Genomic DNA, 230,686 nt, shown 5'->3' on the forward strand with positions numbered 1-230,686 from the left:
GGATGGCTCTGCGGCTTCGGGTTCTTCTTCGCGCAGTATCTTCTTCTGCGAAAGCAGGGCGGACATTGGAAGGTGTATGCCGTGCTGCTGGGAGTAACGCTGCTGCGTTGCCTCAGCAAGACCACCATCGTTGCCTTTCTTATGGCCCAACTCTTCATCCTCATGCGCGATCGCGAGATCACCCGCAAGACCAGACGGTCTCTGCTTGCGCTTGCGCTCCTTGTAGGCATTGCCTTTTCGAGTCTGCTGGCGAGTTACTACGCCCTCTATCTGAATACTGGAGCGGGGAGACAGCTGGAGTCGCTCACCGGCCGGTTGGGAATCTGGACTTACATCTTGTCTGAAGCGGTCCATCGCCCATGGCTGGGTCACGGCTTCCATTCCGTCTGGAAGGTGATCCCAATGTTTTACGGCGTCTTTGAAGCGCGACACGCACATAACGAAGCCCTGCAGCAGTTTTACGCGTACGGCGTCGTCGGTGTGATTCTGCTGTTTGCGATCTACATCAGCTTGTTCCAGGAGATCCGCAAGCTGCGGGTGCATTCGCTGAAGATCTTCTGGCTGGGCTTTCTTCTCTTTGTCCTTGTTCGCGGCCTGGCAGATACGGAAGTGTTCGATATCTCGTGGCCCATGTGGCTGATACTGCTCTTTGGCGCTCTGGCACGGCAGAGCAACGATGGGACGGAGACGGCCTCATGAGAGTCACGCTTCCTTTCGTCTCCGCTGCCCGGCAAGTCTCCGGCGTGCAAAGGCACGCGGTCAATGTTGCCAAAAGCCTGTTGCTATCGCAAGAGATCACAGCGTTGACCATCGTGGTCGCACCCTGGCAGGAACACCTGATAGAGATGCTGCCCGCAGACGAACGTTTGAAGCTCGTCTTTACGACATTCAAAGATTCCTCATGGTCGCGCAATCGCTGGTACTACGACGGTCTGCCTACGATCTGTGAAGCGGCAGATATTGTTCATCTCTCCTATCCGGTGCCGGTGCATCACTCTGCGTATCCTTGCCCGATCGTGACCAGCCTGCACGATATGTACCCGTTCGATCTGCCGGAGAACTTCGGGCTCGTGAAGGGTCACTTCAATCGTTATGTTCTCCGTTCCTGCCTGCATGCCGTGGACGCGATCGCATGTGTCTCTCAGAGCACCATGGCGCGGCTTGAAATCGTGGAGCCTCGTCTCGCACTCACTAAGGCTGTCGTCATACCAAATGCCGTTGAGCCAGGACCGGAGGAACGCCCGCGCATCCTGAGGCCGAGGTCTGCTCCCTTCCTGCTTTGCGTGGCCCAGCATCGTCGTAATAAGCAACTCCTCCTATTGCTCGAAGTCTTCGTCGCGCTCCTGCGGAGTGGGGCTGTCTCAGGGAATATGCAGCTCATCATCGTAGGCATCTCAGGACCGGAGACGCCTGCAATTCATGCGGTCATCCGCAAATACCGACTTGAAGATCGAGTGCGGACGGTCAGCGGACTCAGTGATCGTCAGTTGCAGGAGCTCTATCAACGTTGTGACGCGCTGATCGCACCGTCGAGCATTGAAGGCTTCGGTCTCCCCGTCGTGGAGGCAATCCTGGCCGGGTGCCGCGTCGTATGTTCCGACATTGCTGCATTTCGAGAGGTGGGCAACAGCAGTTGCAACTTTGTGCGGCTTGGAACGCATGAGGTCGGTGAGTTTGTTGCGGCAATTGAGAAGGCGCTTCGCAGACCGAAGCCGAGACCGGTAAAGCGACCGGACCTGTCTTTGGGGGCAGTGTCCGAGCAATATCTCAGCCTCTATCGCAGCCTCTTGCAGCCTATCTCTGAAACGGCCTCGTCAAGGCTCGCAGGAGCCGCAGTGAAAAGAAGAAGGGAAGTAGAAGTATGACCACAGGTGTTCGCACGTTGGTCCCGGTGCTTGGCATTCCCATCGCAGTAACGGATATGGAACAGGCGTTGCAGTTGCTGCAAGAAGACCTGCAGGCAGATCGCAAAGGGTATGTGTGTTTTGCGAGTGTGCACGGCATCATGGAAGCCAAGCGGCAGCCTTCGTTCGCGCGAGTGTACGCGGAGTCGGCGCTCTGCCTCCCCGATGGGGCACCCGTCTCATGGGTGGGTCGTTGGCAGGGACACCGTAGTATGAGGCGTGTCGCCGGCCCTGATTTTATGTTGAAGGTGTTTGCCGATGAACGCTTTCGGACGATGACCCACTTCTTCTACGGAGGCGAAGAGGGCGTTGCGGCGACCATGCAGCGGAATCTGCAGCAACGGTATCCTCATGCACGCATCGTCGGGACGTACACGCCGCCCTTCCGGTCGCTCAACGAAGTTGAGGAGCAGGAGTTGCAGGAGCGAATTCAGAAACTGCAGCCAGACTTCTTCTGGGTCGGCATCGGATGTCCCAAGCAGGAATACTTCATGCATCAGTATGTCGATCGCCTGGAGACACGAATGATGTTCGGCGTTGGAGCTGCATTCGATTATCACTCGGGCCGCATTGACGATTCGCCGGAATGGGTGAAGCTCGCCGGGTTGCAGTGGCTTCACCGTCTGGCCCAGGATCCTCGTCGTCTGTGGAAGCGCTACCTTTACAGCAACAGCGCGTTTCTGTGGAACCTTGCGCTACAGGCGACCGGATTGGAACAGGTAAAAATTCCAATGCCGGTAGAAGACGACCTTGCTGCGGAACGCGCGATCCATCTTGTCGAGCGGCCAAGAATGTAGCGTCTGCATCTCGGAGTGAATCCGACAGGAAATGCCTTTCCATAGAAAATGGCCCTGCCGGCGCAACGCCAGCAGGGCCGTTACTGCTTGTTCGTGTTACTTCACCGTCAGTGCGACGGAGGTCTGCTGTGTCACTGTGCCCGATGTTGCAGCGATCGTGACGGTGGATGTGCCGGCGGGTGTGACGGGCGCGGGGGTGGTGCTGGTGGAAGTGGTGTTACCGCTACCGCCGCAACCAACGAAGACTACGGATGAGCCGACGAGGACCATTGCCAGTCCTGTGGCCCGCAACGCTACGACATACCGCGAACGCTTGCCAAAGCCGAACAGCGACGCGAAGGGCAGCAGAAGGGCAACGGCGATGCCAGCCAAAGTATGCGACTTACGGAATGGCTGCAGCGCTGCTGTCTTGGTGTTCGTCGTGATGCTCACCGTGACGGTGCTGGGGGCAGTGGACGAGACGCTGACCTGTGAAGGCGAGAAGCTGCAGGTTGTGTTGCTCGGAAGGCCCGCGCAGGTGAGTGAGACATTTCCGGAGAAACTGTTGACGGGGATCAGGCTTAGTTGCACCTGCGCGCTGGAACCCGCAGTAACGGTCGCCGAAGGTAAAGCAGCGCTGAAACCGAAGGTCGGTGTCGCGCCCGCCGTTGCTCCGTTTGTAATGCCAGCCAGGAGGCCGTGCTGCTCTTTATCGAGGCCTGCGGTGAAATAAACGGTGCTGGTATCACCTCCACCGACTGCGGTGGTCCCGGTTACGGCCGTGCCGCCGGTCAGCAGCTCCCACAGGCTGGCGTATTGCAGCGGCTTGCCTGCCGCGTCTACAAGCTGACCGATGTATGCGAATGTTTTCGGATCGAAGGCGTTAATGATGCCATCGCCGAAGTTACCAATCAGCAGATCGTTGGAGAAGATTCCGAAGTTGGCGGGAGCATACGCAATGCCCCAGGGTGCGTTGAGGTTGCCGCCAGTGGCGACACGACTGACGAAGTTGCCGCTGGTGTCGAAGACGCTGACGACGCCGTTACCAGGGCCGTTGACGGTGAGGTACGGCGCGGCTGCGGTGCGGACCGCGTAGTTGACGAAGACCTGGGAGCCGAGCACATGGACGGCGAAGGGTGCATAGCCTGCAGGGAGCGTGGGATCGACAAAACCTCCTGCCAGCTTTGTGGGCGCGAAGTTACTGTCATACACCTCGATCGCGTTGCCGGTTCCGAAGTTAGCGGCCAGGATATAGCTCTTACTGGTGACCCCGGCGGTCGCGATGTTCAGGATGGCAAGCCCGGGATAGGAAGCGCCTGCAGCACTGTTATTGATGGCGATGGTTGAGATTGCATTGGCGGTACCCAGCTTTGAGTTCCAGCCAGAGATCGTGCCATCCAGCGTGGAGAAGAGGAAGCTTGCCTTGGTCGCGTTTGAAAGCAGCATGCCGACTGCGCCACCGGTCGTAACAGAGCCTGCAGGCAAGCCAGGCGCGGTGTTGGGTGCAGCGGCCGTCGGAACGATCACCTTGAAGGAGACAGTACCCGCAGGGGGCACGACGTAGTTGTAGCCGGTGTTTGCCGTGCTGATCCAGAAGTTGCCGCTTGCGCTGATCGCCCAGGGATTCTTGAAGTTGGGATCGGTATTCGCTGCTGCAACGGAACCATCCGAGAGCAGGTTTGTCACTTTATAGGATTGAGCACAAGAGGGGACTGCTGCGGCAAGAACAACGACGGTGTGCAGGACAGCCTTACGCAAAATCTGCATGGAAAACCACCTTCTCTCTCGCCGGATGGGCGATGAGAAAAGGGTAGGCATGCGGGCCAGGAAAGATGTCGCAACCTTGTCACTTGGCCGTCATTTCACGGTCAACCATTCGGAGCGGCGTCTATTTCAGCGCTGCGCGGATCGCGAACTGCGTGAAGGCCTCAACGGCTTCCTGGTCTGAGGCATGCATCTCCTTCAGCTTGTACACATATTTGCCAATCGCGTAGCTTCTGGCCATGCCGAAGATGATGTGAAACATGGCAGCCGGATCCATCGGCTGCAGGAATCCCTCTTTCTGACGGCGCCGCAGATAGGTGATCACCTGTGTCTGCAGCGCTTTGGGAAGGTGACACGCCCGGTCGGCCTCCTGGTGGTAGCCCTCCAGGATGGCGAAGAGAACCAATCTCTGCATCACGGGATAGGAACGGTACGCCTCTATGACGAACGAGATGAGAGCGCGGATCAACTCTGCGTCTGCATTGCCGGCCATGAACCCGCGAATGTTGTCGTACCAGTCTGGTCGCCGCGAGTTCTCAACGTAGTCGTCGATCACCGCTCGATACAGGGTCTCTTTCGTTTCGAAGTGCCGGAAGATGAGCGACTCCGTCACGCCGGCTGCGGCCGCGATCTGCTTCGTCGTGGTGCCATGGAAGCCTCGCTCCGAGAACAGTGTGCGGGCGGCTTCGATCAGACTTGCGCGACGTTCGGTTTGCTTCATAACGAGTGTCTTCCCATGAAAGCATAAGACGGAGGGTAGAAGCGATCGTTGACGTGCGCTGCGGCCGGATGTAAGTGATCACTCACTCTTTTTCGCTCCCGTCACTCGCCGGTAACGCTCCATTGATTTTTGCCAGCTAGTTTCGCCTCATGCGAAAACTTCTGCTTCCCCTTGTCTGCCTCATGGCGTCTCCTGCCCTGAGTCGTGCGCAATTCGACTCGGGTGCCGTGCTCGGCACCGTAACGGATGATCGGAGTGCCACCGTTGCAGGCGCTCGCGTCACGCTGGAGGACGTAAGCCGGGGCACAACATCGGCAGTCACTTCCGCGGCCGACGGCACATTCCAGTTTCCGTCCACGCCCATCGGGCGCTATCGCCTCCGGATCGAACATGCCGGCTTCTCCAATCAGATGACGCAGGCCTTCCAGCTCACGATCGGATCGCGTCAGCGAATCGACTTCCAGCTTCATGTGGAGCAGGTGCAGTCCACCGTCAACGTTGAGGCGACCGTCCCTCTGGTGCAGGTGGACAGTTCCGATCGCGGTCAGACGATTGAGGCGACGCAGATCCGCGAGCTTCCGCTGAACGGCCGCTACTACTCGGACCTGGTGCTGCTCGGGACCGGCGTCATGCGGTCGCCCAGTTCCTACGGCGCCAGCAGTTCTTTTCGTGAGGGTTCGTTCAATGTGAATGGCCTGCGCAGCACGACGAACAACTTCGTGCTGGATGGACTCGACAACAACTACTTCGGTACCTCCAATCAGGGCTTTGCGAACGAAGTGGTGCAGCCTCCACCGGATGCCATCGCAGAGTTTCGGCTGATCTCCAACAATCAGCCTGCCGAGTATGGACGCAGCGGCGGAGCGACTATCGTAGCCAGCCTGCGCAGCGGTACCAATCAGTTCCACGGCAATGTGTGGGAGTTCATCCGCAATACCGCGCTCAACGCAAATGGCTACTTCAAGGCCGCAGCAGGGAAGCCGCGGCTGAACCGCAACCAGTTCGGCTTCACGCTGGGCGGCCCCATCTGGCGTGACAAGACCTTCTTCTTCACCGACTACGAGGGCTACCGCGAGGTCGCTTCAACCGTGCAGTCTGCGGTGCTGCCGACGCTGAACCAGCGCCTTGGAAACTTCGGCGCATCGGTGCCGGTTCGCAATCCGTACACGGGCGTACTCTACGCGAACGGTCAGATCCCAAGTAGCGACATTATCCGCTTTGCCAGCACGGTGCTGGCGGCCTTGCCCGCTCCTACAGCGGCTGGAAACGGTGCGAACTACACGACGCTGTACCGCATCACGGACTCACGCAACAAGGGCGATATCCGCCTGGACCATTACTTCTCAAGCAAGGTCCGCGTCTTCGGCCGCTATGACCAGAGCGCGTTCAATGTCTTCGATCCCGGCCTGATCACGGGACTCGCGGGCGGCGGCGGCAACGGCTACCAGATCGTGCCGATCAAGGCTATGGCAGGTGGTGTGACCTGGGCGATTAATGAGCGCACGCTGCTCGATGCAGGCTTTGGTTACTCCACGTCGGACGCAGGCAAGCGACCGCCGCTGGCCGGTGGTCCCAGCATGCTGGAGCTCTTCGGCATTCCCGGCTTGCCGACGGACCCGGCGTATACCGGCGGCATCTCGTCTGAGACGCTTCTTGGCTTTTCGGCACTCGGGCGCCAGGCGACGAGCCCGCAGTTCCAGCACCCGAAGCTCTTCGATCCGAAGGTTAACCTCACGCGCATCGCCGGCGCTCACACTCTCAAGGCCGGCTTTGAGTATCAGTGGCTGGGTGTACGTACGCTCGATGTGAATCCGATCCTCGGTCGTGATGTGTACACGGGCCTCTTCTCGGCGCCTGCCGTGGGCACGGCTCTGCCCGGCGGAGGCACGGTGACTGCGGCTCAGATCACTGCCAACCAGTCCCTCTATAGCCTTGCCGACTTCCTCTACGGCGCCCGCAACCAGTACCAGTTGGTGAACCCCGGCTACGTGAACCATCGTCAGCAGGCGAACTTCATCTACGCGCAGGACGACTGGCGCGTAAACAAGTCGCTTACATTGAATCTCGGTCTTCGTTATGAGTTGACAACGCCCTTTTACGAGCGCGATAACTTACTGTCGAACTACAACCCATCGACCAACAGCATCGTGCTGGCGAAGTCGGGCTCCATGGCGGATCGTGCGCTCGTGAATACGGACACCAACAATCTCGCGCCCCGCGTAGGCGCAGCCTGGAGCGTCACGCCGAAGACGGTCGTTCACGGCGGTTTTGGCATGAGTTACAACAACACCAACCGAACCGGCACCAGCTATCTCGCCTACAACGGTCCGCGCTTTGTGCTCGCCACCATCACGCAATCCAGTCCCACGGCATCTACCTTCCGCACGACGCAGCAGGGCTTTCCCGCAGACTTTACCTCGTCCGCCAAGTTTGACCCGCGTTCGAGCACCGTGCAGTACATCCCAAAAGACACGCCATCCGGCCGTGTTCAGAGCTACTACTTCTCCGTGCAGCAACAGCTGCCCGGCGGCTGGCTCTTCGACATTGCCTATGTCGGCAACAGCGCCAAGAACCTCATCATCATCAACGACATCAACCAGGCTCGCCCGAATGCATTAGGAGAGAACACCAACGTTGAGCTGCGTCGTCCCAACCTCACCTTCAGCTCGATTGCGGCGACGCTGCCTTACGGCACGTCCAACTACAACGGCCTGCAGGTACGCACCGAGCGCCGCTCGAGTGGCGGCGGTCTGTACTTCCTGAACAGCTTCACGTGGTCCAAGACGATCGATATCGGATCGCAGGCGTTCGACAGCAATAACGGCAATAGCACCGGCGTGCAGGACATCAACAATGTCAATGCCGACCGGGGCATCTCCAATTACGATCGACCGATCAACAACGTTACCAGTGTCGTGTACGCGCTGCCCTTCGGTCGTGGTCGCCACTTCCTCGGGAATGCGTCACGCCTGACCGACACCTTGTTGGGCGGTTGGAATCTCAATACGATTCTGAACATGCGCTCGGGTGAGCCGTTCACGCTCTCCTACACGCCCAATGCACAGCAACAGGTTGTGCCTGTGCTGTCAGTCCTGGGACGTAATACCTACCGTCCAAACGTAAGTGGAGCCATCGGCCTGCCCAACGGAACACGCACTCCGGCACGTTATCTGAACAGTGCAAATGTCAGCGTTCCTACTTACTACTCGCCGTTCGGTAACGCATCCCGCAACAGCGTTCGTGGCTATGCGTTTTATCAGGACGATATCGGCATCTCGAAGAACTTTCCGGTCGTCGAGCGCGTCAACGTTCTGTTCCGCGCCGAAGCCTTCAACCTTTTCAACCACTCGAACTTCACCGCTCCCGATGGCAACATCTCGAACGCGACGTTCGGTGTCATCACCTCCACGTACCCGCCACGCCAGATGCAGTTCGCTCTGAAGGTGCAATTTTGATGAGACGTTTCCTTTCACTCACACTCATGCTCGCCGCTGTCCCCTTCCTGGGGACAGCGAGCGTTGCCCAGGCATCGCGCGCTAACGTTACCAACTCCGATGTGCTGCCGATCATCTTCGTCCATGGCAACGGCGACGACGCCGCAAAGTGGCTCGGTCCGATCTGGCTCTTCGAGTCGAACGGCTACCCGGCGAACAAGCTCTACTCCGTCCGATTCGCGCTGCCACTTGCGCGAGGGGACGATTCGAAAGACGAAGCCTTTCGCTCGTCGACCGTAGACTCCGCAGCGGAACTAAGTTCCTTTGTGACCCGTGTATTGCTGGAGACGAAGAGTCAGAAGGTCGTACTCGTCGGCAGCAGCCGCGGTGGCCTGACCATCCGCAACTACATCGTGAACGGTGGTGGCCGTGCGAATGTTGCCGCAGCCATACTCGCCGGCACGCCCAACCACGGCGTCATGGCAGTCGACGGCAGTCAGAACGAGTTCAACGGCAAGGGCCCCTTCCTGCAGGCGCTCAATCATGCCAGCAGCGACGGTTCAGAGGTCGTCCCGGGCATTCGCTTCCTGACACTGCGCAGCGACAAGCTCGACAAGTATGCGCAGCCGCAGTCCGCTGCGGGCGGCGTCGGTTATGAAGGCCCGACCCTCCAGGGCGCGGAGAATACCGTTCTGCCCAACCTCGACCACCGAGAACTCGCGTTTCAGCCAACTGCGTTCGCAGCTATGTACACCTTCGTCACAGGGCACAAGCCAGCCAAACTCACGGTCACGCCGGAGACAAATCCCACAGTCTCTGGTGTGATCACCGGCTTCGCAGGACCCGCTCCAACCAACCTGCCACTGGCAGGCGTGAAGCTGCGCATCTACCCCATCGACGCCGCAAATCCGCAGTCGACGACAACACCGCTGTACGAAACCACAACGAAGGAAGACGGTAAGTGGGGTCCAATCCAGATCTCATCGCAGCAGCAGTATGAGTTCGACATGGAGTACCAGGGGCGACACGTCCGTTACTTCAAGTCTCCTTTGCGCCGCTCGTCTTCGCTGATCAACCTTCGCTTCCTGCCGGTGCCTACAAGCCTCGGAGCTGCTCAAGCTGGAGCAGAGGCAAAAGGCCCCGAACTCTTCGTGGAGCGGCCGCAGGGCTACTTCTCACGCGATCGTGATCCGGTCCTGATCGAAGGGAAGCTTGCCGTGGAAGAACCCGCTGGCCTGCCCACCCGCGATGCCTTCCTGGTCAATCTGCCCGCGGCCAAACCCGTGCGGGTCTCGCTCCGTGACGAAGCCATCACTGCGATACCTTCCACAGACCTGTCGCACGATCTTCCGGTCGTGGACTTCCTCTGGTAGCAGGCTCTGCTGCTGTATGGCCGACGGACGACACCATCGGCCATTCAGCGGCACGGCATCTTCCAGACGTTGGCCACTGCTATCCTGTTTCCGCTCGGCAGAGGGGAAACAGGATGAACGCCGCCAGGATCGTAGGAATTGCTTTGTTCGCTCTGGCCGGTAGCCATTGCTTCGCCCAGGCAGGCAGCGCGCCGCATGCTCCGCTTCAGGTCCCGGCGAAATCCCTGCCCGTTCCCACCGACGTAAGTGTAGGCATGCAGGAGATCATCGCTGCGCCACTCCGCCCCGGCTGGAACGACCTTTGGAAGACCGGGGAAGAGTGGCGGAAAGCCGCCAATATCGCGGCCGCCAAGACCATCGAAACGCTACCGGCGATGCGCGAACGCCTCCACGTCACGGTAAAGCCTTCAGTCGTCGATGGTGTGCGAGTGTTCGTCGTCACCCCCGATGTCATTTCGCCTGAGCACCGCGACAAGCTGCTTCTCCACGTGCATGGCGGTTGCTATGAACTCTCGCCCGGAGAAGCGGGCACACCAGAGGCCATCATGATGGCAGGCCTGGGACACTTCAAGGTCATCTCGGTGGACTATCGCATGCCGCCGGAAGCTTATTTCCCGGGCGCGCTTGACGATGCGATGACCGTCTACAAGTCGGTGTTGAAGACATCCGAGCCAAAGAACGTGGCCGTCTTTGGTACCTCGGCCGGCGGTGCACTTGTCCTGGAGATGATGCTGCGAGCCAAACAGTTGGGATTGAAGATGCCCGCAGCGATCGCGCCGGGAACGCCCATGTCTGACGTAACGAAAACCGGCGACAGCTTCTACACCAACGAGATGGTCGACAACGTCCTGGTCTCACGTGACGGATTCTGCGACGCCGCGACGAAGGTCTACGCGCACGGCCACGATCTGAAAGACCCGCTGCTCTCCCCGGTCTACGGCGATATGCACGGCTTCCCACCCGCCATCCTGACGACCGGTACGCGAGATCTGTTGTTGAGCAACACCGTCCGAGTCCACCGCAAGCTGCGACAGGCTGGCGTTGAAGCGCAACTCGAAGTCTACGAAGGTCAGTCGCACGCGCAGTACTCTCGTGACGACCGCTTGCCTGAGACACGTGAGGCCTTCGGCGAGATCACTGCGTTCTTCGACAAGCATCTCGGCCAATAATGAGACTTCTGGTGCGGACCTCAAGCGCACCAGGATCGTCTCGTTGACCCAGGTCTTTACCCCATGGTAGCGTCAACGGATGGCGTTTCTCGTGTCCCATTGTTGTTGTTGCAACCAGCCCCTCTCGGGTGAGCTGCGACACAACATGGCTGTCTGAACGCGTCCTTCAAAGCTCATCTGCATCCTCCGTCGGTCACACGCAGCTTCGTGAACTGCCCGGCTCCTCGCCTGGAGTCGTCCTTCACGATCAGCTCTGGAGAATTGCATGCCACTTGCAGCAGAGGCAGTATCCGTAAGCGATCCTATCCATACATCGACACCAGTAGATATTCCATCCAACGCGGCATTGAGAACGCCCGAGGAACTCGCACAGATCGCCCTGGAATTCGCGGCCACAGACGGCTGGTTGCACCGCGTGCAATTAAGCAACGACCACCGTTGGTATGAACGTCTGCACCACGGCGCTGACTACGACCTGTGGGCGATCAGCTGGATGCCCGGTCAGTCCACCGGCTTCCACGACCATGGAGAATCTGCAGGAGCCTTCGTCGTCGTGACGGGTGTTCTTGAGGAGCATCGTCCCGGCGAAGAACCGCAATCGATCTCCCCAGGCCAATCACGCACGTTTGGCTCTGACTTCGCTCACGATGTCCGAAACGTCTCGCTTGGTCCCGCCGTCAGCATCCACGCATACTCGCCGCCACTGAGCGAGATGAACGAGTACGAACTGGATGGGAGCCAACTTGTTCTGCGCACCCATCCGTCCGAACGGTCGAAGAGTCTTAGCGATGCGCAGGCAGAGCCCAGCGCTCCGGCCACTGCAATCACGAATGCTTCGAGCATCGACCAAGTGCTCACCAGGGCGCGCGCGCGTCTCCGGCGCTTGTCCCCGGCTGAAGCGTTCGAGTCGGCCGTTGCGAAAGGCGCGCTCCTCGTTGATATCCGTCCCGCAGCGCAGCGCGCTGTCGAAGGAAACATTCCGGGCACATTAGTGATCGAGCGAAACGTACTCGAGTGGCGATTGGATCCGTCGTCCAGCGCACGTCTGCCGGTCGCCAACGATCACGACGTGCAGGTGATTGTCTTCTGCTCCGAGGGGTATACCTCCAGCCTGGCAGCCGCGGCGCTGCAGGACCTCGGCCTGTGGCGTGCCACGGATGTAGTCGGTGGCTTCAAAGCGTGGCGCTCCGCAGGCCTTCCGACCACACCCGAGTAGGACAGTATGCCGTCGGCGGTGAAGGCTCTTACTGAATCACCGCCAGCGGTTGCTGTGCATCCACCTGCGGATCTACGTTCCCCTCGACATTGTGCTTGCCCGTATCCGGCAGAAAACCGGTCAGCAGACCGAGCGCTGGCAGGAACGAGCAGACCTTGTAGACGAAGTCGATGCTGGTGTGATCGGCAAGGTTCCCAAGCAAGGCCGCGCCAAGTCCGCCAAGACCGAACGCCAGGCCGAAGAACAGGCCCGACACCATGCCTACGCGCCCGGGCAGCAACTCCTGCGCGTAGACCAGGATGGCAGAGAACGCCGACGCGATCACAAGTCCGATCACAACGCTGAGGCCGATCGTCACCGGCAACGCGACATACGGCAACAGCAGGGTCAACGGAAGTACGCCGAGGATCGAAACCCAGATGACCTTCTTCCGGCCGATGCGATCCCCAACCGGGCCGCCCACAACGGTGCCAACAGCCACCGCTCCTAGAAACACAAAGAGGCAGAGCTGCGCGTTACGCTGTGTCGCATGGAAGTGCTGCATCAGGTAGAACACGTAGTAACTCGTGATGCTCGCAAGATAGAAATACTTCGACAGTGTCAGCAGGATCAGCACGCCGATAGCTCCACCTACCTGCTTGCGGCTGAGCGATGACTTGGTCGAGACAGCATGCTTCTTCGGTGCATTGGCATTCTGGCGCTTGTACCAAGTGCCCAGGGCACTCAGCAACACAATCCCAAGCAGCGCAGCCAGTGAGAACCAAGCCAGGCTCCGCTGTCCGTGCGGCAGGACGACAAAGGCAACGAAGAGCGGTCCCAGTGATGCGCCGAAGTTGCCGCCCACCTGAAAGATGGATTGCGCCATGCCATGCGCGCCGCCAGACGCCATACGCGCCAAGCGCGATGATTCCGGATGAAAGATCGAAGATCCGATGCCAAGCATCGCCCCGCCCAGCAGCAGAAAGCCAAAGCTTGGTGCGAAGGCCAGCGCCAGCAGGCCACACATTGAGATCGACATACCAAAGGCAAGCGAGTACGGCATCGGCCTGCGATCGGTGTAAAGACCTACCAGCGGCTGCAGAAGCGAAGCAGTGATCTGGAAGACCAGCGTGAGAATGCCGATCTGTCCAAACGACAGATGAAAGTTCCCCTTGAACATCGGATACGACGCGATGAAGAGAGACTGCAACATGTCGTTCAGCATGTGACCAAGGCTCGCGCCGCCGAGAACGGGATAGATTGCGGAAGTCTTAGTGCGTGGGGGAGTTGCTGCGAGCATCGTTCCTGCTTTCCTTGCCGTAAATGGCCTCATCTCGGACGATACAATCTCCCTGTGCGGCCCACTACCTCTGCCGGGACAAAAAACGATGCGAATGGGCCACCGCTTCAGTTTCAACATCGACAAATACTTCGCGGACAAGGATCGCCCGATCCTTGCGCTTGGCGGCACCTACCCGGCCGCCCATCATGTTCGGCCCCACACTCACCCGCGAGGCCAGCTCTTCTGCCCGCTCTCCGGTGTGGTCACGGCAACCACCGCACACGGCACATGGGCGGTACCGGCGATGCGTGGACTTTGGATTCCCGCAGGCGTGCAGCATGAATTAAGAATGCAGGGCGTCGTCGAGATGCACAGCCTGTACTTCGAACCCAGCGCGGTCGTTGACCTGCCCAGCCGATGCCAGGTCGTCGGGATCTCTCCGCTAATGCGCAATCTCATCGATGAGGCCGTCGCGTTGCCGGTACTCTACGAACGCGAAGGCCGCTCCGGCGCGCTCATGCAGCTCATCGGCTACGAAGTAAAGACGCTTCGCGAACTGCCCCTGTCCCTTCCGCTCCCGATTGACAAGGCATTGGCCGATCTCTGCCGCCGGTTCCTACGGCGTCCCAGTGCCGTGCAGGAGATTGATGACTGGTCGAGCCAGTTACACCTCAGCCGCCGCACCTTCACACGGCTCTTCCGCCGCGAGACCGGTCTCAGCTTTGTGGCATGGCGGCAGCAGGCCTGCATCCTGGCGGCTCTGCCAAAACTGGCAGCCGGAGCATCAGTGACCCGAACAGCTCTGGAACTCGGCTATCAGAACCCCGCGGCGTTCACGACACTGTTCAAACGAGTGCTTGGCAGCGCGCCGCGAGAATACCTGCTGACAGGTGGCAAGGAACTCCGCGGGCAAAACCACGAAGCCGCGGCGCAGTAAAGCCGGTCTATCGCACCGGCTTCGAGAGTTTGTAGAGCAACTCAAGGTACCCAAAGTTCGAATCGCCTTGAACCGGGTAGATGGTATGCACGACTGTCTTCCCGAAGACATGCGCGAAATATCCGGTCAGCGTCGCCTGTCGTGTGACGGCGTAATCCAAGCTGATGTCGTACAGGGAAGCGAAGCTGCCGTGACCATTGCCGGGCCGTGCCACGTAACCGAACACCTTGTTGTCAAACGCGCCGCCACCCTGGTACCAGAAGTCGGTCGGCGCTGTCAGTTGCAGGAAGTGCAGATCCGTGCGGATGTCGAGCCGCGGACTTGGCTTGTCTATCAGTTGGATGAACTCGTCTTTGCTGTTCATCATGTTGAAGAAGGGATCGCGCGCATAGTTACGCGGCGTCGGCAGCACCTGGAAGAACGTGTTGTGAACGCCATCCGTGTTGTTGTTATCGCCCGTCGTGCGCAGAAAGCCACCGCGTAGCCAGGGCTTGGTCGGAAGAGTATCGGCACGGATCCCGCCTTCAATCGCAATCGCACCTGCGCGATGATCCAGCAATCCCCACGAGCCCGTCTGTCCCGCAACCCAGATCAGCAGATCAGCGGTCTGCTTGCCGACGGGAACCGCTGCCAACATATCGCCACCAAAGGTACCGATGCGAATGTTCTTATGGTCGAGAGCGCGTGCCGCGGCGCTGCGATTGTCCGTCTTGGTCAGGCCGGTCCGGCCATCGTGGTAGCCGATGCCAAACGCCCGAAACTGCACGCGCTGCTTCGATGCATAGCGCGTGTAGGCCAGGTACTGCAGGTCCACATTCAGTTCTTCATTCGCACTCATCTTGAACACGCCCTGATCGGCGCGGCCACCCATCGCGGTCAGGTCCCAGTTGGCGCCCCCCACTTTGATGTCAACGCCATCGAAGGACCTTTGCGAGTTACTGAAGCCAAAGTTGCCAACCAGCCGCTGTGCCATGCGATTCGTCTGGAGCCAGGCCAGCGAAGCATTCTTTGGCGTCGTCTCCGCTCCCTCAAGGAACTCAAAGCGGCCCACCCGAACCAGCCCCGTGTCGTGGCGAAAGTGGTAGCGCACGAAGCCGGTCTTGAAGGACACGGCTGCAGGGTAGTTATTGTTCGCGTTCGAGGCATAGTACGTACCGCCCAGCCCCAGTTGCCCCTGTGCAGCAACCGGCGAGACTGCGTCCGTCGGCAGTGAGAGCTCAGAGCTGTTGCTCATCTCCAACTGCCAGTCGATGCGCTTGATGCGTTGCGCGATGGCGACCCGGAGCAGGGAATCACCGTGACCATACTGTTCCGCATTGGGCAGCGCGCTGAACCACTGCGTCGCATTGGCGCGCTCACGCAGCATGACCGAGATCACGGGTTTGCCGCTGGGTGCGTTTGCCGGCAGCAGCGGCGTCTGGGGACGTGTGTCTGTCGTTGGGGTTGCGGGAACTGCGGGCTTTGCCTGCTGAGCGTTTGCCGCGCTGGCCGTCGCTGCCAGAAAGAAAAGCGATGCAGAAAGAGACTTCATCCATGACCTCGCGGAGTTGAAACAGTGTCGTCTCTGACCGCAGCAATGTGCAATCAAATGACGCAAGGAAGTGCTGACACGCGAAAGGGCCGCCTTCCCAATTTGGGCGACCCTTTCCTGCGTGCGTGCTGTCGGGATGCAGTGTGGTCAGGACTGCGTGACGAGACCCTCGGCGCTGATCACCGGCTCCGAGTACGTAGGCTCGGCTACCGTGAGAGCGCGACCGCCCTTGCCAACCCACGTCCGTGTCCACTCACGCGAAACCGTCAGCAGTACAACCAGCACGATCAACGCAAAGACCGCATACACTCCGAAGCCTGCAGCGTAGGATCCGGTGTGTTGCTTGGACTGGCCGAGCAGGTTCGGAAGGATCGAACCGCCCAGCGCACCGATCTCGCCAATCATGCCACCGGCAATCGCGGTCGTCACCGGCCAGCGTAACGGCACCATCTGGAAGGTGGCGCCATTGCCCGCACCAAGCGCCGCAAAGCACAGCATGAAGAGGGCGGTGGTGACGCCGAGCGACGGTGATGTCGTCAGACCGAAGATTCCAGCGATCGCGAAGAGGAAGACGACGGAGAGCGTCGTGATGCCGCCAACCTTATCCGCAAACCAGCCGCCAGCCACACGCGTCAGCGAACCCGTCAGCGTCGCCAGCATAGTCAGCGTACCGGCCTGCGTCTTCGCAATGTGAAATTGCGAGACAAACAGTGACGGCAGAAAAGTAGCCAGGCCGATGAAGCCACCGAACGTGATGATGTACACCAAATTGAAGTACCAACCGTCGGCCTCCACCAGGCACTTCAGGTGCTGGCGCAACGTCTGATGCTCGGTATCGGGTGGCTCTTTCGCGAAGAGAATCATCACGAACAGCGGCAGCAACATGCACAACGCAGCGATGCCATAGACGTGTTGCCAGCCGTAAGCCTTCGCCAGGCGCGGCGCGAAGAAGGCGGCCAGCGCCGTGCCACTGTTGCCCGCACCGGCAATGCCCATCGCCAGTCCCTTGTACTCCTTCGGAAACCAGCCGGAGCCAAGCGAAAGCGCAACGCCAAAGCTGGCACCTGCAACGCCCAGCAGCACACCCATCGCCAGCACGTTGTTGAACGTGTGCACATAGAAGAAACCGAAGAGCAGCGCGAAGATGATGGCACTCATCTCCACAATCGCCGCACTCTTGCGCCCGATGTACTGGCTCAGCACACCAAGCGGAAAGCGCATCAGCGCACCGGCAAGCGTCGGGATGGAGACCATCAGGCCCACCTCGGCAGGTGACAGGTGGAACTGCTCCGTGATGAATGGTCCCATCGCACCGTTCAGTACCCACACGGCAAACGAGAAATCAAAGTAAAGAAACGACGCGAACAACGTGGCGGGATGCCCCGACTTCAGAAAGGCGCTTTTGCTTGCCATGACGAGTACTCCTGAGAACGAGATGGATGTTTTCAAAATGAATTGCGAAACAGGCACTGCGTCAGGAGGCGGACGTCGTGGTGCGCCTTCTAAAAAAATGCCGCGGCGGACGTGGTCGCGGCAGGTTTGATACGGGTGTTGCGATGGCGGGTTAGGCGTATCTGCAGCGCTCCACACGCACAGCACACTGTTTAAAGTTGGGTTCGCGACTGATCGGATCAAACGCGCCCAGCGTCACCTGGTTGCTGTTTTGCTCCGCAAAGTGAAAGGGCATAAAGACCTGCCCCGGCGCGACGATGCCCGTGATCCGCAGCTCCACGTTCGTTACGGAACTGCGCCGAGAGACGATGTTGACGCGATCGTGCTGACGAAACTGCAGACGCTCCGCATCCACTGGATTCATCTCAAGCCAAGCATTCGGCATCATGTTGTTGAGGATTGGGACCGCGCCGGTCTTCGTCCGTGTGTGCCAATGCTCGACGGTGCGGCCCGTATTCAGAATCAGCCCAAAATCCGAATCGGGCTGCTCTGTAAATGGAAGGCAGGGAACGCAATGAAAAAGCGCGCGGCCGTTCTCACGCGGAAAGATGCCGTCCTCGTACAGGCGTTCGCCGCCCCACTGCATCCCACCGTTCTCTTCAATCTGCTGCCACGTGAAGGATGAGTAGTCGCACATCCGCCCCGCAGAAACCCTCTGCCACTCAAGCCACGCATCGTGCGTCGTCGACCATCCGGGATACAGAACATCCTTCACGCCAAGCTTCTCGGCCAGCGTCAGGAAGATGTCGAAGTCGCTGCGCGCCTCACCCGGCGGCGTGGCAAACGCATTCACCTTGCTGATGCGTCGCTCGCTGTTCGTATACGTCCCTTCCTTCTCTCCCCAGATCGCCGCCGGTAACACCAGGTCGGCATAGTCCGCCGTGGGCGTAGGAAAGAAACCATCCTGCACCACCACAAACTCCGCAGTCGTCAACGCCTGCTGCAGCAGCTTGAAGTTTGGAAAGCTCACAACAGGATTCGTCGCAATGAACCAGAGCGCCGTCACACGTTTCGCAACAGCGGCTTCGATGATGTCTGGATAGGCAAGACCACGCGCAGTCGGCAGTCGATGCGCAGGAATTTCCCAGATAGCCGCCAACTCCTCGCGATCGTGCTCAGAGTCGAACTTGCGATATCCCGGCAGGCTCGATGCAAAGCCGCTCTCGCGCGTGCCCATCGCATTGCACTGGCCCGTGATCGAGAACGGCGACGCGCCCGCCCGCCCGATGTTGCCGGTCAGCATCGCAAGATTGTTGATCGCCGCCACCGTCACAGATCCCTGCGTCGAGTGGTTTACACCCATCGTCCAACCAATGAAGGCTGCCTTCGCATTGCCGTAAAGATGCGCGACACGCTCGATGGTCTCAACGCTAAGTCCCGTCACATCACTTACATGCTGCAGTGTGAAGTCAGCAGCGAACGATACGAAGTCGTCGAAGCCCTCTGTATGTGCGTCCACATAGTCGCGATCGATCATGCCGTCGCGTAGAAGAATGTGCGCAATGCCATTCAGCAGCGCGATGTCCGACCGCGGCTTCACCGGCAGGTGGATATCCGCAAGCATCGCCGTCTTGGTCACCCGCGGATCGGCAACGATCAGCACCTGCTCCGGATTGGATCGCAAGCGGTTGCAAAGAATCGGATGATTGTCCGCAATGTTCGAACCTACCAGCAGGACAACATCCGCCGTCTCCAGGTCGGCATACGCACCCGGCGGCCCATCACTGCCAAAGCTAAGCTTGTAGCCCGAGACAGCGCTTGCCATGCACAGCGTCGTGTTGCCGTCGTAGTTGCGCGACTGAAAGCCTAGCTGCACCAGCTTGCCCAGCGTGTAGAACTCCTCGGTAAGCAATTGCCCTGTGCCAATGACGCCCAGCGTGTCGGTTCCATGCGCTTCCTGCAACGCGCCGATGCGCGAGACCATGACATCCAGCGCCTCCTCCCATGAGACAGGCACCAGTGGTGTCCCTCGTCCACCACGGCGAAGCATCGGTGTAGTCGCGCGCCCAGGAGCACGCAACACCTGGTGTTCGCTCAGTCCCTTCGGACACAGCTTCCCGCGGTTCACAGGATGGTCTGGATTGCCGCGTGCTGCCACCGGCTCTCCATCACGCGTGCCAATCAGCATCCCGCAGCCCACAGAGCAGTAACCGCAGGTGGTGCGCGTCCACGTGTCGGCAACGCGTGACTCTGAGATGTAACCGAAGCGCGGGTCTTCCGCGTAAGCGTACTTCTGCTGATTCGTATCGATACCAAGTAGCCGCTTCAACCGAGTCACGACGCCGAACTCAGCATTCTTTGACGTGCCTGTCTGTGCGGTTAGATTCATGCGGCAGCTCCCGCGTGTGCAGCCTGTTTGCCGCCCACGAACGTCAGCCCCATGTTCAGAGGAACGACGGAGACAAAGAAGAGATAGCGTCCCATGGCGACGGCCGTGATCGAAGTCAACAGCGCCGCAAAGGGAAGTGGTGCGGCAAAGAACAGCGGCGTCACAACCGCTGCAGCCACCGCAAGCGCCACCTTCCACCACAGAGCTTCACCGCGCAGCAGGTTGTAAGAAGCGCGTGATTCAAAATTCGCGGAGCCTCGCAGCCGCAGAACACGCGCGATCAAGTTCACAACCCACAGAGCAGCAACCACCACGACGAACAGCGGATGCGCCGACAGGGCAGCATGTTGCAGATGCACGCCGAAGCGTCCCAATGCATCCCCCAACAGATCCGCGGGCTGCTGCAGGAATGCAGGCAAAACGCTACCGATCAACGCAGAGGACAGCAGAAAGTCCAACGGCGTGTGAACCACATTCCACGCAGGCCTCGCTTTCACCAGGTAAATGAAGGCACTCGCGAGTGTCCCCATCAAGCCGAAGACGACGCCCGCAACAGCCGCGCTCTGCACGACAGGCCCAGCCCACACCACGCCCAACGCGGATGCCCACGAAGCCGCAGCAGATACAACGATGGAGAGCATGAACAGGCTGAAGCAAAGCACCTCGCGACTAAGCCAGGACCGCCGCCACATCTTCATCGCGCGCCACGCATACGCAGGTCGTCCCAGGTGAAAGACGGACACATTCAGCGCGAACGCGGTCAACAACACAAGCAGCGTTACGTGGATCGCATCCAGTCCATGCGCCACCACCAGCGCCGTCAGTGTGCCGAAGGTCGCCTGCATCGCCGTCGTCATCACGACCAGCGAAGGGTGCGCATGCTCCAGCGCCACATGACCGTTGTCCACACGCTCCAGCCACGCAACATTGTTTTCAGGCAGCGTAATGCGCGTCGTCGAGATCGTAGTGCCCGCGGGCGGCATACCAGGCGATTCCGCCGCAGCATAGTTCTCGCTCCACTCCAGCTTGTTCACGATCTCAATCTGGATCGCGTTCTCAGGACATGCATTCACGCAGGCAGGTTCGCGGCCCTCAAGCAGCCGTCCACGACACATGTCGCACTTGCCCACCACGCCGCGCTCCGGGTTGAACTGCGGCACAGAGTAAGGACAATTCCACACACAGTACTGGCAGCCAATGCATGCATCGGCGGAGTGCAGCACAATGCCCGTCAGTGGATCCTTCGTATACGCATCCACAGGGCAGCCCTTGACGCAATCGGCACTCACGCAGTGGTTGCAGCCCATCGAAAGATAGGTGCGCTGCGTCTCCGGCCACACACCGCCCTCAAGCTCACCCACGCGACGCCACTTGATATCCGCGGGATTCCCGTTCTGCTCGTTGCACGCAACCTCGCATGACCTGCAGCCGATGCACTTCGTCATATCGAAGTGAAAGCGATACTGCTCGCCCTCCTCCAGCGGCCGCGATGGGATCAGTGCATCCACTAGCGCACGGGACGCGCCGCCTTCCAGCAGCGTCATCCGCACCAGGTCGGTGCTGTCGGTCTCCATTGCGCGTTCGTGCAGCGGTAATGCCATCGGGGCTCTCTTTCGATTCGGACTGGATCAGTACACGTCGCGGTGGTAACGTCCGTCGTCGTGCAGTTGTGAGACATAGTCGCCCGCGGCTTCAGCATTCATGCCGCCGTGCCGCGCAATCACCTCATGCAGCGACGCATCCACATCCTTGGCCATGCGGCTCGCATCGCCACACACATAGATCTGCGCGCCTTCGCACAGCCACCGCCACAGTTCCGCGCCGTTCTCCTTCATGCGGTCCTGCACATAGATCTTGTGCGACTGGTCGCGCGAGAAAGCAGTGTCCAGGCGCGTCAGGTATCCGCTGTCGCGCAGGCCGTGCAGTTCGTCGCAGTACAGAAAATCCGTCTGCGCGCTGCGTTCGCCGAAGAACAGCCAGTTGCGCCCGCCATGTCCCAACGCCTGCCGCTCATGCAGAAAGGCACGGAAGGGCGCGATGCCCGTACCAGGCCCGATCATGATCATCGGCACGTCCGACGCAGGCAGACGAAACTTCTTATTCGGCTGGATGTAGATCGGCAGTCGCTCGCCCACGCGAACACGGTCACTCAGCATGGTGCTGGCAATGCCGCCGCGTTCGCGATTGTGCGACCGGTAGCGCACCACGGCGATCGTGCAATGCACCTCGCGTCCATGCGCCGCCGGGCTCGACGAAATGCTGTAGAGCCTCGGCGAAAGCCGCGGCAGCATGCTCACTAACTCCGCCGGCTCCGAGACCGATCCGGGATACTCATGCAACAGATCGACCAGCCCACGATCCCACATGAAGCTGTCCAGGTGGGAAGCCTCTTCCGGTAACAACAACGTGGTCAGCGGCTTCGCCTCTGTGCGTGCGGCGAAGTGCTGAACAATCTTGCGGGTCAACCGCGTCGGTTGCAGATGATGCAGCAGCGCATCCCGAACCGTGGTCACACCGGACTTCGCAACCTCAATCTTCGTGTCCGCCGCAAACGGCAGCAGCGTAAGGATCTCTTCCACCAACTCCGGGTCGTTTTGCGCAATCACGCCGCACGCATCGCCCGCCTGGTAGTGCACGTCTGAGTCAGCAAGGCCGAAGCTCAGATGCATCGTCATCTTGCTCGAGACATCGCGTGTCAGCGGCTTCCGCTCACGCATCTCTGCATGAAAAGGATTGTCACGCGAGTGGCCCGGCGATGCTGGTGCGCTCTCCGCAGCACACGCAACCGCGACCGGCGCCGTAGATGCAACAACACCCGGAACCTGAGCCTGTGTCAGGTGGGGACGCAGTGCCGTCTTCCACTGTTCGAACGGCACGTCCACATCGACATCCGCATCCACGCGCGCCATCAAGCGCGTCGCTCCAAGCGCGCGCAGACGTTCATCGACATCCGCGCCAAACTTGCAGAACTGTTCGTAGTGCCTGTCTCCCAGCGCGAAGACGGCATACCGCATCGCGTCAAGCTTTGGTGCGCCGTCCGCAAAGAGCGAATCACGAAAGCTGATCGACGATTCGGGTGGATCGCCCTCGCCATACGTGCTCACCAGGAATAGCGCATGCTGCTTCCCCGCCACATCGGCCAGCGTCACCTTTGCCAGCGAGGCAAGCTCCGCAACGTGTCCCTGAGCTTTCAATTCCTTCACAAGTTTCTTCGCAAGACGCTCTGCGGTACCACTCTGCGAGGCGAAGTACACCGCAAGCTGCAGCGGATCAACCGCCGCTGCCGCAGTCGGCGCGGCAGAGAACAACCCCGCAAGAAATCCGTTAAGCCATGCCCGTTGCTCCGTAGAGAATGGTGCATTGTCCGGAAGGAAAGGTACGCTCATGCCGCATCTCCCTGCGACAGCACTTGTTGGCCGCACATGCTGCGAAGCTCTTCGACTGCATGTCTGCGCGTGAACTCGAGAAAACTTTCTGACGCTTCGTGCCTCTGCTGATAGATCGCAAAGACGCCTTGCAAGGCTGGGATCACTTCGGCATAGGGCATCGCCGGAAACAGCTCCCGCGCCATGCCCTGATCGTTATCGGCGCTACCACCCAGGTTCACCTGGTAACCCTCGCCGCCGTTCACCTTCACGCCCATCAGGCCAATGTCGCCGATGTAATGCTGCGCGCAGGAGTTGGGACAGCCCGTCACATGCAGATTGACAGGACTGTCGATCGGAAACATTGTGTCGAGCGTGCGCGCAATTTCCAGCGCATGCGCCTTGGTGTCCGTCATCGCAAAGCGGCAACCACGGCTGCCAGTGCATGCCACCGTGCCGCTCAGCACACGGCCCGCCTCGTATTCCAGGCCGGCCTCGCGCACAGCGGCTTTTGCTGCCTCCAGATCCGCAGCAGCAATATTCGGGATCAGCAGATTCTGCCAGACCGTCAGCCGCAGCTCGCCCGTGCTAAAGCGATCCGCAACATCCGCCAGCGCGCGCGCCTGTTCCGTTGGCAGCCAGCCAACGGGAATCGTAATTCCCATGTAGTGAAGTCCATCCTGTGACTGCGCATGAGCGCCGAGATGTCCCGCGCGATCGATCGGTCCGCGTGGCTCGCACTCCGCCGCATCGCAATGGATGACAGGGAAGTCCAGCTTCTTCTGCACTTCCTCGAGAAACTTCGGAACGCCCCATCGATCGATCAGATACTTCAGCCGAGCCTTCTTGCGGTCCGTGCGATCGCCATGCTCGGCAAACACACGAACCATCGCCGCGGCCACAGCCACCAGTTGATCCGGCAGCAGCAGCAGGCCGCAATCGCTGGCAAACTGCTTGTGCCCGGTGATGCCACACAGCAACACACGGAAATACACACCCTCAGGGACGCTCCGCCCCGAAGCCACACGAACCGCGGTAAAGCCGATGTCGTTCGTGTCTGCCAGTACGGAGATGCTGCCGCCGTTATCGAACGCAATGTTGAACTTGCGCGGCAGACCAAACATGTCACGCGAGTTACTCATGTAGTTCTGCAGCGCGTCAGCAAACGGCTGCACATCGATCAACTCCTGCGCGTCAAAGCCTGAGATCGGTGACGCGGTAAAGTTACGCAGATTGTCCGCGCCCGAACCGCGTGAGCTCATGCCAAGCTTCTGAATCGTATTCAGCACATCCACAATGTTGCGTGGCTGCAGCTCGCGTAACTGCACATTCGCGCGCGTCGTCAGATCGATCCGTCCGCAACCCCACTGCTCGGCCATCTTCGCCAGCCCGCGCATCTGGTGACTCGTCAGAACGCCGCCCGGTACACGCATGCGCAACATGAAGCTGTCCTGCGCAGGCGCAACGTGGAACAGACCAAAGCTCTTGAAGCGATAGCGGAACTCAGCATCCGGCACACTGTCCATGGCAGCATGGCGCAGCAGATCATCCCAGCAGTCCAGGGGATTGCGCTCGTACTTCCATACCTCTTCCGCGCATAGGTCGCTCACCGGCGTTCCCCACACCGTGGGCTCAACATCTGCGGTTGCCACAGCCAGGTTGCTGTCAGCCCGCGTGGGATCGTTCGTCAGCGCGCCTGCGCCCGTATGTCCCACAAAAGGCATACGCTGGGTCGCTCCCGCAAAGAAGCCCTGCAGGTACTGCTTCTGTTCGTCGGTAAAGTCGCCGGTCGTCAGGTCGGATGGAGCGTCTGTCATACGTCTTCCTCTGAAGGCAATCGCTGGTGCACAAATCGAAAGCGAGCCTGGTTTTGCAGAGGATGTCGCGCAGGCATGACGAACCGAGCGCAGCAAACACCGCGAAACTCAGGCTCATCATGGAGCTGGACTGATAGGGATACCGGCCAGGCGACAGGGGCTGGCAGCTTTCCGCAAAAGATCGCGGGAAAGTGGGATCGGTAGCGTGATCATAAGGCCACTTGAACTTCCACGCAATCCTTTCCCAAAGTTTTTCGCGCAACGACACCGTTGCAGTTGGCCTTCAACACAAGGCCGTCTATTCTGGACACACATCATCGTCCGCCAACTGGTTAGTCTTCTTTCCCATCCGCAGCGTCGTCCCTGCTTCGGGCAGATGTTCTATACCCGTTCGCCAAAGTCCCTTTGAACTGACCGGAGAGCAACATGCCGCATGCAAGCTTCGATAGCCTCCGAGTCGTCTCTCTGGAATCGCGGCGCGCGCGCGAAGTCGAGAAGCTCATCCGGACCTACAACGGCGAACCCATCGTCGTGCCATCGATGCGCGAGGTCCCACTCAGCTCAAACGCAGCATGCCTCCAATTCGGACACGACCTGCTGGCCGACCGCTTCGACGCGATCATCTTCTTCACCGGTGTCGGCGTCCGCGCCATGATGCGCATCCTCGAAACCGAGTTCCCCCGCGAAAACCTGCTCGAAAAATTGCGCGGCCTCACCGTCATCTCACGCGGCGTCAAGCCGCAGGCCGCACTCATCGAACTGCGTGTGCCGATCACCGCCCTCGCACCCGAACCTGCGACCTGGCATGAAGTCATGTCCGTCCTCGACACCACCCTCGGCGACCGAGCCGCAGGCATGCGCCTCGCCGTGCAGGAATACGGCGCCAGCAATCCAGAGATGCTCTCGGAGCTCGTCAACCGATTCGACTCCGTCACCAAAGTCCCCGTCTATCAATGGGCGCTGCCGGAAGATCTTGAGCCGCTGCGCAGTGTCGTGCGCGAGATCGTTCGCGGCTCCGTCGATGTCGTTCTCTTCATGACGGCCGTGCAGGTCATCCACCTCTTCCAGGTCGCCGACGAAATCAGCATGCAGGACGATCTCAGGCTCGCCCTCGCCTCTACCGTCGTCGTCTCCGTCGGACCCACCACAACAGAAGAGCTGCAGCAGTACGGCGTGAAACCTGACTTCGAACCATCCCGGCCGAAGATGGGCTTCATGATCAACGAAGCAGCGCAGTACGCGGGTAAGCTGCTCGCGGCAAAGCGCGCCTCCTTGCCTCCGGACGATCTAAGCGCCGCGCTCCCTCCGCCATCCGCCACCCGCAAGACACCAGCCTCCGGCGTGCAACAGGTCGCAGCCATGACCGCGACCATGGCCGGCTTCACCGACGGCCTCGCCCCGCTCGACATCCTGCATGAGATCGGCAGCCGCATCGCCCTCGCCGACCCCTTGCACCTCGTCCTCGAACGCATCGTAAAGTTCGCCTGCGCCGTCATCCCCTGCGACTCCTGCTTCGTCTACACCGTGGAAGGCGAGCAGCTCATCCTGCGCGCCAGCAAAAATCCGCACGCCGACCAGGTCGACACACTCAACGTACCCGTCGGCGAAGGCATCACCGGCTGGGTCGCCAAGCACCGCGAATCCGTCGCCATCCCCAAGGCCGCATCAGAAGACCCGCGCTTCAGCTTCTTCGCACTGCTTCCGGAAGACCGCTTTGAGGCCATGCTCAGCACGCCGCTCGTCTGCGCCAATCGCGTCATCGGCGTCATCAACGTGCAGCATCGCGACCCCTACTTCCACAGCGACCTGCAGCGCCGCCTGCTCGCAACGCTCGGCATACTTGTCGGTGCAGAGATTGAACGCGCCCGCCTCGAAACGGAAAATCTTGACCTCTCCCAGCGGCTTGAAAGTCGCAAGGTAATCGACCGCGCCAAGGGCCTGTTGCAGGCCGAACTCGGCATCACGGAAGAAGAGGCCTACCTCACCATGCAGAAAGAGAGCCGACAGCGCAGGCGCTCCATGCGAGACATCGCGGAGGCCATCCTGCTCTCAGAAAAACTCAGGCAGAAGCCAACGATGAGTGAGTCCAGGGCCTAGGATTCTAGACGATCGAGCCCTCATCCGCTGGACACGATTTCCTTTCGCCGGGTGTTTAGACTGCAACAAGCATGTCAGTTCCCATTTCTCTCGACGCACCCTACCTCCTCCACATCGCGCAACTCCTGAATCTCCCTCTGCCGGGCATCCGCGCCGTCATCGCGCTCTCGGACGAGGGCTCCACGGTTCCGTTCATCGCCCGCTACCGCAAGGAAGCCACAGGCAACCTCGATGAAGTGCAGATCCGCGATATCGCAGAGAAGGTCGACTACTTCCGCGAACTCCTGCAACGGCGCGAGACCATCCTCGCCTCCATCACGGAGCAGGGTAAGCTGACCGACGACCTTAAGGCGCGCATCCTCGCCACCATGGATCGCAGCGAACTCGAAGATCTCTACCTGCCCTATAAGCCCAAGCGCCGCACCAAGGCCACCATCGCCCGCGAGAAAGGACTTGAGCCACTCGCCGACTACCTTTGGAACCAGTCGCCCGCCGCTCTCGATCTCATCGCTCTGGCACAATCGCTCGTCGACCCGGTTAAGGAAGTCGCCACCATCGAAGATGCGCTCGAAGGCGCGCGCCACATCGTCGCAGAACGCATCAGCGAAGACGCTGAGGTGCGCAAGGCCACGCGCCACCTCATGTTTGAAGAGGGCTTCATCATCAGCCGTAAGTCCTTCGACGCCGTCGATGAGCAGGAAAAGTTCAAGATGTACTACGACTACCGCGAGCCCGTGAAGACGATTCCGTCCCACCGCATGCTCGCCGTCCGTCGCGGCGAATCCGAAAACGTCCTTTACTGGATGATCGAGCTCGAGGAGCCGCGTGTCCTCGGCCTCATGCGCTCGCGCATCCACAAGGCCGACGGAGACTGGACGCCCCACCTCAACCAGGCCGTTGAAGACTGCTGGAAGCGTCTGCTCAACTCCTCGATCCAGGTTGAGATCCGCATCGAACTCAAGCGCCGCTCCGACGCAGCGGCCATCGACGTCTTCCGCGACAACCTTGAGAACCTCCTCCTCGCCGCACCCGCCGGTCCCATCGGTGTCCTCGGCGTCGATCCCGGTCTGCGAACAGGTTGCAAGCTGGCCGTCGTCAACGAAACCGGCAAGTTCCTCGCCGACGATGTCATCTACCCGCACACCGGCCGCACCAAGGAAGCCACCGACAAACTCGCGGCGCTCATCGCAAAGCACAACATCCGCGCCATCGCCATCGGCAACGGCACCGCCTCGCGCGAAACCGACGCCTTTCTCCGCGACTTCCTCAAAGAGAAAGGTCTCGCCAACATCTTCCGCGTCACCGTCTCTGAAGCCGGCGCCAGCGTCTACTCTGCCTCCGACGTCGCACGGCAGGAGTTCCCAAACCTCGACCTCACCGTCCGAGGCGCCATCTCCATCGCACGCCGCCTGCAGGATCCTCTCGCCGAACTCGTGAAGGTCGACCCCAAGTCCATCGGCGTCGGACAGTATCAACACGACGTCGATCAGCGACAGCTCCAGCAATCCCTTGAAGCCGCCATCGAAAGCTGCGTGAACCGCGTCGGCGTCGATCTCAATACGGCCTCATGGACGCTGCTGCGCTACGTCTCCGGCGTCACTGAACGCGTCGCACTCAACATCGTCAGCTTCCGCGACGAGCGCGGCCAGTTCCGTTCACGCTCGCAACTGCATGAGGTTCCGGGCATCGGCCCCAAGACCTTCGAACAGGCCGCAGGCTTTCTGCGTGTTCGCGACGGCGATCAGCCGCTCGACAACACCGCCGTCCATCCGGAGTCCTACGGCCTCGTCGAAGAGATCGCAAAGTCCCTCTCCGCGCCCGTCTCAGACCTCATCCGGGCGCCGCATCTCCTCTCGGGCGTCAAGCAGAGCAGCTTCGCTGCAGGCACCTTCACCTGGAACGACATCGTCGAAGAGCTTAAGAAGCCGGGCCGCGATCCACGCGACACCTTCGTCGCTCCCACTTTCAATGAAGCCGTGCGCGACCTCGCCGACGTCGTCCCCGGCATGGTGCTCGAAGGCGTCGTCAGCAACGTCACCAAGTTCGGCGCCTTCGTCGACGTAGGTGTCCACCAGGACGGCCTCGTCCATATCTCCGAGATCTCGAACCGCTTCATCAAAGACGCCTCCGAGGTCCTCAAGGCCGGCCAGATCGTCAAGGTCAAGGTTCTCTCCGCAGACATCAAGACCAAGCGCATCGCCCTCTCCATCAAGGCGCTGCAGGCTCCATCCACTCCAACCGTCAAGAACCGTCCGGTGAAAGAGACGAAAGCGATCCCGGTCAGCGATCAGCTCGCGGCTCTCTCATCCAAATGGCGCACACGCTAATCCCGCAACGAAGAAACGGCACGCGCCAGGGAACTGGTGCGTGCCGTTGCTCTCTGTAACAGAGCGGTGCGGTTTTCTGACGAGCCGTGCTACCAGACGGTCACAGCCTGTAGCGCCGGTGCGCCTGTCTTTCCATCCACCACGCTGATCTTTAAAACAGCTTCCATGTTCTCTTCGCCAATCGGCTTTCCCAGCCGCTCTTCCAACTCAGCCATGTAGTGCGGATCCGTCAGGAACTCCGCGGCGGCCTCGGTGCCGTTCCGTCCCAGGCCCGCCACCACCACGATCAGGCTGCCCGTCGTCTTGTCGCGAAAGCGGCCAAAGACCGCGTAATCGTCGGACGCCGAGTAGGGCAGGTTGTGGTCGCGCTCCCAATGCTGCCTCGGATCCGACGCACTCCGGATAGCCGGTGTGCTCGGCCCGTCCAGGCGATAGCGTGTGTCCTGCAGCAGGCGCCTGGTCCAGCCATTGCTATAGGCACCGATCAGAATGACGGATCGGTCGCGCAGGTCGCTTAGGGTTGTCGTATTCGCCGGCTGCAACTCGTACTCGCTGCCGTTCTTCTGCAGCAATCCGCTCATCCGCGCAGTAGCGGCTGCCGCCTGCATCGAAACGAATGGGTATTCGGCCCCTTTGCCCGCCGTCTCTGTACCGGAGTACGGGTTAGGCGAATAGACCACCACACCCGGTACTAGTAGCGGTGTGCCGCGATCGTGCAGGACAGGGGACCAGAAGCGGTCAACCGCGGTGGTCCGCGCAGCTTGAACGCGATGGTTGACGAAGGCTAGTGCCAGTCCCAGCGCGACCACCGTCACCAGGACCACCAGGGGAAGCGACCGCCACTGGTTGACTTGGGCCGCAGGCGGCAGGGCAGCGGGCACAGGCAACGCGTACGCTGCGACCGGGGTGTCAAACGTCGGTGTCACGGCCGTTTCAGCAGCGTCTACTGGCTTCACAACGCGTTGAAAGTCCGGCACATACGACCCCTGCGGAATCGTGATCTCCAGCGCAGCGTCTTCGTGGTCGTGATAGTAGATCGCCAGGCGCTTGCGCACCTCGCCCGCGGTGTAGCGCACGACGGTGTCGTTGTTGGTGTCGTAGTCGGTCGACCGGCCGAAGACCTCGATCCCGATCGTCCGTTCCTTGATCTGGGGACCGTTGCCGTCCAGCGTCTGCGCAACCACGTACCGCAGGAATGCGGGGTACCGCTTGCTGTTCGAGAACTGCGGGCTGTGCAGAACACCCTCCAGCTCCGCCCATACGAACGTATGGTCAGCTTCCGTCTGCGGAGCCCACCGTTCGCGATCTGTCTTCTGTATGACCATTGGCGGCACCATCATAGCCAATGCCGTATGCCTTTGCACATGGCTACTCTGGCGTTGCTCCCGCCGTCCCCCGACCATCCCCCTCTCCCCTTGCAAGGAACCGTGGCAAGGGGTGACAAACCGTGAGTCACTTGCTCCCTCTCTGCCGCGCAACAGACGGTGTTGTGCGGATTGGAACGGCGTGCTGAAACGTCTGCACCCGTCCCGCGAACTTTTATCCGGCCTGTCAGAATCCCCGACTGTCGCGCAATCATGCAGCGATGGCGCTCTGGCAGGCGAACCGATTGCCTTTGGAGAGCCAAAATGAAGATCAACAGAATCCTGGGCACGGCATCTGCCCTGGTGCTTTGTTCCACAGCCAGCGGTGTCGCCTCCGCTCAGCTCAGCACCGCGACCATGTTCGGCGTCGTCCGCGACGCCTCCGGCGCCTCGGTCCCGAATGCCACCATTACACTGACGCAAACCGATACCAACTTCACCAGCAAGGTCACTGCAAAGGATGACGGCAGCTACCACGTGGAGTTCCTGCCGGTTGGTCCTTATAAGCTGACCGTCACCTCAGAGGGATTCAAGACCCTGGAGCGCTCCGGTATCGTTTTGGCCGTCATGCAGAACGCCGAGGTAAACCTGGCGCTCGAGATCGGTGGCGCCGTCGACACCGTGAACGTCACCAGTGACGTCCCGCTGATCAACGTCGGCAACTCCACCCTGGGCAACACGGTCAGCAACGTCGAAATCGACAACCTGCCCCTGATCAACCGTGACGTGACACGGCTGCTGCAACTGGTACCGGGCGTGCAGAGCGTGCAGACTGCAAACAGCCTCGGATTCCAGGAACTCCACGTCCTCGTAAACGGCGCCGCGGACAGCCTCGTCGGTCAGACTTCGTACTACCTGGACGGCGGTCTGAACATGACCGGCCTGCGCAACAGCGGTAACGCGGTGCCCAACCCGGACGCTGTCAGCCAGTTCAACGTGGTGACGAACAACTATAGTGCCCAGCTCGGCAAGTACTCGTCCGCCGTAGTCAGCGTCATCACCAAGAGCGGTACGAACAAGTTCCACGGATCGGCCTTCGAGTTCTACCGGTCGCGCAACTTCAATGCGACGACCCATCTGCAGGGCAGCAAGAACCCCTACAACCAGCACCGCTTTGGCGGAACGGTCGGCGGCCCCATCCGCCACGACAAGGACTTCTTCTTCGCCAGCGCCGCCGCCTTCCGTTTCATTCAGTACGGCAACTACAACGGCAGCCTGCCCAGCCTGGCGCAGCAGGCGGGTAACTTCTCAGAGAACACCCCCACGCCAGCCGAGCAGGCCAACTGCAAAGCCACGCCGACGGCTGCTGCGAACACCGCCGTCCACTTCCTGGTCTGCAATCCTGCCACCGGCCTGCCATACGCAAATAACACGCTACCCACCGTCGACCCGACGGCCGTCAACATCCTGAAGTACGTCCGCGCGAACCTGCCGACACAGCAGCCCGCGCAGTTCGGCGATACTCGCTACACCTACCGCACCCGGTCGCCGCTGCCTGAGCAGAACAACGAGTATCTGATCAAAACTGATCATCAACTCGCTGCAAAACATAGACTTACCCTGAGCTACTTCATGCTGGACTACAAGGTTCGCAGCGTTCCGACGACCTTCACCCAGGCATGGTCCTACTCCGACTACGCGAACAAGCAGCAGAACGCGAACATCGCCGAAACGTGGACCGTCAGCGACCGCACGGTCAACCAGTTCTTCGTCGGCTACACGCGCCAGAACGGTGGACGTAACCCCGTTCCCGGCAACAGCACCCTGGCGGATTTCGGTTCAGACTTCGGCGTGGTCGGCACGCCCTCGCGCGGACAGATCGCCGTCGGCGGCGTCGAGGCGTTCACCCTCGGCCAGGCCATCACCGGCCCCAAGGCGGGTTCCAACGTCTACAACGTGCGCGACGTCCTCGCGACGACCCGCGGCAAGCACTCCATCTACGTTGGCGGTGAGGCGGGCCTGGAGAAGGACTTCCAGCTCACATCCCTCTCGAACTACGGCTCCTTCGCCTTCAACACGGCCAACGGCGCCAGCGGCGCTCGCACCACCAACGGGCTTTCGGACTTCCTGGCCGGCGTCCCGACCACGATGGCGCAGGACACCGGCCTCTATGCCAACGCCAGCTACTTCAACTACGGCATCTTTGCCCAGGACGACTGGCGTGTCCGCAGCAACCTGACCATCAATGTTGGCCTTCGGTATGACTGGCAGCAGGCGCCGACCGAACCGCTCTCACGCCAGACGAACTTCTCGCCGGGCGTGCAGTCCCGTGCGTTCCCCAACGTTTCGATCGTAGGTAAGACGGGACCGCAGCTTGCGCCCGTGGGTATGCTCTTCCCGGGCGATCCCGGTGTGCCGCGCGGTGGCGTCTTCACGCCCCGGAACCACGTCTCGCCGCGTGTCGGCTTTGCCTTCGACCCGAACGGCAAGGGAACCACGGTCTTCCACGGTGCAGCCGGCCTCTTCTTCGGCGGCATCTCGGGCAACGAGTGGGAGTTCCCATCCAACTTCGCGCCGTACGCCGTCCGCAACACCTACAACAAGGTCGTCTCGCTCACGCACCCCTACCAGGGTGATCCCACGGAGTTCCCAACAGGAACCAATCCCTATCCGGCACTCAGCTACAAGGGAGACGGCAACGTAACCTTCCTGCCGCTGAACCAGGTAGTGGCCTTCGACCCCAACTACAAGTGGCCCTACTCCATCCAGATCAACGCGGGCTTCCAGCACCAGTTGACGAGCGGGCTGGCCATCAGCGCGTACTACGTCGGATCGTTGAATCGGAAACTGCCGCTCTATAACGACATCAATGGACCACAGTTCAACATCAACGCTGCCGGAGCCAGCGGCGCAAGCTGCACGGATCTGAGCAAGGCCTGCGGCTACGCCAACAACAGCAACACGGTCAACAACCGCCGCCCGCTGAACTCGCAGTTCGGAGCATCTGCGGCGAATCCGCTCTACAGCCAGGTCTACATCATCCGCTCGAACCAGAACTCGAACTACAACGGCTTGCAGGTCACAATCGAGCAGCGCCTCACACACCGCGTCAGCGCCCGCGGCTACTACTCCTGGAGCAAGACGCTGCAGAGCAACAATCTCAACAACCAGGGCGGCATGAACGGCGTCTTCGTCGACAACAACTTCCCGGAGCTTGAGGTCCGCCAGCGCTCCGATCAGGATCGCCGCCACATGATGACGGCGACGGTGGTCTGGAAGCCGGACTACTTCGACAACTTCAACCATGTCGTCCGCTACTTCGCCAACGGCTGGACCGTCACCGCCATCTGGACCGCAAACAGCGGCCAGCCCTTCACCATCACCACCGGCGTCGATAACTACTTCTCCGGCAACGGCAACAACCGCGTCAGTGTCGTCCCGGGCAAGACGCCCCGCGTCCTCGACAACAACGGCTCGCGCGCAACAGCCATGAACCAGTGGTTCGACACCTCCGCATTCTGCCGTCCCGGTGTGGACGCAGGTTGCCCCGGCGTCGGCCCGCTCGGCCTCCTCGGCAACTTCCGCGCAGCCACGCTCGACAGCCCCGGCTACCGCAACATCGACACCTCCATCTTCAAGGACTTCGCGCTCTTCCGCGAAGGGGTCAAGTTCCAGATCCGCGGAGAGTCCACCAACGTCTTCAACCTCACCAACCTCGGCCAGCCAACCGCCGCTGCCAACAACACGAACTACGGCAAGGTCACCAGCACGTCCGGCAACAACCGCATCATCCAGGTCGGTGGCCGAATCCTGTTCTAAACCGCACTGCCTCCTCAAAGCGGCAGCGAAGCACCACGCCTTCGCTGCCGCATTTCTCTCAGTTCTGTCCGGCCAGCTTGCAGGCGATTAAGGTAAGGTGGACAACGATAAGTTCCGGCATCGTTCTCTGCCGGCAACGGAGGATGCTCGCTTGACGAACGCCGCAACGCAAAAGATCTTCTACGGCTGGTGGATCGTCGTCGCCGCGTTCCTCAATCTATTCCTCGCCGTCGGCGTCATCTTCTACGGCTTCCCGGTCTTCTATCCGGCCTTCGTCCAGGCGCTCGGCTTCAGCCGCGGGCAAGTCACGCAGGGCTTCCTGCTCGGCTTCCTCATCGTCGGCCTGCCCTTCGGTCTACTCACCGGTATCCTCATCGACCGCATCGGCGCCCGCGCCGTCATCCTCTCCGGCGTCGGACTCATCGGTCTCCCGCTCATCGCCATGGGCCACATGCACCACTTCTGGCAGTATCAGGTCCTCTGCGTCATCGAGGTCATCGGCTACGTGCTCGCCGGCCCCATCTCCAATCAGGTACTCATCGCCCACTGGTTTCACGAGCGACGTGGACGCGCCATGGGGTACGCCTACCTCGGCCTGGGCCTTGGAGGCGCGGCGGCACCGCCCACCATCAACTGGCTCATCCGCTCCGTCGGCTGGCGTCATGCGCTTGAGATCGTCGGCGCCGTCATCCTCATCGTGCTCTTTCCCGTCGGTGTCTTCCTCACGCGCTCAACACCCGCCGACATGGGCCTGAACCCTGACGGCGCGCTCGCACCCGCAGCCCTGGAACCAGCCGCAGCAGGAGGCGTCTTCAGCGTTATCGGCACCGCCATGCGCGACCGCAACTTCTGGCTCATCCTCGCCGGCTCCGCGCTCGTGATCGGCGCCATGAACGCCGTCATCCAGCACTTCATCTTCTTCCTCGTCAGCAACGGCTACTCATCCGTAAGCGCCTCGCGATTCCTCTCGGTCCTGCTGCTCGCCAGCCTCGGCGGCCGCGTCATCGTGGGCTACATCGCCGATCGCTTCCGCAAGAAGAACACCATGGCACTCTTCTACGCGTTGCTCGGCCTGGCCATCCCCATCCTTTTCGTAGCGCACCTGCCCGTCGCGGCTTTCTCCTTTGCCGTCATCTTCGGCTTCGCCATGGGCGCGGACTACATGCTCATCCCGCTCGTCACCGCAGAGTGCTTCGGCGTAAAGTCCCTCGGCAAGCTGCTCGCACTCATCATCGCCGGCTACTCCATCGGTCAGTGGATGGGCCCATGGGTCGCCGGACGCATCTTCGACCGTTATGGCAGCTACGATCCCGCATGGAAGTTCATGTGTGGTGCGGCCCTGCTCGGCGCCGCTGCGATTTACGCAATTCGCAAGCCACGCGCTACCATCATGGCGTCGCCTGAAGCCTTGGTCATCGAAACCTCATCCGCAAAGTAAGTCACGGCATCACTCGCTCAAGGACAAAGTGAACATGCAAGAGAAGCGCATCGGCATCATCATGAACGGCGTCACCGGACGCATGGGTCTCAACCAGCACCTCATCCGCTCCGTGCTCGCCATCCGCAACGCCGGCGGCCTGCCCATCGGTGACGGCACCGTCCTCATGCCCGATCCCATCCTCGTCGGCCGCAACGAAGCGAAGCTCAAGGCCATCGCCGACGCACACGGCGTCACGCGCTACAGCACCGACCTCGAGCGCTGCCTCGGCGACGAGAAGGATGAGATCTACTTTGACTCCGGCACCACCGGCCTCCGCGAAACCTTCGTCTCGGAGGCCATCGACGCCGGCAAGAACGTCTACTGCGAAAAGCCGCTCTCCACCTCCGTCGAGTCAGCCCTGCGCCTCGCAAAGAAGGCCGCAAGCGCCGGTGTGAAGCAGGGCATCGTGCAGGACAAACTCTTCCTGCCCGGCGTTCGCAAGCTGCGCCGCCTCATCGAATCCGGCTTCTTCGGCCGCATCCTCTCCGTTCGCGGCGAGTTCGGCTACTGGGTCTTCGAAGGCGATTGGGGCGGCCAGCCCGCACAGCGTCCGTCATGGAACTACCGCAAGGAAGAGGATGGCGGCATCATCCTCGACATGTTCTGTCACTGGCGTTACGTGCTCGACCACACCTTCGCACCCGTACAGTCCGTCTCCTGCATGGGCGCCACGCACATCCCGCAGCGCGTCGATGAGAACGGCAAGACTTACCAGGCAACGGCAGACGACGCAGCCTACGGCTCCTTCCAGCTCGAAGGCGATATCTTCGCGCAGATCAACTCGTCGTGGACCACGCGCGTCTATCGCGACGAACTCTTCAACCTGCACGTCGACGGCACGGAAGGCAGCGCCATCGCCGGCCTGCGCGACTGCAAGACGCAGCACCGCGTCAACACACCCAAGCCCACGTGGAACCCCGATCTGCCCAATCCCTTCAAGTTCCGCGAACACTGGCAGGAAGTGCCCGACAATGCCAACTTTGAGAACGCCTTCAAAGTCCAGTGGGAGCTTTATCTCAAGCACGTCGCACTCGGCACGCCCTTCCCGCACACCTTCGTCGACGGCGCGCGGGGCGTACAGCTCGCCGAACTCGGCCTGAAGTCCTGGGCAGAGCGTCGCTGGCTCGACGTCCCCGTCATCAAAGACGCAGACGTGCTGAAGGCGTAACGCATGGCCGATATCCAAAGGCTGAGCTTGAACCAGGCCACCGTGCAGAACTGGAGTGTGAAGGAAGCCGTGGACGGCTGTGTCCGCCACGGCATCCCCTCGATCGCTCTTTGGCGTCACAAAATTCATGAGGCAGGCCTGCAGCAGAGTGCGCAACACGTACGCGACGCGGGCCTGCACGTCTCCAGCGTCTGCCGCGGCGGCATGTTCGTCGCGCCCTCCGCTGCAGAGCGCAAAGAGCGCATCATGGACAACTTCCGCGCAGTCGAAGAAGCGAAGGAACTCAACGCTGACTCGCTCGTCATGGTCGTCGGTGCCTCCACAGAAGTGCCCATCGCGGATGCACGTCAGATGGTCGCGGATGGCCTCGCGGAGCTGGTGCCGTACGCACGCGAACAGGGCGTCAAGATTGGCCTTGAGCCCCTGCACCCCATGTACGCAGGGGACCGATCCGTCCTCAACACCATCGACCAATCACTCGCCATGGCGGCGCCGTATGCTGCAGACGAAGTCGGTCTCATCCTCGATGTCTTTCACATCTGGTGGGATCCCACCGTCTTCGAACAGATCCAGCGCGCAGCAGGACGCATCTTCGGCTTCCACGCCTGCGACTGGCTGGTGCCACTGCCGGACACGCTGCTTGGTCGCGGCGTCATGGGCGATGGTGTCATCGACAATCACGCGCTACGCCTCGCCGTAGACGCCGCCGGCTACAACGGCCCCATTGAAGTTGAGATCTTTAACCAGGCGCTTTGGGATACGCCCGGCGACGATGTCCTGAATAAAGTCGTCGAGCGTTTCACCGCACTGGTCTAGTACAGGAAATTTGAGATGAAGATACAGAACGAATTGAAAGCATCCGACCACGTCGCAGCGCTTGCGCGCCTCTTCGAACTCGCGACCGAAAAGACAGCACGCATCGCAGCCCGCTGGACACCGCAGATGGGCGCACCCGTAGTCACCGCAGCCGGCGTCTACAAGGGACGCAACTGGACGCAGTGGACTCAGGGCTTCGCCTACGGCAACGCGCTCCTCTGCTATGACATGACGGGCGACAGGGACATGTTGCGCATCGGCCGCGACAACACCCTCCATTACATGGCGGAACACATCTCGCACACCGGCGTGCATGACCACGGCTTCAACAACCTCTCCACCTACGGCCAGCTTCGCCGCCTCATGCTGGAAGGCAAGACCGAACGCAACGAATGGGAGCTCAACTTCTGCGAGCTCGCCATCAAGACCAGCGGCGCAGTGCAGGCAGCGCGCTGGACTGACCTTCCCGAGGGCCTTGGCTACGTCTACTCCTTCAACGGATCGCACTCGCTCTTCATCGACACCATGCGCACCGTTCGCATCTGCAGCGCCGCATACGCGCTTGGCCACACGCTGCTCGGCGAACAGGACCGCTCCATCAACCTGCTCGCACGCATGCTCATCCACGCGAAGACGTCGTCGCAGTACAACATCTTCTTCGGCGAAGGCCGTGACATCTACGACACGCCGGAACTGCGCGGCCGCACCGTGCACGAAGCCGTCTTCAATCCTGCCAGCGGCACCTTCCGTTGCCCCTCCACACAGCAGGGCTACACGCCGTTCACCACGTGGACCCGCGGCCTCGCCTGGGCGATGCTGGGCTACGCGGAAGAGCTTGAGTTTGTCACCTCTCTCGATGAGAGCGACTTCACGGCAGCAGGCGTCATGACCAAGGCAGAGGCCATCGCCCTCATGACACGCACCGCAAAGGCCACCTGCGACTTCTACATTCAACAGGGCACTGCCGCAGACGGCATCTGTTACTGGGACACCGGCGCGCCAAACATGCACAAGCTCGGCGACTGGCAATCCGCTCCTGCGGATCCCTTCAACGCCTTCGAACCCGTCGATGCATCGGCAAGCGCAATCGCAGCACAGGGCCTGCTACGCCTGGGCCGCGCACTCGGCGCCGAAGGCAAGGAGTATCTCCAGGCCGGTCTGACCGTTGCGAAGACCCTGCTGCAGGAGCCGTATCTCTCCACCGACGCCGCGCACGAGGGCATCCTGCTCCACAGCATCTATCACCGTCCCAACGGCTGGGACTACGTGCCGGCCGGCTCTGCAATTCCCTACGGCGAATCCAGCATGTGGGGCGACTATCACATGCTCGAACTCGGCCTGCTCCTGTCTCGCCTCGCCGAAGACAAGTACTACACCTTCTACTCAGCGGCTTCAGCCGCTGAGACAGACCACCAGAAGTTTCTAAGTGGCTTTAGCCACCGGGATAGACACGCAGAAGAGTCGTAAGTGGCTTTAGCCACTGAGATAGAAGCAGCGGGAAAATTCCGCCCGGCTTCAGCCACCGAGATAGAAGCAGCGAGAAAATTCCGCACGGCTTTAGCCACAGGGATAGAACATGCAGAAGAATCATAAGTGGCTTTAGCCACCGAGATAGAAGCAGCAAGAAAATTCCGAACGGCTTTAGCCACCGGGATAGAACATGCAGAAGAATCATAAGTGGCTTTAGCCACCGAGATAGAAGCAGCGAGAAAATTCCGAACGGCTTTAGCCGCCGAGATTCGCAACCGTATGGGACTCCAGAAATGTCATCGAACAACAACACCTCCGGCAAAGTAGCACTCGTCACAGGCGGAACGCGCGGCATCGGCCTCGGCATCGCGAAGCGCCTCGCCACCAGCGGCTTCCACCTCGTCATCACCGGCCGCCGCGATAAGGCGGACGCGCAGGATGCGCTAAACGACGTGGCGCAATCCTTCCGCGACAACACACAGCGTGTGGAGTATCAGCAGGCCGATGTCTCCAGCGCGACAGAGCGGCACTCCATGCTCGACGCCATCGACGCAAGCTTCGGCGGCGTGGACGTGCTGGTCAACAACGCAGGCATCGCACCACGCGTGCGCGCGGATGTGCTGGAAGCCACGGAAGAGAGCTTCGACGAACTTATCGGGACCAACCTCAAGGGGCCCTACTTCCTGACGCAGGCCGTTGCCAACCGCATGATTGCGCGCCAGCAGCAGTCCACCACCCTTCGCTGCATCATCAACGTCAGCTCCATCTCGGCAACCGTAGCGAGCGTCAACCGAGGCGACTACTGCATCAGCAAGGCAGGCATCGCCATGGCTACCAAGCTATGGGCCGCACGCCTCACGCAGTTCGGCATCGGCGTCTACGAGGTCCAGCCAGGCGTCATCGCAACCGACATGACCGCAGGAGTCAAAGGCAAGTACGACGCGCTCATCGAAGGCGAACTTCTCCTGGACAAGCGCTGGGGAACACCCGACGACGTAGGCACAGCCGTAGCCATGCTCGCCACCGGCCAACTACCTTACGCGCCCGGCGCTGTACTGGTGCTCGACGGCGGACTAACCCTGCCACGCCTCTAGTCATCGTCGGACGGATCGCGTGGCTCGGCTGCGTAGTACGTAAAGACCGTCTCCTGCCGGCGCGCCTCCGGGCAGTACCGAAAGGGGTGCCCCATTCATGACAGCATCACCGTCATGAGTGGGCCATCGCGCAAAGCGCGATCTTCTTTCGGAGGGGCATGGCTTTAGCCATGCCATCAAGAACCCATAACCAGAACCGGCTTCAGCCGCTGAGGGATTTTGTCTCCCTGACACACATCAAGCGGAGACCACCAACCCGGATGCCCCCACCTTCGCGAAGCTAAGGTGGGGATTCGTGCGCAGCACGAACCGCTTCGCCCTAAACGCTTCACGGCTCTTCATTCTTCAGCGCTATCGTGACGATCAAACGTGTCAAACGGTTAGTAACTTCACACACCTCACACGTTAGCGAAGTGTTGTACTCGCAAGCCTTTTCCCGGCTCCACCAGAAGGCAAAGCAGAAACAGGTCCTCCATGAATCCCTCAACACACTGGACTCGCCGCACCTTCTGCCGCGCCGCAGCCGCAACAGCAGTGTTGCCCCGGCGCATCTTCGCACAAAAGAGCAACGCGGGTTACGACCTCGTCGCGAAGACCGACCGCAAGCGAATCATGGATGCGGCCGCGCGCTACCGGCAGGAAAAACCAGAGACAATTACCGCAGTGACCTCGCCGCGCTCGCCCGGCGGTCCGCACGACTTCTTCTCGGAGGCCGACTACTTCTGGCCCAATCCCGCCAACCCGACCGGTCCGTACATCAATCGCGACGGTCAGAGTAATCCCGACAACTTCAACGAGCACCGCAAGCGCATGATCCGCCTCTCCATTCATATGCCGGCGCTGACCGCATCCTGGTTGCTGACAGGCAATCGCACCGACGGCATGCTCGCCGCAGACCATCTCCGTGCATGGTTCATCACGCCCGCAACGCGCATGAACCCCAACCTGCAGTTCTCGCAGGGCGTGCACGGCGTCTCCACCGGTCGGAACTACGGCATCATCGACACGCTGCACCTGGTCGAGGTCGCGCGAGCCGCCAGCCTCATCGCATCAGCACTGATGAGCAAAGCCGACCGTGATGCGCTGCATGCGTGGTTCGCCGACTACCTGCACTGGATGAAGACGAGCAACTTCGGCATCGCCGAACGCGACACCAAGAACAATCACGCCGTCTGCTGGGCGTTGCAGGCCTCCGAATTCGCACGCCTCATCGGCGATGAAACCACCCGTGCCGAAGTCCGCACGCAGTACGAGAACCTCTTTCTACCAAAGCAGATGGCGCCCGACGGCAGCTTCCCCCTCGAACTCGCGCGCACCAAGCCCTACGGTTATTCCATCTTCAACTTCGACGCGATGGCCATGCTCTGCCAGTCGCTGCTGGACAGCGATAAGGACATCTACTCCTTCGCTCTCCCGACCGGGCAGGGCATCTGCAAGGGCGCGGCGTTTCTTTATCCCTACCTGAAAGACAAGTCCGCGTGGCCCTACGCGAAAGACGTGCAGCACTTCGACTCCTGGCCCGTACGCTCCCCCGGCCTGCTCTTTACCGGCCTTGCATGCCGGCGCGACGAATACCTCGCTCTCTGGAAGACGTTGCCCGCCGATCCCACCGACCCTGAGATCATTCGCAACTACCCGGTACGCCAGCCGCTCCTGTGGTTCGGCAAAGCACCGGCCCGCGCCTGAACACTCGCACAACCTCGCTCCACGTACACCCAGGAGATCCGCATGACCCCGACACGACGCGCCTTCCTCGTCGGCAGCGCCGCGCTCTGCGCCACAACACTCGTTTCATCCAGGCTCATGGCCGCCTCCACAACGACAACTCCTGACGTAACGATCCTCGACAAGGACTGGGAGTTCTACCGAGGGCCGCTCGAACCGTGGCAGGTCTGGCACAGCGAAGAACTCGTCACATGGGAGCCGCAAACCGTCCCGCACTGCTTCAACCACTACGACGCCTGCGACCCCGACATACCGGCCTATCGAGGATCGGGCTGGTACCGGACAAAGCTCAAGGCAGCAAACCCCTATCGCGACGGCCGCACCATGCTCCTCTTCGAAGGCGCCGCCCAGACCTCCGAGGTCTTCATGGGGACGACCTCCGTCGGAAAACACATCGGCGGCTACAACGAGTTCGCAGTCGACATCACGGACGCCTTGAAGACATCCAAGGACGGGGCGCTGGCAATCCACTGCAGCAACGCGCGCGATCTGGACCGTATGCCATCCGACTTAAGCGACTTCACGCTCTACGGCGGACTCATCCGGCCGGTGCATTTGGTCTATCTGCCGGAACTGGCCATTGAATCGATTTATTCCGTGCCAGAATGGCACCCTGGAGACACTTCTGCGACCGTATCGGTCACCGCGCGACTCTCCGGAAACACGACCAGAACCGCGTCGCAGATCCCGTTCACAATCAAGCTGATCGACTCCTCCGGTAAGGTCGTAACACAGCAAAAGCTCAGCAAAAACGCAGGTCAGGCAGAGTTCGAACTCGCAACACTCACCATTCCAGCAGTGCAACCATGGTCGCCGGAAACCCCAACCCTCTACCGCTGCGAAGTAACAATGGGCACCGGCGCTGACACATCAGTGACCACGCACCGTTTCGGCATCCGTCACACGAAATTCGAAGCGCAAGGCCCATTTCTATTGAATGGAAAGCGCCTGCTACTGCGCGGCACACATCGTCACGAAGACGGCGCATACTACGCCGCAGCCATGCCCGCAGACCAGGTACGTGAAGAGTTCCGATTGATCAAAGCAATGGGCGCAAACTTTATAAGACTAGCGCACTATCAGCAATCGCGACAGGTCCTCGACTTATGCGACGAGCTTGGTCTTCTCGTCTGGGAAGAGGTGCCATGGTGCCGCAGCGGCGTTGGATCGGCAACCTTTCAGCAGCACGGCAAAGACACACTCACCGCCATGATTGATCAACATCGCAACCATCCGTCCGTGCTGATGTGGGGTCTCGGAAACGAAGACGATTGGCCCGGCGAACTGAATGGCGACGACCGTGAAGCCATCCGAACTTACATGCGAGAGCTGCACGAGTTATCGCACAAGTTAGATCCTTCGCGCGTCACGTCGTATCGCCGTTGCGACTTTGCGCGGGATATTCCGGATGTTTATTCGCCTTCGATCTGGGCGGGCTGGTACGGCGGACGTTACACGGAGTACGCAGCAGCCCTGGAGAAAGCGCGCAAAGCCGTACCGCACTTCATCCACATGGAGTGGGGCGCGGATAGCCATGCAGGCCGTCACGCAGAGGACCCAGATCCCGCGCTTGGCACCGTCGCAACCGGTAAAGGAACTGCCGAGAAGGGGTTTGATTACAAGCTCACCGGCGGTACGCAGCGCATGGCGAAAGACGGCGAGTGGAGCGAGACCTATGCCTGCGATCTCTTCGACTGGTACCTGAAGACGTCGGAGTCAACGCCGTGGCTTACGGGCACGGCGCAGTGGGTCTTCAAAGACTTCACCACGCCGTTGCGTGTCGAAAACCCCGTGCCCCGCGTGAATCAAAAGGGTCTCATCACACGCGACATGCAGCTCAAGGAAGGTTATTACGTCTTCCAGTCATTCTGGGCAAAAGAACCGATGTTGCGCTTGTATGGACACAGCTTTCCTTTGCGATGGGGTAAAGCAAGACAGAAGCGCACAGCGCGCGTGTACTCGAATTGCAGCGAGGTCGAGCTATTCCTGAACGGTAAGTCAGTCGGCAGACGCAAGCGCGATCCGAACGATTTTCCCTGTGCGGGGTTGCGCTGGGAGCTGGCATTTACCGAGGGCCGGAATGAGCTGCGTGCCGTCGCGCATGAGGGTGGTAAGACGCTCGAAGATACCGTTCAATTTCGTTACGAAACCCGCCCATGGTCGAAGCCGGTAAAGCTTCTCTTGCGCACTGTTGCAACGCAAAATGGAAGGTCAACCGTGGAAGCAGAGCTGGTCGATGTGGCTGGTGTGCGGTGCCTGGATTCGCGCGCTGTCGTGCGCTTCTCACTTGCGGGTGATGGCAGACTGATCGACAACCTCGGCACGCCGGATGGATCGCGCGTCGTGCAGCTTGCAAACGGTCGCGCACGCATCACCGTCGACCATCGCGAAGCAGTAGTGGTTGGCGTATCAAGCGATAACATCATTCCTGGATATCAGGAATTAGGGAAACATAATGGCCAGGCATAACAATGCCTGGCCATCATGCTCTTACTAACTTGAACTTACTGGAACGTGATCCGCGATCCCTTTGCGTTCCAGTCGAACGTGATGCTCGGCACAGCGCCGGTCGACGCAAGCGCGGCCTCTTTCCCATCGATGGAAGCGCGTTGCGGCGCTCGTTGTGAGCCGACAAGTTCGATGCGGAGCTGTTTGAACCAGGGCTTGTAGCGGCCCTCCGCCGGATCTAACGTAACGCTCAATAAGCCGTCGGCACTGACGCTGCAACTTGCGTTCATACGGAAGAAGTCGCCCTTGCGATAGTTCAGCGAGTGGCCGTCATCGCTGTAGACGGTGCCACTGCAACTCTCGCCCGCGGACGGAACGTACACCCGCAACGTCAGTGGACCATTGGGCGTCTCGTCGGTGTTTTGAACCAACGGCTGCAAGGGAAGGATCGCTCCTCCGCGAGCATAGACGGGCACCTTCGCAAGCTCCGGCGTCAGCATGGTCTGCTGCGATGCCAGCAGCGAGTCGCGTACCTCAGAGTCACGCGTCTGCACCACGGAACGTGTGCCTGCGCGTGCTCCGGTCCAGTAGTCGTACCAGGTTCCCGGCGGCAGATGCAGTTCATACGGTGCCACCTCTTCCGGCGAAGGATTCGGAGCGATGAGCAGATCCGATCCAAGCAGGAACTCTGCGCCGCCAGTGACCAGATCCATCGGGCTGCCATCCGCTGTGGCATGCGGGAACTCCATGAAAAGCGGCCGCATCATTGGCATGCCGTCGCGTGAGGTCTCTTCTGCCACCGTGTACATGTAGGGCAGCAGGCGATAGCGCTCTTCGATGAAGCGCTTGCGGATAGCTTCCTGCTCCGGCCCGTCGACCCACGGCTCGTGCATGCGGGTGCCCTTTGCGGAGTGGTCGCGATCGATGGGTTGGAAGGCTGCGATCTCAAGCCACTTTGTGAGCAGGTCAGCCGGCGGTGAACCAGCGAAGCCGCCTACGTCCGCCCCAGCAAAGCTGAATCCGCTGATGCCAAGGTTGATCAATTGCGGCGTGGTCATGCGCATGTGATTCCACGTTGAGCTGTTGTCCCCCGTCCAGGTCACGGCATAGCGCTGCCCGCCTGCGTAGGTTGCGCGCGTCATCACGTACGGCCGCTCGTTCGGCCGCAGAGCCAGCACGCCGTCGTAGCTTGCCTGGCTGTTGAGCAGGCCATAGATGTTATGGACTTCGCGGTGGCTGGCAGTGCGTTTCGCAAATCCAGGCTCGTCGATGCGATGCTGTGTGTCTAACGGCATTGTCTTCGAGGGATAACGGAAGACTGCAGGCTCATTCATGTCGTCCCAGAAGCCCGAAACGCCGTCGGCAACGAAGTCCTTGTAGAGCGTGCCGAACCACTTGCGTGTACGCGCCTGTGTGTAGTCCGGAAAGACTGAGTCGCCGGGCCAGACCTTGCCGACGTAGGTGGTGCCATCGGGGTTCTTCAGGAAGTGGTCACCCGCGGTGCCGGAGTCATAAGGAACGTAGCCCGCGTTCGGCTTATCCGCGATATGCGTATCGGCGATGACGATCAGGTGGAAGTGCTCCTTCGCCAGTTGCTGCACCAGCTCCGGGAACTTGGGGAAGCCGACGGGATCGACGGTGAAGGGCATGTTGTTCTTCTGAAAGTCGATGTCGAGCCACAATGCGTCGGCGGGTATCTTGTCCTTGCGCAGGTGCGCGGCAACATCCAACAACTGCGAAGCCGGCGAGTAGGTATAGCGCGACTGCTGAAAGCCGAAAGACCAAAGCGGGGGCAGGGGAGCCGGGCCGGTCAGCCAGGCGTACGACGCCATCACCTGCTTCGGCTCAGGGCCGTAAAGGAAGTAGTAGTCGACTGGGCCGCCCTGCGATCCGAAGTTGTACTCCTGCGCGCTCTCTCGGCCGAAGTCGAACGAGGTGCGCCAGGTGTTGTCGAACAGAATGCCGAACGACCGGCCGTCCTTCACATCCATAAAGAATGGAATGCTCTTGTAGATCGGGTCAGACGACTCCTGCCAGCCGAAGTCGTCGGTGTTCCACATGGTGAATTCCTGGCCAGCCCGATCGAGCGGGCCGGGCTTGTCGCCCAGGCCGAAGAAGTGCTCGTTCTCGCCGCGTTGCTTGTAGATGTGGAAGGTCTCTCCGCGCCACTGCACGGGCGTCGAGTCTTCCTGCAGGACGTTCCCGTGGTGATCGCGAATGATGAGATGAAGTCCTGTGGAGATCTCAACCGATAGCTTGTCGGTATGGAAGCCGCGCACGTCTGCCGCGACCGTAGCGCGGCTGGTCCGGCTTGCTGGAAGCACGGCCCAGGACGCATCCTCGGGCGGTGCAGATCGCCACTCACGGATGCGAAGCTTGTCGGCCTGCAGAGCAGTCACTTCGAGTGTTGTGCCGTCCTCGGTAGCTGTCAGTCCATTTGGCGTTGCGCGAATCTGTTGCGCGAGCGCAGCAAGTGGCAGAAGAAAGACGGCAGTCGGGAATAGAAGACGGACAGCGCAGCGTGACATAGTCGAAGCTCACCACTTCGGCGTGTACCGTCGCAACCCGCTCACGGGCATTTTCGCTTCAACTTTTGATCAACAGGTAAGTGTTGAGGAATGAGAGAGATTGCGTTGATCAACGAGTGCTTAGACCTAATGCATAAAGGTTCGCTGTGGTCGAACGCGCTCTCACGACGATAGTTCCATCCAGCAGCGTGCCTGCCAGAACCATGTCGCTAAACTCGGACGAGCGCAGGCGATCCATTCCACCCAGTTCTTCGATTCTGCCGTCGGCAACCGCGACGCGGTAGACCGGCTGGCCGGCATCCATGAAGGCATCTGCGTAGAGATAGTGGCTATCCGCCGACCAGACGGGGTCGGCAGCGGAGCGCCCGGACAGCACGCGCCACTGCTTCGTTGCGACTTCGTAAAGCTTTACCTGACGCTGGTCGAGGGATAGGGCTGCGATATAGCGGCCATCCGGCGCCCACCGTGGACTGAAGAGATTATCCGAGCCCGGCAGCGTCGTCACCCGGTGTGACTTCAGGTCGAGCAACTGAATGGTTCGTGGGGCTGCGTCTTTGCCGAGAAGGTCAGGAGCCAGACCCAGCACAATGGTTTGACCGTCCGGCGACCACGTGGGATCGGCCGTGTTGCTGCCGCTTTCCAACAGCGGTTGCAGGTCGCTGCCGTCGGCGAACTCCTGGTAGATGCTCCATGCTCCGGAGGCCTTGCGAGCCATGAGTGCCATGCGGGAGCCGTCGGGTGACCAGTGAGCGTTAAAGACCTGGAGATCGCCAGGGCTAAGCTGCAGGATCTCGGAACCGTCCGATCGTGCTCGCCACAGTCGTCCGACCGTATCAACCCATGCCAGCCACTTGCCGTCGCGGCTTTGCTCAAGCCGGTGAGCGTCACTATAGAAGTTGCGGACGGGCGCGAAGTCGCGCGCACCGGGTTTGAGCTGTTGCACCTCGCCCTCAGTGGAAACGCCCGTTAGAAAAATTGTCCGTTCCGAACGAGCGGCAACCGGTCCCTGATAGGTCAACGGGCCATCCGTCAGACGAACCGGGTTGGAAGACCGGGGCGCGAGCAGCCATAGATCAGACGCCGGACCTTGCGCAGCCTGAAAGACGAAACTGCCATCGGACATCCAACTGCCGCAGCAGACGCCATTGGCTTCCGCCCATTTGGAGAGCACCGGGTGTGCGGTGTGGTTGGACACCGTCATCTCCCACAGAGCCTGGGTGTGGGGTATGGGATCGAACAGAGTAAAGCGCAGTACTTTGCCGTCAGGGGACCAGCGCAGCCAGAAGGCACGGCCAGGCAATGTGGCGAAGAGGACTGGCTCCGATCCGTCGGGGCCCGCCACAAGTAACTGATTCCCTGTGGCATAGAGGATCTTCTTATCGTCCGGCATCCACGTTGCATCGTGTGCCAGAATGCGTACGATGCGCTGTGCGGATCCGCCGCCAGAAGGGACGATAAACAGCGGCTGCTCTGATTGGTTGGAGGCGTGGCTACGCACCAGCAGGCGGGAACCATCGTGGGAGATGTCTGCAATAGCGGGTCCAGCGATTTCATCCGGCAGAACGATCGGTTCGCCGGCGCCACCCGCTATGGTGATGCGGGCGAGGTGAACGCTGCCGTCACGGATTACCGACGCGAAGAGATGCAGGCCATCCGTCACCGTGACGGGAAATACCTCCATTGCGTCGCCACCGGGAAGAACCCTCTGTGAATGAGTCACTTGGCGTAAGGAGGGGATCTGCGGTGCGCCGGCCGGCCTGCCTATTAAGAAGCCGCAGAACACGCCAATCAGCAGGATTAACGCTATCGCTGCCCCTGCGACCCATAGGCGGTTTATGGTCGAGGGCGTTCTGGAGACCTCCTGAACCGACATCATGGCAGTTGGAGAAGTCGGAAGCGTGGGGACCGATGGTGCTAAGTCCGGCGGCGGTGGCGTCGCTATATCTATCGTTGCAGGTGCAGCCGCGGTCTCCAGGACCGTGACGGGGGCAATGAATCGGTAGCCGCGTCGCGTCAGTGTCTCAACGTAGCGTGGGTTGTCTGCGTTATCGCCGAGCGCTTCCCGAATCTTATTGACTGCGGTGCCGAGGGAGTGGTCGAAGTCGACATTCGTTCCCGGTTCCCAGACGCGCTGTTGCAGTTCTTCGCGAGTGACTACTTGACCGGCATTCTGCACAAGCTCAGCGAGCACTCGAAACGGCTGGCCTTGGAGCTTGATGCGGAATCCACCCCGCCACAGTTCTCCAGTAGAGAGGTCTGCCTCGAAGGTGCCAAAGGCTACACGCACGGAATGTGTTGACTGACGCATACGGACCGCACTCTAGAATCTAACATTTTGCCCCCGAAAAGATTCTCAGTGTGAGTTATGAAGCGCTGTAAGTAACTGGTTTAAAGCAAGTTGATTGTTGATTTGTCTTTCAATACAAAACGACACCGAGAGGATGGAATTGTCACCAGCAGATTATGGAGAGTTCACGCTGTCCAACAGTTCTCCTCAAACTGTCTGCGGCATTTTGGAGGCACCACCGTAATGAGATCCAAGTCCAAGAGCTTCGGCTCGCACCTTTATGTCACAGCCGCGACCCTATCGCTCGGCTTTGCCAGCATCTCCGTGCAGGCTCACGCTCAGACCGATACCGGTCGCGTGACCGGTACCGTCGTCGACCCCACGGAAGCAACCATCCCCGGCGCGACCGTCACAATCACCAACACGGGAACATCTGAGACCCAGACCGTCAAGGCTGATGCCGCCGGCAACTTTACCTTCCCAGCCCTGCAGCGCGGTCCGTACAAGATTTCCGCGACGATGACGGGGTTCCAGACGACTACCCAGAGCTTTGATCTGCAGGTCTCCCAGGTACAGACGGTCATCTTCAAGCTGTCAGTCGGTTCGACGGACCAGACGGTTGAGGTTACCAGCGCAGCACCGATGGTCGAGCTTGGCTCGTCCACGATTGGCAGTGTCGTTGAGAGCCGCCAACAGACTCAGCTTCCCCTGAACGGTCGTAACTTTACCCAGCTCGCGCTCCTCTCGCCCGGCGTGACCCGCGGCAACTATGGCAACGGCGCTTCCGGTGTGAACGGCGATGCGGAGACTTTCCGCAACAGCTCGTCGGGCGGCGGCTCGCTCTCGACGAACGGTCTGCGTCCGCAGGCGAACAACTACATCCTCGACGGCGTCGACAATAACGAAGGCCTGGTCAATACTCTCAACTTCTTCCCGAACGTAGAAGCGACGGAAGAGTTCCGTGTGAACACCAGCACCGCACCGGCTGAGTTCGGCCGCGCCGGTGGCGCCATCGTCCAGACGTCGATCAAGTCAGGTACGAACAGCATTCATGGTTCCGCGTACTGGTTCTCCCGCTCCAACCTGTTCGACGCCAGCCCCAACTACCAGTTCCTCGGCGCCAGCAAGACGGCTCCGCTGCCGTTCAAGCGCAACACTTTCGGCGGCGCCATCGGTGGACCCATCATTAAGGATCGCCTGTTCCTCTTTGGTGACTACTCGGGACTGCGCGAGAACTCGCCACTGAATCCGGAGATCGTGACCGTTCCCACAGCGCAAATGCGTCAGGGCAACTTCCAGGAACTGCTTGGCCGGGGGACCACCCAGGCACCCACCGTTTGTGGGCGTCCTGGTGTTACAACGGTCGCGGTAAACGGTGGCATCTATGACCCGACCACGTGCCAGCAATTTGCGAACAACATCATTCCGCAGGGCCGTCTGAACTCGGCAGGTCTGCGCTATCTGAACGCCTTCCCGCTGCCGAACATCCCCGGTACGCTGGGCGGCACGCAGAACAACTACCGCACCATCCGCACCGACGTGCGTCATTCGAACACCATCGACGGCCGCCTGGACTACAACATCTCCACGGCAGATCGTCTGTTTGCTCGCTTCAGCTACGACAACAGCAACTTCACGCGGTCATCACGCTTTGCGGCCCTTCCGGCGGGCTTTGCTTCCGGCACCAACTACGTGCACGCACGCGGTTACGTGTTGGGTGAGACGCACACGTTTGGTCCGAACACCATCAACGAGTTCCGTGCTGGCTACACGCGTTACACCTTTGCTAACCAGCCTGTGTTCAGCAACACGCCGATCTCGGCGAACCTGGGCATCGTGAATGCGAATCGGACTACGAACCTGGGCGGCGGCGCACTCATCGGCGGCAATGGCAGCCAGTTGGAATACACCGGCGACTACGGTACGTACCTCGTCCCGGAGAACACTTACCAGATCAACAATGCGCTCACCTATATCTGGAAGGGTCATACCTTCAAGGTTGGTGGTAATGGTATCCGTCGTGAAGTGGCTTACTTCCGTCCGATTTCGGGCAAGGGCTACTTCCAGCTTGGCAACGGTGACTTCACCGGCTACAACACGTCGGAAGTGCTCGCGGGCTTCGCAGACAACTACAGCATCGGTGCGCAGAGCGGCCTGTTCGGCACGCGCAACTATGAAGTGGGTGCCTTCGCGCAGGACGACTGGAAGCTCAGCCGCCGGCTCACCTTCAACCTCGGCTTCCGCTGGGATTTGATCACCTACCCGACGGAGCAGCAGAACCGCCAGGCCGCGCTCAACCCGAACAGCACCGGCGCAAACCCGACGGAGCTGATCGCAGGGCAGAATGGCGTTGGCCGCTCCATCATCAACACCCGGTTCACCAACTTCGCTCCACGCTTTGGCTTCTCGTATGACCTGACCGGTCAGGGCAAGACGGTGCTGCGCGGCGGCTACGGTATCTTCTACTTCCTGGATCGTGGCGGTATCGACAACCAGCTCGGTCAGCAGGTGCCGTTCGGTGGCAGCACGTCGTACTTCGCATCGGGCGGATCCCGCATCGCCTTCACCGGCCAGAACCCCACAGGCAGTTCGCTAAGCAGCACGCTAGCGACCGCTCCGCTACCGGGCCCGACAACCTCGTCGCTTGCCGGTGCGAATGTCTTCGCTGTGAACCAGACGGAGAAGATCCCGACGGTGCAGCAGTATGACCTGCAGATTCAGCACGAGATCACACCGAAGATGGTGATGACCGTTGGTTACGTTGGCAACCTGTCAACCCACCTTGCGACGGGTTACAACTTCAACAGCAAGCCGTTCTCCGCGGGAGCAACCACACCCACGGCATTCCCGACGCTGGGTCAGGTCGTCTACAACCTGAATGATGGCGTCAGCCGTTACAACAGCCTGCAGGCTCAGTTGAACTACCGCGCGAACAAGAGCCTGACGCTCACCTCGTCGTACACGTGGGCGCACAACATCGACAACACCAACGGCTACCTCGGCTTCTACGCTGTGAGCGATCTGAACTACTACGATCACAGCCTGAACAAGGGCAACAGCTCGCTGGATCAGCGCAATGTCTTTGTGGCCAGTGCGCTGTATAGCATCCCGTTTGGTCGCGGTCAGCAGTTCGGCAGCAACATCAACCGCGGACTGGATTACATTGTGGGCGGATGGCAGTTGAACACCATCGTTCAGGCACAGACGGGCACGCCCTTCAGCGTTACCTTCCCTGTGTACGGCGGTGGCACGAGCATTCGCGCGGACTATGCGAACAATGGTCAACCCATCTACACGCATAGCATCCAGGGCAACTACATCAACCCCGCAGCGTTCAGCAAGACACAGCCAAATGGGCGCCAGGGCAACACGGGCCGCAACCAGTTCTACGGACCTGGATTTGCTGCCGGCGATGTGTCGATGTTCAAGACGCTTGGTGTTACAGAGCGTCTGAAGACCGAGCTGCGGGCAGAAGTCTTCAATGTGACCAACACGCCGCAGTTCCAGAATCCGGATGGCACTATTACCGACGGCAACTTCGGCAAGGTAACCGCAACGCGCCTGGCTTCCGAACGCCAGATGCAGATGGCGATCCGCTTCCTGTTCTAACGAACGGGCAGTAACTCACCCATGGGCGCCGAGAAGTCTATCGGCGCCCATTTTTTCTTGCTTTTCTGATCCCTGGAGACCCTGACCCATGTTCGCTCGGCCTGTTGTTGCTTCCTGTCTCTCCCTGATCTTCGCCAGCGCACTGTCGCTGCACGCACAGGCACCTCGCATCACGAAAGTTGATCCACCCAACTGGTGGGTGAACATGCCTGCTCCCATGTTGCTCATCAATGGCGAGCACCTGAACGGCGCTAAGTTCAGCGTCGGAGGTCTGCCCATTGAGCGCACCACCATCTCCGACAACGGCCACTGGGCGGAGCTGTGGCTGGCGAAAGACGCGACCTCGGTCGGCGATCTTCGCATCACCGCTCAGACGACACAGGGCAAGGCAGAGGTCCCATTCCGCTTTGAGCCGCGCCGCGCGGCCAACGATGGCTTCGCTGGTTTTTCATCACGCGATGTGATGTATCTAATCATGACGGACCGGTTCGCCGATGGTGACAAGACCAACGACGGTCCCGACGCCAAGGACAGCGCGGATAGCGCCGCAGCACAGGCACAACGGAAGGAAGGGCGCGGTTGGCACGGAGGCGATCTCCGAGGCATTGAGCAGCACCTCGATTACCTCCAGGCCTTGGGCATCAATACGGTATGGATCACTCCGGTCTACCAGAACCACGACCACGATTCCTACCATGGCTACGGCGCAACCGATATGTATGCGGTCGATGAGCACTATGGTTCGCTGGAGGATCTGAAGTCGTTGAGCAAGGCGCTGCACGCGCGTGGCATGAAGCTCGTGCTGGATACCGTGCCGAATCACGTTGGCCCCATGCATCCGTGGGTAAACGATGAGCCCGAACCAACATGGTTCCACGGCACGAAGGTGAAGCACACGGTCGCGCAGATGGACTTTCAGCCGCTGACTAACTCGCATGCGCCGTGGAGCACACAGCGTGATGTTACGGAAGGTTGGTTTGTGGACACGTTGCCGGACAACAATCAATCAAACCCGGCGAATGCAAAATATCTCGTACAGAACGCGATCTGGTGGACCGAGCAGGCGGGACTCGACGGCCTCCGCATCGATACCTTCCCGTATGTCCAGCGCGACTTCTGGACTCAGTTCAACAGCACACTGCGCACGCTCTACCCTAAACTGACCAGCGTTGGTGAGGTTTCCGGAACCGATCCCATCATTAACTCATCCTTCGCGGGTGGTGTGACGCGTGATGGTGTGGACACGGGACTTTGGACGCCGCTTGATTACCCCTTGCACTTCGCGATCCGCAACGCATTCACAGGCGCGTCACCGATGACCGAGCTTGTAACGATTCTTCGACAGGACTCGCTCTATCCACATCCGGAGCGTCTCGTCCCGTTCTTGGACAATCATGACTTGATTCGCTTCGCCAGCGAGCCGAACGCAACTCTTGCAGGAGGGAAGCTTGCGATGACATTTCTGTTGACAGTCCGCGGTATGCCGCAGCTCTATGCCGGCAACGAGATCTATATGGACGGCTACCAGGATCCGGACAACCGCCATGATTTCCCGGGTGGCTTCGCGAATGCTTCCAACGACGTCTTCCAGGCGTCAACACGCCAGCCCGTCCAGAAGGAGATGTTTGACTGGACGAGCGGTCTACTGGCCTTGCGCAGCAAGACGCCCGCATTGCAGACCGGCACGCTGCAGATCCTCTATGCCTCAACAGACTCGCTCGTCTACACCCGCACGGAAGGGAAGCAGCGAGTGTTGATCGCAATTCACCGCGGTAGTGAGGATGTGACACTGCATCTGCCGACGCTTGACACCAGCATCACGGGCGCCAACGCCGCTACGCGGCTTTACGGTGAAGGAGAGTTGACCTTCGGCTCGGGCGATGTCGCCGTCGCCTTACCTGCGAACAGCGCCCTGATCGCGGAGATCCAGTAGCTGCGCAGCGCAGGAAGAAACGACAGCAAACCTTAGGCGGCGACGGTGGCCCCTCTCTTTAAGTTATAACCAAGAGAGCAGTCACCGTCGCCGCTATTGGTGTGAGGGGCGTTATCACACAGATGACTACTCGCCGATGAGATGCAGAACAATCTCACGCCTGTGCGGACGCACACGATGTTCGAAGAGATAGACGCCCTGCCACGTGCCTAAGACGAGTCTGCCGTTCACGAGTGGGATCGAAAGCTGGATCTGCGTTAGGGCAGTCTTCAGATGTGCGGGCATGTCGTCCGCTCCTTCATCGTTATGCTCGTAGGGGCCATTCTCCGGTGCCAGCCGACTGAAGTAGGCCTTGATGTCATGTTGCACCGTGGGGTCCGCATTCTCCTGGATCAGGAGCGAAGCGGAGGTGTGACGGCAGAACACAGTCAATAATCCCGTCTGTATCTCCTGCTCACTGAGCCAGGAACTTAGGGTCTCGGTAAATTCGTAAAGTCCCTGACCACGCGTCGTCAATACAATAGTTCTTACAGACTGATTCACAATTCCTGCCTTTACTTGGTTCTCCGGGCTCAAAGCCTCGGCGCTCCGATCTTGATGTAGTACGTTGGGAACGTTTTGCTAGTCATCACCGCCGCCTTAACGAGTGGCTTTAAGGTAGACCTTCTTCTTCGGGGGTCTTGTGACGACTCCAGACTGCATCCTGATTCTCTTCTCGCAATGGCCGATTCATCGTGCGATGCCAGATCAGATGCGAGTTCATCTCGAGATAGTTCCATATTTCGACGCAAATGAAGAACGAGATGATCAGCACGGGAAGCCCGAGAAAGAGTGCCATCACAAAGACCTGCAGGCGAGTGCGGCGTCGCAGGCACGCGCGCAACTGTTGCCGCGTCTGCATGCGGCGTTTCAAGGCAGCGTGAGACCGCATTCAAAGACATAACGCACCAACTGCGAACGCGTTCGGACGGAGGTCTTTTCGAAAAGCTTTTGCAGCAACGCTTTCACGCTGCTCTCTGAGATGGTGAGCTTGTCGGCAATCTCCTTATTGCTGAGACCTTCTGTGATCCAGCGCAAGACCATCAGTTCACGTGCTGTAAATGCAGCTTCGCCCGGCGCGGAGGCGGACGGAGCGGAAGACTCTTCCAGCAGGAGTCGGTTGGCACCGCTCGAAATCCAGCGTCTGCCCTCGAGCGTTCTTTCGATGGCGAGAAAGAGATCGGACGTCGGTTCTGACTTTAAAAAGATGCTGGCCGCGTAAGTCTGCACAGCTTCGCGTAACTCCGCCTTGCCAGTGCCTGCGGTCAACAAAATGACGGCGGCTGACGCATTCGTTTGGCGTATTGCGCGAAGGACCGCGAGGCCATTCTTCGCAGGGTCCGAAGAGCTTAACTGGAAATCAACCAATCCCAGATCGAAGTCCCCACCGCCAGTGCAGTACGCTGTGGCCTCCTCCAGGGTGGATGCCTCGGCAACAACGCGGAAGGGAGCCTCAGCTTCCAACACGCGCCGTAGACTCTCGCGAAAGAGCGTGTGATCATCCACGAGCAGGATGCGGATGGGTGTTTGCAGATCGCTCATAGTGAGGCCACCTGCAAGGCGATCACGAAGGACGCGCCCGGATTCAAAGGCTCATAAGAGATATCCGCCTGGAAGCTGTTGAGGATTGCGCGCGAAAGATAGAGCCCGAAACTGACGGTTGTCGGTGCCGCCCAGAAAGGGCGAAAGAGTGATTCTGGAGTAGCGACGCCGGGCCCGTTATCGCTGATGCGGATCGACACAGTTTTCGCATTGCGTATAAAGTCAACGCGAACCTTGGCGTCAGCCGTTGATGCGAGAGCGCTCTGCGCATTGCGAAGTATGTTCAGAAAAACCTGCATCAATCCCTGCTGATCCGCCCATGCGCTTGGGAGATCCGCCGGCACATTCCATTCCAGAGCGATGTCACTTTCGCGCAGCATGGCTTGTGAGACGATGCGCAGCTCTTCGAAGCAGTGTTGTAATGGAAGAATTGTTGCGGTGCGCTTCACTTGTGACGTCTCGACAGAGGCCATGCGTTCCAACGTTGAGGTTAGTTGCTGCAGTGCGATGAAGTCAGGTGTGTCCCCGAGTGCGGGCGTGGTGGTGAGCAGGTTGCGTTGGACGAGTTGGATCGCGCTGCTCACGTTGCGGATCTCATGCGCGACCGCACCCACAGCAAGACGCGAACTGTTCAGCAGTTGTTCCAGTGCCGACTCTTCGCGGTCGCGAAGATCATCCGATGCGTCGACGATCATGGCGGCCGTGCGTGGTCCGTGCGTCGTGGTGTATGTGGAGAACCACACCTCTGCCAGGAAGGGCGCGCCATCGCGCCGGAATCCCTGTGTCTGCATCATGGTCTTCACGGGCCGCTCGGGGTGAGACCGGTGCGGCACGCGCCCGAGCGCCGGCAACAGCGTCGTCACTCCGATCCCGAGTAACGATTCGTCTCCACACGCACCCTCCTGAAACATCTGGCGGGCCGCTTGATTTGCCTGGATGATGAGACCGGTGCCATCAAGCGTGAGGATGGCGAGCGCAGAACTGCCAATGAGCAGACTCAACTGTTCCTCAGCCTCGCGGCGAGCCTGGTTTTCTTCCTGAAGTAGTTTGATGTTCCGTCGCTCGGACTGTCGTTTCGAAAGCGCTTCGCGTATGTAAAGACCTTCCGAGGCGAACGCGATGAAGGAGAGCAGGTCACGCGGGATGCCTGCGGACGCGCTCCAAGCGAATGCGTCGGAGTACTCGGCAATGCCTGTGCAAAGTAGGGCGGCTGATAGTACCTGCCAACGCGAGGCAACGGAACCGATCATGCCCATGGGGAGCAGGTATAGAAGGCTTAGTGGCACGTCGTGCGGCAATAGCCGATCAAACACGGAAATCGCCGCAGCGAGTATTGCTGCCGCGAGCGCGACGGTTGCAGGTCGTTCTCTCCAATGAGTCATTCGCACCACTTCTATATCATCCTGCTTGAGCGAGCGATTACACAGACCACTATCGAAAGATAGACGCTTAGACATCGAAAGATCGAGCCCTCAACCGCTTCTTCCAGAGCCTGTCTCAATAGACTCGCAACTATGGAAATCCTCCGTATCGAGAGCGCTGCGCGAGCGAAGCCGGTTCTCTCCGTCCGTAGCGGGCATCTGTTGCTGTGGAGCTTAGTTGCACTCGCATGCCTGCAGGGCTGCCGCCGCGATGAAACAAAACGAGAAGCCGCGGAAGCTCCCCCGAGCACACCGCAGGTGGTGGAAGCCGGAACGTCGAACACCGTCCACGTGGACCAAGCGAAACTCTTTCCAATGGTGGCAGCCGATCAGCGCTCTGTCTTTGACACGCTGAACGTGACAGGAGCGGTGCAGCCAGACGTCTCGCGTGAAGTGCCTGTGCTGTCCATTGCGAATGGAAGGGTCACGGCGTTGCATGTCGGGCTGGGTGACACCGTGCGCAAGGGGCAATTGGTGATGGAGGTACAGTCGCCGGATGTGGCGCAGGCCTTCATGAGTTACCGGACGGCGCTCGCTAACGAGCAACTTGCAAAGACTACGCTGACGCGCGATCAACTGCTCTTCGACAAGGGGGCGATCGCGAGGAGCCAACTGGATGTCGCAGACAATGCAGAGACGGATGCGCGCGCTGCTTTGCGTGCGGCTGAGCAGGAGTTGCGCATCCTTGGTGTGGACAAAGATCATCCAAGCGATTCCGTTCGTGTCTACGCGCCGATCTCCGGCATTGTAGTCGCGCAGAACACAACTGCTGCCGGTGCTGCAGGTATCAACTTCGCTGGAGCCGCTGGCTCATTCACAATCGCGGACCTCTCGCATGTGTGGGTTGTCTGCGATGTCTATGAGAACGATCTAGCCAGCGTGCACCTGGGTGAGAGTGCAGAGATCCGTCTAAGCGCCTTCCCGGATAAAGTGCGCATCGGTACGATCTCCGACATCGGATCGATTCTCGATCCGTCGATCCGCACAGCGAAGGTGCGTATCCAGGTACAGAATCCGGACAACCTGCTGCGCATCGGTATGTTTGCGACGGCAACGTTCCGCGGTGTCAAGGCGCACAACGCTGTGACGGTGCCTGGCACCGCGATCCTCCACCTCCACGATCACGACTTTGTCTACATGTCCACCGCGACGGCTGGAAGCTATCGTCGCGTGCCGGTGCAAGAAGGACATACGTTGCCGGGTGGCGCGGTGGAGATCCCGTCCGGTCTTAGCGCGGGGCAACAGGTCGTAGCGAATGCACTTGAGCTGCAGAACACGGCAGGTCAGTAGTGATCCGGAAACTTGTGGACTTCGCACTGGACAACCGATTCCTTGTGATCGTGATGGCTATTCTGCTCTTTGGCTGGGGTGCGATCTCATTCCATAACCTGCCCGTGGAAGCATACCCCGACGTTGCAAACAACTACGTCACGGTCATCACGCAGTGGCCAGGTCGCGCCGCGGAGGAGGTGGAGCAGCAGGTCACGGTGCCGCTTGAGATTGGCTTTGCCGGTATTCCGCACATGACGCATCTACGGTCTACATCGCTCGCCGGTTTGTCGAGCGTGACCATGATCTTCGACGATGACAGCATCAACGACTGGAATCGTGAGAAGGTCGTAGAACGTATGACGCAGGTGACGCTGCCGAACAATCTGCAGCCGCAGATCGGCACGGACTGGAGTCCCGTCGGTCAGATCTACTGGTACACGTTGCAGAGCAACAACCCGCTGTACGACACCATGGCGCTCAAGAGCCTGGAGGACTGGACACTCGAGAAGAACCTGCGCACAGTACCCGGCGTCGTGGATGTCTCAAGCTTCGGGGGCCCCACTCGCGAATACCAGGTGACACTCGACCCGGCGAAACTGGTCTCGTATGGACTCAACATTGCGCAGGTGAAACAGGCGCTGGCGTCGAACAATACCAACGCCGGCGGCAGCTTCATCGAGCAGGGCGCACAGCAGATCAATGTCCGTGAGATTGGTCTGTTCGCCAGTACAGAGGACATCGCGAATACGCCGTTAAAGGCACAGAACGGCACGGCGTTGCGGGTGCGCGACATTGCGACGGTGGTGCAGGGACCGAAGATCCGACTGGGACAGATCGGTCGAACGATCCGATCCGCAGATGGGAAACTGATCGACGATCCAGATGCGGTGGAAGGCATTGCGCTACTGCAGAAGGGGGCGAACTCCGACGAGACGTTGGAAGCGATCCATCAGAAGGTCGATGAACTCAACGACCGTGTGCTGCCGAAAGGCGTCAAGATCGTGCCGTTTCTGGATCGCAGTAACCTACTGCACCTGACGACGCATACGGTTCTGCACAACCTCACCGAGGGCATCGTCCTCGTCGTCATCATCCTCTTCCTCTTCCTCGGCAATCTGCGTGGCGCGTTCATCGTCGCCATCACCATTCCGTTCGCGTTGCTCTTCGCATCCATATGCCTGGACCTCAAGCACATCCCTGCGAACCTGCTGTCGCTGGGCGCGCTCGACTTTGGCATGGTCGTCGATGGTGCTGTCGTGATGGTGGAGAACATCGTTCGTCACCTGAGCCATAACCGTCGCGAAGATCTCACTGTGAACGAGCAGATTCGGATGGCTGCGCATGAGGTGCAGCGGCCTGTGTTCTATGCCATCGGCATCATCATCACGGCCTACCTGCCAATTTTCACGTTGCAGTCTGTTGAGGGCCGGCTCTTCAAGCCGATGAGCTGGACCGTTGCATTTGCGCTGCTGGGCGCACTCATCTTCTCGATGCTGCTGGCGCCGGTACTTGCGAGCTTCTTATTCAAGAAGGGGACAACAGAGTGGGAGAACCCATTGCTCCGCTGGTTGACCGGGCGATATCGCGTTGCCGCACAGTGGGCAATCGAGCATCGGTACGTCACCGTTGGAGTTGCAGGCGCAGCGCTTGCAACATCGATCATCCTGATCGCGACGGGCGTGGTTGGCTCTGAATTCCTGCCTCACCTGGATGAGGGCGCAATCTGGGCGCGCGGGACACTCGCGCCTTCCACAGGTCCAACGGAAAGCCTTGCCGTTGCGAACCGTGCCCGCATCATTCTTTCTTCTTTTCCCGAGGTGAAACAGGTGATCAGTCAGATCGGTCGGCCCGATGACGGCACCGATACGACCGGCTTCTTCAACACGGAGTACTACGTCGACCTGAAGCCGAAAGACGAGTGGCGCGGCGTCTTCCGCGAGAACAAGGACGAGCTGATCGACGCGATGAATCGACAGTTAGCAGAACTCCCAGGTGTCATCTGGAACTTTTCACAGCCCATCTCAGACAACGTCGAGGAGGCTGTCAGTGGTGTCAAAGGAGAGCTTGCGGTGAAGCTCTATGGTACGGACCTTAAGACACTGGAGTCCAAGGCTGACGAGATTGTCCGCGTGATGAGCACCATCCGAGGCATTCAGGACCTTGGACTCTTCCGCGTCATCGGTCAGCCAAACCTCAACTTCGTCGTGGACCGTGATGCTGCTGCACGCTTTGGCATCAACGTTGCCGACGTGCAGGATGCCATCGAGACTGCGGTCGGTGGCAACTCAGCGACGCAATTTCTCGATGGTGAGGCTCGCTACGATGTCATGACTCGTTACGCCGGGCCGTATCGGTCAACGCCGGAAGCCATCAACGATATCCGCATCGTCGCCCCGTCGGGAGAGCGGGTTTCACTGGCGCAGGTGACCAGGCTGCAAACGACGGACGGTGCGGAGGAAATCTATCGAGAGAATGGCCTGCGGTATGTCGCCATCAAGTATTCCGTGCGCGACCGAGATCTTGGTTCCACCGTCGAAGAGGCCATTGCGAAGGTTTCAAAGCAGGTGACTCTACCTGCGGGTTACAAGATTGACTGGGCGGGCGAGTACGAGAGCCAGAAGCGATCCTCACGCCGCTTGTTGATCGTGCTGCCAATCACCATCTTGTTGATCTTCATCATCCTGTACACGATGTTCGGTTCGGCCAAGTGGGCAAGCCTGATCCTGGCGAACGTTGCTATGGCTCCCATTGGCGGTCTGCTCGCATTGCTTGCTACCGGCACGCACTTCTCGGTGTCATCCGGTGTCGGTTTTCTTGCACTCTTCGGCGTGTCAGTGCAGACCGGCATCATCATGCTCGAGTACATGAATCAACTGCGCGCAAACGGTGATAGTCCGGAGAAGGCTGCTATTGAAGGCGCTGTGCTGAGGCTGCGCCCCATCCTGATGACCATGCTCGTTGCAACGCTGGGGCTACTGCCCGCGGCTCTGTCGCACGGCATCGGTTCAGACTCGCAGCGCCCCTTTGCCATCGTGATCGTGGGGGGCCTTGTGGGCGCTCTCATCATCAATGTTTTCCTTCTGCCCACCCTCTACGTCTGGCTCTCGACGAACGCTGATGTGCTGCCGGGCCAGGATGAGGAGTTTGCATCATGATCGCTCTTGCTTTGCGTCGAACATTCTCTTTGCTTGTCTTCTCTTTTGCGATGCCTGTCTGCTTCGCGCAGGGTTCCGGCGCTGGCGGTGGGGCTGCCGGTGCAGGATCTGCAAGCAACGGTGCCACGGGCGCTGCAGCACATGCGGCTGCCGAAAGCGGCGCGCCATCAGCCACCAGCGGAGGCACACAGAGCAGCGCCACACAGCCTGGATCTGGACCATCGACTTATGCCGCCGCAGCTTCTGCCGGTAGCGATCCGCGCGTTCCTCCCCACGCAAAGCCTGGCGCAATGACGTTGCAACAGGTGCTGGACCGTGCACGGCAACGCAACCCAACACTGCAGGCCGCACAGCAGAATCTCCATGCCGTCCGTGCACAGGAATTGCAAGCCGGTGTGCGTGCCAACCCTTATGTCGGCTTCGCGGGTTCCAACGTCACACTGCCGTCGGACGCATCGAATCCCTACGCATACTCTCTGCAGGTGTCGCGGCTTTTTGAACGTGGGAACAAACGCGAGTACCGTCTGGATAACGCTCGCGCCACGACTTCGCAGACGGAAGCGCAGTTGCAGGACACCATTCGGCAGACTGAGTTGAATGTCCGGCAGGCGTTCACGTCTATGCTCATCGCGAAGGAGGCATTGCAACTCACCCGCGCGCAGCTTGTTGATTTCCGTCATGAAGTGGAGATCGGACGTGACCGCTTTCAGGCAGGTGACCTTGGCAAGCTGGACTTCGAGCGCCTCGATCTGCAACTGGGCGCTTCGGAAGCTGATGAGCAGAACGCCGAGATCGCGGTGGAGCAGGCATCCGATCACCTGCAGATGCTGATGGGGATCGCTGTCTCTTCCCCAGACTTTGACGTGACCGGTCCTATCGTCCCGCCACCCGTCACGCAGACACGGGAAGAGGTGCTAGCAACAGCGTTGCAGCGCCGGCCCGATCTTCGAGCGGCTTCCTTTTCGATCGCCGCGGCCGATGCGGCCGCGAAGCTCGCGATAGCTCAGGGCACTGCGGATCCGACGCTCGAAGTGGAGTACGACAAGACTGGCACGGATAACTCGGCAGGATTTAACGTCAATATCCCGCTCCGCATCTTCGATCGCAACCAGGGCAACAAGGAGACAGCACGGCTTCAAGCGCAGGCTGCAGTGTTGACCGAGCAGGCGACGCGCAACCAGGTAGCTTCCGACGTGAATCAGGCATGGAGTGCCTACATTCATGCACGCGTGCTCTCTAACCGCTTTGGAGATCACTATCTGGATGAATCCGCTGATGTGCTCTCGATCGCGCGTTACGCATTCGACCACGGTGGACTTGCGCTCATAGACTACCTTGATGCACTGCGTGGTGCGCGAGCAGCGACCAGCGACGCGCTCAATGCGTACTCGCAGACATGGATGGCGATTCATACTCTGAGCGCAGCTGCTGGTGCAGATCTAGTGCCGTGATGTTGAACACTGTCCTCCAGCCTTGTGGCCGTACGCGCCTTATTCCACGGTGACGCTCTTGGCCAGGTTTCGCGGCTGGTCCACATCGCAACCCTTCTCAACCGCGATGAAGTAAGCGAGTAGTTGCAGCGGCACCGTTTCCAGGATGGGAAGGAGAGCTTCAGAAGCCCGCGGGATCGTGATCGTATGCTCTACGAGCGATGACACAGCCGTGTCCCCTTCCACAACGATCGCGATCACCCGTCCGCCTCTTGCAGTGACCTCCTGGATGTTGCTCAAGGTCTTCTCGTACTTCAAGACACTATCGGGATCATCCCCATCCTTGGTCGCAAGACAGACCACGGGAAGCGTCTCGTCGATCAGGGCGTTGGGTCCATGCTTCATCTCACCCGCAGGATAGCCCTCAGCATGGATGTAGCTGATCTCCTTCAGCTTCAGAGCGCCTTCCAGGGCGATGGGGTAGTGAATGCCGCGGCCGAGAAAAAGCACATCCGTTGCGTTTGAAAAGATTTTGGCCAGTCGCGCGCACACAGGGGCGGACGTGCGCAAAGCCTCTTCCATCGCCTTTGGCAGCACTTCTAACTCCCGCAAGATCGACTGGACCGCCTCTTGCGGCATGGTCTTTCGGCACTGAGCGAAATAAAGCGACAGAGTAAGCAGTGCGGCGATCTGCGCAGTGAAGGCCTTAGTGCTTGCGACACCAATCTCCGGGCCGGCATTTGTGGTGATACTGCCGCGTGCTTTGCGAGTAAGTGCGGCGTCGACAACGTTGCAGATGGAGAGTGTTGGAATGTCCCCTGCAATCATCTCCAATTGCGCGGCGAGCGTGTCAGCCGTCTCACCAGATTGGCTGATCAATAAGCCGATGTCGCGTGAACGCATGATTGGTCTGCGGTAGCGGAACTCACTCGCATAATCCACCTCGACCGGGATGCGAACCATCCGTTCCAAGAGGAACTTGCCGACGAGTCCGGCGTGCCAGCTCGTTCCGCAGGAAGCAATAAGAATACGTTCGGCGTGAACGATCTCGTCGTGGCTCAGATCAAGGCCAGGAAGTTCGATGTGACCGGATGCCGCTGATATTCTGCCACGGAGCGTGTCGCGCACAGCTCGCGGCTGCTCATAGATCTCCTTGAGCATGAAGTGCGCGTATCCGTTCTTCTCGGCTTGAATCGGATCCCAGGTGATGTGTTGTGGTGACCGCTTCAGAGGCTTCCCGTGGAAGTCACTGAAACTGATGCCGGATCGTGTCAGCACCGCAACATCCCCATCCTGCAGGAAAACAATATCGCGCGTGTACTGAAGGATGCCAGGGACATCGGACGCCAGGAAATACTCGCCATCCCCGAAACCAACCACCGCCGGAGGGCCACTGCGCGCAGCAACCAGCTTGCCCGGATCGTCGGTTGAGATGACACCAATCGCAAAGGCTCCAGTTAATTTCTTCACTGCTTGACTCACTGCCTTCTCAAGTGAGGGTGCTGCATCTCCGTCGTTGCGTTCGCGTAAATCGAGATACTCCTGTTCGATCAGGTGGGCGATGATCTCCGTGTCAGTCTCGGTCAGGAAGAAGTGGCCTTTTGCCTTTAACTGGTCTTGCAATTCGCAGTAGTTTTCTACGATACCGTTGTGCACGACCACCAGGGAACCAGTGCAGTCGCGATGCGGATGAGCGTTGGTCTCCGAAGGACGTCCGTGCGTCGCCCAACGGGTGTGTCCGATGCCATAGTCGCCCTGCAGCGGGTTCAGCGAAAGCGAACTCTCTAGGTTGCGAAGTTTGCCGGACGCGCGTCGGATAGACAGGCCGGTATCGGCACCTCCCAGCGCGATCCCCGCAGAATCGTAGCCGCGATATTCCAGGCGCCGCAGCCCGTCCATGATCACCGGCACCGCCGGCCTTGCTCCGATGTAACCAACAATTCCACACATATCCTGTCGTCCCTTCTAAGCGCGGCGAGAATGGCAGTTCGTTCGACATAAAGACAATGTTCTAAGACACCGCAAGGAGCTCATTGGTGAGAAACCATTGAACGGTTCTCGCAATGCCATCAGCGAAGCTCGCCAGTGGGACATAACTCAGCATTTGCATACTGCGCGTCAGATCCGCCTCAGAGTGCTGGATATCGCCCACTCTTGGTGCGGTGTAGCGTGGGCCGTGAGGAAAACACAAATGCCGCGCCAGCAGATCGTAGGTTTGATTGAGCGTGTAACTCCTGCCGCCGCCAACGTTGAAGACCTGCCCCGACACATCGCATGCTGGCGCGCCGCAAGCAAGCAGGTTCGCAGATACGACATTGTCGATATACGTAAAGTCGCGGCTCTGGCTGCCATCGCCAAAGATGAGGGGCGTCTCCCCTTTAAGCATCATCGAGATGAACTTGGCGATCGCGCCTGAATAGGGGGAGTCAGCACCCTGCCGTGGTCCGAAGACATTGAAGTATCGAAGGCACACACCTTCCATCCCGTAGACCCGCGAGAAGCTCCGCACAAGATGCTCGCCCGAAAGTTTCTGCGCGGCATACGGCGAAAGCGGATCCGGCAACATATCCTCGCATTTGGCCTGTTGAGACTTATTGCCGTAAGCAGAAGAAGACGCTGCATACACCACGCGAGAGACACGCGCATCTCGTGCTGCGATCAGAACGCTCAGCGTTCCATTCACATTCGAAGCGTGAGTGAGTTGCGGATCGTCAATCGAGCGTTGCACCGACGCCAACGCTGCTTGGTGCAGCAGAAAGTCAGCACCAATGCAACATTTGCGTAAACGGTCTGTTTCGTTGACATCCATGATGTGAAGATCAATCTCGCGGATAATCCCGTCGAGGTTGCGGATGTCACCGCCTGACAGGTTATCGACACCGGTAACGTCATGGCCCTGCCGCAGAAGTTCGTGAGCAAGAGACGATCCGATAAATCCGGCTATGCCAGTAATTAGGTAACGTGCCATCAGCGCATGCTCCTGAGCTTGCTAAGTGCTTTAGTCAGTGCGGAGCATTTGTCGTGCCAATAGAGCAATCGTTGGCAGGTGGCTGTTTTCGGGCCTCAGGATCATTGCGAGCTTCCGTCCCCAGCAGCATTGGGGCGTAGGAGCCTATCAAGAAACGCCACATCCTGACGCCAATCGCGATGCAGAAAGTGTGCAATCCATTGCATCGTTCGCGCCTGAGATCACGCGTACTCGGTCGATGAATCGTCATAAGCCCACGCCAGGGCCTGAAAGGGCCACTCCGAGGTGTGGTCGCGAACGTGCAAAACAAGATACAAACTGTGCCGCTGCGACTGCAATGGCCAGATGGAGGAGATGGATGCAGATTGTGAAAATGCTTAACCTCGAGCGTCAATACGCTTCTTTGCGGCCTGAGATTGACGCGGCAATCGGACAGGTGCTCGCCCGGCAGAACTTCATCCTGGGGGATGAGGTAGCCACGTTGGAGCAAGAGATCGCGATGTATTGCCGGACGGGGTATGGCGTCGGCGTGGCCTCTGGAACGGACGCATTGCTACTCTCGCTGAAGGCAGCAGGAGTGGGGCCCGGGGATGAAGTCATTGTGCCGGCGTTCACCTTCGTCGCGACTGCGGACACGGTTAGTCTCCTGGGAGCAACGCCAGTCTTCGCCGATATCGATCCAGCAAGCTACACCATGGACGTGACCACCCTCGAAGCGCTTGTAACGCCAGCGACCAAGGCGATCATTGCAGTCCATCTCTACGGACAGGCCGCTGATATCTTTCCCATTGCAACGCTCGCGAAAAAGTATGGACTTGCCCTGCTCGGCGATACGGCCCAGGCTCTGGGGGCGACCTACGCCGGCGAGCCCGTCTGTTCCTACGGCGACTTCGGCTGCTTATCCTTCTTCCCAAGCAAGAATCTCGGTGCATACGGTGACGGTGGCATGATCGTCACGGCCAGTGCTGAAGTTGCGTCATCGTTAAAGATGCTGCGAGCACACGGAAGCCGCAAGAAATATCGCAGTGAGACCTTGGGCTGGAACAGCCGGCTCGATGAAATTCAGGCGGCTATCCTTCGCGTCAAGCTCCCGTATCTTGACCAGTGGAACCGCGCCCGCAGAGAACACGCTGTCCGCTATAGCGATGCGTTGGGGCAGCTGGATGAGGTAGTCCTTCCGATCGTCGCGCCACGGTGCTCGCATGTGTTTCACCAATACACCATCCGCGTTCCAGAGCGCGACCGTGTGCAGGCGGCCTTAAAGGAGTTAGGCGTCGAATCGGCGGTGCATTATCCGATCCCTCTTCATTTGCAGCCGATGTATCGGTCGCTCGGTTACCAGCAGGGATCGTTACCAGAGGCGGAGAAGGCCGCTCGCGAAGTTCTTTCGCTGCCGATTTATCCGGATCTTGAGGAGTCTGAGGTCAATCGCGTTGTCAGGGCGGTCAAGCAGGCTCTGCTCAGCACGTCCGCGCGATCCAGGGTCGCGCTCTCCGGGGTGGCATGAGATGACGATCAGCGGAAAGGCATTGCCGCCACGCGCGGCGCTGTTGCTATCCCTTGATTTCGTGATGCTGGTCCTTGTCGCGCCGATGCTGTTCGTCCTCTCCTCCATCGCGATCGATCAGGAACGGCCGACGGGCAGTCTGCTGATGAGTCTCGGGCGCCTTATGGCTGTCGGGTTCCTCTGTCAGGTCATCTTTTATTACCACGAGCTCTACAACCTGCAGGTGATCCGCGTACGACGGGAGACGATGGCGCAGACGTTCAATGCCTTCGGGATGCTGTTTTTCCTCTTAGCGATGGTGTCCATAGCATCGCCCATGGCAACACCGGTGTTATCGCGCGCAGTGTTGTTCGCAGCTCTGATTGCCACCGTCACAATCATTGCAAGATTCTGGGCGTTGCCGCGCCGCCGTGAACAGGTGCTTGTTGTGGGGAGTGGAGAAGACGCGTCGGAATTGCAGGCGGTAATCTTTTGCAGTCCTGAGTGGAATATGGAAGTGTCGCGCATTGTTCTTCCGGCCGACCTCCAGTTCCTTTTGAACGACATGAATAGCTCGGAACACTTCGATCGCGTAATTGTCACGAATGTGCAGGCACAGTCACCGGCGAATCTGGCGTTACTGCTGGATCTGAAGATGGCTGGACGAGCGATTGAGGATGCACAATCGTTCTTTGAACGAGCCACCGGACGTGTGCGCGTGGATGAACTGGACGCGCAATCGTGCATCTTCAGTGATCGTTACGCGAATCGCACCGCCAAGCGTGTGATCAAGCGTGTCTTCGACTTAGTCCTTGCGAGCACGTTACTCGTCCTTTCGTCGCCTCTTATGGCGGTCACGGCCCTTGCTTTGTTACTGCAGCGGGACGGACCAGTCTTCTACCGGCAACCCCGAACGGGGCTCTTCGGGCGCACATTCAATATCACCAAGTTTCGATCGATGGCACCGGTCAAACCTGGTGAGTTAACGGGATGGGCAGGCGAGGACACACACCGCATCACAACGTTGGGGCGTCATCTTCGGAAGTATCGCATCGACGAACTTCCCCAACTGATTCACGTATTAAAGGGTGAAATGAGTATGGTTGGGCCGCGGCCTGAGCAGCCGCATCTTTGCACGATGCTTGAAGCGCATATCCCGTTCTATCGTCACCGTCACTCAGTTCCGCCCGGTCTTACAGGATGGGCGCAGGTCCGTTATCACTATGGCGCAACCGTCGAAGAATCAAAGCGGAAACTAGAGTATGACCTTTTCTACGTAAAGCATCTCTCGGTGTGGCTTGATTGTGCCATCGCCCTGGAAACACTGAAGGTCGTTCTTGTAGGACGCGGCGCGCTCTGACAAAAGAAAGGAGGGGCATCGAGATGCCCCTCCTGCGGAAGTGATTCGTTTAAGAGTTATTGATACGCACCCATCGTGGGTGTCTCGCTGCGAGGCACGCCAATGATGTCGATGGGAGAGGCCTTCGTCGTGCTACCGGATGACTTCGCTGGAGACTGTGGTTGCAATGCGAAGTTGGTCGACGAAATAAACTTTGGATCAGAGTTCACCGGAGCGCGATCAAAGGCAGGTGCGGGCCCTGCTCCGTACCAGAGGTTGTTTGACCCACTGACATTCTGCGATCCACTTTCGATGTAGGGCTGTGCGGTGGAAGGCTGCGAACAGATGTTGTTCGTAAGCTGCATTCCAGCTCCTGCAAACACAACGCCAAAGCAGCCGTTCTGATTGCCGATCTTGTAAGCACCGGCGTCGACCACCGTGTTGTTGTAAACCTGGACCGTCCCACTCGTAGAGCCAGCCGGGTCAGAGTTGATCGCGATACCCGCTTCGTTGGCAACACCGTACGGGTTGCTCGCAAGCGCGGCGTGAGCCACCACGTTGTTATATACCTCGACCGTGCCCTTTGAGGGATCGACCGAAGCAAGTCCGATGCCGTCGCAATAGCTGTTCGTGATGACGTTGTCGTGGATGTGGAGGTCGTACTGATTGGCGCCGACTGTCGCGTGGAACATGATGCCGCGGCAGTAGCCCTTGAAGTTCTGTCCCACGTTGTTCCAGCCGATATCGGCATGATTCACGTTGGAAGAGAAGTAGACGGCGTGGTAGGTCTTATCAACGTTTCCACCGGTGTCATGCACGTTATTACCGTGGAATACCCATGTCTCAGCGGGATTGGTCGTTTCTCCAAGCACGCATGCGGTACCGCCAAGGCCGCTCGGCGGAGCCGGGCAGGAGAGGCTGTTGTTGATGATACGGACGTTGCCCGCCTCCGCATCAATGGCCGAGTTCCGGCCCTGAATGCTGAGGTTTGCGATGGTGATGTACTTGCCCCATCCTTTAACGCCATTGTCAACGGAAGTACTGCCAACGTTCACCGTGCCACCAGGATAGCCGACAATGGAGAGCTGATTGGTTGGCGAGGATCCGCCAATGTCCGTCGAGATCGAAGCCCTGTATCCGCGGCCATCATCAGCACTTACATTGGTTCCGGGTTCGAGATAGATCACCGTGTTCTGCGACGGCGACTTCGAGTCATTGGATGTGACGGAGTTAAACGCCGCGCGCCATGTCTTGAAGGGCGAAGCGAAGGTGCCGGAGTTTGAGTCGCTACCGTTTGGCGACACAAAGAGGATCGTCGTCGGCGTCACAGTAAAGGGCACGCCGTTCGACGCGAGTCCGTTGGCTGTGACGACGATCTGTCCAGTGGTTGCAGAGCCGCCCAGTTGAGCAACGATTTGTGTGTCGCTCCAGGAGCAGAGGCTGCAGTTGGTCACCAGCAGACCGCCCAGGGCGACCGTGCTGTTGCCCTTCGAAGCTCCGAAGTGGCTACCAAAGATTCGAACGTAAACACCGTTTCCATTGTCGCCGCCGGAACCGCTTCCCACATTCAGATCGGTGTAATTGATGTGCGGGTAGACTGTTGATCCCGTCGAGGGAGCCTGGTTTACCGTCACGTTGATTGCACTGGTGGTGGAGTTCGCCCGCGAGTCCGAAGCCTTGATCGAAGGTTTGGAGGTACCTGCAGTGGTGGGCGTACCCGTAACGTTGCAACCGTTCAGTGTCAGGCCGGCCGGCAGGGAGCCACTCGCAAGCGAGCAGCTGTACGGGGCCGTACCGCCGCTCACACCGATGGTGCCTGTGTAATTGGATCCGGCAGTTGCTGCAACCGGGGAGGTGATCGTCAGATTGGTAACAGGGGCAGCATTCACAACCACAGGTATGGTTGCGCTGGACGTTGCAGCCGGAGAGTTGGAGTCAGACGCCTTCACAATGACGCTCGAGCTACCAGCCTTCGCCGGTGTGCCGGAGATCGTGCAGTTGTTGAGAGTCAGACCGGCAGGAAGACTTCCACTGGTAATTGAGCAGGTGTAAGGCGCTTTACCGCCAGACACTCCAATGACGCCCGTGTAGGCTTTCCCCGCAGTAGCGGAGGAGGGTGCTGAGATGGAAAGATTCGCAGGCTGTGCTGCTGCGACTGAGACCGCGAGTGCTCCGCTCTGCGCTGATGTTCCGCGAGAGTCGCGCACGGTTAGGGTGAACGATGAGGTGACGGCGCTGGTTGGCGTTCCTGCGACACTGCAGCCAGATAGGGAGAGCCCCGGATTCAGAGAGCCCGTTGCCAACGTGCAGGTATAAGGTGCGGACCCGCCGGTAGCGCTGATTGCGGCTGAGTAGGCCTTGCCAACAGTACCTGACGGCAAGGAAGTAGTTTGCACCTGCACAGCGCTGTACTGCGATGTCGAACGCCACCGCCACCGCCTCTGGGCAGCCAGAAGCATGGGCTCTTGGGCGTCCGGCGAGGCGGAAGCTCCCTTAGTAAAGGAACCACTTCCCGCGGGAAGACTCGTGAGAGGGGAAGAAGGCCGTTGATTGAAAGAGGCGATTTCCGAGATCGTGCCGACGTTGTTGGAGGAGGCTTCGCGAGTACTAGCCCATGCATTTGCGTTCAGCAGGGAGAGAGTGCATCCGAAAAGCGTTAAGAGTGCGGGAGCGTGTGCCCCGACCCTTGTGAATTGTGCAAACGGTGAGCGACCTAAGATGCGCAAGGTAAATCAATCTCCTTCATCTGGGGGATGAGAGTGGTTGTGGGGCTGTGTTGCAGACTTCGTGTCTGAGTTGGCAGGTTGCAACCGTCTGCAGGCAAATGCAATTCCTGACCCAATATCTTCACTTCCCGTAAGTGATTGATTCACCGTAAGTCAGTAATCTCTAGTAGTAAGTTTTTCGCTACGCGTTACGAAATTTTTTCCGTCCGCATGGTTGTTCGCTTTGGCACTCAAAATGCAGTAACTCTCGTAGCCGTCTTCAGGTGCGATCGTGATGTTTGAGTTTCGAGCTGACTTACAGCGATACAGGAGTTATGGTGACGCGGAGTGGCGCATCCTCATAAATCCCGCGGTCTGGTGCGTGTTCTGGTATCGCTTCGGCAGGTGGATCTATAGTCCTCGCCGGGTCGGCTTCATTCGCTACCCGGGCAAGATGGTCCATCTGATCGGTAGCGTCATCCTCGACGCTCTGCTGCAAATGCGTCTGAACGTCCGAACAAAGATAGGCCCCGGACTTTTGATCGCGCACAGCGGCGGCATCACTCTTCATCCGGACGTCGTCATTGGGAGTCACTGTGACCTCGCGCACCACGTCACCATAGGGGCGCGTGGTGCGGGGCAGTCAGGTGTGCCACGTTTGGGGGATGGCGTTTACGTAGGGACCAACGCTGTGATAATTGGTCCGATCATGGTTGGGGATGGCGCTCGCATCGCCGCGAACTCGCTCGTTAATCGAGACGTTCCGGCCGGAGCGACGGTCATGGGCGTCCCCGCCAGGATCGTGAAGCGACGCGATGACGTTACGTTCGCTCAACGAGAGGATCTCGCTCATGAAGCAGGATGACCGTCCCGTCGTGCTCTTCGCCGCTCCATACTTTGCACCTGCCTATCACGGCGGCGTCGTGCAGGTATACCTGGGCCTTCTCACCCGAACCACGAAGTTCCGTTTCGTCTTGGTCGCCGATTACAGCGGCGTCGGGCATGATGTAGCCGATGCATGGGACCAGGAAATGCGATCGCGATACGGAATTACTGTAGAACGCATCAACTCATTTGAGTTTCACCTCTCCCGCCATAGGGGGTCATTAGTGAAGCCGGCCATGGCTATCGTTGAGCTGGCCCGCTTTTTCTCCGAAGGTCGGCGCCAATGGAAGGCGTTAGTCCAGACTTACAAGCCGGCAGTTATCGTTTGTGGCGGCACTTACTCCGCCGGCTGGCTCATGCCTTGCAATCATCGTGACGCCTGCCTGGTTAACTATGTGCACGGAGAAGAGTTGACCATGCAGGTTAAGCCGCTGTTCCTTCAACCCTGGATGCGTGCGTGGCAACGACGGTGCTTGCGAGACGCGCGGCTTAACATCGCAGTCAGCACTTATACCGCCGAAATGATTGGAAAACTAACACCTGCCTCACCCGACCGTACTGTTGTATTGCCAAACTTTATCGACCAGACACGCTTTCACCCCAGCCCGCAACGCGAACACCTGCGTTGCCAAAACGGTTGGTCAGACAAGACGATCCTCTTAACCGTTGCCCGCCTTGATCGAAGGAAGGGAATCGATCAGGCTCTGCGGGCACTTGCACTCCTCGTGCAACGCGGGGAGGCACTGCCGAGTTGGCGTTACGTCATCGGTGGAAGAGGAGCCGAGCGCGAAGAGCTGCAAGCACTCACGAGAGACCTTGGATTGACTCAATCGGTCTCTTTCATAGGTTTTGTGCCAGAGGAAGAATTGGTTCATCTCTATCAGACGGCCGATGTCTTTCTTCAGCCGAACCGTGAGATCAACGGAGATACCGAGGGGTTTGGTGTTGTTTTTCTGGAAGCGAATGCGTGCGGTCTTCCAGTGATTGGTGGCATCGCCGGCGGAACCGCTGATGCTATCGACCATGGTCAAAGTGGCCTGCGCGTTGACGGTGACAATGTCGAGGACATAGCCGACGCGATCGCACTATTGATGTTGAACAAGGATCTCCGAGAGACCTACGGCCGCCGTGGTGCCATCTGGGCAAGCCACTTCGATGTCGATAGAGCTGCATCGCGGTTTGAAGATCTACTGCAACAGACGCTGCAGCAGCATCGCGCAGCACAATCCGTCTCGTATCAGTAGGCGCCAACGTCCGGACGGAGCGTCGCATCACGAGGCCGCCCCTCTAATGTCCGCGTGATCCCCGTGTGAACACCGTGTTGCACCGCGGGGCTGCCATCTTTCAGGTGAAAGTCAGCGTGCGCAGGATCGCGCAGCATAGGGTCTTCCAGAAGGAAGCCAGCACTCACACTAGGCGGGGGACTGGTCGCATTCCTCCACCAGATTAGGTTATTTGAACCAACCAGTAAACCGCGTACGCTGTTTGGGGCCAGCAGTGGGACACCACGGTCAAGGACGATGATGTTATTTCTCAGACGGACCTCTTGGTGTGGCGACCCGCCTGAAATAGAGATTGCACCGGAATCTGTATTACGCCTACCGCCACATCGATACATCGTGTTGTGATCGATCTCAACCGTCCCACTTCCCGAGGGACCATTGTTCGAACCGCCCTGAACAAAGATGCAAGCGTAGTCAGAACTACCATCCGGAGGATCGGGTCCTTCCCCAACGTTATAGATAAGGTTGTTCCATACTCCAATTCGGCCGGCCGCGGGATTGATCGTCGCCAGATTGATACCATCGCAGACAGTGTCATGGATTGTGTTGTCGTGTATGCGGATGTCGTACTGGTTTAAGCCGGTACCAGCTTCCTCAGGAGTGGAGTGAAACTGGATGCCCCGACATCCCCGCACCTTCGCAATGGTGTTCCATCCCACGTCGATATGATTGCTGTCGGTGCTGAAGTAGAGCGCGTGATAAACCTTTGTCGTTCCTGGCTGACCAACGTCATGAATCCTATTGCCGAGGAATGCGATCTTGGATGCTTGCGAGATCTCTACGCAACCAGTAGGTCCGAAGCCGTGCGGGCAGGTGAAGTCATTCCCCACGATTCTCCAATCCTTGGAAGACGTCAGATCCAAAGCTTCTTGTCTCCCGCGAAAATGTATCCCGGCAACAACCCAGTGATCGGATGTTCGCTCAACATTCGGTGTACGCGCGGCAATCAACGTCCCATCCACAGAACCGATGACGACATCCGCGCCCGGATAAGCCACAAGTGCGATGGGCTCGTCAGGCTTGCCGCTCTGCATCACGTTGACCGCAGCATCATAGCGATCAAGCAAAGTCTCTTCCGTCCCATCGCGAAGATAGAGGATGTCTCCCGGTCGAAGCTGCTCGATCGCACTTCGTAGAAGCGGCGTCTTCGCCGCAGGAAAGAAGAGCACGCGACCCGGCCGAATACGAAATGGTACGCCATCGGATTCAAGGACCCCGTCGCGGTGCAAAACGATAGTTCCCGATCGGGTATCGCGCCCCAACTGGATAGTCACTCTCTCGTTCGACCAGACGGGATAAGCGAACGCATGGCCCCCGCCCACTGTGACGTACGAACCATGCCTCTCGGCTCCAAAACCAACGCCATAGAGTGTGACAAACGCGCCGGAATCCGCCTCTCCGCCTGTAGCCGGTCCGCTTGTCAGATCGGTAAAAAAGATCCGCGGAACCTCTTGCGCCTCTGACCGAAGAAAGCAGATCACAAGTATCCACAACAAGAATCCCACACGCGCTGCCTTGCAAGAGTAAGCCGAATTCCATCCTGGCGAAGATGTTCCAACCGTCGTTTGCATCGGTCGCACCAATCTAACTTGCATGTGTGGGCTCACGTTGCGTCTTCCATACCACGTAGCGCGTGCCGCGCAGGAACTGTATAGCCCCACACAGGGCTGCCGCATTAACTGTGCAGAAGTAGAGCGGCAAAGCGAACAGTTTCATCCGGCGGGTTGCGGGTGCGATCAAGCTGATCGCTGCAACTCCGTAAAGCAACAACTGCCCCAGGAAGACCATCCGGAAGAGCGGTCGATCACGAAGCATAGCGGAAGCAACCAGAATGCCGAGTAAGAAAAGCGGCAACGCGTAACGCAAGATCTTGTGTGAGTGAATCTGCAATGCAATCCAGGGATGCTTCCAGGGAAGCAGAAGAGATCTGACACTGTTGAGGCCAGTGAGAGCGCGTGCGATCACCCGCACGCGCATAGAAAACTCACGTCCGTTGCCATGCGAGATTATTTCGCGGGCCACCGCTCGTGGCTCAAACTTCACCATCGAGCCGCGCAGGAGTATCTGTAGCGGTTCAACAAGATCGCTGATGATATGAGGTTCCAGAGGGACGTACAAGGCCCTTCGGACCGCGTAGATGCACCCACAACAGCCGGTGATACTGCCTGCAGCAGACTGCATCCGCCGTAGACGATTGTCATAACCTGCATACGCCTTTGCGCCCTCGCCCGTTCCATCCACGCGCTTAGCATTGATGTAGGAATAGCGGCCAGAGACAGCGCCAATGCGTTCGTCTGCAAACGCCCCGGCAAGATAGCGCAGCGCGTCGCGGTCATATTCCGTCGTAGCATCAGAGAACACTACGATGTCCCCTTTCGCCTGCAGCACGGCCGCGTTTTGCGCAGCGGTCTTCCCACACTGTTGCTCCAGCACTAGAAGTTCCACACCGAGCGGCTCAAACGAGCGGACAATCGAAACGGTCTCATCGGTCGATCCGTCGGACACGACAAGGATCTGTAAGTCACTCCTGGGATAGTTAAGGTTGAGGCATTCGTTTAGCTTGTCAGCAATCCGACTCGCCTCATTGTGCGCTGCGATCAGCAACGTCAGAGAAGGTGCGCTTGAAGGCGGAAGCAAGCGCTCTTTCCTGAACCGAGTGACACACCACAGCATCAATGGATACCCGGCGTAGGTATACAGCACGACGAAACTGCAGATCCAGAAGAGTGCGACCCAGGAGATCGGCGGTAACGTGCCGAGAAGACCGCTATTTGGCCAGGATGGCATCATAGACCTCCATGTGGCGCTTTACCATCGTCTGTATTGAAAAGTTCTCTTCAACCAACTGCCGGCCGGCAGCGCCCATAAGCCTCCTCTTATTTGCGTGTGACAGAAGAGAAATCATGTGCTGCGCCGCAGCATGATGGTCCTGATCCGCAACCAGGTACCCGGTCACGCCATCCAGGAGCGCTTCCCGTGTCCCGCCGACGTCTGTGGCAATCACGGGGAGAGATGCGGCCATCGCTTCGATCACCACGTTCGGAAAGCCTTCACTACGAGAGAGCAAAAGGAAGACGTCTGAGGCTCGCAGCAGCGACGGAACATCATCAACGTGGCCCAGAAAATGCACGTATTCCGTGACGCAAAGTTGCTCCGCAAGTGCACGCAGTTCCTTCAGGTGCTGGCCATCCGTCCAGTCACCGGCAATCGCGAAGTGCACATCCGCATTCCGCTGGCGCACCAGCGCCGCCGCCTTCAGGAAGACATCGAGCCCCTTCCAGCGATTGACATTGGCCACCGTTGTGACCAGCAGCATGTTCGTAGGAATTCCAAGTTGAGGCAAGATGCGCGTGGCATCGGACTTGAGTCGGTAACGATCCAGATCAACCCCGTTACGGATGACCGCCATGCGGCCCGCAGCAAGACCATCCATCTGCCGATGCCGCTCCGCAACGCCATCTGACACTGCAATTACACGCGTGTAGAGCGGCGCCAGGAACTTATAAGCGACACGATGCTTGAGCGATCGCAGGATGCCCATATCGCGTCTGCTTGAGCAGAGGTTGTGTACTCCTGCAAGACGGGCTGCAAAGACACCGATCAGGTCGGAACTCTCGCAGTACGTCTGCACAAGGGACACCTCTCTTTCCCGCATCATTCGAACAAGTGTCCGGATTGCACGGAGGCCTTCCAGCGAAAAGCACGAGTGGATCGGCAACACCACGATGTCTCGAGCTAGCTTGTGCGCCTCTTCGCTCACCTGGTCTCGCAATGTCACAACTGTTACCTGATAGCCATGGCGAGGTAACGCGTCGGCCAGCGCGAACATCATTCGCTCGGCGCCGCCCAGTTCGGTAAGTTGATCGATCAAGAACAGCACAGACCGCTGCTTCGATTGAATTGCAGCAGAACTCTCGCTTTCGGTGACCAACGTCTGAGTGCTCATTGTGTCGCTCCTTCAAGCGCCAGAGTAGGAGTCGGACTTCCATGCCACGCGTGACGCAAGCGGGGCTCTGCCTTGTGGTTCACCGGAGCAGTCGGCGTGTCGCTCGAGAGCGACGATGCGCTCAACACGCAACCCAGAAGAATCCAGAGATTGGAGTCAACCTGGATGAACATCCATCGATCCCCGAAAACATTCACGATGGCGGCTGCCAGGATAAGAGCGGCGTAGCCAAGGCCAACCAGCGACAGAAAACGATCCGTGGCGCTGACAAACAAGCGCAGACCCTGGCGGAACAAGAGCAATAACTGGAGCAGAAAAAGTGCTAACCCCACAACGCCCGTCTCCACCAGCATCTTCAAGTAGAAGTTGTGCGTGTCTTGGTAGGATCCAACCCTTCCCAGTCTCGAATACGTAAGAAACCCGGTGCCGATAACCGGATTGCTCTGGAACAGATTGATCGCGTCGGTCCACAGCAGAACTCTCTCCTGTGCTGAGGCATCCAGTGCGGCTGCCTCCCCGGCGTTCGGTCGCGTATAAGTCATCGCGATGCGTTCCAATACCGCTTGCGGAAGGATCATCTGTGACCCGATTGCAAGACATAGGAGCGGCACGAACAGCCATCGCACACGGACAACAGCAATGAAGCAAAGGGTAAGGGCCAGCGCAAGATAGGCCTCTCGTGAATACGAAAACAGGACGCAGACGATATTGGCGGCCACGCACACCACGATGAGCAATCGCACCCCGGCCTTCTTACGGAGAGCCAGAATTGGCAGGATGAACGCTGTGATCTCTGCCATGTACGAAGCCAGTCCGTTCTCGCCGGCATACCCGAGCGGACCTGCATCACGGGTCTCTTCAGCGTAGTGACTGAAGTCGCGCCCTGATGCGCTTTTGAGATAGCTGTAATCGACGGCGACGGCTGTGATGCAGCACAAGGCGATGACCACGGCAATCTGTGCCTTCGTACGGATCGCCCGAAGAGCAACGAACGCCAGCAGCGGCATGACAATGAAGTTCTTGTAATCCACTAACCGCGGATCGGCGAACGAGATCGGCATCTGTCCGCCGAGATAGAATGCACCGCGCCAAAGCGACAGCAGATAGAAGCCGCACAGCAAAGCCAGAAAGGTAAGGATGGCAGGGCGCTTCGACTCGGAGTTCGGTGGTCGGATGAGCGTGCCAATCAAGGTGCAGATCAGAAGTATGTCAACGATATTGGATCCGAGGGGCAGGCCATGCAGATGGTAACGAGTGGTCTGTAGAGGCAACAGCACCGTCAGCAGATAGATTCCCAATTCGGATCGCAAGGCAAGCGTACCTACCGCACCGGCGACCACCACGGTGTAGAGGGCCAGAGCCTTGAGACTGGAAGCACCCGCTGGGTCCATCATGACCTGCATCACTCGGAACCTCCCACGGTCGATCGGGCGGGCATCATCGCCGCCCAGTTCTTTCTGCGTACCCAGAGAAAGCGAACCCTAGACTGCTGCACCAGCCCACGAAATTCGGCTGAAAAGAGGAGCAGGCATATTACAAACAGCAGCGAGTAGAGAGTATTTCTCCCAACCAGCGTTACCATCGACATCCGTGCGTGCAAGAAGGTCGGCAATGGATAGGAGAGGAGCATCGCAAGCGTTCCGCTCACCACCAGTGGCCATTTGAGCTGCAGCGGCAGAATCTTCCGGTTGACGATCAGCAGCCCCGCGATCATTGCGAGATAGCTCACCAGCGTGGCCAAGGCGGCGCCGGTCAGCCCGATCCGGGGAATCCAGTAGACGTTCGCAGCAATGTTGACGACCGCAGAAAACGCCGCGATCAATGCCAACATCGTCGTTCGCTTTTCTAGGATCAGCCCAACATTCAGGAAGATATGCAGGGCATAGATCATCAGCGCTGGCACGAGGATCATCAGCAGCTGGTCGGCGCCCAGGAAGCGTCGGGATGCCAGCAGAATCAGAGCATCCTTCGCAGAAAGCCACGATGCACCGATGATGAAGAGCGCCAGCACCAGAAACCATGACAGCGCGTTAGAAAGGAAGCGGATCGTTTCATCTCGGCCCTGCTCGTTCCAGATACGCATGTAGACCGGGAACAGCGCCAGGTTAAGCGGCGTCATGACCGTGTCTTGCACATACCCCGAAATTCCGTAGGCAGCGGAGTAAATACCGAGCGAATGATCACCAAGGTATCGCTGCACGATCAATCGGTCAGCTGAATCCAGAACGAGGCTGGAGAGCTCATAGACGATCAAAGGCACACCGAACAGAAGCGACTGCCGTATCAACTCCCAATCAATAGCGCCAAACCGAATCAACCCGCGCTGCAAGACGCTTTGCAGTTGAAAGGCAACAACTGCCGACTCTCCTGCTAACGTGCCAAGCAGCACAGGAAACGCCCGATGCTGCCCCGCAAGCGCCAGCGTGACGAGTGCAACGACAGTGGTGAGTTTGGTCGCAACTTCTGCAATCGTGTGAGCCCTGCTGCGCCCTTCATTACGAAGAAAGCTCAGCAGCATGGATTGAACGGTGCGAAGTAGCACAACGCCTGGCGCAAGTAAGAGGCAATGAAATAGAAGCGTGTCGTGGCGGATTGAGGTGTTGCACAGGAGGATCGCAACATAAATCAGCGACACCACGAGCGAAATCTGCACTGGACAAAGCAGCAGGGTGGAGTAGAAGCGTCTCTGCTCCGCCGTATCCGAATCGGTCGCACGAAAGAAGCGTGCAGCCGAATACTGTAGTCCGCACTTGGACAGCACGACCAATAACAACACCAGCCGGAACGTGAGAGAGACAACGCCGTACGCTTCGACCGACAGCAGCCTTGTCAAGATCGGAAACGTAATGAATCCCAGGACGATCAACGAGCCTCGACCCGCCAGGTAGTTGACGATGTCCTGCATCAGCTTTGGTGGGTTGCTGCTCAAGATGCACCACCCGGCTGAGGGAAGCAGCCACGTCCCTTGACCGAAGGATCCCGCAACACCATAAACGCGGATGTCCTGTAAATCACCCGATAACGTGAATCCAGAGGCGCATCATGCAGCAAAGTACGATAGGCAGACTCGTACTCCGCTGCGGCGTCGATGTGTCTCCAATCCGAATCAAGGATCAGGTACTCATAGACGGCGCTGTGATACTGCTGCAACCGGTGCGTCTGGTAAAGACAATCGCGATTCGCAAGTAAGGGGAGAAGGTAACGAGGGGCCGCCACCGAAGCGCCAGCCGGTACAAAGGCGGCAACTCTCCGGGCCTCGCCCGTCCACGCCTTCATACGCAGCTCGTCCTCCTGGAGGGCCCCAGTCAGGAAAACCAGTGTGCCAAGACTGAGAGAAAGAAAAACTAGCGGAGGCACACGCGCACTGCGAAGTCCAAGGTGTGCCAGCTTTGCGGGCAGACCGCGACCGGTTGCACACAGCAAAGCGCTGATGAAGAGCAGCACTGACGGTACAACCGAGTACTGAGCAGCAATAACAGTGGTGATGCATCGCCCCGGGCCGGCGAGCAGATTGATCGCCAGAAACGGCAAAGAGGTTAGCACCAAAGGGCTTGCAAAAGGCAACAGCAATCCAGTTGGTGTCAACAGTTGCTTCAGGTAGACAAGGTTGTTATGCGGCAGCAGGGTCGTTTGTGGACTGCTGCAAACGCGAGTGAGCATCTGAGCGGGAGTCTGTCCGAGGTGACTGAAGCATGCGTCTGTCACGAAGGAAGCACCATGCAACGCATGCGGCAGCACATAAAGATAAGAGAGCGCTCCCCATACCACCCCTCCAAGCAGTGGTGTGAGAACCCAGCGACTGTTCTTGCGCTGAAGCAGCGCAACACAGGCAAGCATGATCGCAAACAGTGCTAGGTCCTCCCGGACTAGCAGCGTGAGTCCGAGCCAGCACAGGAACTGTCGATACTCACCGCGCAGGTAAAAGAGAAGCGTATACAGGAGCGGAAGCGCAACAAAGCTCAAAGGATAGAAATCAAAACTAGTTTGGTAGTAGATCGCCGGTAAGAAGAGAAAAGCGGCTCCCCACAGTCGCGCATTCTTATCTGCTGTATAGATGCGGGCGATGTGGTACGCCGGAAAGATGCATGCGACCATCGCTACATTGCGCAGCACAAGCAGTGTGATCGGGCTGGGAAATAATGCATAGAACGGTAAAAAAAGAAACATAATGGGCGAGTTGTGCCCCGCGAAATCGGTCGTTACGGTGTGTGAGTAAAGAAGATCTTGCAGCAGTGAACCCCAGAACAAATGACCGTTAAGCGTGGTGTGCATAATCTGCGCAAAGTAAGCCAGATCCTGCCCAACATATCCCAGGACGTAATACTTTCGGACTGCAAGCGCCGTGACCCCGGCAAAGAAAGTCCCAGCGATTATCCAAAACAACAGCCCACTCCCGCGTGCGCTGCGACGCTCATTTGCGACAGTCTCTTCTGGGCCAGTCGCCAGCATCACCCACAGTGCAGTGACGATCGCAAACAGAAGAGCCGACCGGAGGCCTGGCGGACGCACCCTTCCGATGTACTCCGGTACGAACAAGAGCAGCAACGTAAAAGCAACGGACGATCTGGAAAGCGACAGCACCACCGTTCCGGATCGGCTGTTCACAGCGCCGATGGCGGCGATCGTAGTGCATGCGCCACCGACGCACAGAAATGCAATGGCCACACCAGGCAGACCTAGCGACCGGAAGAAGGCAAGCCACAGCCAGACCCCGACGGAGACCGCCCCCAGTAGCACTGAGAACAGCGGTCTCCAGGCGAGAAGTGCACGAACGTCCAGCCGTGTTCGCCGTAAGCTAACCAGGAACGAAGTCATAGGTATGCCTTGTCGTTTACTGCTGTACGGTTACGTTGCTGAAGCTGATAGGTCGCGACGAGACATCGAGTGCGATTGCACCCGATGACAAGGTGCTGTCTGACGCACTGATAACTAACTTCGCGTCGTAATACACCATGATCTGGTTACCCGTAAACTGCAGTCGCACAGTGTGAGGCGCAGTGTCCAGAACCAGCGCGGCCGACTGTGCCAGCGTGGACAGTCCGGCCGTATCGATGTTCCATCCAGTCGTCCGGTAAAGAACAATCTTGCTGTCCGCCGGGTACAACCAGACTGCATAAGAAGCACCAGTGGCGAGGTTCACACGCCCACGGATACCACCCGGATAGTTCAATTGATTGGTGAGCGTGATCTTCGTGGAGACGCTGTAATCCGTCCAGGAAGAACTGCCGGCGTATTGCTGCGTGTGTCCGCCGCCGTTGTAGGTATAGCTGCCGTTGCTAATTGACCAGCCGGAGGAAAGACCCAGCGGCGAGGCGGTCCACTGGGTGTCGCCGACAGGGAAGTTGTCCTGGAACAGCAGGCTTCCCAGATGCAGTGTGACCGGCAATGTCAGAGTCGAGGCGGCGTTGGTCGAACTCAGCGTAACGTTTGCAACCGTCGTCCCGGCAGCAAGGGCAGACGTAGCTGGTGTGAGCGTCAGGTTTCCCGGAGCGCTTGCGCTGGCTGGTGTGGGAGTGAGCCACGCGGCATTGCTCGACGCAGACCACGGCATCGTTCCAGTGCCAGCGTTCTGTACCGCAACGACCACTGGCGCTGGTGACGTCCCGGTCGGGCTGAACAGGTAGACACTTGCCGGATTGGTCTGAACGATCGCCGTGGACACTGCTGACACGGTGAATGCGACGCTTATTGTGACAGCGTTCCCGCTGGATGGTGTGACCGTAACGGTTCCGGAGTAAGTACCAGCGGCAAGTGTCGCAGCATTCGCCGTCACGTTGAACGAAGCAGGTGTTGACGCTCCGGTAGCAGGCGTCGCCGTTAACCAGGCTGCACTAGAGGACGCGCTCCAGCTCACGCTCGACGACGAAGCCAGGGCGACACTCTGTGTTGCAGCCGTAGCTCCGGCGGCAGCGCTGAAGCTGAGTGACGCTGGCGACGCCGTGACAGTGGTCTGCGCCCCCACCAGGTTCGACAGGACGATGCTGTTATACGTAACGATCTGATTTGAAGGGTCAAGGGCGACTACCCCTGACGTATAGGTCGCGTCGGTAGCAGATATCAACTGCACACCGTCGTACAGCACTTTCAACGCGCTGCCCTTCATGGACAGCGTTACCGTGTGGGCACTTGTGTCGAATAGGAGTTGCGAATATGTGCCCAACAGGGTGTATCCATTGGAAATGCTCCAATCGACCACCTTGTAAAGATTGATGGTGTGGTCGCCGGGATAGAACCAGACGGCGTAGCCGGATCCATTCACTGGGTTCACACGCCCGCGGAAGCCACCGGGATAGTTGGACACAGGAAGTGTTAAGTTGACGGCAAGGTCATAATCTGTCCAACCCGCGCTTCCCGTATAGATCGGAACCTCTCCGCCGCCGTTGTAACGCAGCGCCGTGCCGGTCGTGCTCCATCCCGCGAGGCCTCCAAGATAGGTGCTCGTCCACGAACTAAGGCTCGATACGGGCAGAGATACGGGTTGCGCCAACACCTGGAACGTGACAGTAACCACCAGCGTCTGGGGGATACTGTTGGCAACAATGGTCACTGCACCGCTGTAGGTACCGGCCGGGAGCGCCCCTGCGATAACAGACGCGGTAAGCGTTCCTGGGGTGCCACCGCTGCTTGGCGTTACTGTCAGCCACGACGCGTTCGACGACGCGGTCCAGTTCACGTTCGTGCCGCTCAAATTAGTGATTGAAAGTGACTGCGACGCCGCCGTTGTCGTACCAACTGCCTGATTGAAAGACAACGCTGTGGCGCTTACCGAAAGGCTCGGAGTGGTAGGCGTAACCGTAAGTGTCACGGCAACAACCCACGGGCTCGGGGTGGCCGTCGCAGAAGTGAAGGTCAGGTTGCCACTGTACGTTCCTGCTGCAAGACCCGTGCTGGTAACGCTGACAGATACGGTGGATCCAGAAACGCCAGTGGTCGGTGTGGCGTGCAGCCATGACGCGCTGCTGTTAACACTCCAGGAAAAACTCCCTGAACCAAGGTTTGCCACGGTCAGAGACTTATTCGCTGGCGACGTCCCCGCCGGTGTCGTAAAGCTTAGCGTCGACGGCGATACTTGCATCGTCGGTGGTTGTGCATTCGCAAACGTGTACGTTCCACCGTTACTGAACCCGGGCACGGACAACAGTTGGCCTTCATTGTCGCCATAGAAGACGTACGCCTTCGTCGGTATCAGATGGCCATCTGCATCCGTGGCCGCACCTGTGAAGCTAAGTGATAGCGTCGATGACGTGGCAGTCCCAGCTGTCAGCAGCGAGTGATTGCGGGCACGCAGGTAATCACCCATGCCATCCATGTATTGATGAATACCCTTGTTTGCGCTGATCCACTGCGACAGTTGGGATATAAAAGACTGCCTCTCCGTCGTCGTCGAGTACTCCAGGTTGTCACCGTCATGGGTGTAGATCTGGACAGGCTGCATGCCCGACCAGAAATGCCACATGTAGTACTCCCATTGATTCAAACTCTGCGCAACTGTGTAGTTGTTCTGGGTACTCGGCCAAAGCGCATCGGCTCGCGGAAAGCGGCCACCCGACTGGCCTACCTGCGATGCGAAGGCAAAGAATGTCTTTGCGGGTTGACCGGCAACGCTGTGAACAACCATGTCATCCGCATAGAAGAATGGGAAGGTCTCCTCATAGTCCACGGGGTAGATGGGTTGTTGCTCATAGATACGGAAAGGCCCGTAAGGAATTCGCTGTGCGGCAGTCTTTGGGTAGTCAAAGTAATAGGTCCCCGGCGACTGCGGTGTTGTCAGGTACCGGATTCCAAGGCTATTCCACATCTCAGCGCCGCTATTGTCAGAGATATCCCAGTAGTGGCCAACCAGGGATCTGCCAAAAGCAGGGAACGTATCGCTCCCGCCCTGTCCCAACTTCCACTGCAGTGCAGAAGCAACACTGGCCTGCCACTGCGAATCCGTGTTCGGCGCGGTTAGATTCCAGTAAAGATCTCCGCCAGAACCGTAATTAAGTCCATGGGGCGTCGCATGCATATTGTTTGCATTGATGGCGCTGATCATCTGCGCACGCTCACCGCCCGGCGTAGACAGCGACCCCAGTTGGATATTCAACTGCGGCAACCACGGGCCTCCCGTGCCATCCGCTGCAACCGTTCCTGTCAGGCTCGTGTTCCACATGTCCGGGATGCGTGACATCACGCCGGGCTCGTTATCGTCCATTTGGATCGCAGCGAGTCTGGGGTAGCCCCGAAGCACGAATGGCTTGCGTGCCGCCCACACTAGACTTCGCCAGAACAAATCGTCCACACCTTGAACGAATCCGAAGCGGTCCGCATGCATATAGTCGTAAGTGGTGAAATCCACAATGCGACCTTGGCCATAGGAGCCGGCAACGATCAGCGGATCGGTGCCAAGGCGCGCTACGACATTCCCCGTTGCGCCGGTCAGAATCGTTGCATTGGACGCGATTACTGTGACGCCGTTGCCGTGATAGGGATAGGTAATATCTCCGGTTGGATCGTTCAGCCAATGGCGCTGCAGCGCGGTAATGTAGTGCGGCGTCGATCCGCCCACCTGCACGGCCGCAGGGATCACGATGCTCGTCTGGTCTGATCCTAAGGTTGCTCCCGTTGCATGGAACATCGTCTGGATGTGATTCTGTGTGCCCACGGCCTGGGCACTATCCAGATTGATGAATCCGGAGCCGCCTGTTACTGCGGTGACGATTGCGTTCTGCCAGGCGGCATTCGGCGCAAGTCCATTGTGAGCCGCAATAATCAATTGTGACGAGTTAAGGTTGATCGCTGCCGTAACGCTGATGTCAATGACCTTGTAGGGAACTTGAAGATGCACAAGGTAGCGTTCTGGACCTTTTTGATAAGAGCCCGGGTTCGTGCTGCTGGTGTTATAGCCAGAAGGCACTGCCGAGTTCACAAGCACTACAACGGTAAGATCCTGTGTTTGTGCAGCGGCAAACGTTGACCCCAACATGAGGAACCAGAGCAAAGTAAGTAGACAATGGACCAGGTAGTTCGTGCTTCTCTTTGAACCGCGCATAGTGTTTTCCTTAGTATCGGTATCCGTAGCTTTCAGAAAGAGTGACATCGTTGTAGACAAGAAAATTCAACCGGTCGCCCAGGTGGCTGGCCGCGCGTTCCAGCATGCCGCGTGGAGTCACACGTTCCCGGACCACCATCAAGACCAGGTCCACGCGTGGCAGGATCTCTTCCACGTCGGACGCTGCGAGGACAGGCGGCCCGTCGATCACCACCCAGGCAAACGTCTCCCTTGCCCAGCGGATAACATCCACCACGGCCTGGGTGCGTAGAAGCTTCAAAGATTTCGGAGCTGGTTCGTCCAGTCCAAGGAAGAAGAGAGGCACCTGCGCGAGTCGCGTTATCGCATCGATCGGCTCAGCTTCGCCAGACAGCACATCGACCAATCCGTACGGCGGCCGGCCCGGCAGAAAATTGTGCTGGCTGGGACGGCGCAGATCAAGCTCCAGCAGCAGGGTGCTGTGGCCGGCCTCTGCCAGAGCCCACGCCATGTTGTGCGCGTTCAAACTCTTTCCGTCGCCGGGGCCGGGGCTCGTGATCAGTACGGTTCCACCATTGGGACTCAGGTTGCATAATCTCCGTCGCATCAGGCGGAACTGCTCCGCAGCAATACCGTAGGGATCTGTTTCAAAGATTGATCGCTGATGTTCCTTCCCATTGGCCGACGGCTTTAGACGTGGCACACCATCGAGCACTCCCTCGAACTCAGGGATTGAGTCAGTCGGGATAAAATGCCGGTCGTTCATCTGCTTCAGGGTGCCGGCGGCTTTCGAAGAGTCATAACGTACGGAGAGAGGGGTCATATCAATGGCCTCCAAGCGAAAGCCGGGTAGTGGTCGTCAGCGCACGGCCAGTTGACGCGGGACGAATGTTGGGAGTGGTGCCGAGAACCGGGACCATCGGCAAACAGTCATGCAGCTCGGCTTCGGACTTCAGGGTGCGATCCATAGACTCGGCGAGGAATCCTACCGCCAGGCTTGCGGCCAGCGCCGCGAAAAAGGAACCAAAGAGTAGTGGCACGCGCTTCGGACCAACGGGTGCGTCGGGGATACGGGCGCGGTCCAGCATGGTGAAACTCCCCCCCTGCTGCTCACGCTCCAGTTGCGCTGCCATCTGTGCGGAATAGGTTTTTTCTAAGAGCACGTTGTAGTGATCCCGCGTCGTGTTGTAGTCACGGGACAGCTGAGAGATCTCCTGCTCACGAAGCGGCTCGGAGTCGATCCGGCGTTGATAGCGCTGGATCGATGCCTCGATGTTGCGCCCCACACTCTCCAGACGAGCGCGGTCGCGACGGATCAACTGCAGATGTGTGGCGCTGCCATCTTCCGGATCGGGTGCGGCCGCAGCTGCTTCAACGCGTGCCTGCGGCAGCGTCGCAATCCGCTCGTCTAGGGCACGGATGTCGGCCTGCTTACGTGCCACATCCGGGAAGCGATCCGTGTAATGCCTGCGCAACTCTGCCAGTTCCGATTGCGCCGTGGCACGCTCCGCATACAGTCTCTGCCTCAGCGTCGGAGTGTTCGTATCGCCCCGTTTGGCGGAACTGTCAGTACCCATTGAGCCCGATAGAATTGCCTCGTGGTCCAGTCGGCTCTGCGCTTCCGTATTGGCTTGTAACTCCACCTGTAGCCTCGCCAGCGTCTGCATGTTCGCCTGCATCTGGTCGGGTAACTCCCCCAGATGCTCCATCTTGTAAATGCGCAGCCGCTCTTCCAGCCGGTCCAGCTCCATCTTCGTGGAATGAAGCTCATTCTCCAGAAACTTCGTGGTCCCAAGCGCCTCTTGTTCGCGATCATGCAGATTCCAGGAGATGAATGACTCCGCCAGCCGGTTGGCCACTGTTGCGACCTCCTCCGCAGATTCGCCGGTGTAACTCAGCGAAAAGGCGCTAAGACCTTCGGCGTTATGCTTCAACTGAATGCCGATGTTCTTACGCATCCGTTCAATCAGCTCTTCACGGCTTGTGCTGTCTCGTAGCTTCGGAAACAGCTTGTATTCCTGGATGATTGCGTCCAGTCGCGAAGAACTCAGGATCTGCTGACTCAAGGTATCCAGGCGTTGACTTGCGTCGGCGGTCACCACGCCGCTGACATACTTATCCGAGATTCGCTGTGGATCCACCAGGATCTGTGTCTCGGACCGGTAGACGTTCGGCATGCGCATGACAAACGTCACCGAGGCGCAGAGAATGATTGCGAACACGAGAAGGATCAAGCGCAGGCGATAACGCATCGCCTGCACCAGGCTATAAATCCGGTCGACCGGGGACATTGCGTCACTTGCCATTGGACCCTCGGGATTGTGCACAGCAGGTAAAGGTGGCGAAGAAAAGTGTGCGGGAAAGATCGACCGAAGACGCTGTCCGCTGGAAGTGCCGCATCGTCAACGCAGCCTCTGCAATAAATCCAATCTGACGACGCAGCGTACCTGCGACGAAGTACCCGGTTACATCGCTTGCCAGGGAAGCGGTTCCACCGTGGTAGTTGGTGTACCCACCGTTCGCGGAAAAAGTAAACTTGCGTGGATTGCCGATCTCCATGCCGCCGTAGCCTGACGTCTCCCAGAGCGACCCCGTCACGGACCCATTCCCGCGGTGGCGGCTTGTGCCTACATACACACGCGTCCCGCGAACCGTCTGCTGAGAAACGATCGCCTCAAATTGGTACTGACCAGTGCACTGTGCTGAGCCGAACGCTGGGCCTACCGACCCGTCAACGCGGAGGTTTGACGTAATCCGCAGAGCGGCAAACCCCGTCAGGTTCGCGGTCGTGCACGTGCCTGAGCCAAAGTTTTGTTGGCTCCCTTCGGCTCTAGCTCCCACCAGCAGGTGTGGTCCGTAGTACTGACGGTAAGCACCATTCAAATTGAATTGGTCGTTCGAAGCGCCGGCGCCCAGGAAGTTGTTGAAGCTGCCGCCGCCTCCGATCGTGAAGGCTCGCGTCGCAGAGATCTCATGATCCAACACCACACCGCCAGACTGCCGCAGCGTCTTTCCTGTTACGACAGCCGCCAGGACATCACTGTTGTCGATTGGTTGTGTATTGACGGCTGCAAGGCTTACTGAACCCGTCGCCCGCACAGAGTCAGCACCATAGCTGTTTGTTACGTTGAATCCCAACGTCGTTACACGACTGATCGCATGGGTCAGGTTGAAAGACGTTACTTGGTACTGCTGCAACGCAATATCACTCCCGGGAAATAGAAGGACCGTGCCATCGTGGGCGAGAGTCATCGAACTCCGGCGAGTACGAAGTCCCAGTGCCAGGCGAGCCTGCAACGAATTAAATTGCGAACTCAGACCGGGAATGTTATTGACGGAAGAGTCGTTGCCATAACTCGTTGACACCATCAGGTCAAGCGATGTGCCGTTCTCGACGTTCAGTCCCGCGTTCACCGACCGTGGTCGCAATGCCTCTGACTTGTCCGCGAGCGTGTCCGCAGACAAGCCACGATCTTCGCGCGATGCTTGTTGCGCGTGACCGTTCCATGGCGAACTGCACAGAAGGACCGCGCAGACAAGCTCCAGCGATGGCCGCGTCATGGAACCACCACCGTATCCCCAGGATTCAGGGCAAGGTTACGGTTCACGTCCGTACCTTGTGTCAGGGCTTTGTAGTTAAGCCATACCTTGCTCGTGGAGCTATCAGCCGGGATGATGTGAATCTTCTTGCGCGATGCAAACGCCGTGATCCCGCCAGCCTGTGCGATCAGTTGCAACACAGTGATCGGCGCGTTCAGGGGGTAGGCACCAGGCCGTGCGACTTCACCTGCGATATACACCATCCGACTGTGTATCTCGGCAACAGTGACCGTCACCTGGGGTTCCACGACGATCGACAGCAGTCGCGCATGGATCATCGCTTCAAGCTGCGAAGGCTCCAGGCCAGCCACCGATAATTCATTCAGTAGCGGCAGCGAAATCTTGCCATCAGGCCGAACCGTCACGACCTGACTAAGATCTTTCTCTTTCCAAACCTGGATATTAAGAATGTCGCCGCTTCCAATCGTGTAGCGTGCTGCGGGGACTGCGGCGCGCGTCTCTGGCCTGTTGGTACTGGTAACAGTCGTCGCAGCGACATGTGCCACCTGTTCCTGTCCGTCGCACTGCCCGACCATGAAAGATAGGGGCAGCGCGCATGCAGTGCCCCATCGTGTGATAGCCCTGAATCCCATACTTGCCGTCCTTCCGATGACAAGGAATATGCAAGTAAGAAGCCAAAGCAGATGGTCAGTAAAGCGCCTGTTTTAAGCTCGAATCGCTGTGGTATCGCGGGAGACTGTTAGACAGTATGCAGTGTGTTGCACACTTCCTTGGAGGCACCGCCAAGCAACTGGCCATAGACCTTTACAGTCCTCGCCGCGATCTCATCCCAGCCGGTGTACAGCAACCGATTATTCATCGCCCCCTGCAGAAGCGCCGGGTAGGGGACGTCAGAAGGCTGCGTTCCTGAGCACGACATTGCAGTCTGATCGCGCATCGCAGCGACCTCCCTCAGCAATCGGCTCAGCACCTTTGTCAGTAGGACATCGTCTCCCGGAGGTACGAGGACGGCGTTACTGCCATGTTGAAGATATTGACGAAAGGGAGCCAGATCGAAAGCGACGATTGGCTTGCAATAGCTAAGCCCCGTCAGCAGCGCGCCGCTTGTTGTAATGCTGCGATAAGGGTAGAGAATTACATCGGCCACACGATAATAGTGCGGTATTTCCTCCGTCGCAATATACCGAAGATCGGCCCGAATCGTATCGGGATGAAGCCGCGCGGTGCGCTGAACAAGCTCTTCCTCCGCGGCGGATCCGCTACCGGCAATCAAGAGGAGAGGGCATCCTGCACCAGGATCCCACGTACTCATAGACCGCTTCCACGAGTCTAGTAATAAGTCCAGTCCCTTATACGGTGCCAACACTCCCTGCCACAAGGCGACGGGTCGCTTCCGCTCGATGCCTAGCCGCTGGCGCGCATCGACACGCAATCCTTCTGCAGTGCTTACCTCTTCAAAGAGCGGACCGTGGGGAATCACCGTGATCGCATCGGCGTCGACGCCAAACTTGCCCCTTAGCGCCTGGGCAATATCTGTGGAGTGACAGATCAGATGATCCACCACGGAATAAAGGCGCTGATACACCGGTCGAAGTTGTTCGCCCGTATCGTGTGGCAACAAGTTGTGCACGGTGTGGACAACGGGAATGCCATATCGCTGTGCCGCTGCGATTAGGTCGAAGTCAAAGGACACGCCATGGTTCAGCGCTGGGAGTTGTTGCAAGTGCAAAATGTTGGGCCGTCCAGCTTCTTTGCGTTCCAGCGTGCGCGTCAGTATAAGAGTGTTCGCGATAGCAGCAGCGGCACGCATTGTCTTTCGGACGCGCGGATGCCAATGGTCCGCGCATCGATCCCAGCGGATGGGCCCGGGATCCGCGGTGAGTCCGCTGCGCGCAAAATAATTGGGTTCGCGCGCAATGCTGGCGGAAATCAATCGCACGGCTGTACCGGCATCGCGCAGTGCTCCGGCCAGTGCTGCGGTGTACCAGGGCGTGAAGCAGAATGGGTCGGCAAGCCACACGCTGGGGCGGGCACCGCGCGTCCCTTCCGGCGTTCCCGGTGCTGCCGTCGCCTGCATCGCGGCGATCGTCATAAGGAGACGCCCGCCCTCGTTGCGACGCTGACTCTCGTGCCTCGTCTCGCGGACACTGCTTGATACATACGCACGTACTCACGCGTCATGGCGGAGACATCAAACTGCGCGATGGCTCTGGCCTGCGCACGTTGTTCATAGTCTTGCCTCAGAGCTGCGTCGGACAGTAGAGCAATGATCGCGTCCGCCAACAGTTCCGGCTTGCCCGGTGGTACCAGGCATCCTGCACTTCCGTCATCAAGCAGGCGCGGTATCTCTCCCACTGCGGACGCGACAATGGCCTTACCGGCGGCCATCGCTTCCAGGATCGCCAGTGGCATCGCCTCCATGCGCGAAGGCTGCACCATGATCGTGCAGCGGCTCAGAAATTGAGCGGTGTCGTCGCAGAACCCCGGCAAGTGAAACTGCTGCGACACCCCAAGTGTCTCCGCAAGAATGCGCAAGTGGTCGCGCTCCACTCCTTCACCGGCTATCACGCACTGCAACGTGGGATACTGTCGCAGGATCTTCGGGAGAGCCCAAAGCAACACGTCTACGCCCTTTTCTTTGGAGAGGCGCGAGATGCATCCCAGCACGAAGGGGCCATGCTGCGTCGCGCTGGTGATGTGTTGATACCGTGCGACATCGATGCCGTTCGAGATCACACGGATCGTCTGTTTCCGGATCCCGGCACGTCTCAGCTGCGAGACGATACCGCGGGACACCGCCGCTACCATGTCAAATCGGCGAAGAAGCAATCGATCCAGTCGCGCATAGAACTGCAACGGGGAGGTACGCTCCGTCCAGTTATGACATGTGGCGACGATGGCGCAACCAGCCAGTCGCGCCGCCACCCACCCGTAGACGTTGGCCTTGTAGCCGTGTGTATGTACCACGTCGACACGTTCTGCGCGAAGAAAGCGGATCAGCGATCGAAACGTACTCAGGTCCCAGCGGCCCTTACAGTGCAAGTTCCAGACTGGAGTATTCTGCTCTTCCGCGCGTTGCGTTAGCTGCCGGCATTGCGGGGCATCCGCATTGAACAGGCCGAGGCATGCATCCACTCCTGCGGTCGTAAGAGACGCAGAAAGTAAGCACACCATCTGCTCAGCGCCGTAGAAACCCGCACTCGATACCAGTTGTAATACCCGCAAGCCAGGCCCCCGGACTACTGCAGATCTAGTTGGTTGTCGCACGGAACAGGTGCGACCAGAAGCGTTGATACACTGCGTCCCCAACCACTGCTTTCATGGCGTCGCGCACGCGATAGTTCGCCTGCAGAAGATGCACTGTAGTGCGATTGGCTTCCGCATAACCTGCAATCGTCCGCAATGTCGTGTGAGCACGCACTGCAAAACGGCCAATGACCGCCGGCATCGTAAGCCCGGGGACTTGTGCAGGCGGCCGGTAATAACCGGGCTGTGAGGTATAGACCACCTCGTAACCGGCAATCGCACACGCCCGCAACACAGCCTCATTGCACCTTCCACCGGGAAGAGAGATGGTTCTCACATGCTGACCGATATGGTCTTCCAGTGTCCTGCGTGAGCCCAGCAGCTCTTCCTGCATGCGGGAAGGCGAGCACTGGGGAAGGAAGGAATGCGAAGCTGTGTGCGATCCCACCGCATGCCCTGCCGCTACAAGACTTCGCACATCATTCCAGTCCATATGATCGTGCTTGCTTGCGATCCAGTTTGTGGTCACGAAGAAGTTCGCCTTGAGCGAGAACGCACCCAGGATCGGCGCTGCCCACCGAATGTTCGAACAGTGGCCGTCGTCGAAGGTGATCACTGCCGGGCTCCGGCTCTGCTCGGCTGTTTTACTGATTGTTGCCAGATGCTGAAAGAACATCTCGGGTGACAGCGTGTAGATGTCACGCGAGGGAACGCTGCAAATCTCGTGGTAGGCAAACACCTGTATTTTCGATGTCGCCATCAGGTCGTTGTCGGTAAGTTGTGTCATACCCGGCCGTCCTCCGCGCGCTGGCCTGAGATCGACTTATGCTCTCGCCCCGCTCGCTGAACCCGCGTCCGCGTCAGGATTGCGCCACACAGAAAGAGCGCCGCAGACAGCAGCAGAAACGAGAGTGCGGGACTCGGTCCCAGCATCTTCTCCAGCGAGTGCGATACACGCTCTACCAGCACAATCAGTTCACCCATGCGAAACCTCCATCGGAGCAAGAACCAGAGAAGGCACGCACGGACTCAAACCACTGGCGGCCAGCGAACGCTCCACCGGGATGTCTTTCATGAGCTCGCAGCATGCCTGGTTCGCGATGGAAGTCATCGCGTTGTTATTAAGCGTGTTGTTAATGATCTGCGCGGTGTTCGCTAGGTAAACATTCGGCACAGGAGTACGGACTGGTGGCACAATCCCGGAATAGCCGATCGTCGGGACCGGCTGCACATTGCGTTCGCGGAACACGAACCAGCGTTCGATCTCAGCCTCCTTCAGATCCGGGTACATCGCAGACAGCTCCGGCCAGAACTGGTCCCACACTCCCTGGTCATCTTTCTCGAAGAGGGGATCAGAAGATGTTGTATAGCGTGGAACGTAGACCAGGTGTCTCCCGTTCGTCTCCACAGCAGGATCGATCAGGTTCGTCATCTCGATAACACCGGTAAAACCAATGGTGTCCGTCACGTTTGTCACATAGAAGGGCGATAGCCGGCGGCGCAGAACCACCACCACGCAAATCATCCCCAGGTACATCACCTCGCCTAGTCGTTTCATGTAGTCGGCGTCGCTTGTCTGCAGAAGACGTCCAACGACACTGTTTGGAACCGTCAGCACCGCACCATCGAAGAACTGCGCGCCTTGCCCCGTATCGATCCGTACAGCGCCTGCTCTGGCATCGCCTTCATGGGCGCAGATGCGACGTATCTTCACGCCAAGGTGTGTCGAACCATCCCACATCGCGACACTCTGCTGCAGGCGTTGGAAGACCATCCGGTAGCCACCCCGCACGTATCCCAACTGCTCCTGCGCACCCAGTCCCTGCTGACGTGTGGAAGCCAGACGGACCATCGTCCCCCACAGAAAGGCAGCAGAAGCGTAGCGGCGCAGCTCCCCCAGCTTGCATCGCAGTAACGGCTCCCAGATCTGCTCGAAGACCTTCCGTCCAAAGAGCCGGCGCGTCCACTCGCAGAGGGGCACTCTCTCCAGTCGAAGCCCCTTCTTGATCTTCGTCACATAGAGCGACATGATCGCCAGCCGCATCTTCGACAGCAGGGAAAGATGCCGATACCGAAGCAGATCGGCTGCCCCGGTCATCTTGTGAAAACCTCCGTGGGAATAGAGGCCAACCTCCGTCTTCGTCCAGCGCAGTTCGTCGTGCAGACCCAGCTCATCCAGCAGGTCCAGCAAAGCTCTGTCAGAGGTCAGGATGCAGTGGTAGAAACGATCCCACTCAAACGACCCAAAGTCATGGCTTGTACTCAGGCCGCCAATGTCGGCACGCTGTTCCAGGATGCTCACCCGGTAACCCGCGCGCAGCAGCCGAAGGGCGCAGACCATCCCTGTAAAGCCCGCTCCAACTACAGCAATATGAGAGCGACGTGATGCTGTCATTGTCATCGTCAAATACTCCCCGCAACCATCGCGGCCCCACAGGAAATCACACCAATGGCAATCCAGCGTTGCCGCGAGACCCTTTCATGCAGGAGCAGCGCAGCCAATCCGCTTACCAGCACAAAACCAAGGCTCAACAGCGGATACGCATAAGAAATATCCAGCGTCTTTAGCGCGACCAGCCAGCAGGCCGTAGCCGCTACGAACATCACTGCCCAAAGCACCATCCAGGGCAGCCCCTTACGTCGTTGGTTTGAGGCTGCGACCAGGTTCGTGGCATGTTTCAACACCACTTGTGCCACCGAGGCCAGGCCAATAGAGACGGCAAGCGCGGTCCAGGCAGAAGAGACGGATGTGAAAGACAACGTCATCACGAAATCACCTCTCGATTCGTTCGTGCTAAAAGCGCGATACCAAGTCCGATCGTCACAATGCCGATGCAGCGCAAAGGCCCTAAAGGTTCGTGCAGCACAAAATGACCCACAAGTCCCGTCAAAACGTAGTTCGTTGCCGCCAGCGGATAAAGGTAACTAATGTCCTTACGAGCAACGGCAGCACACCAGAGCAAGGTCCCAAAGGCGTAGAGGGCAAGCCCGCCCGCGAGCCCTCTGGTCACCATGAGAGGCCACTCCAGCAGAGCGGTGCCGAGCGCCCCTCTCCCCATAAGGCCCAGCTTCATCACATTCTGACCAGCCGCCGCCAGCACAACGGAACCCGTCACCAGCATCTCTGTCCGGTAGGCCTTCATCCGCCGCCCTAAGCCTGCGCCACGGCGGTTGCAGCAACTGGAAAGACCGGCAGTTGTGGAGTCCATTGACGGTTCAACACAGCAGTCTTCGATGGCGCCGTGCGTACCGTTCCGTGCTCCAGTGAAATCGGCACACCGTCGTGCTCCAGCGACTTTTGAGCTGCTTCCAGGATGCGTACGACGCGCAGACCATCGCGGGCATCGCTTCGAGGTGTCGTGCGGTGGTTGACGCAATCGATGAAGTGCTGGAACTCCAGCTTCAATGGCTCCGTTGACGCGAGGTGCGGGATCTGAATATCCCCGAAACGAACCTGGATCGCCTCACCGTAAGAACACGTTGCAGGTGTCTGCGCGCCGCTGTCGTAAATGCGCAATTTCTCCGTCGTCGCTGCGTCGTCGAAGACAAGCATCTTCCGGCTGCCCACCACGGTCGTGCTCCGCATCTTGTGCGGGTCAAGCCATGAGATATGAATATGTGCCATCCGCCGGTTCTGGAAGAACAGACTCAGGAATACGACATCCTCAATTCCGTTCTGAATAAATGACTGGCCTCTCGCACTTACATCAATCGGCTCTTCGCCCAGGATGTAAAGGATCTGTGAGATGTCGTGCGGAGCAAAGCTCCACAGCGCATTCTCGTCGCCGCGAATGCGCCCCAGGTTCACCCGCTGTGTGTAGATGTAATAGGTCTCCCCTAGCTCGCCTGACTGCACAATTTCGCGGATGCGATTGACTGCGGGGTGATATTCCAGCAAGTGCCCCACCATCAGAATCCGGCCAAGCGACTCGGCCAAAGCCAGTAACTCTTCCGCGTGCGACACCTTCAGCGTGAAGGGCTTCTCCACAAAAACGTCTTTACCGGCAAGCAGAGCCTGCTTTGCAAGACTGAAGTGAGTTACAGCCGGCGTGCTGATCACGATAGCGCGTATCTCCGGGAAATTCGCAAGCATTTCGTCGAGCGATACAGCAGTCTGGGTATTCCAGTTTCGCTCGGCCAGTGCCCGACGGCTCTCACTCACATCGCTGCACGCAACAAGGTCGCAATCAGGGTTCTCGTATAGGCACCGCGCTACATTACAGCCCCAGGCGCCGAGGCCGATAACTCCTACCTTCAACTTGCTGTTCATGATCATCATCTCTCTCTGAGTGGGGGCTCGCACTCATGGAAGCAATCGTCATGCCAAGTTTCCAGCGCGGCTTTTTATAGAAGCTGGGGCTCAAGTCGAGCTATATCGGATCCGATAGGCAAGCAGTTGCATAGTCTGTGCACTCCGCATTCGCTCAACAATCACCCGAAAGATAATCGCCCGAAGTCAATTACATAGATGGAAGCCACCGCCCGCAGGAGTTTCTCGATCCTGCGCGGTTTGGCATGAGCCTTGCACTAAGGGAGCACATGAACACCGCATCGCTCGCCATTCAAACCTCTCAGGTGGATCTTCAGCTTCAGAAGCTTCACGCGAAGACCGCAAAGGTCGGAGTTATCGGCCTCGGTTATGTTGGTCTACCTCTCTCCCTGCTGCTTTCGGAAGCAGGCATCACCGTGCAAGGGTTTGACATCGACGGCAGCAAGGTCAGTCAACTGGAGCAGGGAACCAGCTATATCTACCGGATCCCCTCCACTGAAATCGAGCGAGCACGCTCGCAGGGTTTCCGGGCGACCAGTGACTTCTCGTTGATCTCCGAACAGGACGCCATCATCCTCTGTGTCCCCACGCCCCTGACGGAACATCGCGATCCCGATCTCTCCTTCATCGAGTGCACCGCAACCAACATCGCTCCCTGGTTACGCCGCGGCCAGCTCGTCGTGCTGGAGAGCACGACCTATCCCGGCACCACCGAAGAGATCCTGATCCCAATCCTCAACCGTCTCTGTCCGGAAGGACTCCGCGCCCATGAGCAGGGAGCCGACCCGGATGGCAACGTCTTCTTTGTCGCCTTCTCGCCGGAACGCGAAGATCCCGGCAACAACACAGTCGCACGTCGCGACATCCCGAAGGTGATCGGCGGCCACAGCCCGGCGGCAGGCCTGCTCGCATCCGCCCTCTACAGCACCATCTTCGGCAAGACAGTCTCCGTCTCCTCGACCCAGGCGGCAGAGATGACCAAGCTGCTTGAGAACATTTACCGCTGCGTCAACATCGCACTCGTCAACGAACTCAAAATGCTCTCGCAGCGTATGGGCATTGACATCTGGGAGGTGATCGACGCCGCAGCGACCAAGCCGTTCGGCTTCCAGGCCTTCTATCCCGGCCCGGGACTCGGTGGTCACTGCATCCCAATCGATCCCTTTTATCTCAGCTGGAAGGCCCGCGAGTGGAACTTCCACACACGTTTCATTGAGCTCGCCGGCGAGATCAACGAAGGCATGCCCGACTACGTCGTCCAGGCAATCGGAGAAGCGCTCAACACAGTTCGTAAGTCGATCAACGGCTCGCGCATCCTGGTACTTGGCGTCGCTTACAAAAAGGACATCGATGATCTTCGCGAATCCCCATCGCTCGAAATCATCGAGAAGCTTCAGCATGAGCGCGCTCTCGTGGATTACAACGATCCCTATCTCCCAACCGTCGGACGCGGGCGTCATTACAACCTCGGCATGACCTCCACACCGCTCACACATCTTGCGGACTATGACTGCGTTGTCATCGCGACGGATCACTCCGACTACGACTACGCCACCATCGTGAGCGAGGCCAATCTCGTCGTCGATACGCGCAATGCAACGCGTGGCATCGTGTCCACCAAGATCGTTCACTGCTAGGCAGAGAGAGGAAGGAGTAATCGAATGGTGGCTGCTCATAAGCAATTGCGTCCACGCGTCGCGGTGATCATTCCTCTCTTCAATGAGGAGGAGGCGCTGCCGCTTCTCAGGATCCGTCTGGCAGAACTGCATCGCTCCATCAAGGAGCGCTTCACGGTTTTCTATCTCTTCGTCGACGATGGAAGTACAGACCGAACAGTAGAGCTGGTGGAGAGGGCCGTTCCACGTGGCGCGGCCTTCCAGCTCATCTCTCACGGCAGAAACCGCGGATTGGGTGAGGCGTTTCGGACCGGCTTCCGCGCTGTCGAAAGCGCTGAGATAGTCTGCACCATCGATGCAGATTCAACGTATCGGGCTGCAGATCTCGCTCCCATGATCAGTCTCATCGCAGCAGGGAAGGCCGATGTAGTTGTCGCGTCGCCTTACCATCCGCTCGGCCGGGTAGAAGGTGTTCCCGCATGGAGGATCGCACTCAGCCGTCGGTGCTCCTCGCTCTATCGAACGGTCTTGCCAGTCAAGCTTTATACCTATACGAGTATGTTCCGTGCCTATCGTGGATCGTTCACCCGGCGCGTGCAATTCGAAAGTTCGGGTTTCGTGTCAACGGTCGAGATCCTCATCAGTGCCGCAAAGCTCGGCTACCGCATCCACGAAGTTCCTCTCACACTGCATCGTCGTGTGGCTGGTGTCAGCAAGATGCGTATCCTGCAGACCACCCGGTCTCACCTGAAACTGTTACTGAAATGCATCCTTGCAAAAGCCGGCTACCCCCCCAGCCGTCGGCGCGCGAGCAATCCCTCTTCGGCAGAACTCACAGAAGAAATGCCGGCCCTCGTTGGATCTCCGCAGCACGGTCGTTAGAACAAAGAAGCAGCATCAACAGGGGTGGGGGAGCAATATGAATGTCGAATTCGTCGCTGCGGAAAATGCTCTCCTCGAAGAGCAGGATAGAAATAAGCGGTATCCCAACGTGCACTTCGGGAAATACGTGGTCCTGGGTCAGGACGTCAGCATCGGTGAGGGAACGTTCATCGGAAGCCACGTTATCGTTCATGAAAATTCATGCATAGGCAAAGACGTCCGGGTAGATGATGGCGTCATCATTGGCAAACAACCGATGAAGGCTCGTGCAAGTGCAACCACCGTCGATAAGGCCTTTGCTCCCGCCTATCTCGGCGATGGATGTCTCATCGGCAGCCATGCCGTCATCTACGCCGGAGCTGTGATCGGTGACGGTGTGCTCATCGCCGATTACGCCAGCGTGCGGGAGCAGACCTCCATCGGCGACCTGACCATCATCGGCCGTGGCGTAGCCGTTGAGAACGAAGTTACGATCGGCAGTTGTTGCAAAGTGGAAACAGGCGCCTACATCACGGCCAAATCAACCATCGAAGACCTCTGCTTCATCGCGCCGGAAGTCACATTTACCAACGACAACTTCGTGGGTCGTACCCAGGAGCGATACAAACACTTCGGCGGCGTCACCATGGAACGCGGCGCGCGTGTCGCTGCGAATGCTACCGTGCTCCCAGGCGTCACCATCGGAAAAGACGCCTTGGTTGCAGCCGGCTCCATCGTAACGCGCAACGTACCACCGCGCATGTTGGTCATGGGGTCCCCAGCGCGTGTGGTGCGACCCGTAAGTGACGAACAGCTACTGCAGGAACCTAAGGCTGAGAACAGCGGTGGTGCCGCGTGAAACTACTTTCAATCGGCGGCACCCGTCCCCAGTTTGTCAAGATGGCTGTCATCTCCAAAAGTATCGATGCCTATCTGCAGCTTCATCCCGGATCCATCGAGCATCGACTCCTGCATACCGGACAACATCGCGATGCCGCGATGTCCGATATCTTCTTTCATGAATTAAATATGCCTGCGCCGAAGCTGCTGGATGTCTCACAGGCCAAGTCGCCCGGAATGCAGACTGGCATCATGCTCGCTGAGATCGAAGCGGAGCTCCAGGATTGGGGCCCCGACGCCATCATCGCCTACGGCGATACCAATTCGACCCTCGCCTCAGCACTCGCCGCCGCCAAACTCCACATCCCCATCGTTCATCTTGAGGCTGGTCTGCGCAGCTTCAACCGTGTCATGCAGGAAGAGATCAATCGTATCGTCACGGACCATATCTCGGATCTCCTTCTCTGTCCGACCCACACAGCCATGGAGCAGCTCGCTCGCGAAGGCCTGGCGGAACGCGCCGTTTTCGTTGGCGACGTCATGCTCGACGCAGTCGAATGCTTCGGCACCCAGTCGCTTCACTCATCAACATTGAACCATCTGAAGATCCTCCCCCAGGACTACGCCCTCCTCACCATCCATCGTGCGGAGACAGCCGATGATCCATCTCGGCTCGCGGGTATCTTCGACGCGCTAAGAGAGGTCGATATTCCGATCGTCTTTCCCATGCATCCGCGACTGAGGAAACGCCTTGGTGAGATGGGCAACGCCTTCGTATTGCTAGGCGATCGAGTCCACATCATCGAGCCCGTTGGGTACCTCGAGATGCTCGCGTTGCAGCGCAATGCGCGCTTCGTCATGACAGACTCGGGCGGGGTGCAGAAGGAAGCTTACTTCCTTGGCATCCCCTGTCTCACACTGCGCAACGAGACCGAGTGGCAGGAGACTCTACTCGGTGGCTGGAACAGGCTCGTCGGCTGGAATCCCTCGTGCATCCGTGCCGGGGTGAATACTCTTCTCAACGGCGACACCGCCACACTCGAGTCCGCACGAGACCTCGCCGGCTTTGGCGACGGCAATGCCGGAAAACACAGCGTTCAAGAAATTCTTACAAGGTTGAGGTGTGCATCATGAAGCGAGTATTGATTACCGGGGCCGCAGGATTCCTCGGTTCACACGTAACGGATCTCATGTTGAAGAAGGGCTATCACGTCGTAGCCGTAGATGATCTCTCCCACGGGAATCTCCGCAACCTTGAGGACGCCTTCCGTAGTCAGGAGTTCGAATTCCATGACGTCGATGTATGTGACGCGGCATCACTGCGTCTGGCGGCGCAAAAGGTAGACATGGTTCTTCACCTGGCCGCCTACAAGATTCCGCGATATGAGAATCCCAAGAAGACATTGCTGGTGAACTTCTACGGCACGCAAAACGCCCTGCAGGTCGCAGCGGAGCAGGGCGCACGCTTCGTCATTACCTCAACGTCTGACGTTTACGGTAAGAACCCGTCTGTGCCCTTCGCTGAGGATGACGATTCGGTCCTGGGTCCGCCCACCGTCGCTCGTTGGGCCTACGCCGCTTCGAAAATGTTCGACGAGCATCTGGTGCTTGCGATCGCGGAAGAGTCCGGCATCTCTGCCACCATCCTTCGCATCTTTGGCTCCTATGGCCCACGGCAAAACCTCACCTGGTGGGGTGGCCCGCAGTCGGTCTTCATCAACACCATCGTGGATGGTGGTGAAATCCCCATTCACGGTGACGGCCTTCAGACTCGCTCCTTCACCTTCGTGGAAGACACCGCACGTGGCATCGTCGCAGCTGCTGAATCCACTGCGGCCGATGGCCAGATCGTCAATATTGGCAACAGTCACGAGATCACCATTCTCGACCTGGCCCAGAGGATTCATCGCCTCTGTGGCGAACCGGGCGAGCCTCGTATCCGCCTCATCCCCTACGACGCCATTGCCGATCGCAAGTACGAGGACGTCCGCAGGCGTGTCCCCGATACTCGCAAGGCCGAAAGACTCATCGGATTCCGCGCACAGATCTCCATTGACGAAGGTCTGGTAAAAACCATCGAATGGCAAAAGAGAAGGATGAGCGAACAAGTCTCCGAAGAGCTCACCCTGGTATAGACGCGAAAAGGAAACCGCTCCATCCTGGAACTCAAGGATTGGAGCGGTTGACGTTGCAGAAACGAATGACTCTCGAAACCTTTACTCTTCTCGGATCCGGCTGCCTGTAGCAGGGCCGGATATCTTCTCACGCCAGGAAGCGAGCAGTACCTTCAATCTCCCCATTCATGCGAATCGGTGCACGCGTCTCTTTCAGGTGGTATTCATCAATTTTGTACAGCAGCGTCCGGTAGCTTATCCGCAGCTCCACTGCAGCCTGCCGCCGGTTCCAGCGAGCGTTATCCAACGCCTGCTGAATCAACCTCCGCTCTGTCTGGTCCTTGAACGTCTTCACGATCGATCGCATCTCGTGGACGCTTGCGCGGCCATCGGGTGCCTCGACCGGGCAAACCTTCTCGACAATCGTAGTACGTGATAGTTTCCTCTCGATATCGGCGATCGATGACTCATGTCCCTGCAGCACCTGCAGCCGAATCACGACGTTCGACAGCTCACGAAGGTTACCCGGCCAGTCATACTCCTGCAGCGTCGAGAGGATGTGCGGTGAGATGTACACCGGATCGCGCTGGAAGATAGCCGCCTGCCGCTTCACCATCTCCTCCACTAAGTAAGGGATCTCCTCCCGGCGCTCTCTTAGTGGTGGAACGCGAATCGTGAAGGTGCTGATTCGGTAGTAAAGGTCTTCGCGAAAAAGCTTATCAGCCATCGCCGTTTCAATGTCGACATTCGTCGCGGACACCACGCGCACATCCGCCATCGACGGTGCACGAGCTCCCAGCCGCGAGTACTGTCCGTCCTGCAGGACATGCAATAACTTGGCCTGCATCGGCGCGCTCATCTCGCCAATCTCGTCCAGCAGAATCGTACCCTTGTCCGCCTGCTCAAACTTACCGGACTTCGCGCGAACGGCCCCGGTAAATGCACCCGCCTCGTAGCCGAAAAGCTCACTCTCCAGTAGGTCGGGCGGCAGGGCAGCACAGTTCACAGAAGTAAAGGTATGCCCGGCGCGCTTCGAATGCCGGTGCAGCAGGTTAGCCACCACATCCTTACCCGAGCCGCTTTCCCCCAGGATCAGAACAGGAGCATCCACCGCAGCAAGCAGCAGGACCGTCTCATAGATCTGCATCATCTTCTGGCTCGCTGCCAGGAAGTAGCGATTGTTTCCCAGCTCCTCCAGAATCAGTCCGCTCGCCGAGTGTCTCCGCGGTTCACTGATCGCAGGCGCAGGACTCTCATGTCGTGGGCTGCTCAGATCACTCAGGACCAGCTCCAGCGCGGTTCGTTGTAACGGCGCCGTCAGTCTGTTCTTCAGGCCCAGGGAATCCGCGTCAGCAGTCCATGGGCTCAATCCGAGCGGTAGCGCGATCCACACTTGCTCTCGACCTACCAGACGAACCAGCTCCGCAAGCGAAGCCTCATCTCTCGGTGGCCGCGAAGAGACATCGAGGATCACCGCGTCGAAGCGCGATTGTTTCCAGGATTCCAGACACTCCGGCAGAGTATGAAACACCTTGGCGTCATGGCCTTCGGAATGAAGTGCAGCTTGAGCGGTATGCCTCAGCAGTTCCGAATGAGTTACTAGCGCAACAGTCTTCGTTCGAAGCATCAACGGATCCTCGTTCACCTTCTGTGATTGAAATCACATGTGTTTTGCGCCAGGACGATATCATCGGCGCCCCCGCGCTTCAGTCGGCGATACGCTCTCAGTCGTTTAGGGAAAAGCGGGCATAGCCCTTGCAGCCATCATGCCTTCTCGGTGAAGAATGTAGTACGTGTTCTGTAGCCAGACATCCGAGATCGAGAAGACCCAGCAGGCATCAAGTAACCCCATGGTTAGGAGCAGTGACATCGGAGGGTTTGTTCTCGTAAGAGAAAGCCAGCACAAGGACAGTAAAGCTGCACCTAGGACTGTTGCTACGATCGCAGGCAGATAAAGGAACCAAATCAGAAGTCGACGATAAAGCGACTCAAACGTGGAACCCGAAGGGTTACTGGCAAATGAAGCGAAACGTCTGTTAGCAGACATAAAAACTCCAGTAGGTGGAACACTATGGGTCATAAAAACTCAGGAACCTGTCAGACGAATCCAACGATAGGTGCACCAGGATCGGAAGTCCTCAAATTGGGAAATGATTCCGAATATTTCGGTGCCGGTTCCGCTAAGTCTCGTGAAATAAACGAGATCGTGTTCTTCGGTGAATATAGCTTTGAGAAGTCCCCAATGGTTGTCATGCGGGGGCTTGACATATGTGACCTGCCGCGAAAGCAGCTGGAAATTCTCTCGATCCTCTTGGAAGCCGCCGGCGAGGTCGTTAGTCGTGACGAAATTATTGATTCCGTGTGGCCCGATGTAATCGTGGAAGAACACAACCTGACGCAGACAGTCTTCTTATTGCGTCGAGCGTTAGGGAGATTGCCGGACGGTCAAGACTACATTGAGACGGTTCCCAAGCGGGGGTATCGGATCGCGTTGTCCGCGCTCAAGCCCCAGGCAGCATTTGCGCCCGATCTTCTACCGCGAATCTCAGACGCAGCCAGCTATCACGATCTGTATGACACGGAACTGCCGCAGTCGCATGGGTTCGGAAAATGGGTGCGCAATCTCGCCTGGTCGGGCGCGGGCATCATCATTCTCGCCGCCGCACTCGCGCGTCATTCAGGACATCTTCACCTTCCACGCCCATATCTTGTCGCTTCCCGCCAAGTTACTCGGGGCGGCGGACCGCACAGAGAGACCGACGCACCGATTCTTGTTCGAGATCAGACGTTATTCCTTACCGGACAGCGCCTCAATCAGGCTCTTGTTCTTAAGGTTCCGACCGTCGGTGGTAGCCTTACTTCTTCCGCGCTCGCTACTGGCACCGGCTGGGTATCAAGCGTTCATCCGACAAAGGACGAGTTGTTACTCTCGCACTCCCGTGTGGATGGCCTGATTGTTACGAGTAACCTCGCAGGCGAGGCGTCACAGCCTTTCGGCTATCTCCACGGACACTCGGCAGTGTGGTCTCCCGACGGGAAACGTGTCGCCTACGGACGCGAACGTCAACTCTTGGTGGCGGACGCGGCAGGAGTGACCCGTGCTCTGGTCGAGCATCTGGCAGGTGTGGCCCTCTGGCTCGCCTGGTCTCCCAACGGAAAATACCTCCGCTACACCATGCAGGAGAACGGGGACAAGCGAAGCCTCCACCAAGTCGACGTCGCGACTGGGAAAGTGACCACGCTCTTCACGGGAACCCAGGAAGAACATCACGTGTGCTGCGGCTCCTGGAGTCCTGACGGACGGTACTATGTGTATCTCTCTGAGGCACCTGCGTCCTCCTCCATCTGGGTTCGGCGCGAAGGTTGGGTCGGCAGTATCCTTGGGAACCCGACCTGGAATCTAGCCGATGGTCCCGTCGATTTCTGGCGGTCGCCGGTAATTGCTCCGGACAGCCATCATCTCTATTCCATCGGCGTCCAGATGCGCAATCATGTCGTGGGCCTGGACGCAGCATTCGATAGCTTTCTCGAGGACATGTCGATCGATTCCATGAGCATCTCGCACGACGGCAAATGGGTTGCCTATACAACTTATCCGGAAGGCTTCCTTTGGAAGAGTCGTCTGGACGGTACCGACAGGGTCCGGCTATCGGGACCGCTTGTGCGAGTAAGGTCGCCGCAGTGGTCTGCAGATGATCGCTCACTCATCTATCTGCGAGCGCATGACGGTGATGCCTGGATCATCGCTCGCATGGAAGCCGTCCTGGGCAGTCCAGAAAGATTCATCGATGAAGGTACGGATATCGCGGCCTTCTCCTATTCACCGGCCGGCAACAAGATCGCATTCGACCGCGTCAATGAGTCGCTTTCGGCCCCTGCCGGTATCTCCATCCTCTCCCTTGGGAGTCGCAAGGTGGAACCTGTGCCGCAGTCCGCCGACCTGTCAAATGCCAAGTGGTCACCGGACGGTCGCTATCTGGCCGCCGTTGCGATCAATCGCCGGGAACTCAGAATCTTCGATACCCAGACGCAGAGCTGGAAGACGGTCGACACGGCAGACGAAGTGCGCGCCCCTGCCTGGGACCGGAAGCTCGACATCCTCTACTTTGTCGTCGACGACGAGAAGAAGCGCTTGATTAGGAGATACAGCGTCGACACCAGGGCCGTCGCGGACGTGATGGTGCTCCCCGATCGCTATCGCCACGGCCACGCGTCAAAGATCCTCGAACAATCGCCGGAAGGGCGCCTGCTTTTCGGCTACTCTGAGGGCGGCTCAGACGTCTACGACCTGACCGTGGAGCTGCCGTAGCAGAGTAAAGATGCACGCACAGGAGTCCAAGTGAAAATCTTAGGAGCGCTCGCGCTCGCAGCCCTGATCGCGCCAGCCCAAACAGGGAAGGCGCCCACCACACTCAAGGACGCCTACAAGCCCTACTTCAAAATCGGCGTTGCCATCAATGAACGTCAGTTCGACGAACGCGACCCCACCGCTGCGGCCATCATCGCCTCCCAGTTCAACACCATCAGCCCTGAAAACGCCCTCAAGTGGGAATCCATCCACCCGCGTCTCGACACCTTCAACTTCACGCCCGCAGACCACTACGTCTCCTTCGGCGAGAAGAACAGGATGTTCATCGTAGGCCACTGCCTCATCTGGCACAGCCAGGTGCCCAAGTGGGTCTTCGAAGACGCGGAAGGCAAACCCCTCACGCGCGAAGCACTCCTCGAACGCATGCACGATCACATCCGCACCGTCGTCGGCCGCTACAAAGGCCGCATCGGCGGTTGGGACGTCGTCAACGAAGCCATCAATGACGACGGCACCATGCGCCAGTCGCCCTGGTTCCGCATCATCGGCGAAGACTTCATCGAGAAAGCCTTCCAGTACGCACACGAAGCCGATCCCAGCGCCGAGCTCTACTACAACGACTACTCGCTCGAAAACGACGCCAAGCGCAGGGGCGCCCTCGCGCTCATCCGCAAACTCAAAACCGACGGCGTCCCCATCACCGGCATTGGTCTCCAGGGCCACGTCAAGATCGACAGCCCCAGCGCGCAGAAGGAAGCTAAAACCATCGAAGACTTCGCCGCCCTCGGCATCCGCGTCAACATCAGCGAACTCGACGTCGACGTCCTGCCCCGGACCACCCGTTCGGACTCAGCCGACGTCTCTACGATCGCAGCAGGATCGGCAGCCGCAAACCCCTACACCGCAGGCCTCCCGGAAGAGCAGCAGCAGGCACTCGCGCGTCGCTACGCCGAACTCTTCAACGTCTTCCTGCAGCACCACAAATCCATGGGACGCGTAACACTCTGGGGCCTCAGCGACGCCAACACATGGCTCAACAACTTCCCAACCCGAGGCCGCACCAACTACCCGCTGCTCTTCGATCGGGAGATGAAGTCCAAGCCCGCCTTCACGTCCGTACTCGATGACGCGAAGAACTTCCGCGAGACAAACGGCACACGCTGACGCAACAAAGCCGCTGACGGTAGTACTACCCGTCAGCGGCTCCTATAACCTCGCGTTAGAAGTTACGTGCGTAGGTATCGCGGGGAAGTCCAACCTGCCGCGCACGATTCCGAAGTGCCATCGCCCGGCTCGCATCGGATGACCCGCCCAGCGCAACGAAGTAAGGCGCATGTCCAGTCGGCGAAAACACCTGTGGCTCCAACGCTACATACTTCCGCTTCAGCTGCTCCGCCTTCGCCTGAGCCTGCTGCTCATAGTTATAGGTGTAGGCGATCACGTGCCAGCCCGCCTTCACACCGGAAGACAGGAGGGAATTCTGCTGCGCCTCGGTAATAGCGGCAGAAGGCTTCGGCGCATGCTTCACCGTCTGCGTCGGCGCGGTAGTGGTCGCAACCTTCTCCGGAACGCTCGCTGCCGCGGCTGACTCCGTAGCCGTGTGTTTCGTACCGCCAACCGTGTTCCAAAGCACCAGCCCCAGCATCGCCGCTGCAGCACCGGAAGCAATCCACGCCTTGTTGCTGATAGGCCGGGCATTCATCGGCCTCAGCCGGCCCAGCACGCCTGCAGGCTGCGTGGCCGTTCCGGCGTCCAGGCGCTCATTCCGCAGACTGCCAAGTCCCAGGTCGAACGGATCTTCCGTGCTAGGCTTCGCCACCGCGGGTTCACGGGTGCTCGTGGCCTGCGCATACGAAGGCACCGCGCCGGTGCCACGCATCTGCGGCACGCTGGAAGGTAAGGCAACTTCCGGTACCGAGGCAACACCAGCACCTGCCGCCACAACCGGAGCAGCAGGCACCGCCCGCGGACGAATCGGCGGAGGAGTCAGTGTCGCCACCAGCTCTTCCGCACTCAGCTTTCCATCCAGCAACTTCGGAACCAGCTTGTCGAACGGGCTCGGCAGCGGCATCGGCACCGTACCCTGCCAATCCACCGTCAGGCAGCGCAGCAGCAGCAGGCCGATATCGCGAACGTCCGCCTGCCGCAGCGCCTCGCGAGCCTCCGGTGTATCCGCCTCGAAATCTCCAACGCACTCCCGCGCACAGTCACTGCGCAGCTTTACCGTCTCGCCTACAGCGAAGACGTTGGTCGCATCGATGTGCTCGTGCACCAGCCCGGCAGCGTGCAGCGCAGCAACTGCACCGCCCACCGCCTCGGCAACTTCTTTCGTCTCTGCAACTGAAAGAACGCGCTCTCGCAGCACATCCGACAGGGAACCGTCCGTGGCCTCCACCAAACAGCAAGCCAGCGGAACACCGTCGAAGTCCGTTCGCCCAAAGTGGCCGATTGTCTGCAGATTCGGGTGCGAAACAGCGGCAACCTTCTGCCAGCGGGCGATCAGCTCCGGCTCATCGAAGTGCGCTTCCGTCAGTCGCAGCATCGCTGGCTGACCTTCCGCATTCGTGGTCACAAAGAAGGCGCTGCGGCCCTCCGAACGATAGAGCCGGCCAAGCGGATAGCCGGCCAGCGTGTTGCCTTCGTATTCAGTCCACAGATGCATGGGGTCTCTTCCTTGTGGAGTCGCCGGGGACAGGTGGAATTTCACACCTGGCAGTGGCAAACGCGCAGTGGGGTATTCAGCGCTCCTATTAATTATCCTCCTGTGGCTTCAGGAAAATCCTGCTAATAATTGGCAGTCAATAGAGAAGATTTGGGGCATCTACGCAGTTACCCGCAGCACCTATTCCATGCTAAGAATGGTCCTTAGCGTTCCTGTAGCCGCACGGCACCCGATACGTCCTTTTCCACAACCCACCATCCGCCGTCGCGGTGCGCCGTCACACGCTTCCCATCAACCCACACGCCGGTCGAGCCCTCACGCGCAGGCAGCTCAACCTTCGCAGTCATCCCGGCAGGCACCTTAAGCTTTAGCTCAAAGTTCTTCCCACGGCTCCAACTTACAAACAGTTCGCCAAGCGGAGTCGGCATACGACCCTCAGCCTTCGTCAGCGCACCCGTACGCGGCTGGATCACGGCACGCTTCCATCCTGGCGTCAGCGGCTGCGCGCCAAGCACAAACCTCGGCAGCAGATTCGCCGGCGCGGCACCCCACGCATGGTTCCAATCCTGGTTCGGCTTATAGTGCTGATCCCACGCCTCCCAAGTCATCGTGGTCCCGCTCTCCACCATGTGCTTCCAGCTACGGTCGCCCGGCGCGGTCATCAGCCCTAGCGCGGCTGCATCTTCGCCATTCTCAAACAGGCCCTCCAGCAGGTACTGCGCCGCATAGACTGACGCCGCCATACCCCTGCCTGCCAGCCACTGCGCAACCTTCGGCCGCGCCTCCACCGGCACCAGCCCAAACGCCAGCGGAAACAGGTTCGCATGCAGCGAAGCATGATCCGTTCCCACACCATCGCGGTACAGCCCACGCGCCGGATCGAACAGCTTCGCCTGAAAAGCAGACTTTGCCGTCCGCGCCTGTGTGGCGTAGCCCGCGGCCTCGTCGTCCTTGCCCACTGCCGCAGCCAACACAGCCATCTCGTCCAAAGCCCGCAGGCGAAACGCATTCACCACCGTATTCACACCAGTAAAGACATAGCCATCGCGCTCGGCAACGGGCCAGTCCACAATGTCGCCCATACGAATGTTCTCGGCGTTACTCGTCACCAGCCCATCCGGCCCCACACGATCCTGCAACAGCTTCGACTTCAGCGCCTCGTAGTGTGCGGCCAGCCAAACCTTGTCGCCGGTTTGCATCCAGTCCGCATAAGCAATAAACACCACATGCGGAGCCCACTCGGAAGGCCACGTCGGATACTTCAGCAGCCGATCAAACGTCACGCGAACCATCCGCGGATCCGCATCCCCCGCGTAGTAGCCCAACTGATTAAGGTAGGCATCCGCCTCATACGCCAGCCGCTCGCGATCGCCATCCACCAGCACCCCGGCAAACGTAGTCGCCTTGATGGTGTAGTGCGACAGATCCCATATCTTATCCAGCATCGCGTCTGACGACTGGAAGCTTGCTGCGCCGTCCACCCACGTACTGTCGAAGCTCGCGCGCCGCCGGATCTGGCTCGCCCGCAATGCTCCCGGCCAGCCCTCCACCTCCACCCAGCGAAAGGGCATCAGCGTTCCATAAGCAGCCGGCGTCAACACGGCCGGCGCCTTCGTATTCCGCGCATCCACCGGCGGTGCAATCGTCATGGCCGCACTACCGCTTGGCGTAACCTTCACCTCGGCAAATCGCACCGTTCCCGGCGGCTTCGTATCCACGCGGCCGTCCTTCAACGCCTCGCCAAATCGAACGGTAACCGGCCCGCTCTTGCCTCCGCCTGCAGGCGTCAGCGAAAGATTGCCAAAGGCAGCCCGGCCAAAGTCCACCAGGTACACGCCCGGGGCAGCTTCGCGGATCGACACCGGCGCCTGTTCCACCAGGTGTGTCGGCGCTGCATCCTGCGCCACGGCAAAGCCCGCGGATGCCACCATCAAAAGGGAACCGAAGATCAAGGAACGCATCGCGTTGGCAACCGTGCTTTCTACTGGGTATCGTGCCGCAGGCGACCCGATCCACATTCAGTGAAGCACACTGACCTGGCGCTTGGTGCGCATCCCGCTCAAGCATTAACTTTGTATGCTGCACTATTCCACAACGCCCGACGAGTACCGGCCAGGCAGCGCCCGAAGATGCTTGACCGCCACCGCACACCCAACATAATCTGGCACCCTCGTTATAGGCTGGGCGTCAGCCGTCCCATTTAGTTTCAGGCCTGAACGAAATCATCGGAGTCTTCTTTGCGCATCCTCGCCTCTGTATGTCTGTCCACCGTTGTACTCGCAGCCGCTGCGCAAAACCAGCCTGCCTATCTCAATCCAGCGCTCACGCCGCAACAGCGCGCGGCAGACCTAGTCGGTCGTATGACGCTCGAAGAAAAGTCACTGCAGATGGTCAACGGAGCCGCCGCGATCCCACGGCTCAACGTACCCGCCTACGACTACTGGAATGAAGGTCTGCACGGCGTCGCCCGCTCCGGATACGCCACCATGTTCCCCCAGGCCATCGGCATGGCCGCCACGTGGGACGCGCCACTCCTCAAGCAGATCGGTGACGTCATCGCGACCGAAGCACGCGCCAAGAACAACGAAGCGCTCCGCCGCAACAACCACGACATCTACTTCGGCCTCACCTTCTGGTCGCCAAACATCAACATCTTCCGCGATCCTCGCTGGGGCCGGGGTCAGGAGACATACGGCGAAGACCCCCACCTCACCACCCAGCTCGGCGTCAACTTCATCGAAGGTCTGCAGGGAACCGATCCAAAGTTCTACAAGGTCATCGCCACACCCAAACACTTCGCCGTACACTCCGGCCCGGAAGAAGGTCGCCACAAGTTCGACGTAGAGCCCACACCGCATGACTTGTGGGACACCTACCTGCCGCAGTTCCGCGCAGCCATCGTCGACGCCAAGGCGGACTCCATCATGTGCGCCTACAACCGCATCGACGGCCAGCCCGCATGCGGCAGCAAACTGCTGCTCGTCGATATCCTCCGCAACGACTGGAAGTTTCAGGGCTTCGTCACCTCCGACTGCGGAGCAATCGACGACTTCTTCCGCCCCAACACGCACCAGACCGAACCCGACGCGGAACACGCCGACAAGGCCGCTCTCCTCGCTGGTACCGACACCAACTGTGGCTCCACCTACCGCAAGCTCGGCGACGCCGTGAAGTCGGGCCTCATCAAGGAGTCGGACATCGATGTCAGCCTCCGCCGCCTCTTCGAAGCACGCGTACGCCTCGGTCTCTTCGATCCAGCAGGCTCGGTCCCGTACGCTCAGATCCCGTTCAGCCAAGTAAACTCGCCGGCCAATGCAGCCGTCGCAAAGCGCGCCGCAGAGGAGTCCATGGTGCTGCTCAAGAACGACGGCATCCTCCCGCTCAAGGCCGGTAAGTACAAGACCATCGCAGTCATCGGACCAAACGGTGCGTCCCTGTCGTCGCTCGAAGGGAACTACAACGGCATGGCGCACGATCCCAGGATGCCGGTCGACGCGCTGCGCTCCGCACTCTCAGGAACCAACGTCGTCTATGCACCGGGAGCACCTTACGTTGAAGGCTTCCCCATGCCGGTCTCACGCACCATGCTTCACCCGGCAAACGGTTCGCAGGAACAAGGCCTCAAGGCCGAGTACTTCGGCGCAGCCAACTTCAACGGCACACCCGTGACCACACGCGTCGATCCGGAACTTAACTTTGATTGGAGCGGCGTCAGCCCGCTCACCAACGCGCCCGACAGCGCCTTCGCAGTCCGTTGGACCGGCACACTGACGGCGCCAGTCGCAGGTACCTACCAGTTCCTGCTTCGCACCGGCCGCTGCCGCGGCTGCAACACATCGCAGCACTATAAGGTGCTGATCGACGGCAAGGAAGTTACGGTCTCGCGGACCGTCGCACCGGCAACACCCAATACACCCGTTCGTATAAATGGCACCACAGGCTTGCCGGAGACAGGCAACACCGAACGCCCAGGCGCCTTCAGCGTGAACTTCGCCGACAACAAACAGTCCCACACCATTCAGGTCGACTTCCTTCGCGACTCCGCAAGCCAGGGATCGGGCATTCGTCTTGAGTGGACGCCCACACCCGCAACGCTGCTGCCCGAAGCGCTCGAAGCCGCCAACAAGTCCGACCTTGTCGTAGCCATGCTCGGCCTCTCGCCCGACCTCGAAGGCGAAGAGATGCCGGTCAAGCTCCCCGGCTTCGTCGGCGGCGACCGCACCGACATTAGCCTGCCCGCATCGCAGCAGGCACTCCTGCAGGGCCTCATCGCAACCGGCAAACCCACCATCGTCGTCCTGCTCAATGGCTCCGCACTCGCCATCAACCTCGCCGACGAGAAGGCCAACGCCATTCTCGAATCCTGGTACCCCGGCGAAGCCGGCAGCACCGCACTCGCCGACACTCTCGTAGGCCGCAACAATCCCAGCGGCCGCCTGCCCATCACCTTCTACAAGTCCGAAAGCGACCTGCCCGGCTTCGAAGACTACTCCATGCAGAACCGCACCTACCGCTACTTCAAGGGCGCACCGCTTTACGGCTTCGGCTTCGGTCTCAGCTACACAAAGTTCGCCTACTCCGGCCTGAAACTCGCCAAGGCAAAGCTCAACGCAGGCGACACCCTCACCGCTGAAGTGACAGTCAAGAACACAGGCAAGGTAGCAGGCGAAGAGGTAGCCGAGCTCTACCTTCTGCCACCAGCCGAAGGCAACGCAGGCCTGTCGCCCAAGCAGCAGTTGGAAGGCTTCCAGCGCGTCATGCTCAAGCCCGGCGAAAGCCGAAAGCTCACCTTCACCCTTACCCCACGCCAGCTCTCCGAAGTCGACGCAAAGGGAACCCGAGCCATCCAGCCCGGTACCTACGCCATCGCCATCGGTGGCGCACAACCCAAAGATCCAAGGGCAACGGCAACAGCCCAGACAGCCGGCTTCACCATCCAGGGCACTCAGCCACTGCCGCACTAAACCACAACGAAAAGCGCTTATGGAAGAGCGGGCAAGCCAAAGGTAAGCCCGCTCTTCGCAGTCTCGACAGTGCAGATTGCCCTTCCAGAAACGCAATCTGCAGAAAGCTGCCAATCATCGCACTGAATCGTCTCAAAATGTGGCACAAAACGCATTGTCTGCACACAAAGAGCCGCTCCTGCATGACGAATATTCCCTGTATCCTTGCGTGGATCGCGAAGCCTATCGGATTCATGTTGCGTGATCGCGAAAACGTAATCGGTTCCAGCTAGTTTTGATCTTCAGGAGATAGTAACGGTGGCTTCCACCCCAAACCGGCAAGCCCCTAAGGGCAAACAGTCCGAACGCATCAAGATTCAGGATGTCGCGCGGCTTGCGCAGGTGTCGCTCAGCACGGTGTCCGGCGTACTGAACGATAAGGAAAACGTTCGGCCGGAGACGCGTCAACGTGTGCTGGAGGTGATTGCACAGCTTGGCTATACGCCGAACCTGTTTGCAAGCAACCTGGCGCGGCGCCGCACCAAGATCATCGGCATCATCGTCAGCGACCTGATGAATCCGTTCTTTGCGGAGATTGCACGCGCGCTCGATAACCAGGCACGACAGCATGGCTACGAGACCTTTCTGACATCAACGAACTTTCATCCGGAGCAGCAGTGCGCCGCGGTTCGGCAGATGCTTTCACTGCGGGTCGCAGGCATTGCGATGATGACTTCGGAGAATGATCCGGAGGCCTTCTTCATCTTGAAGGCGAGCGGTACGCCGACCGTCTACCTGGACAACGATCACTCCGCGCAGCACATTGGCACGGTTCGCGTGGACAAGCGCCACGGCATGTATCTGGCGGTGCAGCATCTGTTGCAGCTTGGTCATCGGCAGATACTGCTGGTAAAGAATTCACAGCAGGATGCAGCTGTGCCACCCATGCATTCGCACATGGAACGGCAGATCGGCTTTGAGGAAGCGCTGCGAGAGTTCAACTCGCGTGAGACTGACGTGCACATCATCGACGAACCTGGCGAGCCTGCTGCCGCCGGGCTGCGCGCGGTAGAGATGGCGTTGAAGCAGCAGTATCATTTCACGGCAGTGGTTGCCATCAATGACCTGGTGGCGCTGGGCGTCTTGCGTGGTCTACAGGCCGCAGGGAAGGCGATTCCGCAGGATGTGTCGGTCGTCGGGTTTGATGACACCTATCTGTGCCGTTTCCTGCATCCGCCCCTGACGTCTGTTGCGACTCCGCGAGAGGACCTGGCAAAGAGCGTGCTGCAGACGCTGTTTGCTTACATCGATGGCGACGATCTGCTGCCGGAGCCGATGCTGGCTGCGCGCATTGTGGTGCGGGAGTCGACTGCCGGGCCGTCGAAGGTGGCGCTGCTCTAGGTGCAGCGTCAAGCTTGTAAGGTTGGTTCGCCTGCTGCGTGGGGTGCGATGAGTGCGGTTTCGTCGTTGCGACGCGCGCGTTCCCATGCTCCAAGCAGCGCGCTTCGAACGAATTGAATGTGAGAGCTGGTCATCTGCTGGGCCAACGCGCGATCTCCGGATGTGATGGCTTCGGTGATGTTGCGGTGGGCGGAGGGTGTGTCAGAGGACGTGAGTTGATACGTCTGGCATCGACAAAGCCATAGCTTGTCCTGCAGGTTGCTGTGGACGCGCGCAAGCTCCTCATTGCCGGTGGAGCGGACGATCATGCTGTGGAAGAAGATGTCCTCTTCGATGTAGTCGGCCTTCTTGCGGGAGCGCAGCAGCTGCTCGGTGCGGGCGACGCTGGTACGTAGCTCTGTGATGAGCTTTGGCGTAATGGGGACGATGGCTGCGGCGAAGGTTTCGAGTGCTTCGCGCAGGTTGTAAAGGTCGGAGATCTCCTTGCCGGAGAACTGGTGGACATAGGCGCCACGGCGGGGTTCGATGCGAAGGAGGCCTTCGCTCTGTAACGTGTTGAGCGCCTCGCGGACGGGGGACTTGCTGATACCCAGTTGCTCTGCGAAGAACGTCTCGGTCAGGCGAACATCGGCGCCAGGATTCTCTGCGAGAATGTAGCGCCGGATGCTCTTATGGGCCTGTTCCGTGAGGCTTAAAGATGTCTGCAGTTTCTTCAGAGATGACATTCGAGTCTTTCTTTTGCGTGACGCCCCATAGTACGGAGGTAGTCGTCCGCCGACAATTACCAGTCTTTCGCGAGTGCCGTGACGATGTCGGTGAGGGCGTTGACGTCGCGCATGTCGACGACCTCAGCCGGCGAGTGTGCATAGCGCAGTGGCCAGCTTAGGGCGACGTCGGTTGCGCCATAGCGGGCGAAGGCTGCGCCGTCGTTGCCACCGCCGGTGACACCGTACTGCACGGGGATATTGTGCTTCGCGGCGAGTGCTTGCACGCGCTGGACGGCGCTCCACGGGACGATGTTCGAGTTGTCGATGGCGCGGATGACGAAGCCTTCGCCGAGTTTGCCGTCGGCGAAGCGGTGCGATTCGAGCGGTGTGTCGGACGAGACGAACGTGTCGATGGCGAAGACGGTTTCGGGGACCTGGTGCTTTGCGTTGGCGGCTTCGGCGAAGGCGGTTGCGCCGAGCAGACCAAGCTCTTCCTGCGTGGACCAGACAAAGGTCACGTCGCGGTTGAAGTCTTTTCCGAGCGCCCATACGGCTTCGATCATTGCGGTGCAGCCGACACGATCGTCGAGGCTACGGACGGAGACGCGACCATCGCGGAGGGTGCGGAGGCGCTTGGGAATGGTGACGAAGTCGCCTGCCTTGATGCCGAGTGCGCTAGCCTCGGCAGCGGTTGCTGCACCGACGTTGAGTTTCGCGGCCGCGCGGAAGTCGGCGGGGAAGTGGAACTTCGCGGAGTCGAAGTCATCGGGCAGCGTGACGACTGCGCCCAGCATGCCGGCGCTTGTGTGGACGAGTGCCGGATGTCCCCAGAAGAATGCGGGCGATCCTCCGCCCTTGTTGTCGAGTTCGAGTGTGCCGTCGGCGTTGATGCTCTTGATGCGGAAGCCTAGTTCGTCGGTGTGCGCCATGAAGAGTGCGGCGGGTTTCTCACCCTTACCGAAGCGCACGGTCAGGTTGCCGGCGGCGTCTGTTTCAGCTTTGACCCATGGCGGCAGCAGGCGTTCCACGGCTTCGCGCGGCATCTTTTCCTGTTCGCTGACGCCGTAGCTCTCCGTCATGGTCTTCAGTACGGCGTTGATGTCAGGCCTGGTTGTTGGCTTTGGCGATGCCGGCGGATACGCGGTCGCAGTGACGGCGCCAAACGTGTTGGTAGGCGCGGAAACCCCGACGAAGTGGAAGAGCTTCTGCTGCAGTGCCTGCAGATCGCGGTTGTCCAGCATCTCGCCCGCGGTCAGCGGGTACTTCAGCGGGAGACCAAGGTGCAGTGTGTGTGCGGGCAATGCGAAGGCGGGACCGTAACCCTTGATGAGGAAGGCAGCGGCTGAAGCGTGCGCAAGGGATGTATCGCCGAACCATTGCGTGGAGGCGGCGGCATCATTGGTGAAGCTGAGCGGGCCCGAGCCCATGCTTATCGCCGTTGTTGAAGCGGCCGTGCGAGCGTCTGTGCGTCCGCGGCCGATGTAGATGAGCTCCTCGGGTTGCGTGACCTGCAGCATGCGAGTGAGGCCGCGGGAGCCGCTGTATTGCTGCGTGACAAAGGCGATGGTGGTGGTGCCGGTGCCGGGCCTGGCTGCGAGAGCTCGCGCCAGTTGCAGCAATAATGCGGCTCCAAAGCGGTCGCCAATGGCAGTACCTGCGAAGGCATGTTGACCGACGCGCGTCATGGAGCGATCGGCAGCCAGCGGGCTGAGCACGTCGACGCCGCTGCTGAGGACACCGGCCGCGGTCTTCGCACCCATGTCGATGTACAGATTGTCGATGTCGTCCGGATCAGGGACGTTGGCGCGGCCTGGTGTCAGGTGGATCGACAGCGCGGCAACGACGGCAGGCAGCGCGTTACCGGTGCGCGTAGTGATCAACATCTGCTGCGCGTTCTGCATTTCGTTGTAGTGCGACGGGAGGCCGGCCTGTGGCAGGCGCTGCACGCGCAGGTAGCCGTCAGGCTCGATGTGGCTGACGACGTAGCCGGGCTCGTCGATGGGCGCGGCAATCAGCCGGCGGGGCGATCCGCTGCCGAAGGTAACGGAGACATTGCCCATGGCATCGCGCTGGGGGTGCATGTCTTTGAGCGCCTCTGCGATACGCGCGGAGAGTGCGGACTCGTAGCCGGAGACGGCAGGCGTGTTCGTCAGCCATGCGAGGTCATCAGCAGCCGAGTGCGATTGCGCTCCGGCAGTGGCAGCTCCAAGGATCAGGAGCGGAGCGATCAAGGAAGAGAAAGCACGCATTAGGGCACCCATTGGGTAATAGTCTGATTTGCTGATTGGTATCTGATATATTACGCAGCATTCACACCTTTGTAGTAATCACGACCGCCGACATTTGTTCCGCAGCTGTCTTCGAGGCCTAAACGCCGCGTTCACTGATGTTTCGGGCTGACGTCCACGAAGTCGCAAGCATTGCTGTCCGCAGCGAACGGGCAGGGCACCAACGCCATGGAGATCTCAGCGGGCACGGATCCGCAGACCACGTGGCGAATTCAGGAGGCAGTATGAATAAGCGCAATTCCTTTCTCGCTCTCGCAGCTCTGTCGATCGCGCCGGCGATTGTCTTTGCCCAGTCGACCGCGACTCTCACAGGAACGGTCAAGGATCCCTCAGGCGCAGTCCTCCCCGGCGCGCAGGTCGTGATTAAGAATCTTGGTACCGGTGCGGAGCGCGCGGTCACGAGCGACAGTGCGGGTCAGTATGTCGCGCCCTCACTGCCGCCTGGCGACTACTCGGTGCGGGTCACGGCGAGCGGTTTCGGTAACTACACGGTGCCTCGCATGACACTGCTTGTGGATGCACATCCGAGCCTTGATATTCCCTTGTCACTGGCATCGGCTGGCGATACGGTTCAGGTAGAGAGTGCGGCTCCGCTTATCGACGCCGAGTCGATCACAGTCGGCCAAGTCATTGACCGCCAGACCGTGCAGGAAGTCCCGTTGAACGGCCGCCACTTCCTCGACCTGACTGTGCTCACACCGGGCGGTGTTGTTGCACCGGCCACCGGCAGCTTGACGGCTCCCAGCCGTGGTCTCGGCGCGAACTCGTTTGTGACGGCCGGCAACCGTGAGGACTCCGTTAACTTCCAGATCAACGGCGTGAACCTGAACGACATGGTGCAGAACCAGATCACGTTCCAGCCGTCGATCAACACGACCTCTGAGTTCAAGATCAACAACCAGACATTCTCCGCGGAGTATGGCCGGTCGTCGGGTTCGATCGTGAATGTCAGCACGCGCTCTGGCTCCAACGCCTTCCACGGCGAGGTGTTCGATTACATCCGCAACGAGGCACTGGACGCGCGCAATTACTTCCAGGCTCGTGGCACGCAGATGGCGGCGTTCAAGCGCCACAATTTCGGCGCTGCGCTGGGTGGGCCGATCTGGAAGGATCACACGTTCTTCTTCCTCAGCTACGAAGGATTGCGCCAGAAGCAGGCACTTCCCGTGAGCAGCGGCGTTCTGACCACGTCGCAGCGTGCCGGCGTCACGAATGCAACAACGCGCAATCTGCTTGCCTTGATTCCGCTGGCCAACTCTGGCCCGCTGGATGCAAATGGTCAGCTCACACGCTTCGTGGGCACCGCGCCTGGTCCGGTGAATACGGACCAGGGCACCGTCGACATCTCGCACACCTTCAGTCCGTCGGACAGCGTGCACGGCTTCTATGCGATCCAGAAGGACCTCCGCACCGAGCCGACCTTGCAGGGCAACACGGTTCCCGGATTCGGCGATCAGCGCTCGGCAACCCGGCAGATCTTTACGCTGAATGAAACTCATGTCTTCTCGCCGCGATTTGTGAATGAGGCTCGTATCGGTTTCAACCGTATTGCGATCCAGTTCACGCCGCAGGTCAACACCGATCCGACATCGCTGGGCCTGGGAACCGGCACCACCGGAAACGTTGGTATTCCGCAGATCACGATCACGCAGACGTCTCTCAACTTCGGCGGTCCCTCGGGCTTCCCCCAGGGTCGTTTTGACACGTTCGGCATCTTCTCGGATACGGCCAGCTACACGGTCGGGCGGCACTCGCTGCGCATCGGCGGAGAGTTCCGCCGGTTCCTGAATGCGAACTTCTCGGGTGATACGGGCACGCTGGGCTTCAACACCGTCGCGAACTTTCAGGCGGGACAGGCGACGTCGTTCAACATCACGCCGAACACGATTTCCAACCGCATCTACGTAAATGCTGTAGGCGGCTTCGTTCAGGACTCATGGAAGATGACGCCCAACCTTACGGCAGAGCTGGGTTTCCGGTACGAGTGGAACGGCTCACCGGTAGAGGGTAAGAATCGCCTGGTCAACTTTGACGTGGCGACCACCTCGCTGGTGCAGGTGGGAACCAATGGCTATGGCAACAGCCCTTATAAGCAAAACCATAACTTCGAGCCGCGCGTCGGCTTCGCTTACGACGTCATGGGCCGTGGTAAGACGGTGATCCGTGGTGCATACGGCTACATGGCGGATCAGCCCACAACCAATGCGGTGAGCGGTCTGAACAGCAACCCTCCCTTCCGGAACAGCGCAACGTTCACCAACTCAACTGCGACGCCGTCGATCCCGGTGGAGAGTCTGTATACGCGTGCTGCGGCTGCGGGCATTTCTATCTCGGCTATCTCGCGTGACTTCAAGAATGCTTACACGCAGACGTTCAATCTGAACCTGCAGCAGGAACTGCCCTTTGGCGTTGTAACGTCCGTCGGTTACTACGGTTCGGTGGGACGTCACCTGCGCCAGCCGCTCAATATCAATCAGCCCAACGCAGCGGGCGTGCGGCCGTTCAATACTCTTTCGCTCTCCAGCCCGATTCGTCCCGGCGCAGCGATTGCCGTCAACATCAACCAGGTGGCGAGCCTCGGTCAGTCCAACTACAACGCGATGTGGTTCACGCTGCGCAAGGCATTCCACAACGGTCTGAACTTCAACTTCAACTACAGCCTGGCGAAGTCGCTTGATCTGGGTTCGTTGTCGGGGACGGCATACCAGGATGCGACGCGGCCCTATCTGAACTATGGTCCGTCTGACTTTGACACACGCCATCGCGTCGCCTTGACTGCGATCTACATGCTGCCGTTCAAGGGCAACCGCCTAGTCGAAGGTTGGCAGCTCTCTGGCATCGCGCAGTGGCAGTCAGGTAATCCGTTGAACGTGACCACCACGTCGACGTTCACCGGTACGTCTGGTGTTCTGCATCCCAACCTGCTTCGCCCGGTGGACTATGTGAAGACCAAGGCGAGCGCTGGATCGGTACAGTGGTTCAATGCGGCCACCTGCACCGGCGCTGCGACGGCCGGCTGCACCTTCCAGATCCCGACCACCGGCTTTGGTAATCTGAGCCGCAATTCCCTGGTCGGGCCCGGATTCAGCGATGTCGACTTCTCGATCGAGAAGAACACGACCATCGTGGAGGGTGTGAAGTTCCAGGTGCGTGCCGATGCATTCGACATCTTCAACCACCCGAACTTCGGCAACCCGGTTACTTCGGCAAACTCTGCCAGCTTCGGCCTGATTACCTCAACGCGTTTCCCAACGGGTGATTCTGGATCTTCGCGTCAGCTGCAGATCATCGGTAAGATCATCTTCTAAATTGCGTCACCGTTGTCCGTTGGACCAAGACTGCGGCGCTCCTACGGGAGCGCCGCACGATTCTCATAGAACATTTGCGCTCATGCGCTAATTCGGAGTGGTGATGAAACTCGTTCGTTCCGCTGTAATCGCAGCAGTTGCTTTGTCCACAGCTAGCTTCAGCCTGTCGGCGCAGAAGGCCGGCGTCAGCGAAAAGATCGACTTCACTGCAGTGGGCGCACCGATCGCGAAGGCACCCGCGGATCCTGAGATCAGTGCGGCATTGAAGCAGGTCTCGGTGGATCGCATCAAGGCAAACATCTCGCACCTGGTGGACTTCAACAATCGCACGACCATTTCGTCCACGGACACGGACCTGAAGCCGGGCACGGGTGTGCTGGCTGCGGCGGAGTGGATCAAGTCGCAGTTCGAGTCCTACAGCAAGGACTGCGGCGGATGTCTGCAGGTGCAGTACGACGAGTTCATCGAGCAGCCGCAGGCGGGCTTCAACAATAGCAAGCCACGCATCATCAAGCCGACGCCGCTGCGTAATGTCTACGCCATCCTCAAGGGCACGGACCCTGTTGCGAGCAAGCGAATGTACCTGGTCACCGGTCACTACGACACGCGCGAGACCGACGTGATGAATACGCACGATCCAGCGCCGGGAGCGAACGATGACTCGAGCGGTACTGCGGTTTCGATGGAGGCTGCTCGCATCCTGAGTAAGTACAAGTTCCCGGCGACGATCGTCTTCGTGACCGTTGCAGGTGAAGAGCAGGGTCTGAACGGATCCGGACATCTTGCAAAGCTGGCGAAGGAAAAAGGCTGGCAGCTTGAGGGCGTTTTGAACAACGACATCGTTGGCGGAGACACTACGCCGGGCGATACGTTGCAGAGCAAGACACGTATCCGCGTGTTCTCGCAGGGCCTGCTGCCGTCTGCGCCGATTGAACAGATTCGCGCTGCACTCAACATCGGTGCGGAGAACGAGACACCGTCGCGGCAACTGGCTCGCGAGGTGATGGATGTGGACCGCACGTATCTTGCTACGGCCGCACCGAAGCCTTTGCGCACGTCAATGGAGTTGCGCCTGGACCGCTTCCTCCGCGGCGGCGACCATCGGTCGTTCAGCGAGCAGGGCTTTGCGGCCGTTCGCTTCACGGAGTGGCGTGAGAACTTCGATCATCAGCATCAGCACGTGCGCACAGAGAACGGTAAAGAGTACGGCGACCTGCTGAAGTTCGATGACTTCAACTACATTGGGCAGGTCGCTCGTTTGAACATGGCGGTGCTGGGCACGCTGGCGAAGTCGCCTGGTATTCCGCAGAATGTGCGGGTGGTCACGTCGAATCTTGATAACGACACGATCCTGACCTGGGAGCCGCCGGTAAGCGCTGCTGCTACGCCGAGCTACCAGATCGTATGGCGCGAGACGAGCGCGACGGACTGGCAGTACAGCGTGGATGCAGCGAAGTTTCCGGGTACCGCGCCGAACTCTGTCCGGCTGCCGGTGTCGAAGGACAACGTCTTCTTCGGCGTGCGTGCGTGCGCAGGATCCTTCTGCAGCCAGGCTGTTGCGCCGGTTCCCGGGCGGTAGCCGTTCGTTTCAAGTAAGTAGCGAGAGCAAGGGAGTTCGCCATGGAGTTTCATAGTCGTCGTGCCTTTCTTGTGCAGAGCGCTTCTGCGGCCCTGGCCGTCGCTGCTGGTGCACAGACACCGGCACCGCAGGCACCTCCGACTGCGGGTGCTCCGCCGGCGTTCGGGACGGCGCCTGCTGTTGGTCCGAAGGTGACGCCGGAGGACTTTGCGCATGCCGAGAAGCTGATGCAGATCACCATGACCCCGGCCAAACGCGCCGAGGCCGCGGGGAATTGGCAGAACAGCATGGCGGCCCTGCTGGAACGACGCACCGGTCCTCGGAAGGTGGCGCTGGAGGATGGGCTGGCTCCTGCCACGACGTGGAATCCTGTGCTGTCGGGCAAAGATAGCCATCGTTCGACGGGTTCGAGCAAAGAGTCTGCGCAGATCTTCAGCACCGTGACTACCAAGCTGCTGGCGGATGATGAGTCGATTGCATTTGCGCCGGTGACGTCGTTGTCGCACTGGATTCAGTCGAAGCAAATCAGCTCGGAGCGGCTGACGAAGATCTACCTTGCGCGGTTGAAGCGCTACGATCCGCAACTGCGTTGTGTGATCACGCTGACAGAAGAGCATGCGTTGCAGCAGGCGCGTGCTGCCGATGCAGAGATTGCGGCAGGGAAGTATCGCGGCGTGTTGCATGGCGTCCCCTACGGGCTAAAGGATCTGCTCGACACGGCTGGTATTGCGACGACATATGGCGCGGAGCCGTTTCGCAATCGCGTACCGAAGGCGGATGGTGCCGTCGTTCGCAAGCTGAATGATGCCGGTGCGGTGCTGGTTGCGAAGTTGTCGCTTGGTGCGCTTGCCTTGAATGACATTTGGTTCGGCGGGCAGACGATGAATCCGTGGCTGCTGGAAGAAGGCGCCTCCGGATCCAGCGCAGGGCCTGGCGCTGCTGTAGGTGCGGGGCTGGTGGGGTTTGCAATCGGCAGCGAGACGGAGGGGTCGATCACGTCGCCGTCGATGCGTTGCGGCGTTACGGGGCTTCGACCGACCTATGGGCGTGTGCCGCGCAGCGGTGCGATGGCGCTGGCATGGTCGCTGGATAAGCTGGGCCCTATGACTCGCTCGGTTGAGGACACGATGATGGTGTTGCAGGCCATCGCTGGCGCTGATGCCGGCGATGTTGCGAGTGTGGATGCGGCGATGCCCTTCGATGCTTCTGCCGGCGCGAAGGGGCTTCGCGTTGGTTACTTTCCGAAGTGGATGGCGGAGGCTCCTGCGACGGATGTCGACCGGCATGCGCTGGAGGTGGCAAAGCAACTTGGGATGGTGCCGGTCGAGGTCAGCCTGCCGGACTGGCCTTACGGCAGCCTGAACACGATCCTGTTTGCGGAGGCCGCGGCTTCTTTTGAGGAACTGACGCTGTCGAATGCGGATGATCAGTTGAAGATGCAGGTGCCGGACGCTTGGCCGAACTCATTCCGGCAGGCGCGTTTTCTCTCTGCGGTGGACTTTGTACAGGCGGACCGTATGCGGCGCCGCGTAGCGATGGAGATGGAGCGCGTGATGGGGCAGGTGGATCTGCTGCTCGTTCCTTCGCTGCGCGATGAGATTCTCACGATCACGAACTTCACGGGACATCCATCGCTTACATTTCGCGCGGGATTTGTGACGGTGGGTGAGGCGCGGAGTGACTGGGCGCCGGATTCGAAGCGGCCGCTGCCGAAGTTCAACCCGCCGCGCCGTGTGCCGCATGGAGTTACGCTCATCGGCAAGCTGTTCGATGAGGGAACCATTGCGCAGGCGGGCATTGCCATGGAAGGTGCGCTCGGTGTTTCGGGAGAACGTCCCCGGCTGTAAAGGCGCTCTAGGTCAGGAACGCATACCTGGCACGCTGTGGACGCGAGAGCATTGCGTTCGCAGCGTCGTCGTTTTTGAAGCGCTCCGCCTGCGGATCCCAGTGCAGGTGACGATTGGTGTGCATTGCGATCTGGTGGATGAGGCAGGTGGAACAAGCGCGGTGGCCCATCTCAACGGGTGAGATGGGTGCCTGGCGCGTACGGATGGAGTCCAGCCAGTTGCCGTGTTGATCGGTGCTCTTGTAGAGGTGGATCTCGTCTGGACCGATGACGGATTGCAGGATGCGCGGATCGCTTGCCTCAAGGCCTGAGGCTTTCACGCTGCCGCCGGGATCACTTGGTGTCGTCTGTTCCGTGCGTGTGACGAAGACCCATCCCTTGGTGCCGATGAACTTGATGCCATTGGGGAAGTCGCCGGAGATATCCATGGTGACGCCGTTCGCGTAGACGGCGTGGGTGAGGAACTTGCCATGGACGTTCCACAGGCCGCTCTTTGGGAACTCGGCGGAGCCCCAGACTTCGATGGGGCCGGTGTATTCGGTGTTCATGCCCCAGTGCGCGCTGTCGACGTGGTGTGCGCCCCAGCCGGTGATCATGCCCGCGCCGAACTGTTCGCAACGCAGCCAACCGGGGCGGTCGAAGCCCTTCTGCGGATGGACGCGGATCTCGGTGTAATACACCTCGGGCGTGGTGCCGAGCCATGCGTCGTAGTTGAAGCCCTTGGGCACGGGCATGGACGGTGCTTCCGGTCCAGCGGGATCACCGGGAAGACCGACTTCAACGTGTTTCAAATCGCCGATGCGGCCGTTGCGGACGAGCTCTGCCGCGTACCGGAACTGCGACCACGACCGTTGCTGACTGCCTACCTGCAGGATGCGTCCGGAAGCCTGTACGGCGTTTGAAAGATAGCGGCCTTCGGCGATGGTGAGGGATGCGGGTTTCTGGAGATAGACATCCTTGCCCGCGCGCACGGCAGCCACGGCGATGGCTGCGTGCTGATGATCTGGCGTGCTGATGACGACAGCATCGATGTCGCGGTTCGCAAGGAGTTCGCGATAGTCGCTGTAGCCGGTGACGCCGTTGTAGGGCTTGCCGGACTTCTTTGCGTAGTAGTCGTTGATGAGCTGTTTGCCGGACTCAACGCGGTTGGCGTCCAGGTCGCAGGCAGCCATGATGCGCGCACCGTCAAACTGCCAGATGCCCGGAAGGTCATGTCCGCGAGAGATGCGGCCCACACCGATGGCGCCCACGTTGATGCGCTTCGAGGGCGAGCTTTGCCCCAGCGCGGAGAACGGGACGATCGTGGGGAAGCCGGCAGCCGCAGCCATTATGGCTGCGCCCTGAAGGAATGTTCTGCGCGTTGCAATCATGGCGTTACTCTTGGCGTCTCGGGACGGACGACGGCTTCAAGTCTCCTCGTGTGAGGGATACTTCAACACGCGAACTATACCGCCTCAATAGGGGACTGTCCACGCCCGCAACGTCAGCTACTCCGCTTCGCCGTGCGATCTGGCGAAAGGAGTCTGTTGTCTGTCAGTGAGGAGCTTGCGACTGCTGCGGTAGAACTAGCTTGCTTTTTTCAACAGACGGCGCCACCACGGAGATTCCTGCTTGCCAAACTTCTGCGCGGCAAAAGCGGCTGCCTCCTGGCGAGATTTCAGGACCTGCTCGCGCTGGTTCTGGGTGATTTCTGTGGCGGTTGGATACCAGCTCGCCACCTTGGAATGTAATTCGAGTTGCTTCTTCAAAACTGCCCCTTCGCCCATGCGGACCTCGCGGCGATGGCATGATAAGCCTTCGCCGTTTCTTCTCTGATACTGACACACTTGGAGTTGGGTTGCTACCGGGGGAATCAGGGACTGTACGGTGGCGCTCGAAAAACAGAGGCTTGCGGCTATCGACATTCAATGCTTCAATCGTGACGGATGAAACTCCTTGCCATTCTGCTGCTGATGCTCATGGGACTTCCCATGGCGTCGCCGCTGTTGGCACTGACGACCGGGTCAGACGACCATCTGCCAGCATGCTGCCGTCGCAATGGAAAGCATCATTGCTTGATGGCGACAGGCAGTTCTGACGCTTCCACCGGGACACACATCCGTGCCAAGGCGGAGAAGTGCCCGATGTATCCGCAAGCGTCCGTTGCTGCTCCGCATGATGTCGCCACGCCGCCCGCAGAACAGGCGATCTACGCTTCGATTGTCAGCCATCCCACGGGCATCGCCCAGACAGAGTCGAAGTGGCGCGTTGCGCGGTATCGCAGCCGCCAGAAGCGCGGCCCACCAGTAAGCATCTTCCTGTAGCCAGAGCACAAGCACCGGCACGTTTCTTCCTGCTTGCGGATGGATCATCCATTCGTAGCCTTGAATCGAGGGAAAGTGTCCGAGCTGCAGTGCACTCACCGTTCTGGAAGCTGCACAGGATGGCGTCTGTCTGACGCGATCCAACGCTGGAGATTACCTTGTTCCGCTCAAGATTTGCTTTTCGTATTTCGCTGGCCTTCAGTTGCCCGCTTGCTTTGTCTGCGGTTGCATTTTCGCAGGAGGGCCTGACGACCGCGTCCGTTACAGGACGTGTGCTTGACCCCACGGGAGCTTCGATTCCGCGGACCGCTGTGACGGCGCTTGATCGTGCCACCGGCCAGTCGCGCATGGTAGAGACCGATGCGCAGGGGCGCTTTCGTATGCCACTGCTGCCGGTCGGCACCTACCATTTCACAGCCCACCCAGCAGGCTTTGCAGAGGCCGCGCGCGAAGTTCAACTAACGGTTGGCGCCGCGTTTGACCTGGTGCTTCAAGCGCCGCTTGGTGAGGCGACGACCGCCATCACCGTTGCCGCCGAGGCCCCTGTGATGGAGCAGGATCGCAGCCAGATTTCAGAGACGGTGCTGCAAACGGAGGTGAACAACCTGCCGTTCAGCGGCCGTAACTTCCTGGACCTGGCCCTGCTGGCACCGGGCGTTTCACCCACCAACACTGGCAGTGTTCAGACCTTCGCGGAGACTTCGCCCGTGGTGGGGCAGGGCTACTCGGTGAACAGCCAGAGGAATTTTTCAAACAGCTTTATCGTCGATGGTCTTTCCGCGAATGACGATGCTGCGGGGCTCGCCGGCAACTTCTACAGCATGGACGTGGTGCGGGAGTTTCAAGTGGTGACGTCTGGCGGTCAGGCGGAGTTTGGTCGGGCGCTGGGTGGCTACTTCAACATCATCACGCGCAGTGGCGCGAACGATGTGCACGGAACGGCTTACGGCTTCCTGCGCAACCAGCGTCTGAACGCCCAGAACCCGCTCTCGCGCAACAAGCTGCCGCTGACGCAGGGGCAGTACGGTGCGAGTCTTTCCGGTCCTATTCGGAAGGACAAGACCTTTCTCTTCGGCAACTATGAGGGGCGACGTCTGAACACGAACGGCATCATCACCATTACGCCTTCGAACGCAGCCGCAATCAATGCTCGTCTGAATGCTGTCGGATTTACGGGCCCGCGTCTGTCGGTGGGCACGGGGCCCACGACGTTGTACGGAACCACGGTCCATACCGATACCGCCTTCGTTCGTGCCGACCACCACTTCAGCGATCGCGATCAGTTCAGTATCCGTTACAGCTACTACGGATTGAACAGCGTCAATGCTCGTGGCGTGGGAAGCCTGTCGGATGTGAGTTTTGGCACTGCCGTTCGCGATCAGAATCACACGGTGGCTGTCAGTAATGTCGCGATGCTGTCGCCGCGCACCTTCAACGAGACACGCGGACAGTTCACCTACGACAGTCTGAACGCCCCACCAAACACGGACAGCAGTCCCGCAGTAACGATCAGCGGTATTGCTACGTTTGGGCGATTCTCGTCCTCGCCGACGAGCCGCCTTAATTCCCTGTACGAAGTGGTCGACAACCTTGTGCTTCAGCGCGGCGCTCATACGTTCAAGATGGGTGCGGACTTCCTCTTCAACCGCGACACCATTACCTTCCCGCAGTCGATCCGGGGCTCGTATACCTTTGCATCGCTCGCAGCGTTCAACAGTGGCACCTACAACACGGGCGGATTTACCCAGAGTTTCGGCACACCCTTTGTGCAGCAGAACAATCCGAATGTTGGCTTCTATGCGCAGGACCAGTGGAAGCTTGGACAGACCTTCACTCTGAACCTCGGCGTTCGGTATGACCTGCAGTTTCTGCGCTCGATCAACACCGATAAGAACAACGTGTCACCGCGTATCGGGTTCGCCTGGTCGCCGTATCGGTCCAGGACGACGGTCGTGCGTGGCAGCTACGGTCTCTTCTATGACCGTGTGCCACTGCGCGCGCTGGCAAATGCGCTTTTGTCTGCGAACAACACGACGGATCCAACGCAGGGAAGGTTGCTGAGTTACACCTACTCGCCGACGACACCCGGAGCCCCGGTGTTTCCGAACACCGCTTCCACGCCGCCGGCTGGGGCGTTGTTGAACTACTCGACGATGAATCCGAATGTTCAGAATGCTTACTCGGAACAGGTAAGCCTTGGAGTTGAGCAACAGGTATTCGGCAGAGGCTCACTTGGCGTGAGCTACCAGCATGTTCGCGGACTGCATCTGCTGTCGTCGTACAACACAAACATCAATCTGAATGGAACGCGTCCAGATACAGCGCGCGGCAACATCAAGCCGTATGATTCGCGGTTTGACTCCTCCTACGATGGGCTTGCTGTCTCGTTTCTACAGCGGCCTGTTTCGTGGGGTTCAGTGCGTGTGTCTTACACGTGGTCGAAGGCCATGGACAATGTTGGCGAATTCTTCTTCAGCTCTCCGATCAATAACTTCGACTTCAGTGTGGATCGAGCGCGATCGGACGATGACCAGCGGCATCGCGTGGTCTTCGATGCAACGGTGAACTCGCCTACGACTCACGCCGGCAGTGTCGCGGCCCACGTGACGCACGGGTGGCAGTTGGGCGGCATACTGCAGTACTACTCGCGCCTGCCGTTCAATGTGGTCACCGGTGCAAACACGCTGCAGCAGACAACGGCTCGGCCGTGCACGGTTGCTGCCTTCGGAACAGCCGCCTGTTCCCAGGCGATCAGGGGCGCTGTCATCGGGCGGAACAGCGGCACGGGATTTGATTTCTTCAGCCTGAATGCCCGTCTGAGTCGAAGCTTTGCACTTACGGAACGGGTGAAGCTGGAAGCTGTTGCGGAGGCGTTCAATGCTCTGAATCATCGCAACGATGCCATCCCGAACGGAACGTTTGGAACAGGGCGAATCGATGCGGCTCCAGTCAATGCGACGTTCGGGCAGGCCACCGCAGTCAACGATCCGCGCAGCCTTCAGCTTGCGGCACGAATCAGCTTCTAGATGAGAACCCTTCATGGACCGGCTGCGAGGCCGGTCCATGCTTTCGGAGATACCATGTCGAACGACGTTTGGTTGCATGACGCTCCCTCGAGGGGGCTAGACCGCCGCACCGTGTGGCGCTGGCATTTTTATGCAGGCCTGTTCTGTATTCCTTTCGTGCTGTGGCTTTCGGTCACGGGCACGGTGTTCCTCTTTCATCCGCAGATTCAACGTCTGCTGGATCGTCCTTACGACCGTCTATCGATCCAGCAAAGGGCTACGGCGAATGCGCAGGTGCAGGCGGCGTTGAGCGCAGTGCCGGGCAGCACGCTCGATTCCTACGAGTTACCGCATACGGTGACCTCGGCAGCGCAGGTGTTGGTGGATAAAGAAGCGCAGCAGTTTCGCGTCTACGTTCATCCGCAGTCACTTGCGATCCTCAAGATCGATGATGAGGATCATCGTGTCGATGTGTTCACCTCACGGTTACACGGCGAGCTATTACTTGGAAACTACGGCTCTTGGATCGTTGAGCTGGCTGGTAGCTGGGCTGTGGTGGTGGTTGTGACCGGGCTGTTTCTGTGGTGGCCGCGTGACTCGCGAGGACTGGGCGGCGTGCTCTATCCGCGCACGGGCCTGGGTGGGCGAGCGTTTTGGAAAGACATCCACTCGGTAACCGGAATCTATGTTTCGTTCTTCGCTTTGTTTCTGCTGCTGACGGGGCTGCCATGGGCGAAGAGCTGGGGCGGATACCTGAAAGCAATACGCCACTACAGCGCGGGGCGCGCAGTAAGTCAGGATTGGACAACAAGTAGCGCCGACGTGCTGGCGGCGAGGGCTGCGCGGAGTGGATCTGCCATGCATGACATGGCAAGCATGCCGGGACATGACATGGCGCACATGGGCGGCGGTGCGGCTGCGCACGCAGAACACGCGGGCGTCTGGGGCCGGCACGCCACGATGATGACCGGGCCGAATGCCTTTGTTGCGATCGACACGATGGTTGCGACAGTCGCGCCGCTGCATCTTGCGAACCCGGTGCTGATTGCTCCGCCGCTGCATGCTGGCGGAAATTGGACTGCCAAGTCGGATACGCGGGATCGACCGCTGCGTGTGGATCTGGCACTCGATGGCAGCACTGGCGATGTTGTGAAGCGGACCGACTTCCATTCGAAGCCATGGCTGGACCGGGTGATTGGAACCGGCATCGCCGCGCACGAAGGGCAGCTCTTCGGGCTGGCGAATCAGCTTGTGAGTCTTTTCACCACGATTGGCCTTGTCCTGCTGAGCGTCAGTGGACTGGTGATGTGGTGGAAGCGGAAGCCGGAGGCGGTGTTGGGAGCGCCGGTCGCGATTCGTCGCGTTCGTTTCTCTGCGGGCTTGATTGCCGTGATGTTGTTCCTTGGTCTGTACTTTCCGTTCCTGGGTGCCTCGATGATCGTTTTGGGCCTTGCGGAGCGCTTTGTCCTGCGTCGTCTGCCTGCGACCCAACGGTGGCTTGGGCTTCGACCGAGGAATGCCTAAAGCATTTGTGGTTCGTTGGATTCATGCTGAAGTGGGTCGCGCTACAATCTGCCTCATCGGGCGATGATTTATAGCCACATAGTACGGGGTGTGCGGCACAGCTTTGCAGATCTGCGAACGCTGCTGGCATGCGCCTCGCCGTTGCGATCCGGTGACGAACTGGCCGGGGTCGCTGCCGCGAGTGCTCAGGAGCGCGCAATTGCGCAAATGACGCTGGCTGAGCTGCCACTCAGTGCTTTCGTGGAAGAGCCTCTTGTGCCGTACGAGAGCGATGCTGTAACCCGGTTGATCTTCGACACACATCACGTAACGCAGAGTCAGGCTGCGTTTGCACCATTCGCATCGCTGACGGTGGGCGAGTTTCGGGACTGGCTGCTCTCTGACAATGCCACGGGCGACCAACTGTCGGCGCTGGCGGGCGCGTTAATGCCGGAGATGGCTGCGGCGGTCAGCAAGCTGATGCGGGCGCAGGACTTGATCTATGTTGCGCGAAAGATCAGCGTGGTGACGCGCTTCCGTACGACGGTCGGGCTCTCAGGGCGGCTTGCAACGCGGCTGCAGCCGAATCATCCTACGGACGATCCGCTTGGAATCGCAGCGAGCATGCTGGATGGTCTTCTGCTTGGCTCGGGTGATGCCGTCATTGGCATCAACCCGGTGTCGGACAACGTGTCGACTGTGACGACGCTGCTGCGACTGATTGATCATGTGCGCGTGCGCTATGCCATCCCGACGCAGAACTGCGTGCTGGCACACATCACCACGCAGATGCAGGCGATGGAGCAGGGTGCGCCGCTGGATCTGCTCTTCCAGTCGATTGCAGGGACGGAGGGTGCGAACACTTCCTTCGGCATCAACCTGCCGCTGCTGGAGGATGCGCATGCGATGGCGCGCGAGTTGAAGCGGGGCGGCCTGGATGGTGAGACGGGTGCGGAGAACATCTTCTACTTTGAGACGGGACAGGGAAGTGCGCTTTCTGCGAATGCGCATCATGGTGTCGACCAGCAGACGCTGGAGGCGCGCGCCTACGCCGTTGCACGGCACTTCAAGCCCATGCTGGTGAATACCGTCGTCGGGTTTATCGGTCCTGAATATCTGTATGACGGCAAGCAGATTCTGCGTGCGGGTTTGGAAGATCACTTCTGCGGCAAGCTGCTGGGGCTGCCCATGGGTTGCGATATCTGCTACACGAACCATGCCGAGGCCGATGGCGATGACATGGATGCGCTGCTGACGATGCTGGGCGCAGCCGGTGTGAATTACATCATGGGCGTGCCCGGTGCGGACGACGTGATGCTGGGGTATCAGAGCACGTCGTTCCATGACGCGCTTTACCTGCGCCGACTGCTGGGGCTGCGGCCTGCACCGGAGTTTGAGCGGTGGCTGGAGGGTGACGACTTTCATCGTCTGCAGCATGCGGGCCAGCCCGCGGCACTGCTGCCAGGCGGGGGGCGTCGTGGGTGAGGATCTTTCGACTCTCGCGCGTAGTAGCGAAGTGGCAACTACCGCGGCGCGGATCTCGCTGGGCCTGACCGGGCCGTCAATCCCCACGCGCGAGCAACTTCGGTTCCAACTGGATCACGCACTGGCACGCGATGCGGTGCATGCCACGATGGACTCCGCAGGGCTGTTGCAACAACTGCGTCAGCGAGGGATGGAGGGCATGCTGCTGCGCAGTGCGGCCTGCCAGGAGACGTCCCCGCGTGACCGTCGCGTGTATCTGCGACGACCGGACCTTGGGCGCAGGCTCCACGAGAGTTCGCGTGACGAATTGATGGGGCGGACAAAGAGCGGCGTGGATGACGGCCGGATTGTCTTCGCCATTGTGGATGGGTTGTCTGCGCTTGCCGTGGAGCGGCATGCGTTACCGCTGATGGATGCCACACTGCCGTTGCTGCAGCCGGACAAAGTCGCGGGACCGGTTTGTGTGGTGCAACAGGGGCGCGTTGCAGTGGGGGATGAGATCGGTCATCTGCTTCGGGCGGAGTTGATGGTGCTGCTGATCGGGGAGCGGCCGGGGCTGAGCGCGCCGGATTCCATGGGGGTCTATCTCACGTGGGCGCCGAGGCCTGGGCGCACCGACGCGGAGCGCAACTGCATTTCAAACATCCGGCTTGAGGGACTTAATTATGCAGATGCCGCCCATCGTATCGCATTTTATGTGCGCGAAGCTCGGCGGCTGCAGTCTACCGGCTTCGCTTTGAAGGAGTCGGCGAGTTCGACGGCGACACTGGAGTAGTTCGTTTATTTGTCCAGGCCTACTTCGTGGCGCTGACCGGAGCGGCAGCGGGGATGACGCTTACTGGAATCTCAATGGCTCCAACTTTGCCGCTCAGGTTGTCCTTCAAGCCAATACGTAAGAAATATTCGCCCTTCATGGGAACGCTGATCTGTTCCTGGTATTGCACGCCGGACTGGGACATTTGCTGGAAGGCCGCGGGCGTGATCTTTGCCTGTGCGTTCTGTGAGAACAGTGTCATGGGCTGGCCATCGGGATCGTAAACCACGGTTGCGAATCGTGCGCCGGAGATGCGTGTGCCGTCGGGTTGCAATTGGAAGTCAAAGTCGTTCACGCTGCTGGCGATGTAGATGGTGAAGTTACGGTAGGGTGGTTTTACCTTGCCGGCGACGACACTGCCTTCTGCGATTTTGTCGGACGTGCCGTTTGGAACGATCTTGGCCTTGAAGAGGATCTGGGTGGGGTCCGGAGCGCCGCGCTGCATGGCAGCATTCAATGGATCGATACTGACGCCTGCTGTTTTTGTAGCGGCAGTGCTGTCATGATCCAGATGCTTATACGAGGGATCATCCGCGTAGTAGCCACGCCGGTAGGTCAAGGTGTACTTGATGCCGGAGGTTGCGCGGACGACGATCTTCCGGTACTTGCCATTCCAGTCCCGATTCGTAGGACTGTAGACGAGCGTGTAGTAATTGGCCCCCGCGTGAAAGGCGGAGTCTACGGCGCCGGTCAGGTCATTGGTATTGACGAAGGCTTTGCCACCGGTGGCCTCAGCCATCTCGAGCATGGTGCTGTGCTCCTGCGCGGTGTTGGTAAAGAAGGTTTGTGTGTCCTTGTTGAGTCGGGCAGGATTGCGGCCGTATTGAGAGAGCGAGTTGGAGGCGTCCATCATGGGCGCCGCGAATAGGCCGCGGGCATCCACAGGATAGACGGCCACCTGGGACCGCGCGAGCAGGTTCGTGGTCTCGCGGAACTCGTTCTCCATACTCATGACCGCAGCGAATGGATCTTTCAAATCGCCGTCGGGCAACACATTTAAGGGGAAGGAACCGGACATCCAGATCAGGTTCTTGCGCCCGTTCAGACCGTTGAGGTAGCGCGCCATCTGGTTCAGGGCGGTAAGAGTGAGCAGAACGCGGGTGCGCAGTTGATCGCTCGCGACCACGGCCTCAAACTGTTGAAGGTTCGCGGCGAGCTCTGCGGCGCCGGGGACATTACCCATGGATTCGGTTAATTGATCTGAGACGGTCTGCGTTCCGAGCGGCTCTGCCAGCACCGGGGATTGCTTGCTCTTCGAACGCTTGCCCTGCAGGCCTGCCCGGAGCAGCGCCGGGTCCGAGGTGAATCCCTGGAGAAGGTACAGCCGACGAGACAGGCCGAAGATTGCCACGTGTTGATTGGGCTTCATCTTCTCAAGGAACGCGATCATCTTCTGCCGCACTACCATCTGGCTCGCCATCGGCGTGTTGAGCGTGTCCAGCAGGATCACGTTGAGGGGCCCGTCGTCCGGCACCTGTGAGAAGTTCGTGTAGGTGCCCGCAGGCATCCGCGGAACCGTCTGGGTGCTGGGACCCGAGGAAGCCTCGGTATGTTCCTCGAAGTGGTCCACATGCTGTGGCGCGCCATTCTCCAGCACGGCAAAGTCGCCTGCCTTCAGGTGGGTCACCGCAACTCCGTCGGCGCCGGTGACGCTGACATCCAGGACGACGATCTGGGTACTCGTGCGGATCGTGTCTGCCGTGGCCGCTGGCGTAGCCGCTGCGGGCGGTGCCTGAGCGATGAGCACGATCGGCGACGCGAGAGCACAGAGCAACGCAAGGCAAAGACGCATGACTGCTCCTGGAGAGGTTCGAGCCATGCTCCCACAGGCCGAGTCGTTATCCAAGCAGTTTTCTCTTCGTTGCGGTGATGGGAAGACCAAAGCGGGACAAGCGTTACTTGCGTTTGGAAAACGCAGAAGGCGCGCCCATCGGCGCGCCTTCTGATGTTGCCGTTCCTTCAGGATTAGAAGCTGAAGTTCATCTGCAGTGTGACCGTTCGTACCGCGGCGGAACTGCCGCCAGGGCCGAACGAGCTGAGTGATGTGGACCGTCCGAAGAGGTTCTTCGAAGGATCCGCGTTGTAGCTCGACAGGGAACCGTTAGGCGTTGAATACGGCACGTAGTTGAAGAGGTTCTGGATCTGCGCGCCGATGTTCACGGTGTACTTGTTGCGGGAGCTGATGCCGCCGCCGAAGCCGCCACCGGGACCACCGCCGCCAGGACCGCCGCGTCCACCACCACCGCCGCCAGGGCCACCGGGAGGCGGTCCGCCTGCGGGCGGTCCGCCGGGACCACCCTGACCAGCGGCATTGGGTGCCCCGGACTTCTTGCCGAAGCCGAAGACCTTCACGATGCGCAGGTTACCCTGCACGTTCGCAGGACCAGTGCAGTAGCCGGGAGTGACGCGGTTGGCTGCCGTAACCGAGATCGTGAAGTCAGTCGCCGTCTTGCAGTTACCGGAGACGCCATTCGCGAAGCCCGCACGGTCATTGAACTGGGTATCGCCATTCACATCGGTGCCGGTGGTGATGTTGTAAAAGTTGCCTGAGTTCACCGAGAGGAAAGGACTCAGGTTAATGCCGTATTTCGCCTGGATGTTACCGAAGAGGAAGACGCGATGACGCTGCGCGAAGAGCGAGCGGCCGTAGTCCGTCTTAGGATTCAGGCTGTCCGTCGGGAAGCTGTTCGCACCGTTCGCATTCGAGTTCGCGTACTGCAGGCTGTAGAAGCCGAAGAGCGAAAGACGGCTTGAAACCTGTGTACGGAAGTTGGCGATGAACTGGTTCTGCCGGAAGACGCCGCCCGACTGGTACTGGTAGATGTAGTTGTTGCCGCTTGGGATCGAACGCGACAAGTACTGATGATTGCCGATGCTGTTGATGTAGTTGAAGGAGATCGTCGTGCGTTTGCCCACCTGCTGGTCCAGACCGATGGTGGTCTGCATGGTGTACGCGCTGCGCAGACCAGCGCCGAGTTGGTAGGTGGTTTGCGACGCTGACGTGCTGCTGCCGCATGCCGCGATGTTCGTCGGGCTGCAGTTCTGCAGGGTACCGGTCGGGGTTGCAGCGCGGTAGATCTGAGTCACCTGGTTAATGCCATTCTGCCGTAGCGTCTGGATGCTGTCGGCGACATCGAAGCGATCGTAGAAGATGCCCCAGCCCGCACGGAGGACGGTCAGCGGATTGCCCGTCTTACGAGGGATGCCGTAAGAGAGGGAAAAGCGTGGCGCAAAGTCGGCGTTGCTGTGGATCTTATTCTGCGTCTCGTACCGGATGCCGTAGCTAAGCGACAAGTTCGGCTTGATGCGCCAATCGTCTTCCGCATACAGGCCAAGGTCGGCAATGCTTTGCTCTGCCTTGGGATTGCTGATGGTCGTGACGCGATATTGGAACGGATTGTTGCTTACGTAGTTCGCGGCGCTCTGATAGACAAACGAGCCATTAGATCCTGCGGTGGAGAAGAGCGCCTCGCGGTTGATCCGGAGACGCCCACCAATGCGGATGAAGTTCTTCTGCAGCGCGATGGATGTGTAGTTCTGCAACTCGAAGTGATCCATGGTGCTGCTTTGCGTACCGGCTGCCGAGCCGCCGCTGGCGAAGTAGCCGGTCAGCGTCAGCGTCGGTGCGGTGCTCAGCGGATTCTGCGTATTGTTCTGACGCTCAATCGCCATGCGGGTTTCATTGATGATCTTCGAATTGAAGATCTGGGTGTCACTGATCTGCAACTGGCTCTCACGCTGACCGGTGTTGTACCCCGTGGTGTTCAACGAGGTCGAACCGAGGCCGGCGTTGGTCTGCGTGTTGTGCTCGAACTGGTACCGCACCGTAAGTGTATTGGTCGCGCTCAACGCCAGATCGATGCGTGGCGTGATCTGGTACCGCGTCTGCGGGTGGAAGGTCGCGCGGGCAGTATCAGGATATGGATTCAATGCGCATGCCAGGTTGCCGGGCGCGCACAGAACGCCGGGTGTCGCAGGATTACTGATAATCTGGCCGGCGAAGATGCTGTTGTCCTGAATGTCGCGGTAGTTGCCGCCCACGGAGTAGGAACTGCTCTTTGTAAGTGGACCGGTCAAGGATCCAAGAAAGAAGATGCGGTGATAGTCGGGCTGCTGGTTGCTCGACCCGAGGAACGGGCTTGAGGTATTGAACTGCTTGGTGTTGCCCTGCAAGCTCATCTGGCCGTGAATCTTGTCGGTGCCCGGCTTGGTGAAGACTTCCACACGACCGAAGCCTTGCTTATCGAACTGTGCCGAGAACGGATTCTGGTTCACGCGGATTTCGCGGATCGACGACTTTGGCGGGAGAGTGCCGCCGGTGAAGCCGTCAACGTAGATCTGCCCGCCACTGGGACCGGCCGTAGGGCCGGCGAGCGCGGATAGCTGGTCGGCCAGTTCGTCTGGATCGTCTGAGAGTGCTTCCAGATCCTTATCCTTGATGACGACCGAGCTGCCGTTGGCATCGGCATCGACGGACACCTTGGTGTTCTCGGTCGTGACATTGATCTCGGTGTTTTCTGACTGGACCGCAAGGCCGGCGTTGATCGCCAGCGGCGCTGTCGTCACACGCACACCCTGACGGACGAATGAGGCGAAGCCGGGCATGGAGACGGTGAGCGCGTAGGTACCGGTGGGGACGTTGCGGAAGCTGTAGCCGCCGTCAGCACCAGAGGTAACGGTAAGTGCGGAGCCGCTGGCAGGTGTCAGCGTCACCGTAGCGCCCGGGATCGCAGCCTGGTCCGGATCAAGCACAAAGCCGGATACGGTGCCGGCGGCCGTTGCCTGTGCCCACGCCGAGGGCGCATGCAGTGTCGTCACGCACGCGGCGATCGGCAGGGCAGTCATCATGACCGACCGCGCGAAAAGAGATAGGGACTTGTTCATCTGTGACCTCAAAGTGTTCGGAACCGCGGCCAAAGCCAACCGGCGCACGAACAGAAGACCGTGTTTCCACCCTACCGAAAGTCACAGAGTGTAAAGGTTTGTAACGAACGCCAAATTCGGGCGTACTTGAGTGACAAACTATGGCTGTAAGCGGGGGCGTCGACGGCTGTGGCACCGGATCTGGAAAGCGTTCTATTGGTCGATGACGACCTGGAGTTGTGCACCATGCTGGAGAGCTACCTGTCTCGGCATGGATGGAAGGTCACGTCCACGCACAATGGGCAGGACGGCATTCGAGCCGCGCAATCGCTATCGCCCAGCCTGATCATTCTGGACGGCATGCTGCCGGACATGGACGGCTTTGACGTGCTGCGCCGGATTCGCGCTACGGATAATGTGCCCGTGTTGCTGCTGACCGCGCGCGGCGAAGAGATCGATCGCATCGTTGGCCTGGAGATGGGCGCTGACGACTATCTTGGCAAGCCCTTCAACCCGAGGGAACTGCTGGCGCGGATGCGTGCCATCCATCGTCGTGCTGCGCCACGCGAGGATGCCGATACCATCGCACCCGACTTTGTTACGAACGAGGCCAGGCGCGAGATCAGCTTTCGGGGGCAGGTGATTATCCTCACGGACATTGAATACCGCTTGCTGGCGACCCTGTTGCGCGGCGGTGCGGAGGTGGTAGACCGTGAAGACCTGACGCGGCAGGCCTTCGATCGCGAATCGCGACCGTTTGATCGCAGTCTGGATATGCATGTCTCGCGCCTGCGGCGAAAACTGGATCAGTTGGAAGGATTCAAGGGTACTGTAAAGTCCATACGCAATAGTGGTTACCTGCTGGTGCAGGATGAAGAAGCAGGAGGCGCGCGGGCATGAAGACATTCTTCCTACAGTTGTTCCTGTCGTTCTGGCTCGCGGCGCTGGGCATCCTCATCGGTTCGACGCTCTTGTTTCCTGGATCGAATCCCGGGCCTGCAGATAACTTTCGCGCGGCCGGCCAGGCCAGTAGCCGACGCATCGTCGACGACTCACTGCGCGAGTTTGCAGAAGATGGGTGCACGGGCCTGACGCAGTCCGAGGGCTCCTTCATTGTGCTGCGCACAGATGGCACGCCGCTGTGCAACGAGAAGCTGAGCGCGGAAGAGCAGCGCCTGATCAAGCGCACGCTTGGTGACTTGCACGGCTGGGGGTTGAATGCTCGCGCGGGTGAGTCGTGGATCCAGATGCATCCGGTCACCAGCACGGACGGTCGCCACTGGCTGCTCTTTGGACGTACGAAGTATGTACACGGCCTCGGCATCCCACCACTGCCGCGCAATGCGCTGCCTGCATCCATCATCGTCACGTTCGTTCTGGCATTGATCCTGACGCGACCGGTGCGCCGGCTGTCGGCTGCGTTCCGGGCATTCGCTGCAGGCGATCTCTCCGTACGCCTGCCGGTCGCGCGTAACTGGTGGAGCAGTGTTGGTGGCGCGGATATCCGCGAGCTGATGCTGGACTTTAATCACATGGCCGAGCGCGTCAATGAACTAATCGAAGCACAGAAGGTTCTTGTTCGCGACATTTCGCATGAGCTACGGTCGCCGCTGGCCCGGTTACGGCTGGCGCTCGAGATGACACGCGAAGAGAGTGAGCAGCCGCTGCCATCACTGGACCGCATGGAGGCGGAGGCCGAGCGTGTGAATGAACTCATCGGCCAGATGCTGACGCTGTCACTCATGGAAAGCACACCGCAGTCTGCGTTGAAGGAGACTGTATCTGCCGAGGAGATCGTGCGCTCGCTGCTGCCGAACATGGAGTTTGAAGCTGCGGGCCGCGGCTGCAATATTCTCTTCCATTCGCGCGGCCCGGTGCCGCAGACGTCTGGCAATCGTGAGCTCCTGCGGCGGGCGCTGGAGAACGTCATCCGCAATGCCATCCGTTTCACAGAGATTGGCACGACGGTTGAGGTCGAGGTTTACGCGGAACAGCACGCAGTGCTCATTGGACCTGCCGTACACGTCATCGTCAGTGACCGTGGACCGGGCGTGCCGGAGCAGAATCTGGCGATGATCTTCCGCGCCTTCTACCGCACGGACTCCGCACGGCGCGATGCTACGGGCGGCTTCGGGGTTGGTCTCTCCATTGCAGAGCGTGCCGTGGCGCTGCACGGCGGCCGCATCAGCGCACACAACCGGAATGGTGGTGGGTTGAGCGTTGAGATACTGCTGCCGGTGGCTGTGCGAGAGAACGCCGTGCCGGAACTGGTGGGAGCGACGTCTTAGCTCCTTGGCACCCAGTTTTGCTGCGGTATGACAACGTGTTGGCAGGCGGGTATCTCGCAGGCTCCGGCTTCGTTTAGAGTGGGTCCGAAGGGTCTCGATAACGATGTCCGCAACACCATTCCCCATTCTCACGAACACCACGAAGAACCACACGCACCCGCATGAGGATTTCTCCTCTGCCGCGGGCCTCGAAGCCACGCTGCGACAGACGGTGCAGGGCGAGGTACGTTTCGACGCAGCTTCGCGTGCGCTGTATGCCACGGACGCTTCGAACTACCGGCAGGTGCCTATCGGCCTTGTAGTGCCGCGATCCATCGATGACGTCATTGCGACCATGGCTGCGTGCCACAAGTTTGGCGCGCCTGTGTTGTCTCGCGGCGGTGGTACCAGTCTCGCGGGTCAGTGCTGCAATGTGGCTGTCGTCATGGACTTCTCAAAGTACCTGCGCAATATCGTCGCGCTGGATCCTGTGACGCAGATGGCTCGTGTTGAGCCGGGGATTGTGCTGGATGCACTGCGCTTCGAGGCAGAGAAGCATGAGCTGACCTTTGCGCCCGATCCTGCAACGCACAGTCGCTGCACGCTGGGCGGCATGATCGGCAACAACTCGTGCGGCGTGCATGCCTTGATGGGCGGTAAGACCGTCGATAACATCGAGGCACTCGACATCCTGCTGTATGACGGCACGCGGATGCGCGTTGGTAAGACGAGTGAGGCTGAACTCGAAGCAATCATTGCGGCGGGCGGCCGTAAAGGACAGATCTATGCGGGGCTGAAGTCGCTTCGCGATCGCTATGCTGTGCTGGTGCGGGAGCGTTTCCCGGATATCCCTCGGCGCGTTTCAGGCTACAACCTGGATCAATTGCTGCCAGAGAATGGCTTCAACGTAGCGCGTGCGCTGGTCGGGACCGAAGGAACGTGCGTGACCATCCTCGAAGCGACGTGCGAACTCAAGCCGAGCCCGCAGCATCGCCGGCTTGTTGTGTTGGGCTTCGCCGATGCGTTCATCGCAGCAGACCACGTACCAGCAGTGCTGGAGCATAAGCCGATCGGCCTGGAGGGCTTCGATGGTCTGCTCGTCGACTTCATGCTCCGCAAGAACCTTGTTGTGGACGATGTTCGTTTGCTGCCTGCGGGCCGCGGCTTTCTGCTGTGTGAGTTCGGTGCGGACTCTGACGCGGATGTCGATGCGCAGGTCGATCGCTTTGTTGAGGACGCGGGTCGCTACGCTGAGCAGCCAGTCATCGCACGGTATACCGAGGCTGAGGCTGCGCGTGTGTGGAAGGTGCGCGAGTCCGCATTGGGCGCGAGTGTTTTCGTGCCCGGTGAGAAGAGCGGCTGGGAGGGCTGGGAAGATTCGGCTGTACCTCCGGAGAAGCTTGGTGCCTATCTGCGAGAACTCTTCGGTCTGCTGAACGCTTACGGCTACCGCACGCCGATGTATGGTCACTTCGGCCAGGGCTGCGTCCATCTCCGCATCAGCTTTGACCTGAAGACGACGGCGGGCGCTGCTAAGTATCGCGACTTCATCGACAAAGCCGCGGACATCGTGTTGAAGTATGGCGGATCGTTCTCCGGTGAGCATGGGGATGGGCAGTCGCGCGCGTGCCTGCTGCCGAAGATGTTTGGGCCGGAGCTGATGTCTGCGTTCGTAGAGTTCAAAGCGCTCTGGGATCCGACGAACCGGATGAATCCCGGTAAGCTGATCGATCCCATTGCGGTCTACGATGCGATTGAGAATCTGCGCATTGGACCCGGTTATGCGCCTACACCCGCGAAGACCTGGTTTCAATATCCGAATGACAATGGGATGTTTGCCGAGGCGACAGAGCGTTGCGTTGGCGTTGGTGCGTGTCGCCGTCAGGACCATGGCACCATGTGTCCGAGCTACATGGCTACGCGGGAAGAGAAGCACAGCACACGTGGCCGCGCACGCCTGCTGTGGGAGATGATGCAGGGCGACACCATCCCCGGTAAGTGGGATAACGAAGAGATCCATGAAGCGCTTGACCTCTGTCTTTCTTGCAAGGCATGCAAGACAGAGTGCCCGGTCAACGTCGACATGGCGACCTGGAAGGCAGAGTTTCTCGCGCATCACTACGAGCACAAGAGACATCCGGTGTATCACTACGCCTTTGGCTACATGGACAAGCTCGCGCATGCAGCGTCTGTTGCGCCTTCACTTGCAAATCTGCCGATGAAGTTCGCTCCGTTGGCATCGCTGGCTAAGTCTGCATTGGGTATCGCGCCGCAGCGCACGCTGCCTGCATTTGCTGCGAAGAACTTCCGCGACACGTATCAAAGCACACATGGATGGCGGCCGCAGTCTAAGCGTGCAGATGTTTTGCTGTGGGCAGATACATGGAATAACTACTTCCATCCGCAGGCTCTACATGCTGCGGCGGATGTTTTGGGAACTGCCGGCTATAACATCCAGGTGCCGAAGCGGCATGTATGTTGCGGACGGCCGTTGTATGACTTTGGATTTTTGGATGAAGCCAAGCGATACCTGCGGAATATCCTCACGATGTTTGCAGCGGAGATTGATGCGGGCATGCCGGTGGTGATGCTTGAACCGAGTTGTGCGACTGTCTTTCGTGATGAGTTGATCAACTTCTTTCCGCATGATGAGCGGGCGCAGAAGCTGGCCCGACAGACCATTATGTTGAGTGAAGCGCTGGCTAACAGTCCGCAGCCGTATGTCCCGCCAGACCTGGCAGGACGTCGCATCGTCGTTCATGGTCACTGCCATCAGAAGACGCAGATGACCATGAAGGATGAGATGAAACTGTTATATGCCACGGGGGCCGCGGTGGAGCTTCTGGACTCAGGATGCTGCGGTATGGCCGGTCCGTTTGGCTTTGAGAAAGACAAGTTCGACGTGTCGCAAACGCTGGCTGAGCGCGTGTTGATGCCTGCGGTGCGCGCGGCTGCGAGTGAGGACATCATCGTCACGAACGGCTTTAGCTGCCGCGAGCAGATTAGCCAGAACTCAAACCGATGTGCGGTGCACCTTTCGGAAGTGCTGGCTGGACGTCAGTGATGCGACGACGTTTTGGGGCCAGCGTTTCTGCGGGTAGTGGCAGATCGTCTGCGGGGCGCACCTTCAGGCGATAGCGGTTGTTTTCCAGCTTCTCTACGATGTTGCATGTGGTCATGGTGTAGAGGAGGCGGAAGACCATTGACTTGGGGAGACCGCATCGCCGCACGATTTCTTTCAGCGGAATTACGTCTGATCCGTCGTGGAACGCAGAGAGTATCTGCGATGCGTGTACGACGGACTTCACGAGGTAGGGGTCGCGATGCGGATGCTCTGTTGCTGCGGTGAAGTGTCCCTGCAGCACTGCGTCTGCTGTCACGTCTGGCGAGCTAAGCATTGTGTCCATCGGTCTTCCTTACGCTGGTTAATTCTGGCGGCGTGCGATGCCATGTTTGCCCGAGCGCCGAGGAGTTTAAGTCTGGGGGAGGGAAAAGTGCAAGATACTTTTTTTTGCTTAATTCCGCAGGCTGTGAGACGTCTCAACCCCTATAAACATTGGGCGGTAAATGACGCATCCAGGCTGCTTCGGATGCCTTTTCGGAGTGAAATGAATCGATTCAGTACGTTTTGACTTTGTGTCTGCAATGCAACAAACGGCGCGGCCTGAAGCCGCGCCGTTTGTCGTGCTGAGTTGTGATGTGCCGGCTTAGGGTTTGGGAAGGCTGGCCTGGTTCCATCCGCCGCCGAGCGCCTTAATCAGGAGGACGGTGTCGGCCAGACGCCCGCGCTGGATGTCGATGTCGTTGCGCTGGTTCTGGAGGAGCGAGGTCTGCCAGGTGATGACCTGCAGGTAGGTGTCGACGCCGCCTTCGTATCGCACGTTGAAGAGATCGAGCGACTGCTGTGCGGAGGCGGTGGCACCTCGTTGCTGTTCGGCTTCGACTTCCAGCTGGTGCAGAGCGGCGAGGTTGTCTTCCACTTGCTGGAAGGCTTCGAGCGTCGTCTGCTGATAGTCGGCCACGGTGCTGTCGTAGTTGGCTCGTGCGATGTCGGTCAGCGAGCGACGGCGGCCGTGATCGTAGAGCGTCTGCGAGAGCGTGGGACCAACGGCGAAGAAGCGCGAGGGCCAGGTGAACCAGTTCACTGCGGAGGTACCTACGAATCCTGCCGCTGCCGAGATGGACAGCGTGGGATAGAAGGCTGCTTCCGCGATGCCGATCTGTTCATTGGAGGCGGCCATGCGGCGCTCGGCGGAGGCGATGTCGGGCCGGCGTTCGAGTAACTGTGACGGCAGCATGCCCGGAACGTCGGGGATGACTGGCGGAGCTACGGTGACGGGTGTGCGCGGGATGGACAGGTCGGCGGGAGCCTTGCCGATGAGTACGGCGATGGCGTGTTCGAGTTGCGCTCGCTGCACATCAACATCGGTTTCCTGTACCTGTGCGGACTGGAGCTGTACGCGTGCCTGCGAGACATCGCTGAGGGGAGCGGCGCCTCCATCGTAGCGGTCCTGTGTGAGTTGCAGTGCGCGGAGGAAGGCGCCGACGGTCTCGTGGAGCAGCTTCTTCTGTGCGTCTGCTGCTCGCAGATCGAGGTAGTCGTTCGCGAGTTCGGCGTGCAGCGAGAGACGGATGTTTTCGCGATCTGCTGCTGTGGCTTGTGCCTGGTCGCCGGCCTGCTGGATGGAGCGGCGAACGCGACCCCAGAGATCGACCTCGTAGTTCAACGAGAAGGGAAGCGACAGGTTGCCGACGCCGTTTGCGCCAGCGGCTGCGCTGTTCTGGTTGAAGTATGGCTGGTTGGACGAGTTACGTACGGTGGAGACAGCAGGTGCGACGCCGACGGTGGGAGCGCGGTTGGCGCGATAGAAGGCGACGTCCGCGGCTGCTGCGCGGTAGTTTGCTTCAGCGGCGCGGAGTGACTGGTTTGCGGGATCGACCTGTGCTTCCAGCGCGTTCAGTTGCGCATCGCCGAACATGGTCCACCAGTCACCCTTGACGAGCATGTCTGCTGGTTGTGCGACCTTCCAGCCTTCGGCGGAGAAGGTGCTTGGAGGCTGCTCTTTAAACGAAGGTGGCGTGGCTGTCGCGGCCGGGCGCACGTAGTTTGGTCCAACGCGGCAGCCTGTGACGGTCAGCGCGATGGCGCTGATACCGATGAGCGCAAGCCGTTTCATCGTGTGCCTTTCGTGTTGGTTGTGCTGACGCGAACGTGCGCACCGTCGACCAGTGAATCCGAAGGATCGAGGATGATGGCGTCGTTTGCATCGACGCCCGACACCACTTCCACCGTGTCGCCGTAGTCGTGCCCGACGTGAACGGCCTGCAGGTGCACACGGTCGTCGCGGACGATGGCGACGCGCGGTCCTTCGGCACGGAAGAGCAGCGTGTTCGAGGGGATGGTGAAGGCCGAGCCTGAGCCGGGCAAATTGAAGTGTGCGAAGACGTAGGCGCCCGGGCGCAGCTTGCCGTCTGGATTGTTCAGATCAACTTCCACGTTGAGGGTTCGCGTGGTGCGATCGATCGCATCGGCATTACGGGTGACGAAGCCGTGCATCGCCTCGCCGGGTGCGGAGTCCTGCGAGATGGTGGCCGCAGTGCCGTTATGGATGCGATTGGCGTACATCTCAGGGACAGAGGCGAAGACGCGCATGCGGTCTGTCTGTGCGAGCTGGAAGAGCGCACGTGGCGAGGCCGAGCCGGAGCCTGCGTTGATGAGGTCACCGATGTCAGTGTTACGCGAAGTGATGGTGCCGTTGAAGGGAGCGACGATCCGTTCGTAACCCTGCAGTTCCTCAAGGCGCTTTACACCAGCGCGGCTGGCGTCCGAGGCTGCCTGCGCTGCGATGTAGTTGCTCTTGGCCTGGTCGGCCTCCTGCTGCGAGACGGCGTGCTTGGCGAGCAGCGACTGCCAGCGATCGCTGGTGGTCTTGGCGAGTTGTTCGTTCGCCTCCTGCCGGTTGAGTTCGGCCCTGGATTGAAGGAGCTGCTGATCGGTCTCGGGTGTTTCGATGATGGCGAGAAGCTGGCCCTTCTTCACACGGGATCCGATATCGAAGAACCACTTGCGCAGGTAGCCGTTGGTCCGCGAGTAGATGGGCGTCTCAACGAAGGCCTGTACCGAGCCGGGGAGCACGAGTTGATCGGCCTTGGAGCCACTGACCGGATGCGTGACGGAGACAGTGGGAATGGAGTCAACTTCCGTCTTCTCGACTAGAGCGTTCTCCGTCTGGTGGCGGTGATAGATGCCATAGGCGATGGCAGCCAACACGACCAGGGCGAAGAGGATGCCGAGTGTCTTGCCGCCGCCGGGATTGTCGACATGACGTTCTGCGGGGGCGTCTTCGTGGGGCTTGACGACGTCGGTGTGGATGTTGCGCACGTCTGTGCGTGCGTCGTTGGCTGTCTCAGGATCCACGATTGGTGTCACTGTCCGTTCACTCATGCATGCACCTCTGCCAGTTGCTGCGAATTGCTGTTTGCTTCGTTTTTCTTACCGCGTTCGTGGATCAACGCAAAGACCGTGGGAACGAAGATGAGGGTCGCGATGGTTGCGCACGAGAGACCGCCGATGACGGCCCGTCCCAGTGGTGCGTTCTGTTCGCCGCCGTCGCCTGCACCGAGTGCCATGGGCACCATGCCGATGATCATGGCGATGGCCGTCATGAGCACGGGCCGGAAGCGGGTGGCACCAGCTTCAATAGCGGCGCGCAGGGCGTCACCGTGTTCCTCATATTGTTGCTTTGCGAAGGAGACGACGAGGATGCTGTTGGCCGTGGCGACGCCCATACACATGATGGCGCCCATCAGCGCGGGCACGCTCAAGCGAGTGCCTGTGAGAAAGAGGAAGAGGATGATGCCGGCGAGCGCGGCGGGAAGTGCGGTGATGATGATGAACGGATCAACCCAGCTCTGGAAGTTGACGACAATGAGCAGGTAGACGAGCACGATGGCGAAGGCGAGGCCGCCGATGAGGCCGATGTAGGATGCCTTCATCGTCTCGACCTGACCCTTGAGGGTGATGAAGGTACCGCGAGGCGCCGACTTCTGGTTGGTGTCGATGATCTTCTGAATGTCACGGCTGACTGCGCCGAGGTCACGGCCCTGCACGCTGCCGTAGATATCGACCACACGACGGATGTTGTAGTGGTTGATGACCGTGATTTCGTGGCCTCGCTGGACCTTGGCGATATCACCCAGAATTTCCGGCTGCTGGGGGGCCGCCGCTGCTGCACCTGCAGTGTTGCGATTGATGGGAATGTTCTGCAGGTCCTGCATGCTGTCCATTTTGTACTGGGGTGTCTGCGCGACCATGTTGTAGTTGACGCCATTCTTCCAGTTGAGGAAGAACATGGGCGTTACCTGGAAGCTGCCACTGAGCGTGTTGAGGAGGCTCTGCGTTACATCGCGTGAGTTGAAGCCGCCCTGCAGTGCCTTGGTGCGATCGACGTTCACCTCAAGGACAGGCCCGTCAAAGTTCTGCTGGATGCGCAGGTCGACGAGACCAGGTACGCTCCGCAGCTGCGCAAGCATCGTGTCCGCGGAGGCTTTACTGGCCTGGATGTTGTTGCCTTCGATCTGGATATCGATGGGTGCGGGGATACCGAAGTTCAGGATCTGCGTGGTGATGTCTGCCGGCAGCATGTAGAACTTGGCCTTCGGGAATTGCCGAGGCAATTCTGTGCGCAAGGTCTTCACATAGCCTGCGGTTGGATGATGGTCTTCCTTGAGCGTGACGAAGATGTCACCGTCGCCTGCGCTGATGGTGCCGTTGGTGAGGTGCTGCGTGTTCATGGAGCTATAGGGCATGCCGATGTTGTCGAGCACGCCAGACATCTCGTCAGCGGGTATGGTCTTGCGAACGTAGTCCTCAACCTGGTCAAAGAGCTTGGCGGTTTCTTCGATACGAGTGCCGGTTGGTGCGCGGACGTGCAGGACGAACTGACCGCTGTCGGTGTCGGGAAAGAAGTCCTGGCCCAGGAAGGGGATGAGTACCGCGGTGATCAGGCAGAGGCCGAGGAAGGCGGGCACGAAGAGGCTGCGTGCCGCGATGAGGCGACGCAGCAGACGATCGTAAGCCTGCCTAACCTTTTCAAATCGTGCGTTGAAGGCGCGTGTGAAGCGGGCGAAGAGGCCATTCTCATGCGAGTTGGGATCGTGCGCCTTGAGCAGGTACATGGCGAGCGTGGGCACGAGCGTACGGCTGAGGATGTAGCTGGCCAGCATGGCGAAGACGACGGCCTCCGCGAGCGGCACGAAGAGGAATCGTGAGACGCCGCTGAGGAAGAACATGGGCAGGAAGACGATGCAGATGCAGAGTGTGGAGACGAGTGCGGGAACGGAGATCTGCGCAGCGCCCTGCTCGATGGCTTCGAGGAGTGGGAAGCCGTCTTCAAGATAGCGCTCGATGTTTTCGATGGTCACGGTGGCGTCATCGACCAGGATGCCGACGGCGAGTGCGAGACCGCCGAGCGTCATGGTGTTGATGGTCTCGCCAATGAGGCCGAGGATGATGACCGAGGTGAGGATCGAGAGCGGAATGGAGATGGCGATGATGATGGTGGAGCGCCAGCTACCGAGGAAGACGAGGATCATGACAGCCGTGAGTGCGGCAGCGATGATGGCTTCGCGGATGACGCCTTCGACGGCAGCGCGTACGAAGACGCTCTGATCACCGAGCGGCGCCAGCTTCAACTGCGGTGGCAGCGTGGACTGAACGCGTGGCAAGAGCTTACGGATGCCCTTTACGACGTCGAGCGTAGACGAATTGCCATTCTTCAGGACGCTAACGAGAACGCCGCGTTTGCCGTCCTGACGTACGACGTTGGTTTGAAAGCTGAAGCCATCGGCGACGGTAGCGACGTCGCGCAGAAAGATGGTGGTGCCGTTGACCTGCTTGATGGGGACGCCGGCGAGATCGTCGAGGGTGCGCGGCGTGCCGTTGGGCCGAACGTCGTATTCGGTGGGCCCAATCTTGATGGTGCCGGAGGGGGTGACGACGTTCTGCTGCGAGAGTGCGGCGAGCAGGTCGCCGGGCGCGATGCCCTTGGCCTGCATGGCGGCCTGATCCATCGAGATGGAGACCTGACGCTGTTTGCCGCCAAAGGGTAGCGGGACGACAGAGCCGGGCACCGTGACGAGCTGTGCGCGGACGAAGTTCGTGGCGTAGTCGTTCAAGGATGCTTCCGAGAGACCTTCGCCGGAGACGCCGAGTTGCAGGATGGGCACGCTGGATGCAGAGAAGTTAATGATCTGCGGGGGCAGAATGCCTGGCGGCAATTGGCGTAGGAGATATTGCGAAGCGGCGGTGACCTGGGCGTTGGCGGTGTCGAGCGATGCCCCGGGCTGCAGGTAGACCCGGATGACCGAAAAGCCGTTGTAGCTGGTGGACTCCACGTGTTGAATGTTGTCGACGAGGGTGGTCAACGCCTTCTCATACGGCGTGGTGAGACGGCCTTCGACTTCTTCCGGGTTGAGTCCGGTGTAGGTAAAACCCACGGAAACAACGGGAATATTGATATTTGGGAAGATGTCGGTGGGAGTTCGCAGGATCATGATCGGCGCTGCGATCAGGATGAGCAGCGCCAGGACGATGAAGGTATACGGTCGTGTCAGAGCGACCTTGACGATCCACATGCGGCAATCCTTTGGCTCGCTGGAAGCGGGCCTGTATCTATCTGACTACCAGGTTGGCAAGTCGGACCGTGGTTTCTTCCGGGATTAAGTATCGGAAAAACCGATAGTATCGGATCCATGGAGCTTCGCCATCTTCGCTATTTTGTCGCCGTCGCCGAGCAGCAGAGCTTTAGCCGGGCTGCCGGGCTGTTGCACGTCTCGCAGTCGGCGATCAGCGAACAGATCGCGGATCTGGAGGAAGAGATTGGCGTGCGGCTGCTGGATCGCGGGTCTCGCAAGACGGGCCTGACAGATACGGGACGGGTGTTTCTGCAGCATGCATATCGCGTGTTGGAAGAGAGCAAAAACTCCGTGCAGGAGGCGCAGCGTGCGGAGCGCGGTGAGGTGGGGTCGCTGCGGATCGGGTTCTTTGCGGGCGGGCTGGGCGATGGATTTCCGCGGCTGATCCGGGACTTTCGTGAGAAGCATCCGCGGGTGGAGCTGTCGCTGGTGGAGATGAGTGTGTCGGAGCAGTGGCCGGCGCTGATGGAAGGCCGGCTGGACATTGCGTTTACACGCGTGCCGGAGCCGCAGTTTCGACGGGATATTCGCTACGAGATTATTCAGCATGACCCGATGCTTGCGATTCTGCCGAGGACGCATGCGCGCGCGAGTGCGAAGCGGATTGATGTGAAGGACCTGGCGACAGATCGCTTTGTGGTGTCGTCGCGCGCGACTTCGCCGTCGGTCTTCGACAAGGTGATTGAGCTTTGTTCGGAGGCGGGGTTTGCGCCGAATATTGTGAGCGTGAACACGGTGTGGAGCAGCGTGACGCTGATGGTGCAGTCGGGGGAGGGTGTGTCGCTGCTGCCGATGAATCATCAGCAGCCGAGCGCAACCGATCTGGCGTTTGTGCCGCTTAAGGCGAAGAACGCGTTTGTGGAGTTGTGCGTGTGCTGGGCTGCGAAGCGGGATCGGCAGTTGCTGCGGTCGTTTCGTGAATTGACGCGGCTGCATGTGCGTGGGAATGAGCGGCTGTAGTTACTTCACGGATTCCATCACGGGCTTGTGGGATGGATTCGCTCGTTCCAGTGCGTAGGCTTCAATGTGAGGACCTCTTTATGCCATTGAATACCGTTCGCCGTTTTTGTTTGACCGTTTTGTCTGCTGCACTGCCGTTGATGGTTGCTGCGCCAGTGGCGCATGCGCAGACGGGAATCTATTTGCAGTTCACCGGTCAGTCAAACGATTTGAACAGCAATGGCTGGTTCTATGGGCCGACGTTTGGTGTCTACCAGGACCGTCATAGCGCAGGACCGGTGCATATCGGGCTGGATTTTCGCGGGTCGATTCTGAAGCATGACAACGCACAGTTTGCCAGCGGTCTGGGCGGTCTGCGGTTGACGGTGGTGCCGCATGTGATTCCGTTCAAGATCTATGGCGAAGCGCTGGCGGGCGTGGGGATTGTGTCGAATGGCGCGAGCAATACGCATGTGCAGTACCAGGTGAATGGCGGGTTTGAGTACACGATTCTGCCGCGGATTGACTGGCGTGTGGCTGAGATTGCGTACAACGGCTACTCGGGGACGGGCACGGGGAATCCTGTGGGATTGTCGACGGGACTCGTATTCCGGCTGCCGTAACGGGCGTTGCGGGGCGTGTGCATGCTAGGCTTAAGTCCTACGGATAATCCAAAAAAACATGAGCACAGAGACACAGAAGTACACCCGCAACAGCCCCTATCTGTCCACCATGCTGGTCAACACCGTGTTGACCGATAAGGACTCGGAAAAAGAGACGCGCCACATCGAGCTTTCGCTGGAAAATGGCATGCTTTATACGCCCGGCGATGCTGTGGGTATTCAGCCAACTAACCGCGAGGCTGAGGTTGAGGCCGTGCTGAAGGTCCTTGGCTTCAAGGGCGACGAAAAGGTGCTGGACTTCTTCAAGAAGGAAGACACGCTGGACAATGCTCTGCGCACGAAGCTGCACATTGGCAAGCTGACGCGCGGCAGTGTGAACAGCTACGCGAAGATTGCGCCGGAAGGCACGCCTGGTCTGGACTTTCTGAAGGGGCTGGCTGGTCAGGATAATAAGTCGAAGGCCGAGGAGTATGTCTGGGGCCGCGAGTTCCTGGATCTGATTACGGAGCATCCGGGCGGGATCACCGATCCGCAGCAGTTGTTTACGGTGCTGCAGCGCTTGACGCCTCGCATGTACTCGATTGCGTCGTCGCAGGCGAAGCACTCGGATACGGTGCATACGACGGTTCGCGTGGTGCGGTATCACACGCATAATCGGGATCGTCAGGGACTGTGCAGCGGCCACTTGGGCGAGCGTGCGGATGTGGGTGCGAACATGCCCATCTTCCTGCATGCGAATGCGAATTTTCGCCTGCCGGAAGATGAGTCGGCACCGGTGGTTATGGTTGGACCGGGTACGGGTGTTGCGCCGTTCCGTGCGTTCCTGGAGCATCGGCAGGCGCATGGTCACAAGGGCGACAACTGGCTGTTCTTTGGTGAGCAGCGCGCGGCTTCGGACTTCCTCTATAAGGACGAGTTCACGGCGATGCAGGTGGACGGTACGCTGACCCGTTTGGATACGGCGTTCTCGCGCGATCAGCATAAGAAGATCTATGTGCAGGACCGCATGAAGGAGAACTCGGCTGAGCTGTTTGCTTGGCTGGAGCGTGGTGCTTACTTCTACGTCTGCGGCGATGCAAGCCGTATGGCGAAGGATGTGGAGCAGACGCTGCTGGATACCATCGCGAACGGTAAGGATTGCAGCCCGGAGCATGCTCAGGAGTATCTGAACGAGTTGAAGAAGCAGAAGCGGTATCAGCTGGACGTTTATTAGAACAACGGTCTGGAAATACGAAGGGCGCGGCGAAAGCCGCGCCCTTTTTGCATTGCATTAAGCTTGAGATATCAGTTTGCATTCGGGAGCGGCGCTTGTAACATATGAGACATGGCCGCGCCTCTTCGCACGATGACTTTCGTTCAAGATCCGCAAGAGTTGAAGCGGCAAGACGTACTCTACTGGCGAACTGTACCCCCCAGCGAGCGGTTCGCCATTGCGCGCAAGATGAGCATCGAGCAATATCGGCTGTCGGGAGTCGAGCATGAAGCTGGACAAAGACTTTCAGGATCTGTTGTCCGTTTTCAACGCCCACAACGTTAGATATCTTGTGGTCGGGGGAATGGCCTTCTCCTTCCATGCCGAGCCCCGAGGCACAAAGGATGCGGATGTATGGATCGAAGCCAGCCGTGAGAATGGCCGGGCTGTCTATCAGGCCCTCGCGGAATACGGCGCCCCGATCGCAGGAATCGATCCTGACGAATTTTTGGATGGCAAGACTTTCTTTCAGTTCGGCGTAGCGCCCAACCGTGTCGACATCATGCAAGCGATCGAGGCGGTCGAATTCTCGGAGGCTTGGCCGCGGAGGCAGGAAGGCCGCAGCGCCGACGGCGTGTCCTTTCATGTGATCTCAAAGGAAGACCTGATCGTCAACAAGTCGGCCGTTGGGCGCTTGCAGGATCTTGCTGACGTCGAGCGGCTTCGCGATTTCGATGACTAGATGCGATCGTTGTCGGGGCGCCAGTTTTTGATGGCTGCCTTGATGGCTTTGGGTTCCATGTTTTCGGCTGCGGCGCGGCGGGCGAGTGGTACGAGTTCCTCGTCAGAGGCGAAGCGTAGCGCGATGAACTGGGCGGGTGTGATGCCTGCCGTGGTGCCGCCGAGGGTCATGATGCGGAGCGACTCTTCGAGGCGGATGATGCGGTTCTGGTTCTGCAGGGCGTAGACGCGCGTCAGTGCGATCGACAGGAAGACGAGCAGGGTGACCGGTACCAGCAGCACGTTTGCGCGCGAGTATTCGTGCACCAGATGCACGATGGACATGATGAAACAGATCAGCGCGAGAGGCGCGAAGATGAGGTACTTCGGGTCGCGGCGTGTGTGGTTCTGAAAGCTTTGTGGTTCTGCCATGGTGCCTGCCATTCGTGGAACTGGATTGTGGGGACGCCCAAGTCTCGCACGCGGGCGCGGTTCCTCTAACATCGAAGTGATGGCACCTGCTAAGTCCCCCTCGAAGCGTATCGGCATTCACCTTTCCACCAGCGGCGGCACGTGGACCGCGGTACAGCGTGCGGTGGATTGCGGTGCGAACTGTTTCCAGATCTTTTCGTCTTCGCCGCGGCAGTGGAAGGCGAACGCGGTCGCTCCGGCCGACGCGGAGCAGATGCGTACGCTGCGCGCGCAGCATGGCATTGCACCGATGACGATCCATGCGTCGTACCTGATCAACCTTTGTTCGCAGAGCGAAGAGGTTCGGAAGAATTCGACGGCTGCGTTTCGTGGCGAGGTGGAACGCGCGCTGGCGCTGGGAGCGGAGTTCCTGGTGTTCCATCCGGGATCGTGGAAGGGACTGACGCGGGCCGAGGCGCTGCAGCATGCAGCCGAGAATATCGAGCGGGCCGTGGATGGACTGGGCTGCCAGGATTCGCATCTGCGGATCCTGATTGAGAACACGGCAGGCAGCGAGTTCAGCATGGGCGGCAAGCTGGACCAGGTCGGTGACCTGTTGCACATGCTGGATCGGTGCGCTCCGGTGGATGTGTGCCTGGACACGTGCCACACGCACGTTGCGGGCTATGACCTGGTGACACCTGAGGGGTATGAGGAGACGGTGGCGCTGATTGCGGAGTCGTTCGGCACGGAGCGCGTGCGGGTGTGGCACTGCAACGATGCGAAGGCAGCGATGGGCAGCAAGCTGGACCGGCACGAGCATATCGGCGATGGGACGATCGGACCCGACGCGTTTCGGCGACTGCTGCGCGACAAGCGGTTTGCACACTGTGCGTTTATTGCAGAGACGCCGGTGGATGACCCCGGTGACATTCTGCGGAACGTGAGTGTGCTGCGGACGCTGGCGGCGGGATAGGCCGGTCGCAGCACGAATCTTGGTGATTAAGCGCGAATGTCCCTTGCGCGCCAAGCCGAGCCCATTACGGAACAGGTCGCGATTCTGCGCGAAAAAGTCGCACAAGACACCAGAATCCTGGCGACTTCATGATCGGGCGACTTTACAATTTCGCCACGTTCAGGAGGTAGCATCCGCATGGTCCGGTCGTTTTGTGTCGCTCTCTGTCTTGCCGCAGCAACTGCCGGAGTGGGAAGCTCAGCGCAGACGGCATTGCGCAGACCCGTACCGCAAGTCGGCAAGCCGATGTCGATTATTACGGAGCAGAAGACGGTGCAGACCTTCGCGGAAGGTTTACAAATCACCCGCGTGACTCGAGACAGCTTTTACCGTGACAGCCTTGGCCGCGTGCTCACAAAGTCAGAGCATCCTCTGGACGGGGGCAGATCTTTGGTCACCTTCATGCTTCAGGATCTTGCGGCGAACGAAAGCCTCTTCTGGAACATCGCTCCCGGTGCTGCGAAGGAGTACACCCAGACGACTTTGGCGACGCCAACGCCCTTTGTGGCGTCCGTTCCTTTTCAGCAGCCGATAGATACTCGACCGCTTACCAAGCGTGACAATCTGGGCGAGGAGTACGTGGGAGGATTTCCTTGTCAGGCAGCGCGAATGACCACCACGTACCCCATCGACACGGTGGGCAACGATCGTCCCTTTGCCGTGGTCAATGAGACCTGCATGTCCCGCGAGTTTGGGCGATCCCTCAAGTCATCCGTTGACGACCCACGGAACGGCAAGACTACGGTGACGGTCCTCTCGATTTCGCGTGGCGAACCCGACCCAGCGCTCTTTCAACCGCCGGCAGACTATGTTCGCCGAATAAATGTCACAACACTGACTCCGGCGGCGGTCGCGAACGCAAGGTGATTTCGCCTTGGAGCCACCGGGGACCCGATGCCCACCAGACGTCATTGGGGAGCGGGGACCGGCTAAGCAGTGGCACAAGCGAATATGTTTCCAGCACTGGCGCGTATTCGACTGGTGGTTTGCATGGCCCACGCTAAAATCGCGGCAGATTTCGGAGGCTCCTCTTGTACTCGAAAGCTTTCGCTGCCCTTCTTTCGTTCGCAGCGATGGCAGCAGATATTTCTGCGGTACCGCTCTTCGCACAGGACCATTCAGTCCGCGGACCGGTCTCCGTCACGCTGGAGCGAAAGAGCGTGCAGACGCTGGCGGATGGCACCCACATTACGCGGGTAACGCACGAGATATTCATCCGTGACAGCAAGGGGCGGGTGCGCACGGAAAGGGAGGTTGGACCTTTGCCCGGCGCGGAGGTTTCGCTTCGCACGGTGTCGGTAACCGACCCGGTTGAGGGCGTTGGTTACAGCTGGCAAGTGGGGGCACCGGGCGGTCGCAAGACCTATAGCGTCTGGCGGCGACCTGCGCCAACGAACGCGGGTTCCAATTCGCCGATGCGGACGTTGCCCGATGGCACGAACGCGGCACGGCAGGGAGCGATGGGGAGCGCGAGCGGATCTTCTGGAGGTTCTGCTCCTGTGTCGCTGTCGATTCCGGCAGTGGTGAACAGTTCCGTTGTGCCAGGCGGGGCGGTTCAGCCGGCAGTAACGCGCGATCCGCTGGGCATGCGGGTCATCAGCGGGCTGACCTGTGTGGCGCAGCGGACGACGACCGTCTATGCCATTGGGTTTCTGGGCAATGACCGCACGATCACGACGACGGATGAGACCTGTACGTCGGAAGAGGCTGGCCGAGTGATTGAGGAGACGCGGGAGGACCCGCGAACGGGCGTGCAGACGGTGACGCTGTTGTCCGGCAGTCTGTTGGAACCGGATGTTTCCCTGTTTTCGCCGCCGTCGGATTACACGGAGTTCAAGCAGCCGGTTCGGACTCCGCAGCGCTGATCTTGCGTGTTGAGTCCGAATGCAATGGCGGAATTATTTGGCCTCGCGCGCAACTGTTTGTTTGAGAGTCCGTCTACTCGTGCAAGCACTACTCCCGAGGAGTTTTCTCATGAAGATTGGTCTTGTCTCTGCTGCATTGCTGTTGGCCGCCGTGCCGGTGTTTGCGCAAAGTCCTGATGGTCCCGGTCCTGGCGGTCCCGGTTTTGGTGGTCCCGGTAGCGCTCCTCCCTTTATGGGACGGGGAGGTATGGGGCGCGGATTTATGGGCGGGGCGCATGAGGCTGGATTTGGGTTTGGCCTGATGCAGCCGCCGGTTACGAACGCGCCGTATGCTGCGACGTTTACGAGCACGGAGACGGAGAAGCTGCAGGATGGCACGGTGTTGACCCGCAACGTGACTCGCGTTGCGACACGCGATTCGCTGGGGCGGACTCGTGAAGAGGTGACGATGCCGGCGCGTAAGGGTGGTGACGGCAAGCCGCACACCACGATCGTGATCGTGGATCCGGTTGCGCACACCGTCACACGGTTGCAGGCGGATGAGAAGCTGGCGATTGTGCACCAGATTCCTGCGCCGCGTCCGCATGATGGACCGGGAGGCATGGGGCGTCGTGGACCGGGCGGACCGCCGCCACAGGATGCCAGTGCTCCGCCGCCTCCTGATGGTGGGCAAGGACCTCGCGGCCGGCATGGCGATAAGAATGCGGTCGTGGCCGACCTGGGGACGAAGACGATCAACGGTGTGCTGGCGACGGGGAAGCGTGTGACGCGGACTATCCCGGTCGACGGCACGGATAAGCCGGTGGTGGCGACGCACGAGGAGTGGTTCTCGCCTGATTTGAAGATTCAACTGAGCCGCAACGATGTGGACCCGTTCCGAGGTACGCACACGACCATTGCGACGGCTCTGACGAAGGCCGAGCCGGATGCGGCTCTGTTCAAGGTTCCGCAGGGTTACACGGTGGAGCAGGCGGCACAGCATATGGGGCGACGTGGACCGATGGGGCCGCCTTCCGGCATGTAGTTGGATTTCGAAGATGGAAAGCGAGGGCAGCCGGGTTCGGATGTCCTCGTTTGTTTGTGCGGGGCGTGGTGGCGTTTGATCGGCTGTAGGTACAGCGGAGAGTTGAGAGAGCCCACCGTTTGCTTCGCAAAGATTGGGGCACCCCTTTGTTAGCACCCGGCTTTGTTGGCGTTGGGTGAATTGCGATTCTTTATTTGTGTGGGGCGCGAAAGTGGTGGGAGACTGGGGCGTACTTCGCTTCGTCTAACCGGCAATGACGAAGACCTGGGGCAGGGCTGCGTGGGCTGGTGCACTGGCGGGCGCGGTCTTTGCCGTGGCTGCGATGGTTGCGGCGCCTGGGGTGATCTTCGCGGCCGGGACGGATGGTGGCCGGTCGTGGCATGCGCCGTTTCGTGAGTATCCCTCGGTTGAGTATGGTCGCTTTCCGCTGCCGCCGGATTATGACCGGCAGGGTGAGTGGACGTTTGCGCGGCTGATGTTTCCGGGCGGGCCGCTGGACGGCTATCAGGGCAGATTCGACGGGCCGTGGCAGGAGGGCATGACGCTGTGGACGCAGGATTATCCACGAGCCGATCGCGCGCTGGCCAATGCTGTTCATCGGTTGACGCGGGCGGATGCACGGTCGGTGGAGCAGTCCGTTTCGCTGGACGATGGCGACGAGATTTACAACTGGCCCTGGCTCTACGCCGTGCAGGTGGGCGAGTGGGGATTGACCCAGAAGGAGGCTACCAAGCTGCGAGATTACCTGTTGCGCGGTGGCTTTTTCATGGCAGATGACTGCCATGGTTCGGCGGAGGAGGCCTACTTCGTGAAGACGATGAAGATGGTCTTTCCGGAGCGGCAGTTGGTGGACATTCCGGATGGCGATCCGATCTTTCACACGCTGTTCGACCTGGACGAGCGTTTCCAGGTGCCAGGGGCGGAACACGTGAATACGGGCCACAAGAAGGACGGGTATGTGGCGCGTTGGAAGGGGATCTACGACGACAAGGGCCGCATCATGGTGGCGCTGTCGTTGAACAGCGACCTTGGGGACTCGTGGGAGTTTCTGGATGACCCGCGCTACCCGGTGAAGTACTCGGCGCTGGGGACGAAGATTGGCGTGAACTATGTGCTGTACGCGATGACGCACTGAGAGAGATCGGCTAGGCTGGATTGCATGAGTGCTCTTGTCTCGCCGCAGTGGGTTGCCAGCCGTCTTTCGTCGCCGGATCTTGTGATCGTGGATGCCACCATGCCGCCTGTGGGCGTTGTGCCCAAGGTGGATACGCATGCGCTTTACCTGCAGAAGCATCTTCCTGGCGCTGTCTTCTTCGATATCGATGCGCTGTCGGATCACAGCAGCGGACTGCCACACACCATCATGAGCGATGAAGCCTTTGGCGCGGCGATGGGCGAACTTGGCATACACGATACGGCGACGATCGTTGTCTATGAGCAGGGGGATGTCTTCTCAGCACCGCGGGCTCGGTGGAAGCTTCGCGCGATGGGCGCGAAGAATGTCCACTTGCTGGATGGAGGACTGAAGGCTTGGGAGGCCGCGGGGCTGCCGCTGGAGTCGGGTCCGGTGGTGCGTGAGCGTACGAAGTTCCATGCGACGTTGGACAAAGCCGCCGTCAAGGACTATCACCAGATCCGCGCCACGCTGGCTGCGGGTGAGCAGGTGCTGGACGCACGCAGCGAAGGACGCTTTACCGGCGCGCACCCGGAGCCGCGTGCGGGTCTGAGCAGCGGGCATATGCAGGGTGCGACGAGTATGCCGTTTCCGCATCTGGCGAACGGAGCTTCCATGAAGTCGCCGGAGGAACTGCGAGCGATCTTTGAGGCGCGGGGCGTGGATCTGCAGCAGCCGATTACGACCTCCTGCGGTTCGGGCGTGACGGCGGCGGTGGTTGCCCTGGCGCTGGAGATGGCCGGTGCCCCGAAGGTGACGCTCTACGACGGTTCGTGGGCGGAGTATGCGTCGCGCGCGGAGTCGGTGATTGTGAAGGACGTCTAGAAGAGCGAGGGAAGTACGGCGGTAGCGGTTCCGAGCTCGATGCGATGGAAGAGGGCTGCGTTGAGCGGCTCCTCGGGTCCGACGTAGATGGTGCGGATGCCGCGCTGCCGTGCGCTGTGCACGAAACCCGCTGCGGGATACACCGATCCGGATGTGCCCACGACGAGAAGCACCGTTGCGTTGTCGAGCTGGTGGTAGATGAGGTCCATCGCGAGCGGTACTTCGCCGAACCAGACAATGTGCGGCCGGACTGCCGCGCCGCAGGTTTCGCAGGTGGGCAGCTTGCCAAGGTACTGCTCACGATCCGGGAACGGGATTGCGCACTCGACGCATCGTGATTCGAAGAGGGAGCCGTGCATGTGATGAGTCTGCTTCGAGCCGGCCTGTTCGTGGAGGTCGTCCACGTTTTGCGTGCAGAGGAAGAGGCGGTCCCCCATGGCGCGCTCAAGGCGGGCGAGAGCGAGGTGACCGGCGTTGGGACGGGCGAACTCTGCGTCACGCCGGCGGGCGGAGTAGAAGCGCCAGACGAGTTGCGGGTCGGCGGCCCAGGCTTCGGGCGTGGCGACCTGCTCGACGCTGTAGCCGTTCCAGAGCCCGCCTGAGCCGCGAAAGGTGGCGAGGCCGCTCTCGGCGGAGATACCTGCTCCCGTGAGGGTGAAGACGCGATCTGAGGTGGTGAGTTGCATCCGGACAATTATCCATGGCGGGCGGAATTGCCGAGCGTCCGGTTGGGTCGAGTCGTTCTATCAACGAAGTGCAGTGAGTTTAACGCCTGCGAGGCGTGGCTGGCTTGGCGGGAGGGGTGAGCGCCTTGGCGGCGGTCGCTGGCAGGGTGAGTGCCAGCAGTTGGACCGGGTCGAGATAGGCGCCATTCCAGCGGACGCCGAAGTGCATGTGCGGTCCTGTGACGCGACCGGTAGAGCCGCTGAGGCCGAGCCGGGCTCCCTTTTCGACGCGATCCCCTTCTTTCACGCCGAGCTTCTCAAGGTGCATGTAGATGGTGAAGAATCGGTCGCCGTGGTCGATGATGACGCAATTGCCCTCGTAGAACATGGTCTCAGCCAGGACGACGATGCCGGCGTTGGCGGCGAGGACGGGTGTGCCTTCTTTGACCGGGTAGTCGGTGCCGCGGTGGAGGCTGCTGCGCTCCTCGTTGAGGATGCGGCTCTCGCCGAAGCTTTCGGTCGAGGGTGCTGCGACGGGTTTCTGGAAGTTGCCGGACCACAGGGGCTTCAGCGTGTTGTGTGCGTAGGCCTTTGTCTTCCACGCATCGTCGCGGGCGATCTGCCGCTTCTCCTCGGCGCTGGGATTGACGAAGTTATCGGGGACTTCTACGTCGCCGGTTTTGAAGGTGCCGGCGGCGATCTCGACCTTACGGGAGTCGCGTGCGGGCCGGCCGGCGATGATGGCGGCGATGGCGATCTGGTAGCTGCCGGGCTGCGTCTCGACGTCGTCCCCGGCGAGCGCGTGCCAGAGCTTTGGGTCGTCGCCACGGAAGAAGAGCAGGGACTTACCGGCGAAGGTGCCGGTGACTCGCGTTGCCGGTTTCAGGAGTTCGACGGTGATCAGCGCGGGCGAGCCCTGCTTGAGGTCGTTGGGCTGCCAAAAGATGTTCTTGACGGCGGGGGATCCGTGCGCGGCGGGTGCCTTGGCGGCAGCAGGAGCTGGCGTGGCGGGAGGAGCGGCGACTGCTGCTACGGCGACTTTAGGCGGGGCATTCGGAACGACGCGAAGGCCCGGTCCACGATCGGGGAACTGGTCTTGGGCAAGCACGGGAGCGGTCGTTGTCGTGGCCAGAAGCAGGAGACCTGCGGCAGCGACAAGACGCTTTTGGGGAGTGCTCATGATCGGTGTGACCTCGCTCCCATGGGATTGCGCTCCCGGGGATTTGGTTGCGGCGGTCGCTGGGACTTCGCCGGTCCGGCGTCGTACCGTACACTTTCCCCATGCTTGAGTCGGCATTTTTCAAGCTGATGACGGTCGCGGTGCTGATCCTGGCAAACGCGTTTTTCGTCGCAGCGGAGTTTGCCATCGTCTCAGTCCGGGAGACGCGGCTGGAACAGATGCTTCGGTCAGGTCGCGTCGGCGCAACGACCGCGCTGCGGCTGAAGCGGGAGATCGACGACTTCCTTGCTGCCAATCAGCTTGGCGTCACACTGTGTTCGCTGGCCCTGGGTTACCTGGGTGAGAGTACGGTGGCGCAGCTCTTTGAACAGATCTTCGAGAGCATGACGTTCATTCAGCGCGTCCCGTTCCTGCGGGTGCATGCGGTCGCGGCCAGCCATGTGCTGGCGATCATCCTCGCGTTCTCCCTGATCACTTATCTTGAAGTTTTGCTTGGAGAACAGGTACCTAAGTCATTGGCTTTACAGCGCAGTGAGCGGATTGCATTGGCCGTTGCTGGACCCATGGACGTCTTCATCCGGATCACGCGGCCTGCCGTTCGACTGCTGAAGGGATCGACTGCGCTGGTACTGCAGTTGTTTCGCGTGCCGCTTAGGGGCGAGGGTGGCGAGGTCCACTCGCCCGAGGAATTGAAGATGGTGGCGACGGCGACGCGTCGCAGCGGCCTGCTGCCAGCCTTTCAAGAGCAGATGATTCATCGCGCCATCGATCTGAACCATGTGACTGTGCGGGAGATCATGACGCCGCGCGGGCGGATTTTCGCGCTGCCGGGGGATATGCCGGTGGAGCTGGCGTCGGCACGGATCATCGAGGAGCAGCACTCGCGGGTGCCGGTTTATGACCCGGCGCTGGGTACGGAACACATCATTGGGGTGGTGTACTCCAAGGACATCTCACGGCTGATGCACTACCGGCGGGATAGCCGGTTGCCGGCTGCGTTGCAGGCCGCAAGTGTGCCGCTGCGGACGGTGGCGCGCGAGGTTCTTGTGGTGCCGGAGACGAAGCTTGCGGTGGACGTTCTGAAGGAGTTCCAGGAGCGTCGCCGGCAGATTGCGATTGTGGTGGATGAGTTTGGTTCGACGGTGGGATTGGTGACGGCGGAGGATGCGCTGGAGCAGCTGGTAGGTGAGCTGGAGGACGAGTTCGATCTGTCCGGGAGAGCCCTGCCGATGCCGGACAGCCGCGGCATCGTGGAGTTCGATGGGACGGTGACGCTCCGCGATCTGGCGACGCAACTGCACTGGCAGTTCCCGCGGGAGCCCGGCATTGAGACGCTGGCAGGATTCTTGCTGGCGCAGTTTGGACATCTGCCAAAGCCGGGGGAGCGGGTATGCCACGCTGGCCGCTGCTTCACCGTGACGGAGCTTACGGGACGGCGCATCAGTCGCGTGCGCGTGGAGCCTGATGAGCGGACGAAGCGATTGGCGGGTGCGGAAGGGCAGCGTGCGTCTGTATGAAGGCTCTGCTTCCGGTATTCCGTCGCATCTTATTGATGTTGCCAGTGTTATGGATCATCGTCTCGCTTGTGTTTCTGCTGATCCACCTGGTTCCGGGTGATCCGATTGCGCAGATGATGGGCGAGGGCGCGAGCTCGACGGACCTGTCTGCGTTGCGGCATAGCTACGGTCTGGACCTGCCGCTGCACACACAGTACTTCCGGTATTGGCAGGGAATCTTCCATGGTGACCTCGGCAGGTCGCTCCGGTTGCGCGACTCGGTCACGAACCTGGTTCTGGCGCGTTATCCGTACACATTGCTGATGAGTGTTGCGGCATTAGTGCTGGCGCTGGTGATGGCGGTGCCGGCGGGCGTGGCGAGTGCATTGCATCGGGGGCGCGTGACAGACCGGCTGCTGGGCGGTGTGTCGCTGCTGGGGCTTTCGTTTCCGAACTTTGCGTTGGGACCGATCCTGATCCTGATCTTTTCGATCAGCCTGGGGTGGTTGCCGGTTTCTGGTGCGGGGACTGGGCCGCTGCTGGGCGGCAGCACGATGCTGCACCTGATCCTGCCGGCGGTGACGTTGGGGCTTTCGCTGGCGGCCATCCTGACACGGATGGTGAGGGCATCGATGCTGGAGGAGCTGGGACAGGACTACATCCGGACCGCCCGGGCGAAGGGGTTGCCGGAGAGAACGGTGGTCTACCGGCATGCTCTGCGGAATGCGCTGGTGCCGGTGCTGACGGTGGTCGGGTTGCAGTTCGGTTCGCTGCTCGCGGGCGCGATCGTAACGGAGACGATCTTCAGTTGGCCGGGACTGGGACGGCTGACGCTGTCGGCCATTTCGAATCGTGACTACGCGCTGGTGCAGGGCTGCACGCTGACGATCGGGCTGACGTACCTGGCGGCGAACCTGCTGACGGACCTGGCCTACACGCTTGCGAATCCTCGGCTGCGGCGGTCTTAGGATTGTCACGCTAGACTTGCCTTCGGAGAACCCATGTCCCGAATCCACCTGGCCCTTGCTTTACTGATCACCCTGCCCGCCGTGGCGCAGACGGAGCGGCACCGGCTGCCGGTGCCCGGGATGGATGCGCCGAAGCCGGTGCCGGGAGCACCCACGCCGAAGAAGCCTGGCGGAGCGAAAGGCATCACGGAACCGGACGATCCGGAGCATCCGACGCCGGCTGCGCGTGACTTTCACGACGCGAAGTATCGCCTTTCGTTTCATGTACCTGCGGGGTGGAACTTCGAGCGACGGGATGGGGTCCTGTCGAACTTTGGCGTGGATGTTCGAACGACGAAGCGAACGCTGGATGTGCGTGGCGTGGCGTCGATCAACTTCAACCCGTATCCGGTTTCCACGTTTTCTGGCGCCACGTTTTATTACTCGGTGATGCCAAATGCGACCGCGGCGAGCTGTGCGGCGCAGGCGATGACTGCACCTTTGAAGCCGCAGAGTGATGTGCGCGTGGGTGGTTTGCCGTTCAAGCATGGTCGCGACGAGAACGGCCACGTCTGCACGGAATCGCGCGATGAGGTCTTTACGGCGTTACAGGGGCGCAGCTGCCTGCGGTTTGACCTGGTGGTGAATACGTTCTGTTCGCAGACCAGTGGCGCGATGGAGATTTCGAAGGACCAGCTTGCCGATGTGCAGGGTCGGCTGGGGAAGATACTGGACTCTTTAAAGGTTGAAAGCAAGTAACAGCGTTCTCGATACTTCTGGTGGTGAGACTGCAAGACGAATCTCTTTCAAGCCGTACCCGCTGGTTCGTGCTTCGCGCGAAGATCCCACTCATGACGATAGGGCCGTCATGAATGGGGCACCTAAATTCGTAGCTCCACGACCATCCGAAACCTTTGGCTCAAAAATCTGTCACGCGTCGAACTCGATGGGTTCGACGGTGATGTTGCCTTCGGAGATCATCACGAAGGCCATGGCGATGGGTAGTTTGAAGCGGCGGGGGCCGACGCTGCCCGGGTTCAGGTAGAGGACACCATTGCGGGTATCGTGGCCGGGTTTGTGAGAGTGGCCGCTGATGACGACGCGGACCCCGGCGGCGGTGGGACTGATGTCGAGGTCAGCTACCGAGTGGACCAGGTAAAAGGTGACGCCTGCGATCTCGACCATCTCGGTTGCGGGAAGATCGGCGCAAGGGCTGTGGACGTCGATGTTGCCTCGGATTGCGGTGACGGGTGCAATCGCGGAGAGCTGGTCGAGGAAGTCGGCGTTGCCGACGTCGCCCGCGTGCAGGATGTGATCGACGCCCTGAATCTTTGCAATGACTTCCGGTCGCAGCAAGCCGTGGGTGTCGGAGAGAACGGCGATTCGGGTATGGCGGATTGCGCTGGTCATTTGATATCTGTCAGTTGGCGGCGGCAGTTGGTTTGGCGATTTGAGGGCACGATCAAAAGCATATCGAGTTAGATTCCGGTGTCTATCCGATCTACCGCACCGCCGACATAATCGGAGGTGCGATGAACGTCCCGCAACCCACTCCCGGAAAGCCTGAACCCTGCCGTAACGCGCAGCTTGTGCGCGAGTACGTGACGTGCCTGCGTGTGGAGCGTGGGTTGCGCCCGCTGACGTGCGAGGCGTACGTGAGGGATCTGCAGCAGTTTTCGGAGCACCTGGAAGAGACGTCTGGAGTTTTGCAGGCGGCGACCCGCGAGGATGTCGCCGGGTGGATGGAGCATCTGCGGACGCATGACCGGACGGACCGGTCCGTTGCGCGGAAGCTGAGCTGCCTGCGCGGCTTTTATAAGTGGATGCTGCTGGACAAGCGCATTGCGCACGACCCTACGGTGAACATTGAAGCGCCTTCGACGTGGAAGGTGCTGCCCAAGTCGCTGGCCGAGAGTGAAGTGAACGGCATGCTGGAGCAAACGGCGATGGCCGCGAGCCATCCGCAGGCGGGTGGTCTGCAACTGCGGGATCATGCGTTGATGGAGCTGCTGTATGCCGGTGGTCTGCGCGCGGGCGAGATTGTCTCGTTGCGCGTGGAGGATCTGCACCTGGACCAGCAGCGCGCGCAGGTGCGCGGCAAGGGCGACAAGGAACGGATTGTGCCGCTGGGTAATGCGGCCTGTGCGGCTCTGCAGGCTTATCTGGAGCGAGGCCGTGCGGAGCTGGCGGGCAAGGGCTTGCAGAGAGCCCTATTCCTTTCGGTTCGTGGGAAACCCCTGACGACGCAGGTGGTGTGGTCGATTGTGAAGGGGACGAATTCCAGCGCGAGTCCTCACAAGCTGCGGCATAGCTGCGCGACCCACATGGTGGAGCATGGCGCCGACCTGCGCAGTGTGCAGACGTTGCTGGGCCATGCCGACATTGCGACGACGCAGGTCTATACGCACCTGGCGCTGGGGCGGCTGAAGGAAGTGCATCGGATGCACCATCCGCGTGGACGGCGGCGGACGGAGGCGGCATGAGCGATCGCATGCAGGCTTTGGCCGACCGGTTCATCACCATGCTGGATGGGGAGCGCGGCGCGAGTGAGCACACCGTCCGCGCCTACACGCGCGAGGTTCAGGCGTTTGCGACGTACCTGGCGGCGACGCTCGGTGAGGATGTTGCGCCGAAGTCGATCGAGCACACGCATATCCGCGGGTATCTGGCTGTGTTGTATGACCGTGGGTTGACGCGGGCTTCGGCTGCGCGTGCGCTGGCCGCGGTGCGGTCGTGGTTCAAGTGGATGGCCAAGGAAGGCATCGTGGATCAGAATCCGGCGACGCTGGTGGCGACGCCGAAGCTGCCGAAGCATCTGCCGCGTGTGCCTTCCGCCGAAGAGGTGAACCGTGTGCTGGACGGCATCGAGGGAGACATCGACCGGGCTGGCAGGGGCGTGCCGAAGAAGAGCTCGGCCACAGACGGTGAGGCGTATACCGGCTGGCCGGAGCGCGATCGGGTCATCTGGGAGCTGCTGTACGGCTGCGGTATCCGAAATTCTGAGCTGGTCGGCATCGACCTGGCGAGTTTGCACTGGGCGAACGATGCGATCCTGGTTCGCGGTAAGGGGCGCAAAGAGCGGTATGTTCCGCTGGGCGATGCCGCGGCTGAGGCGATCCGGAATTACCTGCCGCACCGGGAGGCGAAGCTGCAGGCAGCAGGCAAGGGCGCGCTTGTTGCTGCGGGGCCGCTCCTGATTAACCAGAGTGCGCGTGGAGTCGCTCGGCTGACGACACGGTCGGTGGGACGGATTGTGAAATCTATCGCCGTCGCGCGGGGGCTGCCGGCGGATGTACATCCGCACACGCTGCGGCATGCTTTTGGGACGCACATGCTGGAGGATGGGGCGGATCTTCGGGCAATTCAGGAGCTACTGGGGCATGAGCGGCTGTCGACGACGCAGCGGTATACGCAGTTGACCGTGAGCCAGGTGCAGCAGGTGTATGACGAGACGCATCCTCGGGCGTAGCACGAAGGTGTGGGAAGTACGTCGTTGGCGCACGCTTTTCCTGAGCTAGACTAAAAAGGATGCGTTTCCGCGCCACACATTTGACGTGCCTTTTGTTGCTGCTTTCGAGCCTGGCGGTATCGGTTCATGCCAGCAACCTGGCGTCGACGCGGACGCCGGGTGATGTGTTTGTCCGGAATCTGCTGCTGCAGGCAGCGGTGGAGGAGTCTGAGCCGGTTCGGTCTGACTTCCCGGAGACGGGGCGTGATGTCTCTGCAGTTCCCACGCCGCACCTGTGGAATGCTGCCCATGCGGTTGCCGGGCCTGTGGCCCATACGGCGCATGTGCATGCGGTGACCGGAAGCAGCCTGTAGCGCGCTGGCAATCTCTGCCAGTTATTGCGGCCATATGAGTTGCCGCGCCCTACTCTCGCGCTACTTTTCGCACCAGCAAGGAATATTTCAGTGATTAATTCAGTATTTACCAAGGTTTTTGGTACCAGCAACGAACGCGCCGTGAAGCGCATGCAGCCGGTCCTGGACCAGATCAACGGCTTTGAGGCGTCGCTGCTGCCTCTGACGGATGAGCAGCTTCGTGGGAAGACGCTTGAGTTCAAGGAGCGCATTGCCGCTCGTACGGCGGACATTGCGGATCGCGATGAGCGCATCGCCGCGGAGAAGGTCGTTCTGGACGAGATTCTGCCGGAGGCCTTTGCGGTTGTGCGCGAGGCGGGCAAGCGTGCCGTCGGCATGCGGCACTTCGATGTGCAGATGATCGGTGGCATGGTGTTGCACCAGGGCAAGATCAGCGAAATGCGAACGGGTGAAGGTAAGACCCTGGTCGCTACGCTGCCTTGTTACCTGAATGCGCTCGCCGGCCGTGGCGTCCACGTGATCACCGTGAACGACTACCTGGCCAAGCGCGATGCCGAGTGGATGGGCAAGATCTATGGATTCCTAGGGCTGACCGTCGGTGTGATCGTGCATGACCTGGACGATCGTGAGCGCCGCGCTGCCTATGCTTCGGACATCACGTACGGCACGAACAACGAGTTCGGCTTCGACTACCTGCGCGACAACATGAAGTTCGAGCTGACGGACCTGGTGCAGCGTGGGCATTATCATGCGATCGTCGACGAAGTTGACTCGATCCTGATCGACGAAGCGCGTACGCCGCTGATCATCAGCGGACCGACGGATCAGACGACGGACAAGTATGAGCGCGTGAATCTGATCATCCCGGAGCTTGAGCTGGGTGTGTTCACGGAGACGCTGGAAGAGAAGACGTACACGGGCGACTATGTGGTCGACGAGAAGACCCGTTCGATCACTGTTACCGACGAGGGCTGGGAAAAGATTGAAGGCCTGCTTGGGATCGGCAACATCGCCGATCCTGAGAACTGGGATCTGAAGCACCACGTTGAGACCGCGATCAAGGCGCACAACCTGTACAAGCGGGATGTGGAGTACGTGGTGAAAGACGGCGAGATCATCATCGTCGACGAGTTCACGGGCCGGCTGATGCCGGGCCGCCGCTGGTCGGATGGTCTGCACCAGGCCGTCGAGGCGAAGGAAGGCGTGGCGATCCGCAAGGAAGACCAGACGCTGGCGACAATCACCTTCCAGAACTACTTCCGTATGTATAAGAAGCTCTCGGGCATGACGGGTACGGCGGAGACGGAAGCGGCCGAGTTCGACAAGATCTACAAGCTTGAGATCACAGTGATCCCGACGAACCGTGTGATGCAGCGCATTGAGTTTCCGGACGTGGTCTATCGCACGGCGAAGGAGAAGTACTTCGCGGTTGCGGATGAGATCGAGCGTCTGCATGCGTTGAAGCAGCCGGTGCTGGTGGGTACGACGTCCATCGAAAAGTCGGAGCTGCTGAGCGAGATCCTGAAGAAGAAGAACGTTCGGCACGTGGTGCTGAATGCGAAGTTTCACGAGCGCGAAGCAGAGATCGTCGCGCAGGCCGGCCGGCTTGGCATGGTGACGATCGCCACCAACATGGCGGGTCGCGGTACGGATATTCTGCTGGGCGGCAATGCGGACTTTATGGCTCGTCAGGAGCTGGTGAAGGGCGGCACGGCTCGCGCGCTGAGTGCGGTTGAGGGTGAGATTGCACCGGTCGCTGGACCAGGCATGTTCCGCTTCTACTACTCCAACCAGGAGTACGAGTGCACGCAGGCTGAGTGGGACGCGAGCACCGCGCACTTCCAGGACAATGTAAAGCGCGAGCACGAGCAGGTGCTTGCCGCGGGTGGACTGTTCATCATCGGTACGGAACGGCATGAGAGCCGCCGCGTCGATAACCAGTTGCGTGGACGTGCGGGCCGGCAGGGCGATCCGGGTGCGGCGCGCTTCTACCTGTCACTGGAAGACGACCTGATGCGCATCTTCGCGCGTGAGTGGGTGGGCACGCTGCTGCAGCGACTGGGTATGGAAGAGGGCGTGCCGATTGAATCCGGCATGATCACCAACCGTATCGCCGCTGCACAGAAGGCTGTCGAGACCCAGAACTTCGAGAGCCGCAAGCACGTTCTGGAGTACGACGACGTGATGAACAAGCAGCGCGAGGCCGTGTATGGCCTGCGGCACAACCTGCTTGAGGGCATCGACCAGAAGGAACTGATCCTGGAGGATTACACCGCGACGGCGCTGTCGAACATCCTGGATGAGTTCGCACCGGCCAACGTTCATGCGGACCAGTGGAAGGTGGAGGAGATGAAGGCGAAGCTTGTCGACATCTTCGGCACGGACTTCCCGTCGATCGACTTCACGGCAGTGAATCGTCATGAGCTGGGCGAGACGCTCTTCGAGCAGCTGGGCAAGCGTTTTGAGGTGAAGGAACAGATTCTGGGTGCGGAGACGCTGCGTTATCACGAGCGTGTCGTTCTGCTGACGGTGCTGGACGGCCTTTGGAAGGATCACCTTCTGGCGATGGACCACCTGAAGGAGGGCATTGGCCTGCGTGGGTATGCGCAGCAGGATCCTCTGGTGGCCTACAAGAAGGAATCGTTCGACATGTTCGAGGCGATGATGGCCAAGTTCCAGGAGGACACGCTGCGGAACCTTTACCGCATGCAGATCCTGGGGCCGGATGGTACGCCGATCGAGTCGCTGGAACAGCTTGCATCGCTGCAGGCGGCGGCAGCAGAGCCGATCGCACCGCCTCCGCCGCAACTGCCGTCCACGCCGCAGCGCACGACGCTGAGTGGTGGTGGTACGGATCAGCAGGCGGCACAGGCGCCCGCTCCGCAGGAGCCTTCGTATCCGGTTTCGCAGGGACCGCAGCGGCAGCAGTATGCTCCGGCGAAGGCGACGAGCGGACAGAAGCCGAAGCGCCGCCGGTAGTCGTTTGTAGAGAGAAAGGCCGCGAGCTTGCTCGCGGCCTTTTTGTTTGTCCCGAAGACTTCTAGTGTTCTGCTCGATGCGACGTTCTAGCCGAGCACTTCGTCCAGAATGACCTTGGCTTTGGTGGCCAGGGTGCGGGCGCCTTCGATGTCCTGTTTTGTCCAGGCATCGCTGGCCTGCTTCAGGAAGAGGCGTGCCTGTTCGACCTGCTGGGTGTGCAGGGCGATGGTTGCGGTCGAGATGCCGGCCAGGCGGCGCGTCTGCGTCTTTAGCAGGTCGTCTGTCTCTTGGAGCAGCGCGGTGTTGGTGGATTCGCCGCCGGTGGTCAAGTTGCCGAGATCCATGGGCGGCGGTGCTGCGACTGCCGTCTGAGTTGGCGGCGCGGCGGGTGTCGACCGGCGGCGCGGCGGCTGCGGACGGCGGACCGGCGGTACGACCAGTGGCAGTTCCGGCGAGGCGATGACGGGTTCTTCCGGCAGCGGTTCCGTTGGGTGTGAGGGTGGGGGGACGCTGATCATCTCTACGGGCGGCGGTGGTGGCGTTGCCGCGGCGACGATCTTGGGATTGCGATGGCAGCCGGCAAGGAAAAACACCGCTCCGAGTGAGAGCACGATGCGGAAACTATGAGGCCACACCGTGCAATCTGCACGGCGGGTTATGCTGCACCCATGCGGGATTGGGACTGCTCTGAACTTCCGCATATTCCCTAGGATAAATGCGCCGAAGCCTTCATGCGGCACCAGTAATTGCTGTCTTTGACGAGGAGCGAGCGGCGAGCGGAAGCCGCAGCACAAAGCAGGTGCCACGTCCGGGTGATGTTGCGTCGGTTTCGGATGAGACGTCGATGACGCCGCCGTGCAGCTGCACGATGCGATAGGTCATGGCGAGTCCGATGCCGCTGCCTGTTGCCTTGGTGGTGAAGTACAGATCGAAGATCTGCCCAAGACGTTCTGGAGGGATGCCGGTGCCGGTGTCCTTGAGTGAAAGAACTGCCATGTTGCGATCGCGTGCCAGGTTGATGTGCAGCACGCCGCCGTCTGGCATGGCCTGCATTGCGTTCAGTGCGATGTTGAGCAGGGCCTGGCGCAGGAGTTCCGCATCGGCTACGACCCTGACGGGTACGGAGGGCGAGTCTTCGGTAATGGCGACGGCGACGTTGTGTCGGTCCGCCTCGGCAGCGATCAGTTGTGTGACAGCCTGGACGATAGGCAGCAAGGGCTGCTCCTGCAAGCGCGGCTCCATGGGGCGCGAGAAGTCGGCTAGCGTCTGGACGACGCGGTCCAGCCGGCTCATCTCGCTTGCGAGTACATCCACGTGTCGCTGCGCGTCGGCATTGGGATTCTTAGAGAGCTTGCCGCGAAGCAGTTCCAAGTGAACGACCATGGCGTTGATCGGATTCTTGACCTCGTGGCCGACGCCTGCGGTCAGTCGCCCGATGCTTGCCATGCGGCGTGCGACTTCGATCTCGCGCTCCAGCTCTTCCTGCGCTGCGACGTCATGCAGCGTGAGCAGGGCTCCCATGCCGCTGCCAGGAAAACAGTCCAGTGTGAGTTCGATGGTGCGACCGCTGTCCATGGGGACAGCAAGATCTCGCACGCTGCGGCGCTCGGCGATAAGCTGCGAAAGGAGGAAGCCAAGGGCGGTTGAGGGAGGGAAGACCTCGCTCAGTGGCGTTCCGGCTGCTGGTGTCATGCCTGCGGCGAGGAAGTTGGCGGTAGAGTCGCTGGCGATGGCGATGCGCAGGTCCGCGGTGAAGAGCATAACGCCATCCTTCAGCGTTTGCAGCATGCTGTTCAGGTTGGTGGCCATCTCCGTGCGCGTCTGTTCGCTGGTGCGGATCTGTTCATCGATGCGGCTGATGGTGGACGATACGCGCTGGACCGCATCCTGCGATGCGGAGGCCTCCGCTGCTGCACGCTCGGCACCGCTGCGTGCGGAGATCACTTCTAACTCACGCCCAATCTGCTCGATCGGCCGCAGCGCGACAGCAGAAATGGCCGCGGCGACGATCAGCGATCCTCCGAGCGCAAAGAGGCAGACGATGACGGCGTCGCGCAGCCAAGGAGCGTAGGCGTTGCGCAGCAGCGTGGACCGGATGCCCAGGTGTGCGACGAGGAAGGGCTGGCCGTTGCGTTCCAGCGGCAGGCTTACATCCAGTGTTTCCGGCGCGCCGAAGAGCAGCTTGCGCTTGCTAAGCAGCGAGTTGCCACTGGCCGTCGCGAAAGAGCGGCGGTGTGGCGTGGCTGCGTCGACCATGGAGGGATCGGTGCTGACCAGGACGCGGCCGCTCGCCGTTGAAACATAGGCATCCTGCAGGCTGGACGAGTAACGGACAAAGCCGTCCAGCGTGCTTTGCAGTGTGTCGTCAGTCTGCAGCGCGTGCTCAATGGCGACGGCGAAGGCCGCTTCGCCCGCTTCAGCAGGGGGATTCTCCTTCAGGCCGCGCTGCAGTGCGGTACGGGTGGCAGCAAGAATCTGATGCACCAGCACGTCGTTCGCAGCTTCCGTCTGGCCGATGCGTTCCCGCAGCAGCTCGGATAAAAAGACGAGCGACAGCACCACCGTCAGCACGAAGGTGAAGAGCAGTGTTGCGGCGATCAGTTGCGAGCGAAGGCGCATTCGAATCAGGCTTCCTTATCGTCGAGTGCGTATTCCTTGAGTTTGTTCTGCAGCGTCTTGGAGCTGATGCCGAGGATCTCTGCCGCGCGCGTCTTGTTGTTGCGCGTGGACTGGAGCGTCTTCAGGATGAGCTGCTTCTCCGCCTCATCGACTGTTGTGCCGACGCTGAGGTGAACCATGTCGCTGGCGACTGCATTTTCCGTTACGGCTGAATGGGCACCACTCGAAAGATGTGCGCCGTGTGCGGGTGGGGTGTGCGCCGCGTCTCCAAAGCCCGGGGGCAGGTGCGAGACATCAAGCGTTTTGTTGTTGGAGAGGATGACCGCACGTTCGATGGTGTTGCGCAGTTCGCGTGCGTTGCCGGGCCAGCTATAGGTCAGGAAGCGCTCCATGACGGGCCGCGCAATGCCGGGTACCGTAGTTCCGTGACGCGTGTTCATCTCGTCGATCATGGCCGCGACCATGGCGGGGATGTCGTCACGGTGTTCGCGTAGGGGCGGCATCTGGATATTGAAGACATTAAGGCGGTAGAAGAGATCGCCGCGCAGTTCGCCTGCGGAGACGGCTGTGTGGGGATCTTTGTTGGTGGCTGCGATCACCCGCACGTTGACCGGGATTTCGTCGCGAGAGCCCAGGCGGCGCAGCTTGCGGTCTTCCAGGACACGCAGCAGCTTGGTCTGGGTTGCGGCGGGCATCTCGCCGATCTCGTCGAGAAGGAGTGTGCCCTCTTCAGCCAGTTCAAAGCAGCCGGCACGACGCTCCTGCGCGCCGGTGAAGGCGCCGCGTTCGTGCCCGAAGATCTCACTTTCGATGAGCGTTTCCGGAATGGCCGCGCAGTTTACGGCGACGAAGGGCTTGTTGCGGCGGCCACTCATAAGGTGCAGCGCGCGCGCGGCAAGTTCCTTGCCGGTGCCGCTCTCGCCCGTAATGAGGACGCTGACGTTGTTGGGCGCGATCTTTTCGATCATGGTGAAGATCTCGCGCATTTGCGGCGAGGAGCCGACCAGCGGGCCCAGTCGGCCGGTGGCCTCTGCCTCAGACTCCTCCTGTGCGATCTCTTCGTTGGCTTCCGTCTGCTGTCGCGCGTTCTGGAGGATGGTCTTCAGGCGCTGCGGATCGACCGGCTTCTGCAGATAGTCGTACGCGCCCATGCGCATGGCATCGACGGCAGAGTCAATCGAGCCCTGCGCGGTGAGCACGACGACGGCAACCTGCTGTGGAAGTTCACTGATGCGGTCCAGCAACTGCAGGCCGTCCATGCGCGGCATCATCATGTCTGTCACGACGACGTCCGGCGACCAGCGCACGACGGCGTCAAGGCCGGCAGCGCCGTCCACGGCGGTCTCCGTACGGTATCCCCAGGATGCAATCAGCTCCGCCAGTCCTGCGCGTGCGTTCGGCTCGTCTTCGACGACCAGTACTTTGGTCTGTGCCAATGAAACCCTCTCTCGTTCGATCTGTCGTTTGATGCCGCGCAGCCAACTAAGTTTGCGTATGCTGAATCTTGTGTTGCCCTATGAGATCAGCGTCGCGGAGGTTGCGCAACTACGCGCAGCCGGAACCCCTTTTACTTTGCTGGATGTGCGGGAACCTTGGGAAATTGCCACGGCCAGCATCAGCGGCAGCCTGAACGTGCCCATGGGAGAGATCCCGGCGCGCGCCAACCAGGAGCTTGACCCGGATGCGCACATCGTCGTGGTGTGCCACCATGGTGCGCGGTCGTTGTCCGTGACGGCATGGTTGCGGCGCGAAGGCTTTGAGCAGGCACAGTCTATGGCGGGCGGGATCGACCAGTGGACGCGCGAGATCGACGGCGCGGTGCCGTTGTATTAAGCGAACCCGCTTCTACCAGTGACATGCAATATCTTTCCTCATGCTGTTGGCGGTGACGCCGATAGAGCTTTTGAGCGCCGTGGAATGGCGTAGAAGTTCAATCTCAAAACGCTGATAAGCAGGAGCAAAGCGATGTCCCTCGGTGTACTGAATAACATCTCTGCCATCTACGCCCAGAACAGTCTGAGCAACACGCGGGCGAATCTTTCGAAGACGCTGCAGCAGCTTTCCTCGGGTTCGCGCATCAACTCAGGCGCGGATGATGCGGCCGGCCTGGCTGTTGCGGACGGTCTTGCGGCCAACGTAACCGCCCTGTCGCAGTCCACGCGCAACGCCAGCGATGCGACCGGTCTGCTGCAGACCGCCGATGGTGCCCTGTCGCAGGTGACCTCGCTGCTGAATCGCGCTGTGACACTGGCAACGCAGGCGGCAAACGGCACTTTGAGCACCAGCCAGGTCTCTTCTGCGAACCAGGAGTACCAGAACATCCTGACGCAGATCGGAAACATTGGCTCCACGACCAACTTCAACGGCACGTCGGTCTTCTCGTCCACGGCGCGTAACTTCTTCGTCTCTGACGGCACAACCGCAGGTTCGTCCACCTACAGCGACACGGTGGGCACCTTGAGCGCTTCCAGCGTGGGTACCACCAGCGGCGGTGGCGGCGTCGACTTCACCGCGAGTTCGATCTCGTCCCTGTCGGCGTCTTCGGCTACCAGCGTTCTTACGGCACTGACAAGCGCGATCGGCGACGTTGCCTACCAGCGCGGCACCCTGGGCGCCGACATCAACCAGCTTGCTTCGGCACAGTCGGTCGCGGCCAGCGAGCAGACGAATCTGACGGCGGCGGAAGACAGTATTCGGGCGACGGATTATGGCCAGGCCGCTTCGAACTTGTCGAAGTACCAGGTGCTGTCGCAGACGGGTATCAGCGCTCTGGCGCAGGCCAACAGCGTGCAGCAGGAAGTTACCAAGCTGCTGCAATAATTAGCGGTTCGCAGGGCAAATGGGGCGCGGATGAAATTCATTCGCGCCCATTCTTTTTCGCTGTGCAGGACGGTCTTGCCTGCGTGTTTCTTACGTGCCACTAATCGTCAGCGCATTTGCCGTGGCAGGGCGCGTGCATCGATGCGCAGACAGGAGTGCAACATGGCAGTGGTCGGGATCAGTTTCGGATCGGCGACAAGCGGCAAAGGCTTTGACGTCGCCGCCACCGTGACCAGCATCATGACGAACATGCGTGCGCCGGAGACTGCGTGGGCGACGCAGACGACGGCACTGACTGCGCAGGACGCGGCGCTGAGTTCGCTGGGAACGGACATGTCTGCTCTTTCGACAGCGCTGGCGACGCTGACTGCGTTTGATGGGGCGTTCTCTCAGAAGCAAGGCGCTGTGAGCGATACGTCGGCGGTCGCGCTGACCAATGCGACGACGGACGCTTCGGCCGGCATGCACACGCTCACAGTGCAGAATCTGGCCAACTCAAGTCAGGTGCACTCAAGTGCGATCCCGTCGGGACTTACGCTTGGCGGCAGTTTCACACTGCAGATCGGCTCGGGCGCGAGTAAGACCATCACGCTGGATGCGACGAACAACAGCGTCGCGGGCCTGGCGGCGGCGATCAACAATCTGAACGAGGGCGTGAGCGCAACGGTCATTACGGACAGCACCGGCTCGCGGCTGTCGCTGACGGGACCCAGCGGTGCGGAGAACGAGCTGACGATCGACGCGAGCGGCCTGACGGATTCGGGCGGTAACAGCGTGAGCATGACCGAAACGCAGGCTGCGGCGGATGCGCAGTACACGCTGGACGGGATACCGCTCACGAGCAGTTCCAACACCATCTCAACCGCGTTGAACGGCGTGACCTTTCAGTTGCTGGGGACGACGAGCCGCGCTGTGACGATGCAGATTGCGAACGACACCAGCACCATCTCGTCCGCCCTTGCCAGCTTCGTCTCGGCGTTTAATACTCTCGCGACGGCGCTCGCGGGCCAAGAGGCGAAAAACTCGACGGGTGCTGCGGAGCCTCTTTTCGGCGACCAGACGTTGTCGCTGATCCAATCGCAGATCTCCACGGCACTGGCCTTTGCGACAGGCAATACCGGCAAGAGCAGCAACCTGGCGCAACTGGGTATCACGGTCGGCACGGGCGGGCAGTTATCGCTGGATAGCAGTGCGCTCTCGACGGCGCTCTCCACCAACTTTGCCGGAGTCAGCAACTTCTTCCAGAATGTAGGCGACTTCGGACAGAACCTGACCACAGTCCTGAACGGTCTGGGGAACTCAGGGAATGGCGCGCTGGCTCTGCGGAGCGCTCAAAACACCTCGCAGGAGAAGACGCTTGCCGACAACAAGACCAACCTGGAGACGCGATTGGCAACCTACCAGACCCAGCTGACCAGCGAACTGAACTCGGCGAACGAGGTTCTGCAGAGCATACCGTCTCGACTCAGTGAGATCGACCAGATCTTTGCAGCGATCACGGGTTATAAGAGCAGCTAATTTTTCGGCGGAGGGTGACAACGATGAACTATCAGGAACATGCGCTTGCCGGAGCTACCGGCGTGGACTTGATCGTTGCCCTGTACGACGGCTGGATCCGTTTTCTTCATCGGGCAGCGGACGCGGCAGACGACGACGATGTTATCGAGCGCCGCTTTGCAGTGAAGCGTTCGCTCGATATCCTGATGTATCTCGAAGCGCGTCTGCGGCCGGATATCGGCGGCGAGCCGGCGCGGGCTCTTTCTGACTTTTATGCAGCCATGTTCACCATGACACTGGAGGCTTCCAGCGCGGGGTCTGCTAAGGAATTACGCAAGGTCGTTGACTGCGTGCGGAACGTGAAGGAGGCGTGGGTGATCGTCGCTCGCGATCCTGAGGCGAACCGTGTCCTGCCACGCGAACTGCGTACCGCGCAGGAACGGCGTCCGCAGGCATCGGCGTTATTTCCACCGGCAAGTGCCAATACCGTCCAAACGACCAAATGGAGCGCCTGATTTCGATCGGTATCGAAAGATATTGCCGCGAATTGGCGTTGTCAGGTGTACTCTGCATGAAACTTTGCTCCTCAACGTTGAGGAGCGGAAGATACTAACGCTTTTGGCCAATAAGTAGTGTTAACAGGCCCGATTTGTCGGGTATCTGGCACAATATCACTTAGTCTGCTAAGGAAACCAAGGTGGGTGGTAGCGCATCTTTTCCTATGTAGCCTGGTCGTTAAAAGTCGGTATGCGCAGTGCATGCCATCATCCCCCCGCTGCCGAGGTGTAGTTTGAGCAAAATGTTGAGTTCCTGGAAAGAAATCGCGCACTTCTTCGGTAAGGGAGTGCGTACCGTGCAGCGTTGGGAGAAGACGCTTGACCTGCCGATTCACCGCCCACCAGGTGCGCCCAGCAATGTGGTGCTCGCTCGCACGAGCGATCTGGAAGAGTGGATGCATCGTGGTCCCGTCTCGCGTGCCGAACTGGATGGTCCAGTCGTTACAGGTCAGTCGGACTCCAGCGTCTCCCTTACCGCTCTTGAGCGGGAGGTTGCTTACCTGGCGGAAATCACCGGTATCAAAGCTGTCGCGGCGGAGGCTTCTGCTTCGGCTCAGGATCGCGTGAGCGCACTGACGGAGCTGATCGCTGAAGCGAACAGCCGCCTTTCGGAGCGTACTGGTATTCGCGCCGCGTAACAGGTTTTCCGCTTCGCAATGACACACCCGCCAACATGGCGGGTGTTCTTGTATGCGGCCCAAGTGAGCGCTCGCTGGTGGGCTGCGCGACGGCCTCAAGCGATACCATGAGACCTGCGCCAACGTTTACGCGGCGCGGCTTGGAGTAACAGCATCATGGCTTATCGCGACCTGCGCGAATGGATTGCGCGGCTGGACAAGTGTGGGGAACTGAAGCGCATCAAGATCGAGGTCGATCCTGACCTGGAGATGGCAGAGATAGCGGATCGTGCCGCCAAGATGAACGGCGGCAAAGGCGGTCCGGCGCTGCTGTTCGAAAACATCAAGGGCCATCCTGGCGCCCGCGTGCTGATGAACCAGTTCGGCAGTGAGCGCAAGATGCGCATGGCGCTGGAGTGCAACTCGCTGGACGAGATCGCCGGCCGCATCGACACCCTGCTGAAGCCGCAGATGCCGTCGACGTTGATGGACAAGCTGAAGATGCTGCCCATGCTGGCGGAGATCGGGTCGTTCTTCCCGAAGGTGATCGAGCGTCGCAACGCACCCTGCAAGGAAGTGATCCAGACGGGCGACAGTATCGACTTGCTGGATATCCCCGTGCTCAGAACCTGGCCGGGCGATGCAGGGCGTTTCATCACGCTACCGCTGGTCATCACGCGCGATCCTAAGTCCGGCAAGCGTAACACCGGTATGTACCGCATGCAGGTCTATGACGAGCGGACGACCGGGATGCACTGGCAGCGGCAGAAGAATGCTGCCGAACACTTGCGTGATCGTCTGCGCGCGACGGCGACCAGTGATGCAGAGCGCGTAAACCTGATGGCCATGACAGCCGGCGGCACAAGTGCTTCCGGTGCGGCTGCGGATAGTCTGCCCGGCGTGACGCTCTCGCGCATCCGTGGCGAGCGGATGGAGGTGGCCGTCGCCATCGGCACCGATCCAGCCATGACCTTCAGCGCCATCGTTCCCGCACCGCCCGAGATCGAGGAGTTCCTCATCGCCGGCTTCCTGCGGCAGCAGCCGGTGGAACTGGTGAAATGCGAGACGGTGAACCTGGAGGTGCCAGCGCACGCCGAGTTCATCCTGGAGGGCTACGTCGAACTGGGCGAGCTGCGGATGGAAGGACCGTTCGGCGATCACACTGGCTTCTACACCATGCCGGAGGAGTACCCGGTCTTCCACCTGACGGCCATCACGCACCGTAAGAACCCGATCTACGCCGCGACCGTCGTCGGCAAGCCGCCGATGGAAGATGCATGGCTGGCGAAGGCGGTCGAGCGCATTTTCCTGCCGCTGATCAAGCTGACGATGCCGGAGATTGTGGACATCAACCTGCCGCCCGAGGGCGTCGCGCACAACCTGATGCTCGTCTCGATCCGTAAGAGCTACGCGGGACAGGCGCGCAAGGTGATGAGCGGCATCTGGGCGCTGGGTCAGGCGATGTTCACGAAGTGCATCGTGGTCGTCGACGAGGATTGCGATGTGCAGGATGTGGGCGAGGTCGTGCTGCGCGTTGCGAACAACATCGACCCGGAGCGCGACATTCAGTTCACGCTGGGCCCCGTCGATTCACTCGATCACGCGTCCCGCATGCCGAACTACGGCAGCAAGATGGGCATCGACGCCACCCGCAAGTGGGCCGCAGAAGGCTTCACACGGCCGTGGCCGCAGATGCTGGAGATGCCGAAGGATGTGAAGACGCACGTGGACGCTATCTGGTCGAAACTTGGTATTTAGCTTGCACCGGCCTTCGCTGTATTTCATACTTGCGGTATGAAACTCGCAGCGAAGGTCGGTGAGCGCGGTCAGGTCGTGATCCCCAAGGCCATTCGCGAAGAGTTGGCGATTGGCAAGGACTCGGCGGTCGAATTCGAATTGAAGGGAAAGGTTCTTACCCTTCGACCGAAGAAGAATCTTGAGAAGATCCGCAAGGCCCTCGCGCAATACAAAGGGTCTCAGACGGGTGCGCTGAGGGCTGATGGCTTTGCGTCTGTCGATGAGTACATGCGCGTTATCCGGTCGCGATGATTACCGCGATCGATACGAACGTTCTTCTTGACCTGATCGACAGTGATGCTGGAAAGGCAGACGATGCCGAAGAGGCGCTCCTGCTGTGTTCCGGAGATGGATCGCTGACCATCAGCACCATCTGCTACGCGGAACTGGCTCCCCGCTTCCCCGACCAGGCCCCACTCGATGCGTTGTTGAGTCGCCTTGCGATTACGGTTTCCGATTTGGATCGCCGTGGAGCCTTCCTCGCCGGTAAGTTCTTTGCGGAGCATCTTCGTCGTGGTGGTAAGCGTACCCGCATCTTGCCGGACTTCCTGGTCGCAGCCCATGCAATGCAGGCCGCAGACAGGTTATTGACCAGGGACGGACGCTTCTACCGGGATGCGTTCTCAAAACTCAACGCACTCTCACCCGCTGAGCTAATCGCCCGCCACCGGAAAGCTTCACAGCGGAACCAGGCGCTATAGCAAGCCATTCAGTCCGTCTATTTCCGGATCGTGTTGCGCTTGCTATTCGTCGTCAGCTTCTTCAGGACGAACTCCTGAAAGACGTTGTTCATGGCGTCCCCGGCGATGCCGAGCAGGCCGTTCACGACGGTGACCCTGGCGCCTTTGCGGTCTTCCGGCGCGTAGTAGAGGTTCGAAAGAGCACCCGCGGACATGTCGCCCAGCACGGTCGAATAGTTGAACTGGTGCCGGCCGTTGTCACCACGTGTCACAACGGTCCGGGTGACGGCATAGAGAAAGCGCTTCCGTACGGTGCCTGTCCCACGATAAAAGTAGCGTGGATCCTGGTGGAAGAGGGACGGGTAGATCGCTCCGCCCAGGAATGTGCCGGAGACGAGGTTGCCCAGATCTGCCCCATACCTGCGACCGTAGCCGGCTGCCCCCTGACCATACCCGGGAAAGGCGTTCGCTGCCTGCTGGACACCTGCTACCGTGCCTACCAGCAGTAGATTGCCGGGATCGCTGGCGTTCTTAAATGCGAGTCGAAACTTCTGTCCGGAGGTCAGCGGTGCGGCCCGGTACATGTAGCTGACAAAGAAGTTGGGGATGATGCCGGCCACGCGCTGTTGCTCCGCCATCTGGATCTGGGCCTGGGCGATGTCCTTCTGTGAAGCCGTAACGCTCACCGAGTCGCTTGCCGCTGGATGCAGTGTGAACGTCGTCGTTGCCGTGTTCGCTTCTGGGGCCAGCTTCACCACGCCCGAGACCGGGCTGAAGCCGTCGCGCGAGACGACGACGGTGTAGTTGCCGGGCGGCAGATCGCTGATGGCGAAGCTCCCGTTGGCGTCGGTCTCTGCCTCGCGTGTGGGCAGCAGCGGCGCGCTAAGTTCCGCCTTTGCGCCGGGCAGCGGATCACCTTCGGGCGAGGTCACGTGACCGTTCAGGTTGCAGTAGGTGACGTTCTGCTGGCCTGCATCGGCAGACGACAGGATGGGGTGTACAGGCGCAAGGGTGTTCCACTGCTGCGCGTGGAGCGCGGGCGCAGACAGGGCGGACAGTGCGAGGAGGCCGGCGACCGCACGCTCTTGGAGCGGCCAAAGGCCGCGGGGGTCTGAGGGAATCTTCAACATGAACTGGGTGTTGGATGCAGGCATCGTGCAGCCATCCGAGGGCTAGCGTTCGAACATCGGCCATGGCTGCTTCTGGCCGACAGACCAGCCGCAGATGGGTGGCATCTATACACCTGCCGCGTCGTTTCCCCCATCGCGGTTCGGAGAGATTGTGAACGAGGCACCGTCGCGCCCTCTCTGGCGCGCGAGCATCCTGCTGTCGCTGACCTTGGCTTTTGTAAGCTGGCAATCTGCACGCGCTTCACTTGCCGTGCTGGTGGGTGAGCCCTTCGGCAGCTTCGGCACCATGATGCCACTGGGGCATACGGCCATCTATCTGAACCATGTCTGTGCGGACGGTCCGCTGAAGGTGCGACTGTGCCGGCCGGACGAGCCGCAGGGCGTTGTCCTGGCGCGTTACCACGCGATTGGTCAGTATGACTGGCTGGCCACGCCCATCATGGATTTCCTCTACGCCACGCACGACCCAGCAGAGGTGCTCGCCTTTGCCACGCCGCAGAAGGTATGGGCCATGCGCGAAAGGTACCGCGAACGCTTCCTGCGCGAGGTGGTTCCCGACGGCAAGCAGGGAACCATGAATGGCGATGGCAGCGCGAAACATGCGCACGACCTGGATGAGTGGTGGGAGACTGCGGGCATGGCATATCAGCGGCGCCTGTGGGCCTATGAAGTGTCCACTACGCCCGAGCAGGATGCGACGCTGGTCGCGGTGATGAACGACCAGGCGAATCGCCACCGCTATCACCTGAGCGGCGCCAACTGCGCGGACTTTGCGGCGGAGCTTCTGAATCTGTACTACCCCGGTGCGGTGCGTCACGCTGACCGCATCGCCGACTACGGCCTGATGACGCCGAAGCACGTGGTGCGCAGCCTGACCGGATACGCGGAGAAGCATCCGGAATTGGACATGCATGTGTGGGAGATTGCGCAGATACCGGGTTCGCTGCGACGCAGCAAGACGGTGTGGGGCGGGGTGGAATCGGCGTTGAAGACGAAGCGGTACCTCTTCACGCTGCTGGTCATCCAGCCAGAGGTACCGCTGGTACTGGAGGCGCTGTACCTGCGGCATGGCCGCTGGAAGCTGGGGCAAGGCGCGCAGCCCATGCCGCCGTTGATGCAGACCGGGCCGGAAGAAACTGTGGCGGCCACTCCAACGGCGCTGGAGCCGGCTGGATCAGAGTAGACAGATCGATCCAGCCGGTTCCATCCGTGACGCTACTTTGAGTTTCCGAAGAGCACGCCGCTCTGGTTGTTGCGGATGCACTTGGTGTAGTTGAACAGGAAGGTGTCACGCATGCGGGCGTAGTCCGCTGCAGTCTTGATCGGCGTCTTTGCGGGGTTCAGCAGGTACACGGTCGTCACCACGTGCGTGCGGTCGTCGATCAGCAGGTAGATGCCGAGCGTCTTGCCGTCTACCGCGTTGCGATCCAGGCCGGCAATGCTAAAGGCGTTGAACGGCGACTTCCGCGTGGTGTTGCGCGATACGTTCTTGTCGGACGCGATGATGTCGTCAAAGTCGTCGAAGAGCGCCTTGCGATTGGCGATGAAGTTCGCTTCGGGCAGCAGTTCGATCTTGGCGCTGGCGTACGGATCGGATCCTGGGTAGGCAAAATCGACGCGCCGGCCGGCGAGCAGGGGAACGGTGCCTGCCTTGCCGTGGGACTGTACCGGACGCTGTTTCACATCGTCCGGCATGGGAACGATGTTCGTAATCTGCAGGCCGTCCGGGAAGGAGCACGACTCATATGGCTTCAGTTGCGGAAAGGACTGCGGAGCGGCGGTCTTCGGCGCAGATGCCGCGGCGCTGGGCAGCGGCGTGGACAGCGTCTTGCGTGGCGCCGGCTTCGGGCCGGCGGCTGGAGCGGTTTGAGCGGGCAGCGCAGCCACTGGCAGCAGGAGGACGGCGACGATGGCGGAGCGGGAGAAGCACAGCATCTCTGAACACTACCGGAAGCGCCGTCGTATACTCAAGCCATGTCAGTCGTCAAGAATATCGCAGGCATCGCCAAGGGCATGAGCATCACCTTCAAGGAGATGCTGCAGCCGTCAGAGGTCGAAAACTACCCAGACGGCCCCGGGCCGATGCGTGGCGCCATCTTTCAGGAGCGCTTTCGCGGCAAGCACCAGTTGCAGCGCGACGAGAACGGCCTGGAGAAGTGCGTCGCCTGCTTTCTGTGCGCGGCAGCCTGCCCGTCGAACTGCATCTACATTGAAGCTGCGGAGAACACCGAAGAGACGCGCATCTCCTCCGCCGAGCGCTATGCGAAGGTCTACAACATCGACTACAACCGCTGCATCTTCTGCGGCTACTGTGTCGAAGCATGCCCCACGGATGCAATCACGCACGGCCACGGGTTTGAGCTGGCCAGCCTGAATGCGACCAACCTGGTCATGCGCAAGGAAGATCTGTTGATGCCCACGGCGGCAAAGCCGTTGAAGCCGGGCAGCAGCGAAGACCGCGTCGATTTGCTCTCGTAGATCGACGCTGGACGCTACAGCGCCGAAATCTCCTGCATCTTGCGGACGGCCGGCGCCATGTCGACAAAGTTCCATGCCTTCACGATCTGGCCGTTCGACCATTCTGCGGTAGCAAACCCTGACAGTTCCGCAGGAGCGTCCGACGCGTCTTTGCTGGCGTGCATCGCGGCCGTCCAGCGGACCGCGGACTTGTTACCTTCCACGAAGACGTCTTCCACCTTCAGGTGGATCTTCGGAAACGCTTCGTGCAACTGCACGACCGTCGCGCGGAAGCCAGCGGCATCCTGAACCGAGTTCGCATCAGGAAAGCCGTGCGCCTGCGCGTTGCTTGCAAGCAGCTCATCGACGGTGTCCAGCCGTCCCTGATTCCAAACTTCTTCAAACCACCGGTGCGTCAATTCCCGAACATCCTGCATGGCTTTCCTCCAGTCCAGGCAGACTAAGCAGCATCGAAAGGTGTGGCAAGAGAATTTGCGAGGAACGCTCGTAAATTCCGCCAATCGGAGACCGGTTTCGCAAAACGGCTCCGCGGTCGGAGAATAGAAGCATGACAGTTCTGAATGAAACGCCGGCAGTAACGGGAACGACCCCGAGTTTCGATGCGAGCAATCCCTTCTTTGCGCCCAGCACGCTTCCGTACTCCGCGCCACCGTTCGACCTGATCCGCGAAGAGCACTACATGCCCGCGTTTGAAGCCGGCATGGCCGAAAACCGTGCCGAGGTGGACGCCATCATCGCGAACCCCGACGCCCCCAGCTTTGACAACACGCTGGTTGCGCTGGAAAAGAGTGGCGACCTGTTGAGCCGAGTGGCCACAGCGTTCTACGCCATCGCAGGAGCGAACACGAACGCTGCGCTCCAGCAGATGCAGCAGGATGTCGCGCCAAAGCTGTCCGCGCACAGCGACAGCATCAACCTGGATGAACGCTTGTTCGCGCGCGTGAAGTCTTTGTATGAGCAGCGGGAGTCGCTGGGACTCGACGCGGAGTCGATGCGTCTGTTAGAGATCACCTACGACGGCTTCGTGAAGGCCGGCGCGCTGTTGAGCGAGCCAGATAAGAACACGCTGCGCGCGCTCAACACCGAGCAATCGACGCTGCAGGCAAAGTTCATTAACCGAGTGCTGGCAGCGATGAAGGAAGGCGGCCTGCACGTGGCGACGCGCGAAGCGCTGGATGGCCTGTCCGATGCCGAGATTGCCGAAGCTGCCGAGGCAGCGAAGTCGCGCGAGCTGGATGGCTTCTATCTCTCACTGCAAAACACCACGCAACAGCCGGCGCTCGCGTCGCTGACCAATCGTGAGACACGCGAGGCACTCTGGAAGGCGTCGCTCACGCGGGCAGAGCAGAGCAACGATCACGACACACGCGAGATGATCTCGCGGCTGGCGCAACTGCGCGCGCAGCGTGCGAACCTGCTGGGCTACAAGAGCTACGCCGCATGGAAGCTGTCAGACCAGATGGCGCGCACCCCGGATGCTGCTGTGAAGTTTCTGGACAACCTTGTCCCCGCTGCTCTGAGCGGCGCCAAGTCTGAGGCACGCGAGATGCAGGCGCTGATTGAAGCGACTGGCGATGGCTTCCTGCTGGAGCCGTGGGACTGGGCCTTCTACGCCGAGGCCGTTCGCAAGGCAAAGTACGACATCAACGAAGACGAGGTGAAGCAGTACTTCGAACTGAACCGCGTCTTCGAAGGCGGTGTCTTGTTCGCGGCGACGGAACTCTACGGCATTACCTTCCGCAGGCGGAACGATCTGCCGGTCTACCACCCGGACGTGGTGACCTACGAGGTCTTCAATGCGGACGGCTCACATCTCGCACTGCTGTACTGCGACTTCTACCGCCGCGATTCAAAACGCGGTGGAGCGTGGATGAGTTCTCTGCTGACACAGTCGAAGCTGTTGAATCACGCGCCCATCATCACGAACGTCTGCAACTACACGAAGCCTGTGGGGGATGAGCCATCGCTGATCGATAGCGACGAAGTGCAGACACTCTTTCACGAGTTCGGTCATGCGCTGCATGGTCTCTTCAGTGAGGCGACCTATCCGTCGCTTAGCGGTACAGCGGTCCCGCGCGACTTTGTGGAGTTCCCATCGCAGTTCAATGAGCACTGGGCTTCCTACCCGACCATTTTCAATAACTACGCGAAGCACTGGAAGACGGGCGAGGTGATGCCTGCCGATCTGCAGACAAAGCTGAAGGCGACGAAGAACTTCAATGGCGGGCACGCGCTGACGGAGGTCCTGGCTGCGGCTGAGTTGGACATGCAGTGGCACACACTGCCTGCCGACAGCGAAGCGCAGGATGCGTCCGCCTTTGAAGCGGCGGCGCTGGAGCGTGCCGGCGTGGCAATGTACCTCGTCCCGCCACGCTATCGCTCCACTTACTTCTCGCATATCTTTGGCGGCGGTTATGCCGCGGGCTACTACGCCTACCTGTGGGCGGAGATGCTGGATAGCGATGCCTACCACTGGTTCGAAGCAAACGGCGGACTCACGCGCGCCAACGGCGATCGCCTGCGCAACATGGTGCTCTCACGCGGGAACACGGCTGATCCTGCGGACCTCTATCGTGCGTGGGCAGGCCGCGATCCCGTCATCGGACCGATGCTGCAGCAGCGCGGCATCCCTGACTCGGCCGTTGCTGGATAGAACCTAGGGCTGTCATCCAGCGTCGCTCAGGATGACAGCCTTTGTTGAAGCTAGGCTTCCGGATCGTAATTCAGATTCGGCCCAAGCCAGCGCTCAACTTCCACCAGCGGCATGCCCTTACGCTTCGCATAGTCCTGCACCTGGTCGCGATCGATCTTGCCCAGCGAGAAGAATCGCGACTCGGGGTGTGCGAAATAGATGCCGCTCACGCTCGATCCAGGCCACATCGCGAAGGACTCGGTGATCTCAATGCCGGTGTTCGCCTGTGCATCCAGCAGGCGCCAGATGGTGCCCTTCTCCGTGTGGTCTGGGCATGCGGGATACCCGGGCGCCGGGCGGATGCCACGGTACTTCTCTGCGATGATCTGCTGCGTGGTCAGGCCTTCATTGCAGCCGAAGCCCCACTGATCGCGCACACGTTTGTGCAGCGCTTCCGCGAACGCCTCCGCAAGACGATCCGCGACAGCCTCAGCCATGATGGCGCTGTAGTCATCATGCTGCGCGCGGAATCCGTCGCACAACTCCTTCAAACCAAGTCCAGACGTAACGGCGAAGGCACCGATGGTATCTGGCAGGCCAGTCTCCTTCGGCGCAATGAAGTCAGCAAGCGAACGGCATGGCTCGTTGCCATCGCGATGCGCCTGCTGCCGCAGGAAGTAGAAGTGCTCGCGGACTTCTGAGCGTGACGCATCGCTGTAGAGCTCAACGTCATCCCCAATTGCACTCGCCGGGAAGAATCCATACACACCACGCGCGCGCAGCAGGTTCTCACCCACAATGCGGTCGAGCATCTTGTTCGCGTTTACGTAGAGCTCGCGCGCCTCTTCCCCCTGCAGCTTGTCGTCGAGGATGCGTGGATAGATGCCCTTCAATCCCCACGTATGGAAAAAGGGCGACCAGTCGATGTACTCGCGCAGTTCCGTAAGAGGGAAGTGATCGAGCACGCGCACGCCGAAGAACTCCGGCTGTGCAATCTCTTCGCTGCGCCACTCGATCGGCGTGCGGCGCAGGCGTGCCGTCGCGATGGGCACCATGGGCTGCTTGGGTGCCAGGTGTGCCTTGCGAACGGCGTCGTACTCCGCGGCGTGTTGTGCCACGTACTGCGCACGATTGTCTTCACTCAACAGGTTCGTCGTCACCGGCACAGCTCGGCTTGCATCGGTCACATGAACCACAGGTTGACCGTAGTGCGGAGCAATCTTGATGGCTGTATGCGCGCGGCTTGTCGTTGCACCGCCGATCAGCAGCGGGATCGTGAAGCCCTGTCGCTCCATCTCCTTCGCTACATGCACCATCTCGTCGAGTGAAGGCGTGATGAGACCGCTAAGGCCGATGATGTCTGCGTTCACTTCCTTCGCGCGCGCAAGGATCTTCTCCGCGGGCACCATCACGCCCATGTCGAAGACTTCGTAGTTATTGCAGGCAAGCACCACGCCAACGATGTTCTTGCCGATGTCGTGCACGTCGCCTTTCACCGTCGCGAGCACAATCTTGCCCTGCGTGCGCATGACGATGCCCGCCGCGGCCATCTCGGCCTTCTCGGCTTCCATAAACGGGAAGAGATACGCGACGGCTTTCTTCATGACGCGAGCCGACTTCACCACCTGCGGCAGAAACATCTTGCCCGCACCAAAGAGATCGCCGACAACGCTCATGCCCTCCATCAGCGGGCCTTCGATCACCAGCAGCGGACGCCCCAGCTTCGCGCGAGCCTCTTCCGTGTCTTCGTCGATGTACGCATCGATGCCCTTAACCAGCGCATGGGAGAGACGTTCTTCGACCGTTCCGCTGCGCCACTCTTCGGCCTTCTTCGCGGCTGCTTCCGGGTTGCTGGTGCCTGCGGCCTTGAGCTGCTCGCCATAGTCGACCAGTCGCTCCGTCGCGTCCGGCCTGCGATTCAGCAGGACATCTTCGACAAGCACTTTGAGCTCGGGCTCAATCGCGTCGTAAAGCTCCAGCATGCCGGCGTTGACGATGCCCATGTCCATACCCGCGGCGATCGCGTGATACAGGAAGGCCGAGTGCATCGCCTCGCGAACCTTGTTGTTCCCGCGGAAGCTGAACGAGATGTTGCTGACGCCGCCGCTCACCTTCGCATGCGGCAGGTTCGCCTTGATCCAGCGCGTCGCGTTGATGAAGTCGACGGCGTAGTTGTTGTGCTCTTCCATGCCCGTCGCAACGGTCAGGATGTTCGGATCGAAGATGATGTCTTCGGCAGGGAAGCCAACCTCATCGACAAGGATGCGATAGGCGCGCTCGCAGATACGGATCTTGTCTTCATACGTTGCGGCCTGGCCCTGCTCATCGAAGGCCATCACGACAACGGCCGCGCCATACTTCAACACGGTGCGCGCATTCTGCCGAAACTTGTCCTCGCCTTCTTTCAGCGAGATGGAGTTGACGATGCCCTTGCCCTGCAGGCACTTCAGCCCGGCCTCGATGACCTCCCACTTGGAGGAGTCGACCATGAAGGGCACCTTGGCCACTTCAGGCTCGCTGGCGAGCAGCTGCAGATAGCGGCTCATCGCGGCGACGCCGTCGATCATGCCCTCGTCCATGCAGATGTCGATGACGTTCGCGCCATTCTCCACCTGCTGGCGCGCGACGCTGACGGCTTCTTCGTACTTGCCCTCCTTGATCAGCTTCGCGAACTTCGGCGAACCAGCCACGTTGGTGCGTTCGCCCAGCATGATGAAGACGCCGGCCTGCTGTGTGAAGGGCTGTGATCCGCTTAAACGGAGGGGCTTACTGTCACCGGTCATGCGCGTGCACCTGCCAGTTCCAGTGCATACTCGCGCGGATGCTTGCCTTCCAGCGCCTTTGCAATCGCGGCGATGTGGTCCGGCGTGTTGCCGCAGCATCCGCCGGCAATGTTGATCAGTCCGTTCTTCGCAAAGTCGCCCAGGAAGCGCGCCATGTCATCCGGCTCAAGATCGAAGCCCGTTGGCGAAAGGGGATTGGGCAGGCCTGCGTTTGGATAGCAGGAGATCGCAGTGTCTGCCTTTGCCGCCAGCTCCGTCAGGAACGGATACATCAGGTCGGGTCCGATGGAGCAGTTCAAACCCACACTCAGCGGCTTCACATGCTTCACCGCGTTCCAGAAAGCTTCCACGGTCTGCGCAGAGATCATCGTCTCGCCACCGCGGCCCACCGCAGCAGAGATCATCACCGGCAGGTCCTGCTTGTCTTCATCGAAGACCTCGCGAATGGCCACAAGTGCAGCCTTCGCGTTCAAGGAATCGAAGATTGTCTCGACCAGCAGAACATCCGACCCACCGGCGATCAGCGCTCGCACCTGGTGCTTGTACGCGGTCAGCACCTGGTCGAACGTGACGACGCGAAATCCGGGATCATCGGCATCGGGCGAGTTCGAAAGCGACACCGTCAGCGGCCCGATCGCACCTGCCACAAAGCGTTGACGACCCGTGTCGTTCGACGTCCGGTCGGCGAGCTCACGGCACTGCCGTGCAGAGGTCTCATTGATCTCCCAGGCCAGGTCATTCAGCATGGGGTCGTCCATGATTTTCTGGTAAAACTCCGGATCCTTGCGGCCACCGTGTTCGCGCGGATCATCCACGAAAAACTCGCTCTGCGAGATACCCGTGGCGCCGAAGGTATTGGTCTCGATAATGTCCGCGCCAGCGTTTAGAAAACGCTGGTGAATATCGCAGATCATTGCCGGCTGCGTCAGCGAAAAGATGTCGCCATTGTTCAGCAGATCCTTGGGCGCGTCTTTGAAACGCTCGCCGCGCATGTCGGCTTCTGTCATGCCATAGGTGCGGATGGTCGTGCCCATCGCACCATCAATGATGGCGATGCGGTCTTCCAGGACTTTGCTTAGTGCGTGTTTACTCTTCAACATGGCGAAGATTAGATGATATCGAACGCAGGAAGTACCAAGGGCCTGCGCCTGTAGCCATGGTGGGTTCGCGTCCGGTAAACTACTGGTATCGCACCTATGCATTCGAATCCTGGCCCTCCCCGGAGCCTGGCCTTCGACTGCAGACAGAGCGACCTACACACATGTCCCCCTTACCCCCCGATCCTTCGGCCAAAAGCATCCTGCATATCTGCGCGCGCGAGATGCTACGTCCCCTGCGCGACCAGATCCTGCGGCTTTCTGGCTTCTTTGTCGATTCCACCCTGTCGACCGCGGAAGGGCTCTCGCTCTTCTGGGGCAAGCACTATGACCTGGTGCTGATCGACGTGGAAGGCGAACACAAGGTCAGCGACGCGGAAGAGATGTGTTCTGAGATCAAGACAGCACAGCCCGATCAGATGGTGGCATTTGTCTGCAATTGGCGTGTCGCGATCATGACCGACTGCCCCGACGAAATTCTGCGGACGGAGTTTGACCCGCAGCGCTTTGTCTCCGGCGTCAAGGGCATGATCACGGAAGCCAGCTAGCTACGGCGACTGCGTCCGCGTCTCTGTGTCCACTTCCTGCTGGATCATTGCCTGCACGTTGTCCCAGACCTTCGGATCGTTTTCGATCTCAATGTGCGGACGCATAAACGTGCGTGCAAACCACGGAAACTCGCTCGTATCCACTGGCGACGACTTATAACTGACCCTGTTATTTCCAAGGATCATAGTCTTTGCAGGGTCGGCTGCGCGAATGCTGCGGCGGCCGCTGAGCAGGCCCTCCGTCTGGTAAAAGTTCATGGCCCGGTGGACGTTCGCGGGGATCGTCTGGTCGTCCTCGCCGAACTTCTGCACGGAATCCACCTGGATAGTCAGAAGCACCGGCACACCCAGACGTTCAAGCCGGCGCGCAATGTTCACCGTCTCCGATGCTCCCCAGCTATGGCCGTACAGAACGATGCGCGCATTCTTCTTTTCACCATCGGTAAGCGTGCCGCTGCCGTCTTCGTCCAAATAGTGAAGGACAGCGTTCATCGCTCGTCCGGCGTCATGATTTGCAAACGTCAGCACGGTCAGCCGCTCTCCGTTGCGCTCTCGTAGATCGCGGGCGATCACGGCTTCCTTATGGACGAAGTTGCTGGCCTTTACGCGACCGCCCATGAAGCCAAGCACAAGCGTGGGCCGATCGGCGGTCTTTGCCGGAAGCAAAAATTGAGCGGGCACAGCGGTCGCCAGGCCAGCGAAGAAAGTCGCTGTGGCGATCCGGAGAAGGAGAGGGAAGTGAGGCATTGGCCTTAGTTTGGATGATCCCAGGCGTGCGAACCGATCACTCAATGTACCCCCGCAGACCAACACTTTGCGCTCGGTTACGGGTCTTCCATCTTGACGGCACTACAAACCTGGGAAGTAAACGCTACATCCTAACCCGGAGACGCAAGAAGAACTTGGGGGATGTGCAGCGCTTTGGAGTCCAGAAGATGAGTTTTATCCGCGGTCACATACCGCAGTCCACTTCATGCCTTCGATGGCTCAAGCGCTTCGCCGCGGCATTTGTTGTGCTGCACTGCGCGACCTTCGCGCATGCGTCGGTCGCACTGTTGATGGAAGAGCCTTATGGACGTTTCGGCGCCTTCAATCCGACGGGACACGCCGCGGTCTACCTGAACAAAGTCTGCGCCGTAACCCCCACACAGCTTCGCACGTGTCAGCCGGGCGAACTCGGCGTCGTCATCAGCCGATATCACAAAATCCATCACAACGACTGGATCGCCATGCCGCTTGTGCCCTACCTCTATTCCGTAGAGGAGGCCTCGCAGGTGCCGAAGTCCGTCACGAAAGAAGATGTGAAGGTGCTGCGCGATGCCTACTGGCGGGCCCATCTCCAGCAGCTTGCACCGGCCAAACAGGATGGGGAAGTTCCGAAAGGCGAGTGGACGCAATTGGTCGGCTCTTCCTTCGATCGCAAGATTCACGGCTTCGAAGCGGAAACGACGACTGAAGAGGACGAGCACCTGATCGCGTACTTCAACGATCGCCGTAACATCGGCCACTTCAATATCTTCTTCCATAACTGTGCGGACTTTTCGCGCGTCGTGCTCAGCATCTACTTTCCGGACGCCATCCACCGCAGCTTCATCGCAGATCTTGGCATCACCACGCCGAAGCAGGTGGCGAAGTCGCTGGTAAAGTACGGCAAAAAGCACCCGGAACTGAAGATGTCCGCCTTCACCATTCTGCAGGTGCCGGGCACGGTAAAGCGCAGCCACGCGGTCGATGGCGTCGCGGAGTCGCTGGTGAAGAGCAAAAAGTACATGTTGCCGCTCATCGTGCTGCAGCCCGAGTTTGCCGGCGCACTCGCCGCCGGTTATCTCTCCGAAGGCCGAATGCGCCTACCCAAGAATGCGCGGATCTTTGAGGTGGGTGACATGGTGCCCGACAACTCTGAAGACGCGGCCACACCCATGGGCGGGCCGATCGCCAGGACGGACTCGCCAGAAGGGTTGCCGAACAGCACCACGGCGCCCGAAGAGCCTGCGGCGTCTCCTGCCACATCAACACCGCAGTAGCCCCGCCATTGCATCCGTCGACCCAAGGTGCTACAAAGGTTCAATCAAGTCTGCAACTGTAAGGTTGCAGGCCTGAGTTTCATGAAGAGTGGCTGAGGGACGAGCCCTGCGACGCCACGACAACCGGACGAGTCTGTACCGGTGTCACCTCTCTCCTGGGCAACAGGGAACATGAGATTCGGGATACAGCCCCCACGCACGGTGTGGGCAAGCGGTATGACCGTCTAATCAGACTTCCATCCGCACGCGGCCATTCCGGCAGGTGCGTCTTCCCAGCAGAGCGTCGCACGTTTTCGCACACCTCTTCCGCTCTAAGGAAGAAGGATTCATGTCGTCTGCCTCGTCTGCGTGTACCCCGTACGAGCTCTACTCCAAGGAGTCGGGCAAGAGCTATGGCAACCAGCCGCTCTCCATCTGCGATGAGTCGTTTACGCCACTGGAAGTGCGCTACGACCTGGAAGCCGCACGCACCATCTTCACGAAGAAGGCCATCGAAGCCGGCCCCGACAACATGTGGCGCTACAGCGGCCTGCTGCCCATCCCCGAGGGCTTTCAGCCCGACCTGCCCGTCGGCTTGACGCCGCTGGTGCGTGCAAAGAGCTTGGGCAAGCGCCTGGGCGCAAGCAATCTCTATGTGAAGAACGACGCCGTCTGCTTTCCCACGCTGTCGTTCAAGGACCGCGTCGTCGCTGTGGCGCTCGCGAACGCCCGCGCCTTCGGGTTCGATGTCGTCGGCTGCTCTTCGACCGGCAATCTTGCAAACTCAGTCGCTGCGCAGTCCGCCCGGCTTGGCATGAAGAGCTGCATCCTCGTCCCAGCCGACCTTGAGCCCGCGAAGATCCTCAACACCCTCATCTACGGCGCGCGCCTCGTTCGCATCGACGGCAACTACGACCACGTCAACCGCCTCTGCTCGCTCATTGCCGACCAGTACAACTGGGGCTTCGTGAACGTGAATCTGCGACCCTACTATGCTGAGGGTTCGAAGTCGGTCGGCTACGAGATCGCAGAACAGCTCGGCTGGAAGCTGCCTGACAACGTCGTCGTGCCCATGGCCGGCGGTTCGCTGATCCGCAAGATCAAGAAGGCCTTCGACGAGCTTGCCTTCCTCGGCCTGGTCGAAGCGAAGCATGTACGCTTCTTCGGCGCACAGGCTACCGGCTGCTCGCCCATCGCGCAGGCTGTGAAGAACAACACCGAAACCATCACACCGCAGAAGCCCAACACCATCGCTCGCTCGCTGGCCATCGGCAACCCGGCAGACGGTCCCTTCGCCTCACGCATGATTCGTGAGACGGGCGGCTGGGCTGAGGATGTCTCAGACGTCGAGATCGTCAGCGGCATCCAGGAACTGGCGGAGACAGAAGGCATCTTCACCGAGACCGCCGGCGGCGTGACGACCGCAGTTACCGCGCGCCTCATCGCGCAGGGACGCATCGTTGCGGACGAGACCACGGTGGTCTGCATCACGGGCAACGGCCTCAAGACTACCGATTGCATCGCAGACCGCTTTACGCTGGGCCGCGCAGTTCGCCCGCGTCTGGCGGACTTTGAGGATTACATCAACGAGCTGGACGGCATCACTGCACCTGCAGAACCCGAACTGGCCATTGCAGGAGGGAAGTAACTTGTCGATTCGCGTAATGCTACCCGCCGCCTTTGCGCGGCACACCGCAGGCACCAAGCAGGTCCAGTCCGAAGCCACCACGCTACCCACGCTGGTGGAAGATCTGGGAACGAAATTCCCCGAGCTGGGACTGCACATCAAGGACGAGTCTGGCACGCTGCGGAAGTTCATTAACGTCTACGTCAACGACGAAGACATTCGCTTCCTCGGTGGCGATACCTACCAGTTCCAGGATCGCGATGAAGTCATGTTTATTCCGTCGATCGCCGGTGGTCGCGACTAACGAATTCGTCCGAAAACTGACGAAATGAAAGAGGGGATGCGCCAAGGCGCATCCCCTCTTGTCTTGCAGATTCGCGCCAGATCTAGACACCGTGCATCAGCAGAACGATCAGTACGATGATCGCCAGAATACCGAGTCCACCGCTCGGATAGTAGCCCCAGCCGCGGCTGTAGGGCAGTATCGGCGACGTACCAAAGGCAAGCACCAGAAGGATGATCAGCAGGATCAGCATCGAAGTTCTCCAGTTGAAATTCCGCGCAACCGCGCGTCACAACAAGCTAGATGCGCCACAAACCTCCCCATGTTTCCTGCTTCGCCAGAAATGATTTCTGCCTGCACATGCAACCACCGTTCGCACAGCCGCTTCTATGTATGGGTTTGCGGTTCCGATATAGGAGCGCGGGAGGAAGTACAGATGTTTCTTGCAATTGCCGGTGTGTTGTTTCTGCTGTGGATCCTTGGCGAAGTCTTCACGCATGGCGCCAGTCTTCTTATCCACATCCTCGCCATCGTGTGGGTGATCTCGCTCATCGGTGGACTGTTCAGCGGCCGCAAGGCGTAAAAGCGTTAAAGTTTTCGCAATGCAGAAGGGCCGGCTTTCGCCGGCCCTTTCTATTTGTCTTGAGGGTGAGGGATCGTTACTGACGCGCTTCCGTCGCAGGGCGAATCGCAGTCGGTGGCGGCATGGTCTTCGCCAGTGCCTCCGGCTTCTCTTCTTCCAGCTTCGGCAGCTTGCCTTCCAGTGCGAGTTCCAGCACATCGTCCATCTCGCTGACGAAGTGCAGCTTCATCTCGTCCTTGATCAACTGCGGCAACTCGTCAAAGTCCTTCTCGTTGTCCTTCGGCATGATGGCTTCGCGGATGCCGGTGCGATGCGCCGCCAGCAGCTTTTCCTTCAGACCGCCGATGGCGAGCACCTTGCCGCGCAGCGTGATCTCGCCCGTCATTGCGATGTCGCGGCGAACCGGGATCATCGTCAGGGCAGACGTGAGCGCCGTTGCCAGCGTAATGCCGGCCGACGGACCATCCTTCGGGATCGCGCCCTCCGGCACGTGCACGTGGATGTCGATGTTGCGATAGAAGTCCTTGGGCAGGCCAAGGTGCTGCGCGCGGCTGCGGACGTAACTCAGGGCCGCCTGCGCACTCTCCTGCATCACATCGCCAAGCTGCCCCGTTGTGGTCAGCTTGCCCTTGCCATCCAGTACCTGCACTTCCGCCTGCAGGATCGCTCCGCCGACTTCTGTCCAGGCCAGGCCCGTCACAAGACCGATCTCGCTCTTCTCCTGCATGATCGAGTCGCGGAACTTCTGTGCACCCAGGAACTCCGTGATGTTCTCCGCGGTGATCGTCTCCTTCGTGTGCTTCGCGCCCGCCTTTACGACATGGCGAACCACCTTGCGGCAGACGTTTCCGATCTCGCGCTCCAGGTTACGGACGCCGGCCTCGCGCGTATAACCGCGGATCAGCTCCTTCAGGCCGCCATCGGTGAACTCAATGTTCTCCTCCGTCAGGCCAGTACCCTCGCGCTGCTTCTTCAGCAGGTACTGTTTCGCGATCTCGAGCTTTTCGACCTCGGTGTATCCATGCAGCCGCAGGATCTCCATACGGTCCTGCAGAGGGCCGGGGATCGTATGCAGAACATTCGCCGTCGCCACGAACAGCACCTGCGACAGGTCATACTCCACATCCAGGTAATGATCCTGGAAGGTCGAATTCTGTTCCGGGTCCAGCACTTCCAACAATGCCGAAGCCGGGTCGCCACGGAAGTCCGAGGCCATCTTGTCGATCTCGTCCAGCATGATCACCGGATTCTTCGTGCCGGCCTTCTTCATGCTCTGGATGATCTGGCCGGGCAGGGAACCGATGTACGTTCGGCGATGCCCGCGGATCTCGGCCTCGTCACGCACACCGCCCAGCGACATCCGGACGAACTTGCGGCCGGTCGCCTTGGCAATGCTCATACCCAGCGAGGTCTTACCCACGCCCGGAGGTCCGACGAAGCAAAGGATCGAACCCTTCGGATTCTTCACTAACTGACGCACCGCCAGGAACTCCAGGATGCGGTCCTTGATCTTCGGCAGGCCGTAGTGATCCTCGTTCAGGATCGTCTCCGCGTGCTCGATGCTGCGGATATCCTTCGAACGCTTCTTCCACGGCACGGCCAGCAGCCAGTCCAGGTAGTTGCGGCTCACGGTCGACTCAGCCGACATCGGCGGCATCGCCTCCAGCTTCTTCAGCTCCTGAATCGCCTTATCGAAGACATCCTTCGGCATGCCGGCGGCTTCAATCTTCTTCTTCAGCTCGTCCCACTCGGACTTTTCGCCGCGGCCCAGTTCCTTCTGGATGGCCTTGATCTTCTCGTTGAGGTAGTACTCTTTCTGCGCGCGCTCCATCTGCCGCTTCACGCGCGATTGCACGGTGCGGTCCATGTTGAGCTTCTCAATCGCAATGTCGAGTACGTCCGCAATCTTCGCCAGGCGCAACGCCGGGTCGAAGATATCCAGTAATTCCTGCTTTTCTTCGATGGAGAGCTGCAGGTTCGCAGCGATCACGTCAGCCAGTTTCGTCGGCTCGTCCGTGCGCACGCTGGCGACCATCGTCTCGTAGTTCAGGCTCTGCTGCAGCTTCAGGTGCTGCTCGAAGCGCTGCTGTACCACCTGCATCAACTGCTCAATCTGCGGTGTGACGACAAGCTCGCTCTTGCCGGTGCGAACGGTCGCGACAAAGAAGCCGTCGTCGTCATTCAGCTCCAGCGTGCGGGCGCGCTCGACGCCTTCCACCAGCACCTTGATGTTGCCGTCCGGCATCTTCACGGACTGCACAATGTTTCCAATGGTGCCGGTCTCAAAGATGTCGTCGCCGCTTGGTTCGTCAATTGACGCGTCGTGCTGGGTCGCCAGGAAGATCTTGCGATCGCCTGTCAATGCCTCTTCCAACGCACGCACGCTGGATTCGCGGCCGACGACGAACGGAGTCATCATGTGCGGGAAGATGACCATATCGCGGATGGGCATCATGGGGAGCTTGCGTACATCGCCGTGGGGTGCATCTGTTTGTTTAGGCATGGTCTCCCTCATTAGACGTCCAAATGCGTCGCAGGATGCGGATGCACTCGATCGCTTCCGGAGATTGTAGCGCCTAACAGGCATTCGCACGCACGCCAGTGACGGCCTGCGCAGCTCGCATTTATGGTGCGATATCAAAAGGGCACTGAGTTTGAAACTCAGTGCCCTTCAGTAATCTCCAGCGAATCGTTTGGTGCGTGAACTACCCGGCCTTCTCCAACTGAACGGGGATCGTCACATTGCGGTTCTTAACCTGATCCGCTGTGATTTCGATCTCCTTGACCTTCTTGTTCGTCGGCACGGTGTACATCAGGTCGAGCATCAGCTCTTCCAGGATCATGCGCAGACCACGCGCACCCACCTTGCGGTTCAGGGCCTCGTGCGCCACGGCCTGTGCAGCCTCGGCAGTCCACGTCACCTTGACGCCTTCGAACTCGAACAGCTTCGCGTACTGCTTCAGAATGGCGTTCCGCGGACGCGTCAGGATGTCGATCAGTGCAGCCTCGTCCAGTTCGTCCAGGATGCCAAGCACCGGCAGACGTCCCACAAACTCGGGAATCAGGCCGTACTTCAACAGATCCTGCGGCTCCGCCTGGCGAAGCAGCTCACTGTCACGCTGTGCGCGAATCGGCGTAACTTCCGCCTCCTTCACGTCCAGCCCGGCAGTCTTGAAGCCGAGCGCCTTCTTGCCAATACGGCGACCGATCACCTTTTCAAGTCCGACGAAAGCTCCACCGCATATGAACAGGATGTTCGTCGTGTCCACAATGGTGAACTCCTGGTGCGGATGCTTACGTCCACCCTGCGGCGGAACGTTGGCAACGGTGCCTTCCAGCAGCTTCAGCAATGCCTGCTGCACGCCCTCACCGCTCACATCGCGCGTGATGCTCGGGTTCTCATCCTTACGGCCGATCTTGTCGATCTCGTCGATGTAGATGATGCCCTGCTGCGCGCGCGTTACGTCGCCGTCGGCAGCCTGCAGCAGCTTCAGGATGATGTTCTCGACATCCTCGCCCACATAGCCGGCTTCGGTCAGCGTGGTCGCATCGACAATCGCAAAGGGCACGTCCAGCATCTTTGCCAGCGTCTGAGCCAGCAGCGTCTTGCCGCTGCCCGTAGGGCCTACCAGCAGAATGTTCGACTTCGCCAGCTCAACATCGTTGCCGCGCGTGCGGTTCATCTGGATACGCTTGTAGTGGTTGTAAACAGCGACCGCGAGCTTCTTCTTCGTCAGGTCCTGGCCAATCACGTACTCATCCAGGAACGCCTTGACCTCGTGCGGCTTGGGCAGATGCGCGGGCGCTGTACCGGCCTGCACTTCCGTGCGGTCATCCTCGAGGATTGAGTTGCACACGGCAACACACTCATCGCAGATGTAAGCGCGGGGATAATCTGAAGGGGATGAGATAAGCTTTGCGACTGCATCCTGCGACTTGTGGCAGAAGGAACAGCGCAGAGAGTCGTCAGAACCTTTGGAAGTTTTCATGCGGATCCGCAACTCCTCTCCGGGCAAACCAGCACCCGGCAGAGCTTAAGTTTACACCCCTGTTCCCGTCCGCGTGACGCCACAGAGTACATCCAAAGCGTCATTTGGACCGAGCTTTCCACACCGGGAACGGTTCCGAATCAGTCATTTCCGTCAACTGGCGGCGCAACCCAAAAGGACGGCCATGTACAACTCGCCCCATTTTGAAATCACCTCTACCCAGGAGATGCACGCGGTCGTCCGCGCCTGCGGTCTGGCGCAGTTCATCACCGCAACTGCCGCAGGCCTGCTCGCCACGCCACTTCCGCTGTTTCTGGACGCATCGGAAGGCACCTTCGGCACCCTCTACGGCCACGTCGCCCGCGCAAACCAGCAATGGAAGACGACTCCAGAGCACGAGGCACTGGCCATCTTTCCGACCGTAGATGCATACATCACGCCGTCCTGGTACGAGATCAAGGCAGAGACGGGAAAGGTCGTCCCCACTTGGGACTATGAGACGGTGCACGCCTACGGCACGGTCGAATTCTTCGACGACCCGGAACGCCTCCTCGACGCCGTCACCCGCCTGACCGACCTGCACGAAGACGGGCGTCCCGAGCCGTGGCGCGTGACCGATGCTCCGGACGACTTCATCCGGTCGCAACTGCGCGGCATCGTAGGGATCCGCATGCCCATCACGCGGCTGGAAGGGAAGCGCAAGATGAGCCAGAACCGCAGCGAAGCCGACCGATCCGGTGTGGTCACGGGGCTGACGCAATCGGAACGCGCAGAAGATCGCCTGGTAGCAGCACTGGTCCCGCTCAAAGAGTCGTAGTCGCAATAGGAAAAGGCCCGGCAGAAGCCGGGCCTTTCCTTTCAATCAGTGCTGTTCTTACGATTTTTGACGCGAGATGATGTCGTCGATCAGGCCGTAGTCCTTTGCCTGCTCAGCGCCCATCGTAAAGTCACGGTCGGTATCGCGTTCGATCTGGTCGAAGGTTTGGCCCGTGTGGTCCGCCATGATCTTGTTCATACGCTCGCGCAAACGAAGGATCTCGCGTGCGTGAATGTCGATCTCGGTCGCCTGACCCTGAATGCCGTGGCCCATGATCAGCGGCTGGTGAATCAGGATGCGCGAGTTGGGCAGGGCGAGACGCTTGCCCTTCTTACCGGCCATCAACAGGAAGGCTCCCATGCTTGCAGCCTGGCCAATGCACAGAGTCGAAACGTCGTTTTTGATGTACTGCATGGTGTCGTAGATAGCCATGCCTGCGCTGACCGATCCACCCGGCGAGTTGATGTACAGCTGGATGTCCTTGTCCGGGTCTTCACCGGAGAGGAAAAGCAACTGCGCAATGATCAGGTTGGCGACGTTGTCATCGATGGGCGTGCCCAGGAAGATGATGTTGTCGCGCAGCAGACGGCTGTAAATATCGTAGGAGCGTTCGCCCCGGCTCGTCTGCTCGAGCACCATTGGAATCAGACCCATGTTCTCCCTCGTTCTTCCGTTGTTGCTCTTCTAGAAGTTGCGTAGTTTCTAGTTTCTTGTTTCTAGGAAACATCCTCTAGAAACAAGAAACTAGAAACCAGAAACTATTGTTACGCCAGCTTCTCGTACAGTGCAGTAGCCGTCGCTTCGCGGCGCATCTGCTCGCGCATGCGGCCAACGGTACCGTCTTCGTTCATACGGCTGCGCAACGTCTCCAGCGGCTCACGTGTCTGCAGGGAAAGGATCATCAGCTCGCGCTCGATGTCTTCTTCCTTCACTTCCACGTTCATGTCGGCGGCTATCTTATCCAGGATGAGCGATGCCTTGACTTCCTTCACGGCTTCGTCACGCTGTGCCTCGCGCAGACGGCCGAAGTCCAGTGTCTGCATCTGCTCGCGCGTCATGCCCTGCTGTGCCAGTGCACGAAGGCCGCGATCCAGGCGGACATCGATCTGCTGGTTCACAAAGCTCTCCGGAACGGGGAACTGGAACTTCTCGACAAGTGCGTCGACCAGCTTGCCCTTCGCCTCGGTCTCAGCCTGCTGCTTCTTGCCGGCGGTTGCGTTTTCACGCAGTCCGGTTTCGAAGTCTGCCCAAGTCTCGTACTCACCCAGCTGCTTGGCGAACTCGTCGTTCTTCTCCGGGTACACCTTGCGCTTGATGCCGTTGACCGTCACCTTGTAGTCCACGGTGATGCCGGCCAGGCGGACATCGCCGAAGTCGGACGGATAGCTGACTTCCAGCTCAAACTCCGAACCCTTCGACTGGCCGCGCAGAGCGTCGTTGAAGGCGGGCAGCGTGTTCTTGCCACCAATCTCAACCATCACGTCTTCGCCGTCGATCTCGTCTGCTTCGTGCACGCTGGTGTCGCCCTCAGGCTTGCGGCGCGCGCCGGTGAAGCTGATCTCGGCCCAGTCGCCATCCTGCAGAGGACGGTCGTCCTCAACCGGCTCAATGGTCGCGTGCGAATCGAGCACGCGGTCCATCTCGGCCTCATACTCCGCATCTTCCAGGGCCACGTTCGGCTTCTCGACCGTAACGGTGTCGTAGCCGGTAACTTCAATGGCGGGCGCTGTCTCAAACTGTGCGCGGAAGCGCAGCGGCTGGCCGTCTTCGCAGAACAGCTCGCTCAGCTGGGGTTCAGAGATCGGCGTAAGGCCCTGTGCCTTGATCTCAGCAACAAAACGCTCCTGCACCAGCGACTCCAGCACTTCCTGGCGGATGTCCTTCGCAAAGCGGTTGCGGATGGTCGCCTCCGGCACCTTGCCGGGACGGAAGCCGGGGATACGCGCAAGCTTGCTGTAGCGCTTGATTACCTTGCTGTAGGCCTTGGAAACCTCTTCGGCAGAGGCTTCCACGCTGACCGAACGCGTCAACTCAGGGTTGAACGGCGGGCGGTGCACGTGGCCCTCATGCGAGTGGTCATGACCCTCGTGCGAGTGATCGTGCGTGAGTTCGGTCTGCTCTGCCGGCGTTGTCTCGGCTGCTGCGTCTACTGTCTCGTTCGGAGTCAAAATCGGATGCCTTCTGGATGGGTCTCTGCGGCGGGCCGCGGCGGGTTCGCCGCGGGCGGTCATGCCGTCGTATCAATGGTACGGACACGCGACGGGAGGGTCAAACCAGACTGTCGCCAGCCTGGTTACATTACTGCGTGGGAGCCCGATAACCGGCGTCGGATGGCGCGTCCACGCGGACACGCCACTGCAGTGTTTCGTGGGGCGCTACGACCGTCCGGGACTGCTCCGCGCTGCCGCTTCCGGTCGTACTGAAGACAATAGCGACGCTTTTGCCGTCCTTTGCCGCGTCCATCCGCATGCTGCGAATGCTGGGCGTCATCGCCGTCAGCCGCAATGTGTACCCGTCTGCCTGGTTTCGCAACTGCATCTCCGGCCCCTGGCTCAGGTAGCTGTACTTCAGTCCGGTAAACACCGCATGCAGATCGGCTTCGCCCAGCGGCAGCGCCCGTGATGCGGCAGTCGCCGACGGAAGCACGGTCTCCGGCGCCAACACGTTCATGCCGGAAAGACCCGACTGCGGAGCAGCGAAGTTCGCCTGCCACTCAATCACTACCGCCCGCGGCGTGTCGTTCCGATTCGTGGCAGAGATGTTTAGATCCAGTCCGCGACCGGTAATCGTAGTGACGATCTTCGTCTCAATTCCGCTCGGCGCCGGCACATGGCCGTCCAGTCCGGCAGGAGGAGCCGCAGCAAACGTCGCGGTCGACGTGCTCCCATCAGGCAGAAAATCGCTCGTCGCCGTCTGCGCGGGCCGATTCTTCACCAATTCCGTAGCCGTTCCCCAGTTAGGACCGTTCGGGACCTGCACGCGCACCGAAATCGGCGAATCCTGAAGGCCAGGACGCGGCGCAAAGGTCAGCGGGTCAATCTGGCCGGGCAGCGACGCCTCGTCGGTTCCCACCAGCACCGGAATCTGTCCACGTCCGGGAACGTTCAGGTTGGCCTGCAGCACTGCCATGCCTGCGCCCGGCAGCAACAGAGCAGACGAAAACTGTGGTGCCATCCCCTCCGCATGCTCGCTGCGAATCATCCGGACAACGTCCTGCCCACCGGGCCGCGCGGCCAGGGTGGTCTCGGGAAGGATCTCGGGTGTGGTCATCTTGTGGATCTTGCCGCGCATGTGCGCCTTCCACACCACACCCAGCACCGCCAGCACCACGGCCAGCAGCAGCGCCGTAACCAGCCCGGAGCTGGCAAGGCTCATGCCCCGCCCGCGCCTGCGCGTCCCGCCTGAATTTTCACTCGAACTTGGCATCGTCTCCATTACCTGCAAGCTCTCCAAAACACTGGAAGGGGGCCGAGGCGCAGTCATTGCCACGCTACCATCATGTGAGCCGTCATGCCATCAGCACGAAAGACTCACACCGCCACCGAGCTCGCCAACGTAAGCGCCAACATCGTCGCCTGCACCCGCTGCCCGCGCCTTCGCGAATACTGCACCGCCCTGGGCGAGACGAAGCGGCGCGCCTATCTCGACTGGGATTACTGGACACTCCCAGTCCCGGGCTTCGGCGACATCAACGCACGCGTCCTCATCGTCGGCCTTGCCCCGGGCGCACACGGAGCCAACCGCACCGGCCGCCCCTTCACCGGCGACGGAGCCGGCTATTTCATGTATCCCGTGCTCTACGAGACGGGTTTCTCCAACCAGCCAGACGCCACCGACCGCGACGACGGCCTCAAACTCCGCTACGCCCGCATCGCCTCCATCTGTCGCTGCGCCCCGCCCGGCGATAAGCCCACACCGCAGGAGATCCGCAACTGCGCCCCGCATCTCGCCGCTGAAATCGCCGCACTCCCGCGCCTGCGTGTCGTCGTCGCGCTCGGCCGTATCGCCTTCGACGGCTATCTGAACTTTCTCATCGCGCAGGGCATCATCGACTCCCGCCGCCACTACGCCTTCACCCACGGCGCCGAACATCGTCTGCCAAACGGCATGGTCCTGCTCGCCAGCTACCACCCCTCGCTGCGCAACACCAACACCGGCCGTCTGAATAAGGCCATGTTTACCAAAATCTTCGTGCGGGCAAGGGAACTCGCCGGTCTAAGCTAAACCCACCACAACCGCACCAGGATGGCGCAATACGGAACAACCCACACCGATGACCGCCCATCACAAAGCAAGGAAGCGAGGCCCAAGCATGAGCAGCAAAAATTTCTGGATCGCCTTTATCGCAGGCACCACCGCAGGCGCCATCGTCGCCCTGCTGTACGCACCGCAGACAGGCAAAGTCACACGCAAGAAGATCGGTAAGGCCTACGACGAAGCAGGCGACTCCTTCGACGACGCAGCCGATTACGTGAAGGATCAGGCAGAGCGCCTCTCCAAGGAAGCCAACTCGGCCTACAAGAAGAGCGCCAAGCAGCTGGACCAGGCCTACTCCAAGGCAATCGACGCGCTGAACGACTCCTACGCCGAAGCCAAGGACAAGCTGAGCAGCGTCGCTGACGTAGCCATCGACAACGTCGAGACCATCACCAAGAAGGCCCGCTCGCTGGTGTAAATCGCCAGCGAAGAGTGATCCAAAGGACCTGCACTCGGTCAGCAATCGCACGAATGTTTCGGGAAAAGCTTTCTCCCCGTTCATCTCTGGATTGGACCGGATGCAGGTCCTTCAGTTTCTGCATAGAGTCGCAACTCAACGGGGAAGAGCCCGGCCATCCATCGAAGGAACAACTAAGGCCCCCAGGACGGGTCTCCATATCTGGAGAACCAATGAACGAATCGACCAGCACCGCGCTCTCTCACGAGGCACGCATCCTTCGGGTGAAGAAGATTGCCCTGGAGCATTTCAAAGAAGAGCACTGGACCGAAATGGCCTCAGAGATCGGCTGTGCCGACCTTCTTATCGTGCGTGAAGAATCCCTCGGCTCCGTCTCCTGGGGTGACGATGCCTACGCCGCGACAGTGCTGAAGATACTGGCCGCCATCGTGCAGCGAAATCCTTCGGACATCGAAAAACTCGAGATCTACGCAGAAAAATGCCTGTCTCACGCGGAGGCAGGCTCGTTCGCAGGAGTAACCCTGACGCGGATCTAAGGGACCAGCTTTAGGTCCGGACTCAATCCTCGCGCGAAGCGCCCGGCCTGCCCCGCCGCACACCCGGCCGGTCTGCTTCCACACATTTATCGGAAACTTCCACTGGATTCGCCATCTTGCCCGCGGCCGCACGCGAGAACGTCCGCCACATGCGGTTCACGTCCACAGGCTTCCCAGCCCGAACCTCACGCTCCACCGCAACGTGCATCGCCGAGAGAAGTTCATCGCGTAATTCGTGAAAGAGCTTACTGATATAGATCGAAGGCACTGACTGAGGCTAACAGTTTCCGATAACGTCGTTTGCGGGAACGAGCCGATCGGTGACGATACGCCGGCTTGCCAGCAATCTATGCGTGTGACAAACTCCGCTCATGCCAGCGTTGCGTACAGGTGCAAGTCTCTTGGTACTATCCACAGCAATGATGGCTCAAACCTCATCGCGTCACTGGAACAATCCCCCACAGAAATCTTCAGACACCGCTGACACATTAACGGAAACTGTTCCTGCGGGCACCGACTACTGGCGGGTGACGCACTACGGCTTCATCCGGGACAATGGACCGTTTCAGTATGAAACGCGCTCCGGCAACTTTGAAGCGATTGTTCAAATCCACGGCGAGTATCGTGAGCTCTACCATCAGGCTGGTCTGATGATTCGCCTGAACGAGAAGAACTGGATCAAGACCGGAATAGAGTTCGTGAACGGTCATCAGAACATCAGTGCGGTCGTCACGCGCGAGTTCTCCGACTGGTCCGTACTGCCTCGCACGGACAGCCCTTCCTCGATCTGGATGCGGTTGCAACGCTACAACGACACGGTGCAGATTTCCTACTCCCTCGATGGCCAGAAATGGTCCATGCTTCGGCTTGCCTACTTCCCGCCGACTGTGCCCGTTCAGATCGGCATGGTCGCTGCTGCACCGGGCAAGCAGCCGTTCCAGGTCCGCTTCGATCACTTCAGCATCTCCGCTCTCAACTCTCCTCCTAAGGAAGATTGAGAACGGACCCGCCGACAGCAACATTGGCACCGAAAGTCGGGTGTTTCGGAAAGAGACTGTTTCCGAGCGCCGGATCGAGTCTCGTCACCCCTTACCCGCATAGCGCCATAGGATGAACAAGTGCGCAAAGAGTGGCCAGAAGCAATGGCCGAGGTCACAGAGTGCCGCTATGACGTCCGCGCCGGTCGCGCCCTTGCGTTTGGTCTCACCTCCAGCAAGCACTTCCGGATCACCTACAACTACCGCGTCGGGGACGAACTGCACACAGGCGAATGTTTTTCGGAAATCGCACGTCCTCAGGGCAGCCTGTTCCTTATCCGTTACGACCCTGACCTGCCCAGCTCCAGCCACTCCCGTGGTGCCCAGCGACCGTTTCCGTTGCTGCTCATCGTTGGGTTTCTTGGGTCAATTGTGATCTCGCTACTGCTGCTGAAATTGCGTGGCTGCTGACCGCATCTTTTCGTCTGCAATGCAAGTAAAAGCACACCAGGCTCCTCCTAAGTCGTGTCATCCGAAACAAAACTCCGTTTCCTCAAGAACGACAACGACAAGCAGGACCTCCCTTGCAATCCCCATCCCAATCCAGTACATATCTAACTCATGGTGCTGCGTTCCCACGCAACGTGTAACTGTTGTCGCCGCTAGGTTGAGCGCGCGCACCTTTCTGTTTTTCTCCTCATCCAATCTCTGATCCACCACTACTGGCGCCCTGCGCCATCTTTCCCCCGAGGTTCGTTTCCATGCTCCTGTGTCGTTGTTGTCGCCGCTGATCCTTCGCAGCCCTGCTGTGCGCTGACCACCCCGTGCGCCGCCCGACAACCGAACACAACGAGAGGAACTACCTGTGACGCACCCCTTCGCGCGACGTTCGCGCCTTCTTGCATCCGCCCCCATTGCCATCGCCGCGGTCCTGTCGCTCACCGCTGCACACGCGGGCGCGCAGGTCGTAGGCAGCACCCTGTACGGCGTCATCACCGATAACAGCGGCGCCGCCGTTCCCAACGCCAACGTCATCATCCACAACGATGAGACCGGCACCGAACGCCGTCTGCGCACCGACACCGCAGGCCGCTACAGCGCACCCTCCATCGCCGTCGGCATCTACTCCGTCACCGTCACCGCCGATGGCTTCGGTGCAGAGAAGCACACCGGTGTCGTCCTCACCGTCGGCCAGGCCGCCTCGCTCGACGTAAAGCTCCACGTCCGCAACGACGAGCAGCAGGTGACCGTCACCGACACCGTACCCACCGTCAATCTCTCCAATGAACAGGTCAGCGGCCTCGTCACCGAGCGCCAGGTGAAGGATCTGCCGCTCAACGGCCGCAGCTACGACCAGCTCATCACGCTCAACCCCGCCACGGTCAACTACACGTCGCAGCGCTCCGGCTCCGTCGGCACGTCGAACTCCTCGGTGGGCAACATGTTCTCCGTCTCCGGCCGCCGCCCGCAGGACAATCTCTATCTGCTCAACGGCGTGGAGTACACCGGCGCATCCCTCATCAATGTCACACCCGGCGGCACCAGCGGACAGTTGCTCGGCGTCGAAGCCGTTCGCGAGTTCAACGTCGTCAGCGACACCTACGGCGCCAACTACGGCAAGCGGCAGGGCGCGCAGATCTCCATCGTCACCGCATCCGGCACCAACAAACTGCACGGCGGCATCTACGAGTTCATCCGCAACTCCGCCTTCGACGCGCGCAACTACTTCGACCAGGCGAAGAAGCCAAACTTCCAGCGCAACAACTTCGGCGCGGCGCTCGGCGGCCCGATCAAGCACGACAAGCTCTTTCTCTTCGCCAACTACGAGGGCTATCGCCAGAACCTCGGCCTTAGCGACGTCACACTCGTGCCCAACGCAGCCTCCCGCGCAGCCGCCGCACCTTCCGTTCGGCCGCTGCTGAATCTGTGGCCCATCGCCAACGGCCCGGACCTCGGCTCCGGTATCGCCATCGCCTACTCCACGCCCGTGCAGCACATCCGCGAAGACTTCGGCACCGCGCGCTTTGACGCCAACCTCTCCGCGAACGACCTCCTCTTCGGCGTCTACACCGTCGACGACTCCACCGCGAACACGCCCACGGCAAACCCGCTCTCGCTCATCAACGAAGCCCTGCGCGAACAGGTCGCCAGCCTTCAGGAGCAGCACGTCTTCTCCCCGCGCCTGCTCAACACGGCACGCGCCGGCTTCTCACGCGCCAGCTTCTACTTCCTGGGTGAGGTACCACCTGACGTCGCCGCGGCCAGCGGCACCTTCGTCGCCGGCAAGCCCATCGGTGCCATCGTTATCGCCGGTTCCACCGCCTCCAACGGTTCCTCGCAGATCACCGGCGCCGGCGCCAACGTTGGCTCGAACAACGCGATCACGCGCAACCTCTTCACCTTCGACGACCACATCTTCTACACGCTCGGCAGCCACACGCTTGAAGCAGGCGGATGGCTGCAGCGGCTGCAATCGAACGACAACCTCGCCCAGAACCAGTACGGCCAGGCCAGCTTCGCCTCGCTCAGCACCTTCCTCGCGGGCAACATCAAGACCTTCACCGTAGTGCCAAATCCCACGGCACTCGCATGGCGCTCGTGGTTTGGCGCAGCCTATTTGCAGGACACCTGGAAGGCGCTGCCCAATCTTGAAGTCACGGCGGGCATCCGCTTCGAATCCAGCAACGGATTCAACGAAGCCAAGGGCCGCGCCGGCGTCTACGGCTTCACCAACGGCGTCATCAACAGCACGCCCACAGTCGGCAGCGCAGGCCTCGCAACCAACCGCGCCAAGTTCCTGCCAGAGCCGCGCGTCGGCCTCGCCTGGAACGTTACCGGCGACAACAAGACAGCCATTCGCGCCGGTTTCGGTCTGCACCACTCGCTGCTCGACAATCTCGACTACCGCCTCGACCAGGCCGCCCCGTTCAACACCACCGTGTCGTACAGCGGAACGACCGTGGCAAACCCGACCTCCGGCGCGCCCGGCCTCATCTCCCCATCGAATATTCAGCCCGATCTTGCAACGCCCACCGTTTACTCCTACGCATTGCACATCGAGCGGCAACTCGCTGCGAATCTCTCCGTCACCGTCGGCTACATCGGCTCGCGCGGCACAAACCAGATCCTCTCCGCCAACCAGAACGAACCGGCCTCGCAGCTTTGCGCGAATAACTGCCCCGCCGGCGTGCCCAACGGCACGCTCTACTACCCCACCACCACACGCGCCAACCCCGCCGTCGCCAACACCACCTCCTGGCTCAGCGCCGGCAGCAGCAACTACAACGGCGCTGTCATCGACGTACGGCAGAGCCTGCGCAAAGGCCTGACGCTGCGCGGCGTCTACACCTTCAGCAAGAACCTCGACAACGGCAGCGCATGGAATACCAGCGTCTCCGCCAATACGCCAGCCTTCATCAGCTACCCGAAGAACCCCTCGCTCGACTACGGCCCGGCAGCAACGGACGTGCGGCATCTCGCAGCCTTCAACGGCAGTTACGATTTGCCCTTCGGCCGCAGCGGCACCGGCAATCCTTACCTGCGGCGCGCCGTCGGTGGATGGTCCGTCAGCGCCATCGTCACCCTGCAGACGGGCCTGCCCTTCACACCGCAACTCGGCTACAACCCCACCGGCTCCGGTGATACGCGCAACCCCGTCCGTCCCAACCGGAACCCGAACTACAACGGCAAGCTCTACACCGGCGGCAGTACGTCACAGCGCGCAGCGAAATACTTTGACGCCGCAGCCTTCTCGGCGCCCGCCTATGGCACCGTCGGCAATCTCGGTCGAGACACGCTGCAGTCGCCAGGCTTCGCCAACTGGGATCTATCACTGCTGAAGAACACCCAGGTAAGCGAACGTCTGAGAGTGCAGTTCCGCGCCGAAGCCTTCAACCTCTTCAATCACACCAATCTGCTCACGCCGAACCCCGTCGTCTTCTCCTCCGGACCGACGCAGGGCACAGCCGCCAACCAGACCGCACCCGTCGTCGCCAGTCCCACGGCTGGCGTCATCACGGCAGCCGCAACATCTCGCCAGCTCCAATTCGGCGTCAAGGTTCTCTTCTAGCTGCGGAAGCGAAGAAGAGAAAGGCCGGTGCGGGGCGACACCCACACCGGCCAACAATTTCTAACCCGTCATACTGCCTCGTGCGCCGTCGTCCTGCGCAAAGGCCCCTATTCGGACTCACCACAGATACATCGTCATCCTGAGCAAAGCGAGGGATCCCGACGACCCCGACCAGCCACAGAAGACGGCACCTTTCAGCCACGAATCGGGTGCCCCATACATACGCGTAGCGGATGTGTGGGCCCTTCGCGAAGCGAAGGTAAGCGGGCCAAAGGCTCGCGCTATCCCAGCCCAGGGCAAAGCCCTGGGTTTGCGGGGAGAGAGAAAGACAGCGGGCTGTAGGCCCGCGCTAAGGCCACCTTTTGAATCCCAGGCCCCCGTTTGCTAATCTCAAAGAGCAGACATGCGCGCGCCCTCCTTCATTTGCGACTGTTGTCCGGCCGTCCTCACGGCTGTCTGTTGTTGCGCGCGCTAGAACATCGCTCTGCACCTTCCTCCACCAACATCTCTGTGCACGTACCCATGAACTCATAGGATTCGATGGCCACACTCTCCCCATCCCAGCCGCAAGTCACCGCAGCCACACCGCGCCTCAGCCACCTGCGTCTCCTCGAAGCTGAGAGCATCCAGATCCTGCGCGAAGTCGCCGCCGAATTCGAAAAGCCGGTCATGCTCTACAGCATCGGCAAGGACTCGTCCGTCATGCTGCGCCTCGCGCAGAAGGCCTTCTATCCCGGGCCCATTCCGTTCCCGCTGCTGCACATCGACACCGGCTACAAGTTCCGCGAGATGATCGAATTCCGCGACAACATGGCCAAGTCCATCGGAGCGGAACTGCTCGTCTGGCGCAACGAAGAAGCCCTTGCCAACGGCACCAATCCCATCAAGCTCGACACCAAGCGCTGCTGCGGTTTGCTGAAGACGCAGGCACTGCTCGACGGCCTCAACCACTACGGCTTTACCGCCGCCTTCGGTGGTGCGCGCCGCGATGAAGAGAAATCGCGCGCCAAGGAACGCATCTACAGCTTCCGCGACACCGCCGGCCAGTGGGACCCGAAGAATCAGCGCCCCGAACTCTGGAACCTCTACAACGCCCGTATCCACCCAGGCGAAAGCATCCGCGTCTTTCCGCTCAGCAACTGGACGGAGATGGATGTCTGGCAGTACATCCACGAAGAGAACATCCCCGTCGTCGATCTCTACTTCGCGAAGGAACGGCCCATGTACCTGCGCGGCGACGCGCTGCTGCCCACCGAACAGGACTTCGTCGCACGTCCGGGCGAAAAGGCCACCATGGTCAAGAGCCGCCTGCGCTCGCTCGGCTGCAGCCCGTGCACCGGCGCCATCCGTAGCGACGCCGACACCATCCCCAAAATCATCGAAGAGATCCTCGGCTTCCGCTCGTCCGAACGCGCCAACCGCGTCATCGACCACGACCAGGAAGGCTCCATGGAGATCAAGAAACGCGAGGGCTACTTCTAAATGAGCACCTCCAACAACGATCTCGTAGAACTGCACCTCGAGACCTCGCAGGCCGCGCAGGCACCCAAATCCGAAAACATTCGCGCAAAGCGCGAACCGGAGAAGGCAGTGGGCTTCAGCCCACTGGACTCCAACCCCGCACAAGAAGGGGCTTCAGCCCCGGACCTGGCAGCCAACGGCGCCCCCTCCGGCGAACCCGAGGCCTGGAACTCCAACGTAGCGCTCCACAATCCGCACCTCGGCCAAACCCCGGAGCCGGAACCCATCCACGTCTCCGCCGAATTCGCCGCCAACTTCAACATCGGCGACTACCTCGCGGAAGAACGCGGCAAGGACCTCCTGCGCTTCTCCACCGCAGGTTCCGTCGACGACGGCAAGTCCACCCTCATCGGCCGCCTGCTCTACGACACGCAATCCGTCTACGACGACCAGATCCAGTCAATCGAAGGCAAGGGAACCACCGCGCCCGGCGTGCTCGACCTCGCACTCCTCACCGACGGCCTCCGCGCCGAACGCGAGCAGGGCATCACCATCGACGTCGCCTACCGCTACTTCAGCACCGCACGCCGCAAGTTCATCATTGCGGACACCCCCGGCCACGAGCAGTACACCCGCAACATGGCCACCGGAGCCAGCACCGCCGACGTCGCCGTAGTCCTCGTCGACGCACGCAAAGGCGTTCTCATCCAGTCGCGCCGCCACGCCTACATCACCGCCCTCCTCGGCGTGCGCAACGTCATCGTCGCCGTCAACAAGATGGACCTCGTCGACTACAGCGAAGAGGTCTTCGAGAAGATCCAGCAGGATTTCACAACGTTCTTCCACGATCTCGACATCGACGGCAACGACCAGACCACGCTGCACTTCGTCCCCGTCAGCGCACTCGCCGGCGACAACGTCGTCCACTCCAGCATGAATACCTGGTGGTATGAGGGCCCAACACTCCTCGGCCTGCTCGAATCCATCCCGTCCTCGCAGGTCAACATCGACGCGCCCTTCCGCATGGCCGTCCAGCGAGTCATCCGTCCCAACCTCGACTTCCGCGGCTTCGCCGGACAGATCGCCGCAGGCATCGTCCGCGTCGGCGACACCATCACCGCGCTCCCCAGCGGCAAGCACAGCAAGGTCCAGCGCATCGTCACCTTCGACGGCGACCTCCCGGAGGCCTTCGCACCACTCTCCGTCACGCTCACCCTCGAAGACGAAATCGACATCAGTCGCGGCGACCTCCTCGTCAACGCAGCCGAGCAGCCCGTCATCGCCAAAGGCTTCACCGCATCGCTCGTCTGGATGGACGAAACCCCGCTCGAACTCGGCAAGCGCTACCTGCTCAAGCAGGGCAGCCGCAGCGTCCCCGCACAGGTCAGCACACTCGTCCGCACCATCGACCTCTCGGAAGTCCCCGGCCAGCTAAGCCACCACAAGTCCGCAGCCACGCTCTCGATGAACGGCATCGGCAACGTCACCGTCGAAGCCCTGCAACCGCTCGCCTTTGACACCTACGCAGCCAACCGCCACACCGGCAGCTTCGTCCTCATCGACCTGCAGACCAACGCAACCGTCGCCGCAGGCATGATCCGCAAGGCCGAAGCAACAACCGCACAGGCCACCGCACAGATCACCCGCGACATCACCCTGCACCCCGGACACGCACTCCGTCTGCAGGGCAGTGAAGACGCCATCACAGCCGCCATCGAGGCACTACGCAACGCAGGCGCACTCCGGGAGAATGACTAATGTCCCAACTCCCAATCGACACCACCGAAGTCGTCTCACGCGAACACGAAAAACAAGTCCTCCGCGCCGAACGTGAAACCGAACGAGCCGGCGGCGCGCCACTCCCCGATGCACCCATCGTCGACACAGCCGACCTCCGCCCGGAACTCCTCGCCCAGCTCGCCCACGTCCGGCAGACTCTGCAGGACGAACTAAGCCCTGTAGGCCCCGAAGAAGCCTGCCTAACCTGCAGCTTCCAGGCCGAGGACGTACTCCTCCTCCACCTCGCCATGGAGCTGCGCCCCAACATCCCGGTCCTCTTCCTCGACACCGGCTACCACTTCAAAGAAACCTACGAATACCGCGACCGCATCGCCGCCGACTGGCACCTGAACCTCACCAACCTGCTGCCGCGCCAGACCGTCCCTCAGCAGGAATCCGAGTTCGGCCTTCTCTACCAAACCGAGCCCAATCGCTGCTGCGGCTTCCGCAAAGTCGAGCCGCTCTTCGACGCCGTAGCCCAGTACAAGGTCTGGCTCACCGGCCTCCGCCGCGAACAGGCACGCTCGCGCACCGCCCTCAAAGAGATCGACGACTTCGCCGTCAAACCCGGCATCATCGTCCGCAAACTCAGTCCCTTCGCCGACTGGACCACACGCGACGTCTGGCAGCTCTGCGCCCATTTCGACATCCCGCTGCTGCCGCTCTACGACCTCGGCTATACCAGCATCGGCTGCGAGCCATGTACCACGCTGCCCACCGACCCGAACGATCCTCGTTCCGGCAGATGGGCAGGCAAGAAGGTGGAGTGCGGCATCCATATCCAGGCCACAGAAGATGGCAATCCGGATGCCTCGCACTAAGTAGTTAGCCTTCCTAACCGGATGGCTGACACGGGTACAGAACGCTGCAGTACCGCTGTTGGAAAGCTACGGATGCATTACCTTATCGGCTTCATCATCGCGATGTTCATCGCGCTCACCGGCGTAGGCGCCGGCACCATCACAACTCCGCTGTTGATCCTCTTCCTTGGCGTGCCCACCAGCATCGCCGTCACCACCGGCCTCGTCTTCGCCGCATCGGTCAAGCTGCTGCTCGTTCCCACGCAGATCATCCGCAAGCAGGTTGACTGGAAGGTCCTCGGCTGGATGCTCCTCGGCGGTCTCCCCGGTGTCCTCGTCGGCTCCTTCTTCCTCGCACACCTCGTCAGCAAGGGCTCGCAACACTTCATGAACGGCCTGCTCGGCGCGGTCCTCGTCGGCACCGCGATCTACCAGATCTTCTACTCCTTCCGCCCCATCAAGAACCCGCGCGAGATCACCCGCGACGCTCCCTGGGCCATGCCGCTCCTCATGTTTCCCGTAGGAGCAGAAGTAGGTTTCTCCTCGGCAGGTGCTGGCGCGCTCGGCACCGCCGCGCTCCTGTCCCTCACCACACTCGCGCCCGCCATGGTCGTCGGAACGGACATCCTCTTCGGCTTCCTCGTCGCCGTCATCGGCAGCGGCGTCCACATGTTCAACGGCGCGCACGATACCCAGTTGCTAAAAGAACTAATCATCGGCGGCATCGGCGGTGTCATCGTCGGCACCGTCTCCGCAAAGTACATCCCCAAGCGGCCTCTGCGTTTCGCACTATGGGTATGGCTGCTCATCATCGGCGTGCAGTTTCTCTACACCAACATGATCGGCGTCACGAAGTAACTGCGACGCTGCAACACACACGAAAAAGCGCGGGCGATCAGCCCGCGCTTTTCTTTTGGATTGCGATACTACTTACCGGCTGTCGCCGCACGCGTGGTGATAAACCACTGGCTTCTTCCACTCTTCCATCGTGGCAAACAGGATGCAGTTCGCGCCAGACTCCGTATCCACACGCCACGTCAGATTGCCCTGACGATAGACCTGGAACTTACCCGTCCCCGCAAACGCCACACCGTTCGGCGGGTTCGGCTGAATGCTGTCCCGTGCCGCCACCGGTGTCTGTGCGGCCGCAGGCATCGTGCTGTTCAAGGGGTTCTCGACGGTCGCACGAGGCTTCGGTGCAGGGGTCTGCAACTCGTTCGACGAACCATCCTTCGCGGTCGCATCGTCGGTATCGCCGATCTTGATGGACCCGTCCGTCGACTGGCTGATCATGCGCCGCTGATAGGCGTAATAAATCAGATAAACCGCCAGCAAAGCCACGACAATTCCGAAAATGCGCTTCCCCATATCACCCTCAAGGTACCATCGGTGCGAAACAGCCGCAGTACCACTTTCGATCCTGCAAACCCACCACCACTGGGATGCCGACAGCAGTTGGCGCCATTTTCCCGGTCCGGGCATCCGCACGAGGCGTAAAATCGATGTGTGCCAAAGTATTCCATCGTCGTCCCGTTCCACAACGAGGAAGACAACGTAACTGCGCTTTATGACCGTGTCAAAGACGTCATGGAGCATGTAGGCGAAACCTTCGAGATGATCTTCGTCGACGACGGTTCGCGCGATCGAACCTACCGTCTCCTCGAAGAGATCGCCGCCGTCGACAGTCGCGTCCTCGTCATCAAGCTGCGCCGCAACTTCGGCCAGACCTCTGCGCTCGCCGCCGGCTTCGATCACGCCCAGGGCGACTTCGTCCTCGCCATGGACGGTGACCTGCAGCACGATCCGCGTGAGATCCCGGACTTCCTCGCCAAGCTCGAAGAGGGCTACGACGTCGTCAGCGGCTGGCGCGCACAGCGTGCCGATAACTTCGTCATGCGCCGCATCCCGTCACGCATCGCAAACTGGCTCATGGCCAAGCTCAGCGGCGTCGACATCCACGACTTCGGCACCACCTTCAAGGCCTACCGCCGCGAAGTCATTCAGAACATCCCGCTCTACGGCCAAATGCACCGCTTCATCCCGGCGCTGGCATCGTGGTACGGCGCATCCATCTGCGAGATCCCGATCTCGAACCCGCCACGCGTCGCCGGCAAGAGCCACTACGGCATCACCCGCACCTTCCGCGTCTTCTTCGATCTGCTGACCATTCGCTTCCTGCTGAAGTACATGATGCGGCCGCTCCACTTCTTCGGCAGCTTCGGCGCCATCAGCGTTCTAGCCGGTATCATCATGGCACTCTGGCTCGGCATCATGAAGCTGGTCACGCACGGCCACATGCTGCTCCAGCACGGCCCCTGGTTCATCATGGCCTCGGTGCTCATCCTCGCAGGCGTCCAGCTCATCGGTATCGGTCTGCTCGGCGAACTACAGGTGCGCCACTACCACTCGCCGCAACACCGCGCGCCCTACGCAGTCGAACGCATCGTTCGCCTCCGCTCTTCAGAAGAAACCATGCTCTCGTAACTTCCAAATCTCAAGAAATCAAAAAAGGCCGCGACAGATTCGCGGCCTTTCCTGTTAGCGCCCAGATACCCTCAACCGCCGTCATCCCGAGCAAAGCGAAGCACCCTGTCACACCTACCTCCAGCAGTGTCCGCTTGGAAGGGCACAGCTTCAGCTGTGCCGATACTGTCCTCATCGGGAGATGGGCTTTAGCCCCTGAGGTTCAGCTTTTTCTTCCTCCGGAACCGCCAGGAAAACCGGATCTCCCACTCATGACATCTCCGCCGTCATGAGTGGGGGTTGCAGGACACCCAACACAGACTGGCCACACGACAGCGGGCTGAAGGCCCGCGTTATCCCAGCCCAGGGCAAAGCCCTGGGTAAGGCCCGAAAAGATAGTCAGCGGGCTGAAGGCCCGCGCTAAGGCTCTCGCAAATATTCTTGGCAGCACCAAGCAGGGTGCCCCATTCGCAACATCTCCACCGTCATGAATGGGCAAGAGACCGCGCGGGAAGGGATCTTTCGGAGGGGCAGGGCTTCAGCCCTGCCATCATCCACCGCCCAAAAAACGGCTTTAGCCGCTGAGGGATTTCGCCTCAACGGCCACCACCCTAAAACGTCAATGCAATCTGCCCGGTCACCGTTCGCGGACTCACAAAGTGAGTTCCACTAAACGTCGACAGGAAGTTATAAAGCGCAACCTTGTTCGTCAGGTTCGTTCCAACAATCGAAACGTTCGTCTTATAACGATCCTTGTGCAGCACATTATCCCAACCCAGCTGCGCATCGAACAGCGTCCGCGGCGCCACACGGGGCGGGTTCTTGTCATCATTCTCCGTGCCCGGTGCGGGGATCTTGATCAGCGGCGACGACAGCAGATTCGCCGCGCAGCTCGTAATCGGAGCCGCCAGTGTCGCCTTCACATTGCCGCACTGCAACTGCATCTGCGCCTGCTGATCCGGCGTAAAGCCAAGCACCGCCGCAGCATCGGTCGCTGCACCCGCAACCATGCCGCTCTCGTACCGCCACGTCAGGCCCGCATACGGACCATGCTTGAACTGGTACTGGAAGTTACTCGACTGCTGAAACGCCTGGTCATGATCGATGCGGAATACGCTGCTGCTGTTGATAGTGGGATCGTTCGAAAGCACACCACCAACCTCCGGTCCGAAGAACCGCGAACGGGTATGTCCAATCGCCGAGTAGGCCGAGAAGCCGCGATAGTTAGGAATGCTTACCTTTACGCCCAGGCCGTCGATCTTCGACTTGGCCCACTGGATCGGGAACGCCAGCGGCGAGTTCAGCACCACGTCAAAGTCAAAGTCACGATCCGTGTACTTCCAGAAGTACTCGGCATTCACAACCACAAAGTGGCTGAAGGCCTGCTCAAAACCTGCATTGAACTGGTTACGCGCCGCCGGCTTCAACGGCACTGCCGTCAGCGGATCCGCAGCCGTACTCTGCAGCCCACCAACACCCGTGCTGCTGCTCACCAGTAGGTTCTCGTTATACGGCGTCAGGAAGAACATGCCATAGCCAAACCGGAAGACCGTACCGGTTGAGACAAGGTGGTAGCTCACGCCCAACCGCGGCTGCACCAGCGACCGGCGGCTCAGGCCGTTGTAGTTATCCGCACGTGCGCCAAGCTGCAGGTTCAGGTTGTGCCATGTGATGTTGTCCTCCACATAGGCCGCCTCCTGCTTGATGTCGGTCCGTCCATGGAAGCGATACAGCGCTCCACCGCGCGTCAGGTCATATGGTGCCAGCCCGGCGGCGTATCCATCGTTCGCAACATAGGCATTGCCCACGCCACACTGCGTCTGACTCGTAACCGCAGGATCCGTCACCGCATTGCCATCCGCATCGTTGCATGGGGCATTGAATGCCGCGCTCGTCACGCCCAGGCCAAAGCCCTCGGACAGGAACGTGTGATAAATCGTCGCTCCAGCCTTGATCGTGTGGATACCCTTCGTCACCGTGTAATTGGCCTTGAAACCAACGTTCTGCAGACGGCGCGACTGCGACAGCGTCACCGGCGAATCATCCAGGATGTCGTGGCTCGGGTAGTAGTGGAAGTTATCCTGCCGCAGATACGGCGACATGCTGAACAGGCTCGTCGCATTGATCGTGTGCGTCCACGACGGTGCAATGTTGAACGAGATAATCTTGCCGCGCTGATCCTGCGTCGGCTGGTCATACTGGTTCGGCTGCTGGAACCACGACCGCGAGAACGTCGTGTTCAACTGCAGCGCATCCTTGTCCGTCGGGTGCCAGTCCGCACGGTTGAAGATGTTCTGGTTATTGCCAACGTCATGCAAAGGCCGTAACTCGGGGCTATCCAGGTAACGCCCGCTACGAAAGCCATCGACAGAGAAGAAGTCGCCAACCTTCGCCCCACCCATGCCAAAGGCAATCGCGGGCGAGAACGTTCCAAAGGTGCCGTACCCCAGCGAAATCGTGCCCGTCGGCTTCAACTGCCCAAGGCCGCTACGCGTCGTCGTCTCCACCACCAGGCTCGTCTTGTCGCCATACTCGGCCGGCGCAATGCCGTTGATCACGTTTACGGACTGAATGATGTTCGGCGAAGGCTGGTTGCCGAAGACACGGCTCTGCTGATCGCTGATCGGCTGGCCATCGATCGCAAACGTCGTATCCGCATGCTCACCCAGCGGATGGAACAGACCGTTCGAATCCGACGCAATGCCCGGCGTGCTCAGCGTCACCAGTGACGACAGCGGCGACGAAGTACTCACCAGCGGCAGCTTCGAAAACAGGTCGCGGTCGATGGTGTTGGCCTGCTGCGCGCTGGTGTTCAGCACGTCCTCGGCCTCCACCGTGATCTCCTGCGAGGCCGCACCTACCGTCATTTTCAGATCCACGGTCGTCGCGGAACCGGTACGCACCTGCGCGTCGCCGCTTGCAGACGCAAATCCCGGAGCCGAAGCCTCCACGTGATATCGGTTGAACGGCATGTTCGGAAAGGTGTAGTGTCCCGCACCATCACTGGTCGCTGTGCGGCGCAGACCGCTGACCGGGTTCGTAATGATCACGGTCGCATTCGGAACGGCCGCGCCGGTCGTATCGGCGACGGTCCCGGTCACGGTTCCGGTATTACCCTGGGCGACGACGGACACACCGGCAAGTGCCGGTGAAAGAGCAAGCATGAAGGCAAATCGGCCCATGCGCATGTGTTGGTTCTCCTGATTGTTATTGCCAGCGGAGCAGTGCGAAAAACGCACCCTGCGGACTCATGTCGTCGCAAAAAACGCAACGGCAAGTCCGTACGACCCGGGGCTAAACAGTCGGCGGAGGCCGGCAGAAAAGGGAAGCGTGCCAACCGGTAACAGGGCCGGTCGGTGTAACGCGAAAGATTGGCCGTGGCCGGGCTGTGCGCGGAATGCCGAACGCAAAGACCGCCAGCGCAACAATCGTCGACAACGCCACGCAGAGCGCGCAGGCATCCGCTGAATCAGGCCCGGCAGGATCGCCCGCCTGGCTCAGCGTCAATCCCATGCCATGCAGCGAAGGTGCCGCCAGCGCGTCCGCGTGTCCCGCAGCAGTGTGACCAAACGAGAACATCAGCAGCAAAAGGCACAGTACCGCACAAGCCCGGCTGAATGCCGAGGACGAGCGGTCGCGCGCTGGAAGCTGCAAAATTCTCATTGGCTGAACCAATCCCAGATTACACACATCATCCCGACACACAAAAACCTGTCAAGCCCTGAATCGCATAACTCGTCTCATTACAACAAGATGCACTTGGCGGGTTTTATGGCGGAATTCCTTACAATAGAAGTAGACAGAAAGCAGGACTCAGTCCGTGACCGATGTCACGCCGGGTGCCCCATGTCTCGCTTCTGAGACATGGGTTTGTGGCACTTTGCTTGGCTGACAGGATGGGTTGAAGGCACTTTCACCGCTAAGTCCAATGGAATCAAATTTTTGCGGATAACCCCAATGGAATCAGATTTTTGCCAAAAAGGGAATCGTCAACTCCAGCAGAATCAATATTTTGCAGGAAAAGGGGGAGGGGGCACCCCCCTTCCCTCTAGCTCACATGGACGACCGGCCGCCGCTCCTGCTGCGGGATCGCCTTGCGAAGAACCTCTTGGGTCAGCGGAGCCGTGTCGCCCTCGCCCAGGAACAGGAACCGCATAATATTCACCGCCGGACTCACCTGCGTCCACCGGAAGTACACATGCGGCACCTTACCCGTCCGCCGCTCCAGGTAGATCAGCATCCCCGCGATCGAGTTCGCCACTACCGGACTCTTCGCACTCAGCACCCGATGCCGGCCCACCCGCCGGCCGGTCACACACAGCGTCTCGGAGAAGTCCGAAGCATCGCCGCGGATCACCTCAAAGAAGAACAAGCACTCTTCATCGCTCAGATTGTGGAAGTGTCGAACCTTCCAGTCCGCCACATCCAACAACTCGACCGAGTCGCCCATCTCCGGTCCGCGAGCAACCAGCCGAATAATCTGGTCCGCGTCCTCCGCCAGGATGGAGTCGGTTTCCTCGTCCAACTGCACGTCGCTGATGCGCAGCTCCGTCGAACGCAGCGCACGTGAGATAAACGATGACAGCAGGATGCAGCCAATAAAGATCGACGAGATCTTCAAGCCTTCCGGCCGCTCCACAATGTTCGCCAGCGTCGTGTAGGTAAAGATCGCGGTCGTGGCAATAAACGCCCAGCGCAGCTTCGTCTTCCAGACGCTCAGCATCACCGCAACCGAAGCCGAAGTAATCAGCACCAGCACGCCCGTAGCGTAAGCGCCGCCCTGCGCGTCAACGTCAGCGTTGAAGAGCAACGTAACCACCGTCGCAATGCCCATGAACACCAGCACCAGCGGCCGCGAAGCCCGCGCCCACTCCGGAGCCATACCGAACTTCGGCAGGTACCGCGGAATCAGGTTCAGCAGCCCTGCCATCGCGCTCGCGCCGGCAAAGCCCAGGATCAGGATCGTGCTGATGTCATAAGCCGTGCCAAGCACGTTGCCGGCATACTGATGCGCCAGCCAGGCCATCGCACGCCCATTCGCCTCGCCACCCTTGGCGAACTCCTTCGCCGGTATCAGCACCGTCGTGATCACGCTCGTCGCGATCAGGAAGACGCTCATGATGCCCGCAGCCGTCGCCAGCAGGCGCTTCGCGTTGCGGATGCGCTCTTCATCCGAATCCGCCTTGATCAGCGGCATCACGGCAACACCCGTCTCAAACCCCGACAGGCCCAGCGCCAGCTTCGGGAACAGCAGCAGCGACAACCCGATCATCACCGGAATGCTCTGATGCCGCTCGCCAATCGCCATCCGCCAGTGGTGCAACACCGACGGGTGCTTGATGATCTCCCAGAAACCCGCACAGACAACCACGGCATTCAGCACCAGGTAGCTGCCCACCAGCCACACCGCGACGCCAATCGCTTCCTTGAAACCCTTCAAAAAAATGCCGCTCAGAATCGTCAGGATCAGCAGCGTCACCACCATCTGGTGATCCATCCACGCCGGCATCAGCGGGTTATGGATCAGGTGGTTCGCGCCATCCGCCGCCGAGAGTGTCATCGTGATGACAAAGTCTGTCGTCGCAAACCCCAGCAACACCAGCACGAAGATCTTGCCGCCCCACGCCGGAAACAGCCGCTGCAACATCGCAACCGAGCCCTGACCGTACGGACTCGCCTTACAAACACGCCGATAGACCGGCAGCGCTGCGAACAGCGTCACCAGCACCAGCACCAGCGTAGCCACCGGCGAAAGCACACCCGCGGCCAGGAAGGCGATGCCAGGCTGATAACCCAGCGTCGAGAAGTAGTCGACGCCGGTCAGGCACATCACGCGCCACCAGGGATTCTGCGCCTCGTGTTCGACGTGCGGTGTCGGTACGCGCAGGTCGGCGAGCAGCCAGTCGGAAAATGTCATAAGTCTGTTCGGAGTCCTCGGCAGAGTATAAGGTTTGCTGGGCCCTCCGCCGCTTCTCGCCAACGATTCATGCGCCATTAGCATTCCAGGACTTGGAGTACGCTAGGCTGATGCGGAGGGTCGCATGCAGCGGGCCTGCCGAGGGGGATTGCCGCAAGTGAGTCAGACCATCTTTCTGCTGGAGGACGACGCCGATATCAGCAGGCTTGTCCGCTACCACCTGGAAGCTTCCGGCTTCACCGTGCAGTCCTTCGCCAACGCAGGCGAAGTTCTGCCCGCCGCCGAACGTAAGGCACCGTCGCTCTTCCTGCTCGACATCATGGTTCCCGGCGGCGATGGCCTCGATCTCTGCCGCCGGCTCCGTCTCAACGCCACACTCAGCAGTGTTCCCGTCATCTTCCTGACGGCACTCGCTACTGAGAGTGATCGCGTCCACGGCCTGGAACTGGGCGCAGACGACTACATCACCAAGCCCTTCGGCACCCGCGAACTGCTCGCCCGCGTCAAGGCTGTCCTGCGCCGCTTTGAGCGCCAGGAACCGGCCGAGACCCTGCGTGTCGGTGAAATCGAGATCGACGGCAGCGCCATGCAGTTGCGCGTACGCGGCGAACTCGTCACCACCACTGCCACCGAGTTCCGCCTGCTGGACTACCTCGCACGTCATCCCGGCCGCGTCTTCAGCCGGGACCAGCTCCTCGACGCCGTCTGGGGCGACGCTCGCTTCGTCACGCCGCGTTCGGTCGATGTCTACGTCCGCCGCATCCGCGAAAAAATCGAAGACGACGCAGAGGAGCCGCGCTACCTCAAGACCATGCGAGGCGCCGGATACCGGTTCGAACGTGCGGACAAGATCTCGCAGGTTCCGGCGGTCCCCACTGAAGCTGCCGTCGAACGCGCGTAGACTGCGGGCAGCGTGAGACGCTTCTTCAAGAATCCGCTGACGCTGGCCCTGGCGTGCTTTTCGCTCGGCGCGCTTCTGATCGTGCTGATTCCGCGGCACCCGGAACTCCGCTGGTTTGCAGTCGCTGTCTTCGCATCCGTCAGCCTCTCAGCAGGCATGGCACTGCGCCGGCAGTTCCGAATGCGTGCTGACTCCGCAGCACGGGCGGTCGCCGGCATCGTAGGACGTCATCAGAACTCAGCAGGTGCGCCGCTCGCACCCGTGCTCGACCTTCGCAACACGGTCGATGGCCGAGGCCCGGTCTTTGACCCGGTACTGCGTGCCGCTCGTGATGCCGCCGAGTACATCGCCACCGAACGCGCCCGTCTCGAACAGCGCGGCAATCAGCTCGAGGTTCTCCTCGAGGGCATGCCGGACGCCGTGCTCGGCGTTGACGCCGCAGGCCGCGCCCAGTGGAGCAACGGACAGATGCAACGGCTGATGGGCCGAGATACCGCGGGCGTCTCCGTGCGCCATGGACGCGCGCTCGTCCATACCTTCCGCGATCCGGCGCTTCTCGCTGCCGTCCAGAAGACACTCGACGAAGGCGTCACCTCCCAGTGCCGCAGCGAGTCGATCGTTGCAGGTCACATCTTCCAGGTGAACGCATCCCCGCTGCCCGGCGGCGGTGCCGTCGTCGTTCTGCACGACAACACGCAGGCAGAGCAGATGGAGCGCACACAGCGCGACTTCGTCGCCAACGTCTCGCATGAGCTGCGCACGCCGCTGACCTCAATCGTCGGCTACGTCGAGACCGTGCTGGACCACGAAACGCTCTCCGGTCCCGCACGCGAGTTCCTCGACACTGTGCTCAAGAATGCATCGCGCATGCATCGGCTGACAGAAGACCTCCTCCTGCTCACCCGCGTGGAACGTGCCGACAATCCTCTGGAACCCCAGCCTGTCGCCGCAGAACAGTTACTGCGCGACGCACTCAGCATGGTCTCCGGCTCAACCTACGCGGAGGGCGCGCGACTTGAGGTGGGCGGCAGCACAAGGCGCCTGGTAAGGGCCGACGAACACGCCATCCTTCAGGTGCTCGGAAACCTGATGGAAAACGCTGTGAAGTACTCCAGCGGCGGCGTCGAAAGCCCGCGAGTCATCGTCTCCGCCCGCGAGCTCGAAGGCGAGGTCGAGTTCTGCGTGCAGGACTTCGGTCCCGGCATCTCATCGGAACACCTGCCACGCATCTTCGAGCGGTTCTATCGCGTGGAAAAGGCACGTTCCAGGGCGACAGGAGGCACGGGCCTCGGACTCTCCATCGCACGCGACCTCATCCAGCAGCACGGCGGTCGCATCTGGGTGGAAAGCGCGCTGGGCGAGGGGAGTACCTTCCGATTCACCCTTCTGTTCGCTGATTGACAGTCTTTTCATCGGAATCCCGTAATCTAAAAGCACGATTTCGGGTGCAGTACGTAAGGCGTAAGACATAACGGCAAGTCATGTCTGCCGGTCGCACCATCTCACATTCCTGTACACAAACTCCGCAGCGCAGGGCGCGCACGGACGATGGATGCATCGAGGGGTTCGGATCATGAGGAAGCGGTTCCACCAATCTCTCGACGAACTGAAAGAGAAGCTGCTGGTCATGGCAGGCTTCTCAGAGCAGGCGATTCAGCGCGCCATTGAGGCCTATCGCACACGCGACGGCGAGATGGTCGAACTCGTGCGGAAATCGGAACCTTCAATCAATCGCCTGGAACGCGAGATCGACTCGACTGCACTAGACCTGCTCGCCACCGAACAGCCCATGGCCGTCGATCTCCGCTTCATCCTCTCCGTCATTCGTATCAACGCCGACCTCGAGCGCGTCGGCGACCTCGCCGTGAACATCGCCGTGCGCGTCGGTGAGACGAACGCTCTGCAGCCCGTCGATCTGCCCGTGGACATCCCGCGCTTGGGAACGCTCGCCGCAGCCATGATCCGCAAGGCACTGGAAGCCTTCATTGAAGGTGACGCCGAAATGGCTGAAAGCGTTCTGGCACTCGACGACGAAGTCGACCGTCTGAACTCGGCAGCCTTCCACGCCCTGTCCCGCGTCATCCGCGAGCAGCCCGCCGTCACAACTCAGGCCCTCAACGCCATGCTGATCGCCCGCAACCTCGAACGCGTCGGCGACCACGCCACCAACATCGCAGAAGATGTCATCTTCTGGGTGAAGGGCAACGACATCCGCCACAAGATGACTGCTGCCTGAAAAGCCCATCAGTGGGCTTTTTTCCAAGGCACAGCGCCTCAAGAGGCTGGGGCACATGCCTGTCTTTACCTCTCAGCAGCTTGCAGTAAGCGAGACATGAGACTGTGCCAACCCTTGCGCACGGAAGGCACGCGACTTCCTAGCCCAGGGCAAAGCCCTGGGTCAGAGAATGCTTCCCAGCACAGGGCAGCGCCCCGGGTCAGAGAATGGCAAGTCTTCGCGGGCTGTAGGCACACGACTTCCCAGCCCAGGGCAACGCCCTGGGTCGCAAAACACCGCACGCGTTCGCGGGCTGTAGGCACGCGACAAAATATCC

At 60.0% G+C, this 230,686-nt stretch carries 167 protein-coding genes, 2 pseudogenes and 1 riboswitch (1 of these 170 cut by a window edge); of the genes and pseudogenes, 95 read left to right on the forward strand and 74 right to left on the reverse strand.

Features of this window, described 5'->3' with window-relative positions:
* The 3 genes in view from TERRO_RS05875 to TERRO_RS05885 are tightly spaced (each overlapping or abutting the next) and all read left to right on the forward strand, a layout consistent with a single transcriptional unit that may run on beyond the window.
* Window positions 1-699 carry the 3' portion of an O-antigen ligase family protein gene (locus TERRO_RS05875; protein WP_014785077.1) on the forward strand. It extends 543 nt beyond the left edge of the window, so only the last 699 of its 1,242 coding nucleotides appear in the window; its start codon lies beyond the left edge, outside the window; it ends in the stop codon at window positions 697-699.
* Window positions 696-1,865 (forward strand): glycosyltransferase family 4 protein, encoded by a 1,170-nt coding sequence (locus TERRO_RS05880; RefSeq protein WP_014785078.1) that lies wholly within the window; start codon window positions 696-698, stop codon window positions 1,863-1,865. Before TERRO_RS05875 ends, TERRO_RS05880 begins: the two co-directional genes overlap by 4 nt.
* Window positions 1,862-2,701: a WecB/TagA/CpsF family glycosyltransferase gene (locus TERRO_RS05885; RefSeq protein ID WP_014785079.1), complete on the forward strand. Its 840-nt coding sequence runs from the start codon at window positions 1,862-1,864 to the stop codon at window positions 2,699-2,701. Before TERRO_RS05880 ends, TERRO_RS05885 begins: the two co-directional genes overlap by 4 nt.
* Before the next feature lie 96 nt (window positions 2,702-2,797).
* On the opposite strand, the gene TERRO_RS05890 is transcribed toward TERRO_RS05885, so the two are convergent.
* Window positions 2,798-4,447: a TIGR03118 family protein gene (locus TERRO_RS05890; protein ID WP_014785080.1), complete on the reverse strand. Its 1,650-nt coding sequence runs from the start codon at window positions 4,445-4,447 to the stop codon at window positions 2,798-2,800.
* A gap of 121 nt (window positions 4,448-4,568) precedes the next feature.
* The gene (locus tag TERRO_RS05895; protein WP_014785081.1) at window positions 4,569-5,165 is read right to left on the reverse strand and encodes a TetR/AcrR family transcriptional regulator; all 597 of its coding nucleotides are present in this window, start codon (window positions 5,163-5,165) and stop codon (window positions 4,569-4,571) included.
* Between the two features lie 182 nt (window positions 5,166-5,347).
* Here TERRO_RS05895 and TERRO_RS05900 point away from each other — a divergent pair, with 182 nt between their 5' ends.
* The 4 genes from TERRO_RS05900 to TERRO_RS05915 all read left to right on the forward strand — a co-directional run bounded on the left by TERRO_RS05900 (window position 5,348) and on the right by TERRO_RS05915 (window position 12,357).
* Complete coding sequence (locus tag TERRO_RS05900) at window positions 5,348-8,620, forward strand: TonB-dependent receptor (RefSeq protein WP_052313286.1); 3,273 nt, start codon at window positions 5,348-5,350, stop codon at window positions 8,618-8,620.
* Window positions 8,620-9,972 (forward strand): lipase, encoded by a 1,353-nt coding sequence (locus tag TERRO_RS05905; protein WP_014785083.1) that lies wholly within the window; start codon window positions 8,620-8,622, stop codon window positions 9,970-9,972. The genes TERRO_RS05900 and TERRO_RS05905 overlap by 1 nt, the downstream gene beginning before the upstream one ends.
* A 113-nt stretch (window positions 9,973-10,085) precedes the next feature.
* A complete protein-coding gene (locus tag TERRO_RS05910) occupies window positions 10,086-11,141 on the forward strand; it encodes an alpha/beta hydrolase (RefSeq protein WP_014785084.1) in 1,056 nt (351 codons plus the stop codon).
* A gap of 265 nt (window positions 11,142-11,406) precedes the next feature.
* A complete protein-coding gene (locus TERRO_RS05915) occupies window positions 11,407-12,357 on the forward strand; it encodes a rhodanese-like domain-containing protein (RefSeq protein ID WP_014785085.1) in 951 nt (316 codons plus the stop codon).
* Between the two features lie 28 nt (window positions 12,358-12,385).
* On the opposite strand, the gene TERRO_RS05920 is transcribed toward TERRO_RS05915, so the two are convergent.
* Window positions 12,386-13,636, reverse strand: coding sequence for an MFS transporter (locus TERRO_RS05920; protein WP_014785086.1), 1,251 nt, complete (start codon window positions 13,634-13,636; stop codon window positions 12,386-12,388).
* Between the two features lie 88 nt (window positions 13,637-13,724).
* Between TERRO_RS05920 and TERRO_RS05925 the strand changes: the two genes are divergently transcribed.
* The gene (locus tag TERRO_RS05925; RefSeq protein WP_014785087.1) at window positions 13,725-14,555 is read left to right on the forward strand and encodes an AraC family transcriptional regulator; all 831 of its coding nucleotides are present in this window, start codon (window positions 13,725-13,727) and stop codon (window positions 14,553-14,555) included.
* 7 nt (window positions 14,556-14,562) lie between these two features.
* Here TERRO_RS05925 and TERRO_RS05930 read toward each other — a convergent pair whose 3' ends face one another.
* From TERRO_RS05930 to TERRO_RS05955, 6 genes are all read right to left on the reverse strand, one after another.
* Window positions 14,563-16,086: an alginate export family protein gene (locus TERRO_RS05930; protein ID WP_014785088.1), complete on the reverse strand. Its 1,524-nt coding sequence runs from the start codon at window positions 16,084-16,086 to the stop codon at window positions 14,563-14,565.
* 147 nt (window positions 16,087-16,233) lie between these two features.
* Window positions 16,234-17,499, reverse strand: coding sequence for a nitrate/nitrite transporter (locus TERRO_RS05935; RefSeq protein ID WP_014785089.1), 1,266 nt, complete (start codon window positions 17,497-17,499; stop codon window positions 16,234-16,236).
* Window positions 17,500-17,650: 151 nt separating this feature from the next.
* Complete coding sequence (locus TERRO_RS05940) at window positions 17,651-19,867, reverse strand: molybdopterin oxidoreductase family protein (protein WP_014785090.1); 2,217 nt, start codon at window positions 19,865-19,867, stop codon at window positions 17,651-17,653.
* Window positions 19,864-21,468, reverse strand: a complete 1,605-nt coding sequence (locus TERRO_RS05945; RefSeq protein WP_014785091.1) for a DmsC/YnfH family molybdoenzyme membrane anchor subunit — start codon at window positions 21,466-21,468, stop codon at window positions 19,864-19,866. The genes TERRO_RS05940 and TERRO_RS05945 overlap by 4 nt, the downstream gene beginning before the upstream one ends.
* A 27-nt stretch (window positions 21,469-21,495) precedes the next feature.
* A complete protein-coding gene (locus TERRO_RS05950) occupies window positions 21,496-23,253 on the reverse strand; it encodes a sulfite reductase subunit alpha (protein ID WP_014785092.1) in 1,758 nt (585 codons plus the stop codon).
* The gene (locus TERRO_RS05955) at window positions 23,250-25,049 is read right to left on the reverse strand and encodes a NirA family protein (protein WP_014785093.1); all 1,800 of its coding nucleotides are present in this window, start codon (window positions 25,047-25,049) and stop codon (window positions 23,250-23,252) included. The genes TERRO_RS05950 and TERRO_RS05955 overlap by 4 nt, the downstream gene beginning before the upstream one ends.
* 426 nt (window positions 25,050-25,475) lie before the next feature.
* Here TERRO_RS05955 and TERRO_RS05960 point away from each other — a divergent pair, with 426 nt between their 5' ends.
* Complete coding sequence (locus tag TERRO_RS05960; protein WP_014785094.1) at window positions 25,476-27,146, forward strand: uroporphyrinogen-III synthase; 1,671 nt, start codon at window positions 25,476-25,478, stop codon at window positions 27,144-27,146.
* 71 nt (window positions 27,147-27,217) lie between these two features.
* The gene (locus tag TERRO_RS05965) at window positions 27,218-29,473 is read left to right on the forward strand and encodes a Tex family protein (protein WP_014785095.1); all 2,256 of its coding nucleotides are present in this window, start codon (window positions 27,218-27,220) and stop codon (window positions 29,471-29,473) included.
* 89 nt (window positions 29,474-29,562) lie between these two features.
* Here the strand turns inward: TERRO_RS05965 and TERRO_RS21885 are convergent, their stop codons facing one another.
* Window positions 29,563-30,798: a hypothetical protein gene (locus tag TERRO_RS21885; RefSeq protein ID WP_157178267.1), complete on the reverse strand. Its 1,236-nt coding sequence runs from the start codon at window positions 30,796-30,798 to the stop codon at window positions 29,563-29,565.
* A gap of 303 nt (window positions 30,799-31,101) precedes the next feature.
* Between TERRO_RS21885 and TERRO_RS05975 the strand changes: the two genes are divergently transcribed.
* The 8 genes from TERRO_RS05975 (at window position 31,102) to TERRO_RS06010 (ending at window position 44,818) form a co-directional block, all read left to right on the forward strand.
* Window positions 31,102-34,596 (forward strand): TonB-dependent receptor, encoded by a 3,495-nt coding sequence (locus TERRO_RS05975; protein WP_014785097.1) that lies wholly within the window; start codon window positions 31,102-31,104, stop codon window positions 34,594-34,596.
* Between the two features lie 151 nt (window positions 34,597-34,747).
* Window positions 34,748-36,034, forward strand: a complete 1,287-nt coding sequence (locus TERRO_RS05980; protein ID WP_014785098.1) for an MFS transporter — start codon at window positions 34,748-34,750, stop codon at window positions 36,032-36,034.
* A 34-nt stretch (window positions 36,035-36,068) separates the two neighbouring features.
* On the forward strand, window positions 36,069-37,244 hold the full coding sequence (locus TERRO_RS05985) for a Gfo/Idh/MocA family protein (RefSeq protein WP_014785099.1): 1,176 nt from the start codon (window positions 36,069-36,071) through the stop codon (window positions 37,242-37,244).
* A 3-nt stretch (window positions 37,245-37,247) separates the two neighbouring features.
* Window positions 37,248-38,060 carry a sugar phosphate isomerase/epimerase family protein gene (locus tag TERRO_RS05990; protein ID WP_014785100.1) on the forward strand — a complete coding sequence of 271 codons (813 nt, stop codon included), beginning with the start codon at window positions 37,248-37,250 and terminating at the stop codon, window positions 38,058-38,060.
* A 15-nt stretch (window positions 38,061-38,075) separates the two neighbouring features.
* Window positions 38,076-39,527, forward strand: a complete 1,452-nt coding sequence (locus TERRO_RS05995; RefSeq protein WP_157178268.1) for a glycoside hydrolase family 88 protein — start codon at window positions 38,076-38,078, stop codon at window positions 39,525-39,527.
* A 296-nt stretch (window positions 39,528-39,823) separates the two neighbouring features.
* Window positions 39,824-40,624, forward strand: coding sequence for a 3-ketoacyl-ACP reductase (locus tag TERRO_RS06000; RefSeq protein WP_014785101.1), 801 nt, complete (start codon window positions 39,824-39,826; stop codon window positions 40,622-40,624).
* Between the two features lie 474 nt (window positions 40,625-41,098).
* Window positions 41,099-42,310 (forward strand): alginate lyase family protein, encoded by a 1,212-nt coding sequence (locus TERRO_RS06005; protein ID WP_014785102.1) that lies wholly within the window; start codon window positions 41,099-41,101, stop codon window positions 42,308-42,310.
* Between the two features lie 42 nt (window positions 42,311-42,352).
* On the forward strand, window positions 42,353-44,818 hold the full coding sequence (locus TERRO_RS06010; protein ID WP_014785103.1) for a glycoside hydrolase family 2 TIM barrel-domain containing protein: 2,466 nt from the start codon (window positions 42,353-42,355) through the stop codon (window positions 44,816-44,818).
* A 35-nt stretch (window positions 44,819-44,853) separates the two neighbouring features.
* Here the strand turns inward: TERRO_RS06010 and TERRO_RS06015 are convergent, their stop codons facing one another.
* Window positions 44,854-47,325 (reverse strand): glycoside hydrolase family 31 protein, encoded by a 2,472-nt coding sequence (locus tag TERRO_RS06015; protein ID WP_014785104.1) that lies wholly within the window; start codon window positions 47,323-47,325, stop codon window positions 44,854-44,856.
* A gap of 109 nt (window positions 47,326-47,434) precedes the next feature.
* On the reverse strand, window positions 47,435-49,633 hold the full coding sequence (locus TERRO_RS06020; protein ID WP_014785105.1) for a winged helix-turn-helix domain-containing protein: 2,199 nt from the start codon (window positions 49,631-49,633) through the stop codon (window positions 47,435-47,437).
* A gap of 222 nt (window positions 49,634-49,855) precedes the next feature.
* Here TERRO_RS06020 and TERRO_RS06025 point away from each other — a divergent pair, with 222 nt between their 5' ends.
* A complete protein-coding gene (locus TERRO_RS06025) occupies window positions 49,856-53,221 on the forward strand; it encodes a TonB-dependent receptor (RefSeq protein ID WP_014785106.1) in 3,366 nt (1,121 codons plus the stop codon).
* Between the two features lie 88 nt (window positions 53,222-53,309).
* Window positions 53,310-55,154 (forward strand): alpha-amylase family glycosyl hydrolase, encoded by a 1,845-nt coding sequence (locus TERRO_RS06030; RefSeq protein ID WP_014785107.1) that lies wholly within the window; start codon window positions 53,310-53,312, stop codon window positions 55,152-55,154.
* A 126-nt stretch (window positions 55,155-55,280) separates the two neighbouring features.
* Here TERRO_RS06030 and TERRO_RS06035 read toward each other — a convergent pair whose 3' ends face one another.
* The 3 genes from TERRO_RS06035 to TERRO_RS06050 all read right to left on the reverse strand — a co-directional run bounded on the left by TERRO_RS06035 (window position 55,281) and on the right by TERRO_RS06050 (window position 58,117).
* Window positions 55,281-55,697 carry a secondary thiamine-phosphate synthase enzyme YjbQ gene (locus tag TERRO_RS06035; protein WP_041593055.1) on the reverse strand — a complete coding sequence of 139 codons (417 nt, stop codon included), beginning with the start codon at window positions 55,695-55,697 and terminating at the stop codon, window positions 55,281-55,283.
* Window positions 55,698-56,063: 366 nt separating this feature from the next.
* Window positions 56,064-56,735 carry a LuxR C-terminal-related transcriptional regulator gene (locus TERRO_RS06045; RefSeq protein ID WP_014785110.1) on the reverse strand — a complete coding sequence of 224 codons (672 nt, stop codon included), beginning with the start codon at window positions 56,733-56,735 and terminating at the stop codon, window positions 56,064-56,066.
* A complete protein-coding gene (locus TERRO_RS06050) occupies window positions 56,732-58,117 on the reverse strand; it encodes an ATP-binding protein (protein WP_169315283.1) in 1,386 nt (461 codons plus the stop codon). Before TERRO_RS06050 ends, TERRO_RS06045 begins: the two co-directional genes overlap by 4 nt.
* Before the next feature lie 132 nt (window positions 58,118-58,249).
* On the opposite strand from TERRO_RS06050, the gene TERRO_RS06055 reads away from it, so the two are divergent.
* Genes TERRO_RS06055 through TERRO_RS06065 form a run of 3 tightly spaced genes read left to right on the forward strand, consistent with a single transcriptional unit; the run spans window position 58,250 to window position 64,034 of the window.
* Entirely contained in the window at window positions 58,250-59,446 is a 1,197-nt protein-coding gene (locus TERRO_RS06055; protein ID WP_014785112.1) for an efflux RND transporter periplasmic adaptor subunit, read from the forward strand.
* A complete protein-coding gene (locus tag TERRO_RS06060; RefSeq protein ID WP_014785113.1) occupies window positions 59,446-62,583 on the forward strand; it encodes an efflux RND transporter permease subunit in 3,138 nt (1,045 codons plus the stop codon). Before TERRO_RS06055 ends, TERRO_RS06060 begins: the two co-directional genes overlap by 1 nt.
* Window positions 62,580-64,034, forward strand: coding sequence for a TolC family protein (locus TERRO_RS06065; protein ID WP_014785114.1), 1,455 nt, complete (start codon window positions 62,580-62,582; stop codon window positions 64,032-64,034). The genes TERRO_RS06060 and TERRO_RS06065 overlap by 4 nt, the downstream gene beginning before the upstream one ends.
* Before the next feature lie 39 nt (window positions 64,035-64,073).
* Here TERRO_RS06065 and glmS read toward each other — a convergent pair whose 3' ends face one another.
* Together glmS and TERRO_RS06075 are read right to left on the reverse strand one after the other, a co-directional pair.
* Window positions 64,074-65,963, reverse strand: coding sequence for a glutamine--fructose-6-phosphate transaminase (isomerizing) (gene glmS / locus TERRO_RS06070; protein ID WP_014785115.1), 1,890 nt, complete (start codon window positions 65,961-65,963; stop codon window positions 64,074-64,076).
* Between the two features lie 61 nt (window positions 65,964-66,024).
* Window positions 66,025-66,981 carry an NAD-dependent epimerase/dehydratase family protein gene (locus TERRO_RS06075; RefSeq protein ID WP_014785116.1) on the reverse strand — a complete coding sequence of 319 codons (957 nt, stop codon included), beginning with the start codon at window positions 66,979-66,981 and terminating at the stop codon, window positions 66,025-66,027.
* A gap of 358 nt (window positions 66,982-67,339) precedes the next feature.
* Between TERRO_RS06075 and TERRO_RS06080 the strand changes: the two genes are divergently transcribed.
* Window positions 67,340-68,488 (forward strand): DegT/DnrJ/EryC1/StrS family aminotransferase, encoded by a 1,149-nt coding sequence (locus TERRO_RS06080; RefSeq protein ID WP_014785117.1) that lies wholly within the window; start codon window positions 67,340-67,342, stop codon window positions 68,486-68,488.
* A 1-nt stretch (window position 68,489) separates the two neighbouring features.
* Window positions 68,490-69,827, forward strand: coding sequence for a sugar transferase (locus TERRO_RS06085; protein WP_014785118.1), 1,338 nt, complete (start codon window positions 68,490-68,492; stop codon window positions 69,825-69,827).
* A gap of 56 nt (window positions 69,828-69,883) precedes the next feature.
* Here the strand turns inward: TERRO_RS06085 and TERRO_RS21890 are convergent, their stop codons facing one another.
* Entirely contained in the window at window positions 69,884-72,187 is a 2,304-nt protein-coding gene (locus tag TERRO_RS21890; protein ID WP_169315284.1) for a putative Ig domain-containing protein, read from the reverse strand.
* 823 nt (window positions 72,188-73,010) lie between these two features.
* On the opposite strand from TERRO_RS21890, the gene TERRO_RS23605 reads away from it, so the two are divergent.
* Window positions 73,011-73,376: a serine O-acetyltransferase gene (locus TERRO_RS23605; RefSeq protein WP_245536275.1), complete on the forward strand. Its 366-nt coding sequence runs from the start codon at window positions 73,011-73,013 to the stop codon at window positions 73,374-73,376.
* The gene (locus TERRO_RS21895) at window positions 73,363-74,640 is read left to right on the forward strand and encodes a glycosyltransferase family 4 protein (protein WP_014785121.1); all 1,278 of its coding nucleotides are present in this window, start codon (window positions 73,363-73,365) and stop codon (window positions 74,638-74,640) included. Before TERRO_RS23605 ends, TERRO_RS21895 begins: the two co-directional genes overlap by 14 nt.
* Here the strand turns inward: TERRO_RS21895 and TERRO_RS06105 are convergent.
* The 19 genes from TERRO_RS06105 to TERRO_RS06195 form a co-directional block, all read right to left on the reverse strand.
* Window positions 74,634-75,848 carry a right-handed parallel beta-helix repeat-containing protein gene (locus TERRO_RS06105; RefSeq protein ID WP_157178270.1) on the reverse strand — a complete coding sequence of 405 codons (1,215 nt, stop codon included), beginning with the start codon at window positions 75,846-75,848 and terminating at the stop codon, window positions 74,634-74,636. The two genes, TERRO_RS21895 and TERRO_RS06105, sit on opposite strands and share 7 nt — an antisense overlap.
* Window positions 75,849-76,263: 415 nt before the next feature.
* Entirely contained in the window at window positions 76,264-77,283 is a 1,020-nt protein-coding gene (locus tag TERRO_RS06110) for a glycosyltransferase (protein ID WP_245536228.1), read from the reverse strand.
* Window positions 77,284-77,446: 163 nt separating this feature from the next.
* Window positions 77,447-78,625: a glycosyltransferase gene (locus TERRO_RS06115; RefSeq protein ID WP_014785124.1), complete on the reverse strand. Its 1,179-nt coding sequence runs from the start codon at window positions 78,623-78,625 to the stop codon at window positions 77,447-77,449.
* Window positions 78,622-80,028 (reverse strand): O-antigen ligase family protein, encoded by a 1,407-nt coding sequence (locus TERRO_RS06120; RefSeq protein ID WP_014785125.1) that lies wholly within the window; start codon window positions 80,026-80,028, stop codon window positions 78,622-78,624. Before TERRO_RS06120 ends, TERRO_RS06115 begins: the two co-directional genes overlap by 4 nt.
* On the reverse strand, window positions 80,028-81,554 hold the full coding sequence (locus tag TERRO_RS06125; protein WP_157178271.1) for a lipopolysaccharide biosynthesis protein: 1,527 nt from the start codon (window positions 81,552-81,554) through the stop codon (window positions 80,028-80,030). The genes TERRO_RS06120 and TERRO_RS06125 overlap by 1 nt, the downstream gene beginning before the upstream one ends.
* Window positions 81,551-83,209, reverse strand: a complete 1,659-nt coding sequence (locus TERRO_RS06130; RefSeq protein WP_169315285.1) for a DUF2079 domain-containing protein — start codon at window positions 83,207-83,209, stop codon at window positions 81,551-81,553. Before TERRO_RS06130 ends, TERRO_RS06125 begins: the two co-directional genes overlap by 4 nt.
* A gap of 247 nt (window positions 83,210-83,456) precedes the next feature.
* Window positions 83,457-87,452 (reverse strand): BACON domain-containing protein, encoded by a 3,996-nt coding sequence (locus tag TERRO_RS06135; protein ID WP_157178273.1) that lies wholly within the window; start codon window positions 87,450-87,452, stop codon window positions 83,457-83,459.
* A gap of 214 nt (window positions 87,453-87,666) precedes the next feature.
* Window positions 87,667-88,458 (reverse strand): CpsD/CapB family tyrosine-protein kinase, encoded by a 792-nt coding sequence (locus TERRO_RS06140; RefSeq protein WP_014785129.1) that lies wholly within the window; start codon window positions 88,456-88,458, stop codon window positions 87,667-87,669.
* 1 nt (window position 88,459) lies between these two features.
* The gene (locus tag TERRO_RS06145; RefSeq protein ID WP_014785130.1) at window positions 88,460-89,941 is read right to left on the reverse strand and encodes a GumC family protein; all 1,482 of its coding nucleotides are present in this window, start codon (window positions 89,939-89,941) and stop codon (window positions 88,460-88,462) included.
* Window positions 89,931-91,196: a hypothetical protein gene (locus tag TERRO_RS06150; protein ID WP_014785131.1), complete on the reverse strand. Its 1,266-nt coding sequence runs from the start codon at window positions 91,194-91,196 to the stop codon at window positions 89,931-89,933. Before TERRO_RS06150 ends, TERRO_RS06145 begins: the two co-directional genes overlap by 11 nt.
* Window positions 91,193-91,741, reverse strand: a complete 549-nt coding sequence (locus TERRO_RS06155; RefSeq protein WP_245536229.1) for a polysaccharide biosynthesis/export family protein — start codon at window positions 91,739-91,741, stop codon at window positions 91,193-91,195. Before TERRO_RS06155 ends, TERRO_RS06150 begins: the two co-directional genes overlap by 4 nt.
* A 194-nt stretch (window positions 91,742-91,935) precedes the next feature.
* Window positions 91,936-93,288, reverse strand: coding sequence for a glycosyltransferase family 4 protein (locus TERRO_RS06160; RefSeq protein ID WP_014785133.1), 1,353 nt, complete (start codon window positions 93,286-93,288; stop codon window positions 91,936-91,938).
* Window positions 93,285-94,370 (reverse strand): glycosyltransferase family 4 protein, encoded by a 1,086-nt coding sequence (locus TERRO_RS06165; RefSeq protein WP_014785134.1) that lies wholly within the window; start codon window positions 94,368-94,370, stop codon window positions 93,285-93,287. The genes TERRO_RS06160 and TERRO_RS06165 overlap by 4 nt, the downstream gene beginning before the upstream one ends.
* Window positions 94,371-94,446: 76 nt before the next feature.
* Window positions 94,447-95,229 carry a polysaccharide deacetylase family protein gene (locus tag TERRO_RS06170; protein ID WP_014785135.1) on the reverse strand — a complete coding sequence of 261 codons (783 nt, stop codon included), beginning with the start codon at window positions 95,227-95,229 and terminating at the stop codon, window positions 94,447-94,449.
* Complete coding sequence (locus TERRO_RS06175) at window positions 95,226-95,426, reverse strand: hypothetical protein (RefSeq protein WP_014785136.1); 201 nt, start codon at window positions 95,424-95,426, stop codon at window positions 95,226-95,228. The genes TERRO_RS06170 and TERRO_RS06175 overlap by 4 nt, the downstream gene beginning before the upstream one ends.
* Window positions 95,419-96,843 carry an FAD-dependent oxidoreductase gene (locus tag TERRO_RS06180; RefSeq protein ID WP_014785137.1) on the reverse strand — a complete coding sequence of 475 codons (1,425 nt, stop codon included), beginning with the start codon at window positions 96,841-96,843 and terminating at the stop codon, window positions 95,419-95,421. Before TERRO_RS06180 ends, TERRO_RS06175 begins: the two co-directional genes overlap by 8 nt.
* Window positions 96,844-96,845: 2 nt before the next feature.
* Window positions 96,846-97,208 (reverse strand): SMR family transporter, encoded by a 363-nt coding sequence (locus TERRO_RS06185; RefSeq protein ID WP_014785138.1) that lies wholly within the window; start codon window positions 97,206-97,208, stop codon window positions 96,846-96,848.
* Window positions 97,208-97,585 carry a transporter gene (locus tag TERRO_RS06190; RefSeq protein WP_014785139.1) on the reverse strand — a complete coding sequence of 126 codons (378 nt, stop codon included), beginning with the start codon at window positions 97,583-97,585 and terminating at the stop codon, window positions 97,208-97,210. Before TERRO_RS06190 ends, TERRO_RS06185 begins: the two co-directional genes overlap by 1 nt.
* A gap of 8 nt (window positions 97,586-97,593) precedes the next feature.
* A complete protein-coding gene (locus tag TERRO_RS06195) occupies window positions 97,594-98,712 on the reverse strand; it encodes a Gfo/Idh/MocA family protein (protein WP_157178274.1) in 1,119 nt (372 codons plus the stop codon).
* A 269-nt stretch (window positions 98,713-98,981) separates the two neighbouring features.
* On the opposite strand from TERRO_RS06195, the gene TERRO_RS06200 reads away from it, so the two are divergent.
* Genes TERRO_RS06200 through TERRO_RS06220 form a run of 5 tightly spaced genes read left to right on the forward strand, consistent with a single transcriptional unit; the run spans window position 98,982 to window position 104,164 of the window.
* Window positions 98,982-100,349, forward strand: a complete 1,368-nt coding sequence (locus TERRO_RS06200; RefSeq protein WP_014785141.1) for a nucleotide sugar dehydrogenase — start codon at window positions 98,982-98,984, stop codon at window positions 100,347-100,349.
* A gap of 24 nt (window positions 100,350-100,373) precedes the next feature.
* Window positions 100,374-101,210 (forward strand): glycosyltransferase, encoded by an 837-nt coding sequence (locus tag TERRO_RS06205; protein WP_014785142.1) that lies wholly within the window; start codon window positions 100,374-100,376, stop codon window positions 101,208-101,210.
* A 37-nt stretch (window positions 101,211-101,247) separates the two neighbouring features.
* The gene (locus tag TERRO_RS23795; RefSeq protein WP_014785143.1) at window positions 101,248-102,048 is read left to right on the forward strand and encodes an N-acetyltransferase; all 801 of its coding nucleotides are present in this window, start codon (window positions 101,248-101,250) and stop codon (window positions 102,046-102,048) included.
* Complete coding sequence (gene wecB, locus TERRO_RS06215; RefSeq protein ID WP_014785144.1) at window positions 102,045-103,163, forward strand: non-hydrolyzing UDP-N-acetylglucosamine 2-epimerase; 1,119 nt, start codon at window positions 102,045-102,047, stop codon at window positions 103,161-103,163. Before TERRO_RS23795 ends, wecB begins: the two co-directional genes overlap by 4 nt.
* Window positions 103,160-104,164, forward strand: a complete 1,005-nt coding sequence (locus tag TERRO_RS06220; protein ID WP_014785145.1) for an NAD-dependent epimerase/dehydratase family protein — start codon at window positions 103,160-103,162, stop codon at window positions 104,162-104,164. The genes wecB and TERRO_RS06220 overlap by 4 nt, the downstream gene beginning before the upstream one ends.
* Window positions 104,165-104,291: 127 nt before the next feature.
* On the opposite strand, the gene TERRO_RS21900 is transcribed toward TERRO_RS06220, so the two are convergent.
* Window positions 104,292-105,770 carry a sigma-54-dependent transcriptional regulator gene (locus TERRO_RS21900; protein ID WP_014785146.1) on the reverse strand — a complete coding sequence of 493 codons (1,479 nt, stop codon included), beginning with the start codon at window positions 105,768-105,770 and terminating at the stop codon, window positions 104,292-104,294.
* Between the two features lie 624 nt (window positions 105,771-106,394).
* Between TERRO_RS21900 and TERRO_RS06240 the strand changes: the two genes are divergently transcribed.
* Both TERRO_RS06240 and TERRO_RS06245 read left to right on the forward strand, forming a co-directional pair.
* On the forward strand, window positions 106,395-108,452 hold the full coding sequence (locus TERRO_RS06240; protein WP_245536230.1) for a winged helix-turn-helix domain-containing protein: 2,058 nt from the start codon (window positions 106,395-106,397) through the stop codon (window positions 108,450-108,452).
* 30 nt (window positions 108,453-108,482) lie between these two features.
* Window positions 108,483-109,616, forward strand: a complete 1,134-nt coding sequence (locus TERRO_RS06245; RefSeq protein WP_014785149.1) for an endo-1,4-beta-xylanase — start codon at window positions 108,483-108,485, stop codon at window positions 109,614-109,616.
* A 55-nt stretch (window positions 109,617-109,671) separates the two neighbouring features.
* On the opposite strand, the gene TERRO_RS06250 is transcribed toward TERRO_RS06245, so the two are convergent.
* Both TERRO_RS06250 and TERRO_RS06255 read right to left on the reverse strand, forming a co-directional pair.
* Window positions 109,672-111,114 (reverse strand): protein kinase family protein, encoded by a 1,443-nt coding sequence (locus TERRO_RS06250; protein ID WP_014785150.1) that lies wholly within the window; start codon window positions 111,112-111,114, stop codon window positions 109,672-109,674.
* A 203-nt stretch (window positions 111,115-111,317) separates the two neighbouring features.
* Entirely contained in the window at window positions 111,318-113,075 is a 1,758-nt protein-coding gene (locus TERRO_RS06255) for a family 78 glycoside hydrolase catalytic domain (protein WP_041592481.1), read from the reverse strand.
* A 276-nt stretch (window positions 113,076-113,351) separates the two neighbouring features.
* Between TERRO_RS06255 and TERRO_RS06260 the strand changes: the two genes are divergently transcribed.
* Window positions 113,352-116,078: a glycoside hydrolase family 3 C-terminal domain-containing protein gene (locus TERRO_RS06260; protein WP_014785151.1), complete on the forward strand. Its 2,727-nt coding sequence runs from the start codon at window positions 113,352-113,354 to the stop codon at window positions 116,076-116,078.
* A gap of 297 nt (window positions 116,079-116,375) precedes the next feature.
* Entirely contained in the window at window positions 116,376-117,458 is a 1,083-nt protein-coding gene (locus TERRO_RS06265; RefSeq protein ID WP_014785152.1) for a LacI family DNA-binding transcriptional regulator, read from the forward strand.
* Between the two features lie 8 nt (window positions 117,459-117,466).
* Here TERRO_RS06265 and TERRO_RS06270 read toward each other — a convergent pair whose 3' ends face one another.
* Both TERRO_RS06270 and TERRO_RS06275 read right to left on the reverse strand, forming a co-directional pair.
* A complete protein-coding gene (locus TERRO_RS06270) occupies window positions 117,467-118,183 on the reverse strand; it encodes a GntR family transcriptional regulator (protein ID WP_014785153.1) in 717 nt (238 codons plus the stop codon).
* Between the two features lie 56 nt (window positions 118,184-118,239).
* Window positions 118,240-120,414: a M20/M25/M40 family metallo-hydrolase gene (locus tag TERRO_RS06275; RefSeq protein ID WP_169315288.1), complete on the reverse strand. Its 2,175-nt coding sequence runs from the start codon at window positions 120,412-120,414 to the stop codon at window positions 118,240-118,242.
* A gap of 263 nt (window positions 120,415-120,677) precedes the next feature.
* Here TERRO_RS06275 and TERRO_RS06280 point away from each other — a divergent pair, with 263 nt between their 5' ends.
* The 3 genes from TERRO_RS06280 to TERRO_RS06290 all read left to right on the forward strand — a co-directional run bounded on the left by TERRO_RS06280 (window position 120,678) and on the right by TERRO_RS06290 (window position 127,187).
* Window positions 120,678-123,761 carry a TonB-dependent receptor gene (locus tag TERRO_RS06280; protein WP_014785155.1) on the forward strand — a complete coding sequence of 1,028 codons (3,084 nt, stop codon included), beginning with the start codon at window positions 120,678-120,680 and terminating at the stop codon, window positions 123,759-123,761.
* Between the two features lie 103 nt (window positions 123,762-123,864).
* Window positions 123,865-125,340: a M28 family metallopeptidase gene (locus tag TERRO_RS06285; protein WP_014785156.1), complete on the forward strand. Its 1,476-nt coding sequence runs from the start codon at window positions 123,865-123,867 to the stop codon at window positions 125,338-125,340.
* A 41-nt stretch (window positions 125,341-125,381) separates the two neighbouring features.
* Entirely contained in the window at window positions 125,382-127,187 is a 1,806-nt protein-coding gene (locus TERRO_RS06290) for an amidase (protein ID WP_014785157.1), read from the forward strand.
* 7 nt (window positions 127,188-127,194) lie between these two features.
* Here the strand turns inward: TERRO_RS06290 and TERRO_RS06295 are convergent, their stop codons facing one another.
* Both TERRO_RS06295 and TERRO_RS06300 read right to left on the reverse strand, forming a co-directional pair.
* Complete coding sequence (locus TERRO_RS06295) at window positions 127,195-128,556, reverse strand: Gfo/Idh/MocA family protein (RefSeq protein ID WP_014785158.1); 1,362 nt, start codon at window positions 128,554-128,556, stop codon at window positions 127,195-127,197.
* Between the two features lie 195 nt (window positions 128,557-128,751).
* Window positions 128,752-128,934 carry a hypothetical protein gene (locus TERRO_RS06300; RefSeq protein WP_157178275.1) on the reverse strand — a complete coding sequence of 61 codons (183 nt, stop codon included), beginning with the start codon at window positions 128,932-128,934 and terminating at the stop codon, window positions 128,752-128,754.
* A 177-nt stretch (window positions 128,935-129,111) separates the two neighbouring features.
* Between TERRO_RS06300 and TERRO_RS06305 the strand changes: the two genes are divergently transcribed.
* The 5 genes from TERRO_RS06305 to eutC all read left to right on the forward strand — a co-directional run bounded on the left by TERRO_RS06305 (window position 129,112) and on the right by eutC (window position 136,257).
* Entirely contained in the window at window positions 129,112-129,489 is a 378-nt protein-coding gene (locus tag TERRO_RS06305) for a hypothetical protein (RefSeq protein ID WP_014785160.1), read from the forward strand.
* 158 nt (window positions 129,490-129,647) lie between these two features.
* The gene (locus TERRO_RS06310; RefSeq protein WP_014785161.1) at window positions 129,648-132,515 is read left to right on the forward strand and encodes a TonB-dependent receptor; all 2,868 of its coding nucleotides are present in this window, start codon (window positions 129,648-129,650) and stop codon (window positions 132,513-132,515) included.
* 54 nt (window positions 132,516-132,569) lie between these two features.
* Complete coding sequence (locus TERRO_RS06315; protein WP_014785162.1) at window positions 132,570-134,018, forward strand: PepSY-associated TM helix domain-containing protein; 1,449 nt, start codon at window positions 132,570-132,572, stop codon at window positions 134,016-134,018.
* Between the two features lie 63 nt (window positions 134,019-134,081).
* Window positions 134,082-135,482 (forward strand): ethanolamine ammonia-lyase subunit EutB, encoded by a 1,401-nt coding sequence (locus TERRO_RS06320; protein WP_014785163.1) that lies wholly within the window; start codon window positions 134,082-134,084, stop codon window positions 135,480-135,482.
* A gap of 31 nt (window positions 135,483-135,513) precedes the next feature.
* Window positions 135,514-136,257, forward strand: a complete 744-nt coding sequence (eutC, locus tag TERRO_RS06325) for an ethanolamine ammonia-lyase subunit EutC (protein WP_245536231.1) — start codon at window positions 135,514-135,516, stop codon at window positions 136,255-136,257.
* Window positions 136,258-136,276: 19 nt separating this feature from the next.
* Here eutC and TERRO_RS06330 read toward each other — a convergent pair whose 3' ends face one another.
* On the reverse strand, window positions 136,277-138,088 hold the full coding sequence (locus TERRO_RS06330; RefSeq protein WP_014785165.1) for a VWA domain-containing protein: 1,812 nt from the start codon (window positions 138,086-138,088) through the stop codon (window positions 136,277-136,279).
* 173 nt (window positions 138,089-138,261) lie between these two features.
* A complete protein-coding gene (locus TERRO_RS06335; protein WP_014785166.1) occupies window positions 138,262-141,180 on the reverse strand; it encodes a TonB-dependent receptor in 2,919 nt (972 codons plus the stop codon).
* Window positions 141,181-141,348: 168 nt separating this feature from the next.
* On the opposite strand from TERRO_RS06335, the gene TERRO_RS06340 reads away from it, so the two are divergent.
* The 3 genes from TERRO_RS06340 (at window position 141,349) to TERRO_RS06350 (ending at window position 146,490) form a co-directional block, all read left to right on the forward strand.
* Window positions 141,349-142,059 (forward strand): response regulator transcription factor, encoded by a 711-nt coding sequence (locus TERRO_RS06340; RefSeq protein WP_014785167.1) that lies wholly within the window; start codon window positions 141,349-141,351, stop codon window positions 142,057-142,059.
* On the forward strand, window positions 142,056-143,447 hold the full coding sequence (locus tag TERRO_RS06345; RefSeq protein ID WP_014785168.1) for a sensor histidine kinase: 1,392 nt from the start codon (window positions 142,056-142,058) through the stop codon (window positions 143,445-143,447). The genes TERRO_RS06340 and TERRO_RS06345 overlap by 4 nt, the downstream gene beginning before the upstream one ends.
* Window positions 143,448-143,550: 103 nt before the next feature.
* Window positions 143,551-146,490 (forward strand): FAD-binding and (Fe-S)-binding domain-containing protein, encoded by a 2,940-nt coding sequence (locus TERRO_RS06350; RefSeq protein ID WP_014785169.1) that lies wholly within the window; start codon window positions 143,551-143,553, stop codon window positions 146,488-146,490.
* Here TERRO_RS06350 and TERRO_RS06355 read toward each other — a convergent pair.
* From TERRO_RS06355 to TERRO_RS06370, 4 genes are all read right to left on the reverse strand, one after another.
* On the reverse strand, window positions 146,429-146,833 hold the full coding sequence (locus TERRO_RS06355; protein ID WP_014785170.1) for a helix-turn-helix domain-containing protein: 405 nt from the start codon (window positions 146,831-146,833) through the stop codon (window positions 146,429-146,431). The genes TERRO_RS06350 and TERRO_RS06355 overlap by 62 nt on opposite strands.
* 300 nt (window positions 146,834-147,133) lie before the next feature.
* Window positions 147,134-148,603: an efflux transporter outer membrane subunit gene (locus tag TERRO_RS06360; protein WP_014785171.1), complete on the reverse strand. Its 1,470-nt coding sequence runs from the start codon at window positions 148,601-148,603 to the stop codon at window positions 147,134-147,136.
* Window positions 148,600-149,871 carry an efflux RND transporter periplasmic adaptor subunit gene (locus tag TERRO_RS06365; RefSeq protein ID WP_014785172.1) on the reverse strand — a complete coding sequence of 424 codons (1,272 nt, stop codon included), beginning with the start codon at window positions 149,869-149,871 and terminating at the stop codon, window positions 148,600-148,602. The genes TERRO_RS06360 and TERRO_RS06365 overlap by 4 nt, the downstream gene beginning before the upstream one ends.
* The gene (locus TERRO_RS06370; protein WP_014785173.1) at window positions 149,868-153,062 is read right to left on the reverse strand and encodes an efflux RND transporter permease subunit; all 3,195 of its coding nucleotides are present in this window, start codon (window positions 153,060-153,062) and stop codon (window positions 149,868-149,870) included. Before TERRO_RS06370 ends, TERRO_RS06365 begins: the two co-directional genes overlap by 4 nt.
* Window positions 153,063-153,179: 117 nt before the next feature.
* Between TERRO_RS06370 and TERRO_RS06375 the strand changes: the two genes are divergently transcribed.
* The 4 genes from TERRO_RS06375 (at window position 153,180) to TERRO_RS06390 (ending at window position 156,618) form a co-directional block, all read left to right on the forward strand.
* Window positions 153,180-154,082, forward strand: coding sequence for a LysR substrate-binding domain-containing protein (locus TERRO_RS06375; protein WP_014785174.1), 903 nt, complete (start codon window positions 153,180-153,182; stop codon window positions 154,080-154,082).
* A gap of 80 nt (window positions 154,083-154,162) precedes the next feature.
* Window positions 154,163-154,684, forward strand: coding sequence for a hypothetical protein (locus tag TERRO_RS06380; protein ID WP_014785175.1), 522 nt, complete (start codon window positions 154,163-154,165; stop codon window positions 154,682-154,684).
* A gap of 58 nt (window positions 154,685-154,742) precedes the next feature.
* Entirely contained in the window at window positions 154,743-155,897 is a 1,155-nt protein-coding gene (locus tag TERRO_RS06385) for a diflavin oxidoreductase (protein WP_014785176.1), read from the forward strand.
* 265 nt (window positions 155,898-156,162) lie between these two features.
* The gene (locus TERRO_RS06390) at window positions 156,163-156,618 is read left to right on the forward strand and encodes a DUF6036 family nucleotidyltransferase (RefSeq protein WP_014785177.1); all 456 of its coding nucleotides are present in this window, start codon (window positions 156,163-156,165) and stop codon (window positions 156,616-156,618) included.
* Here the strand turns inward: TERRO_RS06390 and TERRO_RS06395 are convergent.
* Window positions 156,615-157,028, reverse strand: a complete 414-nt coding sequence (locus TERRO_RS06395) for a DUF6526 family protein (RefSeq protein WP_041593069.1) — start codon at window positions 157,026-157,028, stop codon at window positions 156,615-156,617. The genes TERRO_RS06390 and TERRO_RS06395 overlap by 4 nt on opposite strands.
* A 79-nt stretch (window positions 157,029-157,107) precedes the next feature.
* Between TERRO_RS06395 and TERRO_RS06400 the strand changes: the two genes are divergently transcribed.
* The 6 genes from TERRO_RS06400 to sseA all read left to right on the forward strand — a co-directional run bounded on the left by TERRO_RS06400 (window position 157,108) and on the right by sseA (window position 162,910).
* Complete coding sequence (locus TERRO_RS06400; RefSeq protein WP_041592483.1) at window positions 157,108-157,983, forward strand: deoxyribonuclease IV; 876 nt, start codon at window positions 157,108-157,110, stop codon at window positions 157,981-157,983.
* A gap of 177 nt (window positions 157,984-158,160) precedes the next feature.
* Window positions 158,161-158,889: a hypothetical protein gene (locus tag TERRO_RS06405; RefSeq protein ID WP_014785180.1), complete on the forward strand. Its 729-nt coding sequence runs from the start codon at window positions 158,161-158,163 to the stop codon at window positions 158,887-158,889.
* Between the two features lie 164 nt (window positions 158,890-159,053).
* Complete coding sequence (locus TERRO_RS06410) at window positions 159,054-159,887, forward strand: hypothetical protein (protein WP_014785181.1); 834 nt, start codon at window positions 159,054-159,056, stop codon at window positions 159,885-159,887.
* Window positions 159,888-159,996: 109 nt separating this feature from the next.
* Window positions 159,997-160,911 (forward strand): hypothetical protein, encoded by a 915-nt coding sequence (locus tag TERRO_RS06415; RefSeq protein ID WP_014785182.1) that lies wholly within the window; start codon window positions 159,997-159,999, stop codon window positions 160,909-160,911.
* Window positions 160,912-161,164: 253 nt separating this feature from the next.
* Entirely contained in the window at window positions 161,165-162,046 is an 882-nt protein-coding gene (locus TERRO_RS06420) for a DUF4159 domain-containing protein (RefSeq protein ID WP_014785183.1), read from the forward strand.
* A gap of 24 nt (window positions 162,047-162,070) precedes the next feature.
* A complete protein-coding gene (gene sseA / locus TERRO_RS06425) occupies window positions 162,071-162,910 on the forward strand; it encodes a 3-mercaptopyruvate sulfurtransferase (protein ID WP_014785184.1) in 840 nt (279 codons plus the stop codon).
* Here sseA and TERRO_RS06430 read toward each other — a convergent pair.
* Window positions 162,907-163,596, reverse strand: coding sequence for an SIR2 family NAD-dependent protein deacylase (locus TERRO_RS06430; RefSeq protein ID WP_014785185.1), 690 nt, complete (start codon window positions 163,594-163,596; stop codon window positions 162,907-162,909). The two genes, sseA and TERRO_RS06430, sit on opposite strands and share 4 nt — an antisense overlap.
* 79 nt (window positions 163,597-163,675) lie before the next feature.
* Complete coding sequence (locus TERRO_RS21905; RefSeq protein WP_014785186.1) at window positions 163,676-164,755, reverse strand: M23 family metallopeptidase; 1,080 nt, start codon at window positions 164,753-164,755, stop codon at window positions 163,676-163,678.
* Between the two features lie 101 nt (window positions 164,756-164,856).
* Between TERRO_RS21905 and TERRO_RS06440 the strand changes: the two genes are divergently transcribed.
* From TERRO_RS06440 to TERRO_RS06450, 3 genes are read left to right on the forward strand one after another with little or no spacing between them, the layout of a single operon-like run.
* Window positions 164,857-166,272 (forward strand): hemolysin family protein, encoded by a 1,416-nt coding sequence (locus tag TERRO_RS06440; RefSeq protein WP_014785187.1) that lies wholly within the window; start codon window positions 164,857-164,859, stop codon window positions 166,270-166,272.
* The gene (locus TERRO_RS06445; RefSeq protein WP_014785188.1) at window positions 166,269-167,219 is read left to right on the forward strand and encodes an ABC transporter permease; all 951 of its coding nucleotides are present in this window, start codon (window positions 166,269-166,271) and stop codon (window positions 167,217-167,219) included. Before TERRO_RS06440 ends, TERRO_RS06445 begins: the two co-directional genes overlap by 4 nt.
* Before the next feature lie 33 nt (window positions 167,220-167,252).
* A complete protein-coding gene (locus tag TERRO_RS06450) occupies window positions 167,253-167,957 on the forward strand; it encodes a hypothetical protein (RefSeq protein WP_014785189.1) in 705 nt (234 codons plus the stop codon).
* 171 nt (window positions 167,958-168,128) lie between these two features.
* Here the strand turns inward: TERRO_RS06450 and TERRO_RS06455 are convergent, their stop codons facing one another.
* A complete protein-coding gene (locus TERRO_RS06455; RefSeq protein ID WP_014785190.1) occupies window positions 168,129-168,608 on the reverse strand; it encodes a metallophosphoesterase family protein in 480 nt (159 codons plus the stop codon).
* Between the two features lie 122 nt (window positions 168,609-168,730).
* Between TERRO_RS06455 and TERRO_RS06460 the strand changes: the two genes are divergently transcribed.
* The 4 genes from TERRO_RS06460 to secA all read left to right on the forward strand — a co-directional run bounded on the left by TERRO_RS06460 (window position 168,731) and on the right by secA (window position 173,999).
* Window positions 168,731-169,681: a tyrosine recombinase gene (locus TERRO_RS06460; protein ID WP_014785191.1), complete on the forward strand. Its 951-nt coding sequence runs from the start codon at window positions 168,731-168,733 to the stop codon at window positions 169,679-169,681.
* Window positions 169,678-170,667, forward strand: coding sequence for a tyrosine recombinase XerC (locus TERRO_RS06465; RefSeq protein WP_014785192.1), 990 nt, complete (start codon window positions 169,678-169,680; stop codon window positions 170,665-170,667). The genes TERRO_RS06460 and TERRO_RS06465 overlap by 4 nt, the downstream gene beginning before the upstream one ends.
* A gap of 59 nt (window positions 170,668-170,726) precedes the next feature.
* A complete protein-coding gene (locus TERRO_RS06470) occupies window positions 170,727-171,020 on the forward strand; it encodes a hypothetical protein (RefSeq protein WP_014785193.1) in 294 nt (97 codons plus the stop codon).
* 90 nt (window positions 171,021-171,110) lie between these two features.
* Complete coding sequence (gene secA, locus TERRO_RS06475; protein ID WP_014785194.1) at window positions 171,111-173,999, forward strand: preprotein translocase subunit SecA; 2,889 nt, start codon at window positions 171,111-171,113, stop codon at window positions 173,997-173,999.
* A gap of 86 nt (window positions 174,000-174,085) precedes the next feature.
* Here the strand turns inward: secA and TERRO_RS06480 are convergent, their stop codons facing one another.
* Genes TERRO_RS06480 through TERRO_RS06490 form a run of 3 tightly spaced genes read right to left on the reverse strand, consistent with a single transcriptional unit; the run spans window position 174,086 to window position 178,054 of the window.
* Complete coding sequence (locus TERRO_RS06480; RefSeq protein WP_157178277.1) at window positions 174,086-174,700, reverse strand: hypothetical protein; 615 nt, start codon at window positions 174,698-174,700, stop codon at window positions 174,086-174,088.
* A 28-nt stretch (window positions 174,701-174,728) separates the two neighbouring features.
* Window positions 174,729-176,618: a two-component system sensor histidine kinase NtrB gene (locus TERRO_RS06485; RefSeq protein ID WP_014785196.1), complete on the reverse strand. Its 1,890-nt coding sequence runs from the start codon at window positions 176,616-176,618 to the stop codon at window positions 174,729-174,731.
* A 5-nt stretch (window positions 176,619-176,623) separates the two neighbouring features.
* The gene (locus TERRO_RS06490; RefSeq protein ID WP_014785197.1) at window positions 176,624-178,054 is read right to left on the reverse strand and encodes a sigma-54-dependent transcriptional regulator; all 1,431 of its coding nucleotides are present in this window, start codon (window positions 178,052-178,054) and stop codon (window positions 176,624-176,626) included.
* 58 nt (window positions 178,055-178,112) lie between these two features.
* Between TERRO_RS06490 and TERRO_RS06495 the strand changes: the two genes are divergently transcribed.
* The 8 genes from TERRO_RS06495 (at window position 178,113) to TERRO_RS06530 (ending at window position 184,607) form a co-directional block, all read left to right on the forward strand.
* Window positions 178,113-178,451 (forward strand): rhodanese-like domain-containing protein, encoded by a 339-nt coding sequence (locus TERRO_RS06495; protein ID WP_014785198.1) that lies wholly within the window; start codon window positions 178,113-178,115, stop codon window positions 178,449-178,451.
* 132 nt (window positions 178,452-178,583) lie between these two features.
* Window positions 178,584-179,438, forward strand: a complete 855-nt coding sequence (locus tag TERRO_RS06500; protein WP_014785199.1) for a flagellin — start codon at window positions 178,584-178,586, stop codon at window positions 179,436-179,438.
* 162 nt (window positions 179,439-179,600) lie between these two features.
* Window positions 179,601-180,956 (forward strand): flagellar filament capping protein FliD, encoded by a 1,356-nt coding sequence (fliD, locus tag TERRO_RS06505; protein WP_014785200.1) that lies wholly within the window; start codon window positions 179,601-179,603, stop codon window positions 180,954-180,956.
* A 23-nt stretch (window positions 180,957-180,979) separates the two neighbouring features.
* Complete coding sequence (locus tag TERRO_RS06510) at window positions 180,980-181,450, forward strand: flagellar export chaperone FliS (protein WP_014785201.1); 471 nt, start codon at window positions 180,980-180,982, stop codon at window positions 181,448-181,450.
* 284 nt (window positions 181,451-181,734) lie between these two features.
* Window positions 181,735-182,130, forward strand: a complete 396-nt coding sequence (locus TERRO_RS06515) for a hypothetical protein (RefSeq protein ID WP_041592488.1) — start codon at window positions 181,735-181,737, stop codon at window positions 182,128-182,130.
* Between the two features lie 156 nt (window positions 182,131-182,286).
* Complete coding sequence (locus tag TERRO_RS06520) at window positions 182,287-183,867, forward strand: UbiD family decarboxylase (protein ID WP_014785203.1); 1,581 nt, start codon at window positions 182,287-182,289, stop codon at window positions 183,865-183,867.
* A gap of 36 nt (window positions 183,868-183,903) precedes the next feature.
* Entirely contained in the window at window positions 183,904-184,158 is a 255-nt protein-coding gene (locus TERRO_RS06525; RefSeq protein ID WP_014785204.1) for an AbrB/MazE/SpoVT family DNA-binding domain-containing protein, read from the forward strand.
* Entirely contained in the window at window positions 184,155-184,607 is a 453-nt protein-coding gene (locus TERRO_RS06530; protein ID WP_014785205.1) for a type II toxin-antitoxin system VapC family toxin, read from the forward strand. The genes TERRO_RS06525 and TERRO_RS06530 overlap by 4 nt, the downstream gene beginning before the upstream one ends.
* Before the next feature lie 17 nt (window positions 184,608-184,624).
* Here the strand turns inward: TERRO_RS06530 and TERRO_RS06535 are convergent, their stop codons facing one another.
* The gene (locus TERRO_RS06535) at window positions 184,625-185,740 is read right to left on the reverse strand and encodes a carboxypeptidase-like regulatory domain-containing protein (protein ID WP_014785206.1); all 1,116 of its coding nucleotides are present in this window, start codon (window positions 185,738-185,740) and stop codon (window positions 184,625-184,627) included.
* 127 nt (window positions 185,741-185,867) lie between these two features.
* Between TERRO_RS06535 and TERRO_RS06540 the strand changes: the two genes are divergently transcribed.
* Entirely contained in the window at window positions 185,868-186,899 is a 1,032-nt protein-coding gene (locus TERRO_RS06540; RefSeq protein ID WP_245536234.1) for a DUF4105 domain-containing protein, read from the forward strand.
* Window positions 186,900-186,931: 32 nt separating this feature from the next.
* Here TERRO_RS06540 and TERRO_RS06545 read toward each other — a convergent pair whose 3' ends face one another.
* A complete protein-coding gene (locus tag TERRO_RS06545; RefSeq protein ID WP_014785208.1) occupies window positions 186,932-187,651 on the reverse strand; it encodes a hypothetical protein in 720 nt (239 codons plus the stop codon).
* A gap of 21 nt (window positions 187,652-187,672) precedes the next feature.
* Between TERRO_RS06545 and nuoI the strand changes: the two are divergent.
* Window positions 187,673-188,194, forward strand: a pseudogene (nuoI, locus tag TERRO_RS06550) (NADH-quinone oxidoreductase subunit NuoI); the annotation flags it as partial.
* Between the two features lie 14 nt (window positions 188,195-188,208).
* Here the strand turns inward: nuoI and TERRO_RS21910 are convergent.
* Entirely contained in the window at window positions 188,209-188,610 is a 402-nt protein-coding gene (locus tag TERRO_RS21910; protein ID WP_014785210.1) for an ester cyclase, read from the reverse strand.
* A 131-nt stretch (window positions 188,611-188,741) separates the two neighbouring features.
* Here TERRO_RS21910 and TERRO_RS06560 point away from each other — a divergent pair, with 131 nt between their 5' ends.
* Window positions 188,742-190,847 carry a M3 family metallopeptidase gene (locus TERRO_RS06560; protein WP_014785211.1) on the forward strand — a complete coding sequence of 702 codons (2,106 nt, stop codon included), beginning with the start codon at window positions 188,742-188,744 and terminating at the stop codon, window positions 190,845-190,847.
* 50 nt (window positions 190,848-190,897) lie between these two features.
* Here the strand turns inward: TERRO_RS06560 and metH are convergent, their stop codons facing one another.
* Window positions 190,898-193,609 (reverse strand): methionine synthase, encoded by a 2,712-nt coding sequence (metH, locus tag TERRO_RS06565; protein ID WP_014785212.1) that lies wholly within the window; start codon window positions 193,607-193,609, stop codon window positions 190,898-190,900.
* Window positions 193,606-194,709, reverse strand: a complete 1,104-nt coding sequence (locus TERRO_RS06570; RefSeq protein WP_014785213.1) for a homocysteine S-methyltransferase family protein — start codon at window positions 194,707-194,709, stop codon at window positions 193,606-193,608. The genes metH and TERRO_RS06570 overlap by 4 nt, the downstream gene beginning before the upstream one ends.
* A gap of 161 nt (window positions 194,710-194,870) precedes the next feature.
* On the opposite strand from TERRO_RS06570, the gene TERRO_RS06575 reads away from it, so the two are divergent.
* On the forward strand, window positions 194,871-195,254 hold the full coding sequence (locus TERRO_RS06575; RefSeq protein WP_041593079.1) for a response regulator: 384 nt from the start codon (window positions 194,871-194,873) through the stop codon (window positions 195,252-195,254).
* Here the strand turns inward: TERRO_RS06575 and TERRO_RS21915 are convergent, their stop codons facing one another.
* Window positions 195,255-196,001 carry an alpha/beta hydrolase gene (locus TERRO_RS21915; protein ID WP_014785215.1) on the reverse strand — a complete coding sequence of 249 codons (747 nt, stop codon included), beginning with the start codon at window positions 195,999-196,001 and terminating at the stop codon, window positions 195,255-195,257.
* 188 nt (window positions 196,002-196,189) lie between these two features.
* Between TERRO_RS21915 and TERRO_RS06585 the strand changes: the two genes are divergently transcribed.
* From TERRO_RS06585 to TERRO_RS06595, 3 genes are all read left to right on the forward strand, one after another.
* A complete protein-coding gene (locus tag TERRO_RS06585; RefSeq protein ID WP_014785216.1) occupies window positions 196,190-197,278 on the forward strand; it encodes a hypothetical protein in 1,089 nt (362 codons plus the stop codon).
* Between the two features lie 76 nt (window positions 197,279-197,354).
* A riboswitch (SAM riboswitch) is annotated at window positions 197,355-197,456 on the forward strand.
* A gap of 150 nt (window positions 197,457-197,606) precedes the next feature.
* The gene (thrC, locus tag TERRO_RS06590) at window positions 197,607-198,905 is read left to right on the forward strand and encodes a threonine synthase (RefSeq protein WP_014785217.1); all 1,299 of its coding nucleotides are present in this window, start codon (window positions 197,607-197,609) and stop codon (window positions 198,903-198,905) included.
* Window position 198,906: 1 nt separating this feature from the next.
* Window positions 198,907-199,188, forward strand: a complete 282-nt coding sequence (locus TERRO_RS06595) for a MoaD/ThiS family protein (protein WP_014785218.1) — start codon at window positions 198,907-198,909, stop codon at window positions 199,186-199,188.
* An 82-nt stretch (window positions 199,189-199,270) separates the two neighbouring features.
* Here TERRO_RS06595 and TERRO_RS22625 read toward each other — a convergent pair whose 3' ends face one another.
* Window positions 199,271-199,420 (reverse strand): DUF3309 family protein, encoded by a 150-nt coding sequence (locus TERRO_RS22625; protein WP_014785219.1) that lies wholly within the window; start codon window positions 199,418-199,420, stop codon window positions 199,271-199,273.
* A 183-nt stretch (window positions 199,421-199,603) separates the two neighbouring features.
* Between TERRO_RS22625 and TERRO_RS23395 the strand changes: the two genes are divergently transcribed.
* The gene (locus TERRO_RS23395) at window positions 199,604-199,750 is read left to right on the forward strand and encodes a DUF5670 family protein (protein ID WP_014785220.1); all 147 of its coding nucleotides are present in this window, start codon (window positions 199,604-199,606) and stop codon (window positions 199,748-199,750) included.
* A gap of 76 nt (window positions 199,751-199,826) precedes the next feature.
* Here TERRO_RS23395 and lon read toward each other — a convergent pair whose 3' ends face one another.
* On the reverse strand, window positions 199,827-202,253 hold the full coding sequence (gene lon / locus TERRO_RS06600; RefSeq protein ID WP_014785221.1) for an endopeptidase La: 2,427 nt from the start codon (window positions 202,251-202,253) through the stop codon (window positions 199,827-199,829).
* Between the two features lie 202 nt (window positions 202,254-202,455).
* Window positions 202,456-203,739, reverse strand: coding sequence for an ATP-dependent Clp protease ATP-binding subunit ClpX (gene clpX / locus TERRO_RS06605; protein ID WP_014785222.1), 1,284 nt, complete (start codon window positions 203,737-203,739; stop codon window positions 202,456-202,458).
* A gap of 184 nt (window positions 203,740-203,923) precedes the next feature.
* On the opposite strand from clpX, the gene TERRO_RS06610 reads away from it, so the two are divergent.
* Window positions 203,924-204,556, forward strand: coding sequence for an FMN-binding negative transcriptional regulator (locus TERRO_RS06610; RefSeq protein WP_014785223.1), 633 nt, complete (start codon window positions 203,924-203,926; stop codon window positions 204,554-204,556).
* Window positions 204,557-204,613: 57 nt separating this feature from the next.
* On the opposite strand, the pseudogene clpP reads toward TERRO_RS06610, so the two are convergent.
* From clpP to TERRO_RS06625, 3 genes and pseudogenes are all read right to left on the reverse strand, one after another.
* Window positions 204,614-205,213, reverse strand: a pseudogene (gene clpP, locus TERRO_RS06615) (ATP-dependent Clp endopeptidase proteolytic subunit ClpP); the annotation flags it as partial.
* 107 nt (window positions 205,214-205,320) lie between these two features.
* The gene (tig, locus tag TERRO_RS06620) at window positions 205,321-206,724 is read right to left on the reverse strand and encodes a trigger factor (RefSeq protein WP_014785225.1); all 1,404 of its coding nucleotides are present in this window, start codon (window positions 206,722-206,724) and stop codon (window positions 205,321-205,323) included.
* Window positions 206,725-206,854: 130 nt separating this feature from the next.
* Window positions 206,855-207,931: a hypothetical protein gene (locus TERRO_RS06625; RefSeq protein ID WP_052313290.1), complete on the reverse strand. Its 1,077-nt coding sequence runs from the start codon at window positions 207,929-207,931 to the stop codon at window positions 206,855-206,857.
* A gap of 135 nt (window positions 207,932-208,066) precedes the next feature.
* Between TERRO_RS06625 and TERRO_RS06635 the strand changes: the two genes are divergently transcribed.
* The 3 genes from TERRO_RS06635 to TERRO_RS06645 all read left to right on the forward strand — a co-directional run bounded on the left by TERRO_RS06635 (window position 208,067) and on the right by TERRO_RS06645 (window position 209,767).
* A complete protein-coding gene (locus TERRO_RS06635; RefSeq protein WP_014785227.1) occupies window positions 208,067-208,780 on the forward strand; it encodes a uracil-DNA glycosylase in 714 nt (237 codons plus the stop codon).
* Between the two features lie 88 nt (window positions 208,781-208,868).
* Window positions 208,869-209,231 (forward strand): YtxH domain-containing protein, encoded by a 363-nt coding sequence (locus tag TERRO_RS06640; protein WP_014785228.1) that lies wholly within the window; start codon window positions 208,869-208,871, stop codon window positions 209,229-209,231.
* 212 nt (window positions 209,232-209,443) lie between these two features.
* On the forward strand, window positions 209,444-209,767 hold the full coding sequence (locus tag TERRO_RS06645) for a hypothetical protein (protein WP_014785229.1): 324 nt from the start codon (window positions 209,444-209,446) through the stop codon (window positions 209,765-209,767).
* Between the two features lie 22 nt (window positions 209,768-209,789).
* Here TERRO_RS06645 and TERRO_RS06650 read toward each other — a convergent pair whose 3' ends face one another.
* Window positions 209,790-210,035 carry a hypothetical protein gene (locus TERRO_RS06650; RefSeq protein WP_041592491.1) on the reverse strand — a complete coding sequence of 82 codons (246 nt, stop codon included), beginning with the start codon at window positions 210,033-210,035 and terminating at the stop codon, window positions 209,790-209,792.
* 103 nt (window positions 210,036-210,138) lie between these two features.
* Between TERRO_RS06650 and TERRO_RS06655 the strand changes: the two genes are divergently transcribed.
* From TERRO_RS06655 to TERRO_RS06690, 7 genes are all read left to right on the forward strand, one after another.
* The gene (locus tag TERRO_RS06655) at window positions 210,139-210,765 is read left to right on the forward strand and encodes a DUF1349 domain-containing protein (protein WP_217164467.1); all 627 of its coding nucleotides are present in this window, start codon (window positions 210,139-210,141) and stop codon (window positions 210,763-210,765) included.
* Between the two features lie 144 nt (window positions 210,766-210,909).
* A complete protein-coding gene (locus tag TERRO_RS06660; protein ID WP_014785231.1) occupies window positions 210,910-211,215 on the forward strand; it encodes a hypothetical protein in 306 nt (101 codons plus the stop codon).
* Between the two features lie 394 nt (window positions 211,216-211,609).
* Window positions 211,610-214,813, forward strand: coding sequence for a TonB-dependent receptor (locus TERRO_RS06670; RefSeq protein WP_014785232.1), 3,204 nt, complete (start codon window positions 211,610-211,612; stop codon window positions 214,811-214,813).
* A 540-nt stretch (window positions 214,814-215,353) separates the two neighbouring features.
* On the forward strand, window positions 215,354-216,295 hold the full coding sequence (gene cysD, locus TERRO_RS06675) for a sulfate adenylyltransferase subunit CysD (RefSeq protein WP_014785233.1): 942 nt from the start codon (window positions 215,354-215,356) through the stop codon (window positions 216,293-216,295).
* The gene (cysN, locus tag TERRO_RS06680; protein ID WP_014785234.1) at window positions 216,296-218,032 is read left to right on the forward strand and encodes a sulfate adenylyltransferase subunit CysN; all 1,737 of its coding nucleotides are present in this window, start codon (window positions 216,296-216,298) and stop codon (window positions 218,030-218,032) included. It begins immediately after the preceding gene.
* The gene (locus TERRO_RS06685; protein ID WP_014785235.1) at window positions 218,032-218,874 is read left to right on the forward strand and encodes a phosphoadenylyl-sulfate reductase; all 843 of its coding nucleotides are present in this window, start codon (window positions 218,032-218,034) and stop codon (window positions 218,872-218,874) included. Before cysN ends, TERRO_RS06685 begins: the two co-directional genes overlap by 1 nt.
* 72 nt (window positions 218,875-218,946) lie before the next feature.
* Entirely contained in the window at window positions 218,947-219,711 is a 765-nt protein-coding gene (locus TERRO_RS06690) for a sulfite exporter TauE/SafE family protein (RefSeq protein ID WP_014785236.1), read from the forward strand.
* Between the two features lie 72 nt (window positions 219,712-219,783).
* Here TERRO_RS06690 and TERRO_RS06695 read toward each other — a convergent pair whose 3' ends face one another.
* Window positions 219,784-220,221 (reverse strand): hypothetical protein, encoded by a 438-nt coding sequence (locus tag TERRO_RS06695; RefSeq protein WP_014785237.1) that lies wholly within the window; start codon window positions 220,219-220,221, stop codon window positions 219,784-219,786.
* Between the two features lie 138 nt (window positions 220,222-220,359).
* Here TERRO_RS06695 and TERRO_RS06700 point away from each other — a divergent pair, with 138 nt between their 5' ends.
* Entirely contained in the window at window positions 220,360-221,337 is a 978-nt protein-coding gene (locus tag TERRO_RS06700; RefSeq protein WP_014785238.1) for a glycosyltransferase family 2 protein, read from the forward strand.
* 590 nt (window positions 221,338-221,927) lie between these two features.
* Here TERRO_RS06700 and TERRO_RS06705 read toward each other — a convergent pair.
* The 3 genes from TERRO_RS06705 to TERRO_RS06710 all read right to left on the reverse strand — a co-directional run bounded on the left by TERRO_RS06705 (window position 221,928) and on the right by TERRO_RS06710 (window position 227,233).
* On the reverse strand, window positions 221,928-224,504 hold the full coding sequence (locus TERRO_RS06705) for a TonB-dependent receptor (RefSeq protein WP_014785239.1): 2,577 nt from the start codon (window positions 224,502-224,504) through the stop codon (window positions 221,928-221,930).
* 106 nt (window positions 224,505-224,610) lie between these two features.
* On the reverse strand, window positions 224,611-224,970 hold the full coding sequence (locus TERRO_RS23080) for a hypothetical protein (protein WP_157178279.1): 360 nt from the start codon (window positions 224,968-224,970) through the stop codon (window positions 224,611-224,613).
* Window positions 224,971-225,364: 394 nt separating this feature from the next.
* Complete coding sequence (locus TERRO_RS06710) at window positions 225,365-227,233, reverse strand: APC family permease (protein ID WP_014785240.1); 1,869 nt, start codon at window positions 227,231-227,233, stop codon at window positions 225,365-225,367.
* 157 nt (window positions 227,234-227,390) lie between these two features.
* On the opposite strand from TERRO_RS06710, the gene TERRO_RS06715 reads away from it, so the two are divergent.
* The 3 genes from TERRO_RS06715 (at window position 227,391) to phoU (ending at window position 230,370) form a co-directional block, all read left to right on the forward strand.
* Window positions 227,391-228,134, forward strand: coding sequence for a winged helix-turn-helix domain-containing protein (locus TERRO_RS06715; protein ID WP_157178280.1), 744 nt, complete (start codon window positions 227,391-227,393; stop codon window positions 228,132-228,134).
* A 12-nt stretch (window positions 228,135-228,146) separates the two neighbouring features.
* Complete coding sequence (locus tag TERRO_RS06720; protein ID WP_014785242.1) at window positions 228,147-229,535, forward strand: sensor histidine kinase; 1,389 nt, start codon at window positions 228,147-228,149, stop codon at window positions 229,533-229,535.
* A 172-nt stretch (window positions 229,536-229,707) separates the two neighbouring features.
* Window positions 229,708-230,370 carry a phosphate signaling complex protein PhoU gene (phoU, locus tag TERRO_RS06725; RefSeq protein ID WP_014785243.1) on the forward strand — a complete coding sequence of 221 codons (663 nt, stop codon included), beginning with the start codon at window positions 229,708-229,710 and terminating at the stop codon, window positions 230,368-230,370.
* Window positions 230,371-230,686: the final 316 nt, after the last annotated feature.

Origin of the sequence: Terriglobus roseus DSM 18391, assembly GCF_000265425.1 — a bacterium.
In the GTDB taxonomy this organism is placed as follows: domain Bacteria; phylum Acidobacteriota; class Terriglobia; order Terriglobales; family Acidobacteriaceae; genus Terriglobus; species Terriglobus roseus.

Coding starts and splice junctions, on each gene's coding strand:
- TERRO_RS06380 (WP_014785175.1), top strand. CDS start 154,163: ATGCCATTGAATACCGTTCGCCGTTTTTGTTTGACCGTTTTGTCTGCT.
- TERRO_RS06570 (WP_014785213.1), bottom strand. CDS start 194,709: ATGTTGAAGAGTAAACACGCACTAAGCAAAGTCCTGGAAGACCGCATC.
- cysN (WP_014785234.1), top strand. CDS start 216,296: ATGAGCACCTCCAACAACGATCTCGTAGAACTGCACCTCGAGACCTCG.
- TERRO_RS06420 (WP_014785183.1), top strand. CDS start 161,165: ATGACGAAGACCTGGGGCAGGGCTGCGTGGGCTGGTGCACTGGCGGGC.
- TERRO_RS06355 (WP_014785170.1), bottom strand. CDS start 146,833: ATGGACACAATGCTTAGCTCGCCAGACGTGACAGCAGACGCAGTGCTG.
- TERRO_RS06415 (WP_014785182.1), top strand. CDS start 159,997: ATGAAGATTGGTCTTGTCTCTGCTGCATTGCTGTTGGCCGCCGTGCCG.
- TERRO_RS06470 (WP_014785193.1), top strand. CDS start 170,727: ATGCGTTTCCGCGCCACACATTTGACGTGCCTTTTGTTGCTGCTTTCG.
- TERRO_RS06255 (WP_041592481.1), bottom strand. CDS start 113,075: ATGCGTTCCTTGATCTTCGGTTCCCTTTTGATGGTGGCATCCGCGGGC.
- TERRO_RS06045 (WP_014785110.1), bottom strand. CDS start 56,735: ATGAGCGATCTGCAAACACCCATCCGCATCCTGCTCGTGGATGATCAC.
- fliD (WP_014785200.1), top strand. CDS start 179,601: ATGGCAGTGGTCGGGATCAGTTTCGGATCGGCGACAAGCGGCAAAGGC.
- TERRO_RS06220 (WP_014785145.1), top strand. CDS start 103,160: ATGAAGCGAGTATTGATTACCGGGGCCGCAGGATTCCTCGGTTCACAC.
- TERRO_RS06290 (WP_014785157.1), top strand. CDS start 125,382: ATGGAGTTTCATAGTCGTCGTGCCTTTCTTGTGCAGAGCGCTTCTGCG.
- TERRO_RS06250 (WP_014785150.1), bottom strand. CDS start 111,114: ATGCATCTGTGGACTGAATACGAAGGCAACACGCTGGCCGGCTATCCG.
- TERRO_RS06685 (WP_014785235.1), top strand. CDS start 218,032: ATGTCCCAACTCCCAATCGACACCACCGAAGTCGTCTCACGCGAACAC.
- TERRO_RS05880 (WP_014785078.1), top strand. CDS start 696: ATGAGAGTCACGCTTCCTTTCGTCTCCGCTGCCCGGCAAGTCTCCGGC.
- TERRO_RS06495 (WP_014785198.1), top strand. CDS start 178,113: ATGCTGAATCTTGTGTTGCCCTATGAGATCAGCGTCGCGGAGGTTGCG.
- TERRO_RS06560 (WP_014785211.1), top strand. CDS start 188,742: ATGACAGTTCTGAATGAAACGCCGGCAGTAACGGGAACGACCCCGAGT.
- TERRO_RS06610 (WP_014785223.1), top strand. CDS start 203,924: ATGTACAACTCGCCCCATTTTGAAATCACCTCTACCCAGGAGATGCAC.
- TERRO_RS06030 (WP_014785107.1), top strand. CDS start 53,310: ATGTTCGCTCGGCCTGTTGTTGCTTCCTGTCTCTCCCTGATCTTCGCC.
- TERRO_RS06200 (WP_014785141.1), top strand. CDS start 98,982: ATGAACACCGCATCGCTCGCCATTCAAACCTCTCAGGTGGATCTTCAG.
- phoU (WP_014785243.1), top strand. CDS start 229,708: ATGAGGAAGCGGTTCCACCAATCTCTCGACGAACTGAAAGAGAAGCTG.
- TERRO_RS06640 (WP_014785228.1), top strand. CDS start 208,869: ATGAGCAGCAAAAATTTCTGGATCGCCTTTATCGCAGGCACCACCGCA.
- TERRO_RS05995 (WP_157178268.1), top strand. CDS start 38,076: ATGAAGATACAGAACGAATTGAAAGCATCCGACCACGTCGCAGCGCTT.
- TERRO_RS21895 (WP_014785121.1), top strand. CDS start 73,363: ATGAAGCAGGATGACCGTCCCGTCGTGCTCTTCGCCGCTCCATACTTT.
- TERRO_RS06370 (WP_014785173.1), bottom strand. CDS start 153,062: ATGTGGATCGTCAAGGTCGCTCTGACACGACCGTATACCTTCATCGTC.
- TERRO_RS21885 (WP_157178267.1), bottom strand. CDS start 30,798: ATGGTCATACAGAAGACAGATCGCGAACGGTGGGCTCCGCAGACGGAA.
- TERRO_RS06515 (WP_041592488.1), top strand. CDS start 181,735: ATGTTGAGTTCCTGGAAAGAAATCGCGCACTTCTTCGGTAAGGGAGTG.
- TERRO_RS06625 (WP_052313290.1), bottom strand. CDS start 207,931: ATGAGCCTTGCCAGCTCCGGGCTGGTTACGGCGCTGCTGCTGGCCGTG.
- sseA (WP_014785184.1), top strand. CDS start 162,071: ATGAGTGCTCTTGTCTCGCCGCAGTGGGTTGCCAGCCGTCTTTCGTCG.
- TERRO_RS06445 (WP_014785188.1), top strand. CDS start 166,269: ATGAAGGCTCTGCTTCCGGTATTCCGTCGCATCTTATTGATGTTGCCA.
- TERRO_RS06190 (WP_014785139.1), bottom strand. CDS start 97,585: ATGAAGGCCTACCGGACAGAGATGCTGGTGACGGGTTCCGTTGTGCTG.
- TERRO_RS06525 (WP_014785204.1), top strand. CDS start 183,904: ATGAAACTCGCAGCGAAGGTCGGTGAGCGCGGTCAGGTCGTGATCCCC.
- TERRO_RS06350 (WP_014785169.1), top strand. CDS start 143,551: ATGTCCGCAACACCATTCCCCATTCTCACGAACACCACGAAGAACCAC.
- glmS (WP_014785115.1), bottom strand. CDS start 65,963: ATGTGTGGAATTGTTGGTTACATCGGAGCAAGGCCGGCGGTGCCGGTG.
- TERRO_RS23795 (WP_014785143.1), top strand. CDS start 101,248: ATGAATGTCGAATTCGTCGCTGCGGAAAATGCTCTCCTCGAAGAGCAG.
- TERRO_RS06010 (WP_014785103.1), top strand. CDS start 42,353: ATGACCCCGACACGACGCGCCTTCCTCGTCGGCAGCGCCGCGCTCTGC.
- TERRO_RS06075 (WP_014785116.1), bottom strand. CDS start 66,981: ATGGCACGTTACCTAATTACTGGCATAGCCGGATTTATCGGATCGTCT.
- TERRO_RS06195 (WP_157178274.1), bottom strand. CDS start 98,712: ATGAACAGCAAGTTGAAGGTAGGAGTTATCGGCCTCGGCGCCTGGGGC.
- TERRO_RS06400 (WP_041592483.1), top strand. CDS start 157,108: ATGGCACCTGCTAAGTCCCCCTCGAAGCGTATCGGCATTCACCTTTCC.
- TERRO_RS06395 (WP_041593069.1), bottom strand. CDS start 157,028: ATGGCAGAACCACAAAGCTTTCAGAACCACACACGCCGCGACCCGAAG.
- TERRO_RS06115 (WP_014785124.1), bottom strand. CDS start 78,625: ATGAGCACTCAGACGTTGGTCACCGAAAGCGAGAGTTCTGCTGCAATT.
- TERRO_RS06345 (WP_014785168.1), top strand. CDS start 142,056: ATGAAGACATTCTTCCTACAGTTGTTCCTGTCGTTCTGGCTCGCGGCG.
- TERRO_RS05965 (WP_014785095.1), top strand. CDS start 27,218: ATGTCAGTTCCCATTTCTCTCGACGCACCCTACCTCCTCCACATCGCG.
- TERRO_RS06660 (WP_014785231.1), top strand. CDS start 210,910: ATGGCCGAGGTCACAGAGTGCCGCTATGACGTCCGCGCCGGTCGCGCC.
- TERRO_RS06535 (WP_014785206.1), bottom strand. CDS start 185,740: ATGCCTGCATCCAACACCCAGTTCATGTTGAAGATTCCCTCAGACCCC.
- clpX (WP_014785222.1), bottom strand. CDS start 203,739: ATGAAAACTTCCAAAGGTTCTGACGACTCTCTGCGCTGTTCCTTCTGC.
- TERRO_RS06390 (WP_014785177.1), top strand. CDS start 156,163: ATGAAGCTGGACAAAGACTTTCAGGATCTGTTGTCCGTTTTCAACGCC.
- TERRO_RS06000 (WP_014785101.1), top strand. CDS start 39,824: ATGTCATCGAACAACAACACCTCCGGCAAAGTAGCACTCGTCACAGGC.
- TERRO_RS23395 (WP_014785220.1), top strand. CDS start 199,604: ATGTTTCTTGCAATTGCCGGTGTGTTGTTTCTGCTGTGGATCCTTGGC.
- TERRO_RS06460 (WP_014785191.1), top strand. CDS start 168,731: ATGAACGTCCCGCAACCCACTCCCGGAAAGCCTGAACCCTGCCGTAAC.
- TERRO_RS06085 (WP_014785118.1), top strand. CDS start 68,490: ATGACGATCAGCGGAAAGGCATTGCCGCCACGCGCGGCGCTGTTGCTA.
- TERRO_RS05900 (WP_052313286.1), top strand. CDS start 5,348: ATGGCGTCTCCTGCCCTGAGTCGTGCGCAATTCGACTCGGGTGCCGTG.
- TERRO_RS06305 (WP_014785160.1), top strand. CDS start 129,112: ATGAAACTCCTTGCCATTCTGCTGCTGATGCTCATGGGACTTCCCATG.
- TERRO_RS06690 (WP_014785236.1), top strand. CDS start 218,947: ATGCATTACCTTATCGGCTTCATCATCGCGATGTTCATCGCGCTCACC.
- TERRO_RS06440 (WP_014785187.1), top strand. CDS start 164,857: ATGCTTGAGTCGGCATTTTTCAAGCTGATGACGGTCGCGGTGCTGATC.
- TERRO_RS05905 (WP_014785083.1), top strand. CDS start 8,620: ATGAGACGTTTCCTTTCACTCACACTCATGCTCGCCGCTGTCCCCTTC.
- TERRO_RS06465 (WP_014785192.1), top strand. CDS start 169,678: ATGAGCGATCGCATGCAGGCTTTGGCCGACCGGTTCATCACCATGCTG.
- TERRO_RS22625 (WP_014785219.1), bottom strand. CDS start 199,420: ATGCTGATCCTGCTGATCATCCTTCTGGTGCTTGCCTTTGGTACGTCG.
- TERRO_RS06170 (WP_014785135.1), bottom strand. CDS start 95,229: ATGACACAACTTACCGACAACGACCTGATGGCGACATCGAAAATACAG.
- metH (WP_014785212.1), bottom strand. CDS start 193,609: ATGACCGGTGACAGTAAGCCCCTCCGTTTAAGCGGATCACAGCCCTTC.
- TERRO_RS06315 (WP_014785162.1), top strand. CDS start 132,570: ATGTCGAACGACGTTTGGTTGCATGACGCTCCCTCGAGGGGGCTAGAC.
- TERRO_RS06280 (WP_014785155.1), top strand. CDS start 120,678: ATGAATAAGCGCAATTCCTTTCTCGCTCTCGCAGCTCTGTCGATCGCG.
- TERRO_RS06050 (WP_169315283.1), bottom strand. CDS start 58,117: ATGACTCATTGGAGAGAACGACCTGCAACCGTCGCGCTCGCGGCAGCA.
- TERRO_RS06055 (WP_014785112.1), top strand. CDS start 58,250: ATGGAAATCCTCCGTATCGAGAGCGCTGCGCGAGCGAAGCCGGTTCTC.
- TERRO_RS06150 (WP_014785131.1), bottom strand. CDS start 91,196: ATGACGCGGCCATCGCTGGAGCTTGTCTGCGCGGTCCTTCTGTGCAGT.
- TERRO_RS06360 (WP_014785171.1), bottom strand. CDS start 148,603: ATGAAACGGCTTGCGCTCATCGGTATCAGCGCCATCGCGCTGACCGTC.
- TERRO_RS06335 (WP_014785166.1), bottom strand. CDS start 141,180: ATGAACAAGTCCCTATCTCTTTTCGCGCGGTCGGTCATGATGACTGCC.
- TERRO_RS06545 (WP_014785208.1), bottom strand. CDS start 187,651: ATGCTGTGCTTCTCCCGCTCCGCCATCGTCGCCGTCCTCCTGCTGCCA.
- TERRO_RS06295 (WP_014785158.1), bottom strand. CDS start 128,556: ATGATTGCAACGCGCAGAACATTCCTTCAGGGCGCAGCCATAATGGCT.
- TERRO_RS21900 (WP_014785146.1), bottom strand. CDS start 105,770: ATGCTTCGAACGAAGACTGTTGCGCTAGTAACTCATTCGGAACTGCTG.
- TERRO_RS06705 (WP_014785239.1), bottom strand. CDS start 224,504: ATGCGCATGGGCCGATTTGCCTTCATGCTTGCTCTTTCACCGGCACTT.
- TERRO_RS06020 (WP_014785105.1), bottom strand. CDS start 49,633: ATGCGTCAGTCAACACATTCCGTGCGTGTAGCCTTTGGCACCTTCGAG.
- TERRO_RS06240 (WP_245536230.1), top strand. CDS start 106,395: ATGCGGGGGCTTGACATATGTGACCTGCCGCGAAAGCAGCTGGAAATT.
- TERRO_RS05945 (WP_014785091.1), bottom strand. CDS start 21,468: ATGGCATTACCGCTGCACGAACGCGCAATGGAGACCGACAGCACCGAC.
- TERRO_RS05895 (WP_014785081.1), bottom strand. CDS start 5,165: ATGAAGCAAACCGAACGTCGCGCAAGTCTGATCGAAGCCGCCCGCACA.
- thrC (WP_014785217.1), top strand. CDS start 197,607: ATGTCGTCTGCCTCGTCTGCGTGTACCCCGTACGAGCTCTACTCCAAG.
- TERRO_RS06205 (WP_014785142.1), top strand. CDS start 100,374: ATGGTGGCTGCTCATAAGCAATTGCGTCCACGCGTCGCGGTGATCATT.
- TERRO_RS06015 (WP_014785104.1), bottom strand. CDS start 47,325: ATGTCACGCTGCGCTGTCCGTCTTCTATTCCCGACTGCCGTCTTTCTT.
- TERRO_RS06270 (WP_014785153.1), bottom strand. CDS start 118,183: ATGTCATCTCTGAAGAAACTGCAGACATCTTTAAGCCTCACGGAACAG.
- TERRO_RS06530 (WP_014785205.1), top strand. CDS start 184,155: ATGATTACCGCGATCGATACGAACGTTCTTCTTGACCTGATCGACAGT.
- TERRO_RS06285 (WP_014785156.1), top strand. CDS start 123,865: ATGAAACTCGTTCGTTCCGCTGTAATCGCAGCAGTTGCTTTGTCCACA.
- TERRO_RS05930 (WP_014785088.1), bottom strand. CDS start 16,086: ATGAAGTCTCTTTCTGCATCGCTTTTCTTTCTGGCAGCGACGGCCAGC.
- TERRO_RS06655 (WP_217164467.1), top strand. CDS start 210,139: ATGCCAGCGTTGCGTACAGGTGCAAGTCTCTTGGTACTATCCACAGCA.
- TERRO_RS06480 (WP_157178277.1), bottom strand. CDS start 174,700: ATGCGGAAGTTCAGAGCAGTCCCAATCCCGCATGGGTGCAGCATAACC.
- TERRO_RS06635 (WP_014785227.1), top strand. CDS start 208,067: ATGCCATCAGCACGAAAGACTCACACCGCCACCGAGCTCGCCAACGTA.
- TERRO_RS06585 (WP_014785216.1), top strand. CDS start 196,190: ATGAGTTTTATCCGCGGTCACATACCGCAGTCCACTTCATGCCTTCGA.
- TERRO_RS06005 (WP_014785102.1), top strand. CDS start 41,099: ATGAATCCCTCAACACACTGGACTCGCCGCACCTTCTGCCGCGCCGCA.
- TERRO_RS05955 (WP_014785093.1), bottom strand. CDS start 25,049: ATGACAGACGCTCCATCCGACCTGACGACCGGCGACTTTACCGACGAA.
- TERRO_RS05910 (WP_014785084.1), top strand. CDS start 10,086: ATGAACGCCGCCAGGATCGTAGGAATTGCTTTGTTCGCTCTGGCCGGT.
- TERRO_RS21905 (WP_014785186.1), bottom strand. CDS start 164,755: ATGAGCACTCCCCAAAAGCGTCTTGTCGCTGCCGCAGGTCTCCTGCTT.
- TERRO_RS05950 (WP_014785092.1), bottom strand. CDS start 23,253: ATGAGCGTACCTTTCCTTCCGGACAATGCACCATTCTCTACGGAGCAA.
- TERRO_RS23605 (WP_245536275.1), top strand. CDS start 73,011: ATGCGTCTGAACGTCCGAACAAAGATAGGCCCCGGACTTTTGATCGCG.
- TERRO_RS06175 (WP_014785136.1), bottom strand. CDS start 95,426: ATGGGTGAACTGATTGTGCTGGTAGAGCGTGTATCGCACTCGCTGGAG.
- TERRO_RS06275 (WP_169315288.1), bottom strand. CDS start 120,414: ATGCGTGCTTTCTCTTCCTTGATCGCTCCGCTCCTGATCCTTGGAGCT.
- TERRO_RS06165 (WP_014785134.1), bottom strand. CDS start 94,370: ATGGTGTGCTTACTTTCTGCGTCTCTTACGACCGCAGGAGTGGATGCA.
- TERRO_RS06320 (WP_014785163.1), top strand. CDS start 134,082: ATGATTTATAGCCACATAGTACGGGGTGTGCGGCACAGCTTTGCAGAT.
- TERRO_RS05890 (WP_014785080.1), bottom strand. CDS start 4,447: ATGCAGATTTTGCGTAAGGCTGTCCTGCACACCGTCGTTGTTCTTGCC.
- TERRO_RS06695 (WP_014785237.1), bottom strand. CDS start 220,221: ATGGGGAAGCGCATTTTCGGAATTGTCGTGGCTTTGCTGGCGGTTTAT.
- TERRO_RS06185 (WP_014785138.1), bottom strand. CDS start 97,208: ATGACGTTGTCTTTCACATCCGTCTCTTCTGCCTGGACCGCGCTTGCC.
- TERRO_RS05915 (WP_014785085.1), top strand. CDS start 11,407: ATGCCACTTGCAGCAGAGGCAGTATCCGTAAGCGATCCTATCCATACA.
- TERRO_RS06455 (WP_014785190.1), bottom strand. CDS start 168,608: ATGACCAGCGCAATCCGCCATACCCGAATCGCCGTTCTCTCCGACACC.
- TERRO_RS06180 (WP_014785137.1), bottom strand. CDS start 96,843: ATGACAATGACAGCATCACGTCGCTCTCATATTGCTGTAGTTGGAGCG.
- TERRO_RS06140 (WP_014785129.1), bottom strand. CDS start 88,458: ATGACCCCTCTCTCCGTACGTTATGACTCTTCGAAAGCCGCCGGCACC.
- TERRO_RS21915 (WP_014785215.1), bottom strand. CDS start 196,001: ATGCCTCACTTCCCTCTCCTTCTCCGGATCGCCACAGCGACTTTCTTC.
- TERRO_RS06500 (WP_014785199.1), top strand. CDS start 178,584: ATGTCCCTCGGTGTACTGAATAACATCTCTGCCATCTACGCCCAGAAC.
- TERRO_RS06385 (WP_014785176.1), top strand. CDS start 154,743: ATGAGCACAGAGACACAGAAGTACACCCGCAACAGCCCCTATCTGTCC.
- TERRO_RS05960 (WP_014785094.1), top strand. CDS start 25,476: ATGCCGCATGCAAGCTTCGATAGCCTCCGAGTCGTCTCTCTGGAATCG.
- TERRO_RS05975 (WP_014785097.1), top strand. CDS start 31,102: ATGAAGATCAACAGAATCCTGGGCACGGCATCTGCCCTGGTGCTTTGT.
- TERRO_RS21910 (WP_014785210.1), bottom strand. CDS start 188,610: ATGCAGGATGTTCGGGAATTGACGCACCGGTGGTTTGAAGAAGTTTGG.
- TERRO_RS05935 (WP_014785089.1), bottom strand. CDS start 17,499: ATGGCAAGCAAAAGCGCCTTTCTGAAGTCGGGGCATCCCGCCACGTTG.
- lon (WP_014785221.1), bottom strand. CDS start 202,253: ATGCCTAAACAAACAGATGCACCCCACGGCGATGTACGCAAGCTCCCC.
- TERRO_RS06485 (WP_014785196.1), bottom strand. CDS start 176,618: ATGCGCCTTCGCTCGCAACTGATCGCCGCAACACTGCTCTTCACCTTC.
- TERRO_RS05920 (WP_014785086.1), bottom strand. CDS start 13,636: ATGCTCGCAGCAACTCCCCCACGCACTAAGACTTCCGCAATCTATCCC.
- TERRO_RS06375 (WP_014785174.1), top strand. CDS start 153,180: ATGGAGCTTCGCCATCTTCGCTATTTTGTCGCCGTCGCCGAGCAGCAG.
- TERRO_RS06405 (WP_014785180.1), top strand. CDS start 158,161: ATGGTCCGGTCGTTTTGTGTCGCTCTCTGTCTTGCCGCAGCAACTGCC.
- TERRO_RS06450 (WP_014785189.1), top strand. CDS start 167,253: ATGTCCCGAATCCACCTGGCCCTTGCTTTACTGATCACCCTGCCCGCC.
- TERRO_RS05925 (WP_014785087.1), top strand. CDS start 13,725: ATGCGAATGGGCCACCGCTTCAGTTTCAACATCGACAAATACTTCGCG.
- TERRO_RS06430 (WP_014785185.1), bottom strand. CDS start 163,596: ATGCAACTCACCACCTCAGATCGCGTCTTCACCCTCACGGGAGCAGGT.
- TERRO_RS06080 (WP_014785117.1), top strand. CDS start 67,340: ATGCAGATTGTGAAAATGCTTAACCTCGAGCGTCAATACGCTTCTTTG.
- TERRO_RS06510 (WP_014785201.1), top strand. CDS start 180,980: ATGAACTATCAGGAACATGCGCTTGCCGGAGCTACCGGCGTGGACTTG.
- TERRO_RS06330 (WP_014785165.1), bottom strand. CDS start 138,088: ATGCGTCTTTGCCTTGCGTTGCTCTGTGCTCTCGCGTCGCCGATCGTG.
- cysD (WP_014785233.1), top strand. CDS start 215,354: ATGGCCACACTCTCCCCATCCCAGCCGCAAGTCACCGCAGCCACACCG.
- TERRO_RS05940 (WP_014785090.1), bottom strand. CDS start 19,867: ATGAATCTAACCGCACAGACAGGCACGTCAAAGAATGCTGAGTTCGGC.
- TERRO_RS06160 (WP_014785133.1), bottom strand. CDS start 93,288: ATGACGATCGCCGCGATGCAGGCGACGGCAGCACCGGGAACGCCGGAA.
- TERRO_RS05885 (WP_014785079.1), top strand. CDS start 1,862: ATGACCACAGGTGTTCGCACGTTGGTCCCGGTGCTTGGCATTCCCATC.
- TERRO_RS06065 (WP_014785114.1), top strand. CDS start 62,580: ATGATCGCTCTTGCTTTGCGTCGAACATTCTCTTTGCTTGTCTTCTCT.
- TERRO_RS06145 (WP_014785130.1), bottom strand. CDS start 89,941: ATGGCAAGTGACGCAATGTCCCCGGTCGACCGGATTTATAGCCTGGTG.
- TERRO_RS06025 (WP_014785106.1), top strand. CDS start 49,856: ATGAGATCCAAGTCCAAGAGCTTCGGCTCGCACCTTTATGTCACAGCC.
- TERRO_RS05985 (WP_014785099.1), top strand. CDS start 36,069: ATGCAAGAGAAGCGCATCGGCATCATCATGAACGGCGTCACCGGACGC.
- TERRO_RS06645 (WP_014785229.1), top strand. CDS start 209,444: ATGAACGAATCGACCAGCACCGCGCTCTCTCACGAGGCACGCATCCTT.
- TERRO_RS05990 (WP_014785100.1), top strand. CDS start 37,248: ATGGCCGATATCCAAAGGCTGAGCTTGAACCAGGCCACCGTGCAGAAC.
- TERRO_RS06520 (WP_014785203.1), top strand. CDS start 182,287: ATGGCTTATCGCGACCTGCGCGAATGGATTGCGCGGCTGGACAAGTGT.
- TERRO_RS06710 (WP_014785240.1), bottom strand. CDS start 227,233: ATGACATTTTCCGACTGGCTGCTCGCCGACCTGCGCGTACCGACACCG.
- TERRO_RS06365 (WP_014785172.1), bottom strand. CDS start 149,871: ATGAGTGAACGGACAGTGACACCAATCGTGGATCCTGAGACAGCCAAC.
- TERRO_RS06575 (WP_041593079.1), top strand. CDS start 194,871: ATGTCCCCCTTACCCCCCGATCCTTCGGCCAAAAGCATCCTGCATATC.
- TERRO_RS06120 (WP_014785125.1), bottom strand. CDS start 80,028: ATGCAGGTCATGATGGACCCAGCGGGTGCTTCCAGTCTCAAGGCTCTG.